Raw genomic sequence first — 227,855 nt, forward strand, 5'->3', positions numbered from 1 at the left:
CCTCGGCTCCGCTGCGGCTCTGCTCGCAGTTTCTGGTGCGCGCGCCGCCGACGCCGTCGTCGTCGCCGAGCCGGAGCCCGCTGAATACGTCAAGATCTGCGACGTCTACGGCGCTGGCTACTTCTACATCCCCGGCACCGAAACCTGCCTGCGCATCGGCGGCTATGTCCGTTACGACATCGGCGGCGGCGACGTCGGCTCGTTCGATGGCGCGCGTGCCGAAAACCAGCTTGGCGATCCCAAGCTGCAGGACACGTGGGCAAAGAACACCCGCTTCACGCTGAAGACCTGGACCGGCCAGGAAACCGAGCTGGGCACGTTGAAGACCTACACCGAAACCCGCATCCAATTCGGCAACTCCAACGGCTATGGCGACGCATACGGCAATGATGCCCACAACAAGGGCATCACGCTGAACTTCGCCTGGATCCAGCTCGGTGGTCTCCGCGTCGGTAAGGACGAATCGGCCTTCAATACGTTCATCGGCTACGCCGGCGAAGTCATCCAGGATACGATCGTCCCCTATGGCGGCTTCGACACCAACGTCGTCCAGTACTATTTCGACGGGGGCAACGGCTTCTCGGCCGTCGTCTCACTCGAAGAAGGCTCCAGTGATGCTGGCGCTGCCACCTTCGACGGGGCCGGCAACTATCTCTTCAACGCGAATTCCGGCAACGACACCATCGACAGCTACGTTCCGGACGTCGTCGGCGGCGTGAAGTACACGCAGGGCTGGGGTGCCATCACCGGCGTGGCATCCTACGACAGCACCTGGGAAGAGTGGACCGGCAAGGTTCGCCTGGACGTGAAAGCGTCTGACGCACTGACGCTGTGGATCATGGGCGGTTATGGTTCGGACGATCACATCGACCGCAACTTCTACAAGCAGTGGGGCGGCAACTGGGCAGTGTGGGGCGGTGGCACCTACAAGTTCAACGAGAAGACCTCGTTCAACGCTCAGGTGTCGGCTGATGACGACAAGAACGTCGGCGTCGCGGCCAACATTGCCTACGACATCGTCCCCGGCTTCACGGTCACCGGCGAAGTCGACTACAACCACGATGGCAAGTTTGGCGATGCCGACAATCGCAACTGGGTCAACGCCGACAAGAAGAACAGCGTCGGCGGTATCCTCCGCTTCCAGCGCTCGTTCTAACAAGGTTTCGGCTTGTCGAAATCGAAAACCCGGCGGGCAACCGCCGGGTTTTTTCAGGACTTTGCGCGACCATTGCATGCGGTGCTGGCAATTCGCGGTCTTAACTTTGGTTCGGCCTCGATAGCGCAGGTCTCAGCCGCATCGCGCGCTTCAGTACCCACAAAGCTCGTTCGCAAGTTTCGGAATTGGGACTATTTGTCCGCCAGGTCGCCCAATGCATCAATCAGCGGCTGAATTTCATTTTCATAATTCTTCCAGCGTTTGACGGACGACCTGTAAATCGGTTGACGGACCTGCCAGCGGCTTGGCGTGTTGACCGAACCATCCCTGTCGAAAAAGCGCAGGCAGGCGTCGTCCCAAGGCAACCCAAGATAATCTATAAGCCGACGAGACTGTGCTTCCTGATCCTCGACCAACGTTTCGTACTGATTCTCGAAGATCAGGCCCGGGAAAACCTCATTCCAATGCCGCATGAGGCGGTCATATTCGCGATAGTACAGGCCGAGTGCCTTCAGGTCGGCGTTGTAACTGTGCCCCTCGCCGAATCTCTGGACAAAACAAGAGACGCAATTGTCGATGGCGTCACGACGGCAATGAATGATGCGCGCGTTGGGAAAGAGAACGGCGATAAGACCGATCAGTTCGAAATTATGAGGCATCTTATCCACGATCCGAAGCGCGGAAGGTGCCCGCTCTCTCAGATAGGTCAGATGCTCTTCGGCCAACGTTCTGGATAGGTCTTTTGTGATCGACGCGATCACCTGGTCTAAACGTCCGGCCGATGACTTTTTGAGGTCGATCGCATTCGCGACTCTTCTGATTTTGCTCAGTTCCCCTGCGCCATGGACATCGGGATGACTGGCGCAAATCTGTTCCGTAAGCGTCGTTCCCGAGCGAGGCATGCCGACCACGAAAACAGGAACGTCCGAAGGACTCCCGTAACCGGACCTGGCAGCCAGCATCTCAGGCGTGAAGGTCTCGATCAGAGAGTCCGTCCAGCGACGGTATTGGTCGATGTCGAAGATGCGGCCTGAGGCCTGCTTGGCTTTCTTGAAATGGTCGAACGCATCCTTATAGCGCTTGAGGTCGTTCAGCACCTTGCCGGCCGCCAGGTGGAGCCTCTCTAAACCGTCCGGATCAAGCTTGGCATTGCCGAGTTCACGAATGATGGATTGGAGTTCCTTTGGCTCTTCGGTGAACTTTTGCGTCTGCACAAGATCGTTGTAGGCAGTCGGCACTGCGATGCCACGTTCGATTGTTTCCTTAAGATAGACGGCGGCCTCGTCCATGCGCCCCAGGCTGCTGAGCGCGCGAGCCAGTCCTGTCCGCACCTTGGGATGATCGCGGTTGGTCTTCAGCGCCTTTTCATAGAGCGGCAGAGCCATCTCGGGCTTATCAAACTGGATATAGGCATCCCCCAATGCGCAAAGTGCTTCGACGAGGTTCGGCTGCAACTCCAAGGCATACTGCATATGTTCGATTGCTGGTGAAAACTCACTGACCTTCACGTAGCCCGAGGCCAGGCCAAGGTGGTAGTAGGGGTTCTTTGGCTCCTCGTTGAGTGCGCGTGCGAAATACCGCAAGGCCGCCTCATCGTCGTAGCCTATGCACACGGTCCCCAAAATATACAGGGCGAGTGGATGGTTGGGCGTACGCGCCAGCACCCGAAGGCACAGGTCCTGAGCCTCGTTAAGCCGCTTGGCCTGTTGAAACTGGTACGCCTGCTCCAGCAGCGCGTCGTCTGCCTGTGTACGCGAAAGCGGATTTGCTTGCGGCAGATTTTGCTGCGGGAACTTGGGTTTCGGCCCGGTTTGGGCCTTCAGGTGCTTGGACCAGGCTGGCGGCAGACGGTTGTTCATTGTGTCTCGCTAGCAAAAAGAGACGAAGGAATCCAGCATTACGGTTGCAGGCCGCGGCAACTTGCACCGACCATGCGGGCAGGCTAGCAAGAAGGCCCTTTTTCCAAGCGAGCTTCCACCATGCGCCCACACCCTCCCCTAACGCCGCTCGTCGCAGCGCTTCCCTCGACGGTGCCTTTTGTTGGCCCCGAGGCACAGGAGCGCGAGCGTGGCCGCGCTTTTCGCGCTCGCATCGGCGCCAATGAGAGCAGTTTTGGTCCTTCGCCGCGCGTCATAGAGCGCATGGCTGGAATTGCCCGCGACATGTGGATGTATTGCGATCCCGACAATCACGACCTGAAGGTGGCGGCTGCCGCGCATCACGGCGTCAAGGTCGAAAACGTCGTGGTCGGCGAAGGCATAGACGGGCTGCTCAGCCTGGTGGCACGCATGTACGTGGCGCCCGGCGATGCCGTGGTCACCTCGCTCGGCGCCTATCCGACCTTCAACTTCCATGTCGCCGGTGTCGGCGGGCAGCTGGTCACCGTCCCCTATGAGAACGACAGGGAAAGCCTGGACGGCCTGCTCGCGGCTGTGCGCAAGGACAAGGCGCCGCTGGTCTACCTGTCCAATCCGGACAATCCGATGGGCAGCTGGTGGGAGGCCGACGAGCTCATCCGCTTCATCGAGGCGCTGCCGGAAACCACCATGCTGGTGCTCGACGAGGCCTATGGCGAACTCGGACCAGCCTCGGCACTGCCGCCGATCGATATCTCGCGGCCGAACATCATCCGTATGCGCACCTTCTCGAAGGCCTATGGGCTCGCCGGCATACGCTGCGGTTATGCGGTGGCCGAGGCCCAGGTGATCCGCGATTTCGAGAAGATCCGCAACCACTACGGCGTCAGCCGCATGGCGCAGATCGCCGGCGTCGAGGCGCTTGCCGATCAGGACTATCTGCGGAACGTGGTGGCGCGCGTTGCGGCCGGCCGCCGACGCATAGCCGGCATAGCCGAACAGAACGGGCTGAAGCCGGTGGCCTCGGCAACCAATTTCGTCACCATCGACTGTGGTGGCGACGGCGCCTTCGCGCTGAAAGTGCTGCAGGGCCTGCTGTCACGCGACGTATTCATCCGCAAGCCGATGGTGCCGGTGCTCGACCGCTGCATCCGCGTCAGCGTCGGACTGGATCACGAACTGGACATTTTCGCCGAGGAACTGCCCGGCGCGCTGGCGGCGGCACGAGGGCATTAGAGCTGTTCCATCCCGATGGAATCGGGATGGAACATTCTTGTTTCAGCGCGATCTTCCGAAAACCGGCACCCACTTTTCGGGATCATGCAAGGCCGGATCGCGCTTACAAATCCAGCTCCCAGGTCTGGCCGGTCAAGTCCTTGCCAAAGCTGTGGTGGCGCTCCTCCGAGACCAGCCTGAAACCGGCGCGCTCATAGATCGCGCGCGCCGCGACGAGGATGTCGTTGGTCCACAGCACCAATCGCTTGTAACCGCACGCGCGGGCCTGGCTCACGCAATCCGCGACCAGGCGCTTGCCGATGCCCAGGCCGCGCGCCGCCGCCTCGACATGCAGCATCCTCAGCTTGGCCACCTCGTCGTCCAGATGAACCAGGAACACCGCGCCAACCGGCTCCCCGCTGCCGCGCTCGGCAATCCAGCAGAAATCGCGACCCGGCACGAAATTGCGGATGAAGTCGGCGCCGATTTCGGCAAGCATGGCTTCGAACTCGATGCTCCAGCCATATTCATCGGCGTAGAGCTGGGCCTGCCGTTGCACGACCCAGCCGACGTCGCCGACGCGGTGCGGCCGCAAGGTCACCGCGCCGTTTTCGCTGGCGGGATCACCCAGCAATTCCCCGGCCTTGCGCAAGGCGCCGCCCAGTTCGTGCAGCCTGTCGTCGGGGATGCTTTCGATCAGCCGCGCCGTGTCCCGATCAGCCGCCGCCTGAAGCCTCGCAAGAGCGGCCTCGCCCCTGGACGTCAGCGAGAGAACCCTTCGGCGCCGGTCGGCCGGATCCGTCCGGGCCTCGGTCAGCCCCTCACCGGCGAACTTGCGCAAGATTCGCGTCAGATAGGCGGGGTCGACACGCAATTGGCTGGCGATTTCGGAGGCCGCCGGGCCGTTCTCCAGCCGAAATGCTCCGGCCAGGAAACCGCGTTCGCCGGCGATCTCAGCCGAAGCCGGGCGGCTGTGGCGGCCGAGTTCGAACAGCACCCGCGCCTCGGTCAGGGTGAACGCGCTCTGGGTCAAGGTCTCGTCGAGAAGGCCGACGGTGCGGGTGTAGAACCGGTTGAAATGGCGGATCTGCGCCACCAATGCGTTGCGTTCGTCCAACATCTGCGTCCAACCCCGATGGCGGCTCCATTTTCCCAAATTAATGGACTGAGTCAACTAAATTTCAAAAACCGAAGCGCCCAACGTCGTGCGCGCAATTCAGGTTGCATTCCCTACGCCATGCGCCAGATTCCACGGAGACAGGCTAGGAGAGATTCATGGCTGGTCATCGCAGGGAAATACGGGCGCGCGTCTACGGCAATGTGCAAGGCGTCGGCTTCAGGATCTGGGTTCGGGGCGAGGCCACGAGCCTTGGCCTTGCGGGCTGGGTTCGCAATGAAGCGGACGGATCAGTAACGACCCAGATTGCAGGCCTCGATGAAGCAGTCTCGACAATGATCGGGCGACTGTGGAAAGGGCCGTCCGAGGCGTCGGTTTCCAGGGTCGACGTCGAGGAGTTGGCAGCCGGAAACGCTTCTGTTGGGTTCAGGATTGTCGCATGACAATGGATTCGGTTAGGGCACCCTTGAATTAATTGAACGTTCGTTTTATTATCGTCCCGCAAAAAGGGGCTGACATGGCGCGCACCACCGGATCCGACGGCGAAAAGACCGAAGCGACCATCCGCGAGGCGGCCGTCAATCTGATCGCGCGGTTTGGCTACGAGGCGATGTCGATGCGCCAGCTCGCCGCTGAAGTCGGCGTGCAGGCAGCGGCGCTCTACCGCTATTTTCCGACCAAGGAAGGGCTTCTGTTCACGCTGATGCGCGAGCATATGGAAGGCCTGACCGATGCATGGGAAGCAGCCCGCCCGACCAGCACGGATCCCGTGCAGCGGCTCGCCGCCTATGTCGAAAACCACATCGCTTTTCACATCGAACGTCGGCATTCCACGCATGTGTCGAACATGGAATTGCGCAGCTTGTCGCCCGAAAGGCTGACGCAGATCCTGCGCCTGCGCACGGCCTACGAAAAGGAGCTGCGCGCCATCCTGCGCGATGGCGCCGAGGCCGGCGTCTTCAACATCGATGACACCGGGCTGACGGCCATGGCGCTGATCCAGATGATGACCGGCGTCATCGTCTGGTTTCGGCCGGGCGAGCGGCTGTTGATCACTGAAGTGACGGCGACATATCTTTCAATGACAATGCGCCTGGTTGGAGCAGGAACCGCCGGCGACACGACCCATGGCAGCGCGCGCGCCCTCGGACGCGCGAGAGACACCGCGGCACTTTGATTTCGCGTATGCTCCTTCGAGGATCGAGAGGGATCTTCGGGGTCATGCGGGCAGGAGGACGGCATGTATACGAACACGCTCAGCTTCGGGCATGACGAGGATATCGAGGCGCTACGCGATATGGTGCGGCGCTTCGCCCAGGACAGGATCGCGCCGGTCGCCGCCGATATCGACCGGTCGAACGAATTCCCGGCGCATCTGTGGGGCGAACTCGGCGCGCTCGGGCTGCTCGGCATCACCGCCGATCCCGATTTCGGCGGCAGCGGCATGGGCTATCTTGCGCATGTTATCGCTGTCGAGGAAATCTCCCGCGCCTCGGCTTCCGTCGGCCTTTCCTACGGCGCCCATTCCAATCTCTGCGTCAACCAGATCAACCGCTGGGCGACGCCGGCGCAGAAGGAGAAATTTCTCCCTGCCCTGTGTTCCGGCGAGCGCGTCGGTGCGCTGGCGATGTCGGAATCCGGCGCCGGCTCGGACGTCGTCTCGCTCAAGCTGCACGCCGAAAAGCGCAATGACCGCTATGTGCTCAACGGCACCAAGATGTGGATCACCAACGGGCCGGATGCCGGGACGCTGGTCGTCTATGCCAAGACCGATCCTGATCGGAAATCGCGCGGCATCACCGCCTTCATCGTCGAGAAAGCGATGGCCGGGTTCTCCGTGGCGCAAAAACTCGACAAGCTCGGCATGCGTGGCTCCAACACCGGCGAGTTGGTGTTCGAGAACGTCGAAGTGCCGTTCGACAATGTGCTGCATGAGGAAGGCCGCGGCGTCGAGGTGCTGATGTCGGGCCTCGACTACGAGCGCACCGTGCTCGCCGGCGGGCCGATCGGCCTGATGGCGGCGTGCCTGGACGTGGCGATCCCCTATGTGCATGAGCGCAAGCAGTTCGGCCAGGCGATCGGCGAATTCCAGCTGGTTCAGGGCAAGCTCGCCGACATGTACACGACGATGAACGCCGCGCGCGCCTACGTCTATGCCGTCGCCGCCGCTTGCGATCGCGGCCAGACGACGCGCAAGGATGCCGCCGGCTGCGTGCTGTTTGCCGCGGAAAAGGCAACGCAGATGGCGCTCGATGCTCTCCAACTGCTGGGCGGCAATGGCTACACCAACGACTATCCGACCGGCCGGTTGTTGCGCGACGCCAAGCTCTACGAAATCGGCGCCGGCACCAGCGAGATCCGCCGCTGGCTGATCGGGCGGGAAATCATGGCGGAGGGGGTGTGATGTCGCCGCGCAAAGACTGGAACCGCGTCCGTGACAATGTGGATTGCTCGCCACGGCAAATAGCTGTCTCTTCAACCACTGCGGCATACGGAGATAGGCGAGGCGAAAGATGGTTCCGCGACCAGTGCATCCCGTGAACAGGCGCAGGCTATTGTCGATGATTCTTTCCACGCTCTTTGCCAGCCTGCCGCGGCGAGCCAAGGCACAGAAGCAGCGCTTTCCCGACATAGCGGAATTCAGAGGCCTTGTGATTGCCGCCATCAGGCGGCAATCGGGTGTAGACAGTGTGGCTGCGGATCCATCTGATCCGGCGAGGATCAATTCGAAGATCGACGATGTCGAAGTAGGGTCGGATGTCACGAACCTGTTTGGCTACTTGAATTCGTACCCCGATGAAGACGCCGACGCCGCCATAGAGCGGTTTGCCCGAGCTTTGGCGGAAGCTCAACTCTCCAAGATCGGAGAGAACAATCTCGTCGCCGTGATCCGAACCCAACAGTATATCGATCAACTCAAAACGATGGGTATGGATCTGCTGTATGAGCCGTTGGTTGGCGAACTTGCGGTCGTATACATGGCCGACCTTCCCGACTCGCTATCACCCGTTGCGCCAAAGGATTTCCGTGCGCGAGCGCTGTCCGATTTGCGCGTCATAGCGCTGAACAACGTCAGAAAATGGCTGCCCAAAATCGTCTCCGACGGCGGGTCCGATATCCTTCATCTGTACTACGTCGACGGCAACACGATGCTTTCAACGAGCCTCGTTCTGCTCGATGAATTCTGGCTTTCGATCAGTACGAAATTCCCCGGCGACGTCTTGTTCGCGGTGCCGCGCCGTGACCAATTGTTCGTCTTCGACGCAAGCAATCCGAAGGCGCAAAACGCGGCCAGACAGATCATAGACGTTACATTCAAGGATGGCTTCAATCTGCTGTCCGACAAGATTTTCGAGCGCCGTAACGGCAAGCTCCTGGCTCAAGCGTAGAGTTTGGCAATGGCGGTATTGCAAACCCAGATCTCCCCGTCCTCCGACACCTTTCGCGCCAATGCCGAGCGCATGCGGGCGCTGGTCGCCGACATTGCGGACAAGGCTGCAAGCGTCGAGCGCGGTGGCTCGGAGGAGGCACGTGAGCGCCACGTCTCGCGTGGCAAGCTGTTGCCGCGCGAGCGCCTTGCGCAGTTGCTGGACATCGGCTCGCCCTTCCTCGAGATTGGCCAGTTCGCCGCATGGTCGATGTATGGCGAGGAGATTTCCGCGGCCGGCATGATCGCCGGCATCGGTCGCGTCGAAGGCACCGAGGTCATGGTCGTCGTCAACGACGCGACGGTGAAGGGCGGCACCTATTATCCGCTGACGGTGAAGAAGCATCTGCGGGCGCAGGAGATCGCGCTGCAGAACAATTTGCCTTGCATATATCTGGTCGACAGCGGCGGCGCCAATCTGCCCAACCAGGACGAGGTGTTTCCCGATCGCGAGCATTTCGGCCGCATCTTCTACAACCAGGCCAACATGTCGGCGGCCGGAATCCCGCAGATCGCCTGCGTCATGGGTTCCTGCACGGCGGGCGGCGCCTATGTGCCGGCGATGTCCGACGAGACGATCATGGTGCGCAACCAGGCGACCATCTTCCTCGGCGGCCCGCCGCTGGTGAAAGCGGCCACCGGTGAAGACGTCAGCGCCGAAGACCTCGGTGGCGCGGACGTGCACACGCGGCTTTCCGGCGTTGCCGACCACTATGCGCTGGATGACGACCATGCGCTTGCCATCTGCCGCCGTATCGTCAAAAACCTGAATCGGAACAAGACTGTACAGCTGCACTTACAGAAATCGATTCCGCCGCTTCACGCAGCCGATGAGCTCTACGGCATCGTGCCGACGGACCTGCGCCAGCCCTATGACGTGCGCGAAGTGATCGCGCGGATCGTCGATGGCTCCGAATTCGACGAGTTCAAGCAGAACTACGGCACTACGCTGATCACCGGCTTTGCCCATCTCCATGGCATGCCGGTCGGCATCATCGCCAACAATGGCGTGCTGTTCTCCGAGAGCGCGCTGAAGGGCGCGCACTTCATCGAATTGTGCTGCCAGCGCAAGATCCCGCTGGTCTTCCTGCAGAACATCACCGGCTTCATGGTCGGTCGGAAATACGAAGCGGGCGGTATCGCCAAGGACGGCGCCAAGCTGGTGATGGCGGTGGCCACCGCCAGGGTGCCGAAGGTGACTGTCATCATCGGTGGTTCGTTCGGCGCCGGCAATTACGGCATGTGCGGCCGCGCCTATTCACCGCGCTTCCTGTGGATGTGGCCGAACGCCCGCATCTCGGTGATGGGCGGCGAGCAGGCAGCGACGGTGCTCGCCATGGTCAAGCGCGAAGGCATCGAGCGCAAGGGAGGCGAATGGGGCGCCGAGGAGGAGGCAAAATTCAAGAAGCCGATCCTGATGAAATACGAGCATGAGGGCCATCCGCTCTACTCGTCCGCCCGCCTTTGGGACGACGGCATCATCGACCCGGCGAAGACGCGCGACGTGCTGGCGCTCAGCCTGTCCGCCGCGCTCAACGCCGAGATTGAAGAGACGCGCTTCGGCGTGTTCAGGATGTGACATGAACGACCGTCCGCGGATCCAGGTTCATGCCGGCGACATCACCAAATTGGTAGTCGACGCCATCGTCAACGCCGCAAACACCTCGCTTCTCGGTGGTGGCGGGGTCGATGGTGCTATCCATCGCGCGGCCGGCCGTGAGCTCGAGTTCGAATGCCGCATGCTGAACGGATGCAAGGTCGGCGAAGCCAAGATCACCAAGGGTTACAAACTTCCCGCGCGGCACATCATCCACACGGTCGGGCCGGTCTGGCAAGGCGGCGGCAAGGGTGAAGCCGAACTACTGGCCTCTTGCTATATCCGCTCGCTCGAACTCGCCACGGCCAATGATTGCCGCACGGTGGCGTTTCCGGCGATCTCGACGGGTGTCTACCGCTACCCGAAAGATGAGGCGACGCAGATCGCCGTCGACACGGTCAGCACGTTCATCGAGAAACGAACAATGCCGGAAACCGTCACTTTCTGCTGCTTCGACGACCAAACGGCTGAACTATACCGGCAGGCCGTTGCTGACCTGCGAAAGGGCTGAACTGCATGGGCCAACCGATTCACCAGCATAGGCAAACTCGAATCTCCGCTGGCGAGCTGGCGGGGAGGCAAAATATTCGCTATCGCTCATCCTGCACAGTGCAATGGGGACAGGGCGGAAATGAAACTGAAATATTGCCGAAAGACGATTGCGTCGATACTTGCAAGTTTGCTTATGTTCGCAACTCATGGCGTCGGCTCGGCGGAATCGCTGGCAGGCAAGATGGGCGACAAGCGGTTTTCTCCGACCTTGTCGCTCGACCCGAAGGAAGCCTGCTACAAATCCTACCTCGCCTATATCGCGGCGAGCGGCCATTCAGCCTACGCCACGACGTTCTATTCACGCGTCGTCGATCTCCACATTTTCTGCAGCGTAAAGCTGAACGCACCTTCGCAGAAGGCCGCCGAGGAGACTGCGTTGCGTATCTGTCGGAGTGGCTTCGTCAGGTGGAAGGTCAAGACCGCAAGCGGCGGCTGCGCGATCGCTGCGTCGAAGTAAGCCGGCGGCCAGACTGGCGCCGCCCGAGGCAGACCCGGGAGGCTCCATGTTCGCCAAGATCCTGATCGCCAATCGCGGCGAGATCGCTTGTCGTGTGATCCGCACGGCGCGCAAGCTGGGCGTGCACACCGTCGCCGTCTATTCGGATGCCGATGCGAAATCCCTGCATGTCGAGTTGGCCGATGAAGCCGTGCGCATCGGCCCCTCGCCCGTCGGCGAAAGCTATCTGCGTGGCGACAAGATTGTCGCCGCGGCCTTGGCGACGGGCGCACAAGCCATCCATCCCGGTTACGGCTTTCTGTCGGAAAACCCCGATTTCGTCGACCAGGTGGTGGCGGCGGGGTTGGTTTTCATCGGTCCGTCGGCGGCCTCGATCCGGTCCATGGGGCTCAAGGATGCCGCCAAGCGGCTGATGGAAAAGGCCGGCGTGCCGGTGGTGCCGGGCTACCATGGCGAGGCGCAGGAGATCGTGCTGCTGGCCTCCAAGGCGCGCGAGATCGGCTATCCCGTGCTGATCAAGGCGCGTGCCGGCGGCGGCGGCAAGGGCATGCGCCGGGTCGAGCATCCCGATGAGTTTTCCGAGGCGCTGTCCAGCGCGCGCCGCGAGGCAAAGGCCGCTTTCGGTGATGACCGCGTGCTGGTCGAGAAATATGTCGACAAGCCGCGCCATATCGAGGTGCAGGTGTTCGGCGACAACTTCGGCAATGCCGTGCATCTCTATGAGCGCGACTGCTCGGCGCAGCGCCGCCACCAGAAGGTGATCGAGGAAGCCCCCGCACCCGGCATGACCCCGGCGCTGCGCAAGGCGATGACGGATGCGGCGGTTAAAGCCGCCAAGGCGATCAATTATTCCGGCGCCGGCACCATCGAGTTCATCGTCGATGCCTCGCAAGGCCTGAAGGCCGACCGCTTCTGGTTCATGGAAATGAACACCCGCCTGCAGGTCGAACACCCGGTCACCGAAATGGTCACCGGCACCGACCTGGTCGAGTGGCAGTTGCGGGTCGCCAGCGGCGAAAAGCTGCCGAAGACGCAGAACGAGATCGCGCTTTCCGGCCATGCCTTCGAGGCGCGCATCTATGCCGAGGATGCGACAAAGGGGTTCCTGCCGGCGACCGGCACCTTGCATCATCTGAAGTTTCCGGACGCGGCCCCTGAAGGCGCCACGATGCGCATCGAGACCGGCGTGCGGGCCGGTGATGCCATCTCGCCCTATTACGACCCGATGATCGCCAAGCTGGTCGTCCACGCAAAGGACAGGCAGGCGGCCCTGGAAGCGCTCGGCGCGGCGCTGTCGCAAACCGAGATCGCCGGCTCGACCGTCAACACCGCCTTTCTTGTCGCTCTGGCCGCCGATCCGGACTTTGCCGCTGGCGATGTCGACACCAGCTTGATCGCCCGGCATCAACCGGCACTGACCGAGGTCGCGCCGCCGAGCGATGAAACCGTTGCGGCAGCCGCGCTTGCGGCTTCGGGTGCCGGCGCATTGCCGGCGTCGAGCGACCCCTGGTCGTCGCTTGCCGGCTACGCGCATTTCCACAGCGTGGCACGCCGCACACGGCTGAAGTTCGGCGAAATCGATATCGCGGCAAGGGTTTCGATGCGGCCGGACGGGCGGTTCCAGGTGGCGCTGGACGAGCCCTACGACAACGCCAACGCGCATGATTTTCGCGCCACGCCACGCCTCGCCCGCTGGCCCGGCCATATCACGGTGTTCGAAGGCGCCGTTGGCTATACCTTTACCGTGCCGGACCCGCTGGCGCGGGCGGATGAGGCGGCGGCAGGCGCCGGCAGCCTGCGCGCGCCGATGCCGGGGCTGGTCAAGCTGGTGCGCGCGGCCAAAGGCGATGCGGTGATCAAGGGTCAGCCGCTGCTGATCCTTGAAGCGATGAAGATGGAGCACACCATCGCCGCGCCGCATGACGGGGTGATCGCCGAGATTGCCACCGAAGGCGCGCAGGTCACCGATGGGACGGTGCTGGTGCGGTTCGTCGAGGACCAGAGCGCCCCGACCGCAGCCGCAAGCTGACAGTCGAAAGCGGACGACTAATTGCAAAGAAAAATGGCCGGGACGAACCGGCCATTTCCTTATGCTATGTGGTCGCCCGGCGACGACTACTGCGCGATCGGCGCGTATTTGCCGTCGTGCCACTGGTTGATGTCATAGCTGGCGTTCTTGAGGTCGCCCTTCTCGTCGAAGGTGACGTTGCCGACAACGGTGCTGATCGGCGTGCCGTTCTTCAACGCTTCGGCAACCTTGCCCGGATCGTCGCTGCCGGCACGCTTGACGCCTTCGGCGAAAGCCTGGACCACCGCGTAGGAGAACAGCGTGAAGCCTTCCGGTACGAAGCCGCCCGCCTTGATCTTCTCGACGGCTGCCTTGGCTTCAGGCTTTGCCTGCGGATCCGACGGGAAGACGAACATGGTGCCCTCGCCGGCCGGGCCGGCAACCTGCCAGAATTCCGGCGAAGCGATGGAGTCCGGCATGATCAGCTGGAACTTCAGGTTCTGTTCCGCCGACTGGCGCAGGATCAGACCGGCTTCAGGATGATAACCGCCGAAATAGACGACGTCCGCCTTCAGATCCTTGAGCTTGGTGACGAGAGCCGAATAGTCCTTCTCGCCGGCATTGATGCCGTCATAATACACCTCCTTGAGGCCACCGGCATTCATGGTTGCCCTGACGGCGTCAGCCACGCCCTGTCCGTAGGCGCTCTTGTCGTGCAGGACGACGACGTTCTTGCCGGCAAACTTCTTGGCGATCCATGGGCCTATGAAGGCGCCCTGCGCATCGTCACGGGTATAAAGGCGCATGATTGTCGGCCAGCCGGCCTTGGCCGCGGCGTCGGTCAGCACCGGGTTTGACGAGGCCGGGCTCATCATCAGGGCGCCGGCTTCGGCATAGACGGCAGAGGCCGGGATGCTCGAACCCGAACAGGCATGGCCATCGACGAACTTGACGCCATCGGCGACGATGCGGTTGGCGACCGACACGGCCTGCTTGGGATCGCACTGGTCGTCCTGGATACTCAGCTTGATCTGGCGACCGTCGACACCACCCGCCGCATTGATCGCGTCAGCAGCGGCCTGTGCGCCCTGCTTGAACTGATCGCCGATGGTGGCGAGCTGTCCGGTCATCGGACCGACCACCGCAAAGGTGAGGTCGTCGGCGAATGCGACCGGCGCACTCATCATCAGGCCAAAAACGGCCGCGCTCAAAATACTCATTTTTTTCATGGTGATAGAACTCCTCCACTCACGCGCGGCCGCCCGGCCGCGCTTCTTCCAGAGAGGCGGGACAATTTCATCCTTCACCGGGCCTGTCTAGGCGCATCGGCAGCACTCGATTGGGCCTGCAAGACGTCATCCACGCAAAAAAGCCACGCCAGCCTTGTTTCGGCTGGTCGTGGCTTTTTTGCTCGTCAAGCGGCCCCAAGCGCCCCCGCGCCCCGAAATCCCGCTCGCCTTCCCCGCATCGCGCGACTAAGCCAGGCCGGCCTGTCGCGTTCTTCTCATCTCTTGTTTGAGCCTGATTTCCGAAAACCGGATTCCACTTTTCGGGATCGTGCTCCAGGTCGTCGACCGTCTTGCGCGGCCTTCCATTCCGCCGGGTCTGGCCGTCTTTGCGGTCTTGATCCCGGGCTTCCCTGTCTTGGATAGGTCTATCCGCGGTCGGCGGATCTCAGTGCATGGTCATCCATTCGCGAGCTTCGCGAAGCGCCTTGGCGATCTCGACCTTCGACATCGCCGCCGACAGTTCGGAGCGCAGTTCCGCAGCGCGGGCCGAACCCTTGATCGCGGCGATGTTGAACCATTTGTGAGCGGCAACGACATCGGTCTCGCAATCGCGGCCAGTCGCATACATCATGCCCAGTTCGAAAAGGATGTCGGCCTGGGCAGTTGCCCCCATGGCGCCGAAGCCTGCTTCAAGCATTTCAAAACGTGCCATTTCAATCCCCTGTTCTTGGCCCTGTCCGGCTCCCGAGAGCTGCCTTCGTTTGTCCTTGCGGGCTGCTCTTCCGATGCTTTCGAGAATGCCGTGGAGGCTTGAATCCGTCGTTAAATGGCGTGCTTAATTTGAGGAAAACAAAGCTAAAACAAGAGGTAAACGCGGAAATTCATTAAGGATACAAAGCCAGCAATCGGGCCGGTTTTCTTCAAATTCGACGAAAATTTTCGCGGCAGGAATCAACACTCCGCTAACCACGGGAAACAAACACGATCCGCGGATGCTTTCCTTTCTTGCCCGTACGGCCGCGTGGGCGCGCCTTCAGAATCCCGAAATCTTACGCGGCGGCACCACTTTTGTTTTGCCGGGAGCTGGATTAGCTTACGTTTGCGTAAGCGGCAGACCGGCGAGGGCGGAGCGTCGGCCGGATATCCAAAGGGAGGAAGCCCATGTTTCGAAAAGTGAGCCTGGCCCTGGCGGCCACATTGATCATGGCGGGTGCGGCGTGGGCCGATCCGATCGAAGGCAATTGGAAGACACAGGCGGGAGATACCGCAGCCATCGCAGGCAGCGACACGTTTTCCATCACGCTCAAGTCCGGCAAATTTGCCGGCAAGACCATCGGTTCGCTCAAGGCGGCCGGCGACAACAAATATGCCGGCAACATCACCGATCCGGCAAACGACAAGACCTATTCAGGCAAGGCGACATTGTCGGGCACCTCGCTCAAGATGAGCGGCTGCGTCCTTGGCGGACTGATCTGCAAGAGCCAGACCTGGCACAAGCTCTGATCGACCGCATCCTCACGACATGAAAACGGGGCCTCGACAGGCCCCGTTTTTGTTTGTCCAGGCGCGAGGAGCTCGTGCCTGGTTCGACTAACACTGCGCCGGCCAGGCTGACGCCGGCACCGCCAAAATCCGATCAACCAATTTAAACCGCAGATGAACGCCGGCATCAGAGCCGGTTCAGTCGCGCTCGGGCATTCTCCTGCGTGTTGAAGGAGACACGACCCAATGCTTGCTCGCCGCTTCACCATCGTCTGCCTGATGATGAGCCTGTTTGGAATGTTCTTCGCCATCCTCGTCGCCGAAACGGGCCGTCCGGCCCGCGCCTGGGACGAAGCCGGCTCCAGGACCTGCCACCTCGCCTGCCCCAACCACCTTCGCAACTGAACAAAGAAACCAAGACCTCGAAAAGAAAAGCAGAACACCATGAACCGCATCGCCGCCAACACTCTCAAGACCCTTCGGCTTCTGCCGCGGGCGGCGCTTATCCTGATGGTTCTGGCTGCTCCGGTTCTGGCCGTGCCGACGATGCGCGCCGATACCGGTTCGACGATCGAAGCGCCCGCCTTGAGGAAGTCCGGTGTCGGCTTCGTGCTCCTGGTCAGCCTACAGCGCGGTTGAAGAAAAAGGACGCTTTGGCCGCCTTCGGTCGCGACACCCCTCCCAAGAGCCGATCCAAGTCTCTATATTGAGCCATGGAAAAGCGAATCTACCCACAAGCCATCGAATCGGTCGTCATGCCGGAGCCTTTTGGCCGGCAAAGCTTTGATAGCCCCAAAAAGGCCGTCGCCGCACTGCAGGCGTTGTACGACCGCAACACCAAGTTCCTGCGCGATTCCTTCGCGGCACTGGCGACAGCGGGCGGCGACAACAGCAAGCGCTACCGCGCCTTCTACCCCGAGATCGGTGTCACCACCAATTCGTTCACCCAGATCGACTCGCGCCAGGCCTACGGCCATATGCCGACGCCGGGACATTTTTCGACCACCGTCACCCAGCCGGGCCTGTTCGAGAGCTACCTGGTCGAGCAGTTGCGCCTGATCATGCGCAATCATGGTGTCGCGGTCACCGTGTCGGAATCGACCACCCCTATTCCGCTGCACTTCGCCTTTCTTGAAGGCACCCATGTCGACGGCTCGGCCGCCGAACGCATCAAACGGCCGATCCGCGACCTGTTCGACGTGCCGGACCTCGACGGCACCGACGACCAGATCGCCAACGGCACTTTCGAAGTAGCCTTCGGCGAACCACGGCCATTGGCGCCCTTCACGGCGCAGCGCATCGACTATTCGCTGCACCGCCTGTCGCACTATACGGCGACCACGCCGCAGCATTTCCAGAACTTCGTGCTGTTCACCAACTACCAGTTCTACATCGACGAGTTCGTTGCCCGGGCGCGCGACCTAATGGCCGGCGGCGGCGGCGGATATAGCGAATTCGTCGAGCCGGGCAATGTCATCACCAAGGGCGGGCAAAGCGCGCCCAGCGAAGGGGTCGCGCCGCCACGCCTGCCACAGATGCCTGCCTATCATCTGAAGAAGCCGAACCATGGCGGCATCACCATGGTCAATATCGGCGTCGGGCCCTCCAACGCCAAGACCATCACCGACCATATCGCGGTGCTGAGGCCGCATGCCTGGGTGATGCTTGGCCACTGCGCCGGGCTGCGCAACACCCAGGCGCTTGGCGACTATGTGCTGGCGCATGCCTATGTGCGCGAGGATCACGTTCTCGACGACGATCTTCCGGTCTGGGTGCCGATCCCGCCGCTGGCCGAGATCCAGGTTGCGCTGCAGGAGGCGGTTGCCGAGGTCACCGGCCTGTCTGGCTATGACCTCAAGCGCATCATGCGCACCGGCACCGTCGCCACCATCGACAACCGCAACTGGGAGCTGCGCGACCAGCGCGGACCGGTGCAGCGCCTGTCACAGTCGCGCGCCATCGCGCTCGATATGGAATCGGCGACCATCGCGGCCAATGGCTTCCGCTTCCGCGTGCCCTACGGCACGCTGCTGTGCGTTTCGGACAAACCCCTGCATGGCGAACTGAAGCTGCCCGGCATGGCGACCGAGTTCTACAAGCGGCAGGTGGCGCAGCACCTGACCATCGGCATCCGGGCGATGGAGAAACTCGCGGAAATGCCTATGGAGCGGCTGCATTCGCGCAAGCTGAGAAGTTTTTCGGAGACGGCGTTCCAATAGGCCGATCGCGCATCGCGTAGAGCGTGTCTCGTTGAAACCGCCGCGCACCTTTTGGGCGACATGCATTTGTTTTATGCATGTCGTTGCCCTAAACCACTAGGCACTTTTGGTCGACATGCATTTGTTTTATGCATGTCGTTGCCCCAAAACCGCTGGGCACTTTTGGGCGACATGCATTGGGCATCCAGTCATCTTGATTGGGCCGCATTTTTGCCGATAACCGTGCAGCACCACAGTTGGCAACTCGTGCAGACCTGAGCCGATGAGACGCAGTCGAGACATGGCAGCTTCACTGGCATTCATCGCGATGATGATGTTCTCGGTTGCCCTGGTCGCCGGGTTCTTCGGCGCCTTGCACCCGGCCTTCGATTCCTTCTCGCATTTCCGCGTTCACCTTGCCGTGCTGATGGCGCTTTGCGCGCTGCCGCTGCTGGCCACGACATTTCGCCTGCAAGCCGCCGCTGCGTTGCTCTTTGCCGTGGCGGCTATTGCCACCACAATCAGCGCGCTGCCGCAGCTGTGGCCGGTGGAAGCGGTCGCCAAGCCGGCTGGCCAGATGGTCTACAAGCTGCTGCAGATGAACCTGCGCTACGACAATCCAACGCCGAAGAAGGTGCTGTCGCTGATCGGCCGGACCAATCCCGACGTGATCACCCTCGACGAGGTGTCGGCGATGTGGACGACCGAGCTTGGCTATATCAGCAGCGCCTATCCATACCGGATCCTCTGCCCCTACCCCAACGGCATATTCGGCGTCGCGTTGCTCTCGCGGCGGCCCTTTGCCGCCGGCACCGAACCGCATTGCGAGCGGCGCGGCGCCATGGCGACAGCGACCGTCGACTTCGGCGGCATTGGCGTCGATGTCGCGGCGATCCATCTCAGCTGGCCTTGGCCACGCGAGCAGCACTGGCAGATCGGTGAGCTTACCGAATCGCTCTCATCGCTCGGCGAGACAGCCATCATGGCGGGCGACTGCAACGCCGTGCCATGGAGCGCCGCAGTGCGCCGCGTCGCCGCGCTCGGCGGGCTGACCGTCATGCCATCAGCCGGACCGACCTGGACATACATCAAGTTGCCGGACTTCCTGCGGCGTTTCGCCGGCCTGCCGATCGACCAGGTTTTCAGCAAGGGCGGGGTAACCATTCATTCTGCGACACGTTTGGAAGAAACCGGCTCGGACCATCTGCCGGTGCTGGTCGAGTTCACGCTCAGGCTGAACGAGCAAAAGCCGACCGACGAACACGAGACCGCGACTGTGTCGCTGATATCGGCCGGAAATTCGCGAAACGGATATCGGGGTTAGAGGCCGTTTGAAGATGGTCCTTCCGACAACCGGATTCCACTTTTTGGGATCATGCCCTACGGTCAGAGTTTGGACCCTTGGCGTGTTCGATTTGACATGGCTCGATGGTCCGCCGAAGGTCGGTTAGCTCAACATACGGGGTGCTATGCATGTCCCCCAGCTTTATCGTCAGACGCGCCACGCCAGAGGACGAAGCTGGGGTAAGCGAGTTGCTTCTCGCTTCCTATCCCGGCTTGATGCGCACGGCATACGATCAGACCATTCTTGAAGCTGCGCTGCCTTTGATCACTCGCGCAAACCCTGCGTTGCTTTCGGCTGGCACCTACTATCTCGCGGTCAATGAAGATGGCTTTGCCGCCGGCTGCGGCGGTTGGTCCCGGGAACGTCCGGGAAGCTCCGAGGTGAAGCCCGAACTCGCGCACATCCGACATTTCGCCACTCGTCCCGAATGGCTGGGCCGCGGGATCGGGCGCCAGCTTTACCGGCGTTGCGAAGAAGATGCACGCTCGTCCGGTGTGCGCCGCTTCGAATGCCAGGCAAGTCTCAACGCAGAAGGGTTCTATGCAGCCTTGGGCTTCATCTCGGTAGGGCGGATCGAAGTGCGCATTGGCCCCGGGCCGATGTTGCAGTCCGTCCTGATGGAACGGACCATTTGACTGTCAAGCCTGGCGCTCTGTGCTCGTTCCCGTCGACCGGGCAGCCAATTTGAGTGAGTTTTTGCCCCTAAGGCCGCTCCAGGGCCTCGACCAGATATTCCACGTGACCGCCTTCCCGGTGTTCGCGCGCGTCGAAGGCATTCTGCCTGGCTTCATAGTCGACAAAAACCGCGTCGATCCGCCGCCGCGCCTCACGCCGTGCCTTGGAACACTGGGAGTCATTGGGGATTGTCAGGCCCCTGAGCGACTTCTCGGTCGCACGCATCATCTGCCTGGCAATGTCGCCATGGGTCTCCTCATGCGTGCGAACGCCGGCGAAGAAACGCGCCCAGCGCTTGTCGAGGGCCGGCGGGAGGGCGGACGCGACACGGGGGTAGGTAAAATTCAGGTTGAGCGTTCCGTTGACTTGCCCGATGCGGCAGGTGCCCTTGACCTCAACAAGGTCGAACTCCCAAGCCTTTGTATAGCTGGTCTGTGCGATGGCGCGAGCCATGAAGCCATGCCTCGGCCCGTTGCTGTCCATGGACTCGATCAGAGCCTCTCCGGTCTTGCCGGAGATGTCGTATGTCTGCGTCTTGACCAGGATTTTCACGCCTGCCGATGCAGCCGTCGCGGAACCGCACAAGGCGCCAACGATCGCCAGACCTGAAAGAATGAGCAAGCGCATATCCGGCTCCTTTCCAACGACGATGGGTGGACTGGCGGCACAGTACCGCCAGCGCGGTCCACTTTACATGCCTTGGTAGACCGGTCCCTCGCCGCCCTGCGGTGGGACCCAGTTGATGTTCTGGTTCGGATCCTTGATGTCGCAGGTTTTGCAGTGGACGCAGTTCTGCGCGTTGATGACGAAGCGCACGTCCTTCGCCGCCGGATCGGCGGCGGCGTTGCCATCCTTGTCTACCCACTCATAAACGCCAGCCGGACAATAGCGCGTCGAGGGTCCGGCAAAGACATCGTGTTCGGAGCGCTGCTGCAGGGCCATGTCGCCGACCAGCAGATGCACCGGCTCGTTTTCCTCGTGATTGGTGTTCGACAGGAACACCGAGGACAAGCGGTCGAAGGTCAGCACGCCGTCGGGCTTCGGATAGGCGATCTTCTGGTGCTGGGCGGCAGGCTCAAGCGTCGCATAGTCGGCCTTGCCATGCTTCAGCGTGCCGAAGGGCGAGACGCCGAACAGCGTGTTCAGCCACATATCGAGGCCGCCCAGACCGACGCCGACGATGGTGCCGAATCGCGACCATAGCGGTTTGACATTGCGCACCTTCTTCAGGTCCTTGCCAATGTCGGTCGCCCGCCAGGCCGCTTCGTAGGAAGCGAGCTCGTCATTGGCGCGACCGGCTCCGATCGCCTCGGCGACATGTTCGGCCGCCAGCATGCCGGACAGCACCGCATTGTGTGAGCCCTTGATGCGCGGCACGTTGACGAAACCGGCCGCGCAGCCCATCAGCGCGCCACCGGGGAACGACAGTTTCGGCACCGACTGCCAGCCGCCTTCGGTGATGGCGCGCGCACCATAGCCCAGGCGCTTGGCACCCTCGAAGGTGCCTCTGATCGCCGGATGCGTCTTGAAACGCTGGAACTCCTCGAACGGCGACAGCCAGGGGTTCTTGTAATTGAGGTGGAGCACGAAGCCCACCGCCACCTGGTTGTCCTCGAGATGGTAGAGGAACGAGCCGCCGCCGGTCTTCATGTCGAGCGGCCAGCCGAAGGAATGCTGGACCAGCCCCGGCCGGTGGTTTTCCGGCTTGACCTGCCAGAGTTCCTTGAGGCCGATGCCGTATTTGCCGGGCTCGCGGCCATCGGACAGCTTGTATTTGGCGATCAACTGCTTGGCGAGCGAACCGCGCGCCCCCTCGCCGATCAGCACATATTTGCCCATCAGCGCCATGCCAGGCGCAAAGCCCGGGCCGTGCGTACCGTCCTTCTCGACGCCCATGTCGCCGGTGACGACGCCGGTGACGGCGCCTTCCTCATTGTAGAGCAAGTCGGCCGCGGCAAAGCCCGGATATATCTCGACGCCAAGCGCCTCGGCCTTGGTCGCCAGCCAGCGGCAGACATTGCCCAGCGAAACGATGTAGTTGCCGTGATTGTTCATAAGCGGCGGCATCAGGATATTGGGCAGACGGAACGAGCCGGCCGGACCAAGCACCAGGAAATGATCGTCGGTCACCGGCGTCTTGAAAGGATGGCCTTCCTCGTCGCGCCAGCCCGGCAGCAGCCGGTCGATGCCGATCGGATCGACGACGGCGCCGGAGAGGATATGGGCGCCGACCTCGCCGCCCTTTTCCAGGACGACGACCGAGAGTTCGGGATTGACCTGCTTGAGGCGGATGGCGGCGGCAAGGCCGGCCGGGCCGGCGCCGACAATGACCACGTCGAATTCCATGCTTTCGCGTTCGATGTCGCTCATCAACCCCTCCGCACTGGCTTATCCCATTCGGGTATCTTGCTGGCTCCTGCGCTGCATAGCGCATCAATTGGCGACAGGAAACCGGCGCATACGTGACAATGCCGTTTTGGCCAAAAAGTCGCGCATCGCGTGGGCTTAGTGGCTGTTTTCGTCTTGCAGGGCCGTCTGCGCCTACGTTTTTAATTGTTCGACGGCTCGCTTATCGGCCATACTTCATACCATGCGCATTCCTGGGCCAGGCGGCTTTTCATCGACGCGCTTTCCATCGACGCCCGGCCGGGCCTGCCGGGCGCTTCTTTTGGCCCTTCCGATGCTGGCACCGGGTCACGTTGCCGCGGACGAGGTGAAGGTCTGGGCGACGGGCGCCTACTCCTTCTCCGACGAGCTCGGCGGCTTCCACATCACCGGCGCTTCGGGCATCGGCACCAAGGACGATCCGCTGGTCATCACCGAAGAGCTGAATTCGTCAACGCCGGTGACGCTGACCATCCGCACGACAAAGCCGATCCAGGCCTTCGGCAAGGCCGGCGAATTCGCCAATGGCGTCATGTATATGCGCATCGACGTACTCAACAACAGCGGCCAGGCCTGGGTCGAATTCCAGTTCGAGCTACAGGAAATCCTGAACCAGCCAAGCGTGTTCGGCGACGGACTTTCGTTCGACCAGCGCAACAAGACACCCGACAATATCTGGTCGAGCAGCTTCGCCGATTTCGATCGCGATTTCGAACCCTATGATCGCCTGCTGTTCAAGAACGGCAAGGTCGACCCTCTGAAAACCGCCAGGTTCGAATTCCTGATGACCGACTATACGCCGCGCTGGACCTTCTATCTGGTGCAGGACCCACGCATACCGACGGGCTAGAGCAAGCGGCCAGCCTTGCAAATTCCCGTCATGCGGACGAATGTGCCGCCATGACTGCCGCTTCCCCAATCAACAGACAGGACCTTGCCGACCTGCTGGCCTTTTATGCCAGCGCCGGTGTCGACGAGGCGCTTGAAGACCAGCCGGTGAACCGGTTCGCAGAGGCGCCCAAACCGGCGGAGCGGCCGGTGGCGCCGTCCACCGACGCCGTTGCGCCACCTGGTTCGACGGACGCGTCGCGCCCCGAGCCGGCCGACAGAGCAAATCTTCCGCCCGTGGCGCGTGCACCGTCGATAACCGCTGCGGTTCCCGACGAGGTGCAGGCGGCGCTGGCGCGCCACCTGGCAACGACGGCAACGACTCTGGACGAGCTTCGCCAGCACATGGCAGCCTTCGACGGTTGCAATCTCAAGGCCACCGCCAAGAACCTGGTGTTCGCCGACGGCAACCCGGAGGCCGCCGTCATGCTGGTGGGCGAAGCCCCCGGCCGCGACGAGGACATCGAGGGCCTGCCCTTCGTCGGCCGCTCGGGCCGGCTGCTCGACCGCATGCTGGCGGCGATCGGGCTCGACCGCACGTCGGTCTATATCGCCAACGTCATTCCGTGGCGGCCGCCGGGCAATCGCACGCCGACGCCGCACGAGACCGAGATCTGCCGGCCGTTCATCGAGCGGCAGATCGAGCTGGTCAATCCGAAGGTGCTGATCAACCTCGGCGGCCCGTCGGCCAAGACCTTGCTCTACACTTCGGAAGGCATCTTGCGGCTGCGCGGCAACTGGCGCGTCCACACGACAGCTTCCGGCATCGCCATCCCGGCCATGCCAACGCTGCATCCGGCCTATCTCCTGCGGACCCCATCGCACAAGAAGCTGGCATGGCGGGATTTCCTCGAAGTGAAGGCGAAGCTGCGGGCACTCGCCTAAAAGCGCGTCGCGTTGAAACAGATTCAGGCGACGCGCTTTGGTCTTTGTTTTTATGCATGTTGCTGCCCCTAAACCGAGGCCCCTTTTGGGCGACATGCATCCAGCGATGACCTCGCAGGTAATTGAAATACGGCTCTCGCCGGCCTAGTCATTCGCTCATGACAACACCCCAAAATTCCGCCGGCAGCCTCATTCGGGAATGGCGCACCCGCCGTCGCATGAGCCAGCTCGACCTCGCCATGGAAGCCGAAATCTCGCAGCGCCATCTGAGCTTCGTCGAGAGCGGGCGTGCCGCGCCCTCGCGCGACATGGTGCTGCATCTGGCCGAGCAATTGTCGATCCCGCTCCGGCAGCGCAACCAGTTGTTGCTTGCCGCAGGCTTTGCGCCGAGCTTCGGCGAGCGGTCGCTCAGCGACACGACGCTGGCGCCCGCAATGGCGGCCGTCGAGATCGTGCTCAAGGGACACGAGCCCTTCCCGGCGCTCGCCGTCGACAGGCACTGGAACCTGGTTTCGGCGAATGCCGCCATCGCTCCCTTCCTTGCCGATGTCAGCGAGGCTTCGCTGCTGGCGCCGCCGGTCAACGTGCTTCGGCTCAGCCTGCATCCGGGCGGCGTCGCACCGCGCATCGTCAATCTCAAGGAATGGCGCACGCACCTGCTCGAGCGCCTCAAACACCAGAACGACGCCAGCGGCGACCCGGTGCTGATCGACCTGGAGCGCGAACTGCGGACTTATCCGTCCGGCTTGAACGGCAGCCGGCCGGCGCCGGTCGAGCCGAATGCCATAGTGCACCCGCTCAGGCTGGCGCATGGCGATCAGGTGCTGTCGTTCATCAGCACCATCACAGTGTTCGGGACGCCGCTCGACGTGACGCTGTCGGAACTGGCGATCGAATCGTTTTTCCCGGCCGACGAACAGACGAGGACGGTGCTGGTGCGGCTGGCGAAGGAGCGGGCCGAACGATCGTAACAGGGAAGCCTGACCCGGCCCTTCGCTTTCGCTCGGGGCGTTCGTCGTTCGGAAAGCCAAGCAATTGGCTTTCCGTCCGCTATGCGGACCTCTCCTCACCCCTGAGGCAGAGTCGCCCGTCGCGTGCGGGTGCGCTGCAGACCAAGCTGGCGCTCGCGCCAGATGATGAAGATCCCGGCGGCAACGACGATCAGGCCACCGACCAGCATGTTGAGCGTGGCAACGTCGCCAAAGACGACATAACCGACGACGACGCCAAGGATCATCGAGGTGTATTCGAAGGGCGCCACGACCGAGGCTTCGGCATGGCGATAGGCCGAAGTCATCAGGATCTGGCCGAGGCCGCCGCAGAAGCCGGCAGCGACAAGAAGAGCCGCCTGGAGCGGCGTCAGCGCCTGCCAGCCGAACGGCAACGAGAGCAGTGCCATGACGCTCGCCGTCACCGAAAACCACAGCACGATGGTCGCGGTGCGTTCGCTTTGCACGAGGTTGCGCACGAGCAGCATGGCAACGGCCGAGATCGCCGCCGCGACAAGAGCGGCGATGACGCCGAGCACCTCCTGGTCGTCAAGCGCCTCGTCGGAGCTCAGCAGCGTCAGTTCCGGCCAGGAGATGATCAGCACGCCGACGAGGCCGACGGCGACCGCGCTCCAGCGATAGACGCGGATGGCTTCGCCGAGGAAGATCGAACTGAACACCACCACCAGCAGCGGCTGCGCGTAGTTCAGCGTGATCGCCTCGGGCAGCGGCAGCCGCGTCAGCGCGAAAAAGCCAAGTCCCATGGCGCAGACGCCGACGACACCGCGCGCAATGTGATTGAGCGGGCGCTTGGTCGAAAACGCAGTGCCGAGTTTTCCCTTGAAGGCGAGAAAGGCAATGATCGGAAAGATGGCGAAGAAGGAGCGGAAGAAGACGATCTGGCCCGCCGGCACGGTGCCCGCCGCCTTGATGCAGGTCGACATGCCGACGAAGACCGCCACCGAAACGATCTTGAGCGTGATGCCGGTGAGCGTGCTGTGCCCGACGGGATGGTCGCTGGCTGCTGCGGCCTGACCTGGTTTTGCTGTCACGAGTCTGATCCATCCCGATATGATCGGAATGGATCTCTGTTTTCTTGCCTGACCATAGTCTTTTCCGAAAACCGGTTCCCACTTTTCGGGATCATGGTCTAGCCGCTCCCCGGATCGTTGCCCAGATGCGCGCTGGCGTCGCCGGCATGTCGATGTGCTTGACACCGTAGGCGCGCCAGAGCGCGTCCGTCACCGCGTTGAGTGCCGCCGGCGTCGAGCCGATGGTGCCGGCTTCGCCTGCCCCCTTGATGCCCAGCGCATTGGTGGTCGAAGGCACGTTGCGGGTCTCGAAATGGAAGAACGGGAAATTGTCGGCGCGCGGCATGGCGTAATCCATGAAGCTCGCCGTCAACAGCTGTCCATCCTCGCCGTAGATGGTGTCCTCGGTCAGCGCCTGGCCAATGCCTTGCACCACGCCGCCATGCACCTGACCGGCGAGCAGGATCGGATTCACGGTGACGCCGAAATCGTCGACAATGGTGTAGCGGACGATGTCGGTGGTGCCGGTGTCGGGGTCGATCTCGACCTCGCAGATATGGGTGCCGTTGGGATAGGTGCACTCGTCCTGCTCGAACTCGCCGAACCCCTTGAGATCATCCGGCGTCCTGGCGGCCTTGGCGATGGCGGAAAAATCGATCGTGCGATCGGTGCCGACGATGCGGGCAACGCCGTCCGACAATTCGATGTCGCCGGCCGAGGCCTCCAGCTCATCGGCGGCGATGCGCTTGATCTTGTTGGCCAGATCCTCACCGGCGCGCGACGCCGAAACGCCACCGAGCGGAATGGAGCGCGAGCCGCCAGTGCCGCCGCCGGCCTTCAGCTCGTCGGTATCCCCCTGGCGGACATGGATCTTGTCAATGTCGAGATTGAGCTTTTCCGACAGGAACTGCGCGTAGGCGGTGGCATGCCCCTGCCCGTTGGTCTGAGTGCCGATCTTCAACGTCACCGTGCCGTCGCCGTTGAGTTCGACAAAGGCCGGTTCCGACCCCGGAAAGGCGCAGGCCTCGATATAGGTCGCCATGCCGAGGCCGCGGATCTTTCCACCTGCTTTCGACTGTTCGAGCCGCTGCGGAAAGGCCTTCCATTCCGCCTGTTCGATGGCGCGGGTCATATGGCCTTCAAACTCGCCAGTGTCGTAGAGGCGGCCGGTCTGCGTGCGGTAGGGAAATTGTTCAGGCCGGATGAAATTGCGGCGCCGGATTTCTTCGACGGGCAGACCCAGATCGTGGGCGCAGGCATCGACTAGCTTTTCCAGCAGGAACGCCGCTTCCGGCCGGCCCGCGCCGCGATAGGCATCGACCGGGCAGGTGTTGGTGTAGAGGCCGGTGACCGACACGTCGAGCGCCTGGATGTCGTAGACGCCGGTCGACATGGTGACGCCGATATAGGGAATGTAGGGACCGTATTGCGAGACATAGGCGCCCATATTGGCGAGCAGGTCCACCTTCATGCCAAGGAAGCGGCCATCCTTGTCCAGCGCCATCTCGGCCTTCACGACATTGTCGCGGCCTTGCGCGTCGGTCAGGAAGTGTTCGGTGCGGTCGCCGGCCCATTTCACCGGACGGCCAAGCCGCTTCGCCGCCTCGAGCACCAGCGGGTATTCGCGGTAGACGAAGCTCTTCGGCCCGAAACCGCCGCCGACATCCGGCGTGATGACACGCAACTGGTCCTTCTTGATCTTGAACAGGCTGGCGAGGATGTACTGCATGGAATGCACGCCCTGTGATCCCGTGGTCAGCACGAAGCGGTTCTCCTCAACGTTCCACTCGCCGATCGCCGAGCGCGGCTCCATGTAGTTGCAGACCAGCCGGTTGTTGACGAATTCGATGCGGGTGACATGGGCGGCCCTGGCGAAAGCCGCGTCCGTCTTTTTCTTGTCGCCCGTATGGTAGCTGAAGGCCCGATTCGAGCCGAGTTCCGGCCAGACCAGCGGCGTATCTTCGGCGAGCGCCGTCGCCGTTCCGGACGCCGCATCTTCGCTGTCATAGTCGACGTCGATCAGTTCGGCGGCATCCTGCGCCAAAGCGCGGCTGTCGGCGACAACGAAGGCAACGGCGTCGCCGACATAGTTGACGCGGTCACGGCACAGGACCGGAATGTCGCGGGTCGGCGCCTTGGTGCCGTCCGGCTGTTGCTGCATGACGCCGGACTTGAGATCGCCGAGATGGGCAAGGTCCTTGCCGATCAGCACCAGATGCACGCCGGGTGCTGTCTTCGCCGCCTCGGTCGAACCGATGGTGAAGCTGGCCTTGGCGACCGGCGAGCGCAGGACATAGCCATGCAGGACGCCAGCCGGCTGGATGTCGTCGGTGTAGCGGCCCTGGCCCTGGATAAAGGCAGCATCCTCGCGCCGCAGCACGGATGCGCCCATCCCGAATTTCGGCGTGACGACGGTCATGGAGGCCTCGTGATGATGAATGGGAGGAGGAACGCCTGAAATAGGCGCCGTCTCAGTTTTGTCGAGGGGCTGTTTCGTGTAAAGAGCGCGGACTTCAAATTTCTTGGACCAGCGGAAACAATCCGCCGCCAAGGCAATCGACAGGAAAACCCACGGAATGCGCACGGACACCGGCCAGGTCTTCAAACTCGAAGACTACCGCCCCAATGACTACCTCATTCCGCAAACCAACCTCACCTTCCGCCTTTCGCCAGACGCAACGCGCGTCACCGCCGTGCTCACGGTCGAGCGCCGTGATGGCGTATCCGCGTCGGCTCCGTTGGTGCTCGACGGCGACGGGCTGACGCTCAAGCGCGTCGAGATCGGCGGCAAGAAAGCGAAACCGGCCGATATTCTGGTGACGCCAGACCAGCTGACCATCCTCGAGCCGCCGGCCGCGCGGCGCTTCCAGCTGCTCATAGAGACCGAATTGGCGCCGGTGGGCAACGAAGCGCTCATGGGCCTTTACCGCTCGAGCAATGTCTACTGTACGCAATGCGAGGCCGAGGGCTTTCGCCGCATCACCTATTTCCTCGATCGCCCCGACATCCTGTCTGTCTACACAGTGCGCATCGAAGCCCTGCGCGACGAGGCGCCGCTGCTTTTGTCCAACGGCAACTTGGTCGACAAGGGTGACGTCGGCGATGGCTGGCACTTTGCTAGATGGCACGACCCCTTCCCCAAGCCGTCCTACCTGTTCGCGCTGGTGGCCGGCAATCTCGGCAAAGTTGCCGACAGTTTCGTCACCCTGTCCGGCCGCATGGTCGAGCTCGGCATCTATGTCGAGCCCGGCAAGGAAAAGCTGGCCGGCTACGCGATGGACGCCCTGAAGCGGTCGATGAAATGGGATGAAGAGGCGTTCGGCCGCGAATACGACCTCGACGTCTTCAACATCGTCGCCGTGTCCGACTTCAACATGGGCGCGATGGAGAACAAAGGCCTCAACATCTTCAACGACAAATATGTGCTGGCCGATCAGGAGACAGCGACCGACGCCGATTTCGCCAATATCGAGGCGATCATCGCGCATGAGTATTTTCACAATTGGACAGGCAACAGAATCACTTGCCGCGACTGGTTCCAGCTCTGCCTGAAGGAAGGGCTGACGGTTTTCCGCGACCACGAATTCTCCGCTGATCAGCGCTCGCGCGCGGTCAAGCGGATCGCTGAAGTGCGCACGCTGCGCTCCCACCAGTTTCCCGAGGACCAGGGCCCGCTGGCGCATCCGGTGCGGCCACGCCGCTACCGCGAGATCAACAATTTCTACACGGCCACTGTCTATGAGAAAGGCTCCGAAGTGGTGCGCATGATCCGCACCATTCTCGGGCCTGATGCCTTTCGTGCCGGTATGGATCTCTATTTCGAGCGGCACGATGGCGACGCGGCGACGATCGAGGATTTCATCAAGGTGTTCGAGGACGCATCCGGCCGCGACTTGTCGCAGTTCGCGCTCTGGTACCACCAGGCGGGCACGCCCAATTTGACCATCAGTTCGACGCACAATCCGGCGTCGCAGGAGTTCATGCTCGAAATCGAGCAGTCGGTGCCGCCGACACCCTCCGAGAGCCGCAAGCGGCTGATGCACATCCCGCTCGCCTTCGGCCTGATCGGCGCCGGTGGCCAGCCGGTCGACTACAGCGGCGTCGAGGGCGCCAGCGTCGAGGACGGCGTCATCCATGTCCGCAAGCGCCGCCACATGGTGCGGTTCTCAGGTGTTGCCGAGCGACCGGCGGTGTCGCTCAACCGCGGTTTTTCGGCACCGGTGACGCTGTCCGTCGAGCAGAAGGCCGACGACCAGTTCTTCCTCGCCCGCCATGACAGCGACGCCTTCTCGCGCTGGCAGGCCTTCAACACGCTGTTGACCGACGCGCTGATTGCCGCCTTCCGCGAGATCCTCGGCGGCAGGCAGCCGGTTTTCGCGTCGCGGCTGACCGAACTCGCCGGCGGCATCGCCGCCGACGAGACGCTGGAGCCGGCCTACCGGGCGCTGGCGCTGGCGCTGCCTGGCGAAGCCGACATTGCCCGCGATATCGGCAGCAACATCGACCCCGACGCCATCTACGCTGCCCGCGAGGCGCTTGCACTGACAATAGGCACGGCCAACCCTGACAATTTTGCCGGCCTCTACGACGGGCTTGCCGACAAAGCGGCGTTCAGCCCGGATGCGGCGAGCGCCGGACGACGGGCCTTGCGCAACACCCTGCTGGACTATCTCTCGATGCAGCCGGGAGGAGCAGCACTTGCCGCCGCACATTTCCAATCGGCGACCAACATGACAGACCGCGCCGCGGCCCTTGCCGTGCTTGCCCATCGCCACCACGGTTCGCCCCAGGCGATCCAGGCGCTGGTTGCATTCGAGACGACTTATGGCTCCGACCCGCTAATCATGGACAAATGGTTCCAGATCCAGGCCAGCGTGCCCGGTCCGCAGGCCGTCGACACGGTGCGCGCGCTGACCGCTCATCCCGCTTTCTCGATGCATAATCCGAACCGTGTGCGCTCGTTGATCGGCACCTTTTCCAGCGCCAACCAGACCGGCTTCCACCGCGCGGACGGCGAGGGCTACCGGTTCTTCTCGCAGACCGTGCTCGAGGTCGAAAAGCGCAATCCGCAATTGGCGGCGAGGCTGGCGACAGCACTCCGCTCATGGCGTTCACTCGAACCTGGCCGACAGGCCAAGGCCAGGGAAGCGCTGCTTTCGATCGCGAAAGCCGGAGACCTGTCAGCTGATCTGAGCGATATTGTCGATCGCACGCTGGCCTAGGCGTGCGCTCTCGTCCGGAAAGGGCCGTTTCGGCACTATTTTAGTCAATTTTTAATCTTTTTTCGCCGGACCACTGGACAAGGCGAATCACCTTTGATTCTTTACTGACGATTCGGATGTGCGGCGTTTGCCGGATCAAAGCAGCATAGGCAACTTCGGGGAGTGCCATTTATGGCGAAGGCGGACGCGTGGGGCGCGCCCGGGGGGAAGGTTTTTGCGCATCGCGAGACGCGAAGCGACGGCCTTGCCGGGAACACGCGGCTCATCGCCGAACCGGCCTACCGGCGGCTTCTGGCCGCCGAGCCTCTGCTGCGCCGATCGATACCGGCCCTCATCATCACCTTCCTGATCGTCATCGCGGCGCTGCGGGTCCTGTCGCTGATGAACGAGCGCGACGATATCGAACGCAGCGCCAAGGCGATCCTCACGCTGGCGGCGGGTCAACTGGCAAGTTCGCTCGCCATCACTTCGGACACGGTGCCGGGCGCCATCCAGGACCTGTTGGAAACCACCAGCCGTCAGGGCGCGATGGGCCGCAGCCACGTGCTCGTCATCACCGACAGCGCTTTCAAGATCATCGCGGTGACACCGCGCTCGGTGCCATGGCAGAGCCATTCGCTCGACGGCCTCGTCGAGGGTGGCCAGCCATTGTTCATGTTCGGCGACCGCGCAGGCGTCATGGAGGTCAACATCGGCGGACGGGACTGGTATGCGGCGGTCAGCCTGGCGAACGGGCGAAAGGGTGCCGCGGCGGCACTGGTACCGCAGGACGCGGTTTTCGACGCCTGGCGCAAGACTGTCTCGCTGAACGTCACCCTGTTCGTGCTGACGGCCGGCGTGCTGATCATCATCCTCTACGCCTATTTCGGCCAGGCAGCACGCGCGCAGGCGGCCGATCGCATCTATCTCGAAGCGCATCAGCGCATCGACATGGCGCTGGTTCGCGGCCGCTGCGGCCTGTGGGACTGGGACATGGTGCGAGGCAAGATGTACTGGTCGCGCTCGATGTACGACATGCTCGGCTACAAGCCCTGCGACACGATGCTGTCGTTCGGCGAGGTCGACGAGATCATCCATCCCGAGGACGGCGACCTGTTCGAGCTCGCCAACAGAATCGTCGCCCGTGAGATCGACCATATCGACCAGGTGTTCCGCATGCGACACGCCGACGGCCAATGGGTGTGGATGCGCGCCCGGGCTCAGGTCATCGATCCTGAAGCGCCGGAGATCCAGCTTATCGGCATCGCCGTCGACGTCACTGAACAGCGCCATCTGGCGCTGCGTTCCGAGGCGGCCGACCTTCGCCTCAGAACGGCGATCGAAAACATCAACGAATCCTTCGTGTTGTGGGATTCGGCCCAGCGCCTGATCATGTGCAATTCCAAATACCAGCAGGACAATGGACTTTCGGACCGCGACGTCATGCCGGGCACCGCGCGCGCGGTGCTGGAAGACCGGATGCTGGCCTTCGCTTCCGAACGGCGGCTTGCCAACACAAGCGGGCTGCAGGGCGGCGCGACCTTCGAGCGGCAGCTGGCCGACGGCCGCTGGCTGCAGGTCAACGAACTGAGGACCCGGGACGGCGGCATCGTCTCCGTCGGCTCCGACATCACCCAGATCAAGCTGCACCAGGAGAAGCTGGTCGACAGCGAGCGCCGGCTGATGGCGACGATCCATGATCTGAGCCTCGCCCGCCGGGCCGAAGAGGAGCGATCGCGCGAACTGGTCGACCTCAACCGCAAATACATGAAGGAAACCGAACGCGCCGAGGCGGCGAACCGCGCGAAGTCCGAATTCCTCGCCAATATGTCACATGAACTGCGAACGCCGCTGAACGCCATCATCGGCTTCTCCGAACTGATGGAACAGGGCCTGTTCGGTCCTCTGGGGTCAGAGCGCTACGAGGAATATGCCACCGACATCAACAGCAGCGGCAAATATCTGCTGGGCGTCATCAACGACATTCTCGACATGTCCAAGATCGAGGCTGGCCAATTCTCGCTGGACCAGGAACAGATCGACCTCGGTCCGCTGATCAGCGAGACGGTTCGCGTCGTCTCGCTGCAGGCGGCGCAAAAGGCGATCACCGTGGAAACACGTATCGCCGACGCGCTGACGCTGTTCGCAGATCGCCGCGCGATCAAGCAGATCGTCATCAACCTCTTGTCCAACGCGGTGAAATTCACCGGTCAGGGCGGCCACATATCGGTCAGGGCCCGCAACACCTCCGGCGCACTGGTGCTGACCATCGAGGACAATGGCTGCGGCATCCCTAAAGACGCGCTCGGCAAGCTCGGCCGACCCTTCGAACAGGTGCAGAATCAGTTCTCCAAGAGCCATGCCGGGTCCGGCCTGGGCCTCGCCATCTCACGCTCGCTGGCCGAGCTCCAGGGCGGTGCGCTGAAGATCCGTTCGACCGAAGGTGTCGGCACGATCGTGTCGGTGCGCATTCCGGTGAAGAAGGCCGCGCCGGCGATCAAGGTCGCGGCCTGAGAGCAACCACAGGCTCCGACTGACGTCGCCGGAGCCTGGATCGGACAGCCTCACTGCATGCCGCCGCCATCGTCGCCGTCGCCATCCCATTCACGATGACGGCCAAAGCGGTCGCCTTTCGGCAGTTCGCTCTTCTCGATCTTGCCGTCATTGTTCCTGTCGAGCATGGCAAAGACCTTCTTCTGGCGACTGGTGATGTCGTCAGTGGTCAGCGTGCCATCTCCCCTGGTGTCGTAGCGGGCGATGATGCGTTTGGCCATCTGCTCAAAACGCGCCTTCTCCAGCGCATCGGCGAGTTGGGCGACGGTCAGCTTGCCGCCATTGTCGGCGACGAGTTTCTTCAGCCGCGCGTTCATGGCGTCGGAAAACTGGTCGAAGCTGATGGTGCCGTTGGAATCGCTCATCGCCTTGCTGAGGCGCATCATCGTGCCCTCGCGCAGCTTTTCGCTGGCACTGTTTTCGGCATAGGCCGTGGTGCCGACGGCGCCGGCCAGGGCGACGAAGGCAAGGGCAAGTTTGGTTGTCGTTCTCATGGTCTTCTCCTGTTGCATCGTCACCCCCGATGCGGCCTGACGAACGGCTTCACAGTCGTCCGGCACGAAGCAAAAGGTCAAAGTCCTTCCTGACCTTTTGCGACGTCTCCTGGAGGTGCGCTTCCAGCACACCGAAATCCGGCAGGTCAGTCACCGCCAGAAGCAGATCCGAAAGCCCCGGCGGAACATCGTCGCGCTCGAAGGCTCCGGTAAGGCACAGCCGCGTCATCTGGGTCAGCGCCAGATAGAGCGCGTAGGCTTCGCCAAGTTCCTGCCTGACCCCGGCATCGGCAAAGCCCGGCGCCAGGCGGGACAGGATTTCGGCCGTGCCGGTGGCACGTCTAACGGCCGGGGCACGTGCAACGGCCGGGGCACGTGCAATTGGCAAGGCCGGGGCACGCGGCCCGGCTTCGACCTGCCCGGTGAGCACGGCCACCTGGGCGATGAATTCGAGATCGATCAGGCCGCCCGGGATCAGCTTGATGTCCCATAGGTCGCGCGGCGGCTTTTCCTTTTCGATCATGGCGCGCATATCGGAGGCCTCGGCCATCACTTTTGCCGCGTCGCGCGGCTGGCCAAGCACTGCCGCCACTTCCGCCTCAACCTCGCTGCACAGGCCGGCATCGCCGGCAATGGCACGCGCCCGCGACAGCGCCATGTGCTCCCACGTCCAGGCCTCCTGGCGCTGGTACTTCTTGAAGGCATCGACGTGGGTGGCCACAGGCCCCTTGTTGCCGGATGGCCGCAGGCGTAGGTCGAGTTCGTAGAGCACGCCTTCCGCGGTTGGCGCGGACACGGCCGCGATCAGCCGCTGCGTCATGCGGGTGTAGTAATGCGAAGGCGCCAGCGGCTTGTCGCCATCGGATTCCTCGGCATTTGGCGCGTGGTCGTAGAGCAGGATGAGGTCGACGTCCGATCCGGCGGTCAGCTCGCGGCTGCCCAGCTTACCCATGCCGAGCAGCGAAACCACGCCGCCGGCAATCGTGCCGTGGCGTGCCGCGAATTCGGCGGTCACCGCCTGTAACGCCGCCTCGATGGTGAGATCCGCAAGATCGGAAAAGGCGCGGCCGGCCCGAGCCGGATCGATCGAGCCGGCCAGCAAGCGGACACCGATCAAGAACTTTTGCTCGGAGGCAAAAATGCGCAGCCGGTCGAGCACGTCCTCATAAGGCCGGTCGCCCTCGACAAAGGCGGAAAGCCGGGCCGACAGATAGGCACGGTCCGGCAATTCAGTCAGCAAGGCCGGGTCGAGCAAGCCATCGAAGACATGCGGCCGGCGGGTGATGATCGCCGCCAGCCGGGGTGCGGCACCCATGATCGTCGCCATGAGCTTCAGCAGCGCCGAATTGGATTGCAGCAACGAAAACAGCTGGATACCGGCAGGCAGGCCAGCGAGAAACTCGTCGAAGCGTATCAAGGCTTCGTCGGCCCGGCGGGTCTGGCCGAAGGATCGCAGCAGCGCCGGCGTCAGTTCCGTCAGCCGTTCGCGCGCTTCCGCGGACCGGGTGACGCGATAGCGGCCGAAATGCCAGCCGCGGATGACCCGGCAGATGTCGCTCGGCCGCTGGAAGCCAAGACCGTGCAAGGTCCGCAGCGTATCGGGATCGTCGACATCGCCGGTGAAGACCAGATTGCCGATGCCTGTCGAAAGCTCCGGCGCGGTTTCAAACAGGGCGGCGTAATGGCGCTCGACCTGTTGCAGCGAGGCACGAAAGGCCTGGGAAAAGTCGGCCGCATCGGCAAAGCCGAGCATGTGGGCGATGCGCTCCAGCCCTTCGTCGTCTTCCGGCAGCGTGTGCGTCTGCTCGTCGGCAACCATCTGCACGGCATGTTCGACACGCCGCAGGAACCAGTACTGACGAGCCAGCGCATCGCGGGCGTCTGATGTAATCCAGCTGCGCGCCGCAAGCTGGCCGAGCATCGGCACGGTCTCTCGCCCGCGCAGTTCCGGGAAACGTCCGCCGGCGATGAGCTGCTGGGTCTGGACGAAGAACTCGATCTCGCGGATGCCGCCGCGCCCGAGCTTGACGTTGTGGCCCTTCACGGCGATCTCGCCATGGCCCTTGTGGGCGTGGATCTGGCGCTTGATCGAATGGACGTCGGCAATCGCCGCGTAGTCCATGTATTTGCGCCAGATGTAGGGCTGCAACTCCTTGAGGAAGGCAGCGCCGGCGGCGAGGTCGCCGGCGACTGGACGCGCCTTGATCATCGCGGCGCGCTCCCAGTTCTGGCCGCGCGCCTCATAATAGCGCAGCGCTGCCTCGACAGGGATCGCCAGCGGTGTCGAACCGGGATCGGGGCGCAACCTGAGATCAGTGCGGAAGACATAACCGTGCTCGGTGCGGTCCTGCAGGATGCGCACCAGGCGACGCGTCAGGCGCGAAAACAGCTCGGTGGCATCAAGTGGATCAACGACGGCGGGCGCTTCCGGATCGAAGAAGACGACGAGATCGATGTCGGAGGAAAAATTCAGCTCATGCGCGCCAAGCTTGCCCATCCCGAGCAGGATCCAGCCCGATTGCCTCGACGGATCGTCGAGATCCGGCAGTTTGAGCTTGCCCTGGCCATGGGCGTCGCGAAGCAGGAAGTCGACGGCAGCGCGGGTACAAGCGTCGGCAAGGTCGCTCAACCGCCGCACCGTCAGTGCCGTTTCGGCTTCGCCGGCAAGATCGGCCAAAGCGATCAGGAAATGCGCCTCGGCCTTCCACTGGCGCAGTTCCATCATCAGGCCGGATTCCGAGACTGCCTCGACCAAATGCGCCTGGCCGATGGCGGCGCCGATCGCTTTCAGCCGCGCCTCGACCGTCTGTTCGAACAGGCCGTCCAAAATCTGCGGCCGGCGACGCGCCGTATCGCGCAGGAACGGCGACAGATCGAAGACGGCTGCCAGGAAATCCTGGCTTGGCCCCTGGCCGGCCAGGAAATTGGCCAACCGCGCCAGCCCCTCTTCCCGCGCCGCGGAAGTGATCTCGGCCAACTCTTGCCGAGCCCGATTTTCGTCGAGCGGAGCAAGCCTGGCGAGCGGCTTCAGCAGCCAATCCGTCTCCACCTGCTTCGCAGCCGCACTCATAAGTGATCCTCCCGCGAGGGGAAACTCATGACCACGGATAATCCGGGATTGCCAGGCAAGAGATCAAGTCGGCCACTGTGGAAGGTCATGACCGCCTTGGCGAGGCTCAGGCCAAGACCGGAACCCGGCTGCGAACGGCTTTTCTCCAGCCGCACGAAACGCTCGGTCGCGCGGGCACGGTCGCCATCGTCCGGAATGCCCTGGCCATTGTCGGCAACCGACAGTCGAACTTCGGTACCGATCCGCTCAACAGCCACGCGCACGGCCGGTTGAGCGTTGGAGTCGGTCGAATATTTGATGGCGTTGTCGACGATGTTCGACAGTGCCTGGCCGATCAATTCGCGGTTGCCGTTGACGAAGACAGTTTCCCGCACGTCTGTCTCCAGCGAGACGCCTGCCTCCTCCGCCACCGGTTCGTAGAGCTCGACGACATCGCGCACGGCTTCCGCAAGATCGACGCGGTTGGTGTTCTCTGAGGAGTAGCCAGCCTCCAGCCGGGAGATCATCAGGATGGCGTTGAAGGTTTTTATCAGCTGGTCGGATTCGGCAATCGTGCCTTCCAGCGCCTGACGGTAATCGGTGGTCTTGTGCTTGCCCGCAAGCGTCGCCTCGGCTCGGTTGCGCAGCCGGGTCAGCGGCGTCTTCAAATCATGCGCGATGTTGTCGGAAACCTGTTTCAGGCCTTCGTTGAGCGTGGCGATCCTGGCCAGCATGGAATTGAGGTTTTCGGATAGCCGGTCGAACTCGTCACCGGCGCCGGTCACCGGCAACCGGCCGGAAAGATCGCCGCCCATGATGCGGCGGCTGGCTTCCGACACGCTGTCGATGCGCTTCAGCGCGGCGCGACCGACAAAGAACCAGATCAGCAGTCCGCCCAGCCCCATCATGCCAAGCGCCAGCATCAGGGCGCGGCGGATGACGGCGCGGAACCGCTCTGGCTCGCCGAGGTCGCGGCCGACCAGCATGATCATCTGGTTGGGCAGCCGAAGCACCAGCGCAATGGCGTTGTGGCCCTTTTCGCCCTGCGCCTGCGCTTCGTTCGGGTCGGATTGAGTGGTGCTCTGGTCCGCCGGCAGATTGCGCTGCCGCTCGAGCTCTCCCTCACCAAAGCGCTGATAGGAGAACGGGCTGTTGGTCCAGCCTTCGGTTTCGAGCACGCCCGGCTCCAGGCTCTGCACGTTGCCTGTCAGTATCTGGCCGTTGGCGTCGGCGATCAGATAGAGGTTGGCGCCGGGCTGGCGCGAGCGCTGCTCGACGACGCGCACCAGGATCGGCAGGCCGCCACGCTGATAGGCGCGAGCGAGGCCGAGCACTTCGTCGTTGATGGTCTCCTGCGTCTGCGCGGTCAGCATGCGCGCCGACAGCGAGGTCATGTAGAAGACGAGCAGCACGGCGCAGAGCGCGAAGAGCAGGAGATAGAGCGCCGAAAGCCGCGCTGCCGTCGTCTTCATGATGGCTGGCACGGATAGGGCCATGCTGCTGCTAGCCGCTCTTCAGCATGTAACCGGCGCCGCGAACGGTATGCAGTATGGACTTGTCGAAGCCCTTCTCGATCTTGCCGCGCAGCCGCGAAACATGGACGTCGATGACATTGGTCTGCGGATCGAAATGATAGTCCCAGACATTTTCGAGCAGCATGGTGCGCGTCACCACCTGGCCGGCATGGCGCATCAGATATTCCAGCAGGCGGAATTCGCGCGGCTGCAGCGTGATCTCGCGCGCCGCGCGGCGGACCGAGTGCGACAGCCTGTCGAGTTCCAGATCGCCGACGCGGTAGACGGTTTCCGCTTCCTTGGCGCTGGCGCGGCGGTTCAGCACCTCGACACGGGCCAGAAGCTCAGAGAAGGCATAGGGCTTGGTCAGATAGTCGTCGCCGCCGGCGCGCAGGCCGGTGACCCGGTCGTCGACCTCGCCGAGCGCCGACAGGATCAGCACCGGCGTCGTGTTGCCCCTAGACCTCAGGCCGGCAATGACCGACAGGCCGTCGCGGCGCGGCATCATCCGGTCGATGACCATCACGTCGTAGTCGCCAGCGTCGGCGAGCGCAAAGCCGGTTTCGCCGTCTCCGGCAACATGGGCCGTGTGACCGGCCTCGGCGAAGGCTTTCTGCAAGTAATCCGCAGCCTCGCGATCGTCTTCTATGACGAGAATCTTCATAGGACCGTTATACGCGATTTCGCTGGAAGGTTGAGTGGCAGACATCTGCATAGTGGCCTTTGCCAAAGCGCATCGCGATCAAGATCATCCGAAGCCGCGCGCGAAAAAAATCCTTGTCCCGACCTCGTTGCGCCAAGACCGCTGAAACGCTTTTTTGACGACATGCCTTGAGGGTGCGGCAGCGGGCGATGGGAAGCCCGCTGCCGCCGGGGAGAGCGCGATGACTGACTAACGCGCACTCCTCCATGCTTTCCCGTACGGCGGCTCGGGGGTGTTGAAACCGCCGCACTGGAAAAGTCGAACCTGCCGCCGGAGTGCCCTCATCCGCAGGGAGAAAACAAGAACGCTCCGGCGCGTGCCTCAGCCCTTGGCGACGGGCAGCGCGACGAAACGATTGTTGTCGTCGCGGGTGATCTGCATCAGCACGGCCTTGCGGCCGGACTTGACCGCCTCGGTCATCGCCTTGGTGACGTCGTCGGTGGCGTTCACTTCGGTCGAATTGACCGATGTGATGATGTCGCCCGGCTGGATGCCGCGGTCGGCGGCATCGCTGTCGGGATCGACATCGGTCACCACAAGCCCCTTGCCGTTTTCGGACTTGGTGACGGTCAGGCCGAGATCGGCCAGCGAGTCGGGCTTGGCCGGAGCGGCGGGCTGCTGCTGGTCGGCCGATGCCTGCTTGTCGCTCGAAGGCAGTTTGCCGAGATCGACCTTGACCGTCTGGCTCTTGCCATCACGCCACACGGTGACATCGACCGACTTGCCGGGCGAGTAGGCGCCGATCAGCCGGGCCAGTTCCTTCGGCGAAGCAACGTCCTTGCCGTCGACCTGGGTGATCACGTCACCAGCAATGATGCCGGCCTTCTTGCCGGGACCCTCGTCCTGGGCACTGGAAACCAAGGCCCCATTCTGCGACTTCAGGCCCAGCGATTCGGCGATGTCGGAGGTGACCGGCTGGATTTCGACACCGAGCCAGCCACGCTGCACGGAACCGCTCTTCATCAGGTCCTGAACGACCTGCTTGGCGGTCGAAGCCGGAATGTCGAAGGCGATGCCGACGCTGCCACCTGACGGCGAGAAGATCGCGGTGTTGATGCCGACGACCTGACCGTTGAGGTTGAAGGTCGGGCCGCCCGAATTGCCGCGATTGACCGAAGCATCGATCTGGATGAAGTCGTCATAGGGGCCAGCGCCGATGTCGCGGCCACGGGCCGAGACGATGCCGGCGGTAACCGTGCCGCCGAGGCCGAACGGATTGCCGACGGCCACCACCCAGTCGCCGACGCGGACCTTGGAGTCGTCCGCGAAGTCGACATAGGTGAACTTGCCGACGCCGTCGACCTTGAGCACGGCGAGATCAGTGCGCGGGTCGGTGCCGATCAGCTTGGCGTCGAGTTCCTTGCCGTCATTCATCACCACGGTGAAGGCCGAGCCTTCCTCGACGACGTGGTTGTTGGTGACCAGATAGCCATCATCGGAGATGAAGAAGCCGGAACCCTGTGCAACCGGTCGCGGCTGGTCGTTGTTGTGGTCGCGGTGGCTGAAGCGGCGATTACCGCCACCCTCGCCGTTCTGATCGCCAAAACCACGGAATTCCTTGAAGAAGCGGCGCAACTGCGGATTGTTGGGCAGGTTGTTCATGCCGTCCGGATCGTCGGACTGATCGGAGCCGTCATCGGCCACCGGGCTGATCTTGGCCTTGACCTTGACGCTGACCACAGCCGGAGAAACGCGCTCGACGACGTCGGCGAAGCCCGGCACCTGCGGCGCCTCGACACGCACGGCATCAGCCAGAACGGGCCCTGTTCCAGTCGTCAGCGCACCGATGCCGATCGCGCCGGCAACGGCGATGGATGCGACGGCGGCCATCAGACGCTTGCGGGTGACGGAATATGAATTGGGGGCAATACTCATGGGGTCTCGTATCCTCTTTCAAATGGACGCCCTTGATCGGCATCCTCGGGAAAGAGAATTAGAGAGGCGCACATTACAGCGCTATTTCCGACGCATGAAATTTTGGTAATGTTTGGTGACGTTCGTGACCGTCAGTCGCGGCGCAAAATGGCGTCCAACGATGCCTGCTCTTCGGCGGACAGGGATTTTGTTGCCAGCGTGCGACGCGACCGCGCGGTCATCACAATGAAAATGCCGCCAACGAGCAGCAGGATGACCGGCGTACCCCACAGCAAGGCATTGCGCAGCTCGAAGCGCGGCTTCAGCAGGACGAACTCGCCGTAGCGCGACACGACATAGTCCATCACCTGCTGATCGGTATCGCCGGCAACGAGGCGCTGGCGCACAAGGATGCGCAGGTCGCGGGCCAGATCGGCGTCAGATTCGTCGATCGACTGGTTCTGGCAGACCATGCAGCGTAGGCCTTCGGATAGCGCCCGCGCCCTCGCCTCGAGCGCCGGATCGGCCAGCATCTCGTCTGGCTTCACCGCCTGTGCCGCGCCGGCGAAAAGCAGCGCCAGCAGCACGATCGAGATCAGCGAAAGCCGTGCGCTCATGGCAGGCCCGCGGACGGCACGGCACTGGCCTGCTTGCGCCGGCGCGACGGTGCGCCGACACGCAGGCGCCTGTCCATCAGCGACATGGCCGCGCCTGCCATCATCACCAGGCCGCCGCCCCAGATCAGCGTCACCAGCGGCTTCCACCACAGGCGCACCACGACGGAGCCGTCTTTGCCCTCGTCGCCGAGCGAGATGTAGAGCTGGGAGAGGCCCATCGTCCTGATGCCCGACTCCGTCGTCGTCATCTGGCGCACCGGATAGAAACGCTTGGCGGAACTGATTTCGCCAATCGCGCTGCCGCTGACACCGATCAGTTCGAAGCGGCCGCGATCCTCGCTGTAGTTCGGACCCTGGGCAGGGTAAAGCCCGACGAAACGCAGCGCGTGGCCGGACAGTTCGACGGTTTCGCCGGCATGCATCGACAGGATTTTTTCCGTGCCAAAGCACAGCGTGCCGACGATGCCGAGCGTGGTAAGGCCAAGGCCAAGATGCGCAAAGGCAGTGCCGAAGACCGAGCGCGGCAAGCCGAGCAGGCGCCTGACCACGTTCCCGGCAGCAACGTTGCCGAAGCCTGACTTGACCGCGAGATCGGTGAGCGCGCCAAGGATCAGCCAGACGGCGAGGCCGACGCCAAGTGCGGCGAACACAGAGGCGCCGTCGATGAACAGAGCAGTGACCAGCGTCGCCAGAAGGGCGGCGGCAAAGGCCACCATCAGGCGTTGGGCGACGGCGAAGACATCGCCGCGCTTCCAGGCCAGCAGCGGCCCGAACGGAACCATCACCAGCAGCGGCACCATCAGCGGGCCGAAGGTCAGGTTGAAGAACGGCGCGCCGACCGAGATCTTGTCGGCCGAGAAAGCCTCGACGGCGAGCGGATAGAGCGTGCCGACGAGCACGGTCGCGGTCGCCGTGGTCAGGAACAGATTGTTGAGGACGAGCGCACCTTCGCGCGAAATCGGGTGAAACAGGCCGCCGGCCGTCAACCGGGAGGCACGCAGCGCGAACAGCGCCAGCGAACCGCCGATGAACAGCGTCAGGATGCACAGGATGAAGACGCCGCGTGTCGGATCGGTGGCGAAGGCGTGGACGGAGGTCAGCACGCCCGAGCGGACCAGGAAGGTGCCGAGCAGCGACAGCGAAAAAGTCAGGATGGCGAGCAGCAGCGTCCAGATCTTAAGTGCCGAGCGCTTTTCCATGACGATGGCCGAATGCAGCAGCGCGGTGCCGGCCAACCACGGCATGAAGGAGGCGTTCTCGACCGGGTCCCAGAACCAGAAACCACCCCAGCCGAGCTCGTAGTAGGCCCAGTACGATCCCATGGCGATGCCGCCGGTCAGGAACATCCAGGCGACCAGCGTCCACGGCCGCACCCAGCGCGCCCAGGACGCGTCGATGCGCCCTTCGATGAGGGCGGCGACCGAGAAGGAAAAGCAGATCGAGAAGCCGACATAGCCGAGATAGAGAAACGGCGGGTGAATGGCGAGGCCGAGGTCCTGCAGGATCGGGTTGAGATCGCGGCCTTCGATCGGCGCCGGATTGAGCCGGATGAACGGGTTGGACGTCGCCAGGATGAACAGGAAGAAGGCGGCGCCGATGGCGCCTTGCACGGCAAGCACATTGGCGCGCAGCGTCGCCGGCAGGTTTGATCCGAAGGCGGCGACAAGCGCGCCGAAGAAGGTCAGGATCAGCACCCAGAGCAGCATCGAGCCTTCGTGATTGCCCCAGGTTCCGGTGATCTTGTAGATCAGCGGCTGCAGCGAATGCGAGTTTTCCCACACGCTCGCCACCGAGAAGTCGGAACTCGCATAGGCGCTCGCGAGCGCTACGAAGGACAGCGCCGTCAAGGCAAAGCCTGTCACCGCGACCGGACCGCCGACAGCCATCAGGCGCTGGTTGTTCAGGCGTGCGCCAAACAACGGCACGATGGTCTGCACCAGCGAAAGCGCAAAGGCCAGGACCAGCGCGAAATGTCCGGTTTCAACCATGGTTGCGCCTAGACTTTTGTTTTGCCGCAGGTTCTTGCCGCAAAACCGTGGGATCCCTTTGCGGAACCTGCTTACTCACTCTTGCTCTCCTGCCAGACGCCCTTGGCCTTCAAGCCGTCGGCCACCTCCTTGGGCATGTAGCGCTCATCATGCTTGGCCAGCACGCTGTCGGCAACGAAGGTGCCGTCAGGGCCGAAACTGCCCTCGGTGATGACGCCCTGCTCTTCGCGGAAAAGGTCGGGCAGGATGCCGGTGTAGGTGACTTTGACCGATTTGTGCGTGTCGGTGACCGAAAAGGCGACCGTCGCCCCCTGCCCGCGCTGGATCGTGCCTTTTTCGACCAGTCCGCCCAGCCTGATGCGCTGGCCGGGCTGGACACTGGCGGTGGTGAGGTCGGCCGGCATGTAGAAATAGGACGCCTTCTGGCCAAGCGCATAGAAGGTCAGCCCGGTGGCGGCGCCCAGGAAGGCCAGCCCGCCCGCGATCACCGACAATCGTTTCTGCTTGCGCGTCATGTCAGTCCTACTCCGTCGCCGTCAGGCCAAGCGAGGCGGCAAAGGCGGTGAATTTCTTGGCTTCGTCACTGTCGGCTCCGAAGACGGCAATAGCGCGACCCAGCGCGTCACGCGCCTGGTCGGCCTTGCCGAGCACGACATACGAACGAACGAGCCGCATCCATCCTTCCGGGTCGCGCGGATTCTGCCGCAGTTTGTCGTCGAGACCGGCGACCATGGTGTTGATCATGGCTTCCCTGTCGGCGGGAGACATGGAGGAAGCGGCGTCGACATCGCCGGCATTGGGGCCGTTGGTGGCGCCGCCGGAGGCGACTTCGGGGCTGCCGGATTTGGCCAGCGCCTGCTCGACCGCGCCGCGCCATGGCGAATCCGGCGGCAGCCTGCCCAGCATCGCCTGCCAGGACGCGACCGCCTCCTTGGCGCGGCCCTCCTGCGCCAGCGCCATGGCCAGGTAGAAGCTGGCTTTCGCATTGGCCGGATCGAGCTTCAGTGCGGCCTCAAAGGCATCCTGGGCATCGGCCGAGACAATGCCGCCTGCCGCATTGGCGATCGCCTCGCCAAGACCGGCCCGGCGGACCGCGCTGTCGCCGTCGAGGCGAATGGCGTTGCGATAGGCCGCCGCAGCATCGGAAAAGCGCTGCATGCGCAGATAGACGGGGGCGAGCACATCCCACCCCCTGCCATCGGATGGATTGGCGGCAAGATGGGCCTCGGCCCGCGCCACCAACTCGTCCACCGAACTGTCGGCCGGATTCTTGGCCAATCGTTCACTGAGCGGTTGCGACGGCAGGTCGGGAGACCCGAGCTGGCTGTAGAGCCCCCAGCTGACCAGCGGGACCGCCAGAACGGCCGCGGTTGCCACCAGCCTCGCCGCGACCGAGGCCTGCCTGACGGATGCCTTGCCGGCCGCTGCCGCATTGTCGAGGCGAAGGATGCGGCGCGCGATCTCGGCGCGCGCTTCAGTCGCTTCGGCCGGCTGGATCAAGCCACGCGCGGCGTCGCGATCAAGTTCGGACAACTGATCGCGATAGACTTCCAGATCGTGATCGCCGGTCGACGACGCGCCGTTCGAGCTGGCGGCCAGCGGCAGCAGCACCGCCAGGCTCGCACCCAGCGTGAGAATTGCGGCTATGACCCAGAACAGCATGGTTCTTCCAATAAAGGCAGAGCCATGCCCTGCCAACAGATGCATCCTGCGACGCTTTGACGGCAGGCGCGCCGCATGTCCTTGATCGACATCAACCGGCCGGACATTAGCCGGATCCGGTTGATCGTCAGGTCAGGGGCGTCCAGCTGCCGTCGGCGTTGCGGCAAGCGGTACCGCGCGCCGTGACGCCGGCTCCGCCGGCAAACACCGTCTGCGTGTACTGGCGGCAGTCCTGCGAACCGACGCGGTAGGGCTGGCCCGGAACCACCTCGCCATAGTGCGAAGCCTGGTCGCCCTTCCACGCCACCTTCTGGCCACTGGTCGTATATTCGAGCGCCTTGTATTCCGCCTCCAGCGCGCTGCGCTTCTCGGTCTCGCTCAGGCCGTTGCCGATCGAGCCGCCGACCAGGCCGCCGTCCATTGCCGAAATGATCGTCGTGGTGACCTTGCCGCCGGAAGGAGGCGTCGAGGCCGGCGTCGGCGCAACCGAGGGGCCCTTGCCGCTCAGGGTGGTGCAGCCCGAAACGGCCAGCAATGCGGAAACAAGCGCGACGCGAATCTTCATGCCAACAACCGGTTTTCTTGAGTTGGAGCCTGTCATGGATGAGCCGGGGGCCGCGTCATCGAAGAAGTCGGCGTGGCCATAGTATTGATATTTGTCGGAAATTTGGCCGCTGGGATCAATCGACATGCCGCCATAGTAAATACTGTCCGTCGAACTCGGATTGATCCGGGAAGGCATCATTGAAGGCTCCGCAACCGCACCACCGCCTTCAATCCGCCCATGCCGGACCGTTCGAGCGCCAGAACGCCTCCATACTCGTTGACGAGGTCGGCGACAATGGCCAGCCCCAGACCTGTTCCGGGCTTTGTCTCATCCAGGCGCCGTCCACGCTTCATCGCCTCGCGCGCCTTGTCCTCGGGAATGCCCGGGCCGTCATCCTCGATGCTGATCTCAAACAGGGTGGCCGCCTCGTCCTTGCCGGTCAAAGGCACGACCGAGACCAACACCGCGCTCCTGGCCCATTTCATCGCGTTCTCGAGCAGATTGCCCAACAATTCCTCAAGGTCCTCGCGCTCGCCGGCGAAGACGATGTCGGTCGCCGGCAGCGCCAGCGACAGGTTGGTCTGCGGGTTGAGTTTCTGCAAAACCCGCACCATGCGCTGCACCAATGGCGCCACCGGCGTGCGGTAGACGACGCTGTCGCGTTGCGCCGCGACACGGGCCCGCTGCAGGTAGTGATCGACCTGCTTCTGCATGGAAGCGGCCTGCTCGGCAATCAACTGCCCTTTGGCGCCGCCAAGCGCCCGGCCCTCGTTGAGCAGCACCGCCAGCGGCGTCTTCAGCGAGTGGGCGAGATTGCCGACCTGGGTTCGCGACCGCTCGACGATGCGCCTGTTGTTTTCGATCAACGCATTGGTTTCGTTGGCAAGCGGCTCGATCTCGGCCGGAAACTGGCCGTCGAGCCTGTGCGCAGTGCCCTCGCGCACCATGGCAAGTGCGTTCCTGACCCGGCGCAGCGGCTGCAGGCCGAGCAGAATGGCGATCGCGTTGATGGCGATCATGCCGACACCGAACAGGCTGAGATAAGTTAGGAGGCGGCGCTGGAAGGTTGAGATTTCCTGTTCGAGTTCGCTCTGGTTGCCCATGACGCGGAAGCGCGCGGCGCGGTTCTTGGAGTCGAGAACGAATTCGCTCTCGAACACTTCGAGTTGCTCCCCGTTGATGCCTTCGGTCGCATAGCTGCGCTGGAAACTGGAATTGAAGGGCACATCGGCGACATCGGGCGATGGGATCGTCTTGGTCATCGACGACGAGTGAAGATCTCCGTGCACGCCTTCCGAAGCAGGCTCCACCGACCAGTACCAGCCCGAATTCGGCTCCGAGAACCGGAGGTCGCCGAGATCGGGAGCGCCGGTGAGCGCACCGCTATCGGAAATGCCGATGGAGCCGATCAGGTTGAACAGATGCGCCGAAAGCAGGCTGTCGAAGCCGCGCTCGCTGGCCTGGCGATAGAGCGTGGTGATCAGGGTGAAGATGATGACAAGGGTCACGATCGCCCACACCGTGGAAAAGGCGATCACACGGAACGTCAGCGAACGCGGCCACAAACGCAGCGAAAGCGGCGTCCTTGCGGTTTGTTTGAGCGGTTCCGAGTTACGCCTCCGGCTCACGCATGCGGTAGCCCATGCCGCGCACGGTTTCGATCATGTCGATGCCCATCTTCTTGCGCAGTCGCCCGACAAAGACCTCGATGGTGTTGGAATCGCGGTCGAAATCCTGGTCGTAGAGATGTTCGACCAGTTCGGTCCGCGAGACCACCTCGCCCATATGATGCATCAGATAGGCAAGCAGGCGAAACTCGTGCGAGGTCAGTTTCAGCGGCACGCCGTCGACATCGGCCTTCGACGCCTTGGTGTCGAGGCGTAGCGGCCCGCAGGTCAGTTCGGACGAGGCATGGCCGGCGGCGCGCCGGATCAGGGCCCTGAGCCTCGCCAGCACCTCCTCGATGTGGAACGGCTTGGTGACATAGTCGTCGGCGCCGGCGTCGATGCCGGAGACCTTGTCGCTCCAGCGGTCGCGCGCCGTCAGGATCAGCACCGGCATCTTGCGGCCGCCGCGACGCCACCGCTCGACTACGCTGATCCCGTCCATCTGCGGCAGGCCGATATCGAGCACGACGGCATCGTAGGGCTCGGTGTCGCCGAGGAAATGACCCTCTTCGCCATCGAAGGCGCGGTCGACGACATAGCCGGCATCGACCAGTGCGTCCGATATCTGCCGGTTGAGATCCTTGTCATCCTCGACGACGAGTACACGCATGCGAAAATCGATACCTGTTGATGGCTGGGGGCAGATATAGGCCGATTCCGGCGGCCTGGGAAACGAAGGCCTGTAAGATGAAAGATTGGTCAGTTCTGCGGCACGACGATTTCGGAACGGCGCGGACGCTGCCCGTCCTTGCCCGGGACGAGCACGACGATGACGCAGACCGGCTGGCCGCCTCGTGTCGATTGCGAGGCCTTGGCCAGCGTTCCGCCATTCTGCGCGGCCACCTGCTGGCCGATGGCGTAGCAATCGGAAGCCGCCAAAACGATCGGGCCGCCCTGGTCAGGCGTGATGACCGGTGTCGCCATCGCCTGCGACGCAAACAGCCCGGCAGCACAGAGCGCCAGTGTCGCGGTTCGGAAGTGGGAGCGAAGCGTTTTCATGGCTGGCGTTGTAACGCATCGGTGCTGAACGTGAAATGAACAGTGAACGCCACCAAGACCATGCCCGCTACCCCCTGAAACGCGAGACGCCCGATCGAATTTCGCCGCCCACCCGACGAAATCCCTGAAGTGTCAGTCTAGACCCCGTTTGGACCATATTGAAAGCGCATCAGTCACTATCCTGCGTTATGGCGCGAAAACGCAGCAAACCATGATGCACGAGCAGGTCCTCGTCATAGCGGGCCTCGGCGAATTCCAGCACGAGGCGTGTCTGTCCACGCGGACCGATGATCAGCACCGCGTCGGCGAGGCGCGCCTTGATGCTGTCCATGATGGCACGCGTTTCGGCCTCGCCATGGGTCTTCGACCAGACGTGCAGCGTGACCAGTTGATCGGCATCGTTCTGGACCCCGGTATCCCAGTCGAAGGCGCTGGTCTGGCCGCAGGTTACGTGTGGAAAGGCGGCGTTGTCGGCCGCGTGTTCGAGCAGCCCGGCGCCGCCCAGCAGCGCCGACAGCGATGCATCGCTCCTCAATCTCTGGAACAAGGCCTGCTGCAAGTCGCCGGACGCGGTCATCGTTTTCCTTCATCGTAGCGGCTTGCCGATCATGTGCCGGGATCGCCTCCAAGGGTATCCGGATTCTGCCCGGCTTGCCAATCAGCGGACGCCGCGCAACCTAACCACGAAACTGCGCAGCGCAAGCACCAGCACCGTGATGATGATCAGAATCACGGAAAGCGCGGCGATCGCCGGATCGATGTTGTCGCGCAGCCCCATCCACATCAGCCTGGGCAGCGTGATGGCGTTGACCGAGGTGATGAACAGCGTGACGCCGATCTCTTCCCAGGACAGCACGAAGGACAAAAGTGCCGCGGTGATGATGCCGAACTTGATGTTGGGCATGATGATGCGGGTGGCGCGCTCCCATACCGAGGCGCCAAGGCCGCGCGCGGCGAGATCGATGCGCCGGTCGAGGTGGCTGAGCGACACCAACATCAGCACGGTGGCGAAGGGCACCGTCATCACCGAATGGGCCATGGCAACGCCAAGCCAGGTGTCATAGCCGAAAAACGAGCTGAAGCCGGAGATCGAGGTGAGCAGGAAGTAGAGCGTGATGGCCGAGACCACCGGCGGCACGACCATGGGCAGCAGCACGAAGCCGACGAGTGCAGCAGTGAAACGCGGCTGGAACATCCACACGCCGAGGCTGAAGCACAGCGCCAGCACGGTGGAAAAGGCGCTGCTGACGATGCCGATGCGGATGCTGAGCAGGATCGAATCGATCCAGCGCGGATCCTCGATCAGCGCCCGGTAGTGGCGCAGCGACAGTTCGCCGGATGGCATCGCCAGCATGCGGCTCGGCGTCAGCGACACCGGGATGACGGCGAGCAAGGGCATCAGCAGGAACAGCGCCACGAAGGCTGCGATGATCAGAGAGACGGGACCGGGGCGATAGGTCGGCATCAGATCAATTGCTTCGGTCTGACATAACGGAACAAGAGCGCCATCAGCGCACCGACGAACAGCACCAGCACGACGCTGATCGCCGCGCCCAGCCCCCAGTCCGGGCTCTGGAATATCCTCAGATAGATCAGCTCGGCGACCATGACGCTGCGGCCGCCGCCGAGGATCGCCGGCGTCACGAAGAAGCCGAGCGAAAACACGAAGACGATGAGGGCCGCGCCGATGATGCCGGAGCGGGTCATGGGCACGAAGACCGACCAGAAGGTGCGCATGCGGCTGGAGCCGAGCCCGCGCGCTGCCAGCAGCACGCGGTCGTCGAGGCTGCGCATGGCAGACGCCAGCGGAAAGACGGCGAAAGGAATGAGGAAATGCGTCATGCCGACGATGACGCCGAATTCGTTGCGGACTAGCGCCAGCGGTTCGGAAATGAAGCCGATCGCCTGCAGCCAGGTGTTGATCAGGCCGCGATTGGACAGTAGCGCCACCCAGCCGAAGGCGCGGGTCAGCACCGAGATCCAGAACGGAACGAGAATGCAGAACTCGGCAACCAGGCGCTGAGCCGGGGTTCCGCGCACCCAGACGACGGTGATGGCATAGGCAGCGGCCACCGAGACCACGGTAACGACCGCCGCGATGCGCAGCGTGCGGATGAAAACCGACTGCACCAGATCGTCGGTGAGCAGCGCCTCATACTGGCCGAGCCCCGGCGTCGGCAGCGTAAAGCTCCATTTGACGACGCCGAGGAACGGCCAGGCATAGGCCAGGACAAGAAACAGGAGCAGCGGCGCCATCAACAGCGCCGCGCCCATCCTGTCGGAGAGATATGCTCTCATGTCGACCCGATAATCCCTGCCTCGGTCAGGCGGAGATGATCTTGGTGTATTCGTCGAGGGCCGGCCCGTAGTTCTTGGCGTACCAGTCCATATCGAGCGCGATCTGCTTCTTCATGTTCTCGGGGTCGACCGGGTTGATGCGCTTCTTGTCGGCGGGGATCAGCGCGTCGGCGGCCGGGTTTGCTGGGCCCTGGCCGAGCTTGTCGAACATGACCAGCTGCTTTTGCGGGTCCTGGGCGCTGGCGATGAATTTCATGGCCGCTTCCTTGCCGCCGGGATTGCCCTTGAGCACGGCGAGCGCGCCGGGCGAGATCAGCCCCTGGTCCCATATGAACTTGATCTTGCCGCCGGAATCCTGCTCGATCAGCGAGGCGCGGGTCGACCAGACGATCGCCATCGAGGCCTCGCCATTGAGCAGCACGCTCTGGCTTTCGGCACCGCCGCCCCAATAGGCAACGACGTTCTCCTTGAAGGCGGCGATCTTGTCGTGCGCGCGCTTCAGGTCGAGCGGGTAGAGCGAGGCGGGCGCGATGCCGTCGGCCAGAAGCGCTGCCTCCCAACTCGACACGCCCCATTTGTAGAGCGAGCGCTTGCCGGGGAATTTCTTCACGTCGAAGAAATCGGCCATGCCTGTTGGCGCGTCCTTGCCATATTTCTCGGAATCATAGGCGATGACATAGGAGAAGAAATAGGTCGAAGCGGCAAAGTCCCAGCCGAATCCGGGCCGCATCTTCTTCTTGTCGACGATGTTGTAGTCGATCGGCTCGAGCATGCCTTGCGCGCCGAGCGTGATGGCCGAGAACGGATCGACGTCGACGAGATCCCAGGTCGGGGCGCCGCTCTTGAACTGCGCGGCGATCGCGCCTTCGGTCGGGCCGGAGCCGTCCATCTTGACGGTTATGCCGGTGTCCTTGGTGAAGGCCTGGCCATAGGCGGCGTCATAGGCGGTGATGGCGTCGCCGCCCCAGTTGACCAGCACCAGTTCCTTCGCAGCGGCGAAGGCTCCGGTCGAGCGCAACAGCATCGGCGTGCCGGCCAGCACGATTGCCGCCAGCTGTGCGAATTGCCGGCGCGAGATCTCGCCGCGCCCTGCCCTTGCGGACAGGCTCTCGATGGCTTGTTTCTTAGTGTCATTTGTCATGTCAGTTCCCCTTTTTTGTCGTTGATAGTACCGGAAAGCGGTGGCGCCGATATCTCGCCACACCGTTCGTCATTGTCCTCCATGCGGAAGGAGGAAACCCTTTTCCGCCGGCCAGGTGAGCCAGACGGAGTTGCCCTTGCTCAAGGCGGCGGCAGCTATCTCGTTGGGCACCGAGACCGTGACCTTCGCGCCTTGCCGCGTCGTCAGGTCAAGCCGCGTTGCCGCGCCAAGATAGGTGGAGTTGGTCGCAGTCGCGGCGATGCCGTTCTCGCCGGCTGTCGCCTCGCCTGATATCGACATGTATTCGGGCCGGATCGCCAGGATCGCATCGCCGCGCACCGTCTCAGCCTTGCAGCGCATGGAGACCGCGCGGTCTTCGCAGAGGCCGGTCGAGCCATTGTCGGCCGGGCGCACCCCCTTCAGCGGCAGCATGTTGATCTCGCCGAGGAACTCGGCGACGAAGCGGTTGTCTGGCCTGTCGTAGACCTCGTCGGGCGCTCCGACCTGCAGCAGTTTGCCATGATTGAAGATGGCGACGCGCGACGACAGCGCCAGCGCCTCGCTCTGGTCGTGGGTGACGAAGACGAAGGTGGTGCCGGTCTCCTGGTGCAGCCGCTTCATCTCGGCCTGCATCTGGCCGCGCAGGCCCTTGTCGAGCGCGGAAAACGGCTCGTCGAGCAACAGCACGCCCGGCTCGAACACCAGTGCGCGGGCGAGCGCGACGCGCTGCTGCTGACCGCCTGAAAGTTGCGCCGGTAGCTTCTTCTCGTGGCCCTTGAGGCCCACGCGCTCGATCATCTCGCCGACACGGCGCTTGATGTCGGCCGCCGATTTCTTGCGCACCTTGAGTGGGAAGGCGATGTTGGCTTCCACGCTCATATGCGGGAACAGCGCGTAGCCTTGGAACACCATGCCGGCCGCGCGCTGTTCGGCCGGTCGCTCGGTGATGTCGACGCCGTCGCTGAACAGCCGGCCCTCGGTCGGTTGCACGAAGCCGGCCAGGATCATCAGGAAGGTGGTCTTGCCCGAACCAGACGGCCCGAGCAGGGTCAGGAACTCGCCACGGCCAATATCGAGCGTCAGATTGTCCAGCGCACGGAACGAGCCAAAGCTCTTGCCGATTCCGATTGCCTTGATCTCTGCGGCCCGGCCGGGTTGCTGCATCCTGCCTGTTTCCTCAATTCCAAAAGAAATCGTAGGGCAGCGTGCGGCCTCACCGCAACCAAATAGTTTTCGCCGGATCGGCAAATTCCATTCATCTGTCCAATCGGTGGCGCCCGTGGTCGGCCATGACCTTGGCAATGCTCTCCGCGAGTTTCGATCGCAGCCATCCGGCAAACGCGTCAAGCACCGGATGCGTCGCCTTGGCGTGTTCGGAGACGAGGAAGTAGGAGCGCGGCGATTTGATCGCGATGTCGAAGGGACGCACGAGCCTGCCTTCGGCCAGGGCCTTGCCGCTGGTCAGTTCGTCGCCCATGGCCATTCCCTGGCCGGCGATCGCGGCCGAGAAGACGAGATTCATGTCGGAAAAGAAGATACCGCCTTCCGGGTCGGGGTTCTCGACCTTGGATAGAGCCAGCCAGCGCGCCCAATCCTCGGTGTCGCCGAGATGCAGGAGAGTGGCGCGCAGCACATCGGCGGGCTTGGAGAATCCGCCGACCTTGTTGAGGAGCATCGGACTGCAGAGCGGCGTAAAGGAAATCTCGCACAACAGTTCGGCGGCCCGGTTCGGCCAATTGCCAACGCCAAAGGCGATGAAGGCGTCGGCGTCGGCATTGCTGACGTCATCCAGCCGACGCGGCGTCAGGATGCGCAGCGCGACATCGGGGTACATCTGCCTGAACTCGCCGATATGGGTGCACAGGAACAGCGAGGCGAAGCCCGGCGTGCAGCTGATGCTGAACGAGCCGCCGACGCCTGTGCCGGCATGGCGCGTCACCGCATCGCCCAGCACGGTCAACGCTTTGCGCACGTCGCTGGCATAGCGCTGGCCACGCGGCGTCAGCGCCACGCCCTTGCCGATGCGTTCGAGCAGATCGAAGCCAAGGTCGCGTTCAAGCAGGCGAAGCTGATGGCTCACCGCGCTGCGGGTCAGATGCAACTCGTCGGCGGCGCGCCAGACGCTGCCATGACGAGCGAAGCTGTCGAGAGCACGCAGCGCCTGGGTGGATGGTATGCGCAAGAGACCTCAGGTGAACCGAATTTGCATGAGCCGGGAAAACATATCACTTTCTAGCGAACCGCTTCACTGCTTTCTTCTCGTCTCATGGAGGAACCCGTGGCCACCTCGGCGCAAACAACCGCCCTTGCCTGTCTCGACGACATCCAGCCGTTGCTGTCGGCGTGGACGCGGACCATTTTCGACTTCGGCGAGACCGCATGGCGCGAGTATCAATCTGCCGCCTGGTACGTGGAGCGGCTGAGGCGCGAAGGCTTTTCCGTCGAAGAGGGTTCCGGCGGCATGCCCACCGCCTTCTGTGCCCATTGGACCAACGGTCCCGGCCCGACCATCGGCATGTACGCCGAATACGACGCGGTGCCGGGCAATTGCCAGGATGCCGCCACCGTCAAGCGTCCGCGCCCAGGCCTCTCCGAACATGCCGGGGGTCATACCGACCCGCATTCCGGGCTGGGCATTTCGGGCCTTGGCGGGCTGCTGGCGACCAAGGCGGCGATGCAGCGCCACGGCATTCCAGGCACACTGCGCTTCACCGGCGAGCCGGCGGAAAAGGTGCGCGGGTCAAAGCCGATCCATGCCGCCAAGGGCTATTATGACGGCCTTGCCGGCATGATCTCCTTCCATCCGTTCTACATGCTGCCGCTCTGCAACACGGCGCGCTGGGACACGCATTGCGGCGCAGCTTACGCGATGATCTATCGCTTCATCTGCGACCAACCGGAGCGCTGGGCGCGGGCGGCGGGCGACGCGGCACCCATTCCGCAGGCGCATTCGGCGGTGCGCGCGCCCGGCGCCAACGACGCGCTCATGATGATGTACATGGCGTCCAAGGCGCTGCGCGATTCCATGCTGCCGCACCAGGGCGGCTGGTCGATCAGCGAGGCGATCCTCACCGCCGGCCAGGCGACCGCCGACAACCTGCCGGCCGAGCTGGCCGAAATCCAGTACATGATCCGCGTGCCGACGCTGGCGATGGCCGAACAGGTCACCGCCGTGCTCGACCGGAATGCCGAGGCCGCTGCCGCCGTGAGCGGCTGCCGCCACGAGCGGCATTGGGTGTCGAAGTCGCGGCCCGGGCTGGCCAATCACGCCATGGCCGAAATCGCCTATGAATCGCTGTCGACCGTCGGGCCGCCGCGCTGGGACGAGGACGCCAAGGCAATCGCGCGCGACATGCAGGTCAATGCCGGGCGCATGGCGAGCGACGAGCCGTTCATCGAAGAACTTGAGCGCCTGATCGAGCCGCAGGCGGCGGAAGCGATCCTGCGCCGCGATCTGCCGCCCTCGCAGGTGAATTCGACCTCCGACGATTACACCGATATGAGCTGGCATACGCCGACCGCGCGCTTCTATGTCGCCCGCCCGGCGCTGCGCTCGGAAACCGGCTACCCCTATCCGTCATGGGTGATGAATGCGCTGGGCGGTATCCCCGCCACCATCGACCCGATGGTCACCTGCGCGTCGAAGACCATCGCGCTCACCGCCCTTCGGCTGCTGGAAGACCAGGCCGCCCGCGATGCCGCGATGAATGAATTCGTCGACCGCACCGGCGGTGGAATCGGCGGGTCGACCTGGATCGCGCCGCTCTGCGACTACGAACCGCCGATTGGATTTCGGTGGCCGGAGTATGTCACCACCCCGCGCGGACGAGACTGGTGGATACCGGGCAACCAGCCCAAGTCAAACGCATGATCAAAGCACGAGGAGAAACCCCATGACCGTTCATGACCGCATCGTCGCCGAGCCGTTTTCACTGCAGCGCCGCAACCCGGCCGGCGGCACCAAGCCGCTGACTGCCTGGGGCTTTGCCAACGAGACCGATGTCTTGACCGACGTGCTGCTCGGCTCGCCCAATTTCCTGCGCCACCTGTCGACCAGCTCGCTGTCGCGCAAGCATCTGCGCGAGGCGCCTTGCAACGTCCAGATCGCGCAGGCGCAGCACAAGGACCTTGTCGCCGCCTATGAGCATTTCGGCGTCAACATCCACTGGCACGAGCCGACACCGGAACTGCCGATGCAGGTCTATTCCCGCGATTCCAGTGTCATGACGCCCTACGGCGCCTTCATCACCGCGATGGCCAACTGGTGGCGGCGCGGCGAGAATTATGCCGCCATCCGCACCTACGAGAAACTCGGCATCCCAATCTACGACATGGTCACGGCAGGCACGTTCGAGGGTGGCGACTTCAACGTCATCGAAGAGGGCGTCGTATTGATCGGCTGCGGCGGCGCCCGCACGCAGGAAGAAGGCGCGCGGCAGGTGCAGGCCTGGTTCGACAAGGAAGGCTGGGAAACCCGCATTGCTTTCATCGACGAGTACTATGTCCATATCGACCTGATGGTGGTGCCGATCGCCGAGAAACTGACGGCCGTCTGCCTCGCCTGCACCGAACCTGGCATCGTCGACTGGCTGAAGGGCAAGGGCCACGAGATTATCGACGTGCCGTTCCAGGATACGATGGCGCTCGGCTGCAACTTCATGTCGCTGGGCAAGGACCGGGTGATCGCGCCGACCTCCAGCCAGGCGCTGATCGGCCAGCTCAAGGCGCGCGGTTTCGAGGTCGCGGCGGTCGACATGAGCGAGATCTCGAAGACCGGCGGCGGCATCCACTGCATGGCGCAAGCGCTGAAGCGCGAACCGGCCTGAGGAGTGGAATAGCGCTGCGCTGCTTCGTTCACATTCGCATCAGCATGATCGGCATTCTGCCGGCCGAGGGTGCAAGGTTGGGCGTGAAAACCGGCTGAGATCGCCGGCTGGCAGAAGCATGTGCCCAAGCCAATGCAATCACTACATCAGCTGCGGACGCCCACTTGGGCGCCGCAACGCTGGCCAATGCGAAACTTGCACGATATCTAATATAAGCGCACAGTAAAATGTTTTTTGGGGAGGGGGACGGCTCATCTGCAAATCGGGAGGAAACCATGAACACCATGAGCCTCACCACGCTTGAACGCGGCAAAACGACAATCGACGCCGCTGCCTTGGAAGCATTTTCGGCACAATTGCGCGGCACGGTGCTGAGCGAAGGCGATGCCGCTTACGACGAAGCACGGACTGTCTGGAATGCCACGGTCGACCGACGGCCTGGGCTGATCGTGTGCTGCGTGGGCGCTTCCGACGTCATCAGTGCCGTGAATTTCGCCAGGGAGAACAGACTTCTCGTCTCCGTGCGCGGCGGCGGCCACAACATTGCCGGAAGTGCGGTCTGCGATGGTGGCCTGGTGATTGATCTGTCGTTGATGAAGTCGGTGCGGGTCGATGTCGCTGCGCGGCGGGCATGGGTCGGGCCTGGCGCGACGCTTGCCGATGTCGACAAGGAAACGCAGGCCTTCGGCCTGGTGGTGCCGACCGGCATCAACTCGACCACCGGCATATCCGGCCTGACACTGGGCGGCGGCTTCGGCTGGATAACCCGCAAATTCGGCCTGACCATCGACAATCTTGCCTCGGCAGATGTGGTCACCGCCGACGGCAAACTGCTCCGGGCCAGCCAGACCGAAAATCCGGACTTGTTCTGGGCGCTGCGCGGCGGCGGCGGCAATTTCGGCGTCGTCACGGCATTCGAGTTCCAGCTCCATGAGCTTGGACCGCAGGTGCTTTCGGGGCTTGTCGTCCATCCCTTCGCCGATGCCGAAAAGGTGCTGCAGGAGTATCGCAAGGCGCTCGAAACCGCTCCTGACGAGTTGACCTGCTGGGTGGTCATGCGGCAGGCGCCGCCGCTGCCCTTCCTGCCGGCCGAATGGCATGGCAAGGAGGTGCTAGTTCTGGCGATGTGCTATTGCGGCGACATCGACGCAGGCGAAAAGGCGACGCATAAGCTTCGAGCCATCGGCACGCCGATTGCCGATGTCGTCGGCCCCAGCCCGTTCACCGGCTGGCAGCAAGCATTCGACCCGCTACTTACGCCCGGCGCCCGCAACTACTGGAAGAGCCATGACTTCACCGAGTTTTCCGAGGAGGCGGCTGCGATCGTCACGGGGGCAATAGCCAAGCTGCCAGGACCCGAATGCGAGATATTTGTCGGCCATGTCGGCGGCGCGGCAGGTCGCGTCAAGGCGGATGCTACGGCGTTTCCACAGCGCAGTTCGCATTTCGTTATGAACGTTCACGCCCGCTGGCGCGAACCGGCGATGGACAAGGCCTGCACCGACTGGGCTCGTGCGATCTACGAGGCGGCCAAGCCTTATGCGGCCGGCACCGTCTATGTGAACTTCATGCCGGAGGACGAGGTTGACCGGGTCGAAGCGGCCTATGGTGGCAACCATCGGCGGCTTCTGGAAGTCAAGCAGCGCTACGACCCACTGAACCTGTTCCGCATGAACCAGAATTTGCGCCCGAAAGAGAACCTGCGAGCCGCTTGAAGCGTTCAATCGCAGATCGCTTTGACGTCGAGCCAGACGCTGACCTGCCAGTTCGAGGCACACCGTTTCGAACTGGCGATCCTCGACATGAGCGAGATCTCAAAGACCGGCGGCGGCATCCACTGCATGGCGCAGGCGCTGTAGGGCGAGCCGGCCTGAGGCGGCAGCGGTTGGCTGGGCGCCAACTATCCCGCGTTGACTGACAAAATCGGCGCGCGGCTTTACGCTGCGCCTGTCATCTCAGCGTATCGTCTGAGCCCCATCCCGGCAAAAAAGATGACCATCAGGATGGTGAAGGCGATGAGCAGGCCGATGCGAAAGAACTTCGCAAGCGGCGAGATCTTGACGTTTGCAAGCTGCTTGAACGGAACGCCCCTCGGTTTCGTCGCCGCCAGGCCAAGCCAGAAAATGCAGGTGATGACAAAGAGCACACCAATATAAGAATCCATCCAGTCCGGCACTCTCATAAACCCGAAATTGAACGCGAATGCTCGGCTTACGGACAGGAACAGCAAGGAGGATATGGAGCAGATAAAAAACAGGCGTTTCATGCTACTTTCTTTCGCTGCAATTTTTAGCTCACCAAACATATAATTTGCCTTGATTGAAGGAACGTTATGTCTGCTTGCCTTCAACAATTTACCTTTCTCTGGGCGCGCGACAGAGTTGCCTTTCACGCTGCCCCCTGCCCTTGCGCCAACAAACCTTGCAGCTGTGTCCTCGCCGCTCTTGTGAGCGTCCACAAAATGGATGAATAGTCGGGACAGGGCGCCGCCCTGAAATTGCCGGTTTGCGGTTTTCAGGTCGCGCCATCGCCGAGCCGGATTTCCGAATGGCCAGTCCTGAACCGCACAAGAGAAGAGGTCCGATCGCCGCCCGGCTGCTGGCGCTCGATGCATGGCTCGATTCCTCGCTCTACGAGATCGGTTTCAAGGCGCGCCAGTTCTGGGAAGCCGCGACGATCTTCTCGCGGCGCTTCCGCGTCAACGGCTGGCGCCGCGGCATCATCGAACTGTTGAGCGAAGGTTTTACGCTGGGCGCCGGTGGCATAGTGGTGATGCTGGCGCTGGCCGTTCCGGCATTCCAGGATACGGCTGGCGACTGGCGCGCCCAGGGCGACTTCGCCGTCACCTTCCTCGACCGCTACGGCAACGAGATCGGGCAGCGCGGCATCATCCAGCGCGATTCGGTGCCGGTTGACGAGATGCCCGATCACGTCATCAAGGCGGTGCTCGCCACCGAGGATCGCCGCTTCTTCGATCATTACGGCATCGACGTGCTTGGCCTTTCACGCGCCATCTTCGAGAATGTGCGGGCGAACTCCGTCGTCCAGGGCGGTTCGAGCATCACCCAGCAGCTGGCCAAGAACCTGTTCCTCACCAACGAGCGCACCCTGGAGCGCAAGATCAAGGAAGCCTTCCTGTCGCTGTGGCTCGAGGCCAACCTGTCGAAGAAGGAAATCCTGCAGCTCTATCTCGACCGCGCCTATATGGGCGGCGGCACGTTCGGCATCGAGGCGGCCGCCGACTTCTATTTCGGCAAGAGCGTCAAGGACCTGAACCTCGCCGAGGCGGCGATGCTGGCCGGCCTGTTCAAGGCGCCGACCAAATATGCGCCGCACATCAATCTGCCGGCGGCGCGCGCGCGCGCCAATGTGGTGCTGTCCAACCTTGTCGATTCCGGTTTCATGACCGAGGGTCAGGTGCTGCAGGCAAGGCTGCACCCTGCCGATGTCGTCGATCGCGGCGAACAGAAAAGCCCGGATTATTACCTCGACTGGGCGTTCGACGAGGTCAAGAAGATCGCCAAGCCAGGCCAGCACTCGCTGGTGGCACACACCACCTTCGACGCCAACATCCAGAAGGCGGCGGAAGAATCGGTGGAGTTCCACCTGCGCCAGTTCGGCAAGGAGTATAACGTCACCGAGGGCGCTGTCGTCGTCATCGAGACCAACGGCGCCGTCAGAGCCATCGTCGGTGGCCGCGACTATGGCGCCAGCCAGTTCAACCGTGCCACCAAGGCGCTGCGCCAGACCGGCTCGTCGTTCAAGCCCTATGTCTATGCAACGGCGATGGAGCACGGCTTCACGCCCGACTCCATCATTTCCGGCGGCCCGATCAGCTGGGGCACCTGGTCACCGCACAATTACAGCGGCGAATCGGCCGGCCGGATCACACTGATCATGGCGATGGCCAAGTCGATCAACACCGTGCCGGTGCGACTGGCCAAGGACTATCTCGGCATCCCGCCGATCAAGGCAATGGCCGAGGCGATGGGAGTGGAATCGCCGCTCGAATCACACAAGACGATGGTGCTCGGCACCTCGGGCATGACGGTGATGGATCAGGCGACGGGCTACAGCGTGTTCGCCCAGAACGGCTTCGTCGGCTCCCGGCACGGCATCACGCAGCTCGTCACCCGCACCGGCGAGGTGGTCTACGACTTCGCCAAGGATGCGCCGCCGCCGCACCGGGTGTTGTCCGAGCAGGCGCTCAAATCCATGAACACCATGCTGGCGGCGGTGCCGGTGATGGGCACGGCGCGCCGCGCGCAAATTCCCAACATCGTCGTCGCCGGCAAGACCGGCACGACGCAATCCTACCGCGACGCCTGGTTTGTCGGCTTCACCGGCAACTACACGGCGGCCGTGTGGCTGGGTAACGACGATTTCACGCCGACCAAGAACATGACAGGCGGCTCGCTGCCGGCAATGGTTTGGCAGCGTCTCATGGTCTATGCCCATCAAAACATCGACCTCAAGCCGATCCCCGGCATCGACAAGCCTTTTGTCGATGAAGAGATCGCGGCCAAGGCCGGGGAAGCGCAGAAGAAGAGCGACGACCAGGCGGCAGCCGATGCGGCGGCCGAACGGCCGCCGGTGTTGTCCAGCCGGACCACGCAGACGTTGAGGGACATGACCAAGCAGTTCCAGTCAGCGCCGGCCCTCGCCGCGCCTCAACCGCCGGAAAAGCTGTCGGCATTGTGATTCTTTGCGACTGGGTGGGTCTTTGCGACTGGCTTGAGCGGGCAAATCCATCGGCCCGCTTGCCACGGGACCCCGCGCCGCGATATCCCCGAGCGGCAACTCTTCGTGTCCCCGGCCCTTCATGCTCAAGAATGCACTCCTGACGCTGCTTTCGCTTGTCATAGCCATCGCCGGCGGTGGCGGCAGCGTCTGGTATGCGCTGAAAGCCCAGGATGGTGTCGGCGCCATCCGGATCGGCCAATGGACGGCCTTTCCCGATATCGGCACGCCAGCCGCCGACCCCTATTCGAAGGCCCGCGTGGCGCGCGAGGGTGTGCTTGCGCTCGGCCGTGCCGAAGGGCTGTCCTTCGTCGCCGAGCGCGACGCCGGCGGCAGCGAACTCAAGCGCGAATGCACCTACACGATCGAGGGTGGATTTCCGACGGCACGGTTCTGGACGCTCTATGCCGCCGATCAGTCGCTCGGCGTGGTCGAAACCGGCAAATCACGGCTTGCGGCGCTGCAATCCTATGGGGTGGTACGACAACCCGACAATTCGGTCATCATTTCCGCCAGCGATCACCCGATGCCGGGCAACTGGCTGCTGACCGGCGGCTTCGGCAGAATGTATTTCGTGCTGACATTCTACGACACGCCGATCGCCAGCAGCACCGGCCTGTCGGACGTTTCGCTGCCGCGGATCCTGAAGGTCGGCTGCAATGCGTAGCTCTTATGCGGCGATGCGCAAGCTTCTGCATGCTGTCCTGCTCGGCCTGGTCGGCGCCGGCATCGTGCACATCGTCGTGCTGCTCCTGGTGCCTGAATTTTCCGAACGAGACGCCTGGTCGCGGCTGTCCATGGCCTCGGACCTCTACAGGATGACGCGTCTCGATGCGGAGGCCGGTGGCGCGCCAGTGGTGAAATCCGTCGACCCGTTGTTTTACGCGACGGCGTGCCGGTTCGATCTGGGCGAAGGAGTGGTTCGCATCAAGGCACCGGGACATGTGCCGTTCTGGTCGGTGTCGGTCTACGACCGCAGCGGCCACAACATCTATTCCTTCAACGACCACACCGCCAACGACGGCGTGCTGGATGCCGTCGTGCTGACGCCGGCGCAGATGATCGACGTGCGCAAGGACCTTCCCGAGGACCTTCAGGGCGCAATCTTTGTCGAGGCACCGATCGAGGAAGGCATCTTCGTCATCCGCACCTTCGTGCCCGATGACAGCTGGAAGCCGATCGTATCAAGCTTCCTCGAAAAGAGTTCCTGCGAGCTGCAGGACTTCTAGTGGTGAGGAACCGGCTTCGTCCCTGGCGATCCCGGCTTGTCGGGATCGACCGGCCGCACTTCGCCGGCATGCGACCGCTCATAGCGGATGCCGGGGAAGATGATCACCGCCGCCGGAATTTCGGCGGGTTGCTTTGTCCGATTGCTTGGTGCCGTACGCGGCACGAAAGACAGTACCATGCCCATGATTCGCGCATTCCTCTCGGTTTCCCCGGAGCACAACGCAACGCCTCCAAATATCATTTAGGACGGCAGAGGGTTAACGGAGCGCTAACGGATCGTCGCTAACTTGATCTTTGTCTCGAGGTCAGGGCGTTCTGACCCGCGGCAAACGCGAAACCGACACAGTCCCGGTCGAGCGTGGTCGAGTTTGTGTCGAGTGCGGGCGTATCCTTCGTGTCATTTTCGGACTTCAGGCAAATCGCGATACGGACGGACTCGGGCAAAGCTGAAAGGCTGTTCCGCGCCGCGGTGTCGGCGTTCTGCTCGCTCACCCGCCCGTCACGCCGAGAGATCGGCCAACTCGAAGACCTGACGCTACCGCTGTTCGACAATGTGTCCGTCGAATCGCGCCGCTACGTGGCGGCCGCCCTGTCCGAATGCGAATATGCCCCGGCCGCCTTGGTGCGCCGTCTTTGCGAGGAGCCGGTCGACATTGCCGCGCCGCTGCTCATTCGCTCCCGCGCGGTCAGTGACATCGACCTCATCGCGCTGATCGGGCGGCACGGCCTTCCGCATGCACGCGCCATTGCGCGCCGCAAGGACTTGAACCCGACCATCGCCGACCTGATCAGGGCGCTTGAAAGACCAACCCTGGTACGCGTGCGGGAGCCGGACGGGAACGGCATCGCCGCGGACAGGGCCGTGACGGCCACAGCGGACAAGATTCCATTGGTGAGCACGGAAGCCGCCTCGGAAGAGCCCGCCAGAGAACGGGCGGCCGGCATTGCCGCTGAAAATGCACGACGCAGGCTGCGCACCATGATGCGCACCGGCGACGAGGCCGCGGCGACCAACACCGATCCGTTCACGGGCGCAGATACCTATGTCAAACTGCGCGAGACGGCGCTGACGGGAAACGCGGCGTTCTTCCAGACCGCGCTCGCCGACGCACTGGATATCGATTTCTCGATCGCGCGATCGCTCACCGGCAACCAGAATTATGCATCGCTGCTGGCAGCACTGCGCTCGCTTGACCTCAGCGAGGACCGGGCATTCCTGATCACGGTTGCGGTCTATCCCAGCCAATTCCCGCACCCGCAGGCCATCCGCGCCTTCCTCGACCACTACCGCCTGCTGCATCGCGATGCGGCCCAGGACAAGGTGCGGCTCTGGAAAGCCGAGACCCTTTCGAGAGCGGTTCGCGATGCGGCACCGGCAAACAGCGATAGCCGGACGGGATCGAACAGCGACGATGCGGCGGCTTCGTCCGGCCTCAGGGCATCTTCACGGAAATAAGCTGCTCGACGGAGACCGCACCGGCCTCGATCTCGACCACCCAGATGTCGGGATCGAATTTCTTTTCCCGTTCCAGCCGTGCTTCGAGCACGGCGGCATCATCGCCGGCGCCGAGAAGGCTGAAGAAGCGATCGTCGGGCTTCGCCGAATCGTAGCTTGTCTGCGGTGCCGGCCCGAACAGGGCAATGTCTCCAGACCTGCCACGCGCCAGCACGAACACAGCGCCGGCTTCGGTTGCGCCGCGCTTGACCACGGCGGCAAATCCGCCGGCGCCGAAAACCCGGCGCAACAGGGCCGAGACCCACAGATCCGATGTGACGCGCATGAGAGAACTCCAGAAGGCGTGCGGCTATCTATCGATATTTCCGCCGCTCTGCGAGCCGTCGTTTCAGCCCCTCAGTTGGTCAGGCCGATCTCGCGCATCTTGACGTAAACGAGCTCATCGGGCTCGCCGGTCTGCGGCAGCCCGAACAGCGACTGGAATTCCTTGATCGCCGCCTTGGTGCGCGTGCCGACGACGCCGTCCAGCTGCATGTCGTCATTGCCGAATGCCTTGAGCCCGGCCTGGATCTTGACGATGCGGGCATCGGGTGCCTGCGTCTGATCGGCATTCGCCTGACCAGTGTTCGTCTGCCCAGAATTTGTCTGCAACGACACCGGAACGGCGGCCGGCGTATCCGGACGCGGCTGCGGTCTCGGTATGACGGCCGCTGTTTTCGGCGTCGCGCCCAATTGGTCCAGCAGAAGCGCGTCGATCTCGCCGGACGCATTGAGCCCGACCTTCTGCTGATAGGCCTGGATGGCCTTGCGCGTGTTGGGCCCGGAAATGCCATCGACCGTTCCGGAATAGAAATCGAGATCCTTCAATATGCCCTGCACCTGCTCGACCACCGGATCGCCCTTGATCGGTGCCGGCGTGCCTGATGGCCGCACGATGTTGAACGTCGTCTCCGGTTCGTCGGACGCCGTATGCCGAAAGCCCTCCATGCTGCGGGTCGCGAAGAACGCGCCGGCATGCGGGAAGGGTTGGTACCACAAGGCATTGGCGGAGACGTAGAACAGCGTCACCAGGAATGCCGTCGACCCACCCACCAGGACGGGATTGCGCGAGATCGCGCCGCCGACCGCGACGGCACCGCCCTGAAAGGCGTTGCTGCGGCGCTTGACCGCCTTAGGCCGTTTTGCGGAGCGAGCCATTTCTGTCCCCTTTCGCCATGGCCACCGGCATCGTCAGCACTCCGGCCTTCTCCGCCTGATGTCCCTTCGGTCCGTTCACCGGCAGGCTGATGGTCACCGTGGTGCCCTCGCCCGGCATGCTTTCGATGGACATCGTGCCTTCGTGCAGGGCCACCAGGCCCTTGACCAGCGAAAGGCCGAGGCCAGTCCCCTCGAACCGGCGGGTATAGTCGTTCTGGATCTGCATGAAGGGCTTGCCGAGATTGGCAAAATCCTCCTCGGCGATGCCGATGCCGGTGTCCCTGACCCAGAAATGCAGACGCGAACCAATCCGCTTGGCGCCGACGACCACATCGCCACCATCGGGGGTGAACTTGATCGCATTGGAGACAAGGTTGATGAGCATCTGCTGCACGGCACGCTGGTCGGCATTGATGTCGCCCGCGTCCGGCGCGATCTGCGTCTGCAGATCGATGTTCTTGGCCTGCGCCTGCAGCCGCAGCATGGACTGGCACATGTCGACCGCTTCCGCGAACCGGAACGGCTCCGGCTCGGTCGCATAGACGCCGGACTCGATCCTGGACACGTCGAGTATCGAGGTCACGACGGCAAGCAGATGCTGGCCCGAATCCCTCACCAGGCCGACATACTCCTTCTGGCGCGGATCCTTGAAGGCGCCGAACATCTCGTGCAGCAGCATGTCGGAGAAACCGATGATGGCATTCAATGGCGTGCGCAGTTCGTGGCTGACCACCGCCAGGAAGCGTCCCTTGGCGACTTCGGCCGAGGCCGCCGCCTCATTGGCCGCAGCGAGATTTTCGCGCAGCCGGGCAATGTCGTCATTCTCGCGCAGGACGAGCGTGAAGACGTCGCCCTGTTCTTCACCTCGCACCAGATCGAGTGAGAACGGCCGGTAATTGTCGGCCGCCTGGCCATTGCCGTTCTGAGGCAGCCTGATGCGCAATTCAAGCCGGCGCGACAGCGCGCCATCGCGCATGTCGGCCAAGGCACTGAGATAGGAGACGCGATCCGACAGATGGACACGATCGAAGAAGCCGTTTCCGGACAGCAGCTCGGGCGGCAGCTTCAAAAGCGTGCGCGCCTTTGCCGAAGCGTCCAGAACCTCGCCATGGCGGGCGACGCGCAAGACCACCGCATCGATGATGTCTTCAAGACGGTCTGCCGTGTCGGTGACGTCGGCCGCACCGGTCGTGTTTTGAAACGCCGACGCGCGCGGGATCAATGTGAGGGCCCAGGCCAACGGCACCAGCCAGTGCCACGCGGCAATCTGTGCTCCGGCGAACGGCAACAGAATTCCTGCCAGAGGCTGCGCCAGGATGGCCACAGCGGCCGACACGGCTCCCCACAATGCCGCACGGCGCGAGGCGCCGATCCACCAGGCTTCGAACGGCAGCGCCACAACGAGCATGGCGACGGGAGAGCTCAGCCCGCCGGCGGCGGCGATGAGACCGCCGAGCGCAATGCCGGCCATCGCCAGGGCGACCTGGGCATTGATGGCCATCTTGCCGGTCGCCGCCACCAGCAGGGCTATGAACCAGCACAGGCCAAAGGCCGCGAAGATGGCGGCCACGGTGACGGCGGCGCCCATGCCCGACGTGACCAGCGTGACCGCGGCGCCGGCGGCAAAGAAAGGAGCCGCCAGCATGACGCCGATGAAGCGACGCTGGCGCTCGCGGTCGTTCTGCCCAAGGATGGACGGGTGCACCATACGTTCGCAACCAGCCGCCATCGCGCCAGGCAATTCAACGTATCTGGCCTTGATCGAACTCAACTCAACGCACCCGTACTCGTCGTGGACAGCTCTGCTTTTGCAGATTGTTTTGGTTGACTCAGAAACTCGCATCCAGCGTTTAAGGAATGGATAAGGCAGCGCCGACCAAGGCCCGGCCTGCGGCAAATATCGGGATGCCGGCAGCCGAAAGCCCGGGCAAATGCAGCCATAGTAAACGGAGAGTTATCCGGCGCCGGCGCGCATGGGGTGTATCCACGCGACGCCTGGACTCCCGGGTTTCACGAAAAACGCATTCAAGACAAATAGATAGATGGTTATCCGGCGTTAAGGAAAATCGTTCGGATTTGAAACAAACCGTTTGCACAACGGTTCGTTTCGGATTTGCCTAAGATTTGCGGAAAATTCTCGGCGAACCTGCAAGCCGTCCTTTGCGCCTGTGTGCCACCATCCTGCCTACAAAAGAGGTCATGCCATATGGATGCATGATCCGGTCACGACGAGAGGCAAGGGAATGGTCTTCCTGATAAGAATGGCTTTCTGGTTCTCGCTGGTGCTGCTGGCGCTGCCACTGACTGTCGGTCCCGATGATTCGGGCCGCGAGAGCGTCGGGCCGATCCAGGCCCTGTTTGCGGCGCGTGAAGCGGTTGGTGACATCGCCGGCATTTGCGAACGCAAACCCGACGTCTGCGAAACCGGCAAGTCGGCCATGCACACCATCACCGCCCGCGCCAAGGAGACCGCCAAGATCGCGGCAGCGATGCTGGACGACAAGTCCACCGCGGGCCCTGACACGTCGACGATGACCGGCAGCGTGCCAGAGGAAATCGTCTTGCCCCAAACGGTCAATTTGCCAGTCAACCTACCGGTCCAGAATTAGCCGTCTCGACGGCGCACCGCGGGCTGTCTGCCCTCTCGACGCCCGCGGTGTCCTTGTTTTTTCCGTGACGTGGCGCCGCCGCGTGACTATATCCGAACCATGACGACGACGATCCAGACGATCCGCGACGACTTCTCGTTCCTCGAGGAATGGGAAGACCGCTATCGTTACGTCATCGACCTCGGCGAGGCGCTGCCGCCATTTCCGGACGACGAGCGCAACGCTGCCAACAAGGTGCCGGGCTGCGTCAGCCAGGTCTGGCTGACCACCGAACGCGGACCGGGGGGCGATCCGGTCATAACCTTCACCGGCGATTCGGACGCCCATATCGTGCGCGGGCTGGTCGCGATCATGCTGGCGCTGTTTTCAGGCAGGACCGCCAGCGAGATCCAAAGGACCGACGCGGAAGCAACATTGAAAGAGCTCGGCCTCGACGAACATCTGTCGCCCCAGCGCGCCAACGGCCTTCGCTCCATGGTCAAGCGCATCAAGCGCGACGCCGAGGCGGCGCTGAAGCAGATCGCCTGACAGCCGGAGCGGTTCAGCGTTCCACGGAGCGTAGAAGCGCCCTACTTCGTCATCTTGACGCAATTCCGGATGGAAAACCCTTTCACACAAAATCAAACGGCGCCCGAAGGCGCCGTTGATGTCGATCTGATCTGGCGAGCAGCGATTACCGCGCCTTGCGCTTGCGGCCGAGACCCATCTTCTTGGCAAGCTGGGACCGCGCAGCAGCATAGTTGGGTGCAACCATCGGATAGCTCGGGTCGAGGTTCCACTTTTCGCGGTACTGATCCGGCGTCAGGTCGTAGTGGGTCATCAGATGACGCTTCAGCGACTTGAACTTCTTACCGTCTTCAAGGCAAACGATGTAGTCGTCATGAACCGAGCGCTTCGGGTTGACTGCCGGCTTTTGCTTGTCGGCAGGCGGCTGTTCGGCAGTTCCACCCACGCGCCCGAGCGCGGCATGGACATCGGATATCAGGTTCGGCAGTTCGCCGACCGGCACGGGATTGTTGCTGACATAGGCGGCCACCACATCGGCGGTCAATTCGATCAGCGCATCGCTGTTTCTGGAAGGTGTTTCGACAATATCCATGGTCATCAGGCCCCAACAAGAGTTACGTCAGTGTGCGCCCTTTTTTTCAGGCAGGGCATCGCGCGAATTTTATGCAGGTAGAGCTTCTGCGATTCGTGTCGCGTGCACATCAATGACCCTGCTGACCAAGTAAGTCAATTCGAACTTTGCGCTATATTGAACAATGTTGATCAATTGTTCCCGGATTAGCTTCAACCTTTCGTGCATTTTGTAATTTTTCGATATTTCGCCCGCCAACCAGCAACCGCTGACGCTACGTCAGTTCGTCGTTACATTCGCGATAACTCACAAAGCAGGTTTCAATGCTTGATTTTGCTTGGCAATCGCACGGGCAAGCTTGGTTGCCCATACCTGTCCACAAAACCACAGGTTGCCGCATGTCCTGCGCAAGCAACCAGGCGACATGCCGGTCCTGTGAACTGGCTCGGATCAGTCGTCGCCAGGTCAGTCAATGCGACGTGATGTATTTGCCATAGGCCCAGCCAGTGACGAAGTTGCCGTTCTGGGCCGGGTCATGCCAGACTTCGCACCAACGATAGCGAACCGTCTGTTCCTGCTTCCACGCCGGATGATTGAAGATGTCGAGCAGGTTTATCCCGCCGGTGCATCGTCCGGTCATCTGCAGAACGGTTCCGTTCGGATACGCCGCCTGTTTCTGGGATGTGCCCGAAGGGTATTTGCGCACATTGAGCGTGTCACCGAACGGCACATTGGCCACTTGCCAAGCCGCGAATACGGTCGCATGAGACTGGCCGGCAAAAGTCAGAGTTAGCGAAGCAACGGCGAAAGCTGCCGCAATCCGAGCATATATATTCATCATCTCTCCTCCCGGCCCATCATCTGGAGCCGACACGACCCTTAAGCTGCGGCTCTTGAACCCGACCTGATCGGCGTGTTCATTCGCTATTCAAGATAGTTCCCCATTCAAGATGCTTCCCCATTCAAGATATCGGCAAAGCGAGACGCAATGACCCGCACTTCCGCATTTCCGCACGTCAGCCCGCCAGTGCCCGAGAAACGGCCGGTTTCCGACACGCATCACGGCATCACGCGAACCGACGACTATGCCTGGCTGCGGGCCGACAACTGGCAGGAGATGTTTCGGGATCCGTCATTGCTCGATGCGGGGATCCGCGCCGAGCTCGAGGCCGAGAACGCCTATCAATCGAAACTGATGGCCGACACGGCCGAGTTGCAGAAGCAGCTTTTCAAGGAAATGAAGGGCCGCATCAAGGAAGACGATTCCTCCGTACCGATGAAGGACGGACCCTATGCCTATGGCTCATCCTTCAAGCTTGGCGGCGAGCAGCCGCGTTATTTCCGCATGCCGCGCGACGGCGGCTCCGAGCAGATCCTGCTTGATGGCGATGCGGAGGCGGCGGGCAAGGCCTATTTCCGTCTTGGCGGCGTCGATCATTCGGCCGACCACCGCAAGCTCTTGTGGGCATTCGACGACAAGGGCTCCGAATTCTACACGCTTCGCGTGCGCGACCTTGACGATGGCAAGGAGATCGCCGACCGGATTCCCGACACGGGCGGTTCAGGCGTCTGGAACGCCGGCGATGACGGCTTCTTCTACACGCGTCTCGATCCCAACCACCGCCCGTCCAAGGTGCTGTTCCATGCGCTTGGGCAAAGCCCTGAGAGCGACCGGCTGATCTATGAGGAAAGCGATCCCGGTTTCTTCATGAATGTCGACGGCACGCGCAACAACGAATGGATCATGATCGGCATCAACGATCACGAGACCTCGGAATACCGCCTGATGCCCGCCAGCGACCCGTTTGCGGAACCGAAGCTGGTTTCACCACGCGAGACCGGCCTTCAATATGATCTGGAAGAAGGCGGCGACATCTTCTTCATCCTGACCAATGCCGATGGCGCCAAGGATTTCAAGATCATGACCGCGCCGGCGAGCGATCCGGTGCGCGCCAACTGGCAGGAACTGGTGCCGCATGAACCTGGCCGGCTGATCCTGTCGGTGATCGGCTTCAAAGACCACATGGTCCGGCTCGAACGCTGGGAAGGCCTGCCGCGCATCGTCGTGCGCGACCGCAGCAGCGGCGAGGAGCATCTTTTGTCCCTCGACGAGGAGGCCTTCTCGCTCGGCCTGTCGGGCTCCTATGAGTACGATACCGAGATCATGCGCTTTTCCTATTCGTCGATGACGACGCCGGTTCAGGTGTTCGATTACAATATGCGCACGCGCGAGCGGGTGCTCCTCAAGACCCAGGAAGTGCCCTCCGGCCATGACCAGGATCACTACGTCACCAAGCGGCTGATGGCGCCCGCCGCCGATGGCGAACTGGTGCCGATCTCGCTTCTCCACCACCGCGACACGCCGCTGGATGGATCCGCACCTTGCCTGCTTTACGGCTACGGCTCCTATGGCATCACGGTGCCTGCCGCATTCAACACCAACTGGTTCTCATTGGTCGACCGCGGCTTTGTCTTTGCCATCGCTCATGTCCGTGGCGGCAAGGACAAGGGCTATGGCTGGTACGATGACGGCAAGCGGGCGCACAAGATGAATACGTTCACGGATTTCATCGCCTGTGCGCGCCACCTCGTTGCCGAGCGCTACACGACGCATGACCGCATCGTTGCGCAAGGCGGCTCGGCCGGCGGCATGCTGATGGGCGCCATCGCCAACATGGCGCCGGAGTGTTTTGGCGGCATCGTCGCCGAGGTGCCCTTCGTCGACGTGCTCACCACGATGCTCGACGCCAGCCTGCCGCTGACGCCGCCGGAATGGCCGGAATGGGGCAACCCGATCGCGTCCGCCGACGACTATCGAACCATCGCCGCCTATTCGCCCTATGACAATGTCGCCGCGCTCGACTATCCGCCAATCCTGGCGCTGGCCGGCCTCACCGATCCGCGCGTCACCTATTGGGAACCGGCCAAATGGGTGGCACGGCTGCGCGACCGCAAGACCGGCGACAATCCCGTGCTGTTCAAGATCAACATGGATTCGGGCCACGCCGGCGCTTCCGGCCGGTTTTCGCGACTGGAGGAGATCGCCTATACTTATTCCTTCGCACTGAAGGTGATGGGCAAGGCGCAGCTTACAGGAGAGATTCGCCAATGATCGATCTGTCAACATTGACAGCCTACATCGCGGTTGTGCTCGGCTTTGTCTTCATTCCAGGCCCAGCCACCCTCCTTACGGTCGCGCGGGCAACGAGTTCGGGAACGAAGGTGGGCATTGCGACCGGTGCCGGGATCGCGGCCGGCGACGTGTTTCACACGGTCATGGCCATGGTCGGCATATCGGCGATCATCGCCACTTCGGCGGCGCTGTTCAGCATCGTAAAGTACATTGGCGCCGCCTACCTCGTTTATCTCGGCATTCGCGCGATCATCGAGAAAACACCGGCCAACCCGGCTGCCGGCGCGCTTGCCATCTCCGCCGGCAAGGCATTTCGACAGGCTATCCTGACCGAAGTGCTCAACCCCAAGACCGCGCTTTTCTTCCTTGCGTTCCTGCCCCAGTTCGTGCGGCCTGAAAATGGGTCGGTGATGCTTCAGTTGACCATATTAGGGGTCATCTTCGTCATGCTGGGTCTTCTCAGCACGGTCGTCTTTGCAGTGAGCGCCGGTCGGCTTGGCACTTTCCTGCGCCGAAATCCGAGGGTGCTCAAGTGGCAAGGCAAGATTGTCGGCGGCATCTACTGTGCCTTGGGCGTCCGTCTGGCTTTGCAGCAACGCTGAGGCTGCGGACACGACGTTCACTTTTGGGTTCAGCGATCATGACTTTTTGAATTCCGCATCGCTCATTTCCCCTCGCAATTGCGATGGTCGCGCGCTACCCAAGGCACGACTTTCCCGGGCGACGAAGCCCGCACTCGCACAAGGGTCCATTATGCTGCTCGTCGACGTCTATCTCGACAAATCGCCGATCCAGGGCATCGGCGTTTTTGCCAAGCACCACATTCCCAAGGGCACGCTGATCTGGAAGCTCGACCCCCGCTTCGACAGGATCATCGACGTCGAGACCTATGAGGGCGAGACCGGGCCGGTGAAGAATTATCTCGATCGCTATTCCTACCCGGACCGGCGTGATCCGTCTTACATCGTCTTCGAAGCCGATGACGCCCGCTACATGAACCATGACGATGAGCCGAATTGCGATGTCTCGTCGCCTGAGGAAACCTACGCCTTGCGCGACATCGCATCCGGCGAGGAACTGACCTGCAACTACAACCACTTTTTCGAGGCAGGCTTCGACTTTCTGGGCGACCGCCACTTGGCACCCGACAGCTAGAGCGCGTCGCGCCTGACGAGAGTCACGCGCCGCGCTTAAGACACGTCGTTGACCCAAACCGCTGCGTAGTTTTGGGCGGCGTGCGTCAGTTCGCCGTCTTCTTGCGCGCCGGATAACCGTTGGGATGCGGTGGTACTACCTTGAGGTAGGCGGCAATCGCCGCACGATCCCCTGCGGTCAATTCGGCCATGTTCTTCTGCACGTCGACCATCGCGCCGCCGACAGCATCGAAATCGGGCGTGAAGCCGGTCTCGAGGTAATTGGCGATGTCGGCTTCGGACCAGTTGCCGATGCCGCCCTCGCCCGATGTGATGTTCGGCACGATGCCGCTCCCTTCGGCGGCCACGGCGCCCGCCAGCCACTCGCTCTTCTTCGTCCCGCCTGCAAAGTCGCGCGGCGTGTGGCATTCGCCGCAATGGCCCGGCCCTTCGACCAGGTAGCGACCATCCATCACCGGATCAGGCGTGCCTTCGGGAAGCGAAACGACCGGCTGATCGCCGAGATAAAGCAGTTTCCAAAGGCCGATGCCGCGGCGGATGTTGAACGGGAACGTCAGCGAATTGCCTGGCGCCTTGCCGGCGACGGCCGGCAGCGTTTTCAGGAAGGCATAGAGGTCGGCAATGTCGGCCGGTTTCATGCGGGCGTAGGACGCGTAGGGGAACGCCGGATATAAATGCTCACCCGACGGCGACACACCCTTCAGCATGGCATTGGCGAGGTCCTCCACCGACCATGCGCCGATGCCGTCCTTGGCGTCCTGCGAAATGTTGGGCGGCACGAAGGTGCCGAATGGCGTCTTGAGCGCGAGGCCACCCACCAGTTGAAGTCGGGCATCGCCCTGCGACCCCGGCTTTGCATGGCACGAGGTGCAACCGCCGGCATAGAAAATGCGCTTGCCCCTGGCCGCGTCGCCAGGGCCGAGCTTGGCCAGGGTCTCGCTGTCGAGCCTCAGCGGCGCCGACAGGACCCACCCGGCAACCGCGCCGACGCCGCCCAGAACGACAAGGGCGCCGACGAGCTTTTTCAGCCAGGGCATGACCCGCTATCAGCCCTTTTTCACTCGATAGGTCTGGTGGCAGGTGCCGCAGTTGGATGCGATGGTGTCAAATTGTGCCTTCAACGTATCGACGTCTGCGGGAGCGGCAGCGGTCGCTGCCTTGACGTCGGCGATGAATTTGTCGTTGGCCGCCTTGAAGCCGGGCATGTCTTCCCAGATCTTCGGCGCAGCCGTGGTGTCGCCCGTGTCGCTGCCGGCCGGGAACAATGCGTCGACATCGACCTTCTCGGCATTCGCCTGCAGTGCCTGCAGGGCCGTCAGCACAGCCGCGGCATCAAAAGGCTCCTCGCCCTTTACCACCTTGGAAATGCCGCCGACGATCTTTCCACGCTCCTTCATCAGAGCCTGCCGATCGAGGATCGGGTCGGCAAAGGCCGCCGACGCCGCGAGGGCGAGCATTGAGATGGCGATGACAAGCTTTCTCATTCAATTGGCTCCATGATGAAGGTATTTTGGGGATGAGGGCATTTCGGGACAGGACGTTAACGGATGCCACGAAGGGAATATTCCCTTCGCCTCGGATGAATTTGCTGCGCCACAGCAAAAGAAAAGCCCCGGGAGTGCCGGGGCTTTGCTGGAGATCGATCAGGTCATCAAACGCGTCGCGTCCAAAGGGACGCAAACGACGCGGCTTGAGTCCTTGCTCTCGTACACGTCGTGGTCCCAAAACCGCTGCGCACGTTTGGGCGACATGCATCAGGCCTTTTCGTAGAGCTCAAGCACGTGATCCCAGTTGATCAGGCTGTCGACGAACGCCTCGAGATATTTCGGCCGGGCGTTGCGATAGTCGATGTAGTAGGAGTGCTCCCAGACATCGACGCCGAGGATCGGCGACGCGCCATGGACGAGCGGGTTTTCGCCATTCGGCGTCTTGGAGATCGCCAGCTTGCCGTCCTTGACTGAAACCCAGGCCCAGCCGGAACCGAACTGCGTCGTGCCGGCGGCGATGAAATCGGCCTTGAACTTGTCGTAGCCGCCAAGATCGCTGTCGACTGCCTTCTGCAGGGCGCCGGGCAATTTGTTGCCGCCGCCGCCCTTCTTCATCCATTTCCAGAAATGGATGTGGTTATAGTGCTGGGCGGCATTGTTGAAGAGGCCGGCATTCTTGCCGAACGACTGCTTGACCACCTCTTCGACCGACAGATCGCCCATTCCGGCTTCCGCGGCCAGCTTGTTGCCGTTGTCGACATAGGCCTTGTGGTGCTTGTCGTGGTGATATTCCAGCGTCTCTTTCGACATGTAAGGCTGCAAGGCCTCATAGTCGTAAGGCAAAGCGGGCAATTCAAAAGCCATGGGTAGTACTCCCTCGTGGAAAATCCGGTGTCGATACCGGACTAAGATAGGTCTGGATTGAGCTCGGACAACTCCGGAATGAAGCGCCGGTTCCCTTTCTAGGCGGGTAGCGGAAAACTGTCACACGGTTTTCCGACGACGAACCGCGCAGCGACAAAAGGCCAGGCCGGACGCGTCAGCCAGCCGACGTCGAATGCGCCCAATCCCAATAAAGCTCGCGCGCCTTCTTGGCCACCGGCCCGGGTTGCAGGTTGCGCTCCTCGATGCGCGTGATCGGCACCACCTTGGAATGGTTTCCGGTCGAAAAGATTTCGTCCGCTTCCAGGAAATCCCGTATCGACAGCGTCTTTTCGGTAGTCTTGAAACCATACTCGCCGAGCAGCGTCATGGTGCGGGAGCGGGTGATGCCGGACAGGAAGGTGCCGTTCGGGGCCGGCGTCAGCACATGGCCATCCTTGACCAGGAAGATGTTCGAGGTTCCGGTCTCGGCGACGTTGCCCAGCATGTCGAGCACCAGCGCGTTGTCGAACCCGCGCATCTTGGCTTCAAGAATGGCGCGGCCGTTGTTGGGATAAAGGCAGCCGGCCTTGGCATTGGTCGGCATGGTTTCGATGGTCGGGCGCCGGAATGGCGATACGGTAACCGAAAAGCCCGTCGGCGGGATCATCGGCGACTCATAAAGGCAAAGGCAAAAACGGGTCGAGGCGGGATCGGCCGGAACGCCCATATAGCCGCCATGCTCGGCCCAATACATCGGCCTGATGTAGACGGCTGTCTTGCCATCGAACTTCTTCAACCCGTCCCAGGTAAGCCCGACGATCTTGTCGGCGGTCATCGACGGCTTGAGGCCGAGCGCAATCGCCGAGGAATTCACCCTGGCGGCATGGCGGTCGAGGTCGGGGGCAACGCCTTCGAACCAGCGGCCGCCGTCGAACACGCTGGTGCCAAGCCACATGGCGTGGCTACGCGGCCCCAGAATGGCGACATTGCCCTCGTGCCAATCACCATCGACGAAAGTCCATGTCGCGGATAGTGCCTCAGCCGCCAGTGTCATCGCGTTATCCCGTCCCGATCGATCTCGTGTGACAGCCATTGGAAGATGCTTTGGCGGGCGCCGTCAACCGGCATCGCGGAGTTTTGTTGAGGCCAGCGGCGCGAGCGATGCAATCAAAGCTTGCACCTTCTCGCGCCTCGCCTCAAAACTGTTGCCATGCAATACGCCGCCTATGTTTTCGACGCCTACGGCACGCTGTTCGACGTGCATGCCGCCGTGCGCCGTCATGCCGACCAGATTGGGCCGGACGGCCAATTGTTGTCCGAAATCTGGCGCGCCAAACAGCTCGAATACTCCTGGGTGCGCACACTGATGGGCGCCTATGCCGATTTCTGGCAACTGACGGAACAGGCGCTCGATTTCGCCTTGCGCAAGGTTCCCTCGGCCGACCCTGGCCTCAAGGCCAAACTGCTGGACACCTACTGGCGGCTGGATTGCTATCCCGAAGTGCCGGCCGTGCTCAAGGCGCTCAAGGCTTCGGGAGCGAAGCTGGCGATCCTGTCCAACGGCTCGCCCGAAATGCTGCAGGCAGCGGTCAAGTCCGCCGCGCTCGATCAGGTTCTGGACGACATCTATTCGGTCGATACGGTCAGGCGCTTCAAGACCGATCCGGCGGTCTACGACATGGTCACTACCGGCTGGCGCCTCTATCCCAACGCGGTTTCCTTCCAGTCCTCCAATCGCTGGGACATCGCCGGTGCGACCAAATTCGGCTTCCGCACGGTCTGGATCAACCGTTCCAACCAGCCGGAAGAGTACCGGGACTTTCCACCGGCCCTGATCCTGCCATCGCTCGAAGCATTGGTGCCCGGCAGCTAGGTTGCAAAGCTGTGTCTCTGACGCCACAGTGGCAGCGCAGTCACAGCTTCGCCTTTGTTTGTCCACGTTCGGGCCAGAATCGGAACCGCCTATCGCGCCGGGTGTTGTCAGACACCCACGCAGCAGTCGGCGTTTCAACCTTTGTTGCGATTTGACACCTAAAGAAGGCAACCATGTCCATAGCCGAAATCGAATCCCTTCGCCTGAGCCGTCGCGGCTTTCTCAACGCCGCTGCATTGGGCGCCGCTTCGATCGCGGTTTCCGCATGCGCCACCACCGGGCCGGAACCGGTCGAGCCGCCACCGCCGCCAACCTATGTCGAGCCGCCGCTGCCCGACTATGCGACGATGTACGCGGCCGTCAGCGACGGCGGCTTCGACCTTCCGCCAATACCGTTCGAGAGGATCGATCCGCAGTTCCTGCGCCAGATCGTCCCCGACCCGACGGGACAGAAGCCCGGCACCATCATCGTCGACACAACCGGGCACCATCTCTATCTCGTGCGCCAGGGCGGCCAGGCGATCCGCTACGGCGTTGGCCTTGGCCGCGCCGGCTTCGAATGGTCCGGCGACGCCGTCGTCCAGTGGAAGCAGAAATGGCCGAAATGGACGCCGCCGGATGAAATGGTCGCCCGGCAGCCGGAACTGAAGCCATACAGCGCCGAAAATGGTGGCATGCCGGGCGGGCTGAAGAACCCGCTCGGGGCGCGCGCCCTCTACCTCTTCCAGGGCGACGTCGACACGCTGTACCGCCTGCACGGCTCGCCCGAATGGAAGTCAATCGGCAAGTCGGTCTCGTCAGGCTGCGTGCGCCTGATGAACCAGGACATCATCGATCTCTACGACCGCGTGCCTTCGAAGACACCGGTGATCGTGACCAGCGATGTCAGCCAGCCAATGGTGGCAACGGCCAATCGCCGGGCTATTCCGATCGACGCCGGCGTGCCGGACGGATCGGTCCTGCTCGGGCCGGTGAAGGCCATCACGGATTCGATTTTCTGAGACGCGGGGTGCGTGGCGGAAGAGCCGCGCGAGCATCTTGCGCATTTTCGGACGTGCAGGTTTCGACGAAGGCCGTCAACCTGTCGGGGGTGCCGCGACGCCAGCGTAGTGGCTTCCCAATTGCCAGAAAGGCAGCGAGAACCGCCCGCGCTCCTCTTCAACGAGACTGAAGCCGGCCCCGCGGATCAAGAGCAACGGATCGCGATTGAGGTGGCAGCCGCCGGCGATCCGCCCCCACAGCCTGTTCAGGCGCTCCTGCCATCTGCGGCAACGCGGTTGCTCGGCCTGGCCATGCTCTATGAAGATCAGCCGGCCCGTCGGCTTCAGGATGCGTCGGATTTCGGTCAGCGCCATCTCAGGGTCCGGAATGGTACAGAAGGCATAGGTGACGACAACCGTGTCGGCGAAGGCATCGGCCAGCGGCAGGCTTTCGCCGCTGGCCCGGAGGCATTCGACATCGAACGGCAAGGTGCGGCTCTTCGGTGCAGCCAGGCCGAGCATCGTGCCGTCGGGATCGACGCCGATCAGCCGCTCGACCCTGGCAGCGTCGTAATAGGGAAGGTTCAGGCCGGACCCGAAGCCGACTTCGACGACAATGCCCTCTGCCCGCGGGATCATTCGCCTTCGCATGTGTGCGAATGTGTTGGCCGAACAGCCGGCGTGGACGACGTAGGGAGCAATGCAGCGTGCATACCAGGAGAGACAGGTTTGGCACATGGCTTAGCCTCCTTGCCTTGTGCTCTGAGCACCGACACGGTCCAGAAAAGCGTCGACCACCGGCGTCACGGTGTCGACATCGAGGAAGGCGGTGACATGGTTCTTGCCCGCGAGCGGCAGAAACTCGCCGCCCGCCAGTTCCGCGAAATTCCGGACGGGCTCGCAACGGGGATCGAGCGTGCCGCTGATTGCCAACACCGGTATCCCCAGCCCCGCGAAGGCCGCCGAGAAATCCAGCCTGTCCTTGGCAAGGCTTGCTCGAACAGCGGTGAGATCGTTGGCCCTGATCCGCCGGCTTGCGGCCTGCGAAAGGTCGGGGGCCAGTTGCGTCAAGGAGGCGAGCCAGGTCTCGAAGTCATTCTTGAGCGCCGCCCGGAGCGAGGTGAGATCCTCCGCGTACGGATGCGCGCCGTTGACGATCAGCGCGCTGACGCGGTCCGGGTGGTAGAGAGCCACGGCCAGCGCGACCACGCCGCCCATTGAATGTCCCATCAATGCAGCATGCTGGACGCCGGCACTGTCGAGCACCGCAACGACATCTGCTGCCCGCCTGAGCCCGGAATAGGCAATCGGGTTGTGAGGCTTTCCGCTCCGGCCATGGCCGCGGCAATCGATGAGGATCAGCCGGCGCCCGCGCCGCAGCAATTGGTCGACGTAACCCGCCTCGTGCCAGGACTCGCTGTTTTCGGTCACGCCATGCAGCAGTACGAGCGGCTCGCCGCGACCCAGGTCCTGGTAAGCGATAGAGATGCCGTCCCTGGCAACAGCCTCGGACGTGCGATGATAGGTGAGAGTATTGACCGGTGACATTTCTCGCTCCAAGGGAGTCTCCTGATTGGGCCCAATCGGCCCGACGTCCTGGGGTGGATAGAAGGCCGGCGTCCCCTCAACGTCCCCGCGCGGCCGCATACGGATCGATGGAGCGATTGGAGTTCCGACTTCTGGGTTTTCCTGAGTTCCGTCTGAACGGGCGGCGGGTGGAACTTGCCTTGCGCAAGGCGGCAGCGCTCCTCGTCTACCTCGCCGAGGCCGCCGGGCCTGTGGCGCGTGAGGTCGCAGCCACGCTTCTGTGGCCCGAAACCGACGAGGAAGCCGCACGCGCACGCCTTCGGCGCACGCTGTATAAAATCCGCATCGCGTTCGGCAGCGAGGTTATCGCTACCAGCGGAACATCCCTAAGCCTGCACCCGGCGCTGTCCGTCGAGGTCGACTCCAAGGTCTTCGAGCATGCCTGCAATGTCGGTCCTCTCGACAAGGCAGCCGACATGCTTAAGGGCGACTATCTCGCCGGCTTCTCGGTCCCTGATTGTCCGGAATTCGAGGAATGGGTCTTCTTCAGGCGCGAGGCCATGCGCAGCCGGCTCGTGCAGGCGCTGGAGCGGCTCATCGAAGCGAAGATCGCCGCCGGTGAGCCTCGCAGCGTGGTCGTTCATGCGACGCGCCTGACGGGACTGGACCCTTTGAGTGAAAGTGCGCACCGTCACCTGATCCGTGCCCACCTGGCGGCCGGGGACAGGGCGGCAGCCGAGCGCCAAAGGGACACCTGCGTTCGGTTGCTGCGGGAAGAACTCGGCATTGCGCCGGACCCAGCCACGCTTGCCCTGCTGCGTGAGCCATCTCACGATGCCGCCCTGGACGTGCCCAGAACGCACTATGTCGAGGTGGACGGCATCCATATCGCCTATCAGATCGTTGGCAGCGGTCCGATGGATATCGTGCTTGTTCCGGGCTTCATTTCGCATGTCGAGCGTATCTGGGAAGACAGAAGCTGCCGCGCCTGGATCACCGCGGTTTCGCATCTCGGCCGCCTGATCCTTTTCGACCGGCGAGGCATGGGACTTTCTGACCGTGTCGGTGCCCGCCCGACCGTCGAAGCGACGGCGCAGGACATTCTGGCGGTCATGAACGCGGCCAGCAGCCGTAGGGCCTTGCTCATCGGCGCGTCAGAAGGTGGGCCGGGTTGTGTCCGTTTTGCCGTAAACCACCCCGATCGCCTGATTGGTCTTGTTCTGTGGGGTTCCCTTGCGAAAGGCAGCCGTGCACCCGACTATCCTTTTGCCCTGACCGTCGCGCAATACGATCTGTGGAAGCAACGACTGCTCGCCAGTTGGGGTGGCCCGGCGGAAATCGAAACTTTTGCCCCGAGCCTGGCCGCAGACCGCCAGGCGCAGACCTGGTGGGCTGGGTTGCTCAGGGCAGCCTCCAGTCCCGGCGCGGTCGCGGGCCTACTGGAAGCGCTGCGTGATACCGATGTCCGTCATCTCCTTGCGAAGGTTGCGGCAAGGACGATGGTCCTGCACCGCTCCGGCGACCGCGCCGTTCGCATCGAAGCCGGGCGCTTCCTCGCGGCCAACATCCCAGGCGCGAAGTTCTTTGAGGTTGCCGGCAACGATCACTGGTTCTGGGTCGGCGACCAGCAGCCGCTGCTTAACAGCATTGGCGCGTTTGCACGACGTAGCTGATCGCTCAGGCGGGCCGGTGAAGGCCATCACGAATTCGATTTTCTAAGCCACCGTCGAAATGCGCCGACAGCGGACGACACCAATGGGGCTGTGGCATTGAAGGTTCTACCTGAGCGTCGCCAGCAGGTGTTCGGCAGCCTTGACATCCGCCGTATTCAGGCCCTCCACAAAATGCGCCGCAACCGGTTGCAAGAGCTCGCGAGCGCTATTGATCTCCCCGCGCCCGGCCATCAGCGTCGTCATGTCGATTGCGGTTCGCAACTCCCATGCCCGCGCGCGCTGACTGCGGCTCAACTCCAGTGCCTGCATGAGGTAGGCGGCAGCTTCGTCGCGGTTGCGTTGCGACTGGAGAAGGAGGCTTCCCTTCATCCGCAGCAGCTCCGGGAGGTACAATTGGTCGCCGTTCTTTTCGACGAGGCCAAGCGACTCGTCGATCAGCGCAGTTGCTTCATCGACCTGACCGATTGCGGACAATCCCCTGACCAGCGAGAGGTTGAGCGGCGTCGTGAGCAATTCGTAAGGTGCCGCGTGCAGCTTCTGAAGAGAAGTCTGCAGGCCCTCGACACCGCCTTCTGCATCGCCTTGACGGATCGCGACTTCGCTTTTGAATCCCCGACCGACCAGCAGGTAAGGAGTCATGGAATGGGATTCCGCGCGGGCGATGAGCATGTCGATGTAAGCCTCGGCGCTCTTCAGGTCGCCCGTCCACAGGAAGACCGAAATCGCCCAGATCAACGCGATCGCCAGCGTTAGAGAATGATCCATGGCGGCAGCCTCTTCGACGGCCTGCCGAGCATGCGCCATGGCTTGATCGGGATGGCCTTGCAGCCAAAGGTTCCTCGCCAGAATTGCCCTGGCCAGGATTTTGCCTTCGAAGCCCAGATAGATCGTGGTGGTCCGCTGAGAACGCGGCCCACGGTCGAGCGCCGCCTCCAATTCGGCGCGCGCTTCCGCAAGGTCACCCCGCAGGTGAAGCGAGATGCCCAGGATCGAGTGTGCAAGCGCAATCGCGACCGAATCCTCCAGACCGGCGGCTGTGTCTGAACAACGTCTTGCAATTTCGAGGGCGGTTACGAAATTGCCCGTCCGCAGATGGAACATGTTGAGCGGACCCAACAGACGCACCTGATCCAGCGGATCCCCGCGCTCCTCGGCGATCGCCAGGCTTCTCTGCAGGGCTACGCGCGCCCTGTCGCGTCCTCCCCGCATGAACATGAAGGATACGCCGAGAGCGGCCTGAAGATGCATCTCGTCAAGTCCGCCAAGGGCGGCACCGTCGGATGCCAATATTGCCCTTTCAGACCAGCGATGACACTCCGGCAACAAGGACATCGCCAGGAAAACCGGCGCGGCAGCGATGGCGAGTCCCATGCCGATGTCGGCGTTTCCGTTGTTGCCGAAGCACCATTCCAGGGCAGCCCGGACATTGTTAATGGCGGCGAAGTGAGGAGCCCGTTCCTCACCGGTCGCCAGTTTTGGCCATCCGATCCCTGTCTGCTCCAGCCATCTCCGGTAGTAGGCGGCGTGGCGCACTGCCAAATCGGCAGCCTCGGCGTCATCGATCCGGATATCGAGAACGTAGGCGCGCGTGGTATCGAGGAGCCGGTAGCGCATCATCGCTCCAACCGGACGCGTCGCTACAATCGATTTGGCGACGAGACTGTCCATGGCGCCCAGGACGGTCGATCGATCGAGGGTCGCGCTCGTCACCACCTCCAGTGCGGCATCGAGCGTGAAATGACCGACGAATACAGCGAGCCTGCGCAACACCATGCGCTCAAGGTCGGTCAGGAGCCCAAAGCTCCAGTCCAGTGTCGCCTGCAGGGTTTGCTGACGCGGCGGCGCGGTCCGCGAACCGAGCCACAGCAGTGTCAGGCGTTGATCAAGAAGTGCGGCGGTCTGTTGCAACCCATAGGATTCGACGCGCCTAGCCGCCAGTTCGATGGAGAGCGCCACTCCGTCGAGCTTTCGACAGATGCTTGCGATGAGCAGGGCCTCCGCATCGTTGATGTCCAAACGAGCGCCGCCTGCCACCGCTCGTTCGACGAACAGTTGGGTGGCCGGGAAGGTCTGGACAATGGCCGCCGTCAGGCCAGGTTCGTCGGGCGGATAGGCAAGCGCATCCAACCGATAGATATGCTCGCCTTCGACCCGAAGCACCTCGCGGCTCGTCGCCAGGATGTGGACCTGTGACGCCGCATCGACAATGCTTGCTGCCAAAGGCGCCACCGCATCCAAGAGATGCTCACAGGTATCGAGGATCAAGAGAATCCGCTTGTTGCGCAAGTAAGCGATCAGGTTGGGCGTGGCATCTTCTGTTTGAACGGATAGCCCAAGCATCGAGGCGACGGCTGTCGTCACCAGACCGGGATCACCGATCATTCCCAGATCGACGAACAGAACTGCCCCATAAAATGCGTCGATCAGATGATGTCCGACTGCGATCGCGACGGTGGTTTTGCCGACACCGCCGGCGCCAACGATGGTGACGAACCGCGAAGCATTCAGCTGCGCCGACAGCTTGAGAACGTCCTGATCCCGCCCGACCATTCTGCTCAAGCGGTTTGGAAGATTCGCATGCGGAAACCCGGCGGCGACAAACGGGGCTTCATCGTGTGGGCTGCTTAATCGCGAGACCGGTGCAACGAAGCAATAGCCGCGCCCCGGAAGCGTCGCGATGTAACGCGCGCCATCCTTTCCATCGCCCAGCGCCTTGCGCAGTCCGGTCATGTGGAACCGCAGGCTGCCTTCCTCGACAACCACATCGGGCCAAACGCGCGCCATCAGATCTTTCTTGCTGACGACTTCATTCGGCGCGGAAGTCAGCACGATGAGAATTTCTAGGGCGCGCGAGCCCAACTCTACGGGAGCGCCTTCTCTTGTCAGGAGCCTTTCACCCGCAGCCAAATAGAAAGGGCCAAACGACAATCTGTCTTTGGCCTGACTTGGCGTTATCGTCATGGCGTCTCTTCTTTTGGGAGCCGCCTGCACCCGGCACCTTACTTTAGGTCAAGGAGCGCTCCCGCACCATAGGGAGTCTCCAGTGTCTGGCGCCTCCTATCTGCTCAAAAATGCGGCAGGCGGGCAGCGACTAACAAGAGCTCACGACGCATAACGGGCTAATCCCATCTCCTGGGGGTACGTCAAGCAGCGCAAATCGCATCCATCAACCCCAGGAGAGTCACATGGACACGACCAGAACCTCCGAAACAATCGACCAGGATCGCCGGCGACTTTTGGGCACTGCCGCGGTCGGCATCGCCGCCGCAGGCGCCGCGAGCCTGCTCCCGTCACAAAAGGCCGCCGCATCAACCAGCGATGGCATCCGCCCCTTCACCGTTAGTTTCCCGCAGGAAGAGCTCACCGAACTTCGCCGGCGCATCGTCGCTACGCGCTGGCCCGAGCGCGAGCTCGTATCCGACGAGGCCTCCCGGCGGATCTGGTCGACCCCGGCGACGGTAGGGCCAACGCAGGGCGTACAACTCGCCACGATGCAGAAGCTCATGAAGTACTGGGGAACGGAATATGATTGGAGCAAATGCGAGGCGCGGTTGAAGGCGCTGCCGAATTTCGTCACCGAGATCGACGGCCTCGACATCCACTTCATCCACGTGAAATCCAAGCATCAGGGCGCCCTGCCTGTCATCATCACGCATGGCTGGCCCGGTTCGGTCATCGAACTCCTGAAGATCATCGATCCGTTCACCAATCCCACTGCGCACGGCGGTGCCGAGGCCGACGCGTTCGACGTGGTGATCCCGTCGATGCCGGGCTACGGCTTTTCCGGCAAGCCCACCGAAACCGGTTGGGATCCAGCGCGCATCGCGCGGGCGTGGATCGTGCTGATGAAGCGCCTCGGCTACGACCGGTACGTCGCGCAGGGTGGCGATTGGGGAGCACTTATCACCGAACAGATGGCACTGATCGCACCTCCCGAACTGGCCGCCATCCACACGAACATGCCAGGGACCATTCCGCCCGAGATTGTGAAGGCGCTTGCCTCTGGCAGCCCGCCCCCTGCCGATCTCGGCCCCGACGAGAAGCGCGCCTACGAGCAGGTCGCGTTTTTCTACAAGAACGGCCTGGGCTACGCCAACGAAATGGCGCTTCGTCCGCAAACGCTCTACGGGATCGTCGATTCACCGGCCGGCCTGGCGGCGTGGATCCTCGATCACGATGCGGACAGTTGTGCGCTGATCGCCCGCTCCTTCGACGGAGAGTCGGAGGGCCTTACCCGCGACGACATCCTCGACAACATCACGTTCTACTGGCTGACCAACACGGCGATCTCGTCGGCACGTCTCTATTGGGAACACTCGCAAACGGCGAAGGCCGGCTTCTTCGACGCCAAGGGCATCACAATTCCTGTCGGCGCCACTGCGAACCCCAGCGAAATCTACACAGCGCCGAAGAGCTGGACTGAACGCGCGTTCCCGAAGCTTCTGCATTACGGCCGCACAGACAAGGGCTGCCATTTCGCGGCCTGGGAACAGCCGAAGATCTTCACCGATGAGGTGCGCGCAACATTCAAGACGTTGCAGACCTGACGTGTTGGCGGGGGATGGCGCACCGGACGTGTGTCATCTTCCGCCCTGCGGTAGCTGCGTAGCGAACTTCCTAAGGGAGCGACTGCAATGACCCCCCACATCAAGACGCTTGCCGCCGCTGTGGCTTGCACCGTGCTCGCTATCGCTGCGCAGGCGTTCGGGCTTTGCACCCTCTCCGCGCCTGCCTTCGCAAACCCGGCCGAGGATCGCTCGATCCGGCCCTTCAAAATCCAGGTGCCGCAAGCGGCGCTCGACGATCTTCGCAGGCGTATTGCAGAAACACGGTGGCCTGACCGGGAGACCGTCGGTGACCAGTCGCAGGGCATTCAGCTCGCGAAGATCAGGCCGCTCGTCGAGTATTGGGGCACGGCCTACGACTGGCGGACAGCGGAAGCGAAGCTGAATTCCCTGCCTCAGTTCATGACCACGATCGACGGCGTGGACATTTACTTTATCCACGTTCGCTCGAAACATCCCCATGCCCTGCCGCTGATCATGACGCATGGCTGGCCTGGCTCGGTCCTGGAACTGCTCAAAACGGTCGGCCCGCTCACCGATCCCACCGCGCATGGCGGCAGTCCTGAGGACGCGTTCGACCTTGTACTGCCGTCGTTGCCAGGTTTCGGCTTCTCCGGCAAGCCAACCGAGACCGGCTGGGGTACAGACCGCATTGCGCGAGCCTGGGCAGAGCTGATGAAGCGCCTAGGCTATACGGAATACGTCGCCCAAGGTGGCGACTGGGGCTCCCCCGTTTCGAATGCAATGGGCCGCCTGGCCCCTGCAGGACTTCTTGGCATCCATGTCAACCTGCCGGCTGTCGTACCACCTGAGATAGCTGCTGTGCTCGCCAGCGGCGGACCAGTGCCGGCAGGCCTGACGGGTAAGGAGCGCACGGCATTCGACGCGCTCAGCATGGCCGCCAAGATGGGGAATAGATCCTACGCCACGATGATGGGCACCCGACCGCAGACGATCGGCTACGCCATCAATAACTCCCCTGCGGGGCTCGCAGCGTGGATGCTCGGGCATCCGGGCTTTTCAGGCTGGACCTACGACGACAGCGACCCTGAAAAGTCGCCGGACGAGGTGCTGGACGACATAACTCTGTACTGGTTGACGAACACCGCCACCTCGTCCGGGCGAATTTACTGGGAGTACGGCGGCGGGCGCAGTCCCGTTTTTGCCGACCCTGAAAAGACCAACGAAGTTTCGCTCCCGGTCGCCATCACGGTCTTTCCGGGAGAAGGCTATCAGGCCCCCGAGACGTGGGCCCGGCGCGCCTACCCCAACCTGATTTACTTCCATGAGGTCGACAAGGGCGGCCACTTCGCCGCGTGGGAACAGCCGGAGCTCTTCTCCGCCGAGTTGCGCGCTGCCTTCAGGTCGCTGCGGCAAAGAAACTGAACTGACCGGAGGCACAAAGAAGCATTCCCATCAAACTCAACTGAGGAGGCAGACATGACGATTGCCACTACCCGCAGCAACACCGCAGTCGATATCAAGCTCGAGGTCGTAGTCATTCCAGTTTCCGATGTCGACCGCGCCAGGCTGTTCTATGAAGGCTTGGGTTGGCGGCTGGACGCCGACCTCATCGGCGACGAATTTCATATCATCCAGTTTACGCCTCCTGGCTCCCAGTGTTCGGTTGTCTTCGGCTCAGGCGTTGCACCAGGCCCTTATGCTCGTATCGAGCTCGACATCCTCGAAACCGCTGGTGAACTCGTCGTGTCGGACATCGAGGCAGCACGCGCCGAACTCGCCGATCGCGGGGTCGACGTAAGCGAAGTGTATCACTATGCCGGTGAACAAGGGCGCGTCAGCGGGCCCGATCCGGAAAGACGCAGCTACGCCTCGTGGGCTTCCTTCAGCGACCCGGCCGGAAACAACTGGCTCTTGCAGGAGGTCACTGCGCGAGCACCAGGCCGCGTCGACGCTGGAGGCGCCACATTTGTCTCGTCGGCCGAACTCGCAGCCGCGCTTCGGCGTGCATCTGTGGCTCATGGCGAGCACGAGCAGCGGACAGGCGGCCAGCGTGATGAGAACTGGCCGGACTGGTACGCCGAGTACTTGGTGGCGGAGCACGCCGGCCAACCGCTTCCGCAATGAGTACTTCGATTGAACGGACGGCGTCGCCGGCACCTACCTGGCTAGAACTCGCGGCATTCGGGTTCTGTCCCGAGCCGCACGCGAGACGAGCTTCTCACGCAACTTAACGCAGGAGGTAAATATGGACATCACTAGCACTGTCAGCAGTATCGCAGTTGAGACACAAAGGCCACGCTCCCTCGACATGAAGCTCGAAGTTGTTGTCATTCCCGTCTCGAATGTGGAGCGCGCCAAGCAATTCTACGAACGGCTGGGGTGGAGACTCGACGCTGACTTTGTCGTTGGAGACACGTTCCGCGGGATACAGTTCACACCTCCCGGCTCGCCGGCCTCGATACACTTCGGCACTGGGATCACGACGGTCGCGCCCGGCTCTGCAAGCGGACTTTATCTTATCGTTTCGGACATTGAATCGGCTCGCGCCGAGCTTATCGGCCGCGGCGTCGAGGTCAGCGAGGCGTTTCATCGCGAAGGCCCCGGCAAGCCAACGGTGAAAGGCCGCGATCCCCAGCGACGCAGCTACTCCTCGTTCGCTACCTTCAAAGATCCGGACGGCAACGAATGGTTGCTTCAGGAAATCACCACCCGGTTTCCCGGTCGCATCGACTCCAGCACCACGACCTATGCTTCCGAGGCGGATCTTGCTTCCGCGCTGCGACGCGCGTCGGAGGCCCACGGCGAGCACGAGAAGCGCAACGGCGGTCGGCGCGATGAGAACTGGCCGGACTGGTACGCGAAATACATGGTGGCTGAGCAGGCTGGCAACACGCTTCCGCTGTGAAGGGTTGGGCGCGCGGTGCGCATTCGAACCGTTCGCGCGACGACATCGATATCGAACCAAAAGGCGTCGTTGATGAAAGCAACCAAGCTGCTGCTCGCCGCGGCGCTCGCAACGGCAATCGGGGCTCCGATTGCCGGTTTTCTAGGAGGCACGAACTTGGCGCAGTCCATAATCTCCACACCAATGCGGGTTCCGTTTCTTCACGAACTCTCTACTTACCGGCTTGAGGAAAAATCGGAGCTTGCTTCGCTTGAAGCGGCGCACGAGTGGATAAATTCACCGCCGCTGACGGCGTCGGCCTTGCATGGCAAGGTCGTCCTCATCGATTTCTGGACCTACACCTGCATCAACTGGCTGCGCACGCTTCCCTACGTGCAGGCCTGGGACGAGAAATACCGGAAGCATGGTTTGGTGGTGATCGGAATCCACGCGCCGGAGTTCGCATTCGAAAAAGACCTGAACAACGTGCACCGGGCGGCGAAAGACCTGCGGATCGATTATCCGATCGCCGTCGACAACGAGCATCTCATATGGCGGGCCTTCAGCAACCAGTATTGGCCGGCACTCTACTTCATCGATTCGCAGGGACGTGTCCGGTATCGTCATTTTGGCGAGGGGTCATACCAACAATCGGAAATGGTCATCCAGGAATTGCTGGCCGAGGCTGGCGCTGGCGGATTCGATAGTGAGCCTGTGTCGGTGGATGGCCGCGGCATCGAAGCGGCGGCCGATTGGGAGAGCCTCAAGTCTCCGGAGAACTATTCCGGATATGAACGCACCCAGAATTTTGCATCCAGCGGCGAGCTGGTCTTGGACGAGCCGCATGCCTACGAATTGCCGGCGCGGTTACGCCTGAATGAGTGGGGGCTGTCTGGCGATTGGACGGTCAGGAAAGAAAACGCCGTACTGAACAAGCCCGACGGCCGCATCGTCTACCGTTTCCACGCACGCGACCTTCATCTGGTCATGGGTCCGGCATCGCCGGGAACGTCTGTGAGATTTCGCGTGCTGATCGACGGACAGCCACCAGGCACGGCTTACGGCGTCGACGTCAATGAAAAGGGCGAAGGTGCAGTGACAGAGCAGCGCCTGTACCAGCTGATTCGACAATCGAACCCCATCGTCGATCGCCAGTTCGAGATCGAGTTTCTCGACTTGGGCGTGGAGGTCTTTGCCTTCACGTTTGGCTGATCGTCCCGATAACAACAGAGGTTCTCAAATGCATTCGTTCAATATCCCTGATGAGATCGACCAGGAACGCCGACGGTTCTTTGGCGCCACCGCGATGGCTCTCGCCGCCACTCAGTTCGGCCTGATGGGCCGGGCACAAGCGCAAGAGGCGACGGGAGAGCCCGTAGCGGCGACCTTCGGACCCTTGAAGCAGATCGATGCCGGCCTGTTGAGCGTCGGCTATGCCGAGCTCGGACCCGCCGACGGCCCACCCGTCATCCTGCTGCATGGCTGGCCGTATGACATCCACACCTATGCCAATGTCGCGCCTCGGCTGGCGGCGAAAGGCCACCGCGTGATCGTGCCGTACCTGCGCGGATACGGGCCAACGCGTTTCCTGTCGCACGATACGATTCGCAACGGCCAGCAGTCGGCGATCGCCGCCGACATTGTCGCCCTGATGGACGCACTGGGGATCGAAAAGGCGACGATCGGCGGCTGCGACTGGGGCGCCCGCACCGCGAACATCATTGCCGCGCTATGGCCTCAACGCTGCAAGGCTTTGGTCTCCGTGAGCGGCTACCTCATCGGCAACCAGCAAGCCGGCAAGCTGCCGCTGCCACCCAAGGTCGAGTTGCAATGGTGGTATCAATATTACCTCGCCACCGATCGCGGCCGCGCTGGCTACGAGAAATACACACGAGATTTCGCCAAGCTGATCTGGCAACTCGCGTCCCCCCAGTGGAACTTCGACGATGCCACATTCGAGCGCAGTGCCGCGGCCTTGGACAACCCCGATCACGTGGCCATTGTGGTCCACAACTATCGCTGGCGGCTCGGACTGGCCGCCGGCGAGCAGCGATATGACGCGTTTGAGGAGCGACTCGCGCAGGCACCGGTCATCGGCGTGCCGACAGTCACGCTCGAGGGCGACGCCAATGGGGCGCCGCATCCGGACGCCAGCGCGTACGCCAAGATGTTCTCAGGGAGATACGCGCATCGGGTTGTCACCGGAGGCATCGGGCACAACCTGCCCCAGGAAGCGCCGCAGGCCTTCGCTGATGCCGTTGTCGAGGTCGACGCCTGATCGAGTTCGCGGTAACCGCCCCCGGCGGTTACCGCTGCCAGCAAAAAGAATGCCCATGAGCCGCATCGCAAGGGTTGTCTACACGGCCAGGACCGCAACTACGGGCGGCCGCGAAAATGGCGCCTCGCGCAGCTCCGACGGCCTTCTGGACATCTGGCTTTCGGCGCCCGGATCGGCGCGCATTGGCACCAATCCGGAGCAGTTGCTCGCGGCCGGCTGGTCGGCCAGCTTCGCAAGCGCAATCGCATCTGCAGCCCACGAACGAAAAATCGCGCTGCCTGCAGGGGTGAGCATCAAGGCGGAGGTCAACCTGAACTACGGAGAAAACGGCCACTTTCTCAGTGTCCAACTGGATATTGCCGTGCCGGATCTGGAGCGTGATGTCGTACAAATTCTGGTGGATGGAGCGCACGAGATCTGTCCTTACTCCAAAGCGACACGGGGCAACATCGATTTCATAACGAGGATCGTCTGATCTGATCGGGCCACTCGGGGTCGTGGATGGTCGCCAACATCAGCAGCTAGTACGTGCTCTCTTTAGGCATCTTGCGCTTCGGCCTCTTGCGAAACAGGGAAACGGCTGCCGCACCAGACGGCGTCAGCGCCGGCTTCGAATGGTCCGGCGACGCCGTCGTCCAGCGGAAGCGTGAGAATGGCGGCGGAAACAAAAGCCCCACCGCCATTCCGTTCGCGTCGTCTTCTTTTGAGACTTAGATCTCGGAGAGAACCGTCAGATCGCCCGTCCGCCAGACATTGTCCACCGTATTTCGCGTGATGACCCAGACATCGCCTGCCCGGATCAGCTCGACGTCGTAGCGGTTCTTCATCAGATAGTGACGCGAGGGATCGCCACGGGGAACGTGCTGCGCTTCCACGAACACATCCATGCGCGCCGTGTCGCCGTCGATGGTCACACGCGGATTACTGACGGAGTGGGTGGTGTCCAGCATGCTGAGCGACGTCGACAGGGCCGCGACAATGACATCCCGACCTTTGATAACTGGATATTCGAACCCGGCCTTGGCGGCGGCGAGCCGGAAGTCTGAGACCGCGTTTTCTGCGAGCGACGACGAGAGAAGCTCCTTGTCTCGGAGGTCGATACCAGCCGCGAAGCGATACAGCGCTTCGACGACAGCCAGCTTGTCGGCAGCCCCCTGAGTGAGAGATGGCGAGATTGTCATGAACATACTCCTTCTTGTGCCGGAGGCTTGCAGATGCGTGCCTTCCCTGGCATTCGCGCCTCAGGCGCAGATGTTCGTTGTCTTGATGAGACTGTAAGGTAGGCCTGCTACTCGAGATCGGCGTCGATCCGCTCGATGAGGCCCTCAGAATTGATCGCGATCTTGAGGATGCCCACCTCGTTGCCGAAATCTCCCGTGAAATCGAGGCGTACGTTCGCGTTGAAGTTGTCCAGAGTCTCGATGGACAGCAGCCTGCTTGCGGTGTTGTAACCAACGAAGAACCGCTCGAAATAGATCTGGACGCCATCCCTGCCGGCGAAGGCGTCGCCGACCGAAACATCGTCGATGACGGCATCGGGAGCGAACAGTGACAGCGCGCCCTCAACGTCGAAGGCGTTTGCGGTCGCGATGAAGGATTCGACGAGCTTCTGCATCGTGCGTTCCTCAGATATCAACGATCGTGGTGTCGGCGATGGTCTGAGCGAAGCCGCTTCCGAACAAAACGGCGGGCGCCTGGAAGCCGGGGCGGACTTCGCCTGCGAGCACACGGCGGCCAGCTTCGGCCGCAGCCATCGCGGTGAAAGTATAGCCGTTGACCGTGTCGAGAAGCGAGCAGGTCACGTGACCTTCCGCGTCGGTGACTTCGACGGCCGCCTGGTATCGGTTCGCGAGACGATCCTCTTCACTCGGCCCATCCGGAAGCGGGGAGAGATCGCCCTGCGGAAAGCCGTCGCCTGTCACATGCACAAAAGTCTCGACATTAGGGACGCCCGTCGACCGCCAGATCGTGATGAGATCGGGCAGCGTCACCGGGAAGCAGTCGACCGCCCCCTTGCCGAAGTCAAACTTCCGGATACCGTCGGCAGCTACGGCGACCAGTTCGCCATCCACACGCGCCAGGGTCTCGACGGTGACGTTCTCCATGGCGCTGATCGCCGATCCTCGGGAAAGTCCGCCTGCGACATACAGCGCGATCCTGATCTTGCGAGGATTCGCGACGCGCGCAGCGCCATGTCCGGCGAGACTGCCGAGCATAGCAACGCTGCCACCGCCGCCCGGCATGAGCATGACGCCCGCGGCTTTCGCCTCGTCGTCGAGTCCTTCAGCCAACCGGTAGCTGTTGAGCTCCGCTGCGGTGTCGAGATAGTGGATGCCGTTGCGGATCGACGCCGTCATCAGGGCGTCGGCGGTGCGCATGAACGGCCCGGCGCAGTTCAGGAGGACGGAAATGCCGGCAAAGCCCCTGCCGATCGCCGCCGCGTCTTCGAGACCGAAGACGCGGTATTCCATGCCAAGATCAGCGGAGAGCTTCGACAGGGCCGCTTCGCTGCGACCGGCGAGCACGAGTGGCGTACCTGCCGCCGTTGCATGCTCTGCCGCCATCCGGCCGGTGTAGCCGGTCGCGCCATAGATCATCAGTTTTGTCATGTTAGTGCTGCCATTCTTTGTAGACGAATTCGATGCCATAGCCGTCGGGGTCGAGAACCTGCGCGGCGTAGTAGCGTGGGTCGTAGTGGAGCTGCGCTCCGGGCGGATGGACCTCGGAAGCGCCTGCGGCCATGGCGGCATCGAAGGCGGCGTCGACCTGAGTTAGGCCATTGGCGACGAAGCCGACATGAGCCGCACGGCCTTCGACGACGCCATCGCGGAGCCAGAAGAAGACTCTTCCGTTCGCGCCAAAACCCTTTAGGTCCGGATGGCCGCGTGGACCATCCTTTCCGTCGTAGTCGAGCACGTGAGTAATGCCGAGCGGTGCAAGCGCTACCTCGTAGAAGGCGATCGAACGGGCGATGTCGCTGACGGAGATGAAAACGTGGTCGAGCATGCTGCTCTCCTTTGGTCAGATGACGTAGCCGCCCGCGACCTCGATGTTCTGGGCATTGATCCAGCGGTTCTCGCCGGACAGAAGGCTGGCGACGACGCCACCGATCTCTTCGGGTTCGCCGACGCGGCCGAGCGCGGTCTGGCTCGCGAGCATCGCCTCGAACTCGTCGTTCAGGCCGCCACCCAGTTCGGTGCGGATTGCACCGGGTGCAATCGAGTTCGCCCTGATCCCCCGCTCGCCGAACTCCTTGGCCATGTAGCGGGTCAGGACTTCGAGGCCACCCTTGAACGAGGCATAGGGTGCAACGCCGGTCGTCGCCACGCGCGAGGTGGCGCTGGTGATGTTGATGACCTGGCCGCCGTCGGCCATCATTGACAGGAGGATCTGGGTCAGGAAGAAAGGTCCCTTGAGATGGACGTTGAACAGCCCGTCGAACTATTCTTCCGTCACGGTGGCGATCGGATTGAAGAGGCCGTATCCGGCGTTGTTGACGAGATAGTCGAAATCCCCACGGCCCCAGACGGATTGCAGTTGGGCGGCGAGGGCGTCACGAAACGCCCGGAAGGAACTGACGTTTCCGACGTCGAGCTTCAGGGCCAGGGCCCTGCCGCCGCTCTGCACGATCGTCCTCACTACCTCCGCTGCTTTTTCGGGATTGCTGTTGTAGGTTACGACCACGCCCATGCCGTTGCGGGCGCATTCGACGGCGGTGCTCGCTCCGAGGCCTCGGCTGCTTCCGGTGACGATGACGATCTTCATGGGTCTTTCCTCTGTGTTCGGTGTGACTTGAAGCTAAGCCTGCAACGTCTCCCGCGCTCACCCATTTCTCCCTGAAGCTTGCCTATTTCTGCTTCGCGCTTGCAAAGCCTTTCCTGGCCTGTCACGGTCGACCCTATGGAAAAGCAACTTCAGGAACTGCGCAGCCTGGCCTCGTCGGCCGAAAACCGCCGGACGGAAACAGGAATTCCCCGCGTCGCCATGGTCCAGGGCGAAATACCGGAGCACCGGCTTTCGGCCGTCTACGAGCCAATGATCAACCTGATCCTGACCGGCTCAAAGACAATGACCGTCGGCGAACGGACCTTCGCCTATGACCCCGCCACTTATTTCGTCATGTCGGTCGATCTGCCGGCCGTGGGGTCGGTGCATCCGTCGGCCACAGGGGAGCCATATCTCGCGGTCAGTCTGACGCTCCACCCTCCGACTGTCGCGGCGCTGATCAGTGACCTGCCGGTGCAGGTGTGCAGTAAGCTCTTCGGATCGGGCTTCTCGGTTGCCCCCGTTAGCGAGGAATTTCTCGACGCGTGGGTGCGGATGCTCCGGCTTATGGGCCGGCCGGACGAGGTCGCCGTGCTCGCGCCTGCCTACGAACGGGAGATCCTGTTCCGGGTGCTTCAGGGACCCTTGGGCTGGATGCTACGGGACATCGCGGCGCCCGACGCGGCGCTCTCACGGATCGGAGTCGCGATCCAATGGATTCGGCAGAATTTCGCAAAGCCCCTGAGGGTCGAGGGGCTCGCCGAGATGGCGGCCCTGAGCGTCTCGGCATTCCACCGCCACTTCAAGGCCGTCACAGCGCTGAGCCCCATCCAATATCAAAAGCAGATCCGCCTGCTGCATGCCCGCACGCTTCTGATGGCAGGAGAGGGAAGCGCAACATCTGTGGCCTTCAGTGTCGGCTACGAAAGCCCGAACCAGTTCAGCCGGGAATATGCGCGGCAGTTCGGGCTGCCCCCATCCAAGGACGTAGTACGTCTTCGAGGCGAGGCCGCGTAACTGTGCCTATGCCGGAGAAGTCTATTTTCGACCGCTTTGGAGCTGATTCCAAACCATGGCATCCGATGGTTGTGTGACCTCTTTCATCTTGGATAGCCCAGCAGCGGACGGTCGGTAGTCGGCCCAAATCAAGACGTTCAGCGCATCAGCGCCTAGCGCCTTTGTCGCATAACCGCCGCTCCTTACCGCCCCCTGGACAAACTCCCCAATATCCCGCGCACGATCGCCCGGCCGACCGACGAACCCACCGAGCGCACCACAGACTTGATCGCGGCTTCCGCCACCGTCTGGCGATTGGACGGGCGCGGCGCCGGTGCGCGCCTGCCACCCGATTGCGGTGCCGGGTCGTCATTGCCGAAGCCGGGAATGGTCCAGCGCGAACCGCCGCCTCCCGCCTGCTGCGCCTGCTCTGCGGCGTCCTGCGCCTCCCTGGCCTTTTTCTGCAGCATCTCGAAAGCCGATTCGCGATCGATGACCTGATCGTACTGGCCGGCGACCGGGCTTTCCTGGATCAGCTTTTGCCGCTCGGCAGGGGTGATCGGCCCAAGGCGCGAGGCCGGCGGGCGGATCAGCGTTCGCTGCACCATGGACGGAACACCCTTGGTTTCGAGCGTCGAGACCAGCGCCTCGCCGGTGCCAAGCTGGGTGATCGCGGTGGCGCAATCGAAGTCGGGATTCGGCCTGAAGGTTTCGGCCGCGGTCTTCACTGCCTTCTGCTCGCGCGGCGTATAGGCGCGCAGCGCGTGCTGCACCCGGTTGCCGAGCTGGGCGAGAACGGTTTCTGGAACGTCGAGCGGGTTTTGCGTGACGAAATAGACGCCAACGCCCTTCGAGCGGATCAGGCGAACCACCTGCTCGACGCGATCGATCAGCACTTTCGGCGCGTCCTCGAAAAGCAGATGCGCCTCGTCGAAGAAGAACACCAGCTTTGGCCTGTCGGGATCGCCGACTTCGGGCAGCACCTCGAACAGCTCCGACATCAGCCACAACAGGAAGGTCGCATAGAGCCGCGGATTCATCATCAGCTTGTCGGCGGCAAGCACGCTGATGGCGCCGCGCCCGTCACGGGTGGTGCGCATGATGTCGGCGATGCGCAAAGCCGGCTCGCCGAAGAAGTGCGCCGCACCTTGCTGCTCCAGAACCAGGAGCGTGCGCTGAATGGCCCCCACTGAAGGCTTGGTCACATTGCCGTAACGCGAACCCAGTTCGTCGGCGCGCTCGGCGATGTTGGCCAGCAGCGCCTGCAGGTCCTTCATGTCGAGCAGCAGCAGGCCTTCCTCGTCCGCCAGGCGGAAGGCGATGTTCATGATGCCTTCCTGTGCCTCCGTCAGGTTCATCAGGCGTGATAGAAGCAGCGGCCCCATTTCGGAAACGGTGGCGCGGATCGGATGGCCCTGCTCGCCGAACAGATCCCAGAAAATGACCGGAAATTCCTGGAGGTCATAGGGGTCCAGCTTGATCTGCTCGGCCCGCTTGACCAGAAAATCCTGTGCCGTGCCCATCATGGCGATGCCGGACAGGTCGCCCTTGATGTCGGCGCAGAACACCGGCACGCCCGCATTGGAAAAACCTTCGGCAAGAATCTGCAAGCTGACGGTCTTGCCCGTGCCGGTTGCGCCGGTCACCAGGCCGTGACGATTTCCATATTGCAGCAGCAGGTGCTCGGCACGCTGATAGCTGTCGTCCGGCTTGCGGCTGGCGCCGATGAAAATGCTGGTGTCGTCAGCCATATGTCCGGTCTCCGCAAACTGATGTGTTTAAAGCCAGTGGCCTTGCCGCAGGTATAGTGAGGCCCTTGCACAGCGACAATGCCAATCGTTCAAGTGGGGCCAATCGTCCAAATCCGGCCCAATCGTCCAAATCGGTTTTTTGGAACTTGCGGATTTTGCCGGTGTTTGGCAATCGTTCATGGTTCGTCCATGCAGGCTACCTATATCTGGTGGATTGAATTCCGACCCTGAAAGCGCATTGCATTGCGATATCGGACCGTGGACCTTAGACTGAACTGCTCCAGGCTGGTGCGGCCGCATGAAAACGAGGAAGACGGATGGGCGCCGGAGCCTTGATCCAGGACGTTGAACCAGAGAATGCCGAGCGCCAGCGATGGGTGGCCCTGGCGGAAAAGGCGTTGGCCGGCGCATCCTTCGAGGAAAAGCTGGTCTCTCATACCGACGACAACATCCGCATCGAACCGCTCTACGACCGCAGCATCGCAGCGGAACCGATCGTGCGCGCAAACCCGAAATTGCCCTGGATCGTCAGCCAGCGCATCGATGATCCGGATATCGAGCGCGCCAGAGCCCAAGCTCTGGAAGATGTGGCGCAAGGCGCGACCGGATTGTCGCTTGTCTTCGAAGGCGCGCCGAACGCATTCGGCTACGGCCTGCCGAGAACGGCGCAGGCGCTGGAGACGGTGCTGGACGGCATACCGCTCAACCGCATCCAGGTCCGTATCGACGCCCATCCGTGGAGCCGCGCCGTGGCCGATTGGCTGGTGGCGTTCCTGAGCAAGCGCCGTTCGGATCCGGCAAAGCTAAACCTCTCCTTCGGCATCGATCCGGCGGCGATCTTCGCCGGAACCGGCCGACTGCGCATGTCGATCGAGGCGCTGCAAGCCTCGATGCCGCAGTCGCTGGCGCATTTCTTCTCGATGGGCGTTCCGGGCGTGCTCCTGGAGGCGGACGGGCGCGTGTTCCACAATGCGGGCGCCACGGAGGCGCAAGAGCTTGGCATCATGCTGGCTTCGGCCGTGTCTTACCTGAGAATGTTCGAGACGGCGCGGCAGCCGCTTGTCTATGCCGCACCCCATATCGGCTTCGCGCTCAGCGTCGACCAGGACCAGTTCCTGTCGGTGGCCAAGGTCCGGGCGCTGCGCAGGCTCTGGGCACGGCTGCAGGAGGCCTGTTCGATCCCCAATTCCACCGCCAATATCCATGCCGAGACGTCATTTCGCATGATGACGGCCATGGATCCGGAGACCAACATCCTGCGCACCACGATTGCCTGCTTTGCCGCGGCATCCGGCGGCGCCGATTCGATCTCCATCCTGCCGCACACGATCGCGCATGGCTTGCCGGCGGCCTTTGCCCGCCGCGTTGCCCGCAATGCGCAGCTGATCATGGCCAATGAAAGCCATATCGATCATGTCGCCGATCCGGCCTATGGCTCCGGCGGCGTCGAAGCGCTGACTGCGGAACTGTGCGAGATGGCGTGGGCGGAACTGCAGACAATCGAGGCCGAGGGCGGCGTCCTGTCCAGCCTTCAGGACGGACATATCCAGAAGCGCGTTCACGCCGCGGCGGCGCGACGCAACGCAGCCTACCAGGCCGGCGAGCGGGTCATCATCGGCACCACGCTCTACCCGTCCAAAAGCGAACGTCCCGTCGAGACGCTGGCAGCGGAACGGCGGCCCGCCTTCACCGAAGGTGTTGCCGTCTGCGAACCCCTGTTTCCGGTCCGCATCGACCAATCGATCGGAGCCGCCTCTTGATCCCTGATTTCAGCCAGATCGGTTGGGCGCCGCCACGCCGCGCACCCGTCGAGGTCAAAGGCCAGCGGACAACGCCGGAAGGCCTCATCGCCAAGCATCTGTACAATCAAGGCGACCTCAAGGGGTTGCCGCATCTCGACACATATCCGGGCCTGCCGCCCTTCGTGCGCGGCCCCTACCCGACCATGTATGTCCAGCAGCCCTGGACGATCCGGCAATATGCCGGCTTTTCGACGGCCGAGGAGTCCAACGCCTTCTACCGGCGCAATCTTGCCGCCGGCCAGAAAGGACTGTCGGTCGCCTTCGATCTCGCCACGCATCGCGGCTATGACAGCGACCATCCGCGTGTCGCCGGCGATGTCGGCATGGCGGGCGTCGCCATCGATTCCATCCTCGACATGCGGCAGCTCTTCGACGGCATTCCGCTCGGCGACATGACGGTGTCGATGACCATGAACGGCGCGGTGCTGCCGATCATGGCGCTTTACATCGTGGCGGCGGAAGAACAGGGCGTTGCGCAGAAGGATCTCGCCGGAACCATTCAGAACGACATTCTGAAGGAGTTCATGGTCCGCAACACCTACATCTATCCGCCGAAGCCCTCGATGCGGATCGTTTCGGACATCTTCTCGTATACGTCGAAGAACATGCCGAAGTTCAATTCGATCTCGATCTCCGGCTATCACATGCAGGAGGCCGGAGCGACGGCCGACCTGGAGCTCGCCTATACGATCGCCGACGGCATCGAATATGCCCGCGCTGGCGTTGCGGCGGGCCTCGATATCGACCGCTTCGCGCCGCGCCTGTCCTTCTTCTGGGCGATCGGCATGAATTTCTTCATGGAGGTCGCCAAGCTGCGGGCTGCGCGCCTGTTGTGGGCGACCTTGATGGCGAAGAATTTTTCGCCCAAGGACGAGCGGTCGCTATCATTGCGCACCCATTGCCAGACCTCGGGCTGGTCGCTGACGGCGCAGGACCCCTACAACAACATCATCCGCACCATGATCGAGGCGATGGCGGCGACGCAGGGCCACACCCAGTCGCTGCACACCAATTCCTTCGACGAGGCGATGGCGCTGCCGACCGACCATTCGGCGCGGATTGCCCGCAACACGCAGCTGATCCTGCAGAAGGAATCCGGCACCACGCGCATCATCGACCCGTGGGGCGGTTCGGCCTATCTCGAACGGCTGACGCATGACCTGGCGGCGCGCGCGCTTGCCCATATCGAGGAAGTCGAGGCGCTCGGCGGCATGGCCGCGGCGACCGAACAAGGCATTCCCAAACTGCGCATCGAGGAAGCGGCCGCCCGCACGCAGGCGCGTATCGATTCCGGCGAGCAGATGCTGGTCGGCGTCAATGCGCATCGCCCCGAGACCGACATCAAGGTCGACGTGCTGAAGATCGACAATGCCGAAGTCAGGGCGCGGCAATTGTCGAAGCTGCAGCGGCTGAAAGGCACACGCGATGTCGGCGCGGTCGAGAGCGCCCTCGATGCGCTGACCCGTGCCGCTGAAGGCAATGAAAACCTGCTGGAGTTCGCCGTCCGCGCCGCGCGTGCCAATGCCACGGTCGGCGAAATCTCGTTCGCCCTGGAGAAAACCTTCGGCCGCCATGTCGCTACGGTGCAGACGATCTCCGGTGTCTATCGAAAGGCACTCGGCGACAATTCCGTGGTCGAAGGGCTGCAGGACAAGCTTGAAGCCTTTGAGAAGAAATCCGGCGGCAAGCCGCGCATCCTCGTTGCCAAGATGGGACAGGACGGCCACGACCGTGGACAGAAAGTCATCGCCACCGCCTTCGCCGATCTCGGCTTCGACGTCACCGTCGGTGCGATGTTCCAGACACCGGATGAGATCGCCAAGCTGGCGGTCGCGCATGACGTTCATATCATCGGCGCCTCGTCGCTGGCGGCGGGACATCTCACGCTGATCCCGGAATTGCGGGATGCGCTGAAGAAGCTCGGCCGCGGCGACATGCTGATCGTCGCCGGCGGCGTCATCCCGCCACAAGACTATGATGCGGTGCTGCAAGCCGGTGCGGCGGAAATCTTCCCGCCGGGCACCGTCATTCCGGAGGCGGCGGATCGCTTGCTGGAGCGGCTGCTGAAGGCCTGAACCGGCCATGTTATAATATCTGTTGTAACGCAGATCAGCCGTGTTATAATCGGCGTTGCAACAGGATATCCGTCATGAACACGACCATTCGCAAGATCGGTAATTCCGAAGGTGTGATCCTGCCCAAGGAAATTCTCGATCGCCTGAACCTCAAGGCGGGCGATAGCATCATCATTGTCGAGGAAGGTGATGAACTTCGCTTGCGTCGCACCGAAGACACTGCAGAAGAATTCGAACGCAAGATGAAAATCGCGCGTGAGCGGATGAAAAAATACGAGGTTGCCTATCGCGCGCTCGCGAAATGACCGAGCATCATTCGCGGGAATTCGTGGAGTCGCTCCACGCCGAGCAATTGCGCCTGCACGGCGGGGCAGCAGGCATCCGCGATGAGGGAATGCTGGAGTCGGCACTCCACCGGCCGCAACAGAGAGAGATTTATGGCGACCCGGATCTGTGCGAACTGGCGGCTGCCTATCTCTTTGGCATCGCCAAGAACCATCCTTTCGTCGACGGCAACAAACGCACCGCCTTTGCCGCAGCTGACTTGTTTCTCTACTTCAACGGGTTTAGCGTCGAAGCCGAGCAACAGGATATCATTCAGCTGGTCTTGATGGTTGCCGCTGGCGAAATCGATGAAGCCGGAGCCGCGGCTTTCTTCCGCGACCACGTCGTCAAGCTCGAAGACTAGCTGTCGGAGAGCTTGACGATTTCCCATTCCTTGCCGTTGACCACAGCCACGTCGCCAACCTTCTTGCCGAAAAGGGCGACGGCCATCGGCGACACGTGGGAAATGGTGCCCTTGGCCGGGTCGGCCTCGTCCTCGCCGACGATTTTCCAGTGCACCTTCCTGTCGTCATCGCCCTCGAGCGTGACCCCCATGCCGAAGCGCACCAGATCGCTGCCCGGCTCCGGCACGGACAGTTCGGCGTTTTCGCGCCGGGCGGTCCAATAGCGCAGGTCGCGCGACACCACCGCAATGCGCTCGCGGTCCGCCTTCCTTTCGGCCTTCGCCAATATGTCGCGCAGATCGGCCAGATTCTCCTCGATCATCGCCAGGCCGGTCTCCGTCACCAGGTTGCGGTGCTGGCTGATCGGCCGCTCGCCGATGCCGGCGATGGCGTTTTCGCTGTCTTCCTCGCGGGTAAAAGCTCTGCTCATCCGCTGAGCTTAGGCGCGGAGAGGCTGCTCGACAAGCCATTGTCGCTGCGCTGGCAAGCAGCGACAGACCGTCTGGCACGAATCCTGCGGTGTCTGGGTTGAACGCCAGGACCCTGTGCCGATGTTGAACAGACGAACGTTTTTAACCGGAACCGCCGGCTTTGCCGTCTTGGGCCTCTCGCTTGGCAGAGCGGCGGCCGCCAGCCTGAGCGGCATCGAGAAAGCCTCGATGCGCGGTTCGATCAACGCCACCGAACTTGGCGTCTCACCTGGCACCTTCGACGATCAGAGCAAGGCCTTCGCCAAGCTGCTGCGTGATGCCAACGACCGCGACATGCCGGTGTTCCTGCCGCCCGGCACCTATGTGGTGTCCAACCTCTCGCTGCCCAGCCGTGTGCGTCTTTCCGGCGTGCCGGGCGCAACGCGGATCGTCTATGGCGGCGATGGCCACCTGTTCATGGCCGAACAGGCCGACCATATCGAACTCAGCGGGCTGGTCTTCGATGGCAGCAACCGCTCGATGGGCGACTACGCGCAAGGATTGCTCGATCTGCGCCGGGTCGCGCACCTCATTGTCGACAATTGCCAAATAACCGGCAGCGGCAAGAACGGATTGGCGCTGGAACACGCGGCGGGCCGGGTCGAGCGCTCGGACATCTCAGGGGCTGCCGATGCCGGCATCTATTCGGTCGAGGCTGATGGGCTGGCAATTGCGGGCAACACCGTCTCCGACTGCGCCAATGGCGGCATCCTGGTGCACCGCTGGCAGGCGGCGGAAGACGGCACCATGGTCACGGCAACCGCGTCGAGCGCATCCTGGCGCGCAGTGGCGGAACCGGGCAGAACGGCAATGGCATCAACGCCTTCCGGGCCGGCAATGTCGTCATCTCGGGCAACATCGTCTCCGACTGCGCCTTTTCGGCGATCCGCGCCAACAGCGCCAGCAATCTGCAGATAGCAGGCAACACCTGCTCGCGCTCAGGCGAGACCGCGGTCTATTCCGAATTCTCGTTCGAAGGCGCCGTCATCAGCAACAACATCGTCGACGGCGCCGCCAACGGCATCTCGATCGTCAACTTCAACGAAGGTGGCCGCATGGGTGTCTGCTCGGGCAACATCGTGCGCAATCTGTCGACCAGCGGCCCCTACCCCGCCGACCCGCCCGGCTTTGGCGTCGGCATTGGCGTCGAGGCCGACACCACAGTTTCCAACAATGTCATCGAGAACGCGCCGCTGTATGGCATGCAGATCGGCTGGGGGCCGTACCTGCGCAATATCGTGGCCACCGGCAACATCATCCGCAAGGCTGGAACCGGCATCGTCGTCAGCGTGGTCGAGGGCGCCGGTACGGCCGTCATCTCGGACAATGTCATCGATGGCGCGCTGAACGGCTCCATTGTCGGCCAGCGCTGGGCCGAGCCGGCGACAGGCGACCTGACATCATTGGACAAGAGCGGTTACGCGCACCTGACCGTCGAGCGCAATCACGTCAGCTAGAATAGTCGGATAATGCTGGACCTGAAAATCGGTACAAAAATGCGCCGGTGGGAATCGGTTTCAACGGTCGGTCGGCTTCTCGCGTTTTGTTGGCGGCGACTTCTCGGCGCCGACATCCGATTCCACATCGATTGCCACTTGCTCCACAAACCAGGCTTGCCCGGGATGATTGCTCGAAGCTGGAAGGTCTAACGTCGGAAAAGCCTTATTAATTTTGTTAATAGCCCAGACTAAGCCGGACATAACACCAATATAGGCCAGCACGCACGCAAGCATGGATTTCAGACCCGCGTTGTCGGCTATCCAGTGCGTTATCCGCAGACCAAAGGCCATAAGCGATAAGCCCGAAAAGAGAAGGACGTATAGAAGGCCAAGCACAATCCGGTGGTACACGGCGTAGTCCTCAGTCTTGAACATGCCAGCAACCTTTACCCGCAAAGTTCTGAAAACTGATCAAAGCCGAGAATAGAATTTGAAAGACCGCAACGGGTCGCAAAAGGCATTTTCGTTCGGCTATCGAGTATCAGGTTTTTCACCGGCTAGCCCAAAGCAGCCGTCGGCCGCAGCGCCCCGACCTTGGCCCCAATCCGGCTTTCAATCGGAGCGTTGGCCAGTTCGAGCAGCTTCGCCGCCAAAGCCTCGTCCGCGCGCAGCAATTTGGCGAGCACGGCGGCAACCATGGCTTCGCCGGCGCGGCCGGCACCGTCATCGCATTTGAGCGCGATGCCGAGGCCAATTTCCGGAATTGCGGCACAGTGAACACCTTCGGCGCCGCCTTTCGCAAAAATCCGCCCGGGCGCGGCCTCCATCAGAGCGACATCGGCACGGCCGGTGCCAGCGACAAAGAACGGTTCTGCCATGCAGGCGGTCATCAGACGCTTTGCGGCCTTGGCTCGCTCGGGACCAAAACCATTTGTCGTGGCCATACGGGCAAAGCCGAGGGCGAAGCTCCTGAGCGGCACCGCGAAGGTCGGGATCGAGCAGCCATCGGTCGCTCGTTCATCGGCGCCATGGACAGCGCCCGTCACTGCCTGCATGGCGTCGCGCACCATCTCCTGCAGGGCGTGCTCCGGCTTGACATAGCCGCGATGCGCAATGCCGGTGTGGACGCAGGTGCAGAGGAAGCCGGAATGCTTGCCGGAGCAATTGTTATGCAGCGCGTTCGGCGAACCGCCGGTGCGGGCCAGCGCAATCTCCGCGTCATGACTGGAGGGCCAATGCGCGCCGCATTCCAGCGCTGACCCGTCCAGCCCGGCCCTGGCCAGCATGGAACGCGCCAACTCTACATGCGCCGGCTCGCCCGAATGGGAGGCACAGGCAAGCGCCAGTTCGCGGTTGCCGAAGCCATAGGCGTCCGCCGTGCCGCTTTCGACCAGCGGCAATGCCTGGATCGCCTTGACCGCGGAGCGCGGAAACACCGGCCTCGAGGTGTCGCCGATCTCCAGGACCGGCTTGCCGTCGGCATCGAAGACCGCGACGGCACCGCGATGCGCGCTCTCGACGATCGCGCCGCGCAAGACTTCGATCAGAACCGGATTTGTCATGAACCCTCCCGCTTGCGCATGACCTCGAAGATCGGAATCGATCTTCGAGGTCATGAGCAGAATCAAAGTGTTACAGCGTCCTTTGCGCGCTTCAAAAGGCGCGCGGCGCTGTAATGCGGGCGGTTTATCTGATCCGGTCGAGAATGGAAACGTAATTGGCGACCGCCGCGCCACCCATGTTGAAGATGCCGCCGAGTTTTGCGCCCGGCACCTGGATGCCGCCGGCTTCGCCGACAAGCTGCATGGCGGTCAGAACATGCATGGAAACACCGGTGGCGCCGATCGGATGACCCTTGGCCTTCAGCCCGCCCGATGGATTGACCGGCAGGCGCCCATCCTTGGCGGTCTCGCCGCTCATGGCGAGCTTTGCCCCCTCGCCCGGCTTGGCCAGGCCCATCGCCTCATACTCGATCAGTTCGGCGATGGTGAAGCAGTCATGCGTCTCGACGAAGGACAGATCGTCGAGTGTCACGCCGGCATTCTTAAGCGCCCTGCCCCAGGCCTGTTCGCAGCCTTCGAAGGTCAGGATGTCGCGCTTCGACATCGGCAGGAAATCCTGCACATGCTCATTGGCGCGGAAGGCAACGGCGCGGCGCATCTTCAGTGCCGTCGCGGTGTCGGCAAGGACAAGGGCCGCGGCGCCGTCTGAGACCAGCGAGCAGTCGGTGCGCTTCAACGGACCGGCAACGAAGGGGTTCTTTTCGCTTTCCTGGCGGCAGAACTCATAGCCGAAATCCTTGCGCATCTGCGCGTAGGGATTGTCGACGCCGTTCTTGTGGTTCTTGGCGGCAATCATTGCCAGCGCGTCCGACTGGTCGCCATAGCGCTGGAAATAGGCCTGCGCGATCTTGCCGAAGACGCCGGCAAAACCTGCCGGCGTATCGCCATCCTCAGGCAGATAGGAAGCCTTGAGCAGGTTCTTGCCGATCTCGGGACCGGGCGTCGTCGTCATCTGCTCGGCGCCGACCACCAGCACGATGCGGGCGGCATGGGCGTCGATGGCGCGGATGCCTTGCCTGACAGCCGCTGATCCTGTGGCACAAGCGTTCTCGACGCGTGTCGCCGGCTTGAAGCGCAGCCGGTCGTCGGCCTGAAGCACCAGGCTGGCGGTGAAATCCTGCGCCGAAAAGCCTGCGTTGAAGTGGCCGAGCACGATCTCGTCGACCTCGTCGGGGCCGATGCCGGCATGGTCGAGCGCGTCGGTCGCCACCTTGACGATCAGGTTTTCGAGCGTCTCGCCCTCAAGCTTGCCGAAGCGCGAATGCGCCCAGCCAACGATGCATGCGGTCATGGCGGTCTCCATCCTTGGCGCCAGCCTAGCATGAGGGCTCATGGCGCACTTCGCCTTTATTGTTCAAATATAAACAATCGTGCCCGCGCCGTGAAGGGCCGCAACCGGACAATCGCTTGGTGCAGGCTGGGCGGGTGTCGATTTTTTTGTTGATTGACCCGTCAATAAAAAATAATCCTGCTTCAAAGGACCCTAGCGAGATGCCGAAAGTCGGAATGGAACCCCTGCGCCGCAAGGCGCTCATCGACGCGACGATCTCGGCGATCGGCGAACGCGGCTCGCTCGACGTGACCATGTCCGAGATCGCCGGCCGCGCCGGCGTGTCCTCCGCTCTTGCCCATCATTATTTTGGCGCCAAGGATGAGCTGCTGCTGGCGACGATGCGCCATATCCTGGCCGAACTGACCATCGACATGCGGCGCGCCCTTGGTGCCGCCGGCAGCCCGCGCGAGCGCGTTTCGGCGGTCGTGGCCGTCAACTTCTCCGAGCTCCAGTTCCAGCCGGAAACCATCGCCGCCTGGCTCGCCTTCTATGTCGAGGCGCAGAAATCGGCGGCGCTGCGCCGGCTGCTCAAGGTCTATGCGCGTCGGCTGCACTCCAACCTGTTGAGCGGGCTGACCGGCATCCTGCCGCGAGCCGAGGCCGATCGCGTCGCCGAGGCGACCGCGGCGCTGATCGACGGGCTCTACATCAGGCGGGCGCTGAAGGACGGCGTGCCCGACGCCGCGACCGCAATCGCGCTGGTCGAGGACTATCTCGAAACCAAACTCGGTGGACGGCAGACACAGTGACAGCCAAGCGACCCAATTTCCTGATCGTCATGGTCGATCAGCTCAACGGTACGCTGTTCCCGGATGGGCCGGCGGACTTCCTGCATGTGCCGCATCTCAAGGCACTGGCCGCCCGCTCGGCGCGCTTTGCCAACAACTACACCGCATCGCCGCTTTGCGCACCGGGCAGGGCCTCGTTCATGAGCGGGCAGCTGCCGTCTCGCACCGGGGTCTATGACAATGCCGCTGAATTCATCTCATCGATCCCGACCTTCGCCCATCATCTGCGCGCCGCCGGCTACTACACCTGCCTGTCGGGCAAGATGCACTTCGTCGGACCGGACCAGTTGCACGGCTTCGAGGAGCGGCTGACCACCGACATCTATCCGGCGGATTTCGGCTGGACGCCGGATTACCGCAACCCTGGCGAGCGCATCGAATGGTGGTATCACAATCTGGGTTCGGTGACCGGCGCCGGCGTCGCCGAGACCACCAACCAGATGGAATATGACGACGAGGTCGTGTTCCTGGCCACGCAGAAACTCTATCAGCTCGCGCGCGAGCAGGACGATCCGGACCATCGGCCCTGGTGCCTCACCGTTTCGCTGTCGCACCCGCACGATCCCTATGTCGCGCGCAAGCAGTATTGGGATCTCTACGAACACTGCCAGGCTCTGGACCCGGAAACCGGGTTCATCGCGCATGACGAGCAGGACACGCATTCGCAGCGGCTGTACCACGCCAGCGATTATCGGTCTTTCGAGATCACCCCTGAACAAGTGCGTCGTTCCCGGCGCGGCTATTTCGCCAACATCTCCTATGTCGATGACAAGCTCGGCGAGCTTCTGGACGTCCTGCGGCGAACGCGCATGCTCGACGACACCGTCATCCTGTTCTGCTCGGACCATGGCGACATGCTCGGCGAGCGCGGCCTGTGGTTCAAGATGAGCTTCTTCGAGGGCTCGGCGCGGGTGCCGCTGATGATTGCCGGCAAGGGCGTTCGCGCCGGACTGATCGAAGCGCCGGTCTCCAATCTCGATGTAGCGCCGACGCTTTGCGACCTCGCCGGCATCGACATCGGGGCGATCGCACCGTGGACCGACGGCCAGTCGCTGCTGCCGCTTGCCAATGGCGGGCAGCGCGCCGCGCCTGTGTTGATGGAGTATGCGGCGGAGGGCTCCTGCGCACCACTCGTTGCGATCCGCGACGGCAGATACAAATTCGTCCATTGCGAGCTCGACCCGCCGCAACTGTTCGATCTCGAGACCGATCCGCTCGAGCGAGACAATTTGGCCGGCGACCCGGCCAATGCGGACTTGGTGACGGCATTCATGAGCAAAGTCCGCGCGCGCTGGGACATGGCCGGCTTCGACGCCGCCGTGCGCGAAAGCCAGGCGCGCCGCTGGGTCGTCTATCCGGCGCTGCGCAACGGCGCCTATTACCCATGGGATTTCCAGCCGCTGCAAAAGGCGTCGGAACGCTACATGCGCAATCACATGAACCTCGACAATCTCGAGGAGAGCAAACGGTATCCACGAGGCGAATGATGGCAGACCTACTCGTCCCCTCTCTCGACCATCTCAAGCAGGCCTATGCCGTCACCTCGCGGGCGACACAGATCACGCCGCTGCTGGAATCGGCGGCACTTGCGTGCGAGACGGGCGCCGCCCGCGTGTTCATCAAGCCGGAATCGCTGCAATGGGCAGGCTCGTTCAAGATACGCGGCGCCTATTGGCGGCTGAAGCAGCTTTCGGCCGACGAGGCGAAGAAAGGCGTCGTCGCCTATTCCTCCGGCAATTTTGCGCAAGGGCTGGCGGCGGCCGGCCAGGCACTCGGCATTCCGGTCACCATCGTCATGCCGATCGATGCACCCGCCGCCAAACGCGATGCCACCGCAGGCTATGGCGCCCGCGTCGTGCTGACTGACCATGGCGAGCGTGCGCGTGAGGAAGTCGCCGCCGCCAAGGCGCGCGAAATCGCCGAGACAGAAGGACTGGCACTGCTGCATCCGTTCGACGATCCGGAGATCGTCGCCGGCCAGGCGGGCGCCGGCCTCGAAGCGCTCGACCAGCTTGCCGCCAAGGACGCCAGCGCCGACCTTTTGTTCTGCTCGGTCGGCGGCGGCGGACTGATCGGCGGCGTTTCGCTCGCCTTCCACTATCTTTCACCCGCCACCGAGATCATCGGCGTCGAGCCGGAAGGTTTCAACGGCATGGGCTCGTCGCTGGCGCATGGCAGCATCGAGACGATGCCGATCGGCCCGAAGTCGATCTGCGACGGGTTGATGTCACGACGGCCCGGCGACGCTCCGTTCGCGGCGGTCAAGACCGCCGGCGTCCGCGGCATCACCGTCGACGATCAATCGGTGCGACGCGCCATGCGCATCGCCTTCGAGCGCATGAAGCTGGTGCTTGAACCGTCGGGAGCTGCCTCGCTGGCAGCGCTACTCGGCGGCAAGGCGGATGTAAAGGGCAAGACCGTGCTCGTGATGGCAACTGGCGGCAACGTTTCGCTCGCCGATTTCATCACGCATATGAACGATGGGCTGAAATGAACCATGCTTGAAGCGGATTTCGTCATCATCGGCTCCGGCTCGGCCGGCTCGGCCATAGCCTATCGGCTGTCGGAAGACGGCAAGCATTCGGTGATCGTCGTCGAATTCGGCGGCACCGATGTCGGGCCGCTGATCCAGATGCCGTCGGCGCTGTCGATCCCGCTCAATATGAGCCTCTACGACTGGGGCTTTGCCAGCGAACCGGAGCCGCATCTCGGCGGCCGCGTGCTGGCGACGCCGCGTGGCAAGGTGATCGGCGGTTCGTCCTCGATCAACGGCATGGTCTATGTGCGCGGCCATGCCCGCGACTTCGACCATTGGGCCGAAGAAGGTGCGACCGGCTGGGGCTTTGCCGACGTGCTCCCCTACTTCAAGCGCATGGAGGACAATGACGGCGGCGAGGATGGCTGGCGCGGCCATGGCGGGCCATTGCATGTACAGCGCGGCTCGCGACGCAATCCGCTTTACGGCGCCTTCGTCGAGGCGGGGCGCCAGGCCGGGTTCGAACTGACCAACGACTACAATGGCTCCAAGCAGGAAGGCTTTGGGGCGATGGAGCAGACCATTCGCGGCGGCCGCCGCTGGTCGGCTGCAAGCGCCTATCTGAAGCCGGCGTTGAACCGCAAGAATGTTAGCCTGCTCAAGGGTTTCGCCCGCCGGGTGATCATCGAGAATCAACGCGCCATCGGCGTCGAGATCGAAGCTCACAAACAGATTCAGGTCGTTAAGGCGCGACGTGAGGTGATCGTCGCCGCATCGTCGATCAATTCGCCCAAGATCCTGATGCTGTCGGGCATCGGTCCGGCCGAGCATCTGAGGGAGAACGGCATTGCCGTGGTGGCCGACAGGCCCGGCGTCGGCCGCAACCTGCAGGACCATATGGAGCTCTATATCCAGCAGGAATCGACACAGCCGATCACGCTCAATTCGGTGCTCAACCCGTTCTCGAAAGCGCTGATCGGGGCGCAGTGGCTGTTCTTCAAGACCGGGCTTGGCGCCACCAACCATTTCGAGGCAGCGGCCTTCGTGCGCTCGCGCGCCGGTGTCGACTATCCCGATATCCAGTACCACTTCATCCCGGCGGCGGTCCGCTATGATGGCAAGGCAGCGGCGAAGTCGCACGGCTTCCAGGCGCATGTCGGGCCGATGCGCTCGAAGTCGCGCGGCTCGGTGACGCTGCGCTCGCCGGACCCGAAATCGAAGCCTGTGATCCGCTTCAACTACATGTCGCATCCTGACGACTGGACGGAGTTCCGCCACTGCATCCGGCTGACCCGCGAGATCTTCGGCCAGAAGGCGTTCGATGGCTACCGCGGCAAGGAAATCTCGCCGGGCAGCCACGTGCAGTCGGATGACGATCTCGATGTCTTCATCAGGGATCACGCCGAGAGCGCCTACCATCCTTGCGGCACCTGCAAGATGGGCCGCGCCGACGACATGATGAGCGTCGTCGATCCGGAATGCCGGGTCATCGGCGTTGAAGGATTGCGCGTCGCCGATTCCTCGATCTTCCCTCGCGTCACCAACGGCAACCTCAATGCGCCGTCGATCATGACCGGCGAGAAGGCTTCCGACCACATTCTCGGCCGCACACCGCTGGCGCCGTCCAACCAGGAACCCTGGATCAATCCGCGCTGGCAGGCATCCGACAGATAGAGCATGATCCGGCGAACATTCCGCCCAAGCGAAGACGATTTGGAGACCTCCATGCGCGCCCAGCCCACGGCATCGCACTATGTCAACGGACGCTATATCGACGATGAGCAGGGCGCGCCGCTGCCGGTCATCTATCCGGCAACCGGCGAGACGATCGCCATGCTGCGTTCGGCGACGCCGAACGTGCTGGAACTCGCCGTCGAGGCCGCGCGTGCCGCGCAGCCTGCCTGGGCGCGGTTGAAGCCGGTCGAACGCGGACGCATCCTGCGCCGCGCCGCCGACATCTTGCGCGCCCGCAACGCCGATCTCGCTCGCATAGAGACGCTCGACACCGGCAAAGCGATCCAGGAGACACTGGTGGCAGATGCGCCGTCGGCCGCGGACTGCCTGGAATATTTCGGCGGCGCAGTCGCCGCCTACAATGGCGAGTCTGTCGATCTCGGCGGGCCCTTCGCCTATACCCGACACGAGGCGCTTGGCGTCTGTGTCGGCATCGGCGCCTGGAACTACCCGATCCAGATCGCCGGCTGGAAATCCGCTCCGGCGCTGGCCATGGGCAACGCCATGGTGTTCAAGCCGTCGGAAAACACGCCGCTGTCAGCGCTCGCGCTGGCTGAAATCTACAGCGAGGCCGGCCTGCCCGATGGGCTGTTCAACGTCGTGCAGGGCTATGGCGATGTCGGCGCCGGGCTTGTCGGTCATGATGTCGTCGCCAAGGTCTCGGTGACCGGCTCGGTGCCGACCGGGCGCAAGGTGCTGTCGCTTGCCGGTTCGAAGATGAAGCACGCGACGATGGAGCTTGGCGGCAAGTCGCCGCTGATCGTCTTCGACGATGCCGACATCGAGAATGCCATTGGCGGCGCCATGCTCGGCAATTTCTATTCGACCGGCCAAATCTGCTCCAACGGCACGCGGGTCTTCGTGCAGAGCGGCATCCACGACCGCTTCGTCGAACGGCTTGTCGAGCGGACGAAGAAAATCCGCATCGGCGATCCGCTCGACCCCGAAACCCAGATGGGACCGCTGGTCTCCAGAGCGCAGCATGAGAAGGTGGTCGGCTATATCGCGGTCGGCAAGCAGGATGGGGCAGTTCTGGCCTGCGGCGGCAATGTGCCTTCGCTGCAGGGGTTCGACGGTGGCTTCTTCGTCGAACCAACGGTCTTCACCGGCGTCACCGACACGATGCGCATCGCCCGCGAGGAGATTTTCGGGCCTGTGATGAGCGTGCTGAAGTTCGACGGCGAGGACGAGGTGATCGACCGCGCCAACGACACCGAGTTTGGCCTTGCCGCGGGCGTCTTCACGCGCGACCTGCCGCGGGCCCATCGCGTCATCGCCGAGCTGCAGGCCGGCACCTGCTGGATCAATGCCTACAATCTGACGCCGGTAGAGATCCCCTTCGGCGGCTTCAAGCAGTCCGGCATCGGCCGCGAGAATTCGCTGGCGGCACTGGCGCTCTATTCGCAGCTGAAGTCGATCTATGTCGAGACCGGCGACGTGGCCAGCCCCTACTGAGCCTAGCCTACGGCGCCTTCTGCGCCGTGCTGTCCAGATACTGGGTCAGCGCACAAACCAGGTGGTAGAAAATGCTGGCCGGCACATCGGTCGCCAGCGAGCGGCCGCGTTCATCGATGCGGTCGATCCACAGGCCGAGCGGCGCCGGGTCGATGTGCCAACGGAACAGGCGGCCAACGCGTTCCTCGATTTCGGGCTTGAGGTCGGGCCCGCCCGAGCCATCCAGCGCAATCGCCGCCTTGACCGCTTCGGCCTGCGGCCAGCTGCGGGAGACGCGGTCGAGCGGCAGGCCTTGCCTGGAGACGGCGCCATAGGCGAGACCGGTGGCGCGGTTGAGGCCATTGGCGATGGCCGAGGCATAGAGTTTTCGGGCGAAGCCGCTCAGTTCGGACTGGCCGCTGCGCCCGGCGAAATCGACCAGCAGGGAGGCCCATTCGAAGTGATGACCGGGCTCGGTCCAGGCCCCCTTCTCGCCGGCGGACGGTTTCCATTCGGCGTCGAAATATTCGCCCAGGGTCCAGCTTTCGGCGTCGAAGAAGTGGCTGCGGAACAGGTCGATGATGCGCGCCGCACGGCGCAGATGGGTGCGCTCGCCGGTCGCCTGGTACCAGGCGAGAAACGCCTCGAGCAGATGCATGTGCGGGTTGGAGCGGCGCTCGCCCTCCCCGTCAAATGTTTCGAGGAAGCCAGTCAGGCGGCTGTCCTCGAGATATGTGTCGAGAAAGGCTAAGGTTTCCTGACCAAGCCGCAAGGCGTCGGGATTGCCCGACATATGCGCATGCGCCAGTGCCAGCAGCACGCAGGAATGATCGTAGGCATCCTCGGTGGCGTCGGCGACGGAGCCGTCGACGTTCAGCGTGCGCACCCAACCGCCTTTGTCGGTGCGGCCATTCTTGGCCACGAAGTCGATGCCGTGGCTGATCAGCCGGTCGGCCGGACCGTCCCAGCCGCGCGCTTTGGCGACGGCGAAGGCATAGACCTGCCTTGCCATGGTGCGCATGCGCTTGGGCTTCATCAGCGGTGAGGCATCAAGGCCGAGCGCTTCGTGAAAACCGCCATGACGCTCGTCGACGCCCGATGTCGACCATAGCGGCAAGGTCTCCTGAAACAGCCAGTGATGCACGCGCCGTCGCCAGGCGCCGCTTTCGATGACGCGGTCATGCGCCGGCGTGAACCGGGTTTCCAGCCGCCCCGATTTCTCGAGCTGTTCGACGATCTTCTTGACGTGCTGGCTGTGGCTGACCGGGGCGACGAAGGTGGCGTCAGTGGTCGAGACGATGGCGACGTCCTTCATGCCGATCGCCGATAGCAGGCGCCCGTCGCTGCGGATGTAGGAGCTCTCGCAGTCAATGGCGACGACATCGCCGATGACGACATTGCCCTGGTCGTCGGCAGGGCCGACATCGAGCAGCGACTGCCAGGAGCCGAGATCGTTCCAACGGAAGCCAGCTGGCACCATGGCGATGTCTTTTGCCCGCTCCATGATGGCGTAGTCGATCGAGTTCGACGGGATGGCCCCATAGAGTTCCAGCGGCATATAGAGACCGGACAGATCCGATGTCGCCGCTCTGTAGGCCGCTTCGGTGGCCTGCCAGATGTCAGGTTGGAACGCCGCGAAGGCGTCGCGCATGGCGCCGGCGCGAAACAGGAAGATGCCGGTGTTCCAATAGAAACTTCCGGCCTGGAGATAGTTTTGCGCCGTCGCAAGGTCCGGCTTTTCGACGAAGCGCGACACGTCGAAGGTGCCGCCGCTTTCGGCCGCGACTTCGATATAGCCATAGCCGGTCTCGGGTTGCGTCGGCTTGACGCCGAACACCACGACCCGGCCCTGGCGCGCCGCCTCGGTACCGGCTTCGACACTCAGCCAGAATTGGCGCGGGGTGTTGATCTCGTGATCCGACGGCACCACCAGAACCAGGCTGTCGCCGAACTCGGACAGCGTGCGCAGCGTCGCCAGCGCGACGGCGGCGGCGGTGTTGCGGCCGGTCGGCTCGAACAACGGCCCGCCGCCGGCGAGATCGAGGCCGGCAAGGTCGGCGCGGACGCGGTCGGCATGTCGCTCCGAGGCGATCAGGAAGACGGGCGTTTCGCCTTCCGGTCGCGCCGTGAGCCGACGCAAGGTCTTGGCCAGCATCGAGCCATCGCCGGACAGATCGTGGAACTGCTTGGGGTTGTCCTCGCGCGACAGCGGCCATAACCGCGAGCCGATGCCGCCGCTCATGACAAAACTAACGATCCGCTCGGTCATTCGGGTCTCGCGCTCAGAAGCAATTGGTGACCGGTTGCTACTACACAAGCCTTAAGCGGTGTTTATGCCCTTGGAAATTCGTTTGGATGCAAGCTCGACAAATGCCTTGACCAGGGGCGATAGGTGGCGGCTGCTCGGATAGAGGGCATGCAAGCCGCCGGCCGGTGTCGTGTAGTCCGCGAGAACGTGCTGCAGTCGCCCCTCCTTGATAAGTCCTTCGGCGATCGCCTGGGGCAATTGGGCGACACCGAAGCCGGCGAGCGCGGCCGCAACGACCGCCTGCATTTCATTGGCGGCAAACCGCCCTGCCACCATGACCGTTTCCTGGCCGTGTGGCCCTTCCAGCACCCAATGGGCGCCTGAGGCCGAAGCGCCTGCGATGACGCATTGATGGTGCGTGAGGTCCGCCGGGCTTTGCGGCGTGCCGTGCCGGGCGAGATAGTCCGGGCTGGCGCCGAGCAGCCGGTGCGTGGAGCCGAGCTTGCGGGCGATCAGCGTCGAATCCTGAAGCATCCCAGTGCGGAAAGCGAGGTCTATGCCGTCCTCGACCAGGTTGAGCCTGTCGTCTGTGAGGCGGAGTTCGACATTGGTCTTCGGATACATTGCGAGAAAGTCGACCACGGCGCGGATCAGGAAATGGCCGCCAAAGCCGACCGGGGCCGAAATGCGAATCGTGCCCGACGGCTCCGCCCTCGCCTCCGCCAGGCGCAGATTTGCCTCTTCGATGGTGCGCAGGCCCTGGCTGCTCTGCTCATAGTAGAGACGCCCGGCATCCGTCAGGTTGAGGCTACGTGTCGTGCGCTGCAGCAGGCGGACGCCGACTTCGCGCTCGAGCGCGGCAATGCGGCGGCTGACCGTCGTCTTGGGCATGGCGAGCAGCCGCGCGGCAGCGGTGAAGCTGCCGGCTTCGACGACCCGAGCAAACACGACGATATCGTTGAGGTCGATCATTGTATTCAAAATTGGGACGACGTTTCCCAATTATAGTCAATTATGCATCAATTCGAAAGACCCTAACTTTGCTGCAGCCAAACAAGAAGGAGCAGACACCATGGCCAGCAAACGAGACATTCTGGTGACCGGCGCGACAGGCCAGCAAGGCGGCGCGGTTGCGCGCGCATTGTTGTCCAGAGGACATCGCGTCAAGGCCCTGACGCGCAAGCCGGACAGTGAGGCCGCACGCCAACTGGCGTTGGCGGGCGCCGAGATCGTGGCTGGCGATCTCGCTGACGCAGCCTCTGTCGTCAGGGCCGCAAAAGACGTCGAGACCATGTTCCTGATGGGCAACAGCTATGAGGCTGGCATGCAGGAGGAAACCCGCCAGGGGATCATCGCCGCAGATGCGGCCAAGGCTGCCGGCGTCGGACACCTGATCTATTCATCCGTTGCCGACGCCGACAAGAAGACCGGCATCCCGCATTTCGAAAGCAAGTATCTGGTCGAGAAGCATGTCGTCGGGCTTGGTATCCCCTACACGATCAGCGCGCCGGTCGCCTTCATGGAGAATGTTGTCGCGCCATGGTCGATCGGCGCGCTCAGCCAGGGCACTTATGCCTTCGCGATGCCTCCCGAACGCGTCCTCCAACTGGTCGCCCTGGCGGACATTGGCGGCTTCGTCGCCGCCTTGGCCGAACGGCGAGAACAGGTGTTCGGCAAGCGGTTCGATTTCGCCGGGGACGAATTGTCGGGTGAAGAGCAAGCGAGAATCCTGTCCGAGGCCATCGGTCGCCCGATCCGCTATCAGGAAATCCCGCTCGCCGTGGCGCGCCAGCAAAGCGAGGATGCGGCCCTGATGTTCGAATGGTTCGACCGCGTCGGCTACGACGTCGATATCACCGCCTTGCGCAAGGATTTTCCGGAGGTCCGGTGGCACAATCTTGCCGACTGGGCGCGAGCGTTCAACTGGAGCGCCCTGGAGCAGACCGCTTCAGCCGGCTGAGTACCCGTCGCTGACGTCTGCGCTGCTGCGACCAGGTCCCGAAGCTAGAAAGTCTGGTTGTAGGCGCCGACTTCGGGGCTGCGGCGCAGCACGGCGTCGACAGCGTCGAACATCTGACGGCGACGCTGCGACGACACCGGGCTTTCGACGACGACGACAAGCTCCGGCTTGTTCGACGAGGCGCGCACCAGGCCCCAGGTGCCGTCCTCGGCGACGACGCGCACGCCGTTGACGGTGATCAGATCAATGATCTTCTGGCCGGCGAAGCTGGCGCCATCGCGCTGCATCGCCTGAAAATCGGCAACCACCCGCTCGACCACGCCATACTTCACATCGTCGGCACAGTGCGGCGACATGGTTGGGGTGCCGAAGGTCAGCGGCAGCGCCCGGTAGAGGTCGGCCATCGAACTGCCGGGGCTGCGATCCAGCATCTGACAGATGGCGATCGCGGTGACCAGCCCGTCGTCGTAGCCGCGCCCGATCGGCGGATTGAAGAAGAAATGGCCTGACTTTTCGAAGCCGGCGACGGCGCCGAGCTCGGCGACGCGGCGCTTGATGTAGGAGTGGCCGGTCTTCCAGTAGTCGGTGACGGCGCCGTTGGCGCGCAGCACCGCGTCGGTGTTGAACAGGCCGGTCGACTTGATGTCGACGACGAAGGTCGAGCCGGGGTGGAGCAGCGAAATATCACGCGCGAGCATGACGCCAACCTTGTCAGCAAAAATCTCGTTGCCTTCATTGTCGACGACACCGCAACGGTCGCCATCGCCGTCGAAGCCGAGCCCGACATCGGCGCCGGTCTCCAGCACCTTGTCCCTGATGGCATGCAGCATCTTCATGTCCTCGGGATTGGGATTGTAGCGCGGGAACGTGTGGTCGAGTTCGACATCGAGCGGGATGACCTCGCAGCCGATGCGTTGAAGCGCTTCCGGGGCAAAGGCGCCGGCGGTACCATTGCCGCAAGCGGCGACCACTTTCAGCTTTCGCGTGATGCGCTTGTCCCGGACCAGATCATCGAGATAGGTCGCGCGGAAATCGCGGACGAAGTCATAGGAACCGCCGCCGGTGAGGTCGAAGTCGCCAGCCAGCACGATCGCCTTCAGGGCGCTCATCTCCTCCGGGCCGAAGGTCAGCGGCCGCGCCGCGCCCATCTTGACGCCGGTCCAGCCATTCTCGTTGTGCGAGGCGGTGACCATGGCGACGGACGGTGTGTCCAGCGCGAACTGGGCGAAATAGGCCATCGGCGACAGCGCCAGGCCGATATCCCTCACCTTTGCACCGGCGGCCATCAGGCCGGTGGCCAGCGCCAGTTTGATCGACAGCGAATAGGAACGGAAATCGTGCCCGGTGACGATATCGGGGCCAGCACCGAGACGGCGGATCAGCGTGCCAAGCCCCATGCCAAGCGCCTGGACTCCGATCAGATTAAGCTCCGGCGGCTGCGCGGAGCCGGGATGACCGAACCACCAGCGCGCATCGTATTCGCGAAAACCCGACGCCTTGATCAGCGCCTCGGTTTCGAATTCGAAGCTGTTGGGGCGGGCTTCGCCAACGATTTTTGGGGGCAAGACAGCAAAGCTCCAGGCGGCAGAAATACGATCCATCGAGGCGGCGGTCTAGCACACAAGGCTTTATGCCCGGTTTATCCCGGGTGGAAATCCGGGCTTTCCGGGAATGCCCGACGAAAGACGACGAAATGCGACAGAACCACTGCCATTGCCGCTTGCAGGAACGAAGTGCGGCGGCTATAAGCCCGCGGTCTGGTCACGGAGTGTAGCGCAGCCTGGTAGCGCACCTCGTTCGGGACGAGGGGGTCGCAGGTTCAAATCCTGCCACTCCGACCAGAAAAAACAGATACTTAGGTATTTGTTTCTCCCGATACCCCACAGATTGCTTCGCCTATTTATCCACCGCGCCCACAGTGGTCAGGCGCGTGAACGCGCGACATGCCCTTGTGGCAGTCCCACGGTCGCCGTCGACCGACATGCAGGGCACTCGTTCGCCTGCAAGCGCAACTCGGTGCGCGAGGGACGACTGTATCCCTGCGGAAACAACTTGATGAAAAACTTCGCTACCCATACCATGCCACACCTTGGTGAAATCTGATCAGGAGGTCAGTGGAATCGGTCGGGTTTTGAGCCAGTGCAAGGTAGGGAGGATAATCATGGCTTCCGAAGTACAGGCCAACAATGGCGTTAACGTAGAGGCGCTTCTCGCCGCAAAGGAAGCGCTTTCCAACGCCCCGGAGGCCGCGCAATTCAAGTGGCGCGCGGCTTGCGAATGGAAGGACGGCACCCACAGCCACTCAACAGTCGAGAGCTTTTACGGTCTCGGCCAGGACCAGCATCGCAAGACCACGTTCGCATTCGATGCCGACCATCCGGAGGTCTTCGCTTCCTTGGATAAGGGCGCCACGCCTGTCGAATACGTGCTGGTCGGGCTGGCGAGTTGCCTGACCGCCGGCATCGCCGCGGTTGCCCAGAACCGCAATATCCAGTTGAAGTCGGTGAAGGCGACAATCGAAGGTGACATGGATCTCGCCGGCATACTCGGCATTGACAGCGACGTCCGCAACGGCTTCAGCGGCATCACGGTGAAGTACAACATCGACGCCGACGCCAAGCCCGAGGACATCGAGGCTCTCGTCGCTCAGTCGCAGAAGCGATCTGCGGTCTATGACATTGTCACCAATCCGACGAACGTCACGGTCGTGGTGAATTGAAAGGCACTTCGAGCGGTAGACTCTGAGAGGGCGCGATTAGTTCCGTCACCACCGTGATCGTCGGTGCAGGGCACGCGGGGCTCGCGATGAGCCGCTGCCTCGCGGAGCGTTCGATCGACCATGTACTGCTGGAGCGCGGCGAGATTGCCCATACCTGGCGCACCGAGCGGTGGGATTCGCTGCGGTTGCTCACCCCGAACTGGCAGAGCCGGCTACCGGGCTTCCGCTATGACGGCGGCGACCCCGATGGCTACCGAACGATGCCAGAGGTGATCGATTTCCTCGGGAACTATGCCAAGGCGATCTCGGCTCCGGTCAGAACCCACACGGCCGTCACCTCGGTTCGCAGCGACGGGGCGGGATATCTCGTGCGCACGGATCGCGGCGAGTGGCGGTGCCGGACCGTGGTGCTGGCGTCGGGCGCCTGCAACATCGCGCGCCTGCCCGATTTCGCCGTCCGCGTGCCGCCGTCGGTCACCATCCTGACGGCGCAGTCCTACCGCAATCCGGGTCAGGTCGCCGACGGTGGCGTGCTGGTGGTGGGCGCGTCGGCCAGCGGCACCCAGATCGCTCAGGAACTGCAGCGTTCGGGGCGCCAAGTGACCCTGTCGGTGGGCGAGCACATCCGGGCGCCCCGCGTCTATCGCGGCAAGGACCTGGAGTGGTGGATGGACGCCGCCGGCGTGCTCGACGAGCGCTACGACGAGGTAGACGACATCAGGCGGGCACGACGGGTTCCTTCGCTGCAGCTTGCCGGCACGCCCGACCGCACCACCCTCGACCTCAATGCGCTGGTCGACCTCGGGGTCCGGCTCGTCGGCCGCCTCGCCGGCATCACCGAAGACGGCAAGGCCCAGTTTGCGGGGTCATTGCGCAACATGTGCGCGCTTTCCGATCTGAAGATGGCCCGGCTGCTCGACCTCATCGACGAATGGGCGCGCGACAACGGCCTGGACGCGACGGTCGGGCCGCCGGATCGCCCGCCGCCGACCCATGTCGAGGACAACCCGCCGCTCGGCCTCGACCTCGCCAGCGGCGCGATCAGGACGATCATTTGGGCCACCGGCTACCGTCCGGACTACTCGTGGCTGGAGCTGCCTGTCCTCGACCGCAAGGGTTACGTCCGTCACGACGGCGGGGTTGCTGAACATCCGGGCCTGTACCTGATGGGGATGCAGTTTCTGCGCCGCCGCAAATCTGCGCTGATCGACGGCGCTGGCGACGACGCGCGTGATCTCAGCGCCCATCTGGCATCGTACCTCGGGTAGAATTCAATCCAAGACCAGGGGAACAGGTCGGTTGCCGCGACACCTCCGAATTCGGTGACCCGCAATCATATTCCCAAGTGCAACTTCGGCTTCCAGAAGGGGCGGAACAACTCAATCTTTGGACAGCGGTTCATCACCACTTTCAAGCCTGCTTCCTCCGCCAACCGGGCGGCAGCGTCATCGCGCACGCCAATCTGACCCCACAGAACCTTGGCATTGATGGCGATGGCCTCCTCGGCAACGTCCAACAGATCTTCGGAACGGCGAAAAACCTCGACCATATCGACAGGCCGGTCGATGGCCGCCAGCGACGGGTACACCTTGAGCCCTCGGATTTCATCCAGACCGGGACTGGGGTTGACGGGGATCATATCGTAGCCGATCTCGTGCAGCACCCGCAGTACACCATAGGAGAACTTGGTCTTGTCGGGGCTGGCCCCCACCATCGCGATGGTTTTGACCGATTTCAGAATTCCTTGCAGATAAGCCTCCGGATAGGGCTCATCATGGTTCATATGGGTCATTTCTGTTCGTCCAACGGGGTCGCAATATCGGCTTTCAATTCATGAGCGGCCAGGGGGTCAAGGAAGGGGTTGCGGTAGAGCTTGTCGTGACTTTCAACGCCGACCTCCAGCGTGCAGTCGCTCAAAGGGCGGGCGACGCAGAGGATTATGTAGCCATTGTTGATCTGGCGGTTGTTCAACGCCCGCTGCGCTTGCTGATTGACTTTGCCGCTGATTATTTTGGCCGCACAGCTTATGCAGCCGCCATACTGGCACCCGTAGGGCAAATCCACGCCCTGCTCGCGCAAGCTTTGCAAGAGGGGCTTGCGGTGATCGACGTCAAAGGCCGCACCGCCTTGGTTCGCGAGAGTGATGGTGAAGCTGGTCATACCCAGATGTCACTCGTGCAATCACCGCCGGGATAACGGGTTTCATGGCAGCGGCTTGGTCCATTTGGTTCCTTGCCAAAATCGACAACAAATCGCGGATCGATTTCCATGCCGCCGTTCTCGGTATCGCAATTGACCATCAGCATGCATCCGCCATTGGTGCGGATTTCCGGATAGAACTGATTGTCCCAGGTGGAGAAAAGCGAGGTTGTCACATACAGGCGCTTGCCGTCGAGGCTGAGCTGTATCATCTGAGGCCCGCCAGTCACTTTCACGCCATTGACCTCAGGCGCACGGCCGAGAAGTCCGCCCATCCACACTTGTCCAGTAAGCTTGGCATTGTGAGGGTCCGAGATGTCGTACTGACGGATGTCGCCGTGCAACCAGTTACAAAAATAGAGGTATCTATCGTCCATGCTGAGCAGGATGACCGAGATCACGCCCGGAATCGGGATCGGCCATTCGGGATGTGGCTCATTGTCGACATCGATAATTTTTTCCCATTGCCAATCACCCGCCGCATCCTTCCACCAATGGATGATATTTGCTGAAAGGGCCGCGCCAACAAAGCCGTGACTGCTGTCGGGATTGTGGTGGAACCGCACTTCCAGTGGGATCAGGCCATCTTCACCGAGATAGAATGTTTGCTTCGGCTCCTTCTTTTCAAAATCCCAGAAATGGATCTCCCGGCCATATTTCAGATGGCCAACCTCTTCCAGGTCAAAACCAGGCATGAAGGTATTGGGAGCGGCCCACTCCGAACTGACCATTACGTTGTGTCGCGGCTGGTACCAGAAATCATAACCAAACTTGATACCGCCCATGGAGTTTTCCCAACGGCCGACAATCTCGAACTCCTTGCTGAGTTGCAAATAGCCGCCGGGGGCGTTGCCCTGAGCGTCGCCAAGCATGGAAACGATGATGTCCGAGCCGAGGCAATGCACCGTGTGCGGTGCCGACAAGTTGGTCCTGGCTTTGATGTCAGCCCCGTTTATGACTTTGAACAGTGTCGGATTGCGGGGATCGGTACCGCAATCGACAATGTGCAGATTGGACGAGCGCACACCCGGCACAATCAGATATTTCCGCTCCATGCTCGCGTCGCCATGGCACGACGAGCACGCATTCCAGCCCGAGTGATGAAGCTCATCGCCAATGCCCGGCATTTGCAAACGTGAAATCACCTGGCTGTAGGTCGAACTCTCGGGGTCGACATCAGTGGTGCACAAATAGTCCGGCTTCTGAATGCCCGTGCCGGTGTAGATGGCAATCGTATAGAGCAGCTTTTCGCGAGGTGCGGTCATCGCCTCGGCTGGGGAAGCATAGCCCGGTCCACAGCAATGATTGGTCATGGGTAGGTCCCCAATTTGAACAGATCACTGGGCAGCCCCTACGGGGTCAGGCTGGAATGTTAGTGCATGCTTGGCATCGGCGCTACGGCCGGGTTGGCCGCCGGGGGGACGGAATGCGAACACCCCCGCTCCTCCCCACGGAAGCCTCAGAGGAACAGGAAAGTCGACGAAAGGCCGACTGGCCGATCAACGGGCGACCGGCCAGAACCCGCGTCGCACCTATCGGAGGCCGAAGAAGCTCAATATCGCAATTACGATGACCACCGCGCCAACGAGCCAAATGATGTTGTTCATAATCGTTCTCCTGTTGCCTGGGGAAGCCCGCGCCTCTGGCGGAGAACGCGGGCCGATCAGACTTTGCCGGCTGATCTTCAGCAGACACGGATGTCGGCTGTGAGGAGTAGAACAATTAGGCGCGCCTAATGTTCCGCCATTGGCAAATCGAGAGATGGCCTGGTGAATTTGCCTTTGTATTAGCTGCGCTTCATATTTGTTGTTACGGCGGCGACAGAATGCCGGTCAGGTCCGGAGCCATCATGCGCAAATTGGTTGTCACAGCAGCAGTCGCACTTGCCTGCGGTTGCGCGCCCTCGCAGGCAAACGACGAGCGGTCATGCAAGATAGTAGCGGCGGCAGCGCAGCTCTCCGGAAAGACCAACTGTAGCGAAGGTGATATCGCTGCGATCTCTGGCATGAGCGGCAAGGAACTGCCGGAGGCCGTAGCCAGATATTGCGATTTTTGGGGGCAAATCGTTGTGCTGCCCGACGTGAGCGAGACCGACGCGTCGAGACGCATCGTTCTTTGCAAATACCATCAGCGAGAGGCAGCCCCTTCTCAGCCCTAGGCGATGCGATCGCCCCTCTTTCGACATGCCGCAAGCGTTTCGGGCTGGCCCAAGCAGGCCGGAACCAAATTGATCACGGGCAGTTATCCAAACGAAGGGCCAATTCAGGAAATGGAGAAACTGCAATGAAAACAATGATCATGTGCGCGTTGGCGCTTTCCGTCGGCTTGCCGGCCATAGGTTCGGCAGCCGAGGCCGATGTGGTCATAAGAACCCACCATCGACACCACAACAGCGTCAGGATCATCAACGAGGACGGTCAGCGCTTGCATCACCGCCGCCATGGCGAAGTTGCGTTCTATGATCATGGACGCCGGCATCATCGCGGAGACATGGTCGTCGTGAGACGGCATCATCGCCCAGACACCGTCGTCGTGACAGGCTCCGTTTCCACTCACCGTCACTATCGCCACCACCCCGTGGTCATCGAAAACGACGGCTACTGATCGCCCCCTGCCTGCCCAAGCGAACACGAAAAGAAAGCCCGCCCCGGCGTCAGCCGGGACGGGCTTTCCCGTTTACCAGTCATTGTTTTAGTGCACTCGACGAAAACCAACTTCGAGTGACAGAGAACGTTCCTGAAATTTGCGGGAACCCCGTGTGTTCATGTGGCGATGGGCTCACCGATAGGTTCCCCAGCGATCGGAAACTTTGACGAAGATCGCCGTCGGCTCTAGTAGTTCGATGCATATGATAGAGCCAGTGAAACGGCTGTGCCGGGGTGCGGACATGAATCTGATTTCAACGACAGCCTCACCACCGGCTCTTGTGATTGCACTGTTTCTTCTCGCCGGCTGTTCGTCGATCGGCCGAACCGTCGATCCGGCGAGATACGACAGCATGAGCTGCACCGAGATCAACAGCGCGATGGGTGACGTCGCGCGCGACATCTCGCAAACCGCAATCACCCGCGGCAAGGTCGCCAACACCAGCGTTCCACGCTGGCTGCTTGGCGGCGCACGCGTGAAGGGCGCGGTCGCGGAGCGCGAAACGGCCAGGATCGACCGCCTGAAACAGCAGCAAGCGGCTCTTGCCAGCGCCAGGGCACGCCGATGCACCTCGCCTTCGCAATGAGCTTGAGCTCACCCGGGCGGACGCGCTTCAGGCGCTCAGCCTGAAGCGTGTGACGTCGATCGCGGCGGCCATCAGCGTCTGTGTGTAGGCGTGCTGCGGGTTGCTGAAGATCGCCTCGGTCGGCCCCTCCTCGACGATCTTGCCTTGCTTCATGACGATGATGTAGTCGGCCATGGCGCGCACGACCGAGAGATCGTGACTGATGAACAGGTAGGACAGTTCGTGGTCTGCCTGCAGCTTGCGCAGCAGTTCGACGATCTGCTTCTGCACCGATCGGTCGAGCGCGGAGGTCGGTTCGTCCAGCACCACCAGCTTGGGCTTCAGGATCATGGCCCGCGCGATGGCGATGCGCTGCCGCTGTCCGCCGGAGAATTCGTGCGGGTAGCGGTTGCGGGCGTTGGGATCAAGGCCGACTTCGTTCAAGGCCTCGACCGCGCGCTGATCGCGCTGCTTGCCCGACAGGTTCGGCTCATGCACGAGCAGCCCTTCGGTGATGACCTGGCCGACGGTCATGCGCGGCGACAGCGAGCCGAACGGGTCCTGGAAGACCAGTTGCATCTCGCGCCGCAGCGGCCGCATCGCTTGTCGGTCGGCGGTGGAAATGTCGCGGTCGCCGAAACGGATGAGGCCGTCGCTCGGCAACAGCCGCAGCAAGGCGCGGCCGAGCGTCGACTTGCCTGATCCGGATTCACCGACAATGCCGATGGTCTGGTTGCGCTGCAGCCGGATCGAGATGTGGTCGACGGCGCGCAGCATCAGCGGCTCGCCAGCAAGAAACCCGCCGCCGATCCTGAATGTCACTTCGACATTCCTGCCTTCGAGCACCACCGGGGCGTTGGCGGGCGGCGGCGCCTTGCTGCCCGTCGGCTCGGCCGCCAGCAGCATTTTCGTATAGGCATGCTGCGGATTGACGAAGATGGCTTCCGCCTCCCCCTCCTCGACGACCTCGCCCTGGCGCATGACATAGACGCGGTCGGCGAAGCGCCGCACGATGCCGAGATCGTGGGTGATGAAGACGATCGCCATGCCGAGCTTGCGTTGCAGCTCGGCCAGAAGCATCAGGATCTGCGCCTGGATGGTCACGTCGAGCGCCGTCGTCGGCTCGTCGGCGATCAGGATGTCCGGGTCGTTGGCAAGCGCCATGGCGATCATGACGCGCTGGCGCTGGCCACCCGACATTTCGTGCGGATAGGATTTCATCCGCCGCTCGGGATCGGGGATATGCACGAGGCGCAGCAGCTTGAGCGCCTCTTCGTGCGCCTCGGCGGCATTCAAGCCCCGATGCCGGCGGATCGGTTCGATCAGCTGGTTGCCGATCGAATAGAGCGGATCGAGCGAGGTCATCGGCTCCTGGAAGATCATGCTGATCTTGGCGCCGCGAACCTTGTTCAGTTCGAATTTGCTCAATGTCAGAAGGTTGCGGCCGCGATAGTCGACACTGCCGGTGGCTTCGCCATTCGACGCCAGCAGGCTCATCGCCGCCATCATCGTCTGGCTCTTGCCGGATCCGGACTCGCCAACCACGGCAACGGTTTCGCCTGCATTGACGTGGATGTTGATGCCCTTCACCGCCTCGACCGCGCCATCGAGCGTGCGGAAGCGGACGCGCAGGTCCTTGACGCTGAGGATCGTTTCGGAAGCAGCCATCTCAGCGGTCCTTGGGGTCGAGCGCGTCGCGCAGGCCGTCGCCGACGAAATTCAGGGCGAACAGCGTCGAGACGAGGAAGAAGGCGGGAAACAGGAGCAGCCAGTTGGCGGTGCCGATGTTCTTGGCGCCGACCGAGATCAGCACGCCCCAGCTGGTCATCGGCTCCTGCACGCCGAGCCCGAGGAACGACAGGAAACTCTCCAGGATGATGACCTGTGGCACCAGCAGCGTCATGTAGATCACCACGGGACCGAGCAGGTTGGGAATGACGTGGCGCAGCAGGATGCCGCGCTGGCCGACGCCCATGGCTTCCGCCGCCTGGACATATTCCTGGCGGCGGATCGACAGCGCTTGGCCGCGCACGATGCGGGCCATGTCGAGCCACAGCACGGCGCCCACGGCCAGGAACATCAACACGAAGTTGCGGCCGAAGAACACCACCAGCATGATGACGAAGAAGATGAAGGGTAAGGAATAGAGCACATCGACGATGCGCATCATCACCTCGTCGACCTTGCCGCCGGCAAAGCCGGCCGCGGCGCCATAGACCACGCCGATGACCACTGCCACCACCCCGGCGAGCAGACCGATGGCCAATGAGATACGCCCGGCCATCAGCGTGCGCGACAGCAGATCGCGGCCGGTGTTGTCGGTGCCGAACAGGAAATACTGCTGCTTGACCGAGGCGCTCATCGTCACTTCGAGGCCGTCGGGCGACTTGCTTTCGATCTTGGTGTCGTCAAAGGCGTCGGAACGGTCGAGATAGCGGATGTTGCGGTCGTCGATCAGCTTGGTCGACTTGACGGTCACGAAGACCTGGTTGCCTTCCTGCCGCCATTCCTTGATGTCGACCCGCATGCGCTTGATCGCTTCGGTGAGCGCCGTCTCGATCATCTCGGCCTTCGGATAGGCCGACAGGCTTGGCGGCATGCGCACATAGTCGGCATAGATGGTGGTGTATTGATGCGGCACGAACCAGGGCCCGAACACGCTGACGACACCGATCAGGGCAAGGTAATACAGACTGAACATGGCGGCGCGATTGGCCTTGAGGCGCGCCCAGGCGTCCGCCCAGAGCGAGCGGCCGATGACGGCGGGAGCCGTGGCTGCGATGTCAGTCATAGCGCACCCTCGGGTCGACGACCGCGTACATGACGTCGACGATCAGGTTGAAGACGATGGTGAAGATCGCGATCACCACCACCGTTCCCATCACCAGCGTGTAGTCGCGGTTAAGCGCGGCATCGACAAAATAGCGGCCGACGCCCGGAATGGAGAAAATTGTCTCGACGATGACCGAGCCGGTCAGCAGCGCCGCGGCTGCCGGGCCGGTGAAGGAGACGATCGGCAGGATGGCGCCGCGCAGCGCGTGCTTGACCACCACCGACCAGTCGGAGAGGCCGAGCGCGCGGGCTGTGCGGATATGATGGGACCGTAAGGATTCGATCATCGAGCCACGCATCAGCCGGGCGACGATGGCGATCTGCGGCAGAGCGAGCGTCAGCACCGGGCCAACCTTGTTGATGAAGGCGCCATCGCCCCATCCGCCGATCGGCAGGAGCTTCCAGGTCAGCCCGAACAGGAGCTGGATCACCGGCGCGATGACGAAGGTGGGGATTGTGCTGCCGGCGGTTGCCAGCGCAATCACAGTATAGTCGCCAAGCTTGTTCTGGTTGAGCGCGGCAATGGTGCCGAGCACCGAACCGAGCAGAAGTGCAAGGACAAGCGCCGAGGTGCCGAGCTGGATCGAAATCGGCAGCCCCTTGGCGAACAGTTCGGTGACGGTGAAATCCGGCATGTTGTAGCTCGGTCCGAAATTGCCGCGCAGCAGATTGCCGAGATAGTGGACATATTGCAGCCAGAGCGGATCGCCTAAGCCGAATTGCGCTTCCAGATTGGCCCTGATCTCGGGGCTCAGCCCTCGCTCCTGGTTGAACGGGCCTCCCGGCGCGACGCGTATCAGGAAGAACGCCATGGTCACGATGACGAACAGCGTCGGAATGGCGGTCAAAAGCCGCCTTAGTACATATCGCAGCATCGGTGCCCCGCTTGATCCAGAGCAGCGCGCGTCCAGTTGGACGATTGCACTCTAGCCTTCAAATCTTCGCACCGACATTGCCGAAAAGCGATTCCGGTTCCCGGGCCGATGCGATGGCAAACCAGCGCCGCCGCGCATTCAATGCGCGGCGGCTTGGCCAGGGATCAGTCCTTGCTGATGAAGCGCGACGGATGCACATCCATCACATTGTCGTCGAAGCCATGCAGCTTCGAGGAAACGATATCGTGGAAGCTGTAGTAGAGAAGCGGAATGTTACCGACGTCGTCGACAAGGATGCGCTCGGCCTCAGTAAGGTCCTTCATGCGCTCTTCTGGCTTGCCACCGGCAGCCGCCGCCTTGTCCATGGCCGCTTCATATGCCGGGCTGACATAGCTCGAATAGTTGTTGCCGCTGGCCTTGCGTGTGATGCCGAGGAAGGTCTCGGGATCCTTGTAGTCGGCGATCCAGGCGGCACGCGCCACGTCGTAATTGCCCTTCTGCTCGAGGAAGGAATAGTGGGTCTTGGTGTCAGTGTTGAGCAGCGTGACCTCGACGCCAAGCGGCTTCAGCTGTTCCTGGATGGCGACCGCGGTGTTCTTGTGGTTTTCCGAGGTGTTGTAGCGGATCTCCATCTTCAGCGGATGCTCGGGCGTATAGCCGAGTTTCTCGAGGATTTTCTTTGCGGCGTCCTCGCGGTCGATCTGCGGCATGTCGGCGTATTTGGCCATTGCCGGCGTGTAGCCGGCTATGCCCGGAGGCACCATCGAATAGCCAGGCAGCATCGAGTTCTGCCAGACCTTTTCGGCGATGAAATCGCGGTCGATCGCCATCGAGATGGCGTTGCGTAGCTCGACATTGTCCCAAGGCGCCTTGTCGGTCTTGATCGCATAATAGTAGGTGCCGAGATACGGTCCGACGCGGACCTGAGCGCCGAACTTGGCCTTAAGGTCAGCGAGCTGTTCGGTCGGCAGGTCGCCGTAACTGTCGAGTTCGCCGGCCTCGAAGCGCTTCATCGCCGATGAACGGTCTTCGGTCGGGATATAGTTGACGACGTCCATCTTGACGGTGGCGGCGTCCCAGAATTTCGGATTCTTGACCAGCTTCATGTGGTCGTTGGGAATCCACTCGGCCAGCGTATAGGCGCCGTTCGAAACGAGATTGCCCGCCTTGATCCAGTCGGCGCCGAGCTTTTCGATTGAGGCCTTGTTGACCGGATAGGTGGCCTGGTGGGTCAGCATCTCCAGGAAGTAGGGCGTCGGCGCCTTCAGAGTCACTTCAAGGGTGTTGGTGTCGATCGCCTTGACGCCCAAATCCTCGGGCTTGCCTTTCTTGGTGTTGACTTCCTCGGCGTTCTTCACGGGATAGAGCATGGAAGCGTATTCGGCGGCGGTGGCCGGATCCTCCAGCCTACGGAAGGAGTAGACGAAGTCGTCCGCCGTCACCGGGCTGCCATCCGACCACAACCCGTCCTTGCGCAGCTTGAAGGTGTAGACGGTGCCGTCATCCGATACGGTCCAGCTTTCGGCGGCGCCCGGTATGAGGTTCGTCTTCTGATCGTGCATGACCAGTCCCTGGAACAGGTCGCGAATGATATCGGCTTCGTAGACGGTCGAGGTCTTGTGCGGGTCGACCGTCTCCGCCTCGGCGGCGGCGCCTCTGTTGTAGACGGTCTCGGCGAAAGCCGGCGTGTAGAATGTGCCGGCTGCCAATGCCATCGTCGTGGCGAACACAGTCGCCTTCAGCATGTTTTTCAGCATGAAGTTCTCCCTGTCGGCGCTGCCGTCGGCGCGCCTTTGAGTGTTGACGCCCCGGAGCCGATGTCTGACCCCTTTGAGCGCGCCGCCGGTTCCCTTCCTGCGGCTGGTGCCCAGACACTAACGCGGAGAATTTTTATTTCAACAGACTCTCTGGGTCACCCAAAGTAAGGCGGGACGAAAACTGTGTCGTGACGGCCGAAACACCAGCCGAAACCAGAAGCTTGACTTGGTTTCCTCACCTCGACGCCATCCTTCACCGGGAATCTGTGGCCGCGCCAGTTTGGCGGAATGTGTTAATGCGTTCTTAAGCAACCATAGGTTACATTACGACTGCCTTCTATACGATTCTGTGTCAGACGCGTGGCAGTCATGAGTACCCGGTCAAGTAAATCAATAAGAATCCGGCAGATAACGCGGAAATTTCAAGAAGAATCCGGTACTTCGGCGGTTGAGTTCGCCTTGCTCTCGCCCATCTTCATCCTCCTTCTGCTCGGAATGGTTGCATACGGTATATATTTTGGCGCCGCCAACTCGATCCAGCAGATCGCGGCGGATGCGGCCCGCACAGCAATTGCCGGACTGAACCAGACCGAGCGCCAGACGCTCGTCGCCAGCTTCGTCACCAACAATGCCGGCGGATATCCCTTCGTGGATGCCAGCAAGTTGACCTACCAGGCCAACGACAGCACGGCCGACGGAAGCCAGTTCGTGGTGTCCATCCAGTACGATGCCCGCAACCTGCCGATCTGGAATCTCTTCCCAGGCATCGCCATGCCGGGAAGTACGATCAAGCGCCAGTCAACGATAAGGGTCGGGGGCATCTGAATGCTGCTGCGGGCTTGCGATGCGATCGGCCGGCTCGCCCGATTGATGCTGGCCGACAGACAGGCGAACATCGCCGTCATGACCGCGTTGAGCGCGCCGGTCGCGCTGGCGCTGGCTGCGGTGGCAATCGACGAAGCCTCGATCTATACCGAGCGCCGCGAAGCCCAGGCAATGGTGGACCTTGCTGCGATCACCGCTGCCTCGAACATCACCAAAGTCGACACCGCTGTCGTGACCACGCTGACCGACAACGGCATGCCGGGCGTGGTCGTTCAAGGCTCGGGACAGACGATCGCGCCGGCCGTCGGCAAAACCGTCGTGTCGGTCACGCCCGGCCGCTACGCGGCATCAACCGCCAATGTCAGCCAACGCTTCCAGTCCGGCGTAACGCCCTACAATGCCGTCCGTGTCACCCTGAAGAAGATCCCTGCCCGCTATTTCGCGAGTTCGCTGCTCCCCACTCCCGTCATCGGCACCGAGGCCACCGCCAGCATGACGCCGCAGGCGACGTTCTCGGTCGGGTCGAGGTTGCTCAGCGTCAATGGCGGCATTCTCAACGCGCTGCTCAGTGGACTTCTCGGCGGCAACATCTCGCTCAGCGTCATGGACTACAACGGGTTGATCTCGGCCGATGTCAGCGTGCTCTCGTTCATAGACGGTCTTGCCACACAATTGAGCCTGACCGGCGTCACCTATTCGGACGTGCTGGCATCGAATGTGACTGTCGGCCAGATCGCCACCGCCATGGCCAACGTGCCCGGGCTTGGCAACACGGCCAAGCTGGCGCTGCAGACCATCGCCTCGAAATCGACCAGCACGGGCAAGATCCCGCTCAACAAGCTTGTCGATCTCGGTTCAGTCGGCAGCTTGGCTCTCGGGCAAAGACCAACCGGCCTTGGGCTAGACACCAACGCCATGGGCATGCTGACCGCTGCCGCCGTACTGGCCAACGGCACCAACCAGGCCCAGGTCAATCTTGGCGCCACCGTACCCGGGCTTCTGTCCACGGCGCTTACCATTGCCATTGGCGAGCCGATGCAATCTTCGCCATGGCTGGCGGTCGATGGCATCGGAACCGTGGTGCGCACCGCCCAGACGCGCATCAAACTGGTTGCCAGCGTCGGTGTCGGCACGCCCGGTCTCGGTGGCGGTATCAGCCTGCTGGCCGTCAATCTGCCGCTCAATGTGGAAGTCGCTTATGCCGAAGCCAAACTGACCGACATCACCTGTCCGACCGGGCCTTCCAGCATCAATGTTTCCATCGCCGCGCACCCGGGTATCGCCTCGTTGCATCTGGCCAACAGCAACAGTTCAGTCTTCCGCGACTTCAGTCAGCCGCAGACGTTCACCGACGCGGAGATCGCGGATGTGAGCCTCCATATGCTGCTGATCAACATTCCGCTGATACAGGTGATGGGTTCCGCCGCCACCGCGATCACCAACAACAGCCCGACGACGCTGAACTTCAATGCGACCGACATCGCCAACAAGACGGTCAAGACCGTTTCGACCCGCAACATATCGCAGTCGCTGACCACATCGCTGGTCGGCAACCTGTCGCTTTCGGTCAATGCGCTTGGTCTCGGGATCGATCTGACCGCACTGCTCGCAACGGTCAAGCCGGCAGTCATGGCCGTGCTGAACGGCGTAACGGCGCCGGTCGACGACCTGCTCTACAACGTGCTTTCGGCGCTCGGTGTCGGCGTCGGTCAGGCCGATGTGCGTGTCACCGGTGCGACCTGCGGGCGCGCGGTTCTCGTTCAATAAGGCATCAGCAGCCCAAGCGGGATCACTTGCCTGGCAAGCGGCGGCCGACGCACTGAATCAGTCGAGCTGACCAAGGAAACAGCCAAGCGTCGGCAGCGAGATCTGGCTCTCTTCAACAACCCCGCGGCCACCATCAATAGCCACGACAGCTCCTGTATCTGGCGGCAACGGCCAATTCGCCGGCTCCTCGGCGAAGTTGAAGACACACAGAAGTTTCTCACCGCCGTCTTCGCGGATGAAGGCGAGAATTTCGCCGTCCGCATCGAGAAACCGGATCGAACCTCCGACCAGCGCCGGATGCCCCCTGCGCAAGTCGAGCATGGTCCGATAGAAGGCGAGCACCGAGGCGGTGTCGGCGTTCTGGACGTCGACCGCGCGGGCGCGATGGCCGGCCGGTATCGGCAGCCACGGTTTACCGGTGGAGAAGCCCGCATTGTCGGCACCGGCCTCCCAGACCATCGGCGTGCGACAGCCGTCCCTGCCCTTGACGCCCGGCCAGAAGCGGATGCCAACGGGATCGCGCAGATCCTCGAAGGCGAGTTCCGCCTCCTCCAGGCCGAGTTCCTCGCCCTCGTAGAGACAGATCGATCCGCGCAGGCAGGAGAGCAGCATGATCGAGAACCTTGCGACCGTATCGGGTTCGCTGCTCGGCCTCGTCCAGCGGCTGACATGGCGCACCACGTCATGGTTGGAAAACGCCCAGCACACCCAGCCGTCGGACACCGCTGCCTCGAAGGCTTCGACGCAGCCCCGCACGTGCGCCGCCGAGAATTGTGGGCCAAGCAGGTCAAAGGTGTAACACATATGGAGCTTGTCGCCGCCGGTGGTGTAGGCGGCGAGCGTCTGCAGAGAGCGGCCTTCGTCGCCGATCTCGCCGACGGCGGCGCGGTCCTCGTACTCGTCGAGCAGCGCCCTGAAGCGCTTGAGGAACGCCAGGTTTTCCGGCTGCGTCTTGTCGAACAGATGTTCCTGGTAGAGGTAGGTGTTGATCTCGCTGTTGATGCCGGCGACGCTTGATGCCAAGGGTGGATTGCTGCGCAGCCAGCGGTCATGGACATAGTAGTTGACCGTGTCGAGCCGAAAGCCGTCGACGCCACGCTCCAGCCAGAACCGTACCGTTTCCAGAAGCGCGTCCTGGACCTCCGGATTGTGGAAATTCAAATCCGGCTGAGAAGCGAGAAAATTGTGCATGTAGTACTGCCGGCGGGTCGAATCCCACTCCCAGGCCGGGCCACCGAAGACGGAGAGCCAGTTGTTGGGCGCGCCGCCATCGGGCTTGGTATCGGCCCAGACATACCAGTCGGCCTTGGGGTTGTCGCGGCTGGCGCGGCTTTCGACGAACCATTCGTGCTTGTCGGATGAGTGCGACAATACCTGGTCGATGATGACTTTCAGGCCGAGCCGATGCGCCTCGGCGACCAGCGCATCGAAATCCTCCATGCCACCGAACATCGGGTCGACGGCGCGATAGTCCGACACGTCGTAGCCCATGTCAGCCATCGGTGACTTGAAGAAGGGCGACAGCCAGATGGCGTCGACACCAAGGGAGGCGATATGCTCCAGGCGGTTGGCGATGCCGCGCAGATCGCCGCTGCCGTCGCCGGTCGTATCCTGGAAGGAGCGCGGATAGATCTGATAGATGACGCAGCCACGCCACCATCCGATCCGGTCACCTGCCGCCATTGCGCTTCTCCCCTGTGCCGGCCTGTGCGGCTGCGCATTCGATCATGAAGATCACCGTGCGCCCCGATACCGGCCGCTCGATGTCGGCCGCCTCAGCCGTTTCAATGGCCGGCTCCCAGAAAAATCCCTCGCGAGGCGGCAGGGTGAAAATGCAGGCCCGGCGGTCGCCATTGATGAGCACCGCAAGACGGCGTTCGTCATCGCTGTCGCCGCCCAGGATCATGACCAGGCGGTGCCGCTGCGGGTCCTGCCAGCTTTGTTGGTCGAGCGGCGCGCCTGTTTCGGTCAGCCATGCGACGTCCGCTATGCAGGAAGTTGCTGGTGGCCGGCCCGTGAGAAAGCGCGTGTCGGAGAGTGCCGGCACCGCTCGGCGCAGCGTCGAAAGCAGGACCGTGTAATGCTCCAGCGCCTGGTCGCGCCCGGCCCAGTCGAGCCAGGTGATCGCGTTGTCCTGCGCATAGGCGTTGTTGTTGCCCTGCTGGCTGCGGCCGAATTCGTCGCCGGCCGTCAGCATGATGGTGCCGCGCGAGGCAAACAAAGTGGCGAGCAGCGCGTGCTGATCGTTGAGGCGCGCCGTGGCTACGGCCGGCTTGTCCGCATCGCCTTCCACGCCGTTGTTCCAGGACAGGTTTTCATTGTGGCCGTCGCGGTTCTGCTCGCCATTGGCCTGGTTGTGCTTGCGCTCGTAGCGCACGATGTCGGCCAGGGTCATGCCGTCATGGGCGGCAATGAAATTGACCGTGCGGCTGGCGCTCTGTCCGTTTGCGGCAAACACATCGGACGAACCGGCGAGCCGGGTCGCCAGTGCGCCGACCATGCCGGCGTCGCCGCGCCAGAAGCGCCTGATATCATCGCGATACTTGTCATTCCATTCGAGGAAAGGCGGCGGAAAATTCCCGAGCTGATAGCCATCCGGACCGATGTCCCAAGGTTCGGCGATCAGCACGCGATCGGCCAGCAGCGCGTCCTCGCCCATCGCCTTCAGCAACGGCGCCTCGGCGTCGAATGTCCCTTCGACCCGTCCCAGAATGGGCGCCAGGTCGAAGCGGAAACCATCGACGCCGGCATCGCGGACAAAATGGCGAAGCGTGTCGAGGACCATCTCTCCAGCGATCGGGTGGTCGCATGCCACCGTGTTGCCCGTCCCGGTGTCGTTGGCCAGCCTGCCGTCCGGCGTGTGCCGGTAATAGGCCTGGTTGTCGAAACCGCGCAGCGACAGCGTTGGCCCGAGCCGGTCGCTCTCGCCGGTGTGGTTGAAGACAAGATCCAGAATGACGCCGATGCCGGCCTGCCGCAGCGCGGCGACCGCGTTTCGCAATTCCATGATGCCGCCAGGTGCAAGGCGTGGATCAAGCGCCATGAAGGTGACGGGATTGTAGCCCCAGGCGTTGCGCAGCCCGAGCGGCAGCAGGTGCCGTTCATCGATCGACGCCGTCACCGGCATCAGTTCGACAGCACTGACGCCAAGCCTTTGCAGGTGCTCGATAACCACAGGATGGGCGAGAGCAGCGACCGTGCCGCGCAGCTTCTCGGGAATGTCCGGATGCAGCATGGTGAAGGCACGCACCGGCACTTCGTAGATCAGGCCGCCGGGCTGGAACAGCGGCGGCGCTGCCGGCACGGGTTTCGGCAAGGCAGCGGCAATGGCCTTTGGCATCAGCGGCGCGGTATCGAGGCCCTCGCCCCTTCGCCGGGTCAGCCGCCAGTCATAGGCGTAAGGCCTGTCGATCCCGAGGGCGTAGGGATCGATCAGCATTTTTTCGGGGTCGAACCACAGGCCGCGATCCGGCGCATAGTCGCCATCGGCGCGAAACCCGTAGCGGGTGCCAGGGCCAAGACCGGCGACGAAGAGCGCATGCACGCCCTCGCCTTCCGGCTGCAGCTCAAGCCGTTCGATTTCCTGGTTGCCCTGCTCGTCAAAAATCGAGACCCAGAGCCGGCGGGCGGCCTGCGACCATGCGGCAAAGCGAATGCCGCCCTCCGAAACAAGCCCGCCAAATCGCGGCCGCTGATCGGCCGGCATCGCAGATTTCATTAAGTGATGACACTCGGCTTGGCGCGGCCGGTATGGCTGCGAATCCCTGCAATATCATCGGCCGCCGATATCAGATCGGCAAGGGCGGCCTGGGTATCGAGATCGTGCCGCGACGTGTCCGGCTCGTAGCGCTCGATATAGACGCGCAAGGTCGCGCCCGACGTGCCGGTGCCCGAAAGCCTGAAGACGACACGCGAACCGCCTTCGAACAGCACCCTGATGCCCTGGTGTTCGCTGGTCGAACCGTCGACCGGATCGTGATAGGCGAAGTCGTCGGCGCTGGCGATCGTCATGCCGCGCACCTTGGTCCCCGGCAATGAACCGAGCTTGGCGCGGAGTTCGTCGACCAGCGCGTTGGCGCGGTCACTTTCGACCTCCTCATAGTCGTGGCGCGAATAGTAGTTGCGGCCATAGGTCGCCCAATGCTCGGTGACGATCTGCTTGCAGCTCTCACCGCGCGCGGCGAGGATGTTGAGCCAGAGCAGCACCGCCCACAGGCCGTCTTTTTCGCGGACATGGTTTGAGCCGGTTCCGGCACTTTCCTCGCCGCAGATTGTCGCCATGTCGGCGTCGAGCAGGTTGCCGAAGAACTTCCAGCCGGTCGGAGTTTCATAGATGCCGATGCCGAGTTTTTCGGCGACACGATCGGCCGCGCCACTGGTCGGCATCGAGCGGGCGATGCCCTTCAGGCCTTCGCTGTAGCCGGGAGCCAGGCGGGCGTTGGCGGCAAGCATGGCGACCGAATCCGACGGCGTGACGAATATGCCCTTGCCGATGATCAGGTTGCGGTCGCCGTCGCCATCGGAGGCGGCGCCGAAATCCGGCGCGTCCGGCCCCATCATCTCGTCATAGAGATGCTTGGCATGGACAAGGTTGGGGTCCGGATGGTGGCCACCGAAATCGGGCAGCGGCTTGAAGTTGCGGCAGGTGCCGTTGGGCGCGCCAAGCCGGTTTTCCAGGATCTCCTTGGCGTAGGGGCCGGTCACCGCGTGCATGGCGTCGAAGCGCATGCGAAAGCCGTATTTGAAATTGGCGCGGATGGCGTCGAAATCGAACAGGCTTTCCATCAGCTCGGCATAGTCGGCGACCGGATCGATGATCTCGACCGTCATGCCGCCGGCCTTGACCGTGCCGATCTTGTCGATGTCGATCGCCTCGATATCGGTGGTCTTGAAGCTCGCAATCGTCTTGGTCTTTTCGAAGATCGCGTCGGTCAGCTTTTCCGGCGCCGGACCGCCATTGCCGGCATTGTACTTGATGCCGAAATCCTCGTGCGGGCCGCCCGGATTGTGGCTGGCCGACAGGATGATGCCGCCGAAGGTCTTGTATTTGCGGATGACGTGCGAGGCGGCCGGCGTCGACAGGATGCCGCCCTGCCCGACCATCACCTTGCCGAAGCCGTTGGCGGCGGCCATGGCGATCGCCTTCTGGATGACCTCGCGGTTGTAGAAGCGGCCATCGCCGCCGATCACCAGGGTCTTGCCTTTGAACCCGTCGAGCGCGTCGAAGATCGACTGGATGAAGTTCTCGGCGTAGTGCTCCTGCTGGAACACCGGCACCTTCTTGCGCAGGCCCGACGTGCCGGGTTTCTGGTCGGAATAGGGCTTGGTGGGGACGGTCCGTATCATGCTTCAGGCAACCCTTTTCGAAAGCAGCAAGCGATAGAGTTCGACATATTTTTCGGCGCTCTTGTCCCACGACACATCGGCTTTCATGCCCTGGCGCTGCAGCGATTCCCAGACCGCCGGACTGGCGTGTGCGTCGACGAGGCGGCGCACGGCGTGCAGCAGGGCGCCGGCATTGTTGGGCGCGAACTGGAAGCCGGTCGCAACGCCGGCCGAGACGGCGGCCTCGTTGGCATCGATGACCGTATCGGCCAGGCCGCCGGTGCGGGCAACCACAGGCACGCAGCCATAGCGCAGGCCGTAAAGCTGCGTCAGCCCGCAGGGTTCGAAGCGCGAGGGAATGACAATGGCGTCGCAGCCGCCTTGCATGATGTGCGACAGCCCCTCGTCATAGCCGATGACGACGCCGATGCGGCCACGATGTCGAGCCGCGGCGGCGAGCAGCGCGCCTTCGAGGCCGGCATCGCCCGAACCCAGGATGGCCAGCCGCGCGCCCCTGGCAACGATGCCGTCGACGACCGTCGCCAGTATGTCCATACCCTTTTGCCAGGTCAGGCGGCTGATGACACAGACGATCGGGCTGTCGTCGCGCTCGAGGCCGAAGCGGTCCTCCACGGCAGCCCTGTTGGGCGCGCGCGCCTTCAGCGTCGCGGCCGTATAGTCGGAGACCAGATGCTTGTCGGTTTCCGGGTCCCAGATGCCGGTGTCGATGCCGTTGACGATGCCATAGAGATCGCTGGAGCGCATGTTGATAAGGCCGTCGAGACCCATGCCGAATTCGGCCGAGCGGATCTCCTGCGCATAGGTCGGACTGACCGTGGTGATTGCCCAGGCCGCCTGCAGGCCGGCCTTGAGGAAACCGACGCCGCCATAATATTCGACGCCGTCGAGCGCCATCGCCACCGCCGGCAGGCCAAGCTCGCCGAAGATGCCGGCGCCGAACTGGCCTTGGAAGGCAAGGTTGTGGACGGTCATCATCGAGGGGACACCGACCGCCTTGCCGTAGCGCATGTATGCAAGCGTCATCGCCGACTGCCAGTCATGGGCATGGACGATGTCGGGCTGGTAGCCGGAGATGGCCCCGCCGGCGATGTCGCCGCCGACCTGGCTCAGCGCGGCGAAACGCCGCCAATTGTCAGGCCAATCGACGCCGGTCGCATTGCCATAGGGGCCGCCGGGGCGGTCGAACAGATGCGGCGCGTCGAGCACGAACAGTTCGAGCCCGGCGAGCTGGACGGAATGGACGGAGGCCTTGGCGCCCTGCAGCAAGGGATATTGCAGAACGGCCTTCTTTTTCTTGAAGGCCGCCATCACGGTCGGAAAGCCGGGAATGAGCGTGCGCATGGTCACGCCCTTGGCCGCCAGCGCGATGGGCAGCGCACCGGTTACGTCGGCAAGCCCGCCGGTCTTGATCAGCGGAAAAATCTCGGGCGTGACCGACAGAACCTGCATGCGCCTACAATCCGATCCTGTCTGTCCTAGAGCCCTTTGTCTTGACCCAATTCCGGACGGAAAACCGTTTCACACTTTTCCTGGAATTGCTCTAAAGCGCCAGCTTGTCGATCATGTCCTGGGTGACCAGACAGATGCCCTTTTCAGAAACACGGAAGCGCTTGGCGTCGAGGACGGGGTCTTCGCCGACTACCAGCCCTTCCGGTATCCTAACACCATGGTCGATGACAACGCGCTTCAACTTTGCGTTCCGGCCGACATGAACGTCGGGCAGCATGACCACTTCTTCGAGCGTCGAATAGGAATTGATGCGCGCGCCGGTGAAGATCAGGCTTCTCTTCAGCGAGGCACCCGAGACGATGCAATCGCCCGAGACCAGCGAGGAGACGGCGGAGCCGCGGCGGCCATCCTCGTCATGCACGAACTTGGCCGGCGGCTTCAATTCGGCGTAGGTCCAGATCGGCCAGTCGCGGTCGTAGAGGTCAAGTTCCGGCGTGACGTCGGTCAAATCGATGTTGGCTTCCCAATAGGCGTCGACCGTTCCGACGTCGCGCCAGTAGGCCTCGTTCTCGGCGGTCGAACGGACGCAGGACTTGGCGAAGCGGTGGGCGATCGCCTTACCGTTCTGGACGATATAGGGAATGATGTCTTTGCCGAAGTCGCGGCTGGAGCCCGGCTCTGCGGCGTCGCGGCGCAGCTGCTCCATCAGGAACTTGGTCTTAAAGACATAGATGCCCATCGACGCCAGCGCGAACTCCGGCCTGTCGGGAATGCCGGGCGGATCGGCGGGCTTTTCGACGAAGGCAATGATGTTGTCCTTGGCGTCGACATGCATGACGCCGAAGCCGACGGCTTCCATGCGCGGCACTTCGAGGCAGCCAACGGTGACGTCGGCATTGGCGTCGACGTGCTGGCGAAGCATCATCTCGTAGTCCATCTTGTAGATGTGGTCGCCGGCGAGGATGACCATGTATTCGGGCCCGTAGGCCTCGATGATGTCGATGTTCTGGTAAACCGCATCGGCCGTGCCCTCATACCACTGCGTTTCCGAGACACGCTGGCTGGCCGGCAGGATGTCGAAACTCTCGTTTCGCTCGGGCCGCAGGAAGTTCCAGCCGCGCTGCAGATGGCGGATCAGCGAATGCGCCTTGTACTGGGTGGCGACGCCCAGGCGGCGAATGCCGGAATTGAGCGCGTTGGAGAGCGCGAAGTCGATGATGCGCGTCTTGCCGCCGAAATAGACGGCCGGCTTGGCGCGTCGGTCGGTCAGTTCCTTGAGGCGGCTGCCACGGCCGCCGGCCAGTACATAGGCCATGGCATCGCGCGCCAGCGGCTGGGTCCGTTTCAAGTCTGCCATTTCTACCCTCCCAAGTTACTCAGTCTCGACATGTTACCCGGTTTCGGGGGTCAGTCCGCAACGAGTTCGAGCATGATCGTCGACAGCGGCGGCAGAAGCATCGTTGCCGAGATGCCTCCTCCCTCCGCCCGCGCCTCGACCATGCCGCCATTGCCCTTGCCGGAACCGCCATATTCCGCAGCGTCGGTGTTGATGATTTCGCGCCAGTTTCCGGCCGTCGGCAACGGCACGCGATAATTGTCGCGCGGCACCGGCGTGAAATTGGAGATGACGGCCACCGGGCTGCCGCCCGGCGCGCTGCGCAGCCAGGCAAAAACCGAATTCTGGCTGTCGTCGACGATCAGCCAGGAAAACCCTTCCGGTTCGCAGTCAAGGCCATGCAGCGCCGGGCGCGAACGGTAGAGATAGTTGAGATCGCGCACCGTCTGCCAGACGCCGCGATGCGGGCGGAACTCAAGCAGGTTCCAGTCGAGCGCGCGTGCCTCGCTCCATTCGCGGCGCTGCGCGAACTCCTGCCCCATGAACAGCAGCTTCTTGCCGGGATAGCCCCACATGAAGGCGTAGTAGGCGCGCAGCGTCGCGAATTTCTGCCAGTCGTCGCCGGCCATCTTGCCAAGCAGCGTACCTTTGCCGTGCACGACCTCGTCATGCGAGAGCGGCAGCACGAAATTCTCCGAGAAGGCGTAGGTCAGGCCGAAGGTGAGATCGTTGTGGTGGTGCTTGCGGAATATCGGCTCCTTGGAGAAATACTCCAGCGTGTCGTGCATGAAGCCCATGTTCCACTTGAAGCCGAAGCCCAGCCCGCCTTCATGCACCGGTGCCGAGACCTTTGGCCATGAGGTCGACTCCTCGGCGATGGTGATCACGCCCGGATGGTGGCCGTAGACCTCCTTGTTCATCTTCTGCAGGAAGCTGACCGCCTCGAGGTTCTCGCGGCCGCCCTTCTCGTTGGGGATCCATTCGCCCTGCTTGCGCGAATAGTCGAGGTAGAGCATCGAGGCGACTGCATCGACGCGAAGCCCGTCGACATGATATTTCTCGGCCCAGAACAACGCGTTGTTGACGAGGAACGACACCACCTCGCGGCGGCCGAAATTGTAGATCGCGGTGTTCCAGTCGGGATGAAAACCCTTGCGCGGATCGGCGTGCTCATAGAGCGCGGTGCCGTCGAAATGAACGAGGCCGTGCTCGTCGACGGGAAAATGCGCCGGCACCCAGTCAAGAATGACACCGACGCCGGCACGGTGGGCGCCATCGACGAAGCGCGCAAAGCCGTCCGGATCGCCGAAGCGGGCTGACGGCGCATAGAGTCCGGTTGTCTGATAACCCCACGACGGATCATAGGGGTGTTCGGAGATCGGCATGAACTCGATGTGGGTGAAGCCGGTCTCGACTGCATAGGGGATCAGCCGGTCGGCCAGTTCGTCCCATGACAGGAACGTGCCGTCGTCGCGAAGTTGCCAGGACCCGGCATGGACCTCGTAGATCGAGATGGCTTCGCGCCGATGATCGGCATTGCGCCAGAAACTGCGATGGGCCTCGTCGCCCCACGGATGCGCCGGCGGCACCGCGGTCACCGAGGCGGTCGCCGGCCGCAATTCGGACTTGAAGGCGAACGGATCGGCCTTCAGCGGCAGCCTGACACCATCGGGCCCGATGATCTCGTATTTGTAGGGCCGGCCGGCGCCGATATCGGGAATGAACACTTCCCAGATGCCGGTGTCGCGGCGGTCGCGCATCGAATGCCGGCGGCCGTCCCATTCGTTGAAATCGCCGACCACTGAGACGCGCCGCGCGTTGGGAGCCCATACGGCGAAATGCACGCCCGTGGCGCCCTCGTGCTCGATGACATGCGCGCCGATTTTGTCGAACAGCCTGAGATGCGAGCCCTCGGCGATGTAGTAATCGTCCATCGGCCCGAGCACCGGACCGAACGAATAGGGATCCGTCAGCCACCAGTCGCCGCCGGCGTTCCTGGCATGATAGCGCAGCGGCTGACGCTTGCGGATCGACAGCTTGCCTTCGAAAAACCCACCGTCGTCGCGCCTCGACAGTTCACCGGCGATGTTGCCGGTCAACGTATAGGCGGTGACGAACTCCGCATGCGGGACGAAGCAGCGGGCAAACAGGCTCTTGCCGACCTCATGAACGCCAAGGATAGCGAAGGGATCGCCATGCGTGCCGGCAACAATCGCCGCGACATCGCTGGCTGCCGCCAGTCCGTCCGGCCCGCTTGTCGCAGCGGTCGCGCGCGGCTTCTTCATCAGGCAGTGTCCCTCCCCGGGCACGACTCTTTGTTCTTGTGCATGTCGTTATCCCAAAACCGCTACGCACTTTCGGGCGACATGCACCAAGTCTTTGTTTTTGTGTATGTCGTTGTCCCAAAACCGCTATGCACTTTTGGGCGACATGCACAGGACCACATTGTTCGCGGCCTCATGCAATCACATCAGACAGGCACGTTCCAGATTTCTTTCGCATATTGGCGGATCGTGCGATCGGAGGAGAACCAGCCGACACGCGCAACGTTGCGGATTGCCTTGGCGTACCAGTCGGGACTGTTGCGCCAGACGGCATCGACTTCGCGCTGCGTCGCGGTGTAGGCGTCGAAATCGGCGGCGACCATGAACCAATCGCTCTGATAGAGACCGTTGATCAAGTCGCGGTAACGCTCCGGATCGTCCGGCGAGAAGACGCCCGACGATACGGCGGCCACTGCCTGTGCCAGTTCGGGCGATGCTTCGATCACAGCGCGCGGGTTGTAGCCATTGTTGCGCCGCTCGGCGACCTCGGCCGTGGTCAGGCCGAAGATGAAGATGTTGTCGTCGCCGACGCATTCCTTGATCTCGACATTGGCGCCGTCGAGCGTGCCGATGGTCAGCGCGCCGTTCAGCGCGAACTTCATGTTGCCGGTGCCCGAAGCTTCCATGCCGGCGGTCGAGATCTGTTCGGAAAGGTCGGCTGCCGGCATCATGATCTCGGCCAGGCTGACATTGTAGTTCGGCACGAACACCACCTTCAGCAAACCGCGCACGGCCGGGTCGCGGTTGATGACCTTGGCGACGTCGTTGGCGAGTTTGATGATCAGCTTGGCGTTGTGGTAGCTGGGCGCCGCCTTGCCGCCGAAGAATTTCACGCGCGGCATCCACTCGCGTTCCGGGTGTGAGCGGATCTGGTCGTAGAGCGCGATCGCTTCGAGGATGTTCAGGAGCTGACGCTTGTATTCGTGGATGCGCTTGATCTGGATATCGAACAGCGCCGAGGGATCGACCTTGATGCCGAGCCGGTCGGCAACGAGATTGGCCAGCCGCGTCTTGTTGGCGCGTTTGACAGCGGCGAACTTGTCGCGAAAGGCGGCATCGTCGGCGAAGGCATCGAGACCCTTGATGGCGTCGATGTCATCGAGAAAACGGTCGCCGATCGCCTCGCGGGCAAGCGACGTAAGCCCGGGATTGCATTGAATCAGCCAGCGCCGCGGCGTGATGCCGTTGGTCTTGTTGTTGATGCGATCGGGATAGAGCTTGTGCAGGTCGGCGAACACCGTCTCCTTCATCAGGTCGGTGTGAAGGGCCGAAACGCCGTTGATCGAATGCGAGCCGACAAAGGCCAGGTTGCCCATGCGCACCCGGCGGTCGCCATTTTCCTGGATCAGCGAGATGCGGCTGATCTGCTCGTCCGAGAACTGGTCGGAGGCACGCGCCTCCAGAAGCACTTCGGCATTGATCGCATAGACGATCTGCATGTGGCGCGGCAAAAGCCGCTCGAACAGCGGCACCGGCCAGCTTTCCAGCGCTTCGGGAAGCAGCGTGTGGTTGGTGTAGCCGAAGGTGCGCTTGGTGATGCTCCAGGCCTGGTCGAAGTCCATACCGTGGACGTCCATCAGCAGACGCATCAGCTCCGGCACCGCGATGGCCGGATGGGTGTCATTGAGATGGATCGCCGCCTTGTCGGGCAGCGACTTAAGATCACCATACTGGCTGAGATGGCGCTGGACGATGTCCTGCAGCGAGGCGGTGGAGAAGAAGTACTCTTGCCTGAGCCGCAGCTCCTGCCCGGCCTTGTGCGAATCCGCGGGATAGAGCACGCGTGACAGGGCATCAGCCTTGTTGCTTTCGGCAAGCGCGCCGATGTGGTCGCCGGCATTGAACTTGTCGAGCAGGATCGGATCGACCGGCATGCCCGACCACAGCCGCAGCGTGTTGACGCGGTTGGCCCGCCAGCCAACGACGGGCGTGTCATAGGCGACGGCCAGGACATGCTCGGTCGGCTTCCAGACATGGCGTTCGAGCCGGCCGTCCTTCGAGGTGATCGATTCCACCGAGCCGCCGAAACCGACCTCGAAGGAGCGTTCGCGCCGTTCGAACTCCCAGGGGTTGCCGTGATCGAGCCAGGTCTCGGGCAGTTCGACCTGCCAGCCGTCGTGAATCTCCTGGCGGAACATGCCATTGGCGTAGCGGATACCGTAGCCATGCGCGGGAATATCGACGGTCGCCATGCTTTCCATGAAGCAGGCCGCGAGCCGGCCGAGGCCGCCATTGCCAAGTGCCGCATCCGGCTCGAGTGCGGCGATGAGGTCGAGATCGACGCCAAGCGAGGACAAGGCTTCGCGCATATTGTCCATCAGGCCGAGATTGGAGAAGGCGTCGCGCATCAGACGGCCAATGAGGAACTCCAGCGACAGATAGTAGACGCGCTTTTCCTTCTGGTCGTAGGCCTCTTTCGTCGCCTGCATCCAGTGATCGACAATACGGTCGCGCACGACCTTGATCGAGGCGGTGAGCCAGTCGTACTGGGTCGCGACGGTGGTATCCTTGCCGACCCTGTATTTGAGGGCCATCAAGACTTCCCTTGCGAGCGTCTGCGGGTCAGGATTTTTGAGCAGTGGCGGGAGGGGTTCGGATGTCATAGCGCGCGTCATGCTGCCTCTCGTACGGTTGCCATGATCATACCGGCTTTCATCGTTCCTCCCAGCCCATGCTAGCCGATACTCCCACATGTTCAATCGATTTAGATGAACCCGCGCGGAGTTACCCTGCGGCAATTTGACAGTTCAGGCCGCCAGTGCCGCCTCCGGCGGAACCTTGGCTCCCGTCATGAAGGCCACGGCATCCGACATCGTATATTGCTTGGGATCGATGACGCAGAGGCGACGGCCCAGCCGGTGGATGTGGATGCGGTCGGCGACCTCGAAGACATGCGGCATGTTGTGCGAGATGAGCACGATCGGCAGCCCGCGCCTCTTCACGTCAAGCATCAACTCAAGCACACGGCGGCTTTCCTTGACGCCGAGGGCGGCGGTCGGCTCGTCCATGATGACGACGCGGCTGCCAAAAGCGGCGGCGCGCGCCACCGCAACGCCCTGGCGCTGACCGCCGGAGAGCGTTTCGACGGGCTGGTTGATGTTCTGGATGGTCATCAGCCCCAGTTCGGAGAGCTTTTCACGGGCGATCTTCTGCATCGCCGAGCGGTCGAGCCTTCGCAGCCACTGTCCGACAAAGCCCGGTTTGCGGATCTCGCGGCCGAGAAACATATTGTCGGCGATCGATAACGCCGGGGACAGCGCAAGGTTCTGGTAGACGGTCTCGATGCCGGCCACACGCGCCTCGATCGGTGAGCGGAAATGCACCGGCTGGCCATTGAGTTCGATCGTGCCTGAGTCCGGAATGACCGCCCCACATAGCGCCTTGACCAGCGTCGACTTGCCGGCACCGTTGTCGCCGATGACAGCGAGGATTTCGCCTGGCAACAGGTCGAAATCGGCATTGTCGAGGGCAACAACCCTGCCGTAGCGCTTGTTGAGGCCTCTAGCTTGAAGAACCGGAGTGTCGTTCATGCCGAAATTCTCCTGATCCATTGGTCGATGGTGACAGCAACGATGATCAGCACGCCCACGGCGAAGTCCTGCCACAGCAACTCAAGCCCGGAAAGCGCAAGGCCGTTGCGGAAAACGCCGACGATCAAGGCGCCGATCAGCGTTCCAACGATCGAGCCGCGGCCGCCAAACAGGGAGGTGCCGCCGATCACGACAGCGGTGATGGAGTCGAGGTTTGCGGTCTGGCCTGCCTGCGGGCTTACGCCACCGATGCGCCCGATCAGCACCCAGGCGGCGATCGCGCAGATGAAACCGGCGAGCCCGTACACGGCGATCAGGGTCCGTTTGGTGTTGATACCGGCCAGTCTGGCTGCATCCGGATCATCACCAGTGGCGTAGATGTGTCGACCCAACGCCGTTCTGTTCAGCACGTACCAAATAACGAACGCCAGGATCAACATGACCAGCGAACCATAGGTCAGCACCCAGCCTTTCAAGAAGGTCCAGTCGAGCCCGAGCGTTTTTGAGAAGAAATCATAAGGTTTGAAGATCGTACCCGTCCACTGCAGGAATGGCGCCGCCGCCTCCATGTCCTGCTGGCGAATGGTTTCGCTCTGGGAATACCAAACGTTCAGCGCGCCAAAAATGCTCCAGGTGCCAAGCGTGACAATAAAGGGCGGCAAGCGCAGCATCGTCACGATCAGGCCGTTGACGACGCCGCATGCCAGACCGCAGAGCAACCCGAGCGGAAATGCGATCAATACCGGAACGCCGTAGACGACCGCGGTCCGCCCCATCACCACCGAGCACAGGATCATGATAGCGCCGACGGACAGGTCGATTCCGGCCGTAAGGATTATCAGCGTCTGCGCCACACCGAGCACAGCGATGATCGTCACCTGCTGCAGCACCAACGAAAAGTTGAACGGAGCAAAAAACTTGTCCGGCGCTGCAATCGAAAAGATGACCACACCCAACAGCAGAACGAAAAAGGGAATGGACGTGGGAAATTGATGAAGGAAGGCCTGGAGGCGGCGGATCGCGCCGGCATCCGACTCATCAAAACTGGCCAGGGCTTCAGTGGCACCCTTCAGCCCGCGTTCGGCGGTGACCGAACCCGCGGTATCGTCGCTCATCAGGCAATCCTCCCCAACGCCTCGCTGTCAGGGGGCGCCACGTGCGCCCCCTTTGAGTTCTGGACAATAGTCTTCATGGAATGATGTTGAAAGGCGCTCAGCCCCAGCAGAGCTTCAGGCCTTCCTCGACCGAAATCGACGTCACGCCCTCAACCGGCTTGGCTGTGATGAGTTGCGCACCGGTGTCAAGGAAGCCCATCTTCGGGTCGATATCCGGAATCTTGCCCGAGACGATCGCCTCTAGCGCCATCGCCGCCATCTTCAGCGGATACTGCTGGCTGGTCGCACCGATTACGCCTGCCTGAACGTTCTTCACGCCAGGGCAACCACCGTCGATCGAAACGATCATCACGCTGCCGTCATCCTTGCCTACTGCCTTGAGCGCTTCCCACGCACCGGCCGCGGCGGGCTCGTTGATTGTGTAGACCACGTTTACATCCGGGCACTTCTGCAGCGCGTTCTCCATCGCCGTGCGGCCCTTCTCCTGGTCGCCTTGGCTGATTTCGTGATCACAGATACGCTTGTCGTCTTCGTCGCCGTATTTGTTGGGATCCTTCACGTCGATCCCGAAGCCCTGCATGAAGCCCTGATCGCGCAGAAAATCGACGGTCGGCTGGTTGGTCGCGAGATCGAGAAATACGATCTTGGCGTCCGCTGCCTTGTCGCCCAGGGTCTTGGCAGCCCACTGACCGATCAGCATGCCGGCCTTGCGGTTATCGGTCGCAAAGGTCGCGTCCGCAGCGTCCATCGGATCGAGCGGCGTATCGAGCACAATCACCTTGAGGCCTGCGTCGCGCGCCTTCTTGATGGTCGGCACAATCGCCTTCGAGTCGCTCGGCACGATGGCAAAACCCTTGGCGCCGGCCGAGATCAGGTTCTCGATCGCCGCCACCTGGCCGTCATTGTCGCCGTCGAACTTGCCGGCGGCGGCGATCAGGGTAACGCCAAGTTCCTTAGCCTTGGCCTGAGCGCCCTCACGCATTTTCACAAAGAACGGATTGGTTTCGGTCTTGGTAATCAGGCCGACGGTATCGGCCGCATACGAGGCGCCTGCCATCGCGCCGTAAAAGGCAAGGCCGGCAACAGCCGCCTTCATGATATTCCATTTACCCATGACTTCCTCCCAATGATGCATTTTCGGGTGCCGGCCAACCGGCCTCCATGGCATCCACGACATTCTCCCAGCATGGACGCCTTATCGCAACAGACACCAGTCGACGATTGCTGTCAATAATTAAATCACTCTTATTTATTATTGACAGCCTTGCGCCATTCACCCATTCTGACCCAAAAGCAGTGAGGGGAAACGACGGGAGGAACAAAGGTGGAGACCGGCATTGCGAGGCACGGTTCGCCTGAGGCAGCCGAGAGCCGTCTGCACCGTGGCACCAACCAGAGCGGCATGCGGGACCACAACGAGCGGTTGGTGCTCTCGCTGGTGCGCCAGCACGGCAGCCTGGCTAAGTCCGACATCGCCCGCATGACCGGGCTTTCGGCACAGACGGTTTCGGTCATCATGCGCGAACTGGAGGAAGAAGGCCTTCTGCTGCGGCAGGCGCCGTTGCGCGGCAAGATCGGCCAACCCTCGATCCCGATGGCGCTCAACCCCGATGGCGCCTACTTCATTGGCCTGAAGATCGGCCGCCGCAGCGCCGAACTCGTGCTGATCGACTTCCTTGGCCAAGTCCGTTCGATGCTGCAGCATTCCTACCGCTACCCGGCGCCACGCGAGACCGTGGAGTTCGTCACCACAGGCATGAAGAAGATGCGTGGCGAGCTGACGCCCGCGCAGGACAAGCGCATCGCCGGTCTGGGCATCGCCATGCCGTTCGAATTGTGGAACTGGGCCGATACCGCAGGCGCCCCGCGCGATGCCATGGACGAATGGCGTCACCGCGACATCAGGGCGGACATCCAGGCGCAGTGCGATTTTCCGGTTTACCTGCAGAACGATGCGACTTCAGCCTGCGGCGCTGAACTCGTTTTCGGCCAGACCGGTGCTGCTCGCGACTTCGTCTATTTCTACATCGGCGCCTTTGCCGGCGGCGGCATCGTGCTGAATGGCCGGCTTTTCGGCGGGCCAACCGGCAATGCCGGAGCACTCGGCTCGATGCCCGTGCCGGGGCCGGATGGCAAGCCGACCCAGCTGATCGATGTGGCGTCCATCGCCATGCTCGAAAAGGCTCTCAATGCGCGCGGCGTCGAGGCTTCGCATCTGTGGACGTCGCCGGAAGACTGGGGCGAGATCGGCCCCGAACTCGATAACTGGATTGCCAGCGCCTCGCGGGCGCTCGCCTATGCCATCGTTGCCGCGTCCTCGGTCATCGATTTCGAGGCAGCGGTGATCGACGGATGGATGCCGACGGCAGTGCGCCGCCGGCTGGTCGACGCCATCATCGCGGCCATCGCCACGATCGACGGAGAGGGCCTGAAGCTCCCTGCCGTTCGCGAGGGGACCGTCGGCATCCACGCCCGGGCGCTCGGCGGCGCCAGCCTGCCGCTCTCCGAACGCTTTCTGATTGGTTCGACGACGATTTCCAGGAGTGCCTGATGCTGATCGGAATCCCGGCGCTGCTTGGTCCGGAGCTTCTGGCGACATTGCGCGCCATGGGCCATGGCGACGAGATCGCGATTGTCGACGGAAACTATCCGGCAGAAGAGCAGGCCAGCCGGCTCATCCGAGCCGACGGCCATCATCTCCTGCCGGTGCTCGACGCGATCTTGAGCGTGCTGCCGGTCGACGATGCCGTGCCAGAGGCGCTGTTTCGCGCCTCGGTCAAGGGAGATCCCTCGCTTGCCGATCCCGTGCATCACGAGATCGAGGCGCTATGCGCAAAACGCGCGCCCGGTCGCAAGGTGGTTGCGCTGGCCGGCGCCGACTTCTATGCACGGGTCAAATCGGCGCATGCCATCGTCGCGACAAGCGAGCCTCGGCTCTACGCCAACATCATCATCCGCAAGGGCGTGATCTATCCGCCGGAGACCAGGAAGCCATGATCCTCTGCTGCGGCGAAGCCCTCATCGATATGCTGCCGCGCACGACGACCAACGGCGAGCCGGCCTTTGCCCCCTATGTCGGCGGCGCCGTGTTCAACACGGCCATCGCGCTCGGGCGGCTGGGCGCGCCGGCCGGGTTCTTTTCCGGCCTGTCGTCGGATCTGTTCGGCGGTCAGTTCAGGGATGCGCTTGGGGCGAGCAAGGTCAGCTCCACCTATGCACACACGTCACCACGGCCAACGACGCTGGCCTTCGTCAAGCTGGACAACGGCCAGGCGACCTACACATTCTATGATGAAAACACCGCCGGCCGCATGCTGACTGTCGACGACCTGCCGCAGCTGGGCAACGAGATCGAGGCCATGCTGTTTGGCGCCATCAGCCTGATCTCCGAGCCCGCCGGCAGTGCCTATGAGGAGTTCATGAAGCGCGAGCATGAAAGCCGCGTCATGATGCTCGACCCCAACATCAGGCCGAACTTCATCCCTGACAAGGCCAAGCACCTCAGGCGCATCCGCGCCATGATGGCGATGGCCGATATCGTGAAACTGTCGGATGAAGACCTGAACTGGTTCGGCGAGGCCGGCTCGCACGAGGATGTCATCCGCAACTGGCTCGACCGCGGCCCGAAGCTGATCGTCGTCACGCATGGCAGCGAAGGCGCCATAGGCTACACCAAGGAACACGCCGTCACGGTGATGACGGAGAAGGTCAAGGTGGTCGACACAGTCGGCGCCGGCGACACGTTCAATGCCGGCATCCTCGCTTCGCTGCAAGAACAAGGCCTGCTGACAAAGACGGCAATCGCCGGCCTTTCGCAGGACGCCATCGGCAAGGCACTGGCGCTTGGCAACAAGGCGGCGGCTGTGACCGTCTCGCGGGCCGGCGCCAATCCGCCCTGGCGGCATGAGATCGCCTGACCAGGTCTTGAAGGGCTCAAGACAGATCGGGCTTCTCGATCACTTTATGTTTCGCAGGGCCGATCTCAGGGATTATCAAGGTAGGATCGGGCCCGACGAAGGCCGGAATTCCGGCATATCGCGAAGAACACGCCGGAAAATACAGGTAACAGACTGCGACACTTGCGCAATTCGCGGTTTTGCTCCTGCGGCTTTCTCGCCCGGCGCAACTCTGATACCAGCGGCCGGTTATCTGGCTAACCCGTTTTGAGGCCGACATGCAGTTCATCGATCTTGGCGCGCAGCGCGAACGAATCCGCGACCGGCTGAAGGCCGCGATCGACCGTGTCGTCGAAGAAGGCCGCTATATACTCGGCCCGCAAGTCACCGAATTCGAGAACAAGCTCGCCGCCTATGTCGGCACCAAGCATGTCGTGGCCTGCGCCAACGGCACCGATGCGCTGCTGTTGCCGCTGTTTGCGGCCGGCGTCGGCCCGGGTGACGCGGTGTTCGTGCCAAGCTTCACTTTCGCGGCCACCGCAGAAGTGGTGGCGTTGGCCAAGGCGGAGCCGGTGTTCGTCGATGTCGACCCGCATAGCTACAACATCGACATTGCCAGCCTCGAGGCAGCCATCGCCATGATCAAGAAGGAAGGCCGGCTGAAGCCTAAGGCGATCATTCCCGTCGATCTGTTCGGCCTTGCCGCCGACTACGATGCCATCATGGCGATCGCCAACCGCGAAGGGCTGATGGTGATCGAGGATGCCGCCCAGTCGATGGGCGGCTCGAGCGACGGCAAGATGTGCGGCTCGTTCGGCGCGGTCGGCTCGACCAGCTTCTACCCGGCAAAGCCGCTCGGCTGCTATGGCGACGGCGGCGCGATGTTCACCAATGACGATGCGCTGGCCGAGCAGCTCAGATCGTTCGCCTTCCATGGCAAGGGCGAGACGCAGTACGACAATGTCCGCGTCGGCATCAATTCGCGGCTCGACACCCTACAGGCGGCGATCCTGATCGAGAAGCTGGCCATCCTCGAAGACGAGATGGTGGCCCGCCAGGTGGTGGCCAACCGCTACGCCGAAGGGCTTGGCGATATCGTCACCGCGGCCCGCAATCTGGACGGCAGCCGGTCGGCCTGGGCACAGTATGCGATCGAGACGCCCAAGCGTGACGGGCTGAAGGCGCATCTCGGCGAAAAGGGCATTCCGTCGGTCATCTATTACGTGAAGCCGCTGCATAGCCAAGTTGCTTATCGCGACTACCCGCGCACGCCGACCGGCCTTGCCGTGTCGGAGGACCTGCCGAAGCGGATCCTGTGCCTGCCGATGCACCCCTATCTCAGCGAAGCCGACCAGGACCGGATCATCGAGACGATCCGCAACTATATCGGCTCGAATTCGGCGCAGGCCGCAGCCGAGTAAGCTGCCAGCCCGCCTCAGCTGCGGCTGGCCTCGCCTGCCCTGCTGCTGGCGCCAACTTTGCCGCTGGCAATGAAATGCGGATTGGCGAAATCCTCGTCATCGCTCTGCTGGCGCTTGCCGTAGACCAGGGGCTGGCCGTCCAGCGTGCGCGTCATGCCGCCGGCCGCGCGCAGCACGGCATCGCCCGCCGCCGTGTCCCATTCCATGGTGCGGCCGAAGCGCGGATAGACATCCGCTTCGGCGCTGGCGAGAAGACAGAATTTCAAGGACGAGCCGACCGAGACGATCTCGGCAGCACCGAGGTCGCGAATATAGGCCTCGGTTTCCGGTGTGTTGTGGGAGCGGCTGGCGACGACGGCCAATGGTTCCACGGCCGTCCGCACTGAGATCGGCCGGCGGCCTGTGATCCGGTAGTCGTTGTCGACCTCGATGGCTTCCGCCCTGCCCGGCCGGCCCGAAAAAAAACGGCCGCTGCAGGGCGCGAAGACGACACCGACTTCCGGCACGCCATGGCGGACCAGCGCGATGTTGACGGTGAAATCGGTGCGGCGGTTGACGAATTCCTTGGTGCCGTCGAGCGGATCGATGAGAAAGAACGGGCCATCCAGATCCGGCGGCACGATGCCGGCGGATGCTTCCTCCTCGGCCACGCAGGGGATGTCGGGAAATGCGGCGCGCAGCCCGGCGAGAATGATCTTTTCGCTCTCGCGGTCCGCCTCGGTCACCGGCGAGGCGTCGGACTTGCGGTCGACCGCGCAGCCGGCATGGAAGACACGCATGACCTCGCGGCCGGCCGCCAGGGCCAGCCGCTCGAAGATTTCGAGCATCAGCCTGTCGTCAGATGCCGCCGCCGTTGTCGTATTGGTCTTCGGCAATGTCGCGCTCGTTCAGCCAGTGTTCCAGGGCGTCTACCATCTGTTCGGCCGATTTGCCGAGCGTCTGCAGATGGATTTCCGGTTTTTCCGGCGCTTCGTAGGGTGAATCCACGCCAGTGAAATTCTTGATCTCGCCATTCAGCGCGCGGGCATAGAGGCCCTTCGGGTCGCGCCTGGCGCATTCCTCGAAGGGCGTGTCGACAAACACCTCGATGAATTCGCCGTCGGCCATCAATTCGCGCGCCATGCGCCGCTCGGCGCTGAACGGCGAAATGAACGAGACAATGACAATCAATCCGGCATCGGCCATCAAACGCGCCACTTCGGCGACGCGGCGGATGTTCTCGACGCGATCGGCGTCGGTGAAACCAAGATCGCGGTTGAGACCGTGACGGACGTTGTCGCCGTCCAGGATGTAGGTGTGGCGGCCGGTGGCGAACAGCTTCTTTTCGAACAGGTTGGCGATGGTCGACTTGCCGGAGCCCGACAGTCCGGTGAACCAGAACACGGCGGGCCGCTGGTTCTTCATGTCGGCACGCACGCGCTTGCCGACATCGAGCGATTGCCAATGGATGTTCTCGGCCCGGCGCAGCGAGTGCAGGATCATGCCTGCGCCGACCGTGGCGTTGCTGATGCGGTCGATCAGGATGAAGGCGCCGGTGGTGCGGTTCTCGGCGAAGGTATCGAAGGCGATCGGCGTCCGTGTCGAGATGTTGCAAATGCCGACTTCGTTCATGTCAAGCGACTTGGCCGCTTCATGGGCGAAGTCGTTGACGTTGATCCGGTACTTCAGGTCGGTGACGGTGGCGCTGGTCTGATCGGTCTCGGTGCGCAGGATGTAGGAGCGGCCGGGCAGCAGCGCATGCTCGTCGAACCAGACGATGTTGGCGGCGAACTGGTCGGCGACCTGCGGCCGTGCGGCCGGCGAAACCAGCATGTTGCCGCGCGAGATCTCGACCTCGTCGTCCAGGACGAGCGTAATGGCCTGGCCGGCGGCCGCCTGGGCCAGGTCGCCGCCATAGGAGACGATCCGCTTGACGCGCGAGGATTTGCCGGACTTGGCGACGACGACCTCGTCACCGGGTGCAACCGTACCGGACGCGATCGTGCCGGCAAAGCCGCGAAAGTCGAGATTGGGGCGGTTGACATACTGGACCGGGAAACGGAACGGCAGTTCGACCACTGCTTCCTCGACCGAGACGGTTTCGAGATGCTCGATCAGCGTCGGACCGGAATACCATGCCATGCTGTCCGAGCGGCTGGTGACGTTGTCGCCGTAGCGGGCTGACATCGGGATCGGCACGATGGTCTGGAAGCCGAGATCGCGCGAGAATTGCCCGTAGGCTTCGGTGATGCGTTCGAAGACGGCCTGGTCGAAGCCGACGAGATCGATCTTGTTGACGGCCAGCACGATGTGCCGGATGCCGAGCAGCGAAGCGATGATCGAATGGCGTCTCGTCTGCGGCAATACCCCTTGCCGGGCATCAATCAGCACGATCGCCAGGTCGGCGGTCGAGGCGCCTGTCGCCATGTTGCGCGTGTATTGTTCATGGCCGGGCGTGTCGGCAACGATGAACTTGCGCTTCGGCGTGGCGAAGAAGCGGTAGGCGACGTCGATGGTGATGCCTTGCTCGCGCTCCGCCTCGAGACCATCGACCAGGAGGGCGAAATCGATGTCGTCGCCGGTCGTGCCGTGTTTGCGCGAATCGCGTTCGAGCGCGGCGAGCTGGTCCTCGAAAATCTGCTTGGTGTCCGACAGCAGGCGCCCGATCAGCGTCGACTTGCCGTCATCGACCGAACCGCAGGTCAGGAAACGCAGCAGCGACTTCTTCTCCTGCGCCGCCAGGTAGTCGCGGACGCCGTCGGTGGGTGCGAGGCTCTTTGCCATGATGTGGCGCATGGTCAGAAATACCCCTCGCGCTTCTTCTTTTCCATAGAGCCAGCTTCATCGCGGTCGATCAGGCGACCCTGCCGTTCGGAGGTGCGCGCGGTCAGCATTTCGCCGACGATGGCTTCCAGCGTGTCGGCATCCGATTCGATGGCGCCGGTCAGCGGATAGCAGCCGAGCGTGCGGAACCGCACAAGCCGGTTCTCCACCTTCTCGCCGGGACGCAGTTTCATGCGCTCGTCGTCCCGCAGGATCAGCATGCCGTCGCGCTCGACCACCGGCCGTTGCTTGGCGAAATAAAGGGGCACGATCGGGATGTTTTCCTGCAGAATATACTGCCAGATGTCGAGCTCGGTCCAATTCGACAGCGGGAAGACGCGGATCGATTCGCCCGATGCGATGCGGGTGTTGAATATCTTCCACATCTCGGGTCGCTGGTTCTTCGGGTCCCACACATGCTGCGCGTTGCGGAAGGAGAACATGCGTTCCTTGGCGCGCGATTTCTCCTCGTCGCGGCGGGCGCCGCCAAAGGCCGCGTCGAAACCGTATTTGTCGAGCGCCTGGCGCAACGCCACGGTCTTCATCACATGGGTATGCGTGTTCGAACCGTGATCGAATGGATTGATGTTGTCGCGCACGCCGTCTTCATTGACATGAACCAGCAGATCGAAACCGAGTTTCTGCGCCATCTGATCGCGAAAGGCGATCATCTCGCGGAATTTCCACGTCGTGTCGACGTGGAGGAAAGGGAATGGCGGCTTGGCGGGATAAAACGCCTTCATCGCCAGATGCATCAGCACCGAAGAGTCCTTGCCGACGGAATAGAGCATGACCGGCTTGGCGAAGGCGGCCGCAACCTCGCGGAAGATATGGATGGACTCGGCTTCAAGCCGTTGAAGATGCGTAAGCGCGATGGTCATGGACTGTAAGCGTTCTTTCGTACCTTCCGACAGAAGACCTTGCCTCAAATCATCGGGCTTCTTGCGCCCGGTTCAAGCCTTGCTTCTGGACAATCTCTCTCGTGCCGGCGTTTTAGCAGATAGCCGTCGGAGAGAACAATGCTGGACTGGCCCTGCGGCGCACGGTTCGGGAAATGAATTTTCCATGGGCGCGGCAAAACCCGGAAATTCCTGCTCACAGGGCGAGCCGCTAGGAAAAGCGAGGGAAAATATTGCCTGGCTGAACATGCAAATTGCTACGTGAGAGCCTCACCCAGGCCACCGTCGGTGGCCATCGATTTCTGGCGGCAATCCCACCTGCCGCACTATCGAAAAAACGGCCAAGCCGCTATACCGGCTGCTGAAGACGAGCACGATGCATGATGGAACACGTGCAATTTCGAGGCGATATCCGTTGCCGCCGACGACACCTATCGCTCCCAGAGAATTGTGACCTAGAGCATTGAACCGGTTTTCATCGATAAGACAGCAATTCACTGCCTCGCGGGTGAATGTCTACTTCTCCATCCTTTGCTTCTTTTTTCCACCGGTTCTGGGATCGTTGGTCAGTTTTGTGTTCAATGGCGGAGCCCTCGCCTCCCTCGCGCTGATTGCCGCCGGGAAAAGGCGCTTCAACATCGACCGGCCCATGATCTGGCTGACGGTCGCGATCTATGCCTATTGCGCGGCCAATATCATGGCTTCCATCGTCAACAACGCGTTGGTCAGAGATGCGCCACACCTGATCCCGCTCGTTACCTTCCTGTTTTTCCCAATCTCCTATTCGACCTGGAGCATCACGCAGAAAGCCACGCTTGCGCGTACTATCGTGCTCAGCAGCATGGCCGCCTGTTTTGTCGCGCTGCTGATGGCTGTCATCCAGCAATACTGGATTGGGGTCAGGGCCGAGGGCGGGGCCGGCAATCCGATCGTCTTTGCAACCGTCGTCTGCCTTGCCGTGGTGGTCTGCGTGGCCGGTGCCTTGTCAGGCATAGAGCGAGCCCGGAACCCCCTCTTCTACGCCGCACTGGCCGGGACGATCGCCATCATCTATTCCGGTTCGCGTATTGTCTGGCTGGCGCTGCTGATTGCCGGCATCGCTGTTCTTTTGATCAACCATCAGAGGCTCAGAGGCAGGAATGCCGTTCGCGTGCTGCTGCTGCTGACGGCAGTCGGTCTCGTGATCGCGGCTTTCGGCTCCCAGGCGATATCCGGGCGCGTCGACTTTCTGCGCTCCGATTGGGATGCGCTTGGGACCCACGACAACTACGACACCTCGTTGGGAATACGTGTTGCCCTTTGGGACATCGGCCTCAAGGCATTCCATGACATGCCGGTGTTCGGACATGGTGTGGGCGCGAGCCAGCTTTTGATCAAGCAGGGCTTTCATGACCAGTTCGCAATGGACACAGGCTTCAACCATTTCCACAACGGCTTCCTGACCGCCCTGGTGCAAGCAGGAATTCTGGGCGCCATGACGCTGGCGGCGATCTTTGTCTTTGCCGCTGGAAATGCCGTCCGGGTCTTGCGAAACAGCAGCGATCCGGTCGAACGGTTCGGCGCGACCATGATTATCATCGTCGTGATCACCTATCTCACAGCCGGGATGACAGGCATCCTGATCGGCCATGACATTCTGGACTCGGTGCTGATGGTCTTCCTGGTGTGCGGGACATATCTTGCCTCCGGACGTCAGGCTCCGTTGGCGGAAGGGCAAGCACTTCCACCAGAGGTGGAAGGGCAGGCGCTTCCACAAGCCACCCAAGAGCTGTCGCGAGCAAGGCAATGAAAGTCTTGGTGACAGGTGCGACGGGTTTCATCGGACGTCTTGTCGTGCACCACCTTCGCGACGCCGGTGCCGAGCTTCGCCTCGCCTCCCGTCACCCGGAGAGGCTGGGTTCTGGAAGCGAAGCTGTGGCGATGCCCGGTTTCGATGCGCCTGCCGCGGCCTTCCTGGCGCTGACCAGGGATGTGACCCATGTCGTCCATTGCGCCGGCCTCAACAATGACCAGGGCGACGCCACCGAAGCCGATTTTCGGGCGGCCAATGTGGAATTGAGCGCGCGGCTGGCGCAGGCAGCGGCCGCGCAGGCTAGTGGACGTTTCATCCACCTCTCCTCGATCCGGGCCGTGATCGGCGCTCGCGTCAGCGCAACGATCGACGAGAACACGCTTCCTGCTCCGCAATGCGTCTATGGGCGCTCGAAGCGCGAAGCCGAAATCAAGGTTCTCGACGCCTATGCGTCGCACGGCCGTTCCGATGCCGCCGTGTTGCGCCTGCCTCCGGTCTATGGAAGCGGCATGAAGGGAAACCTGGCGACGCTGATGCGCCTGGCCGATACGGCGCTGCCGCTGCCGACAGGCGCCTTGGCGGGAATCCGCTCGCTGATGTCCTCCGAAGCCGCGGCGCGAGCGGTGTCGCACCTGCTGAGCCATTCGGAACCGCTTCGCCCGATCTATGTCTGCGCCGATGTGCCACCGGTCACGGTCGGTGCCGTCATTGCCGCCTTTCGCAGGGGTTTCGGACGTCCGACGCGCCTGATCACGGTGCCGGCCGGCCTGATGCGGCCGGCCGCGGCCGTGCTGGGCAAGCGGGCGTTTTGGGACAGCATGACCGCGACGCAGATATGCGATCCTTCGCTGCTGATATCGCAGGGCTGGGCACCGGAAACCGGTACGCTGGAGCGGCTGGCCGAACTCGCGCGGCTCCGTGAACGTCGACTTCTCGCTTGACCATGACCTCTTCCCAAAACCGGCTTTGGTTTTTGAGATCATGGCATGCTCAGCTTCGATAGAGCGTCCCAAACAGGATCCGAAGGTCGAGCCAGAACGATGCCGTCCTGAGATAGGCGGCATCGGTTTTGGCCAAAAGCTCGGGGTTCGACATGTCGATGCCCCTGATCTGGGCGAGACCCGTTATGCCCGGAAGTGCCGCCAGGACCCCCAGCCGCCTGCGACACTCGATCAATTCCGTTTGCGTCGGCAGACAGGGACGCGGCCCAACCAGGCTCATCTCGCCCTTCAGAACGTTCCAGAACTGGGGCAGTTCGTCGAGCTTGAATTTCCGCAAGACCTTGCCAACCGAGGTGACGGAATTCGTAGGCGCCTCATGCGTGGGCAATGACGGCGTTCCAACATACATCGTGCGCAATTTGTGACAGCGAAAAAGCAGGCCGTCGCGGCCGACCCGCGTCTGCGAAAAAATGGCCGGACCGGGTGATGATGCCCGAACGGCAAGGAAGGCGAGCACCAGAACAGGCGATGTGACCACCAGCAGCAGAGCCGCGCCGGCAAGATCGAAGATTTGCTTGGTTGCCTTCATGAACGGCCGATAGCGCTCCCTGCCAAAGCCCCGAGACAACGCCGCAGACGAAGCCGGTCAATACGGTCGACGTAGCATGAGGTCATCTCCTGGCCAAGCACACCATGCAACCGTTCGATGCTCAGATGCGTCCGAGGATAAATGCGAGATAGAGCCCCAGGGTGCCGGCAAGTGTCTGCCGATAGACACCGCTTTTGCGCAAGCCGTCCAAACGCTGGAAAAGATTGCCCTGCCGCCCTTTTGTAAACAGATCGACGCACGCCGCTGCATCCTCGGTCAGCAGGTCGCGGTTGACGGCAAGTCCGTCAAGATTGCGATCCGTCCAGCCGGCAAAGTCGCCCTTGAACAGACGGCCAAGCCGGGAAATCCTCGCCCTCCACGACACGTTGGCGCCAACCAGGTTTGCCGCATGCTGGCGGTAGCGCACCAGCGGCCGTGGATCGTAGCGGACGATGCCGCCGGCGGCGGTCACGATGAGATAGGCCCACCAGTCGTGGCTGACGAACTCGGTTTGCGCTGAGGCCCTGGCCAGCAGGTCGCGGGCCGCGGCGTTGAGCAGGATGGTGTTGCCGCCGGCGATGCTTTGCACAAGCGCGTTGCGAAAGGATGGCGACCGGCGAAACAGCGGCGAATGGCCGACGAGGCTTCCGGATTCGGTCATGGTCGCGGTTCGCGAGCAAAACATCAGCGGGATTTTTGCGTCATAAGCCTGCATCCAGCCGACAGCGCTCTCCAGCCGGTCGGGCTCCCAGATATCGTCCTGGTCGCAGAAGGCATAGCAGTCCGCATCGATGCGCCGGTCAAGGATCATCGACCGGAAATTGGGGGCGAACCCTTGCCGCGGCCCTTCCACCAGGGTCACTCGACCCTTGGTCCAGCGGGATTTCCACGCCTCGATGATGGCAATCGTGTCATCGACGGAGCCATCGTCGGAGATCCACAGATCGATCAGAGGGTGCGACTGCGCGAGCACGGATTGCAGTTGCTCGTCGATGAAGGCGGCGCCGTCTTTCGTGCCCATCAGGACTGCGATGCGCGGATCTTCTTTGCTCACGAGCTTCAAACACCCTGCAAATGCCTGGAATGGCTAGAGCGGCTCATCGTTTCACGGAAACGCAGAACCGCTTGATTTCCTTGTTTCGACGCAATTCCGGACGGAAAGCCGTTTTCACACTTTTCCTGGAATTGCTCTATCTCTTTGTTTTGACGCAATTCCGGACGGAAAATCGTTTTTACATTTTTCCTGGAATTGCTCTAGGTTTGTCCAATCCACGATCAAGATCGCTTCTGGATCGGGTCAGGTCGCTTGGCGGGCCGTTTTCGGGATCACGGCCTGATGGATGCTCCCCCTGGCCTTCTTGGCCTGGTCAAGGCCTGCCAGCACGGCCAGCGCACCATCTTTGTCCTGATTCTTGACCGACTGCTGCAGCGCCGACAGCGCGGCCTGGACATCCGACCATTCCAGGACATCCGTGCTCAGGCCAAAGATCTTCGAAATGCCGAGTTCGACGAGTTCCTCATCCTCGCCATGCAGCATTTCGTGAAGTTTCTCGCCCGGCCTTATGCCGGTGAACCGGATCGGGATGTCCGTGTAGGGGCTCTTTCCGGACAGGCGGATCATTGTTTCGGCCACTTCAAGGATCGGCACCGGCTTGCCCATGTCGAGCATGTAGACGGCATAATCGTCCCCGCTCTGCCGCGATGCGGCATCGGCGGCCGACATAATGACGAGATCGACGGCTTCGGCCACTGTCATGAAATAGCGTGTCATGCGCCGGTCCGTGATGGTGACCGGCCCTCCGGCCTCGATCTGCGCCTGGAATATGGTCGCCACCGAACCGTTGCTGCCAAAGACATTGCCGAAGCGAACGGCCACGAACTTGGTGACCGAACGACGCGCGCCCGGCTCGCTGGCGGGGGGCCCATGCAAGGCGCTGATGATCTGTTCGGCAGCCCGTTTTGTCACCCCAAGCACCGATGAGGGATCCACCGCCTTGTCGCTCGATATCAGGACAAACTGGGCAACCCCGCATTTGGCGGCGACTTCGGCACAGACAAGCGTGCCGAAGACATTGGTCTGGATGGCCGAATCCCAGTTTTCCTCGAGCAGCGGAACATGCTTGAGCGCCGCGGCGTGAAAGACGATGTCCGGTCTGAATTCCGTGACGACACGCGTTATCTGGCGCCGATCCGCGACATCGACGATGCGGACCTTGAGGCGGTCGTGGTCCTTCTCGTCAATGTACTGGCTCAACTGGAAGATGCCGAACTCGGAGTTGTCGGCGACGAGCACCGCCTCCGCCCCAAGTTCCAACGACCGTTTGACCAACGTTCGGCCGATCGACCCGGCACCGCCCGTCACCAGAACGCGCTTGCCGCCAATAAAGGTCCCGATACGCTCGACATCGGAAGGCACTGTCGGGCGGCGTAGGATCGTTTCCATTTCGACCGCGTCGAGAACCAGTTTTCCCTGCTGTTCCAGTTCCGAAAGACCGGAGAACTGCACCACACTTATGTCGCCATGCCGGGCGACGCGGACGAGTTCCGAATACTCCTCGATCTCGTGCTCGGCGCCACTGCCGAAAATCAGCAAGTCCAGGCTTTCGGTGCCTGTCGCATAGTCTTCCAGGACGTCGATCAGCCGCGGCCGGGTCGCCACCACGGGAACACCTTGAATCCGCGTGCCCAATTGTACGCTGCGCTCGGTCGCCATGATCCCGGCGATGGAATAGTCCGCCGGCTCCGCCGTGCGCGTGAAGCGAATGATCAGGTCGGCTTCGCCGAGTCGGCCAACGAACAACGCCTGCTTGGCCTGCGTCTTGCCGGTCTTGGTGCTCAGAATGCCCCAGCTCGCGCCGTCACGCAGGAAGCGGTAGAACAGCCGGGGCGCCGATATGATCGTGAAGGAGACGAGGAAGAAGACGATGAACTGACGCTCGTTGAGCCCCTGCACAGGCTGGAAAGAACGAGCCAGCATCGACGTGGCGTACAGAGCCAACGTCAAAATTGCGCAGCTCTTCAGGATATTGAAAAAGTCGGGCGTCGAAGCGAAGCGCCAAACGGTCTTGTAGAGACCACAATATCTAAACAGGAGATGGCTGATGACGACAATGCCCCCCCAGGTTCCCAAACCCTGGTTGGAGAGCGGATCGAACGAAAGATTCGACCGCGAAAGCACAAGGCTGAGCGCCACGGCGACCAGGACCATGACCACGTCCTGGACCATGATGAAGGCGCGCCGCATTTCCGGCCTGAGTCCGAATACAGCTTCGAGGTAAGAATTCATTGGACTGCACTAGACTCCAGGCTCACGGACATCAACATCACCAAGGTGCGAGCACGAATATGCTTCGTGGCCGATCGCTCTTTGAAAGTGCTATCCCTGGCCCCTGCCCTGTTGTATCGCATACTGCGGCCTCGAAGTCATAGCTAGATGTTTTTTCAAGAGAGCGCGAGGGCAAGCGATCGGACCCGAGGCCCAACTCGCGACATTAAAACGCAGTGCGTTGCCATAAGCACGTCGCAATGGCTATTAAGAGCTCCGTGGTGGTTCGTCACGGGCCTTGAAGCGATGAAGCGCCGGAAAAACCAAGCGCTGGAAAAAAGCAGATTGCGATACTCCCAACGATGATTGCGGCACTAAACGGCGCTTTTGACGATATCTCCAAGGCCGTGCGGTTGCACCGGGTCTGGGTCGCGCTCGCCCATGAGGACATCGGCGACCAGCACCGGCGCACGACCCTGGGTCCGCTTTGGATGCTGGTCAATTATTTTGCTTTCGTCGGCACATTTGTCTTCGTTTTCGTGACCAAGGACGCCAGCGACCCAAGCTACATAGCCTATGTCGCCATCGGCATGCTGGTGTGGTTCTACCTCACCGAAACCATCACCATGAGCGTGTCACTCTTCCAGCGCGAAGCGAGCTTCATTCAAGGCACGACGCTGCCGTTGTTCGTGTATGTGATGCGATTGACGATGCAATGCATCATCCGGGCTGGTTATTCGTTGGCGGGTTGCGTTCTTATTCTGCTGCTGGCCGGTTACGGAATCAACTCAAACTGGCTGCTGTCGTTGCTGGGTCTGTTGCTCATCGTCGTGGCAACTCCTGCACTTGTCACGGTTTTTGCGTTCTTGGGCGCCTTCTTTCCCGATAGCGAGTTCATCGTCGGGAACCTGATGCGGGTGGGCATGTTCTTGACGCCGGTCTTCTGGGTCTATAGCGGGCAAGAGGGCGTTCAAAAATACGCCTATCATTGGAACCCGTTCACCTACTTCCTGGAGGGCGTGCGTGAGCCGATCACGGCGGGCATCTTTCCAACGCATGCGTTGACGGTGACAGGCTACGTTTGTCTCGGCGTCTGGGCCCTTGCGTTGCTGCTGCTGGGCCTTTATCGCAAGCGCATCGTTTTCCTGATCTGAGTTCCATGACCTCCATCAAACTGAACAATGTCAGCCTCGTTTATCGCCTGTTCGAAAAGTTGACGCTTTCGGCGCCTGGCCGGCGTCGGAGCGCGCTCGGCGGCAACATATCGAAGTCGGGCACCAAGCAGGTCGTGCAAGCGCTCGACGATGTCAGTTTCGAACTCAAGGCAGGCGACCGGCTGGGGCTCGTCGGCCCGAATGGCGCCGGCAAGACCACGCTGCTCAAGGTTCTCTACGGAATCTACCAGCCTTCGGGCGGCACGATATCGATCGCGGGCAAGGTCGATGCCTTGTTCAACATCAGCATAGGGTTTCGCCCCGAGGCCACCGGGCGCAGAAACATCGTGCTGAGGGGGCTGATCAGCGGTTGGACGCTGGCCGAAATCGAAGAGAAGATGGAAGAAATCATCGATTTCAGCGAACTGGGCGATTTCATCGACCTGCCGTTCAAGGCTTACAGCCAGGGCATGGCGGCACGGCTGGCATTTGCAGCGGCGACCGCGCTCGAACCTGAAATTCTGCTGATGGATGAATGGATTGGCGCCGGCGACGCGTCATTCCAGGAAAAAGCCAAGCGACGCATGGACGAGTTGGCGGAAAAGGCCGGCATCATCGTGCTGGCCAGCCACGACGAGTCGCTCATCCAGCGCGTTTGCACGAAGAAGATGACGCTTCGAGCTGGTCGGGTAGAGTCGCTGACTTAACAGCGCCTCGTGATTGATCGGCCTCCTATCCTCGGGTGCCGAAACCTCAAATGGGATGTCGCCTGACCGAAATTCGCCTTAGCTCGCCTGGAGCCTTTCCCGAGCGAATTGGCCATGGGGTGAGCTTAGTTTGTCGCGCTGCGACCAAGCGTGATTATCCTTCGCAGACCGCGGTAGATCGGCCTGAGGATCCTGAAGGCTGTTGGCGATGTGGTCACGATCGATCTCTTGATCGAGAAGAGGAGGCCACGAAAGGACCTTGCCACTCCCAGGTTTCCGAATTCCGCTGGCGCTCCGTCCGCTAACAATGCCTGCAATTTGGCTTCCAACATGACGTAGTTGTGAGCCGCATTCCTCGCGGTCACCACGTGCCGGAAGGTGTATCCGGCGTCGATCGCGACATAGGCAATGATCCGCTCTATGGCATGGACCAAACTCCCATCCCGATAATCCATGTTGGCGAAGTCGTCCCAGGCCCACTTATGTTCGAAAAGCTTCCTGAGAGCGGCAGGACGAAACCAGTACATTCCACCGTAAGGCGCCACCGGCGAATTGGCATCCAGATGCACGATCAGATTCAGCTGTTTGGCTATCTTTTGGACGTTGTCCTTGTTGCCAAACCATGAGTTTCCAATGGTCGGGTAGCCGATATGAATCATTGGCGGCATGACGAGACCAAGTGCTGGATTGTTGGCAAAAAGCTCGAGCAAATTCGAGACATATCCAGGCGTATGAAGAAGGTTTTCAAGGGTGTGAAGCTTGAACAGTTCCCCCTTGGCGCCGTCTTGGGAAGATTGCTTGGAATGGATCCGGCAGATCAGGTCGTAACGGTCCTCGAGCACATAATCGCGGCACCCGATGAGGAGAGCGGAGGTATCCCTGCCGTCGTTCTCGACAACCAGAACGACGGCATTTCCGACGTTCTGCGCCTTTGCGATTGCTTGCTGGATCAATGCCTGCTTGTTTGCATTGTCGGTCGTGATGATAAGGTCGTAGCCCCTCGGCACGTTTTCGCTGTAGCCTAGAATCTCGTCGATCATGTCGACGTGATAGACGTGCGCGAGAACCGCTATCCGATAATCGTCCCAGTTCCTTTGCGGACCGACCTGTACATCCGGCAGGACGGAGAGCAACGCGGCGTTGCCATTTAGCGTACGAGGCGGGCCCAGGCGGCCAACGCTCTTCCATATCAGCGACAGATCATAATCGGATTGGTTCTCTATGATCTCCAGCGCGCGCGGCAGATTGATGGCCTCGCGCTCGAGGAACAGCGTGTCATGAAAAAACAGCCGCTTCTTCAGGATCGGGCTGCGATCCTCCAGCGTTTTATCCGGCTCCATCAGCACTGGATATGACGTCTTGTATCGTGCGGGATCGAGCAAAACCGAACAGGTATAGCCCAAGGCCTGGAAATGCCCTGTGAACACCGTCTCATGCTTCGCGATTGAGTCCATGTACGAGTTGATGGGCCCCATCTGGGTCCAATAATCCCGAAACGCCTTTGACTGATGCAGGGACCGCCGCACCGCGATGAAATGGGAGTTGAGATGGAAGGGCAGCTCCGCTTTTCTGACGTCGATCGGATTGGGCCTCATCGCACCGTGAGCGGAGATCCCCCAGAAATCACACTGACGCTGGTCCATCTCCGAGAACATTTCCGAGAAAGGGAAAATCGGCCCGTAGAAGGTGTGGTTGAAAAGCAAGATCTCATCGAAGTGCGAAAGCTCGTCCCACCCGATATGTTCGAGCGCAGTGCGATAGGCCCATACATCGAACCCTTCGTTTTCCCTGATCAGGAAGCTGTCGGCGGCCTCGGAAAGGCGAGATTCGGCCTCTTCGTCCACCGGACCGTTGCAAACCACCAAAACCTTCTCAACAAAAGGTTTGATCGATGCAATCAGGTGAAAATAATACTCATCTATCTTGCCGTTCTGGTCGTAGTAAAATGCGATAGCCAGACGCCTCATCGACGTATCTCTCTTTGGTGCATATAGCACTTGAAATTGGAGCGCCCCGATACCGGATCGAAAGAGGCGTTGGCCGCATCCTGCCACCCAGGCGTCATCGAGGGATGATGTCTCCGGGTCCTCTCGTCGAAGTCCGTGATATGGGCGCTATCCTGCAGAGGACATCAGGTGCACGCATTAGACCATTCGATGCCGATAAAAAAGGCCGGAGGGACGCGATCCTGTCCGGCGCAGACATGCGGCGTGCCAAATGACCCCTCACATCAGCCATGCAGAAGGTAACCGGAGTTACCTCCAAAGAAGCCTTGGGAATGGACAAGCGGCCTACCCCCTTGAAGACTCAGCGAGAACCGGCTCCCCCGTTGCAAGCACGCCGACGTTTTTGCGGCCGGCGACCCGAGACGAAAAGCGCTTGCCCCATTTGTTGACTGGATCTTCAACGAAATAATTGAGCAGGAAGGCAGACGGGATCACCAAGGCTAAAGTCATCGTCAGACTGAGCATGAAAGCAATCGTTGGACTCTCGACCATCCCCTGGATCGACCTCATGGTCGGAATGAGCACGACGATAAAAATGCTGTGAAGCAGATAGACCGAGTAACTGATTCTCCCCAGCCATGCCGAAACAGGATTGACGATCACAGCAACGGGGAGAAGGCCGAGCCCGATCACCAACGCACCAAACATCACCCCTTCCCAATAATACTTGTCGAATATCGCAACCTTATTTGCGGTGATTGCAAAAAACATCACAGGCACAAACGTCAGAAGAGCTAACCCTATCTGCTTCCTTTCCGGACGCTTTTCCAATATCGGCAACAGATAGAAAGCGATAAGGCCGAACGTAAAAATCGGAGCGCGATAAAGAATTGAATACAGGTAGTAATTGAATGGATCAGCAACAAATAAATTTATATTCATAAAGAAAAGGGTCGCTATGCATATAGAGACAAAAAATACCGAAACCGACAGAATTACACCTTTAGAAAATCGATACAACAAGGGGAATATCATGTAAAATACCATTTCCACGCCAACCGTCCAACCCGCCGGAACAATGGACGTCTGGTAGCCTGGAACCAGATTAAATAGAAATGTCATATTCAATAGGATCGATTTGCCATCGATCTTTACGCCGCTGAAATTGTGAACGCACATGACCAGGATCATCAAGTAAAATAGGGGAGCTATCCTGAAAAACCGACGAAGGGCGAACCCCAGAATCGGGCGAACTTCCCGATCATGAACCGGCATACTGAGGCAGAGTGAAAACGCACTCACCACGAAAAACAGCTCCACTCCCATGGTGCCGTTTACGACAAACAGATCGAGAAACGGTGCAACTTGAAGACGCGGAGATGGAAGCATCGCTACGTGCACAACGACGACCCAAATGGCTGCCAGCCCACGCAAGGCGTCCAAGAAGGGCACCCGATTTGGAGCTGCGTTGTACCTGCCTGCCAATTTAGGACCTCACGGAGATTTTAGCAGCACCCCTACTTGGAACAAGGCGGCTACGCAACCTGTCGGCTTTGCGAGGGGCATCGGCAAAGGCGCTACGTCACAAGGCCGGCGCCACCGTCGACACCGGGAGGACTATGACCATCGGCGGACAGCATACCATTGGCAGCGGTCAAATCTGTCCCGGCGCCTTCGGCCCCAGCGTCGCTTCAAAATTGCGCGAAATCCAAAAGGTGCGGCGTGGCATTGACTTGCTCCATATCCAGCCCAATGAGGCCGAGATTGGCAAGTGCCTATTCCAGATCGGAACATCGGGGGGGTGAATTGCCAAGCGTGCGCATCAATGTAGGCTGCAGGAAAAGCGTTACTCTTTTCGCTACAGAAGTACGCCGAGAATTGGCTTCAGGACCGCCCTTATACCGCGATAGAACGGTCTGAGGATTCTGAACAAGATAGGCGATCTGAACTTCAGAGAGCTCTTGATGGCGAAATTGAGTCTAGCCAGAGCGTGTTTCACTGACGTCTGCGGCCCTGACGTCAGCGCCGTCTGCGTCGCTGGCGTCATTGGAATCTGCATCGTTGACGCCCCCAAGGGATAACCGGCGTTCTTCCACTCAGACAACAGATGAGCATGCCACGGGAAGTCGTGCAGTGGCAGCATGCCGACAAGCCTTTGCATCTTGAACTCCAGCATGGAGTAGTTGTGCGCTACCTGATGCGCGCACATGATGTGCTGCGTGGTAAATCCGGCATCCTGAGCAGAGTAGGTGATCAGCCGCTCCAGCACGTGAGCCAAGCCTCCGTCAATATGATCGGGCTCGGCATTGAACTCTTCCCATTTCCATTTGTGTTCGAACATTTTGCGCAGCGCGCGCGGCCGGAACCAGAACATGGTGCCATAGGCTGCCACCGGTGTGGTGTCATCGAACTTGACGTCGATGTTCAACAGGCGCGCCGTTTCCTCGGCCCTTGGCTTGTTGACAAACCATGAGTGCCCCATTGTCGGGTAAGAGATATGAAAGATCGGCGGAATGGCGACGCCGACTGAAGGATTGTCGTGAAACATGTCCAAAACATTCTGCACGTAACCGCGGGTATTCAGCAGATTGTCGAGCATGTGCCGCTTGAACAGATTGCCCCTCGACGACTGCACTTGAGGCGATTTTTTTGTATGCAAACGGCAGACGAGGTCGTAGCGATCGTCGATGAACAGATCTCGGAACGAGATGAAAAGCGACGACATGTCACGACCGCGGTTCTGTTCAACAACGCGGACGATGGCCTTCTTCACGCCAGGGCGCTTTGCCAAGGCGGCTTCGATCTCGGCCTTCTTTTCCGGCGTATTCGTGGTGGCAATGAAGTCATAGGGAACCGGAATGTTCTCGGTCAGCGCCAGCAACTCGTCGAGCAACTCGGTGTAGTAAATATGCGCGCAGACGGCCACCTTGCCGTAGTCGGCAGCAGCGTCGTCATCCTTGATCCGCTTATCCGGCAGGACGCTCATCAGCGCCGCGTTGCTGTTGAGGTTCCTCAATTCCGAAACGCGCAGAACATTGCGCCAAATCAAATTAACGTCGTAGTCGGACGTCTCTTTAAGTATCCGCAAGGCGCGCGGCAGATCGACGGCATTGTGCTCCAGAAACGTCGGATCGTGAAAAAACGTTCGCCGCTTTAGCAGGGGGAAGCGGTTGATGATTGTTTCGTCGACGTTGATGAACGCCGGATAGTGCGAGCCATACTGATCCGGATCAACATATGCTTCTGCGGAATAGCCAAGGTCTGTAAAATGCTTGGTAAACTGCGACTCATGAAGCAGGACAGCATCGGTGTAGGTTATTATCTCCGGCAGGTTCTCCCAATATCTTTTGAAGGCGCGCGACTTCAGCATCTCGTTGCGAATTGCAATGAAGTTTGCCGTGAGATGACGGGGCAGATGGCCTGTTCCGGTAAATGGGTTTGGCGTCATTTCCCGATGGGCAGAAGCGCCCCAGAAATCAGTGTTCCGCCCTTCCATTTCCGAAAACATTTCTGAAAAGGGGAAAAGAGGTCCGTAGCAAGTATCGTTCAGCAGGATAAGTTCGTCATACTTGGAAAGCTCATCAAAGCCGATGGCTTCGATTCCGGCCTTGTATCCACCGACATCAAATCCCTCGTTCTTACGAATCAGGAGCTGATCACATACTTTTTCAACCGCGACTTCAGAATGTTTTGAAAGATTGCCGTTGGAGACAACGACAATTCTTTCAACCAGTTCTCTCAGCTTGGTCAGTAAAAATATGACATACTCGTCCGCGATGCCGCGTTCGTTATACAGAGAAAACACAGCAACACGACGCAATACAGAGCTCATTCGTCGTCCCCTCAAGAAATCCAGATTTTCCAAACCAGCAGAGCCCAAATTTTAGCCGAGCTGTGTATCTATCCATATGGAAAGCTGGTCGATCCCCTCGCCCACACTTTTCAAAGGTCGCCATTCCAGTTCGCGGACCGTCCTGTCGATGTTGGCGACAGCGCACCGCACGTCGCCGTTGCGGAACATGCCGTTGACGTGCGGCTCCGGCGCCCCATACCGCTTTGCGATGATCCTCGCCAGATCGAGAACCGTGGTCTTGTAGCCAGTGCCGACATCATAGGCGAACGATTGCGACAGATTTGTTCTTGTGGCCTTGTCAATCGCCGAGGCGACGTCGTCGATGAAGACAAAATCCCTTCCGATATCTCCGTCTTCGTAGATCGGGATGCTCTTGCCTTCCTTGGCCATCCTGATGAACAACGACACAATTCCCGTGTAGCTGTTCGTCAAGGACTGGCCAGGACCGTATACGTTCTGGAGGCGGAGCACGTTGACGGTTGTCCCGAACGAAAGAGCCCAAGCTCGCAATATCTGTTCCTGGGTTAGTTTGGTGGCTCCGTAGATGCTGGTTGGGTTCGGTATCGTTTTTTCCGCGTCCATCGGCAGAGGCTCGAGCCCAGGGAAATCCCACTCCGCGCGTTCAAGCTGCTGCTTCGATCTCTGACCCGGATAGGTTACCTCTCCTGGATCTCTGGACCACCATGCCCCTTCTCCGTAGACGGCGCGGCTCGAAGCCAGGACAAAGCGCTCGGGAACATGCGATGCCGTGGCGAAGGCATCCAACATGCGGGTTGTGCCGAGGACATTTGCTATCGCGTGGCGAGAAGCCTCTGTGAGCGACTGTCCCGTGCCCGTTTCAGCCGCCAGATGCACGACAACTTCAGGTCGGGTGGTTTCCAATGCCTGCGCCCAGGTGGAAGCCTCCGTCACATCCGCAACCATGAGCTCAACGCGAGGATCAAGTTCGGCAGGGCGCTTTCGCTCAGCGTGAATCTGCGGATGCAAACTGTCGATGACAACTACGCGATCGAAGCGATCTGCCAATTTGGTGGACAACGCGCATCCAATGAATCCGGCTCCACCGGTAACTATACATGTCTTGGACATTCAAGCAGCATTCCGTGTTCCATTAACCAGGCTGTTCGTTATCAGCGTCGACCTCATTTGAACAGGTACAGAGCATCTCTCCGGTGGAATTGGATTTGAGGTGTCGCATTCGGGCAGCCACGCGCAATGCCACGGGCTAATCTGGTTCTGCGGTCCATTTTCGATAGCCAAACTCGCCAGCCGACAACAGAACATCGCCCAGAAGGGTGATAATTCGATGCGTAACCGCAACGGCGGTGGCCGCAGCCGCGGGAATGCCGATCGACGAAAGGCCCGCGATGAAAACCGCTTCCCTCACACCCAAACCGCCGGGAGCCCCAGGCACAACAAAACCAAGCAACCAGCCGGCGGCTGAGACCCCGATCACCATCTGCCACTCGATCGTGGGTCCGTACAGCACATGGACAAGGAGGACGACGATCAAGCCATTGGCAAGGAAAAACAGGCCGTAGCAGGCGACGCTGATCGCAGCCATCGAAAACGCGAGGTGTTTTCGGCTCTGCTTGAAATATCGGCCCGCAACGAGGGGGGCCAGCATAAGGGCCGCCAGTCCGGCGCCGATATAGACTGCTGAGGCCAGATAGCGGCTTATTCCGTAGTCCTCGCCGATCTTGAGCAGGAAGGAGAAGGAGAAAAGCAGGGCAACGCTTCCGGAAGCGAGGACCATCAAAACGATCTCCATCACCTGCGCGTAAGAAAGCGCATCCATTGCGGCACCATATCGGGCCGCCAGGACGAAGCGTCCGACGAGATGGATGACGTTGGTCGGCAGATATTTGTAGACTTGGGTCCGCGCGAAAACGCGCATTGCACGGACCGCGGAGATTGCCTTTTCTCCGACCGAAACCAACAGGGTGAACCAGGCAAAACCCACCAGCTGCAGAGCGAGCGCATAAAGAAGCGCACAGGACACGACCACGGCAACAAACCGAGGACGCTGCAGCATCTCGGCGAGCTGATCGGCGTATCCGTAGACGGAGCGTATGACAAAATACATTGCCGCAATGGCAATGACGGCACCGCCGGCACGAATGATCCTAGAGTTCGGCACGAGCGCCGATCGGCTTCACAGGCAGCCTGCCGTCGGAACTTGCAATTTCGGCGACAATGCCCGGGTCGCGATTGCCACGGGTCGCAACAATCAACTCGGCGACCATGCCAAACAGCGTGAACTGCACCCCGACGATCATCAAGAGCGTCGAGACAAGCAGCAACGGACGGCCGCCAATGGCTTCACCGCCAAACCACCGCGCACAGAGAAACAGGAAAATCAGGAAGCCAATCGAGAAGACGGCCACACCCAAGCCACCGAAAAGATGGCCGGGGCGCGAATTGAACTTCGTGATGGTCACGACTGTGAGCAAGTCCAGGAAGCCCTTCAGCAGGCGGCCAACCCCATATTTGGATTTTCCAAATCGGCGCGGGTGGTGCTGGACGACGATCTCACTGACCTTGAAACCAGTCGCATAGGCCAAGGCTGGAACGAAACGATGAAGCTCGCCATAGAGGCGGATGTTGTCAAAGACCTCGGAGCGATAGGCTTTGAAGCCGCAGTTGAAATCGTGCAGGCTGACGCCGGTGACCTTGGCCGTCACTCGATTGAACAGCTTTGAAGGCAGCGTCTTGCCGAGCGGATCGTGGCGCACCTGCTTCCATCCCGAAACGACATCGGAGCCCTCTCGGATTTCGTCCAGAAAACGTGAAATTTCCTTCGGGTCGTCCTGCAGGTCTCCATCCATCGTGACGATGATATTGCCCGACGCGTTGGAGATCCCTGCCTGCAGCGCGGCCGCCTTGCCGAAATTCCTCCGAAGCCGAACGCCCTTCACATGGGGGTAAGCCCTGGTGGCGGCCAGAATCTCCTTCCAGGTATTGTCCCGGCTCCCGTCGTCAACAAAGATGACCTCCTCGAGCGAGGCGGCATCGATCTGCTCGAAGGCGGCCTCGATCTGGGCAATCAAAGCCTGAACAGTGTCTTGCTCGTCCTTTACAGGCACCAGTATCGAGACTGTCTGCACGTCAGGCCCTCTGCGTCAAAATGGAGGTCTGGCTGGGGAATGGCAATGCAGGCGCCAGCCCCCGTGTCACGCGCTCCTGCAGGCCGCAAGAATTGATGGCCTGGCGATATTCGGGCCTGTTGCTGTTGTCGAACAGAATCATACCGCCCGGAGACAGGCGGCGAACTGACTTCGCCAAGCAGGAAACCCTGGCCCGGCCGTCGATCACAATGAGGTCGAAGGTACCGTCGACCCCGTCAATCGATGACACGTATTGATCGAAAGAGCATTGCGTATATCCCTTTCGATTGGACCTGGCCGTGCTGGAAGCAGAGGCAGCTACCGGCTCCACAACCCGCACAGCGATGTTGGGATAGGCGCCAAAAATGCCACCCATGGTTTGCGCGAACGGAGCGTCATGCTCGACGGAATCGACTGAGCCGCTTCGTTTCGCCAACCAAACTGTGCTGGCGCCGGCACCAAATTCATAAACGCGGGCCTTGTGATTGCGCGAGGCCAGAAAACTGTTCACGGCATCAATCGCGGAGAATGTCCACCACGGCATGTCAAGCCGAACCAGGTCGGCGCTGTCGTATATGCCGAACAGACTTCTGATCCAGAGGGCAAAGCGGTTGTTCGACCGCTCCAACGCCGCAAGCAATCCGCAGCGCTCAGCTGCTTTCCGGGCGAATCTGACGACGCTTACATAGGTATTTTTCAAAACTGAAATCCAACCCCAGGTGCCTGCAATCTCGTCCACCCAGACGGCGTAAGCAAAACTGCATATATCGATCGAGAAGCAGGGCTAACAGGCACACGTCGAAGATCTATGTAACCACTCCAGCCATAGTCGTCACGCCCTCGTCCGAGGAACTTCGCCACGTCCGGCCGATGCGCTCCTCCCAATCCCAACCCCACGACCGTTCCCGTGCCGTCAACGAAGGCAATGCAGCGGTAGGTGGTAAGAATATCGCTGCCCAGCAGTGGGGGCCACTTGTTCGAGGTGTCCGCGACCCAACCGGAGACGCGTCCCCACTGCGGATCTTCTATTTTGGACACGGCATCAATGTAGCCCGTCAAGCTGTTCGGCTGGGTGGGGATTGCCAGCCCGGCGCCGAGCGAGGGGCAACCGAAGTCTCTGCCGTTGAACGGGACGTGATTGAATTTCTTCAGATTGTCTTCGACATTGTAGTAATCGACCCCAGCCAATGTAACGTATCGCATCAAGTCGGGGTCTTTGACGCCGAGCGACAATGCCAATGTTGCGAGATCTTTTCCTTCAGCCCTGACAAGAGCGTCATTCAGCCTCGGCATGCCGTTGACGACGATCAGTGCGGCTACCGCCGCGAATATGGCGATCGACAGACGACGCTTGAAATCAACTTGCCACACCAGACACGAAACAGCTCCAAACAGTCCGACCCAAAAAAGCGCCGGAAGGGTTGCATATCTGCTGGCTAAGGCTGCCGCGTCTCCTCCCATATTCGATCGACCAATAGCGGCCAGCACGCCCGACATGACGGCATAGGCCATGATCGCAATCCAGAAGGCTGATCGGTACCTGCTTTCGCCAGGCCGCAAAAGGCAAAACCCAACGATCAAAGCGGCCGCTGCGATTCCGATTGCGCCCAGCGGAATTGCGGCTGCTTCGGTTGTTACGATGCCGCCACCAATGAATGTCAGGCAAAACAGCGCAATCCCAATTGGATCGAAACTGCGTGCGGCGTGATAATCGGGGACTTTCTGATTCATCGCGACAAAAATCACGAGGGCCAAGCCCGCCGCGAAAATCAAGATGCCGAGCCGCCGTGTTTTGGCAGTGCAAAATCCTTGGATGCCGATCACACACAATGCGGTCAGGCCCGTGCTGTAAAATTGCGTGGCAAAAACGGCCAACGCGATCGCAGCCACATAACCTATAGGCATGTCTTTTTCGGTCGACTGCCAAAAAGCCAATACAGCCAGCACGGTGAAGAGATTTGCGCCGATCCAGGCTACTCCACTCATGCCAACAAAGAAATTGTGTGCGGCAAGCGGACTGAATACAAACACCGACACGGCTATCCCGACGACAAATGCTTCAAACCAGGATCGCGCAAAGAGCGACAATGCGCCCGAAAAAACCAACGCTATGAGAAGGGAGAACGCGACAACAGTGACCGACAGGCCGATATTGTCCCCTTGGGTAAGGTGAAAATTCAGCAGATAAAACAGTTTTGCGCCGGCAATAATATGCTCGTTTGCCGTTACATACAGGTCCTTCAGCGTCGGTACCCCGTCCAGCGATCCGACCATTGAAGGGAGAATGCCCCAATAGTCGTTATCCGGAACACCTCTCGCCTGCACCGTGAGCAGGAGCGCAACCACGAACACCGCGATCGGACCAACAAACGCGACCGCGAAAGCGGGGGTTGAACGGCTGACAGAGAGGGTGCGAACGGTGGCCGACATTAGTCCTGCGTTTGCTGCGTATTGCCTTGCGTTGGCATAGGTGGCACCTCGCACACACCGCCAGACTGCGCAACAAAAATTCGACGACTTGGCAAGCGGACCGGCGGATCGGTCCGGTGTGCGTCTCAAACGCCACAAGTTGGCGCGACTGGAACGATCAGCCGTCGCATGAATGAGAAAGCATATCCGGTGGCTTGATGTTGCCCCTGTTCTGAAGAAACCGATTTCCGATGGAGAGGCCAAGAGCAGAGCTCGCCTCTCTCCAATTGAATTTCGCTTTCAACGAAAAACCGCGGCGATCCTTTTCAGCAACAGCGTGACAATCGCAGACAGCGCTCGCAGGGGGCTGGTTATTCGCCAGCTCGTTGAGTCCTTGAACTCTTGAACGACCCGTTCACTTTGCTCCATTCTTTCCTGGAGCGCTTGCGCACGTGCTATCTCGTTGTCGCGCTCGGTCTGCAGCGCACTAACAGTCGCGTGCGCGGCTGAAATCTCTTCGGCCCTCTCGACGAGATCCGACTCCATCCGTGCGATCTGGGCGTGACCGCTGTGGAGCTGTTCACGTATCTCGGCCACCTCGCGGGTGAGTTCCTGTATCCGCGCCCCGCGGCTCGTCACCAACGCCCTGTTGGTCTCGATTTCCTCTTCCATGGTCGTCGACGCTAGAGACCATGGATTTCCGGCTTGATCGAACGCTTTGCTTGTCGTGCCGGCAAGAGAAATCATTTCCCTTTCGGCGAGCGCGATCCGGCCTTGCACATTGCGAGTCCCAAGAACATTTTGCGGACTTGGTCGCTTGGTCACAATGCAGAGCGAGTTCAAAAACTCGACGGAATGAATGGAGGCCAGCAAGGCTTCCCCGAATACGGTCTTATACCTGTCGGAGAACGTGGCTAAGGCATCCGCCCGAAAGCGGGGCAGTCCCCAATGCTCATGGTTGACCACATCGAGCAGGCGCTTGAAGAACGACATCGACGAAAGCGGATCATAGAGACCGCCTTCGAATTCCCGCCAGTAGCTGCAATGCAAATCTTCCGCTATGAAAACCCCGCCATCAGAAAGATGAGAGAAATAACGGGCGAAAGAGCGCACTATGTCTGATGAAGTATGCGACCCGTCATCGATTATGATGTCGAATGTCGCGGATTTCGCAACAATTTTTCTTTCTACCTCATCAGTATTGGCATCCCCGATGACCAAAGCAATCTTTTGATCGTCGAAGACCAGACCGCTGCAGGCCGTGTCGATATCGCAGCCAAGAATGAGTTCCGAATTCGGGAAATATCGCGGCCAGATTTCGAGAGAACCACCGTTTTGGACGCCAATTTCCAGGAGTCGAACCGGCTTCTTCCGATAGTCCACAAAAACGCGGTCATATGCATCCAGATAGCTAGACCATTTGTCCGACACTTTGCCGCTATGGGCATTGTACAGGTCGTGAAGCGAAGGGGCGTGCGCATTGACCGGCATGGCATGCGCCTCGGTCCGAACAATCGCCGGGACGTCACCGACCGCCTCGGGGCCGACTGCCTCCGGGCCGACCGCGTCTAAGTCGACCGCCTGTGAGCCGGCCTCTGCATCGCGCATGTCTTTCGGCGATAGGTCCTTCTTCATGCCTCAAGCCCATCCCGTCTTTCAGACCAGGACACGACGCGCCACCGCTTCAGTCGATTGCCGCCAGTCAGGCGCATTCCATCCGAAGACGGAGGCGAATTTCGCGCTTGATAGCCGGGAATTGGCGGGGCGTCGCGCCTTGGTCGGGTAGTCCTTCGTAGCAATGTCCCGTACTCGCGCCCAAGGGCCACCAGACACTCGGCTTGTGTCCAGGATATGGCGGGCAAAGCCGCTCCAGTTGGCCTCGCCCGTGCTGGCCAGATGATAGACACCGAACGCAGCGAAGCTCTTGTTGCCATGCAGCGTCGCCGCCGCATGCAGGACTGCGTCGGCGATATCGAGCGCGGAGGTGGGATTTCCCCACTGATCGGCGACCACCGATATCTCATCCCGGTCGGCGGCAAGCCGCAGCATGGTCTTGACGAAATTCTTGCCGAACGGGCTGTAGACCCAAGCCGTGCGCAGGATCAGATGGCGCGGATTGGCGGCTGCCACCGCCTGTTCGCCGGCGAGCTTGGAGGCACCATAGACGCTGCGTGGTGCGGTCGCGTCGGTTTCGACATAGGCACCGGAAGCGCTGCCATCGAAGACATAGTCGGTCGAGAGATGGATGACGGGAATGCCAAGCTGCGCTGCGGCTTCGGCCACCTTGCCGGCGCCGACAGCGTTCACAGCAAATGCCAGGTCGGGCTCATCCTCAGCCTGATCCACGGCGGTGTAGGCGGCAGCCGACACGACGATATCCGGCTTCGCGGCCGCGATAGCATCGATGACGGTATCGGGCTTTGCCAGGTCGAGCTCCGGACGGCCAATTGCGATGACTTCCACGCCGGCGTGCCTCTGGCCGGCCTCCAGAAGGCTTAACGCGACCTGGCCTTCGCGCCCGGTGACAACGAGCCTCACGCGGCCCCCTTGCGCGCTTCGCCCAATCGCTCACCGGCATAGCGCTCTTCGCGGATCGGCCCCCACCACCATTTGTTTTCGAGAAACCAGTCCACGGTTCTCGCCAGGCCACTGTCGAAATTCTCCTTCGGCGCCCAGCCAAGCTCGCGACCGATTTTGGAGGCGTCAATGGCATAGCGGCGGTCATGGCCCGGACGATCGGTGACGAAAGAGATCAGATCGCGATAGCTCTTGCCGCCCGCCCGAGGACGCCTGATGTCGAGTAGATCGCAGATCGTCTCGACGACGCCCAGGTTGGTGCGCTCCGAATTGCCGCCGACATTGTAGCTCTCGCCTGGCGTGCCCTTGGTGGCAACCAGCTCCAGCGCGCGCGCATGGTCCTCGACAAACAGCCAGTCGCGCACATTGGCGCCGGCGCCATAGACCGGCAACGTTTTTTCGTCGAGCGCATTGAGGATAACCAGCGGGATCAGCTTCTCGGGAAAGTGATAGGGCCCGTAGTTGTTCGAACAATTGGAAAGCACGACCGGCAGGCCATAGGTTTCGTGCCAGGCCCGCACCAGATGGTCCGACGCCGCCTTCGAAGCGGAATAGGGCGAAGATGGCGCATAGGGCGTTTCCTCGACGAAAAGGCCGCCATCGAAAGGAAGGTCGCCGAACACTTCGTCGGTCGAGACATGATGGAAGCGGAAGCGGCTTTTCCTGTCGTCGGGAAGGCCGCGCCAATATTCCAGCGTTGCATTCAACACCTTGTAGGTGCCGACGATGTTGGTCTCGATGAAGGCACCGGGTCCGTCGATCGATCGGTCGACATGGCTTTCGGCAGCAAGGTTCATGACGATGTCGATTTCGTCCCGATGCAGAATGTCCAGCACCGCCCTCTCGTCACAGATATCGGCATGAGCGAAGCGGTAATTGTGCGCATTCTCGATCGGCCGCAGCGAAGCCAGATTGCCCGCGTAGGTAAGCTTGTCGAGATTGGTCACGCGATAGGCCGGGTTGGCGCACAGATGCCGGCACACCGCAGAACCGATGAAACCGGCACCGCCTGTCACTAGAAAATTCATGTTGCTGTCCTCATGCAACCCATCAGGCGAACACTTCGGCGGCGGCCAACACCGGCGCCTTGAGGTCCTTGTCCGAAAGCTGGAATCCGCCAGCCAATGACGGCCATTCGATGCCGATGGCAGGATCGTCGAAACGGATCGAGCGGTCGTGCTCGGGCGAATAGGTATCGGTCACCTTGTACAAGACTTCGGTGTCCGGCACGAGCGTCACGAAGCCATGCGCAAAGCCCTTCGGCACCAGAATCTGGTTGCCCTTTTCGGCGGTAATTTCGAGCGCAACCCATTTTCCGAAGGTTGGCGAGCTGCGGCGAATGTCGACCGCCACGTCCAGCAGCGCACCCCGCACGACACGCAGCAGCTTGTCCTGGGCTCGCGGCGCAAGCTGGTAGTGCAGCCCGCGCAGAACGCCCGCCGCGGCAGAATAGGACTGATTGTCCTGGACGAAACTCAAGCCTATGCCGGCCTGCGAAAAGCGCTCGGCATGATAGGTTTCGACGAAGAAACCACGCGCATCGCCATGTCGTTTCGGAATGATTTCCAGCACGCCTTCGATGCCAAGGGACCTGACCTCCAGCATTTACTCCTCCAACCGCTCGACGACGCGCCGGCGCAGATAGACGGCATACTCGTTTTTTCCCAGGCGGGTGGCGCGCTGGAGGACGTCGTCCGCCGTCAACCAGCCCTGTTCGAAGGCGATTTCCTCCGGGCAGGCAACCTTGATGCCCTGGCGATGCTCGATCGTGCGCACGAACGAAGACGCTTCGTGTAAGCTGTCGTGGGTGCCGGTGTCGAGCCAGGCATAACCACGCCCCAATCGATGCACATGCAACTGACCACGCTCGAGATAGACATTGTTGACCGCCGTGATCTCAAGTTCGCCACGCGCCGAAGGCCGGATCGCCGGGGCAATGTCAACGACATCGTTGTCATAGAAATAGAGGCCGGTGACGGCCCAGTTGGATTTCGGATTGTCTGGCTTTTCCTCGATCGTCAGGGCGGTTCCGGTGACCTTGTCGAAGGAAACAACACCGTAACGCTGGGGATCTTCGACATGATAGGCGAATACGGAAGCCCCCGTCTCGCGCGAAGCCGCTGCACGGCAGAGCTGCGACAGGCCTTCGCCGAAATAGATGTTGTCGCCGAGGATCATCGACACGCTGTCCTTGCCGATGAAATTCCGGCCGATGATGAAGGCTTCCGCAAGTCCGTTGGGTTGCGGTTGCTCGGCGTAGGACAAATCAAGCCCAAACTCCGATCCGTCGCCAAGCAACTCGCGGAAAACCGGCAGATCACGCGGCGTTGAAATGATCAGAATCTCGCGGATACCCGCGAGCATCAAAACGCTCAGCGGATAATAGATCATCGGCTTGTCGTATATCGGGAGGATTTGCTTGGAGACTGCCAACGTTAGCGGATAGAGCCGCGTTCCGCTGCCTCCAGCAAGGATAATTCCTTTCAAGAAGTTCTCCTTGACATGCCTAAACCCCCAGCCCTGACATAAACCGCGCTCGTGCTTAGGTTCCATGCAATGGCTTGTCAATCTCGGCGATCGACAAACAGCCGGACTATTGGCGCGCCAGGCGCGCCCTCCGCTAGGTCAGTCCAAAATACGCCCGGTACCAGTCCACAAACCGCCCTACCCCATCGGCAACCGTCGTCACCGGGCGGTAGCCGACCGCCTGCTCCAGCGCCGATGTGTCGGCAAAGGTATCGGGCACGTCGCCGGCCTGCAGCGGCAGCATTTCGATGATGGCTTTCCTGCCAAGTGCGCTTTCCAGCGCCTCGACATAGGCGGTGAGCTTCACCGGTTTGCTGTTGCCGATGTTGAAGATGCGCCAGGGGGCGCTGCTGGTGGCCGGATCCGGACGGCCGGAGTCCCAGGCGGCATTGCCGACAGCCGGGCTATCGCTGGCCCGGACGACGCCTTCGGCGATGTCATCGACATAGGTGAAGTCGCGCGTGTGGTTGCCGTTGTTGAACAGCTTGATCGGCTCACCGGCAAGAATGCTTCTGGTGAACAGGAAAAGCGCCATGTCCGGACGCCCCCAGGGACCATACACCGTAAAGAAGCGAAGCCCGGTCGTCGGCAACCCGAACAAATGGCTGTAGCTATGCGCCATCAGCTCATTGGCGCGCTTGGTCGCGGCGTAGAACTGCAGCGGATGATCGGCCGGCCGATGCTCGGAAAACGGCATGTCGGTGTTGGCGCCGTAGACACTCGAGGTGCTGGCATAGGTCAAATGCGCAACGGCGCTGCTGCGGCAGGCCTCGAGCATGTTGGTGTAGGCGATGATGTTGCTTTCGACATAGGCATGCGGGTTTTCCAGGCTGTAGCGAACCCCTGGCTGGGCGGCGAGATGGATCACCCGGTCAAACGTGTGGTTGGCAAAGCAACCATCGACCACGCCTTTGTCGGCGAGATTGCCGCGGATGAAATGATAGCTCGCATTGGTCTTGCGGCTGGCTTCCTCCAGCAGCCGCAGCCTCGCCTCCTTGATCTGCGGATCATAGTAGCTGTTGACGCTATCGATGCCGACAACCTCGTCGCCGCGCTCCAGCAGGCGCTTCGATACGTGACAGCCGATAAAGCCGGCGGCGCCGGTGACCAGGACCTTCATCAGAAGCGCCAGTCCAGTCCTCGATCTCTCCCGGTGTTCAGGAGCGCTTCAGCAGCGACCACACGGCCGGCACCAGGCTTGCCGCCAGGGCAACCTTGATCAGATCGCCGACGATGAATGGCACGACGCCGAACTGCCACGACTTTTCGGGACCGATCAGCAGCGCCAGCCAGGCAAAGCCCATCGCCATCATGACGACTTCGGCAACCAGCATCGCGCTGAAAAGCTTGCCCGGATGACGGTCCCAGCCCCGATCGGCGGCCCAGCCGACAATCGCCGCCATGGCCACGAAACCCAAGAGATAGCCGCCGGTCGAGCCGAGCATGTAAGCAATGCCGATACCCTTTTCCGGGGCGCTCTGGAAGACCGGAAAGCCCATTGCGCCCTCTGCCATGTAGAGCAGCACGGTGGCGACGCCCAGACGCATCCCGAAGGCAGCGGCGATCAGCAACACGGCCAGCGTCTGCATCGAAATGTCGACCGGCCCGAGCATCACCTTGGTCTTGGCCGACAGGGTCAGCAGCAGCGTTCCGGCGATCGCCAGGAAAAGCTGCGTTGCCAGCCGCGCCGCGCCCTCTTGCGGCAAAGCCAGAGACACAAGCGGACGCATCGTTGTTGCAATTGCCATCGTATTTCCCCAATCCGATTGCCGCTATCTCATGTTCGCGGCCTCGCGTTCTCCTATATTGGCTTGTGTGTTATGCGGCAATCGGTTTTGCCGTCTCCTCGAACAAGGCACCGATGCACCTGCCATGGCTCTCAAATTCGAAACCGGCTTCGATCCCGCCTATGGCAAGGCGGTGAGCGTCGCGCCTGATATCCAGCGCATCACCGCCCGCAATCCAAGCCCCTTCACCTTTCACGGCACCAACAGCTACATCGTTGGCCGCGATACGCTGGCGGTGATCGATCCTGGGCCGGACGACGAGGCGCATCTGCAAACCCTGCTCGAGGTGATTGCAGGCCGGCCGGTCAGCCATATCTTCGTCAGCCATACGCACCGCGACCATTCCCCGCTGGCGGCCCGGTTAAAAGAACGCACCGGCGCCGCCGTGCTGGCGGAAGGACCGCATCGCCCTGCAAGACCCCTGCATATCGGCGAGACCAACGCGCTCGACGCCAGTGCGGACACGGCTTTCGTTCCCGATATCGCATTGCCCGACGACAGGGTGGTCGACGGCGACGGCTGGTCGATCAGGACGATTTTGACCCCGGGCCACACCGCCAATCATGCGACATTCGCGTTGGAAGGAAGCGGGATCCTGTTTTCGGCCGATCATGTCATGGCATGGGCGACGTCGATCGTCGCGCCGCCGGATGGGGCGATGGCCGACTATATGGCCTCGCTGGACCGGCTGATCGAACGTGGGGACCGCCTGCTGCTGCCGGGACACGGCGGGCCGGTGACCGCACCGCGCCGTTTCATGCGCGGGTTGAAGACGCATCGCAAGATGCGCGAGCGCGCCATCCTGGAGCGGGTCAGAGCCGGCGATCGGACGATCGTGGACATGGTCAAGGCGATCTATCGCGATACCGACCCGCGGCTGCATGGCGCTGCCGGATTGTCGGTGCTTGCCCATCTCGAGGACCTGGTGGAACGCGGCCTGGTCGTGACAGACGCCGCACCGGCCATTGACGGCAATTTCACGCCGGCCAGATAGGTCGCCAAGCTCATTCGGCCGGAGCCGCGCCAACCTGACCGGCGACTTCCTGGTCGAGTTCAGCGAGGAAATCGACGATATGCGCGGCATTGTCGCCGAGATCGTAGCGGCCGTAGCGAGAGGCCGACCGCATGTCGACGATGATCGTGTCCCCGTCGTCGGTCACGCGGATCGCGACGTCGGCGGGAAGACCGAGCACAAAACCCTTGGCCACTGCGGTAATCGTCACCTCGGTTTGCCCCCTGAGGTCTGGATAGGGCTCGGAAAGGTCCCAATCGCGCCGGTCGAGCACGGTCTCGACGGCATCCACGACGGTGTCGAACGGCAGGTCGTAGCTGCGTGCGCTAACCAGCGGATAGCTCTCCGTCTGCAGCCGCTGTTCGCCAGGCGTGGATGGGGAGAGCACATTCATGTCTTTGGTCCGGTCGCTCACGTCGAGCGCGGGCGGATTGTCGAAATCCGTCGAGATATCCCTGAGCGGCGGATAGATCGTCGCCCAGTAGGCGGCAATGCCATAGGGTGCGAGCACCAGCAGCGCCAGCAAGGCGCCGACTGTCAGGTCACGACCACCAAGGTCGCCGAAGTTCCATAGCCGCGAAAAGGCAAACCCGGCAAACAACAGCGCCAGGGCCGCCAGCAGCGCCACAATACCCATCACCCACAGGAAGACAGGCGTTTCGACGAGGTCGAAGCGATGGCCGACGAAAGCGGTCAACAGCAGCACCGCCGAAAAGGCGGCCGTGCGTCGCGACCATCCGGCCGCCTTCGAGGTCTGCCGTTCAGGAATACTTGCCATCAATTGCCGCACCACCCCAACCCGAACGGAGACTTAGAGCGGTTCGTCGTTTCACGGAAACGATAAACCGCTCTATCTCTTTGTTTTGACGCAATTCCCGGAATTGCTCTAGAATCTTTTGCTGGCGGCTTGAAGCCGAAAGACGCAACATTCCCGTCAATCCGTCGGCAAGCGATAGTCCCGGAATTGCTGACGCAAGGTGATCTTCTGGATCTTGCCGGTGGCGGTGTGCGGTATTTCGCCGACGAAGGCGACATCGTCCGGCATCCACCATTTGGCAACTTTGCCATCCATGAAGTCGAGAATGTCAGCCTTGGTCGGTTCCTTGCCTGGCTTTCGGACAACGACCAGCAACGGCCGCTCGCCCCACTTCGAATGATGGACGCCGATGGCTGCTGCCTCGGCGACATCGGGATGACCCACAGCCAGGTTCTCGAGATCGATGGTCGAAATCCACTCACCGCCGGACTTGATGACGTCCTTGGCGCGATCGGTGATCTGCATATAGCCGCCGGCGTCGATGTGAGCGACGTCGCCGGTGTCGAACCAGCCGTCCTCGTCGAACTGCTCCGAGCCAACACCGCCATAGTAGGCGCGGGCAACGGCCGGTCCACGCACCTTCAAGCGGCCAAATGTCTTGCCATCCCACGGCTGCGCGTTGTCGTCGTCGTCGGTCACCTTCATTTCGACGCCGAAGGGCGGGTAGCCCTGTTTCTGCTGGACGTCGAGCCGGGCTTCACCCTGGAGACCGGCATAGTCCGGCTTCAAGGTGCACAGTGTGCCGAGCGGTGACATTTCGGTCATGCCCCAGGCGTGGATGACCTGGACATCGTAGTTCTGCTGAAACTTGGTCATGATCGCGCGCGGGCAGGACGAGCCGCCGATGACGACCTTGTTCAGATAGGGAAGCTTCTTGCCGGTCTCCTCCAGATACTGCAGCAGCATCATCCAGACGGTCGGCACGGCAGCGCTGAAGGTCACCTTCTCGGTGTCGAGCAATTCATAGATCGAGGCGCCGTCCATCTTGCAGCCGGGCATGACCAGCTTGGCGCCGATCATCGGCCCGCTCTGGCCAAGGCCCCAGGCATTGGCGTGGAACATCGGCACGACCGGCAAGATCGTATCGCGTGCCGACAGCCCCATGGCGTCAGGCATGGCGGCGATCATGGCGTGCAGCACGTTCGAGCGGTGGCTGTAGACGACGCCCTTCGGATCGCCCGTGGTCCCCGACGTGTAGCACATGCCGGCAGCCGTGCCTTCGTCGAAGGTCTTCCAGGCGAAGTCGCCATCCGCCTCATCAAGCCATTCTTCATAGGCAACCACATTCGGCAGGGTCGTCTGCGGCATGTGCGCCTTGTCGGTCAGCACGATCACCTGTTTCAGCGACTTGACGGCGCCGGCGATCTTCTCGAGCAACGGCACGAAGGTCAGGTCGACGAAGACAGCCTTGTCCTCGGCATTGTTCATGATCCAGACGATCTGCTCGGGAAACAGGCGTGGATTGAGCGTATGGTAGATGGCGCCGATGCCCATGATGCCGTACCAGGCCTCGATGTGGCGCGCTGTGTTCCACGCGAGTGTGGCGATGCGGTCGCCCAGGCGATAGCCGTCGCGTTCCAGCCGCTGGGCGACCTTCAGGGCGCGGCGATGGATGTCCGCATAGCTGATGCGCACGATCGGCCCCTCGATCGAGCGCGACACGATCTCGCGCACGCCATGCTGCCGCTCGGCATTGTCGATGAGCTTATGGCAAAGCAGCGGCCATTCCTGCATCAGTCCCAGCATTCGTTCCTCCCCTGCGCTTTGCGTCGTGCTTTTCGTGCCATTGTGGAGCGAACCGGCGGATTGTCCAGCCACCAGCACCGGCAAGCCCAGCATTGATCGGCATGACGGACAAGACCGCCACAATCCGGCCATCGTCGGCGTTAAGGTTCGTTAACGGGCAAGGGGCGATTGGCGACTGAAAGAGGTTCGCATGGACGCGCAGCTCGACGACAAGTCCCTTGAGAATACGCTTGCCGAAAGTCTGGCCGATCTGGGCCCTGATACAAAGACTGTTTCCGAAGATGAATTTGTTGAAGTTGTCGGCGGCGCGCTGGAAGCGGTCGGCGGCACACTGCTGTTCAAGATGTGCGTCCAGAACGAAGGCGAAGGCCAGCACGTCGCAGCCGCATCCATCGGCGACGGTGGCAATCGTCAGTTCCTGCTGCTCACCTTGCCAACCGGTGGCGGCCCCCTGAAGGTCGAGACCACATCGAGAAGCAGCAATCCGGTGGCCGGTATCGCAGCCGCCTATGCCGGGCTGATGGATGCGTTCAAGACCGCCGCCTGACTATCGACAGGCAATCTTCGAAACCGTGATCGGGCCTGCACCCGGCCTGGGCTAATGGTTTGCGTGTTGCGTGGCGACAGCAGGCCTTGCGCAACGCGTTTGCGCGACACACCTTAAAGCCGAGGCAAGGAGAACCCGCATGGATCAGATCGTCAACCCGGCACCCGGGTTCCAACGCAATCCCGACAAGGTCATCACCATCGAGCCTTATGTCGGCACGGTTACGGTGCGAGTCGGAGACACGGTCATAGCGTCATCGACGGAGGCCAAGGTGCTGACCGAGCCTCCCTATCCTGCGGCCTTCTACATTCCGTTCGCCGACATCGATTTCGGCAAGCTCAGCAGCACGGAACACTCGACCCACTGTCCCTACAAGGGCGATGCCAGCTATTGGAGCGTGCTGCCTGCGGGCGAGACCGGCCAGAACGCGATGTGGGCTTACGAGCAGCCTTTCGACGAAATGGCTGAAATCCGCGACCACGGCGCGTTCTACGCCAGCAAGGTCAGCATCGAAGCAAACCCGGGCTGAGCTCCTCGACCTGCCTCACAGGTGCATCGAGAGTCAGGTCAGGGCCGCTTCACCTAACATCAACGCAGCTAGTCCGTGGTGCCGTGATTGCCGAATCCGTCGGCATCGTCGAGCCGCACGAAGGTCAGGCCCTTGGCCTTGAGCGCCAGAAGCCCCTGCACCACGCCTTCGCCGGCCGCATGGGTCGGCTGGTTGATGTGCGAGATAATGACGTCGCCGTCCTTAGCCGCCGCGATGCGCCGCGCGGTTTCCCTGGCGCCGAGCAATGAGCCACCATCGCCGTTTATCGAGAATCCCGCGATCTTGAAGCCAAGCTTGCGGATCATGGCGATTGCCAACGGGCTGTATTCGGCGGTCGCGCCACGAAACCATTTCGGCGCCGGCTCGCCGGTCTTGGCAAGGGCGGCGGCACCCGACTGGACCTCGGCCAGCACGGCGTCGGGGCTGCCGGCGCTGCGGATGCCGTAGATCTTTTGCGGCGTGTCGACGGCAGGGATATGATGGCCGCCGTGATTTTCCAGCTCGAACAGGTCGGGATGCGCCCGCATGATCTCGACCGCGGCGGCGTTTCGCTTCAGCCAGATGCCGGTCACGAAAATGGTGGCGGGTATCTTGTTTTCGACCAGCGCCGAAAGGATCCGGTTGTCGGTCTGTCCACCGCAGGCATCGAGCGTGAGCGCAACGCGGCCGGCTCCGCTTGCCTCCGGCCTGATGTGCAATGTCGGCTCGACGAGCGGCGCGGCATGGCCGCTGGACACCACGGCCAACGACATGGCGATCATGCAGAGACTTTTTTGCAGCAGGCGCATCAAACCGAATTCCCGACCGGTGCTTTCAAGCAGGCATCCCAAGACCCGCAAGAAGGCGAAAATCGGGATGGTGCATAGCAGAAAGCGCCCGGCGCGACAATTTGACTGTCCGCGGTGTGAGCGGCTTGTTCCGCGACCAGCGATGGCCGTTGTCCGCGCGACGCATGAACTCAGATGGCGCGTTCGAGCTTCACGTCGGTGCGCGAAAGGAGTTCGCGCACCGCATCGACGACTGGTTTGACCTCCAGTCGCCAGACGCAGTAGGCCCTGCCGAAATCCGGCCAGCCGCAACGGTCGCTGGCCACGCAGTCGCAAGGCATCGGCGGTTGAAGCGCGATATTGGGCACGCCGACGGGACCCCACTGCGACGGCGGCGTCAAGCCGAACAGGCCGACAACCGGGATTCCGGCTGCAGCCGCCATGTGCATCGGGCCGCTCTCATTGCCGAGAAACAGCCGGGCCTGTTTCAGCACCGCCAGCAACGTCTCAAGCGACAGCGCTCCAACGAGATTGACGACGGGCGACGCTGTCCTGGCGACGATGCGTTCGGCAATCTCCCGCTCGTCCGGGCCGCCCACCAGAACGACGTCCAAACCGGTTTCGCCGACAATCTCGCCAATCGCCTCGGCAAACCGCTCCGGCTGCCAACGTCGCCCTTCGAAGCTTGCGCCGGCGTGCACCGCGATGAAAGCGTTTGGATGAAGATGATGCTTGCCCAGCAGCGCCAACGCATTTGACGTCTCGGGCGGGAGCGGTTGGAGGTTTGGAACCGTCACATGGAGACCGACGCCAAGCGCCTGGAGCGGCGAAAGATAGCGGTAGACGAAATGTTCTTCACCAAAGCCAAATGGCTTGGCAAACACGTTGGCGGGCTGCCGCTCCAGCAGACGCAATGGCCTCTCGGTGGGATTGTAGCCCACACGGGTCTTTGCATTGACCAGCCCGGTGAGCATGCGTGACGTCTTTGAATCGGTCAGGTCGATCGTCATATCGAAATGGAAACGGCGCAGCGCCCGCACGACGGCGTAAAGCTCTTTGCCGCGCTGCAGGGGAGTGCCGCGCAGGCGGGCACGCTTGAACGTGACCACCTCGGAGGCAATGTCATGGGCGATTACGAAGCTCGCGAAGCGCGCGTCGCACAGAAACACCAGCCTGGCATCGGGGAATTCGAGCCGCAGGTTTTCTGAGAGCACCGAGGCGAGAACGAGATCTCCAATGTACTTCGTTTGAATGACCAGGATCGAGCGAATCGGCGCGGGTGCAGTCTGCAACATCTGTTTCCCAGGACAATTGGCGGGATGTCGAAATTACGCAATGCCGTCAGCACGTTCGTGTGAATTGCTTTACAAAACGGTAAGCTCGACCGGATGGATCCTATCCGCGGCCGGCCTTAGAGCAATTCACCGCTCATGGAAACGGCGAATCTCTAACCCTTTGCTTTGACGCAATTCCCGAAGCAAAAGCGTATCACACTTTTCCTGGAATTGCTCCAGCTCTTTGCTTTGACGCAATTCGGGACGGAAACTGCTTCACACTTTTCCGGGAATTGCTTTCGTAACCAGCACCGCCGCCTGCGCGGCCGCTAACCTCGCAATCGGCACGCGATAGGGCGAGCAGGACACGTAGTCGAGGCCGACCTCTTCGCAAAACCGAATCGAGGCCGGATCACCGCCATGTTCACCACAGATGCCGAGCTTGATGTCGGGCCGTGTCGCCCTGCCCTTTTCGGCAGCCATGCGCACCAGTTCGCCAACCCCGTCGATGTCGAGCGAGACGAACGGATCCTGATCGATGATGCCCTTCTGGCGGTAGGTCTCCAGGAACGAGGCCGCATCGTCGCGCGAGATGCCGAATGTGGTCTGGGTCAGGTCATTGGTGCCGAAGGAGAAGAATTCGGCCGTAGCGGCGATGACATGGGCGCGGATCGCCGCGCGGGGGAGTTCAATCATGGTTCCAGTCAGATAGTCGATCTTGACGCCGGTTTCCTCCATGACGCTTTTGGCGACGGCATCGATGCGCGCCTTGACGTAGTCGAGTTCCTTCACCAGGCCGACCAGCGGCACCATGATTTCGGGAACGACAAGTGCGCCGGCCTTCTTGCCCGCCTCCACGGCGGCCTCGAAAATGGCGCGTGCCTGCATCTCGGCGATCTCGGGGTACGAAACCGCAAGCCGGCAGCCGCGATGGCCGAGCATCGGGTTGAATTCATGCAGCGCGTCGGTGCGCTGGCGGAGCTTGTCGGGCGACACCTTCATGGCGGCGGCAACCTCGGCCACCTCCTCCTCGGTCTTCGGCAGGAATTCGTGCAGCGGCGGATCGAGCAGGCGAATCGTCACCGGCAGGCCTGCCATGATCTCGAACAGTTCGAGGAAATCCGAGCGCTGCATCGGCAGCAGCTTGGCGAGTGCCGTGCGCCGGTCCTTCTCGGTGTCGGCCAGGATCATCTCGCGCATGGCGACGATGCGGTCGCCATCGAAGAACATGTGCTCGGTGCGGCAAAGCCCAATGCCTTCGGCGCCAAAAGAGCGCGCCATGCGCGCATCGAGCGGCGTTTCGGCATTGGTGCGCACCTTCATGCGGCGAACGGCGTCCGCCCACTCCATGATGGCGGCGAAATCGCCGGACAATTCCGGCTGCAGCATCGGCACGGCACCCTTCAGCACCTGGCCATTGCCGCCGTCGATGGTGACGATGTCGCCCTTGCGGAAGGTCGCCCCCATCGCCATCAGCGTGCCGGCCTTGTAGTCGACGCGCAGTGAGCCTGCGCCAGACACACAGGGTTTGCCCATGCCGCGGGCTACGACAGCGGCATGGCTGGTCATGCCGCCGCGCGTGGTCAGGATGCCTTCGGCCGCATGCATGCCGTGAATGTCTTCAGGACTGGTTTCGATGCGCACCAGAATCGCCTTGCGGCCTTGCGTCTTCAACTCTTCGGCGTCAGCAGAGGAGAAGACGATCTCGCCGGTGGCAGCACCGGGAGAGGCTGGCAGCCCGACGCCGATGACGTCGCGCGCTGCCTTGGGATCGATGGTCGGGTGCAGCAGCTGGTCGAGCGAGGCCGGATCGATGCGGGCGACCGCCTCTTCCTTCGTAATCAGCTTGTCCCTTGCCATTTCGACGGCGATCTTCAACGCCGCCTTGGCGGTGCGCTTGCCGGAGCGGGTCTGCAGCATCCACAACTTGCCGCGCTCGATGGTGAATTCGAGGTCCTGCATGTCGCGATAGTGTTTCTCCAGACTATCGGAGATGGTGACGAAGGATTGGAACGCGTCCGGCATCAGCTTCTGCAAGGACGGCTTGTCCGATCCGGCGGCAATGCGCGCCGCCTCGGTGATGTTCTGCGGCGTGCGGATGCCGGCGACGACGTCCTCGCCCTGCGCGTTGACCAGGAACTCGCCATAGAGCATCTTTTCGCCGGTCGACGGATTGCGTGTGAAGGCAACGCCGGTGGCCGAGGTTTCGCCCATATTGCCGAACACCATGGCCTGGACGTTGACCGCCGTGCCCCAGCTTTCGGGGATGTCGTGCAGGCGCCGGTAAGTGATGGCGCGGTTGTTCATCCAGCTCGAAAACACCGCGCCGATGGCGCCCCAGAGCTGCTCATGCGGATCCTGCGGAAACGGCTTGCCGAGTTCTTCCTCGACCTTGGCCTTGTAGAGCGCGATGACGCCTTGCCATTCGAGAGCCGTCAGTTCGGTGTCGAGCTCATAGCCGAGCCCGCCCTTCTGGTCTTCGAGGATTTCCTCGAACACCTCATGGTCGAGGCCCATCACGACATCGGAATACATCTGGATGAAGCGGCGGTAGCTGTCATAGGCAAAGCGCGCGTCGCCCGAATCGGCGGCCAGCGCCTCGACCGTCTCGTCGTTCAGCCCGAGATTGAGCACGGTATCCATCATGCCGGGCATCGAGGCGCGGGCACCGGAACGCACCGAGACCAGCAGCAGTTTCGACGGATCGCCGAACCGGCGGCCAGTCAGCCGTCCGATGTGATCGAGCGCGACCGCGACATCCGTTTCCAACCCTGGCGGATAGGTGCGGCCATTGGCGTAGTAAGCGTTGCAGACCTCGGTGGTGATGGTGAACCCGGGCGGCACCGGCAGGCCCAGACTGCACATCTCGGCCAGATTGGCGCCCTTGCCACCCAGCAGATTCCTGTCGCCGGCACGGCCTTCCGCCGCACCATCGCCAAAGGTGAAAACCCATTTGGTCATGCTTTGCTCTCCGGTTGCAGGAGATTGGAAAGATTGGCGAAACGGAAAGTTCCGCCGTGTCCGACTGTCGAGCGATATGATGCTGCAGTGCGAAACGCAAGGCGTCGGCAAAGTTGTGCGGCCGCTACAATCGATTAAGCAAAAGCTCTGTCCAAGGATGCGGCAAAAAGACTTGCCATTCCGGAGCTTTTGGAGTAGAACATAACAGGAACAAAGGTGCGCCATGAAACTACACGGAAAACTCGATTACCTGGAAATGCCGGCGACCGGCGGAACGCTGGACCGGCTCAAGGCTTTCTACAGCGCTGCCTTTGCCTGGTCGTTCACCGACTATGGACCGACCTACTCAGCCTTTGCCGAGGGGTTGGACGGAGGCTTCCAGGCCGACGCGGCGGAAGCCCCCGCCAAGCCGCTGCCCGTGCTCTACAGCGGGGATCTGGAAGCGACACTCGACGCGGTCGAGAGTGCCGGCGGCACCATCGTCAAGCCGATCTTCTCGTTCCCCGGCGGCCGGCGCTTTCACTTTGTCGATCCGGCCGGAAACGAGATGGCGGTGTGGGCCGAATAGCCATCGCATGTCATCTGGCAGCACTGCGTTGCCTGCCCATTTTGGACGTTCCCATCGTCGCTCATAAGGATTGTGCTTTTCGGCTGCTCTGCTAAGAACGCGCCGCACAAGCGACTCTGACGGCAATTGGGGCGTCGCCAAGTGGTAAGGCATCGGTTTTTGGTACCGACATTCCCAGGTTCGAATCCTGGCGCCCCAGCCAAACTGGATCTCCCTTGGACACGACGATCCCTTGGGACTGATCCGTCGATAGCGCCGCAGTCGTTTCGGCAAGCAAATCAAACGGTTGTCGAAAGGCAGCGCGAACCTCGCCGTCTTCCCACGTGCAGTTCGACAGTAGCAGATTCAGAAGCCGTTTCTTCTCACCAGGAGCTTGGCGGGCGAACAGTTGCCGGGCATTTCGCGCTAGCTCCAACAGGCGCACGCCATCCTCCATGTATGATTCCTCGGCTGCGCCGTGCCGCTCGATCTCGCGTACCAGGCGTGTCTGTTCTATACGCCATTGCGCTGACATCCGATCGTAAAAGGCACTGTCGATGCGTCCATCGAGCTTGTCCAGGTACATTGCCTGGAGCCGATCCTCGAGGCGCTTGTATTCCTTCTGGCATCGCAGGATCGCCTGTTCCTGCTCCTTCCGCTCATCGGCGTGGCTGGCTTTGAGCGCGTCGCGGACCCAATCCAGCACCTCCTCATCGAAATGAAGTTTGTCCAGCAAGCCGCCAAAGGTCTCTTCGAGGACCTCCTCGCGGACGTACTTGCGGCGGCACTCGGCATAGCCACCACGGCCTTTGTCGCTGTGACCGGTGCAGTGGTAATAGACGTATTTGCCTTTCTTGATCTCGGCCACTACCGCGCAGCCGCATCTGGCACAGGTCATCAGGCCGCCGAAGGCAAATTCATAGCCGTAGGAATGGATAGGCGTCGCATGTCGGCCCATCAGCACACCTTGGACCCGCTCCCATAGCTCGATCGACACCAGCGGCTCGTGCTTGCCGTGCTGCAGCTTGCCGTTCCATTGAAACAATCCGGTGTAGAGACGATTGCGCAGAATCGAGTGCACCGTGCTCACCGGAACCGGATGCCCACTCTTCGGATACACAAGGCCTTCCGCGTGGGCTGCCTTCGTGATTGCCTTGAGAGAATATCCGCCAGTTGAGTAGCGCTCGAACAGCCTCGTTATCATCGGCGCCAACTCAGCGTCCGGTTCAATGACCTTCCTGCCGTCGCTCCCTGTGACGTTGAGATAGCCAAGCGGAGCCTTGGTCGGCCAGATTCCCTGCTCCGCCTTCTCCATCTGCCCTTTGCGCGCTTCCTCCGAGAGATTGTCGATATAGTTCTTAGCCATCAGCACTTTGATGCCGTGCATGAACTTTTCGGACGAGCGCGAGTCCTGTGAGAGGATCACGCCTTCCTTGGCGAGGTGGATCTCGACGTCAAGTTCGTCGAGCGTCACCCAATCTTTCAAATTGCGATAGAGACGGTCGGTCTTCTCAACCAGAACAACCCGCACGCCAGGGTGCTTCCGAAGGTATTTGACCATCTCGTTGAAGTTGGTCCGCCCGCTGCTTTTGGCAGTCTCAATGTCTATGAATTCCTGGGCAATACCAAACTGCTTCTGAGCCGCATACTCCCTCAGAAGTTTGCATTGGGCAGGGATGGAAAAGCCTTCCTTCTCCTGTTCCTTAGAGGAGACCCRAGCATAGAGCAGCGCCTTCACCAAGCCGCTGCGAGTTGCAATCTGCGCAGTTTTCTTGACCATCTCTTAGCCTCGTCTCCTGAGGGCGGAGCGAGGTGAAGCCTCGCTCATTCCATATTTTGCCATTCGGAAAGGAGGCGGAAGAACCCGGTGACGTTTTCCACGATCTGGCGCGCATCCTCCCTGGTGAGCTTTCGGCCAGTGCGCTGCTCGAACAACTGAGCCGTTCTATCCAAGAAGGCACCATCCACGGCGCAATTCTGTGGAGACAGGGTCGTCTCAACCGACCGACAGGCGTTCCTTGGTCTCTTCATCGTCTGTGCCCGGTTTCAGTCGCTTTGCAGCACCAGGCAAGGATCGCCGATTTCTCTCCAATCTCGAATGGCCGATGTGTACGCTTCAGCCGCCTTTTCCGCGCCGCCGCCTTGGACGGCTAGGGGCTAAACCCCTACCCTTCCCTTCCGGGTTCCGTCGGTCTGAGCGCGGACGAAAAACAGTCTTGATCTGCCGACGCGAGCGCGCCTTCTTGGCCCAGCCGCATGACATCGTCGAAGGCCGAGCGAATCTGCGGCCAGGGAAACTCTACGCCTCCCTCCCGCACCTCGCTCTCAAGAAGCACCGCATTCAATTTGGCCGCTACGCCGGTAAGGGAGGTGGCAGGTGCCGCAGCCAAGGCTTCGAGCAATTCTTCGGCTCGATCGGCTGCCGTGATTTCCGCCTCTGTCACGGCCGAATAGCCAATTCGCTTTTCGGCGGCATTCCAGCGTGCCTGATGAGCCTCCAAACTGGCTTCTGCATCGGCGCGAGCGTCATCGGCCTCCGCATCAGCATTGAGCACCTCGCGGAGTGCCCTGATAGAATGAACCGTCAGATTCTCGCCACCGGGCAACTGGACGGTCACACAAGGGTAGCCGATGGTCTCCACAAGCGTGCGTTCCAAGTGCGCACTTTGATTGCAGAGGCGCTCGCTCAGTTCGTGAGCAGTGCGCCATTCTCGCCAAATCGCCAGCGCGGGATCGGAAGGTACCGCTGCTGCCGGCGCCTTGTCGGCAAAAGCACCTCTTTCCCATCCTAAGATTGCAATCGCCGTTGCACCAAGTACCCTCCTGCGGGTGACGAAAGACAAAGGCGTGGTATTGTCGGAATCAGCCATGATCCGAGCTCCTAAACAGCTTGGTAGTGGTCAGGCCGCACCGAGTGTATCGAGCACCGGTGCGGCCGCTAGTCACCATCGTTTATGTCACTTTTTGTGACTTTTAACAAGATGAATGTCATGAAAACGGACATACTGCCTCAGCAGATCCGAGCAGCTCGGGCCTTGATTGACTGGACGAGAGAGGACCTGGCGAACGCCTCCGGAGTGACAGTTCGGACGCTCGCCAGAATTGAAAGCTCTCAAACGCTCCCTAGGCCGGCAACACTTCAGGCGATATCTTCTGCGTTGGAAGCGGCGGGGATCGAATTCATTTCGCAGAATGGAGGGGGACCAGGCGTCCGCCTTGCGCTTCGACTGGACGACAGCTGACACCACCAACAGCCGTTCTGCTATGGAGTCTTTCCGAAGAGCGATCGTTGGCGGGATCGGAAAAGCCTAACTTCAGTCCGCTAAGGGGCCGCTTCCTGTGTCCGGTTTCGGTGATCGCCCAGCGGTAAGCTGCCTTTCTGCGCCCGACCCCATTGCGGACATCGACGCGCCGCCGTTTCAAAAGCGGCTCAGCGCCCCCTTCCCGCCATAGAGGCTGGTCGCACCATTTCCCGCGAGCAGTCGTTCCACTAAAAAGGCCGTGGGCGGCAAGCCGACTGCCAGGTCTTAGGCAGCAGCGTCGAAAATCTTACCTTTGGTGGTCAGGGCGGTGGGCAACCCGCCCTCTTGGCCCATTCGACAAATCCGGCCAGATGGACATGTCCGCGGCGCCGCAATACAATTACGGATAGTTCCTGCCTTGGGAGCCATCGCGCAGTATGGCTGAACAACGCGCTCAACGTCGCCTTGCCGCCATCCTGGCCGCCGATGTGGTCGGCTATAGCCGCATGATGCAGCAGGACGAAGCCCGCACGCTAGCGATACTGAAGGATCGACGGAAAACCGTTCTCGAACCGACGGTCGCCAATCACGGTGGCCGGATCATCAAGCTGGTAGGTGATGGTGCTCTCATTGAGTTTGCCAGCGCTGTGGACGCAGTCGAGTGCGCCGCACGGCTGCAAGAACGCATGGCTGCCGGAAATGCTGACCAGTCGGACGGTCTCCAGATCGTGCTGCGCATTGGAGTCAACCTGGGCGACGTCGTAGTCGACGGCGATGATCTCTACGGGGACGGCGTGAATATTGCGGCGCGGTTGGAAGCCCTTGCCGATCCCGGCGGCGTTTGGATTTCAGAAGACGCTTACCGGCAAGTTCGAGGTAAGCTCGCGCTTTCGTTTGAAGGTGCTCGGGTTCTCAAGAACATCGCCGAACCGGTCCGCATCTATCGGGTCACAAACACGCCGGCAGTAACGGTTACGGCGACGACGACTTCGACACCTGAGAAGCCTTCGATCGCCGTGCTGCCGTTTGCCAACCTGTCGGGCGATCCTGAGCAGGACTACTTCGCCGATGGAATCGTCGCGGACCTCATCACCCAACTGTCGCGACTGCGCGATCTGCTGGTCATTGCTCGGAACTCGACCCTCATGTTCAAGGGCCGAACTGTGCGGGTTCAGGATGTGGCGCGCGATCTGGGGGTACGCTTTATCCTTGAGGGGAGTGTGAGGCGCGCAGGGAACAGAATTCGCGTAACGGCTCAGCTGATCGATGGCGCGTCGGGTGGGCATGTTTGGGCCGAGCGCTATGACCGGGAGCTCACCGACTTTTTCGAACTTCAAGACGAAATCACCAAAGCCGTCACCGTTGCACTCCAGGTTAACTTGACCGAAGGCGACACAGCGCGGATCGCGGCCGAAGGACCCGCAACTTGGAGGCGTGGGAAGCCTTCCTGCAGGGCCAGACCGCAATACTGAAGTTCACAAAGCTCGACAATATCCAAGCACGATTCTTCTACGAACGAGCCGTACATCACGATGCAAACTATGCGCTCGCCTTCGTTATGCTGGCGCACACCCATTGGTTGGATGCGCGGCTTGGCTTCACCCCCGATCCGGCGATCTCTCTTGGGCTAGCAAAGGCGGCTCTTCAGCGTGCGGAGGACCTTGTAGGCGAAACCGGCGCAGTTCTGCACTACAAGGGAAATGCTGCGCTGATGGAGCGGCGCCACGATGAAGCCCTTGAATTCCACCGCCGCGCGGGCGAACTGGCGCCGAGCGACGCCTACTGCGCGGCCGCATTCGGCATGACACAGGTCTATAGCGGCGATTTTCAGGGAGCCATAGCAACCCTGAAAACCTCGCGGCGACTCAGCCCATACGCCATCAACTGGGCTATCTACTACCTCGCCTGGGCCGATCTCTGGCAGGGCGATCTGGAGCAAGCGCGGTCCGATGCTGCGCTCTACCTGGCGCGCGAGTCACACGAGCCTTTTGCCTACATCTTATCGGCAATCACCGCTGCCGCCACTGGCCGGCTCGACGCCGCCCGCGGTCACATCACCGTCCTGCTTGGCAAGCATCCGGAGATGACTCGCTCTGGTGTTGCCGCCGCACAGTTCTATCGCGATCCCGAGCGCCTGCAGCGAATTATGGCTTGGCTCAAGGATGCGGGTCTGCCCGAATGACATTTTCTTGGTCACTTTCTACAGGTCTGTATGTGACACGAAGCGGTCACTAGCACCTCGCCACCGGACTGACCGCTTTCCACCCCATGGTGGTCGGGGCCGTTGAGATTGATAACCCGTCGAAGCGGTCATCCGCGTCGCGCCGGATGACCGCTCAACGTCAGATTTCGGTCCGCTCTGCCAAGAGCAGCGCGTCCTCCACGTCGACCCCCAGATATCGGACCGTGTTCTCAATCTTGGAATGTCCGAGCAGTATCTGGATGGCGCGGATGTTTCCCGTCGCCTTGTAGCTCATCGACGCCATGCACTATTGAGATAGGACGATGCCGCGTCGGAAACTTCTGTCCGCACGTGCAATGGCCGTAGGGCCAATATCGGCTATACGAAATTCGGAGGATGATGGCTGCTGCCCCTACGTCAGGTGGAGGGAAATCAGCCATGAAGATCGCTGTCTTGCCGAAGCGACGCCGCTTATCGAGCCAAGTTCTTGCCTTGGCTGTGCTGGTGCTGATGACTCTCCCGCTGGCGGATCACGTGACTGCACCTTTGGCGGACGAGGACGTCTCCCCGCCCGTTGAAGACATCGCCGCCTTGCTTCTGATCGTCGGTTGTTCGGATGGTCTTTCCCAATGCCATGAACTGCCCGCCCCGGTTTCCATCTTCGAAACGAAGGAGGATTGCGATCAGCAACTTCCAGACTCGCTCGGAGCCTTTACTGGGCAATTCGAACAGGTCTACGCACAATGCCTTTCGGTTGACCCGGTCATGGAAGATGAGGATGCCAAGCTCGTCTGGGAGGTTCACCCCGACGGAACCCTAACTGCCTCGGTCGAGGTAGCACCACCGCAGAGGATTGAACCAACCAGCACGGTTGCCCTTATTCGCCCTTAGAAACGGCTATTGACCCGGCACGGCGTTAATGCGCGGGCAAACCTCTAACGCACCAGAACCACCATAAATTCATGGCCGTCGGCAGATGTCCGCTTTGATGCATTGCGAACTCGAATTGGACGCGCGAGGCATCACCAACTATCGGACAAGAGGAAGTCTGATCCGGAACGACGCACCGCCGTGATCCTGATTTTTCGCACATATCAGTCCATTGTGCGCCTCGATAATAGTGCGCGTGATGGACAGCCCCATGCCCATGCCTTCCGCCTTGGTGGTGAAAAATGGTTCGAAGACCTCTTCCAATTTGTCTTCGGGAATGCCCGGTCCGCGATCAGACACGCACAACTCGGCAAACTGTTCAACGCGCGAAGTCCGGATGCTGATGGTGTGATTTTCGCTCGGCGTCTCGTTCATCGCGTCGATCCCGTTCACGACAAGATTCACAACGACTTGTTGAAGTTGAATGCGGTCGCCGAGGATCGGAAGCGCATACGGTGTGATCACGCTGAGGAGTTCGACTTTTCGGCCGATTGCTAGCGCCGAAAGAAATTCGACGGTTTCCCGTGCGAGGTCGTTGAGGTCGAGGCTTTTCAGTTCGAAGGGTGCCTTTTTCAGGAGGCTGCGCATCCTCTGGATGACGTCGGTAGCGCGCCGGTTATTCTGCAAGATATCGCTCACGATGTCGCCGAGTTCAGGGATGTCGGGGCTCGGCGATTTCAGGATGAATTCCGCGGATTCGGCGCTCATCAGAATAGCGCCGAGCGGCTGGTTTATTTCGTGGGCAATGGAGGCGGTCAGCTCGCCGGCGGTCGAGACGCGGCCGACATGAGCAAGCTCTGCCATGCGCTGCCGGGACTGGACTTCGGCCACTTGACGCCGACGATGCTCACGCAGCAGGACTGCAATAAGCCCGGCCTGTATCAGAACAACCGCAGTCACAAGGGCAATTTGCCAGGGATACCGTTCCAATTCGGTTAGCTCTTGGAAGTAGATTTGGCTCTCTGGAGGGAGACGGGCCTCGCTGATACCCCAGCGTCGCATCTGCTGCCAGTCGAACATTAGCTTACTGCTGGAGACTTCGGAAAAGTTTTGCTGAGGCACCGCGCCTGTCAGCAGCCGCAGAACCATCTTGGCTGTCTCAGCGCCATGCGCGGTGAAACTATACAGGCTTCCCCCTACGATACCGCGACCGAGGTATTGATCGACAAAGGCATAGACGGGCACGCTTGCCGCGTTGGAAACACGTTCAACGACCTCATGTGGAACGACGGGATGGCCGCTGCCGTCTCGAAACATCGAGACGAAGAGGACGATGTCTCCGTGCGGCAAATGCGAAAGCCTCGCGAGAAGCTGTTCCAGGGGGAGTTCGGACAGGTAAGTAAACGAAACCCGGTTTTCATACGGACGGAACTCCTTCTGCGCCGCCGCGAGAAGGCTCTTGTCGAAGTCCGTCGTGCCGGAAACGACAACAACGCCTTCGGTCGCGGGCTGGAGACGAAGTGCAACCTCAAGTGTCGGCGCAAACTGCCTCTTTACAAGAACGCCGAACACGTTGCGTGGGAGCGCACGCGTGCCAAGTTGTCCTCGATCAAGCCCGCAGAACACAATTGGTGTGTTCGGAAATATCTGATCACCGTAGTTCAAAAGGAAATTAAGCGCAGGGGCCATGACGGCAACTGCTACGTCGATCTTCTTCTCGGCATATTTTGCACGGAGGAAGTCCCGCAGCAGCGTGTTGTAAGAATCTGAGCCAAATCGGGACAAATCCATCGACTCGCGATAGACCTCGATTGGCTCGGTGGAGTTGGACTGCAGTGTATGGACTAGTTCCGCGCTCAACACCGATAGACCAGGCAGTTCGACCCGTTCGTCAAAAAGCAGAACGATATTCCGCGTGGCAGCCGACACCGGCAAACAGCCAGCTATCGATATGGCTAAGCTCGCGCAGGCAATTAGAAGGTTGGCGCGCAGTCTCATGGCGAGCGGCAACACGAACCTGCTGCAGGATCGGATCTGAGCGGCAGTCTCGCCAATTGAGGTCAAAAGAATGACGGCGGCGGCGATCCACATATTGACCAGCCGCCTCATCCTCGATGTGTCCCATGCTTCTATGCAGCCTCGATGGGTCGCGATCAGTCTGTCTAGGATTTCGCGAGCATCCAAGGTAACTGCCATGCACTCGATGACCAGCCAGTCGAGGCTGAGACTGCCGCTATTGGCGAGCATTGGCAAGACCGAGCCCGGCGATGTGGGCATCCATTGTCCGAAAGGCGGAGATGCGACCCCAACAGGAGCGTGCAGAAAGGTCGAAAATTAGCAAAATAGACCTCCGGTGCTGGGCAACTGCGACCTCCAGCGTGGTTGCCGCTAGTGTCTGCTTTCAGTGGTTGGCAGGACTGGGTTCTACGGCCGAGATGAGGGGCACAGCTGCCGTTCACGTCGCGGCAGAAGCAGATCCGGTTTGGGGGCCAGAAGCGGAAGTTCGCTTCAGCGTCGACCGGCGCCGATCAGCCCTGCATGATGGATTGCAGGATGGCCTGCATGTGCTCTTCCAGGTCGAGTTCGCCCGTGCCTCAACGGGCAATAGGTAGTCGGCCTTGGCCCGGCGGTCGCCTCGGCTGGTCGCAGAATAAGAACAGATGGCCAGCAATGCTTGCTCTTCATACCGGTCTGCGATCTTGCGGTCGTGCCAACTGCTGCCCGCTCGATAAACAACCCGATGGAGTACGGCATAGGCGGTTTCATGGGCTGAGATATGGGCACACCCGTCTTGCGGCACGGTACAAAGTTTTGCGCTGAGCCGCCAAAGGCTCATAAAGCGTTAATCGCGTCGTGATACCGGACGACCGTGGCCGACCAGAATGAGCCTGTTTTCCGACAACTCGCAGCGGCGCCGACTACGGCCGGCCTGGCCACGCGCCTCGCCGTAGCCGAACTCCGACGCCGCGGCATCGATCCGGCCCCTTTGCTCGCCCGCGCCGGACTGTCAGCGGTCGCCCCCGATCACGACGGTCGGATCGATGTCAGGTCGCAGATCGAATTCCTCGAGCAGGCTTCGCGCACCCTCGGCGACGACTTCCTCGGCCTGAACCTGGCCGAGCAATTCGATCTGCGCGAACTCGGCATGCTCTACTACGTCGCCGCCTCGTCGCATTGCCTCGGCGATGCTCTACGCCGCCTCGAACGGTACGCCCAGGCGGCGAATCATGCGTTGATCTTGCGGATGCACAAGGGCTCGACCTTCCGGCTCGCGCTTTCCTATGCAGGCGTGCCGCGGCACCTCGACCGGCACCAGATGGAGTCCTTCGCACTGACGCTCGTCCGGCTCTGCCGGCAACTCGTCGGCCACAGGATTTCTCCGCTCGTCGCGAACTTCGTCCACCAGCGCTCGGGCGATCTGCGCCGTGCGCGGAACCTCCTGGGCTGCGACGTCAACTTTGGCGTCGACTCGGACGAGTTGATACTCGACCCTGCGCTGCTGGACCGGACGCTGGTGGCCGCCGATCCATTCCTTAACCGGCTGATGGTCGAGAATTGCGAGCAGGCGATGGCCGCCCGCCCCACCAACGTGGGCCCGTTCCGCACGATAGTTGAGAACACCATCGCGCCGCTCCTGCCCCACGCCGAGGCGAGCGCGAAGAAGGTGGCCGGCAGCCTCGGGCTAAGCGAGAGGACGTTCGCACGCCGCCTCGCGGCAGAAGGGCTTAGCTTCGGGGCCATTCTGGATGATCTCCGGCGTGATCTCGCCATTCGCCACCTGGAGGAGCCGGGCCTGCAAATCTCCCAGATCGCATGGCTGCTGGGCTTCCATCAGCCAAGCGCCTTCAGTCATGCCGCGCGGCGCTGGACCGGCAAGACTCCGTCCCAGTACCGGCGTGGCTTGTCATCGTCCTAGCAGATCCTGAGCGGCGGCTGCCGCCGTTGCAGCCAATGTAGTTGATCGGCACCGCCAACGACTTGCGCCCAGCCGCCACTGTCCTTGCGTCAGTGCACAAGGCATCCACCTAAGCGAAGAACGCCAGACCCACCGGATTGAGTCCAGTCACACATGGCTCGACGCCGTCGCTTCGGGTTGGTGCAGGAAGAAGGATCGAGGATATACTATGGCATTGCAGACGTTCGCCGCAGCGACTCGGGGCAATGAACTGAAGTCTGCGTTCTGGCAGTGTGCCGGGGCGCTGACGGCGGTGGCCGTTTTCTCGGGCATAGTGAATATCCTCGGCCTGACCGGCTCGCTCTACATGCTGCAGGTCTACGATCGCGTGATGCCGTCGCACAGTGTACCTACGCTTGTCGGCATCACCATCATCGCGGTCTTTCTGTACGCGGTCTACGGCCTGCTCGATTTCGTCCGCTTGCGCCTGCTCGTTCGGATTGGCAACGCACTCGACCAGAAGCTGCATGGCAAGGCATTCGCAGCCTCGCTGCAGCTGCCGCTGAGGGCAGGACAAGAGGGATCGCGCATCCAGCCGATCCGTGACCTCGACCAGATCAGGAGCTTCGTCTCCGGAAGCGGTCCGACCGCCTTCTTCGACCTGCCGTGGATTCCATTCTACCTCGTCATCATCTACATGCTGCATCCATCACTCGGGCTCCTAGCGACGCTTGGAGCAGTGGTCATCGTACTACTGACCCTCGTCGCCGAAGGGCTCGCGCGCGCGCCGTCAAGGCGTGCATCCGAATCGATAGTTGCCCGCACTTCCTGCTCCGACGCGGGCCGCCGCAATGCCGAAGTCATCCGCGCTATGGGCCTCTCCAACCGCTTCGGCAGACTCTGGAGTGAGCAGAACCTGCGCTTCCTGCAGGATCAGCGGCGGGTTTTCGACGTCATCGGTGCGACCGGCGCGCTTTCACGCACGTTCCGCATGATGCTCCAATCGCTCATGCTCGGCCTCGGCGCCTACCTCGTTATGGCAGGCGAGGCGTCTTCGGGCGTCATTATCGCTTCCTCTATCATGCTGGGCCGATCGCTTGCGCCAGTCGATGTCGCGCTCGCAAACTGGAAGGGCTTTATCTCTGCGCGAAGAAGCTACGACCAGCTATCCAGAACGTTGAACGCCTTTTTCGAGCAGCGTCAGCCGATGGCGCTCCCGCGACCGCAGCACACGCTGTCCGTCGAAGGCCTGACAGTTACTGCGCCAGGCCAGCAGAATGCTCTTATCCAGAACGTCAGCTTCACGCTGCAAGCGGGGACGGGGTTGGGCGTTGTCGGGCCGAGCGCATCCGGCAAGTCGACCCTGGTGCGCTCCATTGTCGGTGCGTGGCCGTCGCTGCGCGGGACGGTCCGGCTAGACAATGCAGCGCTCGAACAGTGGGATCCCGAGGCCCTTGGGCGGGATATCGGCTATCTGCCACAGGCTATCGAATTGTTCGACGGAACGGTCGCAGAAAACATCTGCCGCTTCGACAAGGATGCCGATCCCAAGGACATCCTGGCAGCGGCGCGGACGGCTGGAATCGACCGAATGATTCTCAGGCTGGCGGATGGGTTCCAGACGCGCATCGGCGAAGGCGGCAGCGCGCTCTCGGCCGGGCAGCGGCAACTCGTCGGGTTGGCGCGGGCACTCTACGGAGAACCTTTTCTGGTAGTGCTCGACGAGCCTAACTCCAATCTCGATGCCGACGGCGATGTCGCGCTCGCTACCGCCATTCAGAGCGTGCGCCAGCGTGGCGGCATTGTCATCGTCGTCGCCCACCGCCCATCGGCGCTGGCCAATCTCGACCAGGTGCTGGTGATGGCAGGCGGGACCTCGCAAGCCTTCGGCCCGAAGGAAGAAGTGCTTGCCGGCATCACCCGTCCGGTGGCCCATACGCAACAACCAGCGGCTCATTCAGCTTTGCGGCAGACCTCGACTGTCGTCCCCTTACACGATCGAAAGTGACCTCGGTGATTTCAATGTCCGTTTCAGAAAAGAATACGCATTCCGGCGAAGGCATCAGGGCCAACATCCTGTTCGGCCTGGCGGTATCGATCCTGCTCGTCGGCGGTGTCGGCGCGTGGGCGGCGAAGACATCACTCGCAGGGGCCGTCATCTCGTCGGGCACCGTTGTCGTCGAAAGCAGCGCCAAAAAAGTCCAGCACCAGACTGGTGGCGTCGTTGGTGCGATCCTGGTTCGCGAAGGCGACCGCGTCTCGGCGGGCGATGTTATTGTGCGGCTCGACGATACAACTGCCCGTGCCAACCTACAGATCATCGCACAACAATATGACCGCACGCTCGCCCGCCAGGCGCGTCTGCAAGCGGAGCGGCTGGGCTTGCCCGAGATCAAGCTGCCCAACAGCCTTGCCAGACGCGCCGGAGAGGCGGATGTCGACGCCTTGGTTGCCGGCGAGAAGGCGTTGTTCCAAAGCCGGACCAAGGCTTCGACAGGGCTGAAGGCCCAGCTCGAGGTTCGTTCGGAACAGTTGGCGAAGCAAATTGAAGGCCTGACCGCCCAGCGGGAGGCGACGGACAAATCGGCAGCGCTCGTCGAAAGGGACTACAACAGCCTTCAGACGCTCTATGAGCAAAAGCTCGTCTCGCTCGAGCGGGTAAGCACACTCCAGCTCGAGCTGTCGCGGCTCAAGGGCGAATCTGGCCGCCTTATGGCCGCCATCGCCGAGACAGAAGGCAAGATCAGCGAGACAAAGCTGCAGGCCCTCCAGGTCGACGAGGAGATGCGCAAGGACGTCAACGAGGAGCTGCGCGAGCTCGACGGCAAAGAGGTCGAGCTTGTCGAGCGCAAGGTGGTCGCGCAGGACCAGCTTGCCCGCACCGAAATCCGTGCACCCCAGTCAGGGTATGTGCAGGAGCTTGCCGTCCACACTATCGGCGGGGTCATCGCTCCGGGCGAGACAATCATGCTGATCGTGCCCGAGCAGGACCGGCTCGTGGTCGACGCCATGATCGCCCCCTCCAGCGTCGACGACGTTCGCCCCGGCCAGTCTGTGTCGATCCGCTTCTCTGCCTTCGACGCTGCCACGACGCCCGAATGCGAGGGCACCGTGCAGAGGGTGTCGGCTGACCTGATCAAGGACCCGCAGCGGCAAACTTCCTATTTCGTCGCACGCACGACCGTCGACGACCTGCAGGCCTGCTTGCAGGATGCCAGACGGCTGCAGCCGGGGATGCCAGCGGAAGTCCACATCCAGACCGGCGAGCGCGACGTCTGGTCCTATGCAATGAAGCCGCTATCGGACCAGCTGCACAGGGCGTTCAAGGAATAGTGGAGTCCGGCTGGCTGGGCCGGAATGTGTGGTACGCGCGTGGCATAAGCGCTCGTGACAGCCAAACACAAGTCTTTGGCGTGCGGCGACAGGCGCCACCCGAGCTCAATCCTTATCTGTACGTTGCAATAATAACCATCCATCGCTCTATACAGGAGAACACATCATCATGGCGCTCATCAACGCCGACATCCCTTTGGACATGTGGTCCGACTTTGACTTTAGTTCGATTAACGGTTTCACCAATTATGTGTACAGCTCAACAGATTTCAAGTTGAATTACAGTAATGGTTTGGCAGATCATTTTACAGGATACGGGTTCACCTACAATTATTATTACGACAACTACTATAATATATATGTACAGCCGAACGGCGGTGGCATCGTTACCAGCTACCACGTCGATGACGCCTACGGCTATGAGCCAATCACGATATCCGGCATCAGTATTCCGTTTAGCGCAATCCTTGATGCTGCCGCCACCTACTCGAGGGCGGACGACGCAGCAGTCGTCGTGACTGCGCTGGCCGGAGCCGACACTATCTTGGGTAGCATCTACGCGGACAGGCTCGACGGGTTTGGCGGGAACGACACAATTTACGGCTACGACGGGAACGACGCTGTCTACGGCAGCGCCGGCAACGACTATCTCAGCGGGATGGCAGGCAACGACTACCTCAACGGCGGCACGGGCGCCGACACGATGGTCGGTGGCGCAGGCAACGATGTCTATATCGTCGATAATGCCTCCGACATCGTCAACGAGGGCCTCGCCGGCTCGACCGGTATTGACACAGTGCAGTCGTCGATCAGCTTCAGCCTCTCCGACACTGCGCACGTATTGGGCTCGGTCGAAAACCTGACGCTGCTCGGATCTGCCAACATCAACGGCACCGGCAACTCGATTGCCAACATCATCACCGGCAACACTGGCAACAACATCATCAACGGGCTCGGCGGTGCCGACACGATGAGCGGCGCCCGGGGCAACGACACTTACTATGTCGACAATGCCGGCGATCACGTGATCGAGGCCAATGGCCAGGGCACTGATAACGTGCAGGCCTACGTTTCCTTCAACCTCTCCGGTCAGGAACTGGAGAACCTGGCGCTGCGCAGCGCGGCTTCTATCAACGGCACCGGCAATTCCATCGCCAATGTCATCACCGGCAATTCCGGCAACAACGTCATCAACGGCCTGCTCGGCAACGACACGCTGTCCGGCAGCACCGGCAACGACAGCTTCCTCTTCACCACGGCGCTCAACGCCTTGAGCAATGTCGACCGCATCACAGACTTCTCGGTGGTCGACGACACTATCCGGGTCGATAACGCCATCTTTGCAGCGCTTGGCGGCAACGGCACGCTGACGGCCGACCAGTTCGTCAAGAACACAACTGGCCTTGCGGGTGACGGCAACGACCACATCATCTACGAGACCGACACCGGCTGGCTCTATTATGACAGCAACGGCAGTGCCGCTGGCGGCTCGACCCATTTCGCCACGCTGGCTGCAAACCTTGCGCTCACCAACGCGGATTTCCTGGTGATCTAGTCCCTCCATTTGGGGGCCTGTAGCTCCTCACCGCGCTGACTTCCCACCGCTGCGGGGCCCATCAAGCGCGTCCCCGCCTGCGGGAGGGAGGACACCGGCCGAGGCCGCCTTAGCGAGTTCGCAGGGTGCAGGTACGAACGGCAACACCGCAAATTCGCGTTGGTTTCTTCCCCAGGGGCTCGGCAGCCAGGCTGCTAGCAAGACGGCCAGCCTCGCTTTGAACCCTATGAAGGCGATGCGAATCGCGCGCCTGCCAGGGGCCCCATAAGCCACCCCCAACCCCCTCCACCGACGAACCCGGCGGGGCGGGTGCCATTAGAACGCGCCGCGTAGGCAGACAGGCCAGCGCGCGTCAGCAACCGCGCGGGATCGATGTTGTGTCGCTCAAGCTCAGCAGAGGCCAAGCGCGCGGCCAGACCTGCCGCAGTCGGTATGGCTGCCAGTGTTCGAACGACCGCTGCACTCTGTTCGACCACTGGCGCACACCTCTCGGACCCGCTCGACCCTCACATTATGAAGCTTGGCAGCTAAGCGCAAATACTTGTCGCAGCGTTGCAAGATCAATTCGGACGAATCATCGATGCGAACGGTACGCAGGAAAAAGATCCAACCGCAGGCGCTGAACGGCTGGCGGAAACTGGGACGTGTTTTCGCGATCCTGTTCCTGCGACTGACGACAGGACACCTGCGTCGAGGAGGCGGCGGCGCAAAGGGATCCAACTTTGCGCCGCTGTCCTCCGAGCCGATTAATCAAAGCATGAAGAAATTGGCGGGGACACGACGTCAGGCGGCGCCCAGGCAAGTCGAATGGACTATTCGCACATGACGATCTGCGCAGTGGCACCAAGCAGCAAGATTTTGGCGTCGCGACCCAACGGGCTGTGCCACAGGGTTCCCATCTAGCTGGTCATTCAGGCTAACTGCTCCCGATCTTCATAGAGCTGTGACAAACCAAATGTCAGATAGATTTCGATTGGACGTCGCCCTCTACATCGCAGCTGCGGCGCGTGTGGGACGCAAGGTAACTTATGGAGAGCTGAGCGCCAAGTTTGGCGACCTGGCAAACGGCTGGGGACCAGTCCTCGCCGTAATGGCTGGCCGGCTGCACAAACGGGGCGGCCCGCTATTGCCTGTGTTGGTGGTTTCCGTGGACACAGGGCTGTCGAGCGAAACAATTTATCGCCAGTTTGGGCTGATGGGCGACGCGGCGACGCGGCGACGCGCGCAGAACAGCGGAAGTGCTATGATTTCAACTGGCCCGGATTCTTCTTCGGATGGGTCTCGAAGGAAGGTGGTATGCCCGCCAGGTATCGCGCTAGCGAACGCCGAAGCAACGAACTCTGCGAACCGATCATTGACGCCGAGGCGCGCTAACGCTTCTGGCCTTGAGGCAGTGAGACACGGACAACAATCCCCGACAATCTAGCTCAGGTCATAGCTCGTGCGGACCGGCCACTTTCTGACACCAGCAACTGATCGCCGGCGAAGCTCGGCTGCAATGGCGCGAGTCATCTATTTGCCCGGACTACGATCAAAGCGGGTTCTGTGCCTCATTCAAGCACCAGATGTGGTAACCGCCTTGCTTGTGTACGGCGCCCTCGACCTCCTTTTCGAAGCCGGGGAAGCGCTCGCCCCATTCCTGAAGGGCACGGATGAACGAGAGCCAAGGGCCGTCAACCGGGCCCATGCGCTCACCGGGCATCACGATGGGTATGCCGGGCGGGTACGGCATGATCCCGACCGCGGTGACGCGGCCCGCAGTCTTGTCCAACTTGAGCAGCTCGGCATTTCCACTCTGCAGCTGCTGGAATGCGGCACGCGGCGTCGTCACGATCTCGGGCAGGTTTCCAAAGGCGGCGGCCTGAAGCGCATCTACGCGCATCGCCCGCATCGCCTCGAACATCTCGTCAGCAAGATCGCGGAGGCCCATGTCGCGGTAGCGATCCGGCGCGACTGCGACGATTGCCGGCAGTACCTGTGAAAGCGGCGCGTTCGCGTCGTAGTCGGTCTTGAAGTCCAGCAGCGTGCTGATCAGTGTGCCCCACTTGCCCTTCGTTATGCCCATGGTGAAGAGGCACAGCACCATGAAGTCAGTCGTGCGTGAGGGTATCGTGGCATTGCGGCCGAGATAGGCAGACACCACGGGGGCCGGAATGCCCCGCTCCAGCAGTTTGCCGTCGTCACCCATGCCCGGCGTAACGATGCCTGCCTTGATGGGATCAAGCATACACCAGTTCTCCTCAAGGTCGGCGAATCCGTGCCACGCTGCGCCAGGTTCAAGGACCCAGGCCTCCGGGTCGTTGGCCAGCTGGTCGCGGTCGGCATCGGCGAAGTCGACCATTGCACCGGTCTTCGCGTCGCGAGCTTGCGGGGCGTTCCAGGGATGGAAGAACCACTCGTCCCTGCCCGCAAAGTGGCGATGCACCTTTGCCAGCGCCATGCGGAAATCCACTGCCTCTCTGATGACCTCCTGGGTAAGCGTCCGGCCACTTTCACCGTCCATCATTGCAGCGCCGACTTCGTTCGACGCGAACAGCGAATAAAGCGGTGACGTCGTCGCCTGGATTACAAAGGATTCGTTGAAGCGGCTGTGTTCAACGGGATTACGCCCGTTGCGTATGTGGATGAAGGACGCCTGAGACAGCGCCGCCAGCAGTTTGTGCGTCGAGTGCGTAGCGAAAAGTGTGGGACCATCCTTGGCACGGGTCTTAGGGTCGCCCCGCATCGCATGGCGACCGGCGTACATGGCATTGAAGCGGGCATAGCCATACCACGCTTCATCAAAGTGCAACCTGTCAATGGTTTTGCCCAGCTCGGCCTCGGCTGCCTCGGCATTGAGACACATGCCGTCGTAGGTACAGTTCGTGACGACCGCGTAGACAGGCTTGTCGCCCTTTGCCTGCGCGCGCAACGGGTGGGAGGCGACAGCAGCGGCGATTGCCTCAGGCTTGAAGCTGTTGCGCCGTAGCGGCCCAATGATCCCGTACCGGTTGCGCGTCGGGGTCATGTAGATCGGTATGCCGCCGGAAAGCACCAGCCCCTGCTCGATCGATTTGTGGCAGTTTCGGTCGCAAAGCGCGAACTGATTCTCGCCCACGCAGGCCATGAAGATGGTCCGATTGGATCCCGACGTGCCATTGAGCACAGAGTAGGATAGATCTGCACCGAAGACGCGGGCGATGAAGGCCTCACTCTGCTTCACCGGTCCGCTGTGATCGAGAAGTGAGCCGAGATTGCCCCTTTCTATCCCGCTATCGGTTCTGAATAGGTTCTCACCAAAGAAATCGAAGAATACCCTCCCTATCGGCGACTTGGCAAAGGCAATTCCGCCCTGATGGCCGGGCGCCGACCAGGAGTGCTCGTCAGACTGGCTGTAACGCAAAAGTGCATCAGTAAACGGCGGCAGAAGTTGTGCCAGATACCGCCGGATTGCTGCGAGCGCCCGGCCGGCAACGAATGTCGCCGTGTCCTCCAGCATCCAAACGAACTCATCGGCGAGCTGCATCGCCTCGACTGTCATCGAACCCCTGGTATCACGGTCGGCCATGAGAAACACTGGTGCTCGAGAGTTGCGCGCCCGGATGGCGCGCAGCACCTCGATCGCTGCAGCGTGACTGCCCTCGTCGTTCATTCCCAGCGTCCAATCCACGAAGTAACAGTGCAGGCCGGCATCCGAGTTCACGATCGCCAGGCCGTCCTCGTATGAGGTTGCTTCAGCGACCCCTACGTTCTGGTGGCGAAACTCCTCCACCAGTTCTGCTACGGCACGCCCGCGTGAGCTGCCTGGTTTCGCCAGCTCGTCATCGACAATCAGAGCGCGCATTTTGAGCTGAATGTTCGTGCGTCCCAGCATGTCTTATGCCCTCAAAGCTTGATCAACCCTTGTGCGTCGGCGGGAACCAAGCTGACTCCCGATGAGTCTCTTGCGCTTGGCGTCATTGCAAGGCGGTGGAGGTTGACCGCGGCGGCCAAAGTGCGCTGACATCGATGAGCCACCGAGGTCACGCTAGTTCCTCCTCACTAAGATTGAGCGCTGGAGCGAGGTAACGATCAAGAATCAGGCAGGTAAGTTACCGTAGCATTGGACGGCCTCGTCCCGCGTACGTGTTGCTAGCATGTTGATGATCGTGGAATCGGACACGGCCGTCCGCCTGAGCCGCAGCACCAATGAACGAACGGCGGGGTTCAGGATCATCGTAAGATTCAAAGACGCCATTGCGGCGCAAAGCGGACCCACCTTTATGCACGCCGTTCTACGCGAGAGCACTCCCACCCTCTTAAGCGACTTTACATCATCCCGAAACTGGGCGCAGATCGAACCAGCGAGGCAGAACCGGAGAACGCCAGCTGTGCGGAGTAAGGTACGGACTGCAACGACATTGCGTGACGGCGAAATTCGCCGCCGAAATTACGCTATTGCCGCCGTTTGTACCCTCACTCCCATTCGATTGTTTCTGACCCAGCTAGATTATTGATCTACCTGGATTTTTTCTTTGCTTGCCGCTCGAAACGCCGCAAAAAATATTTTGAGGTTTCACCAACTATCGGGACCAATCGGGCGATTTTTGCACTTTACGGCGTTCGACAGCGTGCCCAAGCTGTCTCGAAAAGTACCGTCACCGCTCTACGGACGATCTAGCGAACCCCACTAGTCCCATTCAACGTGGGTCGCCAAGTTGTTTCTTGCGCCTTTTGCCTGTGGCAATTCGGAAGAACGATTCGTCAGGCGAATGAATCAGATGGCAGTACCGACGACGGCGCCAATGCCGGCCGTCAGCGCCATCGCCAGCGCGCCCCAGAATGTGACTCGAACCGTTGCCCTCAACGCATTGGCGCCGCCAGTTTTCGCACCGATGGCGCCCAGCACGGCCAGGAAGAGGAGCGAGGCAACGGATACGGTTGCGGCAAGCCAGGCGGCCGGCGAAACAAGCACCATCGCCAATGGCATGGCCGCGCCAACCGAAAATGCAGCCGCTGAGGTCAGCGCGGCCTGAATCGGTCTTGCCGTCGTCATCTCCGAAATACCGAGTTCGTCGCGTGCGTGGGCGCCGAGCGCGTCCTTAGCCATCAATTGGTCGGCGACCTGCAAGGCCTGCTTTGGCTCCACGCCCCGCCTGACATAGATGTTCGCAAGTTCCTGTCGCTCGAAGTCTCGCTGTGTCGCCAGTTCCCCTCTCTCACGCGCAAGGTCGGCTCGCTCGGTATCGGACTGTGAACTGACCGAGACATATTCGCCGGCCGCCATCGACATCGCGCCGGCGACCAGTCCCGCTACGCCGGTCACCAGAACGTTGGAGGCAGCGGCATTGGCTGCCGCCACACCAACGATCAGGCTGGCCGTCGAGACGATGCCGTCATTGGCGCCGAGAACGGCAGCGCGCAACCAGCCGACGCGCGATACGAGATGGTTCTCTGCATGCAGACGGCTCATGACGTGCGCTGCGGCCGCAGCATCCTGACAAGCACATCCGACTTCACATAGAAGTGCTGCCACAATGCGGCCGCCGCATGGAGCCCGACGACGACGATGATCACCGGCTTGGCAAGCTCGTGTATCTCACCCATCGCACGAAAGCTGAAGTACCATGCCAGTGCCCCAGTAATCGGCATCCCGAAAATAAACAGGTAAAGCAGGAAATGGGCGGCAGCGGCGATCCGCTTCAACGCCGCGCCTTCTTCGAATGGTGCAGCCGGCACGCCGCGCAATAGACGGACCGCAACCCGCCAGATCGCCAGCGCCAGAACGGTCAAACCGACATAGACATGAATATTCGCGTTGAAGATGTCGGCAGCTGCCGGCTCGGTGCCGCGCGAGAGCGCCCGGTAAGCCGGCTTGATGTCCTCGCCAATTACAAGCTGCAGGACGATCAGCACCGCGATTGCCCAATGCAGCAGTATCTGGGTTTTGGTGTATCCGGCCGGCTCGTTGGCAACAGTCATAGGCAGCTTACCTCGCTTAAGTGGACCTTCCTACCTCGCTGCTTATGCGAGAATCTTGATCTAGGACAAGTCAATTTGCCCTCTCCCCTTGAGCTTTCAAGCGCGCCCCTCCCAGCTTGAACTCGGCTGACAGCCAGTTGTCAGCTTAGTCGTGGGATATTGCACCCGAAGCGAACCAGACGGATCGCCTTGCCAGATTCAACGTGGAACACAATTCCGATGAAACAGATCGCCTTGTCACTTTTCGTGATCGCCGCCTCGGGCGCTTATGCATGGGAGCAGGCCGGCAAGGATCCGGCAAACGATATGCTTGGCGACGCGCTGCCGCCCAACGCAGTCGAAGCACCTGCCGAGCAACCAAAAGAGCCGGCATCCGCAGCGACTTTGCCGATGCTTCGGCCCCTGCCGGTGCCGATCGACCTGCGGTTCCGAACAAGGTTCCCGATTGCCCGGGAAACGACGGCGGGCATAGCAGTTTCCACCGAACGGCAAAATGATCCAGCCAAGCAGATAACGGTTCCGATGGCACCACATCAGTCGCCAACGCCACCTAAGCAGGCAGCGGCTCCGGCTGTCACCGATCCCTCGTCATTAGCATCGTCATTCGCCATAACTCCGGCCGTCTACATACCTGTCCCACAGCCGAGGCCGGCATATCCGGACGCGCCCGCACGTGTTGTCCCAGCGGGTATGCAACTGGCCGCACAGGGTTATGCCGACGGCGTCTACACCGGCCCGCCCGCCGATGCTTATTACGGCATCATTCAGATTCAGGCCCTCGTACAGGGTGGGCAGCTTACGGCGCTGAAAGTGCTGAAATATCCCTCCGATCGCCGCACCTCCATCAGCATTAACAGGCAGGCGCTGCCCATGCTGCGCGACGAAGCGATCAGCGCCCAAAGCGCCAATGTCGACATTATTTCGGGCGCGACACTGACCAGCAGGGCCTTTATCCAGTCGCTGCGCGGCGCGCTGAAGAAAGCGTCTTCCTAGTCCCATGCGAGAAACGCGAATTTTGATGGGCATGCCCGTTACGGTCGACATCGGCGGCGCGTCGAACGGTGAGCTGATCGACACCGTCTTCGGCTATTTCGAGCACATCGACCAGCGCTTCAGCACATACCGGTCCGACAGCGAGATCACGGCCATAAACCGCGGCGACGTTCCAGTCGTCGACTGGAGTGGCGAGATGATGGAAGTGCTGGCCATTGCCGAACGGACGAGAAGCGAAACCGCCGGATACTTTGATATTCGCAAGCCCGACGGTTCGCTCGATCCTTCCGGCATTGTCAAGGGCTGGGCAATCCGCAATGCGGCCGGGATTGTTCAACGGGCCGGCATCAGCGATTTCTTCATCGAGGCGGGAGGCGATGTCCAGTCCTGCGGCAAGAATGTTTCGGGCCATGACTGGAGTGTCGGCATCCGCAATCCCTTCAAAGAGGACGAGGTCGTAAAGGTCGTCTATCCCCGCGGTCGCGGTGTCGCGACCTCGGGCACCTATGTCCGCGGTCAACACATCTACAACCCGCATGGAATTGGCAGCCCGATCCAGGACATCGTCAGCCTGACCGTCATCGGCGCCGATGTGCTCGAAGCCGATCGTTTCGCCACCGCTGCCTTCGCCATGGGCCGGGACGGCATTATCTTCATCGAGCAGACGCCAGGCCTGGAGGGGTATGTCGTCGACGCCAATGGCCGCGCCACGCCGACAACCGGGTTCGGGGCCTTTTGCCTGCCATGATCAAAACAGTCGACCGATTTCTCGATCACGTGACCATGTACAGGCTGGTCCTCTACTATCTGATGGCGCTGGTCGGCGCGGCGTTCGTGCTCGGCTTCTTGAATCTCATACCGCATGATCCGATTGCACTCGCCTTCACGACGGCTTTGGCGCTGGCCGCCTGTTGGCTCACCAACAAGGTCTTTGCGCATACCTTCGCGGTACCGGCTAACAACGAGTCCGTCTACATCACCGCTCTCATTGTAGCGCTCATCCTTGATCCGGTAGCCGTCACGGACACAAAGGGGATCGCGGCGGTGGCACTCGCGTCCGTCTGGGCGATATCATCCAAGTTCATTCTCGCTATCGGCCGGAAGCACCTTTTCAATCCGGCTGCGTTGGGCGTGGCGCTGTCCGCGCTGCTGCTCGACCAACCAGCCACCTGGTGGGTTGGCGGCAATCTGGCGTTGCTTTCGCTCGTGCTCTTCGGCGGCATGCTCATTGTCCGGAAACTACGCCGGCTTGATCTAGTCTCGACCTTCGTTATCGTGGCGCTGGCGACCATTCTGGCAGCCACGGACCCATCGCAGTACTGGACCGCGCTTACTGAGACCCTGGGTTCGTCGCCTCTGCTGTTCTTTGCCTTTGTGATGCTGACCGAACCGCTGACCGCACCGACGATGCCTTGGTCGCGGATCGTCTTTGCCGCCATCGTCGGCTTACTGTTTGCTCCCAATATCCATATGGGCTCGTTCTATTTCACACCGGAACTGGCGCTACTCGCCGGCAACCTCTTTGCCTATGCGGCGGGCCCCAAGGGACGCTTCGTGCTGACCCTGGAACGCATCGAGCAATCGGCTGTCGACAGCTTTGATTTCATCTTCCGGTCGCCCCGCAAGCTCGCCTTTGAGGCCGGCCAGTATCTCGAATGGACGCTTGGCCTCGATCGTGCCGACAATCGCGGCAACCGCCGCTATTTCACGGTTGCATCAGCGCCCACGGAGGAAACGGTCCGCCTCGGCGTCAAGTTCTATCCGCAATCAAGCGCCTTCAAGCGCGAATTGATGACCATGAAGCCAGGCAGCAAGATCCACGCCGCGCAACTGGCCGGCAACTTCACGCTGCCCGCCAAGCGTGAAACCAAGATCGCCTTCCTGGCCGGAGGCATTGGCATCACGCCGTTCCGCTCGATGCTGCAGTATCTCCTTGACCGGAAGGAGGCACGGCCGATCGTGATTCTGTACGGAACCGAGAGCCAAGAGGACATCGCCTATCGCGACGTGCTTGGCGCCGCCAGGCAGGAGCTTGGCATCAAGACGGTGCATGCTGTAGCTCGAAGCGCAGAGCGGGGCCAATATGCCGGACATATAGATGAGCACCTGGTGCGCCTGGCTATCCCCGACTACCTCGAGCGGACTTTCTATATTTCCGGCCCGCAGGCGATGGTCAAGGCGCTGCGCCAGAAACTGCTGGCCATGGGCGTTCGCCGCTCGAAGATAAAAGTCGACTATTTCCCAGGCTTTGCCTGAAGCACGCTCAACTGTGTCGCGGCAAGGAAATGGTCACGACCAGACCCGGATCGGCGTTAGCCATGGCAAGGCGTCCGCCATAGGCTTCGACGATGTCGGAAACGATGGCAAGGCCAAGGCCGTTGCTGCCGCTCTTGCTGTCGAGCTGGACGCCACGCGACAAGGCGGTCTCCCGATCGGCATCGGGTATACCTGGGCCATCATCGGTGACAGTGACGATCACCTCGCCAGCGGTGGCGGATGCACCGACACGGACTGACGACTTTGCATAGCGTGCGGCATTCTCGACCAGATTGCCGAGGATTTCAGACAGGTCGCCTTCATCGATCGGCGCCGTCAGAACTTCTGCGACGTCCATCTTGAATGAAAGCTGCTTGCCGCTTGGCGTCCGTTTGACGACCGCAATGACGCCAGCCGCGACGTCCGACACCCGGCAGGATGCCTTGCCGGAGACGCCTGGCGCAAGGCGGGCACGCGCCAGCTCCCGCTCGACATGGCGCCGGATCGCTCCGGCGCTCTTCTCGATCTCGTCGGCCAGACCCGTCTCGCCTTTCATTCGCAACGTACGGATATCGGCCGACAGCACTTGCAGCGGCGTCTTCAGGCCGTGCGCCAGATCGGTGGCGCGCGAGCGGGCTCGCGCAAGAGCCTTCTCCTGGGCATCGAGAAGACGGTTGATTTCGTCGGCGAGCGGCTGCACTTCGTTTGGTGCCACCACATCGAGCCGTGCCGCTCGCTGTGCGATCACGTTTCTGACGGCGACCCGCAAGGTCTCCAGCGGCGCAAGGCCGATGGTGATCTGGATGAAAAACGCGGCCATGAGAACTGCCGCAAGCATCAGGAGGGCTGGAGCAAGATCGCGAACATATTCGCTTACAGACACCTCCACGGTTCGATGATCTTCCGCCACGATTGCGCGAAAGGAACGGCCTCCGGCATCGATGATCGTACGCTCGACCGCAATACTGAGTTCGCCACCAGGGCCCTTGAACTCCTCGACCGCTCGCAGCTCACCACTTGCGCTCCGGGCAGGCAGGACCAGCTTGGCGTCCCACAATGATCGCGAACGCTCAAGGCTGCCGGTGGCGATGTCCTCCACTTGCCAGTAGTAACCGGACAGCGGATTGGCGAAACGCGGGTCAGTGAGCGCTGGGGTCACGATCAGGCGGCCATCGCTTGCGAAGATCGTTGCGCCGATCAACTCGTTGAGGTCAACCGTCAGCTCGCCCACCACGCGTCGTTCAACGTGAAGTTCGAACAGATAGCGGAGGCCGGCGCCGGCGATGGCGAGTGCGACAAGAATCGAGATGGTTGCCGCCAACCACAGCCGGAAGCGGATCGAGTTGCCCATCAGGCGGGATCATCGGGCATCAGATACCCGAACCCGCGTCGTGTTTCGATGACATCGCTGCCGAGCTTCCGCCGCAGCCTCGCTACAATGACTTCGATCGTGTTCGGATCGCGGTCGTTCCCTGAATCGTAAAGATGCTCAGCCAGTTCGGTCGGCGCCACCACCCGCCCTGCATGATGCATCAGAAACGCCAGGAGCCGGTATTCCAGCGGCGATAGGGAAACGGGAATGCCGCGAAGCGATATCCGCATTTGGCGCGTGTCCAGAAGCAGCGGGCCGGATCTCAACACTGGTGCCGCCTGCCCTGCTGAGCGACGCAGGATTGCCCGCAACCGGGCGAGCAGTTCTTCCATTTCAAAAGGCTTGGGAAGGTAGTCGTCAGCACCGGAATTGATGCCCTCGACACGCTCCGTCCACATCCCCCTTGCGGTCAGGATAAGAACCGGAAACCGGCGGGCGTTGGCTCGCCAACGTTTCAATATCGTGAGACCATCGAGCTTGGGCAAACCGAGGTCCAGGATCGCTGCATCATAGTTCTCGACATCGCCGGCGAACCAGGCAGCCTCTCCATCGCGAACGGTATCAACCGCCATTCCGGATGCCCTAAGGACTGTAGCGATATCGGCCGCGATACGCGGCTCGTCCTCGGCCAGGAGGATCTTCATCAGTCGCCCTCCCCATCAGGCATGATGACACCGGCACCGGCGTCGACGTCGACGGTCCTTCGCCGGCCATCTGCATCGACGACCTGGAACCGGTAGACCCATCTGTTTGCCTTGCGGATGAGATCGACCGCAACAACATCGCCGGGAGCTTTGGCGCGGACAACGTCCAGTATGTTGGCAAGACCCTTGATTTCGCCGTGCTCGTACAGATCCCGCGCCCGGTCATGGTCGCCGTCATCGTCCTCGTCGGCTCGGGCAGCGAGAGGCATGGCCAGGACAAGTCCCGCGAGACCCAGCACCGCGACACGCTTCAATTGGCTTTTCATCGGCAAGGCATGTCGCACGTTGAAGCTTTCAATTTGCTGTCAGTCATCCTCAGCCCCCCGCAAGCAAAGGGCTCATATCAAGGCATTGTCGCGTCCAATCACGGCCGCGCCGAGTAAGGATACCAGACCATGCGCAATTCCATATTTGTCCTTGCAGCACTTGCGGGCCTCACGATCTTTGCCTTGCCCGCGGCCGCTGAATCGGACGAAGGATCATGTGGGGCGCCATCCTCCGTCGCACCTGTCGGTCCGATCAATCTGGACACTATCCCCATACAGGATGCCACCGGCCCCAAGGCCATCAAGGGCGTTGGCGATGACGACGAATGCGGCGACAGTCCCACCTCCAGTAGAGCCGCTTTCGGCAGCACTGAGGACGACGGCCATGGAGAAGACGACTAAGAACACGGAGCTATTTCTGCTCAGGGATCATTGAGCTTGGCCCCGCTAGCCAACCGCTCGTCGTCAAGGCCGACATCCATCTATCGCTTCGCCATTTCTTAGTCCGAGAGTTCTTTCTGATGATCGATATCCAACATATCCACCCAATCCTCGTGCATTTTCCAATTGTGCTCATTTACATGCTTGCGACTATCGACCTTCTGGCGCTCGCGAGCAGCAATGCTGTGACAAGGCGCTCTGGCGTGGGCACGATTTCCACTTTTGTCGCTCTGGCAGCGGGCGTCTTCGCTATTGGAACCTGGTTCTACGGCGGACTGGCGCTTGACTATGCTGAAGCCGCGGGCTTCAGCAGCGACATTGCAGAAATCCACGAAAGCCTCGGCGGCATCACGGCCTTCGCCTTTCTGAGCTGGGGCGGCGTCCGGCTCGCTTTGTGGGTCCGCAATCGCGAGATGGGGCCTGCGGCTATCGCCGTTCCTGTGATCGAGGTTGCAGGCGCAGCGCTTGTAACCGCTACAGCTTACTACGGCGGCCTGCTTGTCTACGATCTCGGGGTGAATGTGGCCAAGACTGCCTTCGCTGGCTAACCTGGCAGATCGGCTCACGGACCATGGACGGGCTTGTCGCAAGGCCTCATGGTCGGCTGTGGGCGGGTTGGCCGCATTTCTTGCCATGCTTTGATCCTCAATCATGCATTATCTCATCGGATGTGGGCTGAATGGGATATGATCCCACCGCTGATGGCATGCCCTGCCCTCGATCGACGCGGGTGCCTGCTCTCATAATCGAAGAACCAGCGCTTGGTTATCTCCGAAGCCAACAGATAGAGAGCGGTGATGGCAACGAGCCCGACAAGCACTGGCAGCGGAAGCGGCACGAAGCCGAAGCGTCCGGCGAAGGGCACGTAGGGTGTAGCGATCGCAACAACCGCAACAGCCAGCGTAAGCCATGCAAGCAGGAGGCTGGGACGGCTCTTCCAAAACGTCTTATGCGTGCGCACGATCAGCACGATGGCGAGTTCCGTCAGCAGCGACTCGACGAACCACGCAGTCTGGAAGGTAGCCGCTGTCGCATGTGCAAACAGCAGCAGAAAGGCGAAGGTGGCGAAATCGAATAGCGAGCTGACCAGGCCAAAGCCGATCATGAATCGCCTGACGAAGCCGATGTCCCAGCGACGGGGTCCGCGCACCTGGTCTGGATCGACATTGTCGCTGGCGATGGCCAGCGAGGGAATGTCCGACAGGAAATTGTTGAGCAGGATCTGCGCAGCCAGCAGCGGCAGGAATGGCAGGAACAGCGACGCGACAGCCATGCTGATCATGTTGCCGAAATTGGCGCTGGTCGTGATCGAGATGTACTTCATCGTATTGGCAAATGTCTTGCGGCCATCGTCGACGCCGCGCACGAGCACGCCCAGATCTTGCTTGAGAAGGATGATATCGGCCGCTTCGCGGGCGACATCGACTGCCTTGTCGACGGAGATGCCTATGTCTGCCTCATGAAGGGCGGGCGCATCGTTGACGCCATCACCCAGATAACCGACGACATGGCCGCGGCTCCGGAATGCCTGGACGATGCGCTCCTTCTGGTTGGGATCGATCTCGACGAAGAGATCAGTGTGCTGCACACCTGCGAAAAGCCCGGCCTTCGTAAGCTTTGAAAGGTCCTCACCGGTCATGATCCTTTCGGCGCGCAAGCCTACGGCACCGGCGAGATGTGCGGCAACGTACCGGTTGTCGCCCGAAACAACCTTTACCGCGATACCGCGATGGGAAAGTTCGGCAAGCGTTTCCTTGACACCTTTCTTTGGCGGGTCGAGGAAAAGCAGGAAACCCGCGAAGGCGAGATCGATTTCGTCGTTCCTGCTGAACGTTTTCCGGTTTTCAAATCGACGGATTGCCAGGCCCAGAACGCGGTAGCCGTCCGCGCTCCAGCGCCGGAATTTTTCGTCAATCGCCGCGCGCTGCTTCTCATCGAGGGGTTGCAGCCCTTTGGCCATGCTGACGAAGGCACACGTTTCGAGGACATTTAGTACGGCGCCTTTGGTGATCAGAAGATCTGAGGCATCCTTGGTTCGCACAACAACGGATAGGCGCTTGCGAATGAAATCATAAGGGATCTCGTCGACTTTGGTGAAAGCGGCCAATGATGCGCCTTCCCCCGGCGCACCGACGATCGCTTCGTCCAGCGGGTTCTTCAGTCCGGTCTGCATGGTCGCGTTGAGACGTGCCCAAAGCAGGATGTCGGTTGACGGATTGCCGTCGACATCAAGCCATCCGTCGAGGTGGATGACGCCTTCCGTCAGCGTGCCGGTCTTGTCAGTGCAGAGCAGGTCCATGCTGCCCAGATTTTCGATGGCGTCGAGACGGCGCACAATGACGCCGTTTGCAGCCATCGCGCGGGCCCCTCTAGCAAGGGTAACACTGATGATAGCGGGAAGGAGTTCCGGGGTAAGACCAACCGCCAGTGCCAGCGAAAACAGCAGCGATTCAATCAGCGGTCGATGCAGCATCAGGTTGGCGAAGAACACCAGGATGACAATCGCCAGCATGATCTCGGTCATCAGATAGCCGAACAGCCTAATACCTCGGGCAAACCCTGTTTCGGGGATTTGTCGTTCCAGGGCCGTGGCGATGGATGCGAATTCGGTGCGGGCACCGGTCGCTGCCGCAAGCACGGTTGCGGTGCCGCTGCGAACCGATGTGCCCGTAAAGACCGCATTGCCGCGCTGTGCGACGGAAGCCTCGGGAGCCGACCGCCCCGGTGCTTTCACGACGGGGAAGGTCTCGCCGGTCAGTACGGCCTCACTGACATTGAAATCGCGGGCATCCAGAATGATACCGTCCGCGGGAATGAGGTTTCCGGCGGAAAGCCGGATCACGTCCCCCGGCACGATATCTTCGGCTGCAACCGAGCACTCGATACCATCACGCAGCACAACAGCCTTGCGCGAAATGCGCTGTCTCAGCGCCTCCGTGGCACGCGACGCGCCGTACTCCTGGGTGAAGCTGAGGATGCAGCTTGCCAGCACGATCGCACCGATGATTGCAGCCTCCTGCCCCTCGCCGACGAAAGCCGACACGGTGGCCGCGAAGATAAGGATCAGGACCAGTGGGCTACGGAACTGACGGATAAACACGGTCAACGCCGAGGTGCCGGACCGTGATCCGGGTGTGTTTCGGCCAAATTTTACAAGCCTCGATGCGGCCTCGGAAGTGGCAAGCCCGGAGGTAAGCGTGTCGAGGCGTCGCAGGAGGTCATCGGTCTCGATCGACCAATAGGCACCTGCGTCTGCCGCGACGGGTTGCTGGTCAACTTCGCCGGGTACGATACGAGAGATCATCACTACGACCTAAAGCGGTCGGTGCTGCTCTCTTCGATCAGCACGCGGTTGACCCCGCCGAACGCCCATTCCCGCAGACGGCTTTGACCATAGCGCGCCGGAGACGCATCTATGGCTAGGGTCACGACAATTGACTTGTAGGACATAGCGGACGCCTTTCGCTGGGCGATCGAATGCATGATGAAGTGCACCCGCTGGCGCTCAACGCCTTGATGCCGGTCAAACGCGCGCCGATTGCAGGCCGCCTCCGAGAGGCTCGCGTCGCGTAGCTCTTGATCCGGATCAAGGGCCGCCGTGGCGAGGGGAATATCATTCGGCCGCACAAGGAGAATTGCGATGCAGTGTATCAAGGTCGACGAAGCGCTATGGGCGTCCAGCATGTTGCCCGAGGGCATTCTGGAGCGTTGGTTCATTGCCAGCGGCGACACGATCAAGGCCGCTGAGCGAATAGCCGAAGTTCGCGTTGAAGACGCACTGCACGAGATTGTCGCGCCGGCCGGTGGCCGCGCGACGATTGTCGCAACAGCGAATGCCGTCATCGAACCCGGCTCGATCCTCGCAACGCTGGAGCCGCAGTCGTGAGGCATTCCACGCCTTACGGCGGCGTTTGCGCTCAGCCTCAACAATAACCTTAAGGATGTATAGATATGCAGGCCCAACATGCCGTCGCCTGGCTGGACCATCGCGAAGCCAAGGTGTTTTTCTTCAATCGTCAGACAGCCGCAAGCGTGAGGCTTGTCACTACGCTTGCGCATCTTCAGACCCATAACAAGGCAGGCTCGGTAGATGGCAAGCGGGCGTCGGAAAACCGAGCCTTCTACGACGATGTCGTCAGCGCCCTGCAACCGGCGAAGGAATGGCTGATCGTGGGGCCGGGAGAGGCAAAGGATGAGTTGGCCAAGCATATCCGCGACCACCATCCCCACTTGAAGGATCGCATTGTCGGCGTTGAGCCGGCGGATCATCCAACGGAGGCCCAGATCGTGGCGCATGCTCGATCGTTCTTCCGTGCAGCTGACCGGATGTTGCCCTAGCTTCAGTCCTGGGCTACTGGGACCGCGATCGGCCGCGAGGTCGACTGCATGTCTCCGAGCTGCTGGCGTGAGATCCAATCGTGCCTGCCATCTCCGTGGCCTCGATCATGGTTGTTGCAAGCTGCTGATGTAGGCGATGATTGCCTCGATCTGGTCGGGGCTGGCAACCCACTCAGGCATGTCCGGGTGGCCGGTCGAAATGCCTTCGGCGAGTGCTTCCTCGAGATCCGAGATCGGATAGCGCTTTGACAGGGTGCGAAAGGCAGGAGCGTCCGGGTGGCTGCTCACGTCGGTTTTTCCAATGGCGTGGCAGCGGGCGCAATTGAACTCCACCAGGGCCTTGCCGTGTTCCGCCAGGCTGTCCGCGAGCGCCGGCACCACGGAACCAAGCAATACCGCCGCAAGCACGCAAACCCGTAGACGCCAGTGACCA

At 61.7% G+C, this 227,855-nt stretch carries 196 protein-coding genes, 2 tRNA genes and 5 pseudogenes (1 of these 203 running past the window's edge); 92 read left to right on the forward strand and 111 right to left on the reverse strand.

What is annotated here, in order from left to right:
• Nucleotides 1-1,156, forward strand: a 1,156-nt coding sequence (locus tag AC1D2G_RS20750; RefSeq protein WP_477416320.1) for a porin, incomplete at its 5' end; no start/stop codon positions are given.
• A gap of 191 nt (nt 1,157-1,347) precedes the next feature.
• On the opposite strand, the gene AC1D2G_RS20755 is transcribed toward AC1D2G_RS20750, so the two are convergent.
• Nucleotides 1,348-3,015, reverse strand: coding sequence for a tetratricopeptide repeat-containing sulfotransferase family protein (locus tag AC1D2G_RS20755; RefSeq protein WP_477416322.1), 1,668 nt, complete (start codon nt 3,013-3,015; stop codon nt 1,348-1,350).
• A 120-nt stretch (nt 3,016-3,135) separates the two neighbouring features.
• Between AC1D2G_RS20755 and AC1D2G_RS20760 the strand changes: the two genes are divergently transcribed.
• Entirely contained in the window at nt 3,136-4,248 is a 1,113-nt protein-coding gene (locus tag AC1D2G_RS20760; RefSeq protein WP_477416324.1) for a pyridoxal phosphate-dependent aminotransferase, read from the forward strand.
• A gap of 103 nt (nt 4,249-4,351) precedes the next feature.
• Here the strand turns inward: AC1D2G_RS20760 and AC1D2G_RS20765 are convergent, their stop codons facing one another.
• Nucleotides 4,352-5,347 carry a bifunctional helix-turn-helix transcriptional regulator/GNAT family N-acetyltransferase gene (locus AC1D2G_RS20765; protein ID WP_477416326.1) on the reverse strand — a complete coding sequence of 332 codons (996 nt, stop codon included), beginning with the start codon at nt 5,345-5,347 and terminating at the stop codon, nt 4,352-4,354.
• A 155-nt stretch (nt 5,348-5,502) separates the two neighbouring features.
• Between AC1D2G_RS20765 and AC1D2G_RS20770 the strand changes: the two genes are divergently transcribed.
• The 8 genes from AC1D2G_RS20770 (at nt 5,503) to AC1D2G_RS20805 (ending at nt 13,406) form a co-directional block, all read left to right on the forward strand.
• Nucleotides 5,503-5,787, forward strand: a complete 285-nt coding sequence (locus AC1D2G_RS20770; protein ID WP_477416328.1) for an acylphosphatase — start codon at nt 5,503-5,505, stop codon at nt 5,785-5,787.
• A 74-nt stretch (nt 5,788-5,861) separates the two neighbouring features.
• The gene (locus tag AC1D2G_RS20775) at nt 5,862-6,521 is read left to right on the forward strand and encodes a TetR/AcrR family transcriptional regulator (RefSeq protein WP_477416330.1); all 660 of its coding nucleotides are present in this window, start codon (nt 5,862-5,864) and stop codon (nt 6,519-6,521) included.
• A 63-nt stretch (nt 6,522-6,584) separates the two neighbouring features.
• Complete coding sequence (locus AC1D2G_RS20780; protein WP_477226228.1) at nt 6,585-7,748, forward strand: isovaleryl-CoA dehydrogenase; 1,164 nt, start codon at nt 6,585-6,587, stop codon at nt 7,746-7,748.
• A 157-nt stretch (nt 7,749-7,905) separates the two neighbouring features.
• Entirely contained in the window at nt 7,906-8,733 is an 828-nt protein-coding gene (locus AC1D2G_RS20785) for a DUF1444 family protein (protein WP_477416332.1), read from the forward strand.
• 9 nt (nt 8,734-8,742) lie between these two features.
• Nucleotides 8,743-10,350, forward strand: coding sequence for a carboxyl transferase domain-containing protein (locus AC1D2G_RS20790; protein WP_477416334.1), 1,608 nt, complete (start codon nt 8,743-8,745; stop codon nt 10,348-10,350).
• Nucleotide 10,351: 1 nt separating this feature from the next.
• Nucleotides 10,352-10,879 carry an O-acetyl-ADP-ribose deacetylase gene (locus AC1D2G_RS20795; protein ID WP_477416336.1) on the forward strand — a complete coding sequence of 176 codons (528 nt, stop codon included), beginning with the start codon at nt 10,352-10,354 and terminating at the stop codon, nt 10,877-10,879.
• A 174-nt stretch (nt 10,880-11,053) separates the two neighbouring features.
• Entirely contained in the window at nt 11,054-11,377 is a 324-nt protein-coding gene (locus AC1D2G_RS20800; RefSeq protein WP_477226224.1) for a hypothetical protein, read from the forward strand.
• 46 nt (nt 11,378-11,423) lie between these two features.
• A complete protein-coding gene (locus AC1D2G_RS20805; RefSeq protein WP_477416338.1) occupies nt 11,424-13,406 on the forward strand; it encodes an acetyl/propionyl/methylcrotonyl-CoA carboxylase subunit alpha in 1,983 nt (660 codons plus the stop codon).
• 86 nt (nt 13,407-13,492) lie between these two features.
• Here the strand turns inward: AC1D2G_RS20805 and AC1D2G_RS20810 are convergent, their stop codons facing one another.
• Nucleotides 13,493-14,614: an ABC transporter substrate-binding protein gene (locus AC1D2G_RS20810; protein WP_457153860.1), complete on the reverse strand. Its 1,122-nt coding sequence runs from the start codon at nt 14,612-14,614 to the stop codon at nt 13,493-13,495.
• Nucleotides 14,615-15,059: 445 nt separating this feature from the next.
• Nucleotides 15,060-15,326 carry an SEL1-like repeat protein gene (locus tag AC1D2G_RS20815; RefSeq protein ID WP_010915070.1) on the reverse strand — a complete coding sequence of 89 codons (267 nt, stop codon included), beginning with the start codon at nt 15,324-15,326 and terminating at the stop codon, nt 15,060-15,062.
• Nucleotides 15,327-15,775: 449 nt separating this feature from the next.
• On the opposite strand from AC1D2G_RS20815, the gene AC1D2G_RS20820 reads away from it, so the two are divergent.
• The 6 genes from AC1D2G_RS20820 to AC1D2G_RS20845 all read left to right on the forward strand — a co-directional run bounded on the left by AC1D2G_RS20820 (nt 15,776) and on the right by AC1D2G_RS20845 (nt 20,274).
• The gene (locus AC1D2G_RS20820) at nt 15,776-16,117 is read left to right on the forward strand and encodes a DUF2147 domain-containing protein (protein WP_184871246.1); all 342 of its coding nucleotides are present in this window, start codon (nt 15,776-15,778) and stop codon (nt 16,115-16,117) included.
• A gap of 225 nt (nt 16,118-16,342) precedes the next feature.
• On the forward strand, nt 16,343-16,501 hold the full coding sequence (locus AC1D2G_RS20825) for a hypothetical protein (RefSeq protein ID WP_477416340.1): 159 nt from the start codon (nt 16,343-16,345) through the stop codon (nt 16,499-16,501).
• A gap of 39 nt (nt 16,502-16,540) precedes the next feature.
• On the forward strand, nt 16,541-16,735 hold the full coding sequence (locus tag AC1D2G_RS20830; protein WP_477416342.1) for a hypothetical protein: 195 nt from the start codon (nt 16,541-16,543) through the stop codon (nt 16,733-16,735).
• A 116-nt stretch (nt 16,736-16,851) separates the two neighbouring features.
• Nucleotides 16,852-18,315, forward strand: a complete 1,464-nt coding sequence (locus AC1D2G_RS20835) for an AMP nucleosidase (RefSeq protein WP_477304794.1) — start codon at nt 16,852-16,854, stop codon at nt 18,313-18,315.
• 280 nt (nt 18,316-18,595) lie between these two features.
• Nucleotides 18,596-19,618 carry an endonuclease/exonuclease/phosphatase family protein gene (locus AC1D2G_RS20840; RefSeq protein WP_477416344.1) on the forward strand — a complete coding sequence of 341 codons (1,023 nt, stop codon included), beginning with the start codon at nt 18,596-18,598 and terminating at the stop codon, nt 19,616-19,618.
• Between the two features lie 149 nt (nt 19,619-19,767).
• The gene (locus AC1D2G_RS20845) at nt 19,768-20,274 is read left to right on the forward strand and encodes a GNAT family N-acetyltransferase (protein ID WP_477416346.1); all 507 of its coding nucleotides are present in this window, start codon (nt 19,768-19,770) and stop codon (nt 20,272-20,274) included.
• A 67-nt stretch (nt 20,275-20,341) separates the two neighbouring features.
• Here AC1D2G_RS20845 and AC1D2G_RS20850 read toward each other — a convergent pair whose 3' ends face one another.
• Nucleotides 20,342-20,941 carry a DUF922 domain-containing protein gene (locus AC1D2G_RS20850; protein WP_477416348.1) on the reverse strand — a complete coding sequence of 200 codons (600 nt, stop codon included), beginning with the start codon at nt 20,939-20,941 and terminating at the stop codon, nt 20,342-20,344.
• Between the two features lie 63 nt (nt 20,942-21,004).
• Nucleotides 21,005-22,684, reverse strand: a complete 1,680-nt coding sequence (locus tag AC1D2G_RS20855; RefSeq protein WP_477416350.1) for an electron transfer flavoprotein-ubiquinone oxidoreductase — start codon at nt 22,682-22,684, stop codon at nt 21,005-21,007.
• A 220-nt stretch (nt 22,685-22,904) separates the two neighbouring features.
• On the opposite strand from AC1D2G_RS20855, the gene AC1D2G_RS20860 reads away from it, so the two are divergent.
• The 3 genes from AC1D2G_RS20860 (at nt 22,905) to AC1D2G_RS20870 (ending at nt 25,443) form a co-directional block, all read left to right on the forward strand.
• Complete coding sequence (locus AC1D2G_RS20860; RefSeq protein ID WP_095081741.1) at nt 22,905-23,549, forward strand: hypothetical protein; 645 nt, start codon at nt 22,905-22,907, stop codon at nt 23,547-23,549.
• 50 nt (nt 23,550-23,599) lie between these two features.
• Nucleotides 23,600-24,472, forward strand: a complete 873-nt coding sequence (locus AC1D2G_RS20865) for a uracil-DNA glycosylase (RefSeq protein ID WP_477416352.1) — start codon at nt 23,600-23,602, stop codon at nt 24,470-24,472.
• A 158-nt stretch (nt 24,473-24,630) separates the two neighbouring features.
• Complete coding sequence (locus AC1D2G_RS20870) at nt 24,631-25,443, forward strand: helix-turn-helix domain-containing protein (RefSeq protein WP_477416354.1); 813 nt, start codon at nt 24,631-24,633, stop codon at nt 25,441-25,443.
• Nucleotides 25,444-25,538: 95 nt separating this feature from the next.
• Here AC1D2G_RS20870 and AC1D2G_RS20875 read toward each other — a convergent pair whose 3' ends face one another.
• On the reverse strand, nt 25,539-26,513 hold the full coding sequence (locus tag AC1D2G_RS20875; protein WP_477416356.1) for a DMT family transporter: 975 nt from the start codon (nt 26,511-26,513) through the stop codon (nt 25,539-25,541).
• A gap of 91 nt (nt 26,514-26,604) precedes the next feature.
• Nucleotides 26,605-28,911, reverse strand: a complete 2,307-nt coding sequence (locus AC1D2G_RS20880; protein ID WP_477416358.1) for a xanthine dehydrogenase family protein molybdopterin-binding subunit — start codon at nt 28,909-28,911, stop codon at nt 26,605-26,607.
• Nucleotides 28,912-29,068: 157 nt separating this feature from the next.
• Here AC1D2G_RS20880 and pepN point away from each other — a divergent pair, with 157 nt between their 5' ends.
• Complete coding sequence (gene pepN / locus AC1D2G_RS20885) at nt 29,069-31,714, forward strand: aminopeptidase N (RefSeq protein ID WP_477416360.1); 2,646 nt, start codon at nt 29,069-29,071, stop codon at nt 31,712-31,714.
• Between the two features lie 171 nt (nt 31,715-31,885).
• Nucleotides 31,886-34,207 carry a PAS domain-containing sensor histidine kinase gene (locus tag AC1D2G_RS20890; RefSeq protein WP_477416362.1) on the forward strand — a complete coding sequence of 774 codons (2,322 nt, stop codon included), beginning with the start codon at nt 31,886-31,888 and terminating at the stop codon, nt 34,205-34,207.
• A 50-nt stretch (nt 34,208-34,257) separates the two neighbouring features.
• On the opposite strand, the gene AC1D2G_RS20895 is transcribed toward AC1D2G_RS20890, so the two are convergent.
• The 19 genes from AC1D2G_RS20895 to AC1D2G_RS20985 all read right to left on the reverse strand — a co-directional run bounded on the left by AC1D2G_RS20895 (nt 34,258) and on the right by AC1D2G_RS20985 (nt 54,961).
• Nucleotides 34,258-34,740, reverse strand: coding sequence for an EF-hand domain-containing protein (locus AC1D2G_RS20895; RefSeq protein WP_477416364.1), 483 nt, complete (start codon nt 34,738-34,740; stop codon nt 34,258-34,260).
• 49 nt (nt 34,741-34,789) lie between these two features.
• Entirely contained in the window at nt 34,790-37,810 is a 3,021-nt protein-coding gene (locus AC1D2G_RS20900) for a bifunctional [glutamine synthetase] adenylyltransferase/[glutamine synthetase]-adenylyl-L-tyrosine phosphorylase (RefSeq protein ID WP_477416366.1), read from the reverse strand.
• Nucleotides 37,807-39,285 carry a sensor histidine kinase gene (locus AC1D2G_RS20905; protein ID WP_477416368.1) on the reverse strand — a complete coding sequence of 493 codons (1,479 nt, stop codon included), beginning with the start codon at nt 39,283-39,285 and terminating at the stop codon, nt 37,807-37,809. Before AC1D2G_RS20905 ends, AC1D2G_RS20900 begins: the two co-directional genes overlap by 4 nt.
• A 7-nt stretch (nt 39,286-39,292) precedes the next feature.
• A complete protein-coding gene (locus AC1D2G_RS20910; protein WP_167392270.1) occupies nt 39,293-39,967 on the reverse strand; it encodes a response regulator transcription factor in 675 nt (224 codons plus the stop codon).
• A gap of 360 nt (nt 39,968-40,327) precedes the next feature.
• Complete coding sequence (locus tag AC1D2G_RS20915) at nt 40,328-41,881, reverse strand: Do family serine endopeptidase (RefSeq protein ID WP_457150981.1); 1,554 nt, start codon at nt 41,879-41,881, stop codon at nt 40,328-40,330.
• Between the two features lie 131 nt (nt 41,882-42,012).
• Nucleotides 42,013-42,477 carry a cytochrome c-type biogenesis protein gene (locus AC1D2G_RS20920; RefSeq protein WP_477416370.1) on the reverse strand — a complete coding sequence of 155 codons (465 nt, stop codon included), beginning with the start codon at nt 42,475-42,477 and terminating at the stop codon, nt 42,013-42,015.
• Nucleotides 42,474-44,465: a heme lyase CcmF/NrfE family subunit gene (locus AC1D2G_RS20925; RefSeq protein WP_477416372.1), complete on the reverse strand. Its 1,992-nt coding sequence runs from the start codon at nt 44,463-44,465 to the stop codon at nt 42,474-42,476. Before AC1D2G_RS20925 ends, AC1D2G_RS20920 begins: the two co-directional genes overlap by 4 nt.
• 71 nt (nt 44,466-44,536) lie before the next feature.
• Nucleotides 44,537-44,980 carry a cytochrome c maturation protein CcmE gene (gene ccmE / locus AC1D2G_RS20930; protein WP_095089931.1) on the reverse strand — a complete coding sequence of 148 codons (444 nt, stop codon included), beginning with the start codon at nt 44,978-44,980 and terminating at the stop codon, nt 44,537-44,539.
• Nucleotides 44,981-44,987: 7 nt separating this feature from the next.
• The gene (ccmI, locus tag AC1D2G_RS20935; RefSeq protein ID WP_457150985.1) at nt 44,988-46,127 is read right to left on the reverse strand and encodes a c-type cytochrome biogenesis protein CcmI; all 1,140 of its coding nucleotides are present in this window, start codon (nt 46,125-46,127) and stop codon (nt 44,988-44,990) included.
• Between the two features lie 127 nt (nt 46,128-46,254).
• Nucleotides 46,255-46,872, reverse strand: coding sequence for a hypothetical protein (locus AC1D2G_RS20940; protein WP_477416374.1), 618 nt, complete (start codon nt 46,870-46,872; stop codon nt 46,255-46,257).
• Nucleotides 46,869-48,302: an ATP-binding protein gene (locus AC1D2G_RS20945; protein WP_477416376.1), complete on the reverse strand. Its 1,434-nt coding sequence runs from the start codon at nt 48,300-48,302 to the stop codon at nt 46,869-46,871. The genes AC1D2G_RS20940 and AC1D2G_RS20945 overlap by 4 nt, the downstream gene beginning before the upstream one ends.
• Nucleotides 48,286-48,951, reverse strand: a complete 666-nt coding sequence (locus AC1D2G_RS20950; RefSeq protein WP_023812809.1) for a response regulator transcription factor — start codon at nt 48,949-48,951, stop codon at nt 48,286-48,288. Before AC1D2G_RS20950 ends, AC1D2G_RS20945 begins: the two co-directional genes overlap by 17 nt.
• A gap of 89 nt (nt 48,952-49,040) precedes the next feature.
• Nucleotides 49,041-49,340: a hypothetical protein gene (locus AC1D2G_RS20955; RefSeq protein ID WP_457150988.1), complete on the reverse strand. Its 300-nt coding sequence runs from the start codon at nt 49,338-49,340 to the stop codon at nt 49,041-49,043.
• A gap of 169 nt (nt 49,341-49,509) precedes the next feature.
• Complete coding sequence (locus tag AC1D2G_RS20960) at nt 49,510-49,917, reverse strand: DUF3168 domain-containing protein (RefSeq protein WP_095089923.1); 408 nt, start codon at nt 49,915-49,917, stop codon at nt 49,510-49,512.
• A gap of 81 nt (nt 49,918-49,998) precedes the next feature.
• Nucleotides 49,999-50,805 carry an ABC transporter permease gene (locus AC1D2G_RS20965; protein ID WP_477416378.1) on the reverse strand — a complete coding sequence of 269 codons (807 nt, stop codon included), beginning with the start codon at nt 50,803-50,805 and terminating at the stop codon, nt 49,999-50,001.
• A complete protein-coding gene (locus tag AC1D2G_RS20970) occupies nt 50,805-51,638 on the reverse strand; it encodes an ABC transporter permease (protein ID WP_095089919.1) in 834 nt (277 codons plus the stop codon). Before AC1D2G_RS20970 ends, AC1D2G_RS20965 begins: the two co-directional genes overlap by 1 nt.
• A gap of 25 nt (nt 51,639-51,663) precedes the next feature.
• Nucleotides 51,664-52,779 (reverse strand): ABC transporter substrate-binding protein, encoded by a 1,116-nt coding sequence (locus AC1D2G_RS20975; protein WP_457150990.1) that lies wholly within the window; start codon nt 52,777-52,779, stop codon nt 51,664-51,666.
• Between the two features lie 69 nt (nt 52,780-52,848).
• The gene (locus AC1D2G_RS20980) at nt 52,849-53,943 is read right to left on the reverse strand and encodes an ABC transporter ATP-binding protein (protein WP_477416380.1); all 1,095 of its coding nucleotides are present in this window, start codon (nt 53,941-53,943) and stop codon (nt 52,849-52,851) included.
• A gap of 91 nt (nt 53,944-54,034) precedes the next feature.
• Complete coding sequence (locus AC1D2G_RS20985; RefSeq protein ID WP_095089913.1) at nt 54,035-54,961, reverse strand: LysR substrate-binding domain-containing protein; 927 nt, start codon at nt 54,959-54,961, stop codon at nt 54,035-54,037.
• Nucleotides 54,962-55,045: 84 nt separating this feature from the next.
• Here AC1D2G_RS20985 and AC1D2G_RS20990 point away from each other — a divergent pair, with 84 nt between their 5' ends.
• The 4 genes and pseudogenes from AC1D2G_RS20990 to AC1D2G_RS21005 all read left to right on the forward strand — a co-directional run.
• The gene (locus tag AC1D2G_RS20990; RefSeq protein ID WP_477416382.1) at nt 55,046-56,650 is read left to right on the forward strand and encodes a zinc-binding metallopeptidase family protein; all 1,605 of its coding nucleotides are present in this window, start codon (nt 55,046-55,048) and stop codon (nt 56,648-56,650) included.
• Nucleotides 56,651-56,672: 22 nt separating this feature from the next.
• The gene (locus AC1D2G_RS20995; RefSeq protein ID WP_095089911.1) at nt 56,673-57,605 is read left to right on the forward strand and encodes a dimethylarginine dimethylaminohydrolase family protein; all 933 of its coding nucleotides are present in this window, start codon (nt 56,673-56,675) and stop codon (nt 57,603-57,605) included.
• A 275-nt stretch (nt 57,606-57,880) separates the two neighbouring features.
• Nucleotides 57,881-59,320 carry an FAD-binding oxidoreductase gene (locus AC1D2G_RS21000; RefSeq protein ID WP_477416384.1) on the forward strand — a complete coding sequence of 480 codons (1,440 nt, stop codon included), beginning with the start codon at nt 57,881-57,883 and terminating at the stop codon, nt 59,318-59,320.
• 15 nt (nt 59,321-59,335) lie between these two features.
• Nucleotides 59,336-59,464, forward strand: a pseudogene (locus tag AC1D2G_RS21005) (dimethylarginine dimethylaminohydrolase family protein); the annotation flags it as partial.
• 77 nt (nt 59,465-59,541) lie between these two features.
• Here AC1D2G_RS21005 and AC1D2G_RS21010 read toward each other — a convergent pair.
• Entirely contained in the window at nt 59,542-59,997 is a 456-nt protein-coding gene (locus tag AC1D2G_RS21010; RefSeq protein ID WP_143748865.1) for a hypothetical protein, read from the reverse strand.
• A gap of 155 nt (nt 59,998-60,152) precedes the next feature.
• Between AC1D2G_RS21010 and AC1D2G_RS21015 the strand changes: the two genes are divergently transcribed.
• From AC1D2G_RS21015 to AC1D2G_RS21025, 3 genes are all read left to right on the forward strand, one after another.
• Nucleotides 60,153-62,306: a transglycosylase domain-containing protein gene (locus AC1D2G_RS21015; RefSeq protein WP_095089906.1), complete on the forward strand. Its 2,154-nt coding sequence runs from the start codon at nt 60,153-60,155 to the stop codon at nt 62,304-62,306.
• A 121-nt stretch (nt 62,307-62,427) separates the two neighbouring features.
• A complete protein-coding gene (locus AC1D2G_RS21020; RefSeq protein WP_477416386.1) occupies nt 62,428-63,012 on the forward strand; it encodes a DUF1214 domain-containing protein in 585 nt (194 codons plus the stop codon).
• Entirely contained in the window at nt 63,005-63,574 is a 570-nt protein-coding gene (locus AC1D2G_RS21025) for a DUF1254 domain-containing protein (RefSeq protein ID WP_184871281.1), read from the forward strand. The genes AC1D2G_RS21020 and AC1D2G_RS21025 overlap by 8 nt, the downstream gene beginning before the upstream one ends.
• Here AC1D2G_RS21025 and AC1D2G_RS21030 read toward each other — a convergent pair.
• A complete protein-coding gene (locus AC1D2G_RS21030) occupies nt 63,571-63,759 on the reverse strand; it encodes a hypothetical protein (protein ID WP_246461176.1) in 189 nt (62 codons plus the stop codon). The genes AC1D2G_RS21025 and AC1D2G_RS21030 overlap by 4 nt on opposite strands.
• A gap of 210 nt (nt 63,760-63,969) precedes the next feature.
• Between AC1D2G_RS21030 and AC1D2G_RS21035 the strand changes: the two genes are divergently transcribed.
• Entirely contained in the window at nt 63,970-65,031 is a 1,062-nt protein-coding gene (locus AC1D2G_RS21035) for a hypothetical protein (RefSeq protein WP_477416388.1), read from the forward strand.
• On the opposite strand, the gene AC1D2G_RS21040 is transcribed toward AC1D2G_RS21035, so the two are convergent.
• From AC1D2G_RS21040 to AC1D2G_RS21050, 3 genes are all read right to left on the reverse strand, one after another.
• Nucleotides 65,009-65,356 carry a DUF1491 family protein gene (locus AC1D2G_RS21040; protein WP_477416390.1) on the reverse strand — a complete coding sequence of 116 codons (348 nt, stop codon included), beginning with the start codon at nt 65,354-65,356 and terminating at the stop codon, nt 65,009-65,011. The two genes, AC1D2G_RS21035 and AC1D2G_RS21040, sit on opposite strands and share 23 nt — an antisense overlap.
• Nucleotides 65,357-65,427: 71 nt before the next feature.
• Nucleotides 65,428-66,228 carry a peptidoglycan-binding domain-containing protein gene (locus AC1D2G_RS21045; protein ID WP_477416392.1) on the reverse strand — a complete coding sequence of 267 codons (801 nt, stop codon included), beginning with the start codon at nt 66,226-66,228 and terminating at the stop codon, nt 65,428-65,430.
• Nucleotides 66,203-67,936 (reverse strand): sensor histidine kinase, encoded by a 1,734-nt coding sequence (locus tag AC1D2G_RS21050; RefSeq protein ID WP_477416394.1) that lies wholly within the window; start codon nt 67,934-67,936, stop codon nt 66,203-66,205. Before AC1D2G_RS21050 ends, AC1D2G_RS21045 begins: the two co-directional genes overlap by 26 nt.
• A gap of 535 nt (nt 67,937-68,471) precedes the next feature.
• On the opposite strand from AC1D2G_RS21050, the gene AC1D2G_RS21055 reads away from it, so the two are divergent.
• Complete coding sequence (locus AC1D2G_RS21055) at nt 68,472-68,837, forward strand: DUF5330 domain-containing protein (protein ID WP_477416556.1); 366 nt, start codon at nt 68,472-68,474, stop codon at nt 68,835-68,837.
• 99 nt (nt 68,838-68,936) lie between these two features.
• Nucleotides 68,937-69,365, forward strand: a complete 429-nt coding sequence (locus AC1D2G_RS21060; protein WP_477416396.1) for a SufE family protein — start codon at nt 68,937-68,939, stop codon at nt 69,363-69,365.
• Between the two features lie 145 nt (nt 69,366-69,510).
• On the opposite strand, the gene AC1D2G_RS21065 is transcribed toward AC1D2G_RS21060, so the two are convergent.
• A complete protein-coding gene (locus tag AC1D2G_RS21065) occupies nt 69,511-69,936 on the reverse strand; it encodes a Ros/MucR family transcriptional regulator (RefSeq protein WP_095089970.1) in 426 nt (141 codons plus the stop codon).
• A gap of 448 nt (nt 69,937-70,384) precedes the next feature.
• Nucleotides 70,385-70,753 (reverse strand): SH3 domain-containing protein, encoded by a 369-nt coding sequence (locus AC1D2G_RS21070; RefSeq protein WP_477416398.1) that lies wholly within the window; start codon nt 70,751-70,753, stop codon nt 70,385-70,387.
• A gap of 150 nt (nt 70,754-70,903) precedes the next feature.
• Here AC1D2G_RS21070 and AC1D2G_RS21075 point away from each other — a divergent pair, with 150 nt between their 5' ends.
• From AC1D2G_RS21075 to AC1D2G_RS21085, 3 genes are all read left to right on the forward strand, one after another.
• On the forward strand, nt 70,904-73,027 hold the full coding sequence (locus tag AC1D2G_RS21075; RefSeq protein WP_477416400.1) for a S9 family peptidase: 2,124 nt from the start codon (nt 70,904-70,906) through the stop codon (nt 73,025-73,027).
• Nucleotides 73,024-73,650, forward strand: a complete 627-nt coding sequence (locus tag AC1D2G_RS21080) for a LysE family translocator (protein WP_477416402.1) — start codon at nt 73,024-73,026, stop codon at nt 73,648-73,650. Before AC1D2G_RS21075 ends, AC1D2G_RS21080 begins: the two co-directional genes overlap by 4 nt.
• 151 nt (nt 73,651-73,801) lie before the next feature.
• The gene (locus tag AC1D2G_RS21085; protein ID WP_477226193.1) at nt 73,802-74,203 is read left to right on the forward strand and encodes an SET domain-containing protein; all 402 of its coding nucleotides are present in this window, start codon (nt 73,802-73,804) and stop codon (nt 74,201-74,203) included.
• An 85-nt stretch (nt 74,204-74,288) separates the two neighbouring features.
• Here the strand turns inward: AC1D2G_RS21085 and AC1D2G_RS21090 are convergent, their stop codons facing one another.
• The 4 genes from AC1D2G_RS21090 to AC1D2G_RS21105 form a co-directional block, all read right to left on the reverse strand.
• Nucleotides 74,289-75,239 carry a cytochrome c gene (locus tag AC1D2G_RS21090; protein ID WP_477416404.1) on the reverse strand — a complete coding sequence of 317 codons (951 nt, stop codon included), beginning with the start codon at nt 75,237-75,239 and terminating at the stop codon, nt 74,289-74,291.
• Nucleotides 75,240-75,248: 9 nt separating this feature from the next.
• Nucleotides 75,249-75,686, reverse strand: a complete 438-nt coding sequence (locus tag AC1D2G_RS21095) for a c-type cytochrome (RefSeq protein ID WP_095089871.1) — start codon at nt 75,684-75,686, stop codon at nt 75,249-75,251.
• A gap of 270 nt (nt 75,687-75,956) precedes the next feature.
• Complete coding sequence (locus AC1D2G_RS21100) at nt 75,957-76,553, reverse strand: superoxide dismutase (RefSeq protein WP_095089869.1); 597 nt, start codon at nt 76,551-76,553, stop codon at nt 75,957-75,959.
• A 175-nt stretch (nt 76,554-76,728) separates the two neighbouring features.
• Nucleotides 76,729-77,607 (reverse strand): branched-chain amino acid aminotransferase, encoded by an 879-nt coding sequence (locus AC1D2G_RS21105; protein WP_095089867.1) that lies wholly within the window; start codon nt 77,605-77,607, stop codon nt 76,729-76,731.
• A gap of 156 nt (nt 77,608-77,763) precedes the next feature.
• Between AC1D2G_RS21105 and AC1D2G_RS21110 the strand changes: the two genes are divergently transcribed.
• Nucleotides 77,764-78,426, forward strand: a complete 663-nt coding sequence (locus AC1D2G_RS21110) for a haloacid dehalogenase type II (RefSeq protein WP_477416406.1) — start codon at nt 77,764-77,766, stop codon at nt 78,424-78,426.
• Nucleotides 78,427-78,599: 173 nt separating this feature from the next.
• Entirely contained in the window at nt 78,600-79,427 is an 828-nt protein-coding gene (locus tag AC1D2G_RS21115; protein WP_477416408.1) for a L,D-transpeptidase, read from the forward strand.
• A 75-nt stretch (nt 79,428-79,502) separates the two neighbouring features.
• Here the strand turns inward: AC1D2G_RS21115 and AC1D2G_RS21120 are convergent, their stop codons facing one another.
• Nucleotides 79,503-80,045: a class I SAM-dependent methyltransferase gene (locus tag AC1D2G_RS21120; protein WP_477226191.1), complete on the reverse strand. Its 543-nt coding sequence runs from the start codon at nt 80,043-80,045 to the stop codon at nt 79,503-79,505.
• Nucleotides 80,046-80,147: 102 nt separating this feature from the next.
• Nucleotides 80,148-80,954, reverse strand: coding sequence for an alpha/beta fold hydrolase (locus tag AC1D2G_RS21125; RefSeq protein WP_477416410.1), 807 nt, complete (start codon nt 80,952-80,954; stop codon nt 80,148-80,150).
• A 107-nt stretch (nt 80,955-81,061) separates the two neighbouring features.
• On the opposite strand from AC1D2G_RS21125, the gene AC1D2G_RS21130 reads away from it, so the two are divergent.
• A complete protein-coding gene (locus tag AC1D2G_RS21130) occupies nt 81,062-82,606 on the forward strand; it encodes a bifunctional AfsR/SARP family transcriptional regulator/alpha/beta hydrolase (protein WP_477416558.1) in 1,545 nt (514 codons plus the stop codon).
• Nucleotides 82,607-82,711: 105 nt separating this feature from the next.
• Here AC1D2G_RS21130 and AC1D2G_RS21135 read toward each other — a convergent pair whose 3' ends face one another.
• Nucleotides 82,712-85,567: an ATP-binding protein gene (locus tag AC1D2G_RS21135; RefSeq protein ID WP_477416412.1), complete on the reverse strand. Its 2,856-nt coding sequence runs from the start codon at nt 85,565-85,567 to the stop codon at nt 82,712-82,714.
• Nucleotides 85,568-85,791: 224 nt separating this feature from the next.
• Between AC1D2G_RS21135 and AC1D2G_RS21140 the strand changes: the two genes are divergently transcribed.
• The 7 genes from AC1D2G_RS21140 to AC1D2G_RS21170 all read left to right on the forward strand — a co-directional run bounded on the left by AC1D2G_RS21140 (nt 85,792) and on the right by AC1D2G_RS21170 (nt 92,772).
• On the forward strand, nt 85,792-87,153 hold the full coding sequence (locus tag AC1D2G_RS21140) for an epoxide hydrolase family protein (protein WP_477416414.1): 1,362 nt from the start codon (nt 85,792-85,794) through the stop codon (nt 87,151-87,153).
• 87 nt (nt 87,154-87,240) lie between these two features.
• Nucleotides 87,241-88,557: an epoxide hydrolase family protein gene (locus AC1D2G_RS21145; RefSeq protein ID WP_477416416.1), complete on the forward strand. Its 1,317-nt coding sequence runs from the start codon at nt 87,241-87,243 to the stop codon at nt 88,555-88,557.
• A 54-nt stretch (nt 88,558-88,611) separates the two neighbouring features.
• Nucleotides 88,612-89,259 (forward strand): VOC family protein, encoded by a 648-nt coding sequence (locus AC1D2G_RS21150; RefSeq protein WP_477416418.1) that lies wholly within the window; start codon nt 88,612-88,614, stop codon nt 89,257-89,259.
• A gap of 121 nt (nt 89,260-89,380) precedes the next feature.
• Complete coding sequence (locus AC1D2G_RS21155; protein ID WP_477226185.1) at nt 89,381-90,040, forward strand: VOC family protein; 660 nt, start codon at nt 89,381-89,383, stop codon at nt 90,038-90,040.
• 72 nt (nt 90,041-90,112) lie between these two features.
• On the forward strand, nt 90,113-91,231 hold the full coding sequence (locus AC1D2G_RS21160; protein WP_477416420.1) for a redoxin domain-containing protein: 1,119 nt from the start codon (nt 90,113-90,115) through the stop codon (nt 91,229-91,231).
• A gap of 28 nt (nt 91,232-91,259) precedes the next feature.
• A complete protein-coding gene (locus AC1D2G_RS21165) occupies nt 91,260-92,297 on the forward strand; it encodes an alpha/beta fold hydrolase (RefSeq protein ID WP_477416560.1) in 1,038 nt (345 codons plus the stop codon).
• A 55-nt stretch (nt 92,298-92,352) separates the two neighbouring features.
• A complete protein-coding gene (locus tag AC1D2G_RS21170) occupies nt 92,353-92,772 on the forward strand; it encodes an Ohr family peroxiredoxin (RefSeq protein ID WP_477416422.1) in 420 nt (139 codons plus the stop codon).
• 235 nt (nt 92,773-93,007) lie between these two features.
• On the opposite strand, the gene AC1D2G_RS21175 is transcribed toward AC1D2G_RS21170, so the two are convergent.
• The 5 genes and pseudogenes from AC1D2G_RS21175 to AC1D2G_RS21195 all read right to left on the reverse strand — a co-directional run bounded on the left by AC1D2G_RS21175 (nt 93,008) and on the right by AC1D2G_RS21195 (nt 96,062).
• On the reverse strand, nt 93,008-93,478 hold the full coding sequence (locus AC1D2G_RS21175; RefSeq protein WP_477416424.1) for a nuclear transport factor 2 family protein: 471 nt from the start codon (nt 93,476-93,478) through the stop codon (nt 93,008-93,010).
• 107 nt (nt 93,479-93,585) lie between these two features.
• Nucleotides 93,586-93,912: a nuclear transport factor 2 family protein gene (locus AC1D2G_RS21180; RefSeq protein WP_477416426.1), complete on the reverse strand. Its 327-nt coding sequence runs from the start codon at nt 93,910-93,912 to the stop codon at nt 93,586-93,588.
• A gap of 10 nt (nt 93,913-93,922) precedes the next feature.
• Nucleotides 93,923-94,894: a saccharopine dehydrogenase family protein gene (locus tag AC1D2G_RS21185; RefSeq protein WP_477416428.1), complete on the reverse strand. Its 972-nt coding sequence runs from the start codon at nt 94,892-94,894 to the stop codon at nt 93,923-93,925.
• Between the two features lie 13 nt (nt 94,895-94,907).
• The gene (locus AC1D2G_RS21190; protein WP_477416430.1) at nt 94,908-95,303 is read right to left on the reverse strand and encodes a VOC family protein; all 396 of its coding nucleotides are present in this window, start codon (nt 95,301-95,303) and stop codon (nt 94,908-94,910) included.
• Nucleotides 95,304-95,318: 15 nt separating this feature from the next.
• Nucleotides 95,319-96,062, reverse strand: a pseudogene (locus AC1D2G_RS21195) (SDR family NAD(P)-dependent oxidoreductase).
• A gap of 135 nt (nt 96,063-96,197) precedes the next feature.
• Between AC1D2G_RS21195 and AC1D2G_RS21200 the strand changes: the two are divergent.
• Nucleotides 96,198-97,079 (forward strand): AraC family transcriptional regulator, encoded by an 882-nt coding sequence (locus AC1D2G_RS21200; RefSeq protein WP_477416432.1) that lies wholly within the window; start codon nt 96,198-96,200, stop codon nt 97,077-97,079.
• A 182-nt stretch (nt 97,080-97,261) separates the two neighbouring features.
• Here the strand turns inward: AC1D2G_RS21200 and AC1D2G_RS21205 are convergent, their stop codons facing one another.
• A complete protein-coding gene (locus AC1D2G_RS21205) occupies nt 97,262-98,809 on the reverse strand; it encodes a helicase HerA-like C-terminal domain-containing protein (protein WP_477416434.1) in 1,548 nt (515 codons plus the stop codon).
• A 317-nt stretch (nt 98,810-99,126) separates the two neighbouring features.
• On the opposite strand from AC1D2G_RS21205, the gene AC1D2G_RS21210 reads away from it, so the two are divergent.
• From AC1D2G_RS21210 to AC1D2G_RS21225, 4 genes are all read left to right on the forward strand, one after another.
• Nucleotides 99,127-100,569 (forward strand): methylmalonyl-CoA mutase subunit beta, encoded by a 1,443-nt coding sequence (locus AC1D2G_RS21210; RefSeq protein WP_477416436.1) that lies wholly within the window; start codon nt 99,127-99,129, stop codon nt 100,567-100,569.
• Nucleotides 100,566-102,686, forward strand: a complete 2,121-nt coding sequence (scpA, locus tag AC1D2G_RS21215; RefSeq protein ID WP_477416438.1) for a methylmalonyl-CoA mutase — start codon at nt 100,566-100,568, stop codon at nt 102,684-102,686. Before AC1D2G_RS21210 ends, scpA begins: the two co-directional genes overlap by 4 nt.
• Nucleotides 102,687-102,760: 74 nt before the next feature.
• Complete coding sequence (locus AC1D2G_RS21220; protein ID WP_477416440.1) at nt 102,761-102,991, forward strand: AbrB/MazE/SpoVT family DNA-binding domain-containing protein; 231 nt, start codon at nt 102,761-102,763, stop codon at nt 102,989-102,991.
• A complete protein-coding gene (locus AC1D2G_RS21225) occupies nt 102,988-103,374 on the forward strand; it encodes a type II toxin-antitoxin system death-on-curing family toxin (RefSeq protein ID WP_477416442.1) in 387 nt (128 codons plus the stop codon). The genes AC1D2G_RS21220 and AC1D2G_RS21225 overlap by 4 nt, the downstream gene beginning before the upstream one ends.
• On the opposite strand, the gene greA is transcribed toward AC1D2G_RS21225, so the two are convergent.
• Nucleotides 103,371-103,844, reverse strand: a complete 474-nt coding sequence (greA, locus tag AC1D2G_RS21230; protein ID WP_095089824.1) for a transcription elongation factor GreA — start codon at nt 103,842-103,844, stop codon at nt 103,371-103,373. The two genes, AC1D2G_RS21225 and greA, sit on opposite strands and share 4 nt — an antisense overlap.
• Nucleotides 103,845-103,965: 121 nt before the next feature.
• Between greA and AC1D2G_RS21235 the strand changes: the two are divergent.
• Nucleotides 103,966-105,341, forward strand: a pseudogene (locus AC1D2G_RS21235) (TIGR03808 family TAT-translocated repetitive protein).
• Nucleotides 105,342-105,401: 60 nt separating this feature from the next.
• Here AC1D2G_RS21235 and AC1D2G_RS21240 read toward each other — a convergent pair.
• The 3 genes from AC1D2G_RS21240 to AC1D2G_RS21250 form a co-directional block, all read right to left on the reverse strand.
• Nucleotides 105,402-105,758 carry a hypothetical protein gene (locus AC1D2G_RS21240; RefSeq protein WP_477416444.1) on the reverse strand — a complete coding sequence of 119 codons (357 nt, stop codon included), beginning with the start codon at nt 105,756-105,758 and terminating at the stop codon, nt 105,402-105,404.
• 122 nt (nt 105,759-105,880) lie between these two features.
• Nucleotides 105,881-106,885 (reverse strand): asparaginase, encoded by a 1,005-nt coding sequence (locus AC1D2G_RS21245; RefSeq protein WP_477416446.1) that lies wholly within the window; start codon nt 106,883-106,885, stop codon nt 105,881-105,883.
• Between the two features lie 124 nt (nt 106,886-107,009).
• Nucleotides 107,010-108,176, reverse strand: a complete 1,167-nt coding sequence (locus tag AC1D2G_RS21250) for an acetyl-CoA acetyltransferase (RefSeq protein ID WP_477416448.1) — start codon at nt 108,174-108,176, stop codon at nt 107,010-107,012.
• Between the two features lie 200 nt (nt 108,177-108,376).
• Between AC1D2G_RS21250 and betI the strand changes: the two genes are divergently transcribed.
• Genes betI through betB form a run of 5 tightly spaced genes read left to right on the forward strand, consistent with a single transcriptional unit; the run spans nt 108,377 to nt 114,671 of the window.
• Entirely contained in the window at nt 108,377-108,967 is a 591-nt protein-coding gene (gene betI, locus AC1D2G_RS21255) for a choline-binding transcriptional repressor BetI (protein WP_095089822.1), read from the forward strand.
• Nucleotides 108,964-110,493, forward strand: coding sequence for a choline-sulfatase (gene betC / locus AC1D2G_RS21260; RefSeq protein ID WP_477416450.1), 1,530 nt, complete (start codon nt 108,964-108,966; stop codon nt 110,491-110,493). The genes betI and betC overlap by 4 nt, the downstream gene beginning before the upstream one ends.
• On the forward strand, nt 110,490-111,500 hold the full coding sequence (locus tag AC1D2G_RS21265; protein ID WP_477416452.1) for a threonine/serine dehydratase: 1,011 nt from the start codon (nt 110,490-110,492) through the stop codon (nt 111,498-111,500). The genes betC and AC1D2G_RS21265 overlap by 4 nt, the downstream gene beginning before the upstream one ends.
• Before the next feature lie 3 nt (nt 111,501-111,503).
• Complete coding sequence (betA, locus tag AC1D2G_RS21270) at nt 111,504-113,156, forward strand: choline dehydrogenase (RefSeq protein WP_477416454.1); 1,653 nt, start codon at nt 111,504-111,506, stop codon at nt 113,154-113,156.
• Between the two features lie 51 nt (nt 113,157-113,207).
• Nucleotides 113,208-114,671: a betaine-aldehyde dehydrogenase gene (gene betB, locus AC1D2G_RS21275; protein ID WP_477416456.1), complete on the forward strand. Its 1,464-nt coding sequence runs from the start codon at nt 113,208-113,210 to the stop codon at nt 114,669-114,671.
• A gap of 7 nt (nt 114,672-114,678) precedes the next feature.
• Here the strand turns inward: betB and AC1D2G_RS21280 are convergent, their stop codons facing one another.
• Complete coding sequence (locus tag AC1D2G_RS21280; protein WP_477416458.1) at nt 114,679-116,919, reverse strand: AGE family epimerase/isomerase; 2,241 nt, start codon at nt 116,917-116,919, stop codon at nt 114,679-114,681.
• A gap of 51 nt (nt 116,920-116,970) precedes the next feature.
• Nucleotides 116,971-117,870, reverse strand: a complete 900-nt coding sequence (locus tag AC1D2G_RS21285; RefSeq protein ID WP_477416562.1) for a LysR family transcriptional regulator — start codon at nt 117,868-117,870, stop codon at nt 116,971-116,973.
• A 100-nt stretch (nt 117,871-117,970) separates the two neighbouring features.
• Between AC1D2G_RS21285 and AC1D2G_RS21290 the strand changes: the two genes are divergently transcribed.
• Nucleotides 117,971-118,858 carry an NmrA/HSCARG family protein gene (locus tag AC1D2G_RS21290; protein ID WP_477416460.1) on the forward strand — a complete coding sequence of 296 codons (888 nt, stop codon included), beginning with the start codon at nt 117,971-117,973 and terminating at the stop codon, nt 118,856-118,858.
• Between the two features lie 44 nt (nt 118,859-118,902).
• Here the strand turns inward: AC1D2G_RS21290 and AC1D2G_RS21295 are convergent, their stop codons facing one another.
• Complete coding sequence (locus AC1D2G_RS21295) at nt 118,903-120,423, reverse strand: phosphomannomutase/phosphoglucomutase (RefSeq protein ID WP_477416462.1); 1,521 nt, start codon at nt 120,421-120,423, stop codon at nt 118,903-118,905.
• Nucleotides 120,424-120,622: 199 nt separating this feature from the next.
• On the opposite strand from AC1D2G_RS21295, the gene AC1D2G_RS21300 reads away from it, so the two are divergent.
• The 3 genes from AC1D2G_RS21300 to AC1D2G_RS21310 all read left to right on the forward strand — a co-directional run bounded on the left by AC1D2G_RS21300 (nt 120,623) and on the right by AC1D2G_RS21310 (nt 122,845).
• Nucleotides 120,623-120,699, forward strand: a tRNA-Pro gene (locus AC1D2G_RS21300).
• 320 nt (nt 120,700-121,019) lie between these two features.
• Nucleotides 121,020-121,577: an OsmC family protein gene (locus AC1D2G_RS21305; protein ID WP_095089778.1), complete on the forward strand. Its 558-nt coding sequence runs from the start codon at nt 121,020-121,022 to the stop codon at nt 121,575-121,577.
• 53 nt (nt 121,578-121,630) lie between these two features.
• The gene (locus tag AC1D2G_RS21310; protein WP_477416464.1) at nt 121,631-122,845 is read left to right on the forward strand and encodes an NAD(P)-binding domain-containing protein; all 1,215 of its coding nucleotides are present in this window, start codon (nt 121,631-121,633) and stop codon (nt 122,843-122,845) included.
• Between the two features lie 65 nt (nt 122,846-122,910).
• Here AC1D2G_RS21310 and AC1D2G_RS21315 read toward each other — a convergent pair whose 3' ends face one another.
• The 3 genes from AC1D2G_RS21315 to AC1D2G_RS21325 are packed head-to-tail and all read right to left on the reverse strand — an operon-like array spanning nt 122,911 to nt 125,089.
• On the reverse strand, nt 122,911-123,360 hold the full coding sequence (locus AC1D2G_RS21315; RefSeq protein WP_184872230.1) for a CoA-binding protein: 450 nt from the start codon (nt 123,358-123,360) through the stop codon (nt 122,911-122,913).
• A 5-nt stretch (nt 123,361-123,365) separates the two neighbouring features.
• Nucleotides 123,366-123,737 carry a 2Fe-2S iron-sulfur cluster-binding protein gene (locus tag AC1D2G_RS21320; protein ID WP_095089772.1) on the reverse strand — a complete coding sequence of 124 codons (372 nt, stop codon included), beginning with the start codon at nt 123,735-123,737 and terminating at the stop codon, nt 123,366-123,368.
• Entirely contained in the window at nt 123,734-125,089 is a 1,356-nt protein-coding gene (locus AC1D2G_RS21325; protein ID WP_477416466.1) for a selenium-binding family protein, read from the reverse strand. Before AC1D2G_RS21325 ends, AC1D2G_RS21320 begins: the two co-directional genes overlap by 4 nt.
• Nucleotides 125,090-125,511: 422 nt before the next feature.
• Here AC1D2G_RS21325 and AC1D2G_RS21330 point away from each other — a divergent pair, with 422 nt between their 5' ends.
• Nucleotides 125,512-125,934 carry a hypothetical protein gene (locus AC1D2G_RS21330; RefSeq protein ID WP_477416468.1) on the forward strand — a complete coding sequence of 141 codons (423 nt, stop codon included), beginning with the start codon at nt 125,512-125,514 and terminating at the stop codon, nt 125,932-125,934.
• A gap of 104 nt (nt 125,935-126,038) precedes the next feature.
• On the opposite strand, the gene AC1D2G_RS21335 is transcribed toward AC1D2G_RS21330, so the two are convergent.
• On the reverse strand, nt 126,039-126,242 hold the full coding sequence (locus AC1D2G_RS21335) for a hypothetical protein (protein ID WP_477416469.1): 204 nt from the start codon (nt 126,240-126,242) through the stop codon (nt 126,039-126,041).
• Between the two features lie 421 nt (nt 126,243-126,663).
• Between AC1D2G_RS21335 and AC1D2G_RS21340 the strand changes: the two genes are divergently transcribed.
• Entirely contained in the window at nt 126,664-127,008 is a 345-nt protein-coding gene (locus tag AC1D2G_RS21340) for a hypothetical protein (RefSeq protein WP_477416471.1), read from the forward strand.
• A gap of 27 nt (nt 127,009-127,035) precedes the next feature.
• On the opposite strand, the gene AC1D2G_RS21345 is transcribed toward AC1D2G_RS21340, so the two are convergent.
• The 4 genes from AC1D2G_RS21345 to AC1D2G_RS21360 form a co-directional block, all read right to left on the reverse strand.
• Complete coding sequence (locus tag AC1D2G_RS21345) at nt 127,036-128,655, reverse strand: ABC transporter ATP-binding protein (protein ID WP_477416473.1); 1,620 nt, start codon at nt 128,653-128,655, stop codon at nt 127,036-127,038.
• 1 nt (nt 128,656) lies between these two features.
• Nucleotides 128,657-129,778, reverse strand: coding sequence for an ABC transporter permease (locus AC1D2G_RS21350; protein ID WP_477416475.1), 1,122 nt, complete (start codon nt 129,776-129,778; stop codon nt 128,657-128,659).
• Nucleotides 129,771-130,694 (reverse strand): ABC transporter permease subunit, encoded by a 924-nt coding sequence (locus tag AC1D2G_RS21355; RefSeq protein ID WP_477226159.1) that lies wholly within the window; start codon nt 130,692-130,694, stop codon nt 129,771-129,773. The genes AC1D2G_RS21350 and AC1D2G_RS21355 overlap by 8 nt, the downstream gene beginning before the upstream one ends.
• Nucleotides 130,695-130,858: 164 nt before the next feature.
• Nucleotides 130,859-132,451, reverse strand: coding sequence for a peptide ABC transporter substrate-binding protein (locus tag AC1D2G_RS21360; protein ID WP_477416477.1), 1,593 nt, complete (start codon nt 132,449-132,451; stop codon nt 130,859-130,861).
• A 369-nt stretch (nt 132,452-132,820) separates the two neighbouring features.
• Between AC1D2G_RS21360 and AC1D2G_RS21365 the strand changes: the two genes are divergently transcribed.
• On the forward strand, nt 132,821-133,276 hold the full coding sequence (locus AC1D2G_RS21365) for a TadE family protein (protein ID WP_477283519.1): 456 nt from the start codon (nt 132,821-132,823) through the stop codon (nt 133,274-133,276).
• Complete coding sequence (locus AC1D2G_RS21370) at nt 133,277-135,043, forward strand: hypothetical protein (protein ID WP_477416479.1); 1,767 nt, start codon at nt 133,277-133,279, stop codon at nt 135,041-135,043. It abuts the gene before it with no gap.
• Between the two features lie 57 nt (nt 135,044-135,100).
• Here the strand turns inward: AC1D2G_RS21370 and bglA are convergent, their stop codons facing one another.
• From bglA to AC1D2G_RS21420, 10 genes are all read right to left on the reverse strand, one after another.
• Entirely contained in the window at nt 135,101-136,726 is a 1,626-nt protein-coding gene (gene bglA, locus AC1D2G_RS21375) for a beta-galactosidase BglA (protein ID WP_477416481.1), read from the reverse strand.
• Nucleotides 136,713-138,749: a glycogen debranching protein GlgX gene (glgX, locus tag AC1D2G_RS21380; protein WP_477416483.1), complete on the reverse strand. Its 2,037-nt coding sequence runs from the start codon at nt 138,747-138,749 to the stop codon at nt 136,713-136,715. Before glgX ends, bglA begins: the two co-directional genes overlap by 14 nt.
• 11 nt (nt 138,750-138,760) lie before the next feature.
• Nucleotides 138,761-140,389 (reverse strand): alpha-D-glucose phosphate-specific phosphoglucomutase, encoded by a 1,629-nt coding sequence (locus AC1D2G_RS21385; protein WP_477416485.1) that lies wholly within the window; start codon nt 140,387-140,389, stop codon nt 138,761-138,763.
• A 3-nt stretch (nt 140,390-140,392) separates the two neighbouring features.
• Nucleotides 140,393-141,838, reverse strand: a complete 1,446-nt coding sequence (glgA, locus tag AC1D2G_RS21390; RefSeq protein WP_477416487.1) for a glycogen synthase GlgA — start codon at nt 141,836-141,838, stop codon at nt 140,393-140,395.
• Between the two features lie 91 nt (nt 141,839-141,929).
• Entirely contained in the window at nt 141,930-143,195 is a 1,266-nt protein-coding gene (gene glgC, locus AC1D2G_RS21395) for a glucose-1-phosphate adenylyltransferase (protein ID WP_477416489.1), read from the reverse strand.
• A gap of 50 nt (nt 143,196-143,245) precedes the next feature.
• Nucleotides 143,246-145,459 carry a 1,4-alpha-glucan branching protein GlgB gene (gene glgB, locus AC1D2G_RS21400; protein ID WP_477416491.1) on the reverse strand — a complete coding sequence of 738 codons (2,214 nt, stop codon included), beginning with the start codon at nt 145,457-145,459 and terminating at the stop codon, nt 143,246-143,248.
• Between the two features lie 185 nt (nt 145,460-145,644).
• Nucleotides 145,645-148,113, reverse strand: coding sequence for a glycogen/starch/alpha-glucan phosphorylase (locus AC1D2G_RS21405; protein ID WP_477416493.1), 2,469 nt, complete (start codon nt 148,111-148,113; stop codon nt 145,645-145,647).
• 132 nt (nt 148,114-148,245) lie between these two features.
• On the reverse strand, nt 148,246-149,049 hold the full coding sequence (locus tag AC1D2G_RS21410; RefSeq protein ID WP_477226149.1) for an ATP-binding cassette domain-containing protein: 804 nt from the start codon (nt 149,047-149,049) through the stop codon (nt 148,246-148,248).
• Nucleotides 149,025-150,143 carry an ABC transporter permease gene (locus AC1D2G_RS21415; RefSeq protein WP_095089737.1) on the reverse strand — a complete coding sequence of 373 codons (1,119 nt, stop codon included), beginning with the start codon at nt 150,141-150,143 and terminating at the stop codon, nt 149,025-149,027. The genes AC1D2G_RS21410 and AC1D2G_RS21415 overlap by 25 nt, the downstream gene beginning before the upstream one ends.
• Nucleotides 150,144-150,240: 97 nt before the next feature.
• Nucleotides 150,241-151,257 (reverse strand): substrate-binding domain-containing protein, encoded by a 1,017-nt coding sequence (locus AC1D2G_RS21420; protein WP_457151332.1) that lies wholly within the window; start codon nt 151,255-151,257, stop codon nt 150,241-150,243.
• 210 nt (nt 151,258-151,467) lie between these two features.
• Between AC1D2G_RS21420 and AC1D2G_RS21425 the strand changes: the two genes are divergently transcribed.
• The 4 genes from AC1D2G_RS21425 (at nt 151,468) to AC1D2G_RS21440 (ending at nt 155,460) form a co-directional block, all read left to right on the forward strand.
• A complete protein-coding gene (locus AC1D2G_RS21425) occupies nt 151,468-152,694 on the forward strand; it encodes an ROK family transcriptional regulator (RefSeq protein WP_477416495.1) in 1,227 nt (408 codons plus the stop codon).
• Entirely contained in the window at nt 152,694-153,140 is a 447-nt protein-coding gene (locus AC1D2G_RS21430) for an RbsD/FucU family protein (protein ID WP_477416497.1), read from the forward strand. The genes AC1D2G_RS21425 and AC1D2G_RS21430 overlap by 1 nt, the downstream gene beginning before the upstream one ends.
• Complete coding sequence (locus tag AC1D2G_RS21435) at nt 153,137-154,060, forward strand: carbohydrate kinase family protein (RefSeq protein ID WP_477416499.1); 924 nt, start codon at nt 153,137-153,139, stop codon at nt 154,058-154,060. Before AC1D2G_RS21430 ends, AC1D2G_RS21435 begins: the two co-directional genes overlap by 4 nt.
• A gap of 257 nt (nt 154,061-154,317) precedes the next feature.
• The gene (locus tag AC1D2G_RS21440; protein WP_477416501.1) at nt 154,318-155,460 is read left to right on the forward strand and encodes a DegT/DnrJ/EryC1/StrS family aminotransferase; all 1,143 of its coding nucleotides are present in this window, start codon (nt 154,318-154,320) and stop codon (nt 155,458-155,460) included.
• 14 nt (nt 155,461-155,474) lie between these two features.
• On the opposite strand, the gene cysQ is transcribed toward AC1D2G_RS21440, so the two are convergent.
• The 3 genes from cysQ to cysD are packed head-to-tail and all read right to left on the reverse strand — an operon-like array spanning nt 155,475 to nt 159,143.
• Nucleotides 155,475-156,287, reverse strand: coding sequence for a 3'(2'),5'-bisphosphate nucleotidase CysQ (cysQ, locus tag AC1D2G_RS21445; protein ID WP_477394224.1), 813 nt, complete (start codon nt 156,285-156,287; stop codon nt 155,475-155,477).
• A 10-nt stretch (nt 156,288-156,297) separates the two neighbouring features.
• The gene (cysN, locus tag AC1D2G_RS21450) at nt 156,298-158,235 is read right to left on the reverse strand and encodes a sulfate adenylyltransferase subunit CysN (RefSeq protein ID WP_477416502.1); all 1,938 of its coding nucleotides are present in this window, start codon (nt 158,233-158,235) and stop codon (nt 156,298-156,300) included.
• 2 nt (nt 158,236-158,237) lie between these two features.
• Complete coding sequence (gene cysD, locus AC1D2G_RS21455) at nt 158,238-159,143, reverse strand: sulfate adenylyltransferase subunit CysD (RefSeq protein WP_477416504.1); 906 nt, start codon at nt 159,141-159,143, stop codon at nt 158,238-158,240.
• A 481-nt stretch (nt 159,144-159,624) separates the two neighbouring features.
• On the opposite strand from cysD, the gene AC1D2G_RS21460 reads away from it, so the two are divergent.
• Both AC1D2G_RS21460 and AC1D2G_RS21465 read left to right on the forward strand, forming a co-directional pair.
• On the forward strand, nt 159,625-160,950 hold the full coding sequence (locus tag AC1D2G_RS21460; RefSeq protein WP_477416506.1) for an O-antigen ligase family protein: 1,326 nt from the start codon (nt 159,625-159,627) through the stop codon (nt 160,948-160,950).
• Entirely contained in the window at nt 160,947-161,894 is a 948-nt protein-coding gene (locus AC1D2G_RS21465; RefSeq protein WP_477416508.1) for an NAD-dependent epimerase/dehydratase family protein, read from the forward strand. The genes AC1D2G_RS21460 and AC1D2G_RS21465 overlap by 4 nt, the downstream gene beginning before the upstream one ends.
• Nucleotides 161,895-161,943: 49 nt before the next feature.
• On the opposite strand, the gene AC1D2G_RS21470 is transcribed toward AC1D2G_RS21465, so the two are convergent.
• The 3 genes from AC1D2G_RS21470 to AC1D2G_RS21480 form a co-directional block, all read right to left on the reverse strand.
• Nucleotides 161,944-162,483, reverse strand: coding sequence for a sugar transferase (locus tag AC1D2G_RS21470; RefSeq protein ID WP_095089711.1), 540 nt, complete (start codon nt 162,481-162,483; stop codon nt 161,944-161,946).
• Nucleotides 162,484-162,604: 121 nt separating this feature from the next.
• A complete protein-coding gene (locus AC1D2G_RS21475; protein ID WP_477416510.1) occupies nt 162,605-163,537 on the reverse strand; it encodes a glycosyltransferase family 2 protein in 933 nt (310 codons plus the stop codon).
• 243 nt (nt 163,538-163,780) lie between these two features.
• Entirely contained in the window at nt 163,781-165,769 is a 1,989-nt protein-coding gene (locus AC1D2G_RS21480; RefSeq protein WP_477416512.1) for an SDR family NAD(P)-dependent oxidoreductase, read from the reverse strand.
• Between the two features lie 341 nt (nt 165,770-166,110).
• Between AC1D2G_RS21480 and AC1D2G_RS21485 the strand changes: the two genes are divergently transcribed.
• Both AC1D2G_RS21485 and AC1D2G_RS21490 read left to right on the forward strand, forming a co-directional pair.
• Complete coding sequence (locus tag AC1D2G_RS21485; protein ID WP_095089707.1) at nt 166,111-166,902, forward strand: ABC transporter permease; 792 nt, start codon at nt 166,111-166,113, stop codon at nt 166,900-166,902.
• Between the two features lie 5 nt (nt 166,903-166,907).
• Entirely contained in the window at nt 166,908-167,609 is a 702-nt protein-coding gene (locus tag AC1D2G_RS21490) for an ABC transporter ATP-binding protein (RefSeq protein ID WP_095089705.1), read from the forward strand.
• Nucleotides 167,610-167,734: 125 nt separating this feature from the next.
• Here AC1D2G_RS21490 and AC1D2G_RS21495 read toward each other — a convergent pair whose 3' ends face one another.
• From AC1D2G_RS21495 to AC1D2G_RS21565, 15 genes are all read right to left on the reverse strand, one after another.
• Nucleotides 167,735-169,576 (reverse strand): rhamnan synthesis F family protein, encoded by a 1,842-nt coding sequence (locus AC1D2G_RS21495; protein WP_477416514.1) that lies wholly within the window; start codon nt 169,574-169,576, stop codon nt 167,735-167,737.
• A 324-nt stretch (nt 169,577-169,900) separates the two neighbouring features.
• Nucleotides 169,901-170,998: an acyltransferase family protein gene (locus tag AC1D2G_RS21500; protein ID WP_477416516.1), complete on the reverse strand. Its 1,098-nt coding sequence runs from the start codon at nt 170,996-170,998 to the stop codon at nt 169,901-169,903.
• A gap of 415 nt (nt 170,999-171,413) precedes the next feature.
• Nucleotides 171,414-173,387, reverse strand: a complete 1,974-nt coding sequence (locus AC1D2G_RS21505) for a rhamnan synthesis F family protein (RefSeq protein WP_477416518.1) — start codon at nt 173,385-173,387, stop codon at nt 171,414-171,416.
• A 51-nt stretch (nt 173,388-173,438) separates the two neighbouring features.
• Nucleotides 173,439-174,497, reverse strand: a complete 1,059-nt coding sequence (locus AC1D2G_RS21510) for an NAD-dependent epimerase/dehydratase family protein (RefSeq protein WP_477416520.1) — start codon at nt 174,495-174,497, stop codon at nt 173,439-173,441.
• A gap of 136 nt (nt 174,498-174,633) precedes the next feature.
• Nucleotides 174,634-175,548 carry a lysylphosphatidylglycerol synthase domain-containing protein gene (locus tag AC1D2G_RS21515; RefSeq protein ID WP_477416522.1) on the reverse strand — a complete coding sequence of 305 codons (915 nt, stop codon included), beginning with the start codon at nt 175,546-175,548 and terminating at the stop codon, nt 174,634-174,636.
• Entirely contained in the window at nt 175,535-176,515 is a 981-nt protein-coding gene (locus tag AC1D2G_RS21520; RefSeq protein ID WP_477226134.1) for a glycosyltransferase family 2 protein, read from the reverse strand. The genes AC1D2G_RS21515 and AC1D2G_RS21520 overlap by 14 nt, the downstream gene beginning before the upstream one ends.
• Before the next feature lies 1 nt (nt 176,516).
• On the reverse strand, nt 176,517-177,215 hold the full coding sequence (locus AC1D2G_RS21525; protein ID WP_477416524.1) for a class I SAM-dependent methyltransferase: 699 nt from the start codon (nt 177,213-177,215) through the stop codon (nt 176,517-176,519).
• Nucleotides 177,212-178,945, reverse strand: coding sequence for a hypothetical protein (locus tag AC1D2G_RS21530; RefSeq protein WP_477416526.1), 1,734 nt, complete (start codon nt 178,943-178,945; stop codon nt 177,212-177,214). Before AC1D2G_RS21530 ends, AC1D2G_RS21525 begins: the two co-directional genes overlap by 4 nt.
• Nucleotides 178,946-179,224: 279 nt before the next feature.
• On the reverse strand, nt 179,225-180,559 hold the full coding sequence (locus AC1D2G_RS21535) for a class I SAM-dependent methyltransferase (RefSeq protein ID WP_477416527.1): 1,335 nt from the start codon (nt 180,557-180,559) through the stop codon (nt 179,225-179,227).
• Nucleotides 180,560-180,580: 21 nt separating this feature from the next.
• The gene (gene rfbD / locus AC1D2G_RS21540) at nt 180,581-181,462 is read right to left on the reverse strand and encodes a dTDP-4-dehydrorhamnose reductase (RefSeq protein WP_477416529.1); all 882 of its coding nucleotides are present in this window, start codon (nt 181,460-181,462) and stop codon (nt 180,581-180,583) included.
• On the reverse strand, nt 181,459-182,529 hold the full coding sequence (rfbB, locus tag AC1D2G_RS21545; protein WP_477226129.1) for a dTDP-glucose 4,6-dehydratase: 1,071 nt from the start codon (nt 182,527-182,529) through the stop codon (nt 181,459-181,461). The genes rfbD and rfbB overlap by 4 nt, the downstream gene beginning before the upstream one ends.
• A gap of 22 nt (nt 182,530-182,551) precedes the next feature.
• Complete coding sequence (gene rfbC / locus AC1D2G_RS21550; RefSeq protein ID WP_095091969.1) at nt 182,552-183,106, reverse strand: dTDP-4-dehydrorhamnose 3,5-epimerase; 555 nt, start codon at nt 183,104-183,106, stop codon at nt 182,552-182,554.
• Nucleotides 183,107-183,988 (reverse strand): glucose-1-phosphate thymidylyltransferase RfbA, encoded by an 882-nt coding sequence (gene rfbA, locus AC1D2G_RS21555; protein WP_457154263.1) that lies wholly within the window; start codon nt 183,986-183,988, stop codon nt 183,107-183,109. It lies immediately after the preceding gene.
• 133 nt (nt 183,989-184,121) lie between these two features.
• The gene (locus AC1D2G_RS21560; protein WP_477416531.1) at nt 184,122-185,147 is read right to left on the reverse strand and encodes an NAD-dependent epimerase; all 1,026 of its coding nucleotides are present in this window, start codon (nt 185,145-185,147) and stop codon (nt 184,122-184,124) included.
• A 37-nt stretch (nt 185,148-185,184) separates the two neighbouring features.
• Nucleotides 185,185-185,775 carry a biotin transporter BioY gene (locus AC1D2G_RS21565; protein WP_477416533.1) on the reverse strand — a complete coding sequence of 197 codons (591 nt, stop codon included), beginning with the start codon at nt 185,773-185,775 and terminating at the stop codon, nt 185,185-185,187.
• Nucleotides 185,776-185,899: 124 nt separating this feature from the next.
• On the opposite strand from AC1D2G_RS21565, the gene AC1D2G_RS21570 reads away from it, so the two are divergent.
• On the forward strand, nt 185,900-186,808 hold the full coding sequence (locus AC1D2G_RS21570; protein ID WP_477416535.1) for an MBL fold metallo-hydrolase: 909 nt from the start codon (nt 185,900-185,902) through the stop codon (nt 186,806-186,808).
• Between the two features lie 10 nt (nt 186,809-186,818).
• Here the strand turns inward: AC1D2G_RS21570 and AC1D2G_RS21575 are convergent, their stop codons facing one another.
• Together AC1D2G_RS21575 and AC1D2G_RS21580 are read right to left on the reverse strand one after the other, a co-directional pair.
• Nucleotides 186,819-187,604, reverse strand: coding sequence for a DUF1499 domain-containing protein (locus AC1D2G_RS21575; RefSeq protein WP_477307706.1), 786 nt, complete (start codon nt 187,602-187,604; stop codon nt 186,819-186,821).
• A gap of 156 nt (nt 187,605-187,760) precedes the next feature.
• The gene (locus tag AC1D2G_RS21580) at nt 187,761-189,389 is read right to left on the reverse strand and encodes a fatty-acid--CoA ligase (protein ID WP_477416536.1); all 1,629 of its coding nucleotides are present in this window, start codon (nt 189,387-189,389) and stop codon (nt 187,761-187,763) included.
• 190 nt (nt 189,390-189,579) lie between these two features.
• Between AC1D2G_RS21580 and AC1D2G_RS21585 the strand changes: the two genes are divergently transcribed.
• On the forward strand, nt 189,580-189,936 hold the full coding sequence (locus tag AC1D2G_RS21585; RefSeq protein WP_457154218.1) for a hypothetical protein: 357 nt from the start codon (nt 189,580-189,582) through the stop codon (nt 189,934-189,936).
• 139 nt (nt 189,937-190,075) lie between these two features.
• On the forward strand, nt 190,076-190,465 hold the full coding sequence (locus AC1D2G_RS21590; RefSeq protein ID WP_477416538.1) for a DUF427 domain-containing protein: 390 nt from the start codon (nt 190,076-190,078) through the stop codon (nt 190,463-190,465).
• Nucleotides 190,466-190,533: 68 nt separating this feature from the next.
• Here AC1D2G_RS21590 and AC1D2G_RS21595 read toward each other — a convergent pair whose 3' ends face one another.
• The 3 genes from AC1D2G_RS21595 to ppdK form a co-directional block, all read right to left on the reverse strand.
• Nucleotides 190,534-191,274, reverse strand: a complete 741-nt coding sequence (locus tag AC1D2G_RS21595) for a polysaccharide deacetylase family protein (RefSeq protein ID WP_477416540.1) — start codon at nt 191,272-191,274, stop codon at nt 190,534-190,536.
• Between the two features lie 170 nt (nt 191,275-191,444).
• The gene (locus tag AC1D2G_RS21600) at nt 191,445-192,548 is read right to left on the reverse strand and encodes a glycosyltransferase family 9 protein (protein ID WP_477416542.1); all 1,104 of its coding nucleotides are present in this window, start codon (nt 192,546-192,548) and stop codon (nt 191,445-191,447) included.
• Between the two features lie 255 nt (nt 192,549-192,803).
• Entirely contained in the window at nt 192,804-195,488 is a 2,685-nt protein-coding gene (gene ppdK / locus AC1D2G_RS21605) for a pyruvate, phosphate dikinase (protein ID WP_477416544.1), read from the reverse strand.
• Between the two features lie 223 nt (nt 195,489-195,711).
• Between ppdK and AC1D2G_RS21610 the strand changes: the two genes are divergently transcribed.
• Both AC1D2G_RS21610 and AC1D2G_RS21615 read left to right on the forward strand, forming a co-directional pair.
• Nucleotides 195,712-196,056 carry a VOC family protein gene (locus AC1D2G_RS21610; RefSeq protein WP_477416546.1) on the forward strand — a complete coding sequence of 115 codons (345 nt, stop codon included), beginning with the start codon at nt 195,712-195,714 and terminating at the stop codon, nt 196,054-196,056.
• 127 nt (nt 196,057-196,183) lie between these two features.
• Nucleotides 196,184-196,258, forward strand: a tRNA-Gln gene (locus AC1D2G_RS21615).
• A gap of 579 nt (nt 196,259-196,837) precedes the next feature.
• On the opposite strand, the pseudogene AC1D2G_RS21620 reads toward AC1D2G_RS21615, so the two are convergent.
• Together AC1D2G_RS21620 and AC1D2G_RS21625 are read right to left on the reverse strand one after the other, a co-directional pair.
• Nucleotides 196,838-197,815 (reverse strand): annotated as a pseudogene (locus AC1D2G_RS21620) (recombinase family protein); the annotation flags it as partial.
• A 385-nt stretch (nt 197,816-198,200) separates the two neighbouring features.
• A complete protein-coding gene (locus tag AC1D2G_RS21625; protein ID WP_477308790.1) occupies nt 198,201-198,905 on the reverse strand; it encodes a hypothetical protein in 705 nt (234 codons plus the stop codon).
• 120 nt (nt 198,906-199,025) lie between these two features.
• Between AC1D2G_RS21625 and AC1D2G_RS21630 the strand changes: the two genes are divergently transcribed.
• The 3 genes from AC1D2G_RS21630 to AC1D2G_RS21640 all read left to right on the forward strand — a co-directional run bounded on the left by AC1D2G_RS21630 (nt 199,026) and on the right by AC1D2G_RS21640 (nt 201,459).
• A complete protein-coding gene (locus AC1D2G_RS21630; protein WP_477416548.1) occupies nt 199,026-199,277 on the forward strand; it encodes a helix-turn-helix domain-containing protein in 252 nt (83 codons plus the stop codon).
• A gap of 437 nt (nt 199,278-199,714) precedes the next feature.
• Nucleotides 199,715-200,749, forward strand: a complete 1,035-nt coding sequence (locus tag AC1D2G_RS21635) for an adenylate/guanylate cyclase domain-containing protein (RefSeq protein WP_477416550.1) — start codon at nt 199,715-199,717, stop codon at nt 200,747-200,749.
• Entirely contained in the window at nt 200,704-201,459 is a 756-nt protein-coding gene (locus tag AC1D2G_RS21640) for a hypothetical protein (protein ID WP_477416552.1), read from the forward strand. The genes AC1D2G_RS21635 and AC1D2G_RS21640 overlap by 46 nt, the downstream gene beginning before the upstream one ends.
• 160 nt (nt 201,460-201,619) lie before the next feature.
• Here the strand turns inward: AC1D2G_RS21640 and AC1D2G_RS21645 are convergent.
• Nucleotides 201,620-201,760: pseudogene (locus AC1D2G_RS21645) on the reverse strand (integrase); the annotation flags it as partial.
• Between the two features lie 137 nt (nt 201,761-201,897).
• Between AC1D2G_RS21645 and AC1D2G_RS21650 the strand changes: the two are divergent.
• Entirely contained in the window at nt 201,898-202,350 is a 453-nt protein-coding gene (locus AC1D2G_RS21650) for a hypothetical protein (protein WP_477228632.1), read from the forward strand.
• 138 nt (nt 202,351-202,488) lie between these two features.
• On the opposite strand, the gene AC1D2G_RS21655 is transcribed toward AC1D2G_RS21650, so the two are convergent.
• Nucleotides 202,489-204,606 carry a sensor histidine kinase gene (locus AC1D2G_RS21655; protein WP_477304628.1) on the reverse strand — a complete coding sequence of 706 codons (2,118 nt, stop codon included), beginning with the start codon at nt 204,604-204,606 and terminating at the stop codon, nt 202,489-202,491.
• A 592-nt stretch (nt 204,607-205,198) separates the two neighbouring features.
• Between AC1D2G_RS21655 and AC1D2G_RS21660 the strand changes: the two genes are divergently transcribed.
• The 5 genes from AC1D2G_RS21660 to AC1D2G_RS21680 all read left to right on the forward strand — a co-directional run bounded on the left by AC1D2G_RS21660 (nt 205,199) and on the right by AC1D2G_RS21680 (nt 211,938).
• Nucleotides 205,199-206,245 carry an AraC family transcriptional regulator gene (locus AC1D2G_RS21660; RefSeq protein ID WP_477304626.1) on the forward strand — a complete coding sequence of 349 codons (1,047 nt, stop codon included), beginning with the start codon at nt 205,199-205,201 and terminating at the stop codon, nt 206,243-206,245.
• A gap of 208 nt (nt 206,246-206,453) precedes the next feature.
• The gene (locus tag AC1D2G_RS21665) at nt 206,454-208,232 is read left to right on the forward strand and encodes a type I secretion system permease/ATPase (RefSeq protein WP_477304624.1); all 1,779 of its coding nucleotides are present in this window, start codon (nt 206,454-206,456) and stop codon (nt 208,230-208,232) included.
• 14 nt (nt 208,233-208,246) lie between these two features.
• Complete coding sequence (locus AC1D2G_RS21670) at nt 208,247-209,557, forward strand: HlyD family type I secretion periplasmic adaptor subunit (protein ID WP_477304622.1); 1,311 nt, start codon at nt 208,247-208,249, stop codon at nt 209,555-209,557.
• Nucleotides 209,558-209,831: 274 nt separating this feature from the next.
• On the forward strand, nt 209,832-211,112 hold the full coding sequence (locus tag AC1D2G_RS21675) for a calcium-binding protein (RefSeq protein ID WP_477304620.1): 1,281 nt from the start codon (nt 209,832-209,834) through the stop codon (nt 211,110-211,112).
• A gap of 580 nt (nt 211,113-211,692) precedes the next feature.
• A complete protein-coding gene (locus tag AC1D2G_RS21680; protein ID WP_477304618.1) occupies nt 211,693-211,938 on the forward strand; it encodes a hypothetical protein in 246 nt (81 codons plus the stop codon).
• A 705-nt stretch (nt 211,939-212,643) separates the two neighbouring features.
• On the opposite strand, the gene AC1D2G_RS21685 is transcribed toward AC1D2G_RS21680, so the two are convergent.
• The 3 genes from AC1D2G_RS21685 to AC1D2G_RS21695 all read right to left on the reverse strand — a co-directional run bounded on the left by AC1D2G_RS21685 (nt 212,644) and on the right by AC1D2G_RS21695 (nt 216,986).
• Complete coding sequence (locus tag AC1D2G_RS21685) at nt 212,644-214,965, reverse strand: Orn/Lys/Arg family decarboxylase (RefSeq protein ID WP_477304616.1); 2,322 nt, start codon at nt 214,963-214,965, stop codon at nt 212,644-212,646.
• An 882-nt stretch (nt 214,966-215,847) separates the two neighbouring features.
• Nucleotides 215,848-216,543, reverse strand: coding sequence for a VIT1/CCC1 transporter family protein (locus AC1D2G_RS21690; protein ID WP_477304614.1), 696 nt, complete (start codon nt 216,541-216,543; stop codon nt 215,848-215,850).
• Complete coding sequence (locus tag AC1D2G_RS21695; protein ID WP_477304612.1) at nt 216,540-216,986, reverse strand: cytochrome b; 447 nt, start codon at nt 216,984-216,986, stop codon at nt 216,540-216,542. The genes AC1D2G_RS21690 and AC1D2G_RS21695 overlap by 4 nt, the downstream gene beginning before the upstream one ends.
• Before the next feature lie 285 nt (nt 216,987-217,271).
• Here AC1D2G_RS21695 and AC1D2G_RS21700 point away from each other — a divergent pair, with 285 nt between their 5' ends.
• Genes AC1D2G_RS21700 through AC1D2G_RS21710 form a run of 3 tightly spaced genes read left to right on the forward strand, consistent with a single transcriptional unit; the run spans nt 217,272 to nt 220,301 of the window.
• The gene (locus tag AC1D2G_RS21700; RefSeq protein WP_477304610.1) at nt 217,272-218,045 is read left to right on the forward strand and encodes an FMN-binding protein; all 774 of its coding nucleotides are present in this window, start codon (nt 217,272-217,274) and stop codon (nt 218,043-218,045) included.
• A gap of 25 nt (nt 218,046-218,070) precedes the next feature.
• The gene (locus AC1D2G_RS21705; protein ID WP_477304608.1) at nt 218,071-218,793 is read left to right on the forward strand and encodes an FAD:protein FMN transferase; all 723 of its coding nucleotides are present in this window, start codon (nt 218,071-218,073) and stop codon (nt 218,791-218,793) included.
• Nucleotides 218,790-220,301 (forward strand): RnfABCDGE type electron transport complex subunit D, encoded by a 1,512-nt coding sequence (locus tag AC1D2G_RS21710; protein WP_477304606.1) that lies wholly within the window; start codon nt 218,790-218,792, stop codon nt 220,299-220,301. The genes AC1D2G_RS21705 and AC1D2G_RS21710 overlap by 4 nt, the downstream gene beginning before the upstream one ends.
• 7 nt (nt 220,302-220,308) lie before the next feature.
• Here AC1D2G_RS21710 and AC1D2G_RS21715 read toward each other — a convergent pair whose 3' ends face one another.
• Genes AC1D2G_RS21715 through AC1D2G_RS21725 form a run of 3 tightly spaced genes read right to left on the reverse strand, consistent with a single transcriptional unit; the run spans nt 220,309 to nt 222,631 of the window.
• Nucleotides 220,309-221,652 carry a sensor histidine kinase gene (locus tag AC1D2G_RS21715; protein ID WP_477304604.1) on the reverse strand — a complete coding sequence of 448 codons (1,344 nt, stop codon included), beginning with the start codon at nt 221,650-221,652 and terminating at the stop codon, nt 220,309-220,311.
• The gene (locus tag AC1D2G_RS21720; RefSeq protein ID WP_477226102.1) at nt 221,652-222,317 is read right to left on the reverse strand and encodes a response regulator transcription factor; all 666 of its coding nucleotides are present in this window, start codon (nt 222,315-222,317) and stop codon (nt 221,652-221,654) included. The genes AC1D2G_RS21715 and AC1D2G_RS21720 overlap by 1 nt, the downstream gene beginning before the upstream one ends.
• Nucleotides 222,317-222,631 carry a PepSY domain-containing protein gene (locus AC1D2G_RS21725; RefSeq protein WP_477304602.1) on the reverse strand — a complete coding sequence of 105 codons (315 nt, stop codon included), beginning with the start codon at nt 222,629-222,631 and terminating at the stop codon, nt 222,317-222,319. Before AC1D2G_RS21725 ends, AC1D2G_RS21720 begins: the two co-directional genes overlap by 1 nt.
• Nucleotides 222,632-222,772: 141 nt before the next feature.
• Between AC1D2G_RS21725 and AC1D2G_RS21730 the strand changes: the two genes are divergently transcribed.
• Both AC1D2G_RS21730 and AC1D2G_RS21735 read left to right on the forward strand, forming a co-directional pair.
• The gene (locus AC1D2G_RS21730) at nt 222,773-223,045 is read left to right on the forward strand and encodes a hypothetical protein (protein ID WP_477304600.1); all 273 of its coding nucleotides are present in this window, start codon (nt 222,773-222,775) and stop codon (nt 223,043-223,045) included.
• Nucleotides 223,046-223,164: 119 nt separating this feature from the next.
• Complete coding sequence (locus AC1D2G_RS21735; protein WP_477304598.1) at nt 223,165-223,632, forward strand: DUF2231 domain-containing protein; 468 nt, start codon at nt 223,165-223,167, stop codon at nt 223,630-223,632.
• 113 nt (nt 223,633-223,745) lie between these two features.
• Here AC1D2G_RS21735 and mgtA read toward each other — a convergent pair whose 3' ends face one another.
• Nucleotides 223,746-226,388 (reverse strand): magnesium-translocating P-type ATPase, encoded by a 2,643-nt coding sequence (mgtA, locus tag AC1D2G_RS21740; RefSeq protein ID WP_477304596.1) that lies wholly within the window; start codon nt 226,386-226,388, stop codon nt 223,746-223,748.
• 2 nt (nt 226,389-226,390) lie between these two features.
• Nucleotides 226,391-226,711, reverse strand: a complete 321-nt coding sequence (locus AC1D2G_RS21745) for a hypothetical protein (protein ID WP_477304594.1) — start codon at nt 226,709-226,711, stop codon at nt 226,391-226,393.
• A 13-nt stretch (nt 226,712-226,724) separates the two neighbouring features.
• On the opposite strand from AC1D2G_RS21745, the gene AC1D2G_RS21750 reads away from it, so the two are divergent.
• A complete protein-coding gene (locus AC1D2G_RS21750; protein WP_477304592.1) occupies nt 226,725-226,970 on the forward strand; it encodes a lipoyl domain-containing protein in 246 nt (81 codons plus the stop codon).
• A gap of 65 nt (nt 226,971-227,035) precedes the next feature.
• Entirely contained in the window at nt 227,036-227,422 is a 387-nt protein-coding gene (locus AC1D2G_RS21755) for a translational machinery protein (protein WP_477304590.1), read from the forward strand.
• Between the two features lie 105 nt (nt 227,423-227,527).
• Here the strand turns inward: AC1D2G_RS21755 and AC1D2G_RS21760 are convergent, their stop codons facing one another.
• A protein-coding gene (locus tag AC1D2G_RS21760; RefSeq protein ID WP_477304588.1) for a c-type cytochrome crosses the window boundary here: on the reverse strand, nt 227,528-227,855 show its 3' portion. It continues 23 nt past the right edge of the window; the window shows 328 of its 351 coding nt (coding positions 24-351); the start codon falls outside the window, past its right edge — the gene reads right to left on this strand; the stop codon is at nt 227,528-227,530.

The sequence above is a fragment of the Mesorhizobium sp. P2_C7 genome (assembly GCF_056404515.1).

What these genes read in the sequence shown, in the direction of transcription:
- AC1D2G_RS20800 (WP_477226224.1), top strand. Translation starts at nt 11,054, where the DNA reads ATGTTCGCAACTCATGGCGTCGGCTCGGCGGAATCGCTGGCAGGCAAG.
- cysQ (WP_477394224.1), bottom strand. Translation starts at nt 156,287, where the DNA reads ATGCTCGAAATCTTCGAGCGGCTGGCCCTGGCGGCCGGCCGCGAGGTC.
- AC1D2G_RS20870 (WP_477416354.1), top strand. Translation starts at nt 24,631, where the DNA reads ATGACAACACCCCAAAATTCCGCCGGCAGCCTCATTCGGGAATGGCGC.
- rfbB (WP_477226129.1), bottom strand. Translation starts at nt 182,529, where the DNA reads ATGAATTTTCTAGTGACAGGCGGTGCCGGTTTCATCGGTTCTGCGGTG.
- AC1D2G_RS21490 (WP_095089705.1), top strand. Translation starts at nt 166,908, where the DNA reads ATGACCTCCATCAAACTGAACAATGTCAGCCTCGTTTATCGCCTGTTC.
- AC1D2G_RS21175 (WP_477416424.1), bottom strand. Translation starts at nt 93,478, where the DNA reads ATGACAATCTCGCCATCTCTCACTCAGGGGGCTGCCGACAAGCTGGCT.
- AC1D2G_RS21110 (WP_477416406.1), top strand. Translation starts at nt 77,764, where the DNA reads ATGCAATACGCCGCCTATGTTTTCGACGCCTACGGCACGCTGTTCGAC.
- AC1D2G_RS21065 (WP_095089970.1), bottom strand. Translation starts at nt 69,936, where the DNA reads ATGGATATTGTCGAAACACCTTCCAGAAACAGCGATGCGCTGATCGAA.
- AC1D2G_RS20970 (WP_095089919.1), bottom strand. Translation starts at nt 51,638, where the DNA reads ATGAGAGCATATCTCTCCGACAGGATGGGCGCGGCGCTGTTGATGGCG.
- glgA (WP_477416487.1), bottom strand. Translation starts at nt 141,838, where the DNA reads ATGCAGGTTCTGTCGGTCACGCCCGAGATTTTTCCGCTGATCAAGACC.
- AC1D2G_RS21510 (WP_477416520.1), bottom strand. Translation starts at nt 174,497, where the DNA reads ATGTCCAAGACATGTATAGTTACCGGTGGAGCCGGATTCATTGGATGC.
- AC1D2G_RS20940 (WP_477416374.1), bottom strand. Translation starts at nt 46,872, where the DNA reads ATGATGCCTTCCCGGATCAATCCGAGTTCGACGGACAGTATTTACTAT.
- AC1D2G_RS21265 (WP_477416452.1), top strand. Translation starts at nt 110,490, where the DNA reads ATGATGGCAGACCTACTCGTCCCCTCTCTCGACCATCTCAAGCAGGCC.
- AC1D2G_RS20760 (WP_477416324.1), top strand. Translation starts at nt 3,136, where the DNA reads ATGCGCCCACACCCTCCCCTAACGCCGCTCGTCGCAGCGCTTCCCTCG.
- AC1D2G_RS21700 (WP_477304610.1), top strand. Translation starts at nt 217,272, where the DNA reads ATGAAACAGATCGCCTTGTCACTTTTCGTGATCGCCGCCTCGGGCGCT.
- AC1D2G_RS20810 (WP_457153860.1), bottom strand. Translation starts at nt 14,614, where the DNA reads ATGAAAAAAATGAGTATTTTGAGCGCGGCCGTTTTTGGCCTGATGATG.
- AC1D2G_RS21075 (WP_477416400.1), top strand. Translation starts at nt 70,904, where the DNA reads ATGACCCGCACTTCCGCATTTCCGCACGTCAGCCCGCCAGTGCCCGAG.
- AC1D2G_RS21055 (WP_477416556.1), top strand. Translation starts at nt 68,472, where the DNA reads ATGGTCTTCCTGATAAGAATGGCTTTCTGGTTCTCGCTGGTGCTGCTG.
- AC1D2G_RS21285 (WP_477416562.1), bottom strand. Translation starts at nt 117,870, where the DNA reads ATGATCGACCTCAACGATATCGTCGTGTTTGCTCGGGTCGTCGAAGCC.
- AC1D2G_RS21575 (WP_477307706.1), bottom strand. Translation starts at nt 187,604, where the DNA reads ATGGCAAGTATTCCTGAACGGCAGACCTCGAAGGCGGCCGGATGGTCG.
- AC1D2G_RS21155 (WP_477226185.1), top strand. Translation starts at nt 89,381, where the DNA reads ATGGACATCACTAGCACTGTCAGCAGTATCGCAGTTGAGACACAAAGG.
- AC1D2G_RS21095 (WP_095089871.1), bottom strand. Translation starts at nt 75,686, where the DNA reads ATGAGAAAGCTTGTCATCGCCATCTCAATGCTCGCCCTCGCGGCGTCG.
- pepN (WP_477416360.1), top strand. Translation starts at nt 29,069, where the DNA reads ATGCGCACGGACACCGGCCAGGTCTTCAAACTCGAAGACTACCGCCCC.
- AC1D2G_RS20795 (WP_477416336.1), top strand. Translation starts at nt 10,352, where the DNA reads ATGAACGACCGTCCGCGGATCCAGGTTCATGCCGGCGACATCACCAAA.
- AC1D2G_RS20780 (WP_477226228.1), top strand. Translation starts at nt 6,585, where the DNA reads ATGTATACGAACACGCTCAGCTTCGGGCATGACGAGGATATCGAGGCG.
- AC1D2G_RS20950 (WP_023812809.1), bottom strand. Translation starts at nt 48,951, where the DNA reads ATGCGTGTACTCGTCGTCGAGGATGACAAGGATCTCAACCGGCAGATA.
- AC1D2G_RS21485 (WP_095089707.1), top strand. Translation starts at nt 166,111, where the DNA reads ATGATTGCGGCACTAAACGGCGCTTTTGACGATATCTCCAAGGCCGTG.
- AC1D2G_RS21360 (WP_477416477.1), bottom strand. Translation starts at nt 132,451, where the DNA reads ATGCTGAAAAACATGCTGAAGGCGACTGTGTTCGCCACGACGATGGCA.
- AC1D2G_RS21750 (WP_477304592.1), top strand. Translation starts at nt 226,725, where the DNA reads ATGCAGTGTATCAAGGTCGACGAAGCGCTATGGGCGTCCAGCATGTTG.
- AC1D2G_RS20965 (WP_477416378.1), bottom strand. Translation starts at nt 50,805, where the DNA reads ATGCCGACCTATCGCCCCGGTCCCGTCTCTCTGATCATCGCAGCCTTC.
- AC1D2G_RS21480 (WP_477416512.1), bottom strand. Translation starts at nt 165,769, where the DNA reads ATGAATTCTTACCTCGAAGCTGTATTCGGACTCAGGCCGGAAATGCGG.
- AC1D2G_RS20995 (WP_095089911.1), top strand. Translation starts at nt 56,673, where the DNA reads ATGACCGTTCATGACCGCATCGTCGCCGAGCCGTTTTCACTGCAGCGC.
- AC1D2G_RS21570 (WP_477416535.1), top strand. Translation starts at nt 185,900, where the DNA reads ATGGCTCTCAAATTCGAAACCGGCTTCGATCCCGCCTATGGCAAGGCG.
- AC1D2G_RS20990 (WP_477416382.1), top strand. Translation starts at nt 55,046, where the DNA reads ATGGAGGAACCCGTGGCCACCTCGGCGCAAACAACCGCCCTTGCCTGT.
- AC1D2G_RS20915 (WP_457150981.1), bottom strand. Translation starts at nt 41,881, where the DNA reads ATGAGTATTGCCCCCAATTCATATTCCGTCACCCGCAAGCGTCTGATG.
- AC1D2G_RS20770 (WP_477416328.1), top strand. Translation starts at nt 5,503, where the DNA reads ATGGCTGGTCATCGCAGGGAAATACGGGCGCGCGTCTACGGCAATGTG.
- glgC (WP_477416489.1), bottom strand. Translation starts at nt 143,195, where the DNA reads ATGGCAGACTTGAAACGGACCCAGCCGCTGGCGCGCGATGCCATGGCC.
- mgtA (WP_477304596.1), bottom strand. Translation starts at nt 226,388, where the DNA reads ATGATCTCTCGTATCGTACCCGGCGAAGTTGACCAGCAACCCGTCGCG.
- AC1D2G_RS20905 (WP_477416368.1), bottom strand. Translation starts at nt 39,285, where the DNA reads ATGGCCCTATCCGTGCCAGCCATCATGAAGACGACGGCAGCGCGGCTT.
- AC1D2G_RS21185 (WP_477416428.1), bottom strand. Translation starts at nt 94,894, where the DNA reads ATGATCTATGGCGCGACCGGCTACACCGGCCGGATGGCGGCAGAGCAT.
- AC1D2G_RS21600 (WP_477416542.1), bottom strand. Translation starts at nt 192,548, where the DNA reads ATGTTGCAGACTGCACCCGCGCCGATTCGCTCGATCCTGGTCATTCAA.
- AC1D2G_RS20865 (WP_477416352.1), top strand. Translation starts at nt 23,600, where the DNA reads ATGACTGCCGCTTCCCCAATCAACAGACAGGACCTTGCCGACCTGCTG.
- AC1D2G_RS21030 (WP_246461176.1), bottom strand. Translation starts at nt 63,759, where the DNA reads ATGGGCATGGTACTGTCTTTCGTGCCGCGTACGGCACCAAGCAATCGG.
- AC1D2G_RS21610 (WP_477416546.1), top strand. Translation starts at nt 195,712, where the DNA reads ATGAAACTACACGGAAAACTCGATTACCTGGAAATGCCGGCGACCGGC.
- cysN (WP_477416502.1), bottom strand. Translation starts at nt 158,235, where the DNA reads ATGCGCCACATCATGGCAAAGAGCCTCGCACCCACCGACGGCGTCCGC.
- AC1D2G_RS20790 (WP_477416334.1), top strand. Translation starts at nt 8,743, where the DNA reads ATGGCGGTATTGCAAACCCAGATCTCCCCGTCCTCCGACACCTTTCGC.
- AC1D2G_RS21710 (WP_477304606.1), top strand. Translation starts at nt 218,790, where the DNA reads ATGATCAAAACAGTCGACCGATTTCTCGATCACGTGACCATGTACAGG.
- AC1D2G_RS20830 (WP_477416342.1), top strand. Translation starts at nt 16,541, where the DNA reads ATGAACCGCATCGCCGCCAACACTCTCAAGACCCTTCGGCTTCTGCCG.
- AC1D2G_RS21070 (WP_477416398.1), bottom strand. Translation starts at nt 70,753, where the DNA reads ATGAATATATATGCTCGGATTGCGGCAGCTTTCGCCGTTGCTTCGCTA.
- AC1D2G_RS21160 (WP_477416420.1), top strand. Translation starts at nt 90,113, where the DNA reads ATGAAAGCAACCAAGCTGCTGCTCGCCGCGGCGCTCGCAACGGCAATC.
- AC1D2G_RS21125 (WP_477416410.1), bottom strand. Translation starts at nt 80,954, where the DNA reads ATGTCACCGGTCAATACTCTCACCTATCATCGCACGTCCGAGGCTGTT.
- AC1D2G_RS21100 (WP_095089869.1), bottom strand. Translation starts at nt 76,553, where the DNA reads ATGGCTTTTGAATTGCCCGCTTTGCCTTACGACTATGAGGCCTTGCAG.
- AC1D2G_RS21705 (WP_477304608.1), top strand. Translation starts at nt 218,071, where the DNA reads ATGGGCATGCCCGTTACGGTCGACATCGGCGGCGCGTCGAACGGTGAG.
- AC1D2G_RS20955 (WP_457150988.1), bottom strand. Translation starts at nt 49,340, where the DNA reads ATGAAAACGCTTCGCTCCCACTTCCGAACCGCGACACTGGCGCTCTGT.
- AC1D2G_RS21145 (WP_477416416.1), top strand. Translation starts at nt 87,241, where the DNA reads ATGACCCCCCACATCAAGACGCTTGCCGCCGCTGTGGCTTGCACCGTG.
- AC1D2G_RS21565 (WP_477416533.1), bottom strand. Translation starts at nt 185,775, where the DNA reads ATGGCAATTGCAACAACGATGCGTCCGCTTGTGTCTCTGGCTTTGCCG.
- AC1D2G_RS20895 (WP_477416364.1), bottom strand. Translation starts at nt 34,740, where the DNA reads ATGAGAACGACAACCAAACTTGCCCTTGCCTTCGTCGCCCTGGCCGGC.
- AC1D2G_RS21530 (WP_477416526.1), bottom strand. Translation starts at nt 178,945, where the DNA reads ATGTCGGCCACCGTTCGCACCCTCTCTGTCAGCCGTTCAACCCCCGCT.
- AC1D2G_RS21090 (WP_477416404.1), bottom strand. Translation starts at nt 75,239, where the DNA reads ATGCCCTGGCTGAAAAAGCTCGTCGGCGCCCTTGTCGTTCTGGGCGGC.
- AC1D2G_RS21495 (WP_477416514.1), bottom strand. Translation starts at nt 169,576, where the DNA reads ATGAGGCGTCTGGCTATCGCATTTTACTACGACCAGAACGGCAAGATA.
- AC1D2G_RS21405 (WP_477416493.1), bottom strand. Translation starts at nt 148,113, where the DNA reads ATGACGCGCGCTATGACATCCGAACCCCTCCCGCCACTGCTCAAAAAT.
- glgX (WP_477416483.1), bottom strand. Translation starts at nt 138,749, where the DNA reads ATGCCGGCCGATCAGCGGCCGCGATTTGGCGGGCTTGTTTCGGAGGGC.
- AC1D2G_RS21320 (WP_095089772.1), bottom strand. Translation starts at nt 123,737, where the DNA reads ATGACCAGCTTCACCATCACTCTCGCGAACCAAGGCGGTGCGGCCTTT.
- AC1D2G_RS21505 (WP_477416518.1), bottom strand. Translation starts at nt 173,387, where the DNA reads ATGAGCTCTGTATTGCGTCGTGTTGCTGTGTTTTCTCTGTATAACGAA.
- AC1D2G_RS20825 (WP_477416340.1), top strand. Translation starts at nt 16,343, where the DNA reads ATGCTTGCTCGCCGCTTCACCATCGTCTGCCTGATGATGAGCCTGTTT.
- AC1D2G_RS21625 (WP_477308790.1), bottom strand. Translation starts at nt 198,905, where the DNA reads ATGGCTGATTCCGACAATACCACGCCTTTGTCTTTCGTCACCCGCAGG.
- AC1D2G_RS21735 (WP_477304598.1), top strand. Translation starts at nt 223,165, where the DNA reads ATGATCGATATCCAACATATCCACCCAATCCTCGTGCATTTTCCAATT.
- AC1D2G_RS21180 (WP_477416426.1), bottom strand. Translation starts at nt 93,912, where the DNA reads ATGCAGAAGCTCGTCGAATCCTTCATCGCGACCGCAAACGCCTTCGAC.
- AC1D2G_RS20850 (WP_477416348.1), bottom strand. Translation starts at nt 20,941, where the DNA reads ATGCGCTTGCTCATTCTTTCAGGTCTGGCGATCGTTGGCGCCTTGTGC.
- AC1D2G_RS21365 (WP_477283519.1), top strand. Translation starts at nt 132,821, where the DNA reads ATGAGTACCCGGTCAAGTAAATCAATAAGAATCCGGCAGATAACGCGG.
- AC1D2G_RS21105 (WP_095089867.1), bottom strand. Translation starts at nt 77,607, where the DNA reads ATGACACTGGCGGCTGAGGCACTATCCGCGACATGGACTTTCGTCGAT.
- AC1D2G_RS21080 (WP_477416402.1), top strand. Translation starts at nt 73,024, where the DNA reads ATGATCGATCTGTCAACATTGACAGCCTACATCGCGGTTGTGCTCGGC.
- AC1D2G_RS21630 (WP_477416548.1), top strand. Translation starts at nt 199,026, where the DNA reads ATGAAAACGGACATACTGCCTCAGCAGATCCGAGCAGCTCGGGCCTTG.
- AC1D2G_RS21225 (WP_477416442.1), top strand. Translation starts at nt 102,988, where the DNA reads ATGACCGAGCATCATTCGCGGGAATTCGTGGAGTCGCTCCACGCCGAG.
- AC1D2G_RS20855 (WP_477416350.1), bottom strand. Translation starts at nt 22,684, where the DNA reads ATGAGCGACATCGAACGCGAAAGCATGGAATTCGACGTGGTCATTGTC.
- AC1D2G_RS21115 (WP_477416408.1), top strand. Translation starts at nt 78,600, where the DNA reads ATGTCCATAGCCGAAATCGAATCCCTTCGCCTGAGCCGTCGCGGCTTT.
- AC1D2G_RS21385 (WP_477416485.1), bottom strand. Translation starts at nt 140,389, where the DNA reads ATGATACGGACCGTCCCCACCAAGCCCTATTCCGACCAGAAACCCGGC.
- betI (WP_095089822.1), top strand. Translation starts at nt 108,377, where the DNA reads ATGCCGAAAGTCGGAATGGAACCCCTGCGCCGCAAGGCGCTCATCGAC.
- AC1D2G_RS21210 (WP_477416436.1), top strand. Translation starts at nt 99,127, where the DNA reads ATGGGCGCCGGAGCCTTGATCCAGGACGTTGAACCAGAGAATGCCGAG.
- AC1D2G_RS20880 (WP_477416358.1), bottom strand. Translation starts at nt 28,911, where the DNA reads ATGACCGTCGTCACGCCGAAATTCGGGATGGGCGCATCCGTGCTGCGG.
- AC1D2G_RS21345 (WP_477416473.1), bottom strand. Translation starts at nt 128,655, where the DNA reads ATGGCTGCTTCCGAAACGATCCTCAGCGTCAAGGACCTGCGCGTCCGC.
- AC1D2G_RS21135 (WP_477416412.1), bottom strand. Translation starts at nt 85,567, where the DNA reads ATGACGATAACGCCAAGTCAGGCCAAAGACAGATTGTCGTTTGGCCCT.
- AC1D2G_RS21355 (WP_477226159.1), bottom strand. Translation starts at nt 130,694, where the DNA reads ATGCTGCGATATGTACTAAGGCGGCTTTTGACCGCCATTCCGACGCTG.
- betB (WP_477416456.1), top strand. Translation starts at nt 113,208, where the DNA reads ATGCGCGCCCAGCCCACGGCATCGCACTATGTCAACGGACGCTATATC.
- AC1D2G_RS21585 (WP_457154218.1), top strand. Translation starts at nt 189,580, where the DNA reads ATGGACGCGCAGCTCGACGACAAGTCCCTTGAGAATACGCTTGCCGAA.
- AC1D2G_RS21420 (WP_457151332.1), bottom strand. Translation starts at nt 151,257, where the DNA reads ATGGGTAAATGGAATATCATGAAGGCGGCTGTTGCCGGCCTTGCCTTT.
- AC1D2G_RS20845 (WP_477416346.1), top strand. Translation starts at nt 19,768, where the DNA reads ATGTCCCCCAGCTTTATCGTCAGACGCGCCACGCCAGAGGACGAAGCT.
- AC1D2G_RS21635 (WP_477416550.1), top strand. Translation starts at nt 199,715, where the DNA reads ATGGCTGAACAACGCGCTCAACGTCGCCTTGCCGCCATCCTGGCCGCC.
- AC1D2G_RS21370 (WP_477416479.1), top strand. Translation starts at nt 133,277, where the DNA reads ATGCTGCTGCGGGCTTGCGATGCGATCGGCCGGCTCGCCCGATTGATG.
- AC1D2G_RS21250 (WP_477416448.1), bottom strand. Translation starts at nt 108,176, where the DNA reads ATGACCGCATGCATCGTTGGCTGGGCGCATTCGCGCTTCGGCAAGCTT.
- AC1D2G_RS20980 (WP_477416380.1), bottom strand. Translation starts at nt 53,943, where the DNA reads ATGCAGCAACCCGGCCGGGCCGCAGAGATCAAGGCAATCGGAATCGGC.
- AC1D2G_RS21560 (WP_477416531.1), bottom strand. Translation starts at nt 185,147, where the DNA reads ATGAAGGTCCTGGTCACCGGCGCCGCCGGCTTTATCGGCTGTCACGTA.
- betA (WP_477416454.1), top strand. Translation starts at nt 111,504, where the DNA reads ATGCTTGAAGCGGATTTCGTCATCATCGGCTCCGGCTCGGCCGGCTCG.
- AC1D2G_RS21085 (WP_477226193.1), top strand. Translation starts at nt 73,802, where the DNA reads ATGCTGCTCGTCGACGTCTATCTCGACAAATCGCCGATCCAGGGCATC.
- rfbC (WP_095091969.1), bottom strand. Translation starts at nt 183,106, where the DNA reads ATGCTGGAGGTCAGGTCCCTTGGCATCGAAGGCGTGCTGGAAATCATT.
- AC1D2G_RS21670 (WP_477304622.1), top strand. Translation starts at nt 208,247, where the DNA reads ATGTCCGTTTCAGAAAAGAATACGCATTCCGGCGAAGGCATCAGGGCC.
- AC1D2G_RS21000 (WP_477416384.1), top strand. Translation starts at nt 57,881, where the DNA reads ATGAACACCATGAGCCTCACCACGCTTGAACGCGGCAAAACGACAATC.
- AC1D2G_RS21435 (WP_477416499.1), top strand. Translation starts at nt 153,137, where the DNA reads ATGATCCTCTGCTGCGGCGAAGCCCTCATCGATATGCTGCCGCGCACG.
- AC1D2G_RS20910 (WP_167392270.1), bottom strand. Translation starts at nt 39,967, where the DNA reads ATGAAGATTCTCGTCATAGAAGACGATCGCGAGGCTGCGGATTACTTG.
- AC1D2G_RS21685 (WP_477304616.1), bottom strand. Translation starts at nt 214,965, where the DNA reads ATGCTGGGACGCACGAACATTCAGCTCAAAATGCGCGCTCTGATTGTC.
- AC1D2G_RS20890 (WP_477416362.1), top strand. Translation starts at nt 31,886, where the DNA reads ATGGCGAAGGCGGACGCGTGGGGCGCGCCCGGGGGGAAGGTTTTTGCG.
- AC1D2G_RS20840 (WP_477416344.1), top strand. Translation starts at nt 18,596, where the DNA reads ATGGCAGCTTCACTGGCATTCATCGCGATGATGATGTTCTCGGTTGCC.
- AC1D2G_RS21665 (WP_477304624.1), top strand. Translation starts at nt 206,454, where the DNA reads ATGGCATTGCAGACGTTCGCCGCAGCGACTCGGGGCAATGAACTGAAG.
- AC1D2G_RS21690 (WP_477304614.1), bottom strand. Translation starts at nt 216,543, where the DNA reads ATGAGCCGTCTGCATGCAGAGAACCATCTCGTATCGCGCGTCGGCTGG.
- ccmE (WP_095089931.1), bottom strand. Translation starts at nt 44,980, where the DNA reads ATGACGCGCAAGCAGAAACGATTGTCGGTGATCGCGGGCGGGCTGGCC.
- ccmI (WP_457150985.1), bottom strand. Translation starts at nt 46,127, where the DNA reads ATGCTGTTCTGGGTCATAGCCGCAATTCTCACGCTGGGTGCGAGCCTG.
- AC1D2G_RS21580 (WP_477416536.1), bottom strand. Translation starts at nt 189,389, where the DNA reads ATGCTGGGACTGATGCAGGAATGGCCGCTGCTTTGCCATAAGCTCATC.
- greA (WP_095089824.1), bottom strand. Translation starts at nt 103,844, where the DNA reads ATGAGCAGAGCTTTTACCCGCGAGGAAGACAGCGAAAACGCCATCGCC.
- AC1D2G_RS21325 (WP_477416466.1), bottom strand. Translation starts at nt 125,089, where the DNA reads ATGACCAATCATTGCTGTGGACCGGGCTATGCTTCCCCAGCCGAGGCG.
- AC1D2G_RS21415 (WP_095089737.1), bottom strand. Translation starts at nt 150,143, where the DNA reads ATGAGCGACGATACCGCGGGTTCGGTCACCGCCGAACGCGGGCTGAAG.
- glgB (WP_477416491.1), bottom strand. Translation starts at nt 145,459, where the DNA reads ATGAAGAAGCCGCGCGCGACCGCTGCGACAAGCGGGCCGGACGGACTG.
- AC1D2G_RS21045 (WP_477416392.1), bottom strand. Translation starts at nt 66,228, where the DNA reads ATGGCTCGCTCCGCAAAACGGCCTAAGGCGGTCAAGCGCCGCAGCAAC.
- AC1D2G_RS21150 (WP_477416418.1), top strand. Translation starts at nt 88,612, where the DNA reads ATGACGATTGCCACTACCCGCAGCAACACCGCAGTCGATATCAAGCTC.
- AC1D2G_RS20920 (WP_477416370.1), bottom strand. Translation starts at nt 42,477, where the DNA reads ATGAGCGCACGGCTTTCGCTGATCTCGATCGTGCTGCTGGCGCTGCTT.
- AC1D2G_RS21120 (WP_477226191.1), bottom strand. Translation starts at nt 80,045, where the DNA reads ATGATCCCGCGGGCAGAGGGCATTGTCGTCGAAGTCGGCTTCGGGTCC.
- AC1D2G_RS21240 (WP_477416444.1), bottom strand. Translation starts at nt 105,758, where the DNA reads ATGTTCAAGACTGAGGACTACGCCGTGTACCACCGGATTGTGCTTGGC.
- ppdK (WP_477416544.1), bottom strand. Translation starts at nt 195,488, where the DNA reads ATGACCAAATGGGTTTTCACCTTTGGCGATGGTGCGGCGGAAGGCCGT.
- AC1D2G_RS21410 (WP_477226149.1), bottom strand. Translation starts at nt 149,049, where the DNA reads ATGGATCAGGAGAATTTCGGCATGAACGACACTCCGGTTCTTCAAGCT.
- AC1D2G_RS21470 (WP_095089711.1), bottom strand. Translation starts at nt 162,483, where the DNA reads ATGAAGGCAACCAAGCAAATCTTCGATCTTGCCGGCGCGGCTCTGCTG.
- AC1D2G_RS20775 (WP_477416330.1), top strand. Translation starts at nt 5,862, where the DNA reads ATGGCGCGCACCACCGGATCCGACGGCGAAAAGACCGAAGCGACCATC.
- AC1D2G_RS21655 (WP_477304628.1), bottom strand. Translation starts at nt 204,606, where the DNA reads ATGCCCACATCGCCGGGCTCGGTCTTGCCAATGCTCGCCAATAGCGGC.
- AC1D2G_RS21305 (WP_095089778.1), top strand. Translation starts at nt 121,020, where the DNA reads ATGGCTTCCGAAGTACAGGCCAACAATGGCGTTAACGTAGAGGCGCTT.
- AC1D2G_RS21730 (WP_477304600.1), top strand. Translation starts at nt 222,773, where the DNA reads ATGCGCAATTCCATATTTGTCCTTGCAGCACTTGCGGGCCTCACGATC.
- AC1D2G_RS20755 (WP_477416322.1), bottom strand. Translation starts at nt 3,015, where the DNA reads ATGAACAACCGTCTGCCGCCAGCCTGGTCCAAGCACCTGAAGGCCCAA.
- AC1D2G_RS21130 (WP_477416558.1), top strand. Translation starts at nt 81,062, where the DNA reads ATGGAGCGATTGGAGTTCCGACTTCTGGGTTTTCCTGAGTTCCGTCTG.
- AC1D2G_RS20815 (WP_010915070.1), bottom strand. Translation starts at nt 15,326, where the DNA reads ATGGCACGTTTTGAAATGCTTGAAGCAGGCTTCGGCGCCATGGGGGCA.
- AC1D2G_RS20925 (WP_477416372.1), bottom strand. Translation starts at nt 44,465, where the DNA reads ATGGTTGAAACCGGACATTTCGCGCTGGTCCTGGCCTTTGCGCTTTCG.
- AC1D2G_RS21220 (WP_477416440.1), top strand. Translation starts at nt 102,761, where the DNA reads ATGAACACGACCATTCGCAAGATCGGTAATTCCGAAGGTGTGATCCTG.
- AC1D2G_RS21595 (WP_477416540.1), bottom strand. Translation starts at nt 191,274, where the DNA reads ATGCGCCTGCTGCAAAAAAGTCTCTGCATGATCGCCATGTCGTTGGCC.
- AC1D2G_RS21025 (WP_184871281.1), top strand. Translation starts at nt 63,005, where the DNA reads ATGCGTAGCTCTTATGCGGCGATGCGCAAGCTTCTGCATGCTGTCCTG.
- AC1D2G_RS20785 (WP_477416332.1), top strand. Translation starts at nt 7,906, where the DNA reads ATGATTCTTTCCACGCTCTTTGCCAGCCTGCCGCGGCGAGCCAAGGCA.
- AC1D2G_RS20820 (WP_184871246.1), top strand. Translation starts at nt 15,776, where the DNA reads ATGTTTCGAAAAGTGAGCCTGGCCCTGGCGGCCACATTGATCATGGCG.
- AC1D2G_RS20860 (WP_095081741.1), top strand. Translation starts at nt 22,905, where the DNA reads ATGCGCATTCCTGGGCCAGGCGGCTTTTCATCGACGCGCTTTCCATCG.
- AC1D2G_RS21340 (WP_477416471.1), top strand. Translation starts at nt 126,664, where the DNA reads ATGAATCTGATTTCAACGACAGCCTCACCACCGGCTCTTGTGATTGCA.
- AC1D2G_RS21720 (WP_477226102.1), bottom strand. Translation starts at nt 222,317, where the DNA reads ATGAAGATCCTCCTGGCCGAGGACGAGCCGCGTATCGCGGCCGATATC.
- AC1D2G_RS21290 (WP_477416460.1), top strand. Translation starts at nt 117,971, where the DNA reads ATGGCCAGCAAACGAGACATTCTGGTGACCGGCGCGACAGGCCAGCAA.
- AC1D2G_RS21050 (WP_477416394.1), bottom strand. Translation starts at nt 67,936, where the DNA reads ATGGTGCACCCGTCCATCCTTGGGCAGAACGACCGCGAGCGCCAGCGT.
- AC1D2G_RS21205 (WP_477416434.1), bottom strand. Translation starts at nt 98,809, where the DNA reads ATGGCTGACGACACCAGCATTTTCATCGGCGCCAGCCGCAAGCCGGAC.
- AC1D2G_RS21190 (WP_477416430.1), bottom strand. Translation starts at nt 95,303, where the DNA reads ATGCTCGACCACGTTTTCATCTCCGTCAGCGACATCGCCCGTTCGATC.
- AC1D2G_RS21020 (WP_477416386.1), top strand. Translation starts at nt 62,428, where the DNA reads ATGCTCAAGAATGCACTCCTGACGCTGCTTTCGCTTGTCATAGCCATC.
- AC1D2G_RS20805 (WP_477416338.1), top strand. Translation starts at nt 11,424, where the DNA reads ATGTTCGCCAAGATCCTGATCGCCAATCGCGGCGAGATCGCTTGTCGT.
- AC1D2G_RS21280 (WP_477416458.1), bottom strand. Translation starts at nt 116,919, where the DNA reads ATGACCGAGCGGATCGTTAGTTTTGTCATGAGCGGCGGCATCGGCTCG.
- AC1D2G_RS21680 (WP_477304618.1), top strand. Translation starts at nt 211,693, where the DNA reads ATGCGAACGGTACGCAGGAAAAAGATCCAACCGCAGGCGCTGAACGGC.
- AC1D2G_RS21245 (WP_477416446.1), bottom strand. Translation starts at nt 106,885, where the DNA reads ATGACAAATCCGGTTCTGATCGAAGTCTTGCGCGGCGCGATCGTCGAG.
- AC1D2G_RS21440 (WP_477416501.1), top strand. Translation starts at nt 154,318, where the DNA reads ATGCAGTTCATCGATCTTGGCGCGCAGCGCGAACGAATCCGCGACCGG.
- AC1D2G_RS20900 (WP_477416366.1), bottom strand. Translation starts at nt 37,810, where the DNA reads ATGAGTGCGGCTGCGAAGCAGGTGGAGACGGATTGGCTGCTGAAGCCG.
- AC1D2G_RS21350 (WP_477416475.1), bottom strand. Translation starts at nt 129,778, where the DNA reads ATGACTGACATCGCAGCCACGGCTCCCGCCGTCATCGGCCGCTCGCTC.
- AC1D2G_RS21200 (WP_477416432.1), top strand. Translation starts at nt 96,198, where the DNA reads ATGGAAAAGCAACTTCAGGAACTGCGCAGCCTGGCCTCGTCGGCCGAA.
- AC1D2G_RS21060 (WP_477416396.1), top strand. Translation starts at nt 68,937, where the DNA reads ATGACGACGACGATCCAGACGATCCGCGACGACTTCTCGTTCCTCGAG.
- AC1D2G_RS20975 (WP_457150990.1), bottom strand. Translation starts at nt 52,779, where the DNA reads ATGACAAATGACACTAAGAAACAAGCCATCGAGAGCCTGTCCGCAAGG.
- AC1D2G_RS21465 (WP_477416508.1), top strand. Translation starts at nt 160,947, where the DNA reads ATGAAAGTCTTGGTGACAGGTGCGACGGGTTTCATCGGACGTCTTGTC.
- AC1D2G_RS21015 (WP_095089906.1), top strand. Translation starts at nt 60,153, where the DNA reads ATGGCCAGTCCTGAACCGCACAAGAGAAGAGGTCCGATCGCCGCCCGG.
- AC1D2G_RS21715 (WP_477304604.1), bottom strand. Translation starts at nt 221,652, where the DNA reads ATGGGCAACTCGATCCGCTTCCGGCTGTGGTTGGCGGCAACCATCTCG.
- AC1D2G_RS21040 (WP_477416390.1), bottom strand. Translation starts at nt 65,356, where the DNA reads ATGCGCGTCACATCGGATCTGTGGGTCTCGGCCCTGTTGCGCCGGGTT.
- AC1D2G_RS21140 (WP_477416414.1), top strand. Translation starts at nt 85,792, where the DNA reads ATGGACACGACCAGAACCTCCGAAACAATCGACCAGGATCGCCGGCGA.
- AC1D2G_RS21650 (WP_477228632.1), top strand. Translation starts at nt 201,898, where the DNA reads ATGAAGATCGCTGTCTTGCCGAAGCGACGCCGCTTATCGAGCCAAGTT.
- AC1D2G_RS21590 (WP_477416538.1), top strand. Translation starts at nt 190,076, where the DNA reads ATGGATCAGATCGTCAACCCGGCACCCGGGTTCCAACGCAATCCCGAC.
- AC1D2G_RS21430 (WP_477416497.1), top strand. Translation starts at nt 152,694, where the DNA reads ATGCTGATCGGAATCCCGGCGCTGCTTGGTCCGGAGCTTCTGGCGACA.
- cysD (WP_477416504.1), bottom strand. Translation starts at nt 159,143, where the DNA reads ATGACCATCGCGCTTACGCATCTTCAACGGCTTGAAGCCGAGTCCATC.
- AC1D2G_RS20835 (WP_477304794.1), top strand. Translation starts at nt 16,852, where the DNA reads ATGCCGGAGCCTTTTGGCCGGCAAAGCTTTGATAGCCCCAAAAAGGCC.
- AC1D2G_RS21170 (WP_477416422.1), top strand. Translation starts at nt 92,353, where the DNA reads ATGAGCCGCATCGCAAGGGTTGTCTACACGGCCAGGACCGCAACTACG.
- AC1D2G_RS21165 (WP_477416560.1), top strand. Translation starts at nt 91,260, where the DNA reads ATGCATTCGTTCAATATCCCTGATGAGATCGACCAGGAACGCCGACGG.
- AC1D2G_RS21755 (WP_477304590.1), top strand. Translation starts at nt 227,036, where the DNA reads ATGCAGGCCCAACATGCCGTCGCCTGGCTGGACCATCGCGAAGCCAAG.
- bglA (WP_477416481.1), bottom strand. Translation starts at nt 136,726, where the DNA reads ATGGCGGCAGGTGACCGGATCGGATGGTGGCGTGGCTGCGTCATCTAT.
- AC1D2G_RS21535 (WP_477416527.1), bottom strand. Translation starts at nt 180,559, where the DNA reads ATGAAGAAGGACCTATCGCCGAAAGACATGCGCGATGCAGAGGCCGGC.
- AC1D2G_RS21315 (WP_184872230.1), bottom strand. Translation starts at nt 123,360, where the DNA reads ATGAACCATGATGAGCCCTATCCGGAGGCTTATCTGCAAGGAATTCTG.
- AC1D2G_RS20960 (WP_095089923.1), bottom strand. Translation starts at nt 49,917, where the DNA reads ATGACCGCGTCCGGCGACTTGCAGCAGGCCTTGTTCCAGAGATTGAGG.
- AC1D2G_RS21330 (WP_477416468.1), top strand. Translation starts at nt 125,512, where the DNA reads ATGTTCCGCCATTGGCAAATCGAGAGATGGCCTGGTGAATTTGCCTTT.
- AC1D2G_RS20765 (WP_477416326.1), bottom strand. Translation starts at nt 5,347, where the DNA reads ATGTTGGACGAACGCAACGCATTGGTGGCGCAGATCCGCCATTTCAAC.
- AC1D2G_RS21335 (WP_477416469.1), bottom strand. Translation starts at nt 126,242, where the DNA reads ATGATCATAGAACGCAACTTCGCCATGGCGGCGGTGATGCAAGCGCTG.